The following is a 226,261-nucleotide window of genomic DNA, read 5'->3' as shown; positions in this document are numbered from 1 at the left end:
GACGATCACATAATCGACGTCCCGCTCAGCTTTGATTCGGGCCATCATCCGTTGGAAGGCCGGTCGCCCTTCGACCGTGGTCGCGCTACGTCCGGGCTCTACGTACTCGTCGATGACGTCAGCGACGAGTTCCGCCGCGCGCCGAGTGCCGGCCTCACGCTGAGCGGGAAGAGAGATCCCTTCAGGGTCGTAATCGGTGTCGACCTGGCCTCGTGTGGAGACGCGCAGATAGAGGACGGCACGCTTTCGCTGTCCTGCCTGCTCATGATCCTGCGGGGGCATTACCGCCTCACCTCCCCTGCCGAGAGCCGACTCTTCAGTTCCGAGATCTCCTCGTCGGACAGGCCGTGATCCGTGCGGAGGATGTCATCAAGGTCGGGGTAGGGGTAACCGGCGAGCGTGAAGAGCCTGGCCAGGGAGAGGCTCAGCGCTTCCGCGATGAGTGCCAGCGTTACCGGAGACGGACGGCTGATCTCGTCGTGCAACAGGCGGTTGACCATGGAGACGGACGTGTCCGTGATCCTCGCCAACTCTCGCAATCCGCACCCTGCAAGGCGCCGTTGCTGGTCGAGGTAGCTGCCCAGCGATTCCTTCGCGGGCGCGGTGTCTGCCACCGGTCCACCTCCTCCATGAACAGGCTGTGCGGCTCAGGAGCCAAGCTACACAGCCTGTTCCGATATCGGAACACCTTTGCAGAGTTCAGCTATCAGGGATCGTGAGCGCTCCCGTTGCCGTCATCGTGAGCCCGACCCTGCCGGGTCTCGGCCAACTCCTGAGCGATGATCAGAAGTGCTTGCATGATGAGTTCCTCGTCGATCGGGGTTCGGTGTTTTCCGCGCACGCGAACGTTGTGGAGTCTTCCTCGTCGAGGTTGGCTCGTTGGGCGATCACCTCCCCTCGTGACTACCGTGTGTTACGAGTGACGGTCGCTGGTTCGTGCACGTGCAATGTGCATCCACGTCCCTTACGTGCAGACGCGCGTGGGAGTGCACGTGCACAACCCCCCGTGCACGACTACGGAACGTCGTCACGCTTCGAGTGGATCGCGCGCCAGCGTCCCCGGCTGACCTGAACGGCGCGCCCCGAGTTGGCGAGCCCGTTGAGCTGGTAGTAGACCCACCTCCGGCTCTTGCCACTCGCCTGGATAAGGAGGGGCACCGGAATCCCCTCGTCGGGCGCGGTCACCACCAAGGACCAGAGGGCCGCTTCTGGGCTCTCACCGGACTCCGATCCGTCGAGGGATGCGGATTCGTCGAGGGGGGTCTCAGACGCGTCCGCGCTCACGAGGGTCGTGGCCTCCTCGGGTGCCTGTCGAGAGACCTCGTCGAGTGTCGGTCGTCCTTCCGCGTGCTTCTGCGCGGCTTCGCTCACGGCCTGGTCGCTGAGCAGGAACGCGCGGGCGCGACGAGGGATGTCGTGTTCCGGGGCGGACAGCAGGAACTTGCCGGGGGCGTTGAGGGTGTGAGCGTGCCATCCGGCGCTGAGCATTCCCTGTCCGAGGATGAGGTCGACGTCCTTACGCTCCCGGACGCGGAAGCTCATGCGGACGTCCATCTGAGAGCGAACCGCGCCCTTGCCCATGGCTTTCTGAGTGGGGCGTTGCGTCGCAGCGATGAGAGTCACGGCGACGGCTCGTCCGCGTCGAGCAATCGAGTCGGTGAACGTGGCCGCTTCCGGTGCGTCATCGGCAAGTTCGGCGTACTCGTCGATGACGATCACGAGCGCGGGCATTTGTGGGGACGGGTCCCAAACGCGCCGGCCAGTCGAAGCGAGGTGATCCGCACGTGCCTCAAGAATCGCCACCGCATCGCGCAAAAGTGCGTGGGCTTGCTCCGGTGTGGTGGCGAGTCGATCGATGCACGGTGCCCACGGCTGGAGTTCCATGCCGCGCTTGAGGTCGATGGCCCAGATGACCACGTCTCCGCAGGCGGACAGGTTGCCCATGAGGACGTTGATGCCGCCGCTCTTGCCCGATCCCGCGATGCCTCCGATGAGGGCATGCCGACGCAGAAGGAGGACACGTGCGGGTGCGGCATCCTCGAATGGGCCGAGGTCGATCGGTTCCGTGATTGTCGCGACGGACGGTCCAGGCCACGCAATGGCGTTGGCGTGCGGGTCGATGTTGAGTACCCGCAACTCGAAGCGGTTCGCCCTGTCGTCACGGGTCGGGTAGACACGGACGGCACCTCTGAACGTCCCGAGTGCGGATTCGAGCGCCGGAATCTTGCCGATCGCGTCTTGGATCGTCTGGCCGCGTGCCAGGCCGAAGCGGGCACGCCATCCCCATACGTCCACCACGGCGGACATGACGCGAGAGCCCGCCAGCCCGACCGATTGGGAGATTTCTGGCCACGCGGCAAGCGTGCGCTCGACGCGAACGCGGGCGCGCCGGCGTCGGTGCACCCACCACGGCACGGACAGGACGGGTGTTCCGACGAGGATGATTTGCGGTAGCGGCCGGTAGGTCACGCCGATCGCCGTTGCTGCGGCCAGCCATCCTCCGGCGCTCAGCGCGACGGTTGCCGCGTACAGACGCTCGATCCGGAGTGCCAGGCCGACGCGGTCACCTACGAGGGTAAGAGCCGACGCGGACACCATGGCCGTGACGAGGATGCCGATCCACCATCCGGGATGCGACAGGTGGAGGGTCAGGGACGCGGCGACGAGGACGAGGGCCAGCGCGATCGGCCCGATTTCGGAGCGGTAGCGCCGGAGTCCCCGGGCGATGATGACGGCTGCGAGATCGGGCACCGGTCCGTTGGAGTCGATGACCACCATGGGCTGTAGCCCGTTGCGGCGCATGCGGCGCGCGTGGCGCTTCATCTGCTGGTTCCTCATGCGCGCCCCTCTGTGTCGTATCCCTGGGCGTGTAGCTCGTCGCGCAGGTACGAGAGCGGGTCGGGTTCCCCGTCGTGGTGTGCGTTGAGGGTGGCGCGTGCGGCGGCTGCGAGGTTGGCGCGGTGTATGCGGGTGTCGCGCAACGCGTCGCTAAGGCGCGCGATCTCTGCGGCCAGTGCGGGGATGGTGTCGAGGGCGTTGTCGAGGTTCCTGCGGAGGATGGCGGGAAGCGACTCGTCGGGCCATGTGTTGGCGATGATGCGGCGTGCTGTGCGGCTGCGGTTGGTGGCCTCCTGAAGGTCAATCCTCGGGTGGTACGGCGAGTTGGTCACTAGGCATCCCCTCCTTCGGTTGGGGGCGTTGGAGTGTCCGGTTGTGTCGTCAGTGCTGGTCGGTGCTGAGCCACTCGACGATCGCGGCCACCAGGTGGCGGATCTCCGGTGCGGCGCTGGTGGCGGCAAGGAAGAACCCGAACAACAGGCAGATGACCGCGTGCCAGACGCGCAAGCCCATGTAGCGCCACGCCACGTACGCGACCGCGCCGAGAATGGCGACGAGCGGGATCGAAACGTTCATACGTGCATCACCTCCTTTCCTTGCTTGCGAGCGGGGATCTCAGGTCACGCCGTTACGAGGGGTCGGTGTCTTTGGACCCGTCCGGGTCGTTGAGTTGCCGGCGTAGTTCGGTCGCCTTGGGGGTGCTGATCCTCAGTGACGTCCGAAGCGCGTCACGGGTGATGGGACGACCGTGCATCTGTCGGTACTGGGCATCGGCGAACCGGGCCGCATCCATGAGTTCCTCGTCGGTACGGCGCGGGGGACGCCGTACCCGTCGCTTCGGATGAGGGGAGGGGGCGTCCTCCCCGCCGCCCTTCGGTCCGTCCCCGGCAAGAGGCGGCGCGTCGATCCGGCTGCGGAGGGCGTGAAGGTGTGCGGTGAGTCCGAGGACGGCAGCGGGTACGGCACCGACGAGGACGACGATCGGCCATGAGAGGTCGAGCAGTCCGGCCCCTATCGCGTGGTACGCAGCATTTCCGGTGATGCTCATCGCGATCGCGCCGAGAGCGTTCGTCCGGGCGAATCGGCGCGCGGCGGCCGAACGGGTCGTGCTGGCCAGCCACACGCGCGCCGAGGTCATGGCGTGCGCGTCGATGGTGATCGGCAAGAGCCATGCCAGCCGTACGGGCCAGCCGGCAACGGTGGCCAGCCCGTACAGACCGGTGAAGCTGGCGACCGCAGCCGAGACGGCCGCGATCGTCATACCGATCATCACCCACCAGTCCCGTACCGGATCGTCCTCGTCGGGGACGGATTCCGGTACGAGGGTCGGGTGCGCATCGGTCGCGGACATGGGACCGTCCTTTCAGATTCCGTCGTGGCGGGACTTGCGGCGACGCCAGCGGGAGCGGGACCGGCACTTGAGGCACCGCCGGTTGCCGATCTCGGTACGGGCACCGCAGGGGCAGGAACGTCCGGGGACGTTGGGGGTTCGCACATTCACCTCTTGAGGCCGGTGGTCTGACGGGTCGTCTGGGAGGTCTGGCATCGGACCGTGACGCCGAGGAACCGGCGCGTTGAGGCCGTCGTCCGGGAGCTGGCCGTGCCGGTGAGGCTCATGTGGCGCTCTTCGGTGTGGATGCCGACGAGCAGGAACAGGAAGACGCCGAGAGCACCACCGGTCAGGAACACGGCGAGCAGGAGCATGAAGATCGCGGAAGTCATCGGTCACATCTCCTCGGGGGCGTCCGCGATGACGGCGCCGTCGTAGGTCATCAGGGCTTCGTGGCGGGCGTGTACGGCGTTCGGGATCGCGATCGCGCTGTAGGTCACGGGACCGAAGTCCCGCATGGCGCGGTAGTGGCGGCTGTACGGGTCCGGGGTGGAGACCTCCGCCCCGACGAGGGCCGCGATGCGGTGGATCTCGGTTCGCTGGGCCTGGTTGCTGCCCTGGGCGAAGACCATGAGTTCCGTGCTGTGGGGCGCCGGCACCTCGGGATGCGCTTCGAGGAAGGCGGCAAGGGCGCGAAGACCGGCGATGAGTCGCGGTCGCTGGTTCATGTCCGCGTACGGCATGTGGATCACCCCTCTCGTCCTGTCGCGCTCTTGGGAAGCGCGAGCACATTCATACTGTGCGCGCACAGTCGTGCGCGTCAAGACGTTAGCGCACACTTTCGCGTCAACAGCTTCGCGCGTCATGATGTGCGCGGACAGTTGGACGCATACAGTCGTGCGCGCTAGAGTGACGGGGACCAAGCATCGACGCAGGTGAGAGGAACCGATCGATCATGGCTGGCACGACATCGCTACCAGCGGGCGCGCGTGCGGGGGGTTCCAAGCCGAATCTGTACGAGGTGATTCGGGACCAACTGATAGGCGAGATCGAGTCGGGCCGATACCCGTCCGGCGCTCTGCTCCCGTCGGTCCGGGAGCTCACGGCGAAGATGGCCATCAGCACCACCACGGCCCGTAAGGCGCTCGCTGAGGTGGTCGCGGCCGGCTACGCGCGCCCAGAGGGGACGCGTGGGCACGTCTCGGCCGGTTCCCGTGCTCAGCACACCGCCGAGGACGCTCGCCAGCTGACCGAAGATGCAACGGGGGACAGTCCCGCAGGCTTGATCATCCGGCCATCCGTGACCATCGCGTCAGACGGATTCGCTGGATCCGAGACAGACCGGACAACAATCGACGTGCGCTCCGAACCGGCGCCTGCCGAGGTCGCCATTGCGCTGGACCTCGACGACGCGACCTCGCCCGTAGTGGTCCGTAGGTGCCTCACGACTGACGAGCACGGGACACCGGTAGAGCTTCGAGCCAGCTACCTGGATCACGACTTCGCCCAGGGCACCGCGCTTGCCGAACCCGAACCCATTACCGGCTCATGGGTAGATGCCCTTGCCTCCGCAGGCGGCAGGTCGTTGGGAGCGGCACAGCGCCACGTTTCAGCACGTCACCCAACCGACACCGAATCGGCCATGCTCGGACTCCGCCCCACGGCTTGTGTGCTCGTCCGTACAGAGACCACGCAGGAACAGAGCGGACGCCCGATCGACTACACGGTCACGGTGTGGCCCGCCGAAAGCACACGCCTCAACCTGGGGAGCGAGTGATGACCGCAGGGGACACCGACGCTCAGCCATGTCCGCGTTGCGGCTCAAGTGACATCGAGGTCAAGACGAAGATCGACCTCGCGTTTGGTGAGGAAGTTCTGTATCGAGCCTGCCGGAACTGTGGCAAAGAGTACGACCACGGACTTCCGTCGGCTGATCAGAAGCGCGACGATTCCTAGGCGATCGTCGTCCGGTATTGGAACTCGTACCGATCAGCGCGATAAATGATCTTCGCGACCTCGACCGGCGTGTCTCCCGCCCAGAACGTTTGCCATATCTGGATCACCGGGACGCCCGCCGGAATGTCGAGTTGCGCCTCTTCGTGCGGTTCGGGCATGCGGACTTGCAGAACCTCTTCTTCCACATCTACCGCGTAGCCGATCGCGTCGAATCGCGGGACGATTCCCTGTCCGCCGTACGGCCCTTCGTGGGGCGACTCGATCTCCGTGCCGCCCGTGATCGCGAGAGGCTCCCACGCCACGCTGAACGAGACAGGGCTCCCGCCCATGCTGATCGCATACGAGGTCTCGGTTACAGGGTCGCCCTCGTCGATGCCGAGACGTTCCGCTACGCCGGCGGGAGCCTCTGCGCGCTCCGTGGAATGCTCCATATGGAGTTCCATACCCGCGCGGTCTGACTCCTGTCGATACGCGGGCTTGGCATGCGGACGCTGGAACCGGTCCCAATGGGTTCTGACGAGGGGCGGGTTCTTCGCAACAAAGGCGCCCTGACCTGCCAGGAAGTAGATGGCGCCAACGTTCCTCAGTGCGATGAGCGCTCGACGTGCCGCGCTCAACTCGCAATCCCATCGCTGGGCCAGCTCCTGAGCGCTTGGCAACGGCGAATCAGGAGACAAGTCTCCGCTCTTGATCTGCGACTGAAGGTCTTCGGCGATGGCCTGATACGGGGAGCTTTGCTGATCACGGTCGACCATGGACGGATTCTCTCATAGACGGAGCGCGGTACGGGGCGCCGCGCTGTGGCCGGTTCCAACCTGTTCGTGCGCGCAATGCCAGGTCAGATCAGGTCGTGCTCACGATTCTTGACGCGACGCATGAACGCTCGCCATTCGGTCGCCGCGAAGATCAATATTGGTCCGTCCGGGTCCTTCGAGTCACGCACACCGACCGCAGGTGCCGCGCTCGCCACCTCGACGCATGCTCCTCCGTGGTGGTCGCTATGGCTCGCCTTACGCCACCGGAGACCTGTGGGGTTCGGCAAGTTCATCATCCGAGTTCCTCCATCAAACTTTCGATCAGACGACGGGACTCATCGATTCGGAGCGCGTCACCTCGAAGCAAGTTGTACAACACCGCACACTCCGCAACGGATTTCTTCTCCTGGAGAAGCATCCCTTGCCCACCGGCTTCGATGTAGGCGACATCGGTCGAGTCCGCAAAACTGAGCATGATGAAGCTGCCGCCCAACCCGGGGTAGTACCCGGCATCCTGCGGGACGATATCGATCCACACGTTGGGCAACTCGCTAATGGAGAGCAGGTGCTGAAGTTGCTCACGTACCACCGTAGGGCCACCGATCATACGCCGCAAAGCGAACTCGTCGATCGTGAACCATGCTTGAGGTGCGTCCTCATCAGTGAACAACTCTTGCCGCTTCAAACGGTCCTTCACGAGTTGATCCACCAGGTCCGGTCTCTGGTTACGTCCAAGCACGGTTCGAATGTAACTCTCTGTCTGCAACAGCCCATTGACCATGGCAACGTCGAACGCCCGAATGGTAGCCGCCTCCGCTTCCATTTCGAGGTACTGGTCGAACCCGGGAGGCCGGATCGTCCGGTGACGTGTGTCGATGATGCGCTTCCAAAGGCGCGAGAATAGACCGTTCGTCCTGAAAAAGGTGTCGAGGTCCTCGGCGAACTTCTCTGAAGGAATGTTCTTGCCGGCTTCGATCTGGCCGAGCCATTGCGGCGTGTATCCGAGCTTCTCGGCCAAGTCTTGCTTGCTCAGCTGCGCTTCCGAGCGCCACGCCGTGACCTCTGCCGCAAATGTCTGGATAGCCGGATCTTCGTACGCTTCACGCCGTGATCCCATTGCCGACTCCTCTACCAAACCCCGGTGGGAGGTTTCGTGGTCCAGGGCGGGGGTTTACCGGACCCGTTTCGGGGTTCGTAGCCGAGAGTAACTCACGCTTGCGACTCTGGTCACGGCATTTCAACAGGAAACCGGAGGCGACAGTTCCCCATGGCGAACACCCGCCCACCGCCCGGTGATCAACACCGGTTCCATCCGACATCCGGAGACACTCCAAAGGTCGTATCGATGCACGCAACCCTTCTCGCCCCCGAAACCCCGCCTCTCATCCTCGATCCCACCTTGAACGCGCCGGCCATGGCGCGCCGCTTCCTCGCCGAACGCTTCCGCGAGTGGGGCATCGAGGACGACTCCGACGGCCGTCTGGTCGTCTCGGAGCTGGTCACGAACGCCCTTCTCCACGGCGCCGGACAGATCGTCGTCCGCGTCTACCGAGACGAGAGCGACGGCATCCCTGTAATCGAGGTGTGGGACCAGGGCGACGGAGCGCCAGTAGTTCGTCCGGAAAGCGACACCCAGCTCAACGGCCGAGGACTCCTGGCCGTCGAGGGCATCGCGCTCAAGTGGGGCACGCGACCGATCGCCGAAGGAGGCAAGATCGTTTGGGCGCGCGTCGCTGCTTAGGGCGGGAGCTGGTCACCCGCGCGCGCGCCCTCGTCGAGCGCCACACCCTTCGATGCCGTACCCGTATCGGCCACAACACCGCGTTGCGGTACCTGGAAGGGCTCGCCGTAGTGCTCGAAGCGTCCGGCTGGCGATGCGTCCGCCTCTACCGCCCCGATGGGTTCCCGATCTCGCTGCCAGTCCTGCGGGTGTACGCCCCTGGTGCGGAAGACGTCGAGGTCTGGGTTCACGTCCGAGCAGAACCCGACGGCCGATGGAGCTACTACGAAGCTCGACAAGGACACGGAACCGGCGGCCACATCTACCCCTGCGGAGACGCGAAGGGAGCCGTCGAAAACGTCGAGCACAGACTCAGAGCCCGAATGTACCTCTGCTGAAACCCGAGACGAACCCCCGACTTCCGCCAAGAAGGCGCGCAGAGTCGGGGGTTCCGGATTACCGGAGTACTCGAATGCCTCGCCTCCGCTACGCCTTGCTGTGCCCCCTCCGCCCCCTACTGCGCTTCTATCTGACCCAACAGAGCGAGATGCACATGGAATCCTCATTCCGCTGCATCCTGCTGCGGGAAAATCACGAAGCACAAGTTCACTGGGACAAAGCCGAAACCTTCAGGATGGCCGCTGAGACCCTGTCGACTGATTAGGCGACTCCTGACCCTCCCACCCGGCTTTCCGCCGTACGAGTGTTCATCGAGGAGACGCCGGACAGCTCAGCCCCGACCTCGTGAGCCGTCCGGCATCCCAGAGCCGCTAGCCCAACACCGACGCTTCGAGGGCCATACTGAACTCCGGATCGATCTGAGTAGTGAGATCGACCCCCACAGACTTGTTGGCCCAGCTCTCAGCGTTCTTGACGTGGAACTCCGCTCCCTGCCGAGAGAACTTCTCCCAGTCCTTCGGCTGCGCGTCCACCTCGGCCTGAAGGCGTCGGAGCACCTCCCGCCCGGAACCGTCGAGCGCGCTGAGGTTGAAGGGACGACCTTGCTCCATGGCCCGAACGGCCGGTTGATGCCCCATGCATGTCAGCAGGTCATCCCCCACCTGCGAGCGTAGGAACGCCTCGTCGTCGCTGGTCTGGACCTTGTTGCCCACGACCGCGATCTTCACCCCGAAGTCCCGCGCGTGGTCGGTGTACTGCCGGTAGACGGCAACGCCCTTCCTGGTCGGCTCGACGACGAGGAACATCACGTCGAACCGCGTGAACAGCCCAGAGGCGAACGTGTCCGCTCCCGCCGTCATGTCCACGACGACGTACTCTCCGGGACCGTCGACGAGGTGGTTGAGGTACATCTCAACCGCTCCCGTCTTCCCGTGGTAGCAGGACACCCCAAGGTCCTTGTCGTCGAACTGGCCGGCGGCCATGAAGGTCACGTCGCCGAACCGACGTGACATGGCATGGATCGGGTCGTCACCCCCGATCCGCAGGAGCTTCGAGCCGCGCCCTGGTGGCGTCGTCTTCACCATCTGAGCCGCGGACGCGATACGAGGATTGTCGCCCCTGAGGTACTCCTTGATGACGTCGAGGTGCGCCCCCAGCGCCGGCACGCTGGCGACCTCCTCATCACTGAGCCCCAGGGCCGCGCCGAGATGCTGATTGATGTCCGCGTCGATCGCAACCACCGGCACCCCCTCCGCAGCCAGATGCCGGATGAACAGCGACGACGTAGTGGTCTTCCCGCTACCGCCCTTGCCCACGAACGCAACTTTCACGAATCCCCCCAATCTGGAGATGAAAACCATTGTCAATCTATCCTGGTAGCCGATAGGGGGTCACGCAACTGAAACACCTGATCTTTGCAATCAAGCTGTCACCGTCTGCAAGAGATCCTCTGGTGCCTCCGCTCATCGTCCAACGCTGCGCGAGTGTCTAACACACGGTGTCGCCGTGACCGGCTACGTCCGGGACGACCTCGGTGAGACGTCTAGGAGGCAACGACAAGCCCAGGCCTGAGCGAGCCCATCCCTGAGTTGCGGTAGGTCGAGTCACCCCGTGCACCGCTGAACACTCTTCGCGGATACATGAAGCCCGCTGACGCCGGGGGCCCGGACTCCTGGGCCAGCCGTACGCCGGGCACACAGTTTGCACTTCCCGATCCTCAAGCACGGCCGGTCATGGCCAACTTGAAGCGTTCTGCGTACTGAACCTCGGACTCGGAAGCGCGTGAAGCTCATCCGCGTTACAGTCGATAACGTGCGCCTTTTTCAGAACGACCTCAACGATCTCCCTTGCCCAAGTTGCGGGGTCCGTGGAGGGTTGTCTTTTGAGGCGACCGCAGGTGAGTTCGAGCGCGAAGGACTTGTTATTGCCATCTGTCAAGCCCCCAGCGGTGACATTGGCTCGGATAGAGCCATTTGTTGCCAGCGGGTTGTTTTGACAGGTTCGCCAGGGAATTTTGAGCGACTCTGGCCTCCAGCTCGCCAAAGTGATTTAGATCCTGCGATCCCGGCAGCGCTCGCAGCGAGCCTGGCCGAAGCCCGTCTCTGCCACCACGCGGGAGCACATACTGCGGCGACCGTAATGGTGCGTCGCACCCTTGAAGCACTGTGCGCCGATCGCGGCATACCCAACGTCACAGGCAACGGCGGTCACCGGTCCCTACATGCCAAACTGCAAGATCTACGCGCCGTTGGAGCGATTACCGCGGATTTGCTTGACTGGGCTATCCACCTCAAGGAGGTAGGTAACGACGGTGCCCACGACATCACCGTGTTCGCCACCGACGAGGAAGCCGAAGATGCGATTGCCTTGGCTGAAGACATGCTTCGACACCTGTATGTCGCCCCTGCCCGCTATGCGCGAGCAAAAGCTCGCCGAGAGCGGAGTCGGCAGATCAGGCAGATGCCGGAGATAGACGTTCATTACACCATCGATGTCCAGGAAGACGGGACGACCAGCCTTGAGGCTATACGGCCCCAAGCAGTGGGTATCGAACTGCCACCAGAGGAGATATTCGCGTCGATTTGGGGCAGCGAACTTGAGATGGTTGAACTCCGGGAGCAATTGGAGAAGGCGGTCAGCGCCAAGCTATTGGACAGCTCGCTGAGGCTAGGCAAGCTCATCCACGTCGACTACCGCACCCGCGAGCCACTCTCGGACGACTGAAGTAAGACTGAAATTAGAGGGAACGGAATGAACAGGAAGACTATTTCAGAAAACCATGAGATCAAGGATGCGATTGATTACATTCCGCACTTGATCGGAGTCGATAAAACTCTGCATTCTGTTCGTTTCCACATCCTTAGCAACGTATCCGCCGGCGAGCGTGTGGTCAACGCACCTCCAGTTCGTCATATTGTAGATGAAGCCCTAGGCCTCAGAAAAAAGTATCGAATCCCATTTTGGGAGGCGGTACTTCTTCTCGCGCGCCGCGAAGGAGGTGAGACCCTAGAGCTAGTCCTAGATTCTGCGGCCAATCACCAATCTATGTCCCGCCACGCGAAGCACATCGATGTGCCAGCCGATGACCTGACGATTGAGAACATAAGGCGTCTGGCGGCCGCACGGGGTTCAGACGAAATCCTAGCTCTATCTTCTCGTGTACGACTTCAGTCGCGGTCCGGGTATGCTCATATCCCGATGCTGGATTTTCGCATTCGACCGAGCAGTGAGAACGAACAACTTGCCGTCGACATTCTCACAAGAATGCCCGCTAGTGGGACACTCCTCAATTCTGGAAATTCCTATCACTTCTATGGCGACGATCTACTTAGCGAGAAGCAGTTGATGGAATTTCTGGGCAGGGCAGCTCTCTTCGCACCCTTCGTTGATCAGCGGTGGATCGCTCACCAAATGATCGAGGGGGCATGTGCATTGCGTGTCTCAAGTGGCAAGACCTTCCCTCATGGCCCCACTTATGTGCGGACTGTTTCTGTGAGCGTTGAGGATGACACCAAGCCCTAAACTGCTTCGTGAGCGTCAAAGATTCGACTGAAGTCGAAGCTCTGGGAGCATTGGGCCTGCCATAACATAGCGCTTGATTCATTATAATCTGGGTTGATGCGGCGGCCAATTGTTACTATACCTACAACAGTGGCCCCCGCAAGTTGGAGTGCGGAGGCAGCACTTTGACTTCTTGCACCGGTGGTGTAGACGTCATCGACCAGCAATATACGATGACTGCTGACATCCTTCGAAGTTCGATATCCGGCATCACTCATCGTCCGATGGCTAAGGGGAACCTCAGTACGGACGAGAGGTCTCGATAAGCGGTTCCCAAGCCCAGCCCGTTCCAGCTGTGTTTCTAACGGGTGAGAAGGGCGCGCTAGAGTGGAAGGCACTACTACTATCTCATCCCATGATCCCATGACGGTTTCCATAGCCGCCAAATTCCTTTTGATTCCCAAGGCTAGTATGGCCGTGATGTTATCGCAGTGGCTTGGAATAAATCCCTCAGGGCTAGGCTTGTAAAATTTTAGCCAGTCTCGGAGATTTGACGGCTTCATGTACAGCGACATCGGAAATAATTTCGGGCATGGACACGTCAACTCTTCAATGACTTGGGCGCAGTTATTGCAAACTGATTCTTCCGGGAACTTCCAGCTTCGACATACATGGCAGACGCCTTCTCCGGCGTAAGGCACCGGCACCAGATGCGGCTTTAGTAGTGCGGCCCATTGGTCGAGTTCGGCATCATTCATGATGGGATCTTTCTGCAGCGGCCAAGACCTCTTGCACTACATCCTCCTCAGTTTCCACCAACTTCACAAGTGGCTCGCAGGAATAAAGATTGATCCAAGACCTGTGATCGAAATGAGGCTTCCAAAACAGTACCTTTCGTCCTTGGTGAAGCGCGTGCTCTGCCTCATTACGGGTTCCACTCTTCTCGTCCGCTTCCACGATCAGACTCACGAGCGATAGCCCAGCTATAACGCCGTTCCGTTGAAGATAGGCGCTTCTAACAGGCGGGGAGCCGGGGCGAAATCGTGAGACGATTGCTCCGCTCGTATTAATAAGCTCCGCGACAGCCAGATCGCTTTCACGGTTTAGAGGGTGATCGATGCCGGCTGCGATAGCGGCGATTGTGAGTCCGCCAGCGTCGATTGCTCCCCGGTGACCAGCTGCATCGATACCCCTTGCCAGACCGGAGATCACAGTTATGCCGCTCTGAACAGCTGCTTCAGCAACGTTATGGGCTACTGCTAGACCTGAAGCTGTTGCACTCCTACTGCCCACGATCGCGAGGGCCTTTTCTTCATCCTCGTGAAGGTTTCCACGCACGAACAAGAAAGGAGGGCAACCGTAAGCTGTCTTTAGGTTGGTGGGGTAGTCCTTGCTATCTACCGTTACGAAGCGGACATCAGGCATGCCACTAGCCAAATTATCAAGCTGGTGCTGCCAGTGTATGACCCTTGCGGGATCAATGGCTCGTCTTATGTATTCCAGCAGGTCCGCATCATGGCCACGGCCGACTGATTTCGTAGAAAGAAGAGCCTCAGGGCCTCCGTACCGTCTAAGAATTACGGCGAGGTCTCGCCAGTCCGCAGGAACCACCTCAGTAGCTGCCAGGACGGCAGCGTGGGCGGTTGTTACATAGGTCATGGGGAAACCCTACCCTCTGGGTCCGACAGACCTATTATGGCGATGCCAAGAACATCATCTTACGCACCAAGTGGGATGCAGCTGTCGCGACGATTTCGGGTTCGCGGTCATTTAGATTCTCCCAGTCCCGCTGATCCTCATGGGTGATGTCCGCTCCTAGCAATTCACTGATACTCGCCGTCTCGTATAGTCGCGCAGCTGTCCCACCCGACGTGGGTATTGGAACGATTGGAATCTGTGCTTGTCGGGCCATTTCTGCTTCTTCGAAAGTCCTGTCACCACCTCCAAGAACTAGAACGGTTCGACATCTGGGTAGCACATCGGCGAGCATTTTCTCTCTACTCCATCCTGTGTAGACCGCAGTACCCATCCGATGAGGGACCATCGGTGGGATTTCTTTAGACTGACGGAAATAGAATTTGATTCGTTCCGGCAAGTAGCGAGAGTTCGCGCGCAACGCGTGGCCGAACGGGAAGGACACTGCGAACCCAGCAGGTCCAGCTAGAGAAACCATTTCTAGTTCAAGCTCTGCAAGGCGATGACCGATTCTCTTGCCGAGTTCTTGGACTTCTGAAGGCGCAGTACCGTCGCTCCCAGATATGAAAAGGAGGGGTTGTCGGGTGCGACGTACTAGCTGCTGAAGTAGGGGAACTATCTGGCTATACTCAGCTATTTCGTGCACACCAATTCCAGAATCCTCCAGGTCCCTTACACGCAACTCATGTAGTCTTTCGTCGTCGCCTCCTGCTGGTCTTTTTAGAACTGTAAAGTGTTCAGGTCCACCGATGTTCAGGATCGTACGGGACAGTCGCAGTAGGATGTCGATATTGGGGTCTGAGAAGCTGAAGCCGAGAAACAGAAATGCGCGCGTCATATAGCTGGCTCTCAGTGATGCCCATTTACGCGGGTGTTCTCTCTCATACATCTCATAATCGGATCGCGTTATTGTGGGGCTTTGCAGCCAGTCGATAGGTACTTCTCTTGTCAGACTGCCATGCATCTTCGTAATGCGTTGCCGTGCCATGGTTTGGCGTTCCGTTAGATCTTCTTCGCGGGAGATTGTCCGCGCGCCAGGGATTGCCTCCTCCAGAAGGCAGTCGTAATTGGTCGTCCAAATGTCGTCGATCGCTAGGTCTGCGATGAGTCGATGTCCTTCTGTGGGATTCGCGGTGACGCGGCTCATCTGTGTGAGAATATGGGTTTCCAGGGCCTCCCTGCCCCCGGGTGTTAACAGTACATAGTATTGCGCCAGGAGTGGCATATCTGTCATGTTAGGGATGCTCGCTTGTTTTTGTGGGGTAGCCAGAAGTTGCCCCCAGGTCGGAAAGCCTGCATCGAGGCTCATCCCTGCTCCGACGAACAGCGAGGCGTTTCGGGACAGTACGGCTGCCCCATACTGTCTTAGAAGGTCCCGTTGAGATATCGGCATGACAGCACTATAGAGCACGCTTCGGAACTTGTGGAGCCCTGATGCTCAAGGATTCAGTGCTCGACCGAGGAACCGTTTGAAGTCAGATAAGACGCGATGTAAGATCCTTATCTAGGAAAGACACTACCGTCACTGCTGACTGCCCTTCACGGCCTGGTGCCACAGGGCTTTTAGGGGCCTCCAATTTTCATCGAATTCTCGGCGATGAGCGGCCAGTCAGTGCGTTACTGATATTTGCTCGTTGTCGGATCTGTATCCGTGCTGTTGTTGCGAGCGCATCGGTCGTCGGAGAATGGCATCGGTGATGCAAATAACCCGTCAGTGCGTGAGTTCTGATGCCGCCGGGAGCAGTGCGCCAGCAGGGCGGTTCGGCTCGCTGGGCAACCTGGCTAAGGATTCGCTAGATCCAAGCTGATCGAGGACTTTGAACCACGTATTAAACATAGGTGTCACCGATGTGTGCCGGGACAGGAGGGGTACCAGTGCCCGCCCGGTCAGAACTCGCCGGGCGGGCGGGGTCTTTAGGGTTGTCTCACCCTGTCTGTCCGATTAGCAACCCAATGGCTGGCATACCAGCGCACCATGCGTCACCGTTTTCGCCTGGCTCGGCTGTCGGATTTTTGTGATTTTGCGTGAGGAGCACGGAGACGATGTGAATCCTTGGCCGCCTTAACCTCTATCGTGAATGAGGCCCAGCGAGTGATGGTTCCGCTGATCTTGAGTGACTCGGGGGTGATGCGCCTTACCGTGGTGTAGACGACGGCCAGCACGGCAATACCAAGAAGGCCAAAAAGTGCAATCGCCACGAACACTGTTGCGAGCATGCGAAACCGACCCCTTCCGGGTTCGGTCCGGATGCGCTAAGTCACGGACAGGTTCGACGAGCCACGTACGCGCTTATCTAAGGTGTCATAGCCAAAGATACATGAGCTACTCGCCGGGCAGTCCAATGATCCGCCAGGGTGACGGGTACCAGGGAGGATCAAACCCGTACACCTGGACGCCTTTAGGGTCTCTGTCACCAGGATGAAGGGGGTTCACCTTGCCAGGGTGGACGATCATAGGTCTTCTCGTTCGCCTCATGAGGCCGTATCCAGCGGCGTAGACCATCACCGGGACCTGGATCATGAAGGTGCGTCGACACTTGCCGCAGCTAGCGAAGTCGCCCCTTGGGAGATCGTTGCGTAGTTCAGCCAAGCTGGAAGGGGCGTAATCACTGGGGGAGACCATGCACGGTCCTACAACCCGTGGGGGCGAGGCGGAGAGACGGCTTCCCAGATCTTGGCTGTTGGCCGGTCCTAAGGTCAGTCCCCAGGCCTCTTCGCCGGGTGTGCCGTTCTCAATCAGGGTCTCGTACTCCATCGCTGCCATGGCGAGACGTTCCCTGACTACTTGATCGCGTGTCAGGTGCTCTCCAACACGCCACAGCCAATATTTCCCCCTCACGGGATAGATCGCTGCTAGCAAGCGACCTTCGTGAGGACACCGGGCCTCAGCGAGTGCCACGATGTTCTTCCGGTTTTCGGTGATGTACTTGAGCGCTGCAGCCTGGGCACTGAGCCACTCGCCGGCAGTTTGGTTCGCCACGATGCCATCATGCATGCGTTAGCTCCGCGTGGGCCCCGAATCCGGAGTGTTTGGTTCGAAACCCGCCGATCACACCTACCGGTGCGCGGAAGGACGGGTCTCGAAGCCCGTGCAGACCCCGTGCTAGGACGGCCTAGCCTTCGGTGTCCGTCGAACAGGTGCCGCGAGGATCCGGTTGAACGCCTCTCTGACCTGGTGGTATGTGTTCGAGTAGGACGTCACTACCTCCACCAGCTATAACGGCCCGACTGAAACGTGTGTTTCGGTCGGGCCGTTGTGCGTCCGAGCTGCTGTGGCGGCCGCTGTCGTCTGCTCGGCCTTGCCGGCCGCCACATCCCGCTCAGGCCGGCCAGCCCTGCCGTGGCGATGGCGTCGTCGGTGCGTCAGTAACCGCCATCATGTCCTTTGGCGGCCGACCGTGATCGTCGGGCTCGGTGTCTATGATGCGCTCATGCCTGGACTCCGAGCCGTCGTGACCAGCAGGGCGCCCTCTGACAGTCCCCTCCTCGATTTCGACCTCGTCGACCGTGACGGTCACTTGCTCGTCATCGGTACCGACCAACACCGCGCCTTCTCCTGGGACCCGACGACTGATCAATGGGCCGAGCATCGGCTTGATGTCCCGTCCCGAGAATTCCCCTTCGTTGAGCTCAGTCAGATCAGCGCAGCCGTCGTCGATGGGCGGATCGTGGTCGGCGGTGGCGGGGAGCACCAGGACTTCGCGCAGTGGGATCTGGAAACCGGTGCGGTGCTGGAGGGAGCGGACGGCGGAGGTGTGAGTTGGGCTCGCGCGGCAACGCTCGGCGGACGAACCCTCTTCGTCATCGGTGGGACCGGTCCGGCTGTGGAGGTCCAGGGGCCGGCACACAAGGAAGACGCCCCCGATGCCGGCGACCTCGACGGGGACGAGCCTGGTGAGTACATGGACGAAGACGATCACTATTGGCTGGTGACGGAACTGGAATGTGCCGGGAGCGTTGCGGCGGGCACGCTGTGGGGCAGGGCGGTCATCGCGTCCATCGGTGTGGACGGAGGCGTCATCGTGTGGGACATCAAGGAGGAATGTCCGATCGTCGAACTCGATGTGCCTGACGGCATCGATGACGGAGCCTTTGGCTATTTCGCACTGGCCGCTGTGGAAGACCGGGCTTTCTTGGTGGCGGCCGGAGAACGGGTTCTCGCGGTGTGCGATGTGAGCGACGCTGACGCTCCCGTGTGGGCCGACCCGGTCACCGTGCCAGGCGGCGATATCGTATGCCTCGACGCTGCAGTGGTGGGCGGTCGCGCGGTCGCGGCGACCGGCGGCGAAGACGGCATGGTCTACATATGGGATGTTGCGGAACGTCGCATCCTGGGAGAGCCGAACTCAGCGCATGGCTCCGAGTTCCCGGGTGCCATCGGAGAAGTGTCCACCGTCCGGTTCACCGAGTTGCGGGGTCGGCCCGTCGTCATCAGCGCCGGCAGGGACGGCACTATGCGCGTCTGGGACCTTCCGGCAGGCGGAAGCAATCAGCCGTGGAATCGCCCTTCACAAGAGTGACAGGCGGCTGATGGTCGGCCTGGCGCCACGGTGGCCACATCCCGCTCAGGCCGGTGCTGAACGGCTAACGGGGTGGAGTCACGGCGGCGTCATCCCACTTGACCCACGTCGCTCGGCACGTCCACTGATCTTAGAAAACTAGGCAGGGCCCGGTCCGGACGACCGTCGGGAGTGTCAATCCCCGCAGACGGCCTCTTCCGGGCCGTGAGGCACGGCCACGGAAGACCGTGCCAACTGTGTTCGGAACGGCGACGAGAAGCGTCCGGCGATGACGGCATGATGCCGGTCGCCGGGACACGGGGTTCCTCCCGCCGTTCGCGGCGAGGGAGGCGAGAGAACCGCCCAGGCGGACCGGCATGCGACCGGTCCGCCCGAGCAGCGGGTGTTCCACCCCAAGTGGGTGACCACAGGGGTGGAGCCGGGACGAAGGGTCACGCCGATTCGACGACATCCCCTCGTGCCGCCTTCGACCAGACGTCGAATAGGCGACCCGCCGATCCGCCGACCGGCCCGATGCCCTCCCGCAGCGTCTCAGACGCCGGAAGTCGGGCATTGTCCACCGCGGATACCGCGAGCGCGGCATCATCGATGGTGGACGAACAGACCGTGAGCAGATAGTCGGGAACCCTCAGTGCGGGATCGGCGCACCCCACGAGAGGTGTGCCCACGGCGGCGATCAGGGGGAACACCGTTCCCGGAATCCCGATCGTCGCCTCAGCACGTGCCGCGGCAGTCTGCGACGAGACCTGGCTGATCTCATGGCGGGCCCACAACGCGGGGTCCTCCCTCGGGTGCAGACCCACCATGATCCGCTTGCCGGCCGTCCGCAGTTCCTCCGCGGCCGCCAGCAGGAGATCTGTGCCGGGCGCCGCTTCACCTGTCGAGTCGGGGTGGGTGACGCTCGTCAGGACCAGTACCAGCCCCGGCTCGGGCACCCGCTTCGGCAGATCATCGGTCCGCGGGGAACCGACGACGGTTATCGTCCGCCGCGTGCCGAGATGGCCGGCGAACGCAAGGGCCGCCCCCTGCGACGCGGCGGTGATCGCCCGCAGCCGCGGGCGCAGCCGCCCGGCGCCGGCGGCTTCCTGCGGCCCCAGATAGGCGAGCTCGCTGGCGGCCAGGGGCAGCCTCGGAAATCGACCGGCGACCTCCACCGGCCAGTCACCGGCCCCGGCGACCACGAGCAGATCGGCCGGCGGCGCCGTTTGCGGTGTCGCGGCAGGCACTGGATCCCCGGGCTTGATCCGCGACACGTCGGGCACCACCTGAATGAGCTCCCAGCCGCGCCGCTCGGCCTCGTGGAGCAGTGGCTGCACGTGGTAGGTGCCCCAGGGCTCATTCGTCGTTATCAACACCCGAAGCCGGGGAGGCGGGTGGCTCTGATTCATGTTAATCACCCTCTTATTTGCGCGAAAACCGACACGCTTTTCGTGTCGGACATAAGAGACTGAGGTGATCTCAGCGAAATCGATCCGGACAAGGACGCTTTCCCTGGCACGAACGAGGCTTTGAGGGCGGACACGCGGACGATCAGGCGGCGCCCGGAAAGGGCGTGGAGCCCCCGGTAGAAGAGGTCTCACCACAAGCTCTCTTCACGCCGGAAGGCTCCACGTGATCAGCTATCGTGCCACGCTCGACGTCTCGCGGGAACTGGTTCTGCATGTGTCCGGGCTGCTTGCCGCCGAACGCCGATACCGGCGCACTCCCAAGGGCAGCAGGGCGCTGACCTGCTTCTGGGAAGCGGTGCTGGTGCTGCGATGGTTCCGGGACCGCACCGACCCCGCCGCCCTCGGCCGTGACCACCGGATATCGCGGGCGACGGCCTACCGCTACATCGGTGAGGCGATCGAGGTGCTCGCCGCCCAGGCCCCTGACCTGCACACCGCGCTGCAACGAGCCAAAGACGACGGACTGCCGCACGTGCAACTGGACGGCACCATCATCGGCTCCGACCGCTGCCGGCAGCAGACCCAAAGCGTCAAAGGCGAGACGATCGACGCCTGGTACTCGGGAAAGGCGCACCACCACGGCGGCAATATCCAGGCGGTGTCGGCGCCCTGCGGGCTTCCCCTGTGGGTTTCTGACGTCGAGCCCGGCTCGGTGCACGACCTGACCGCCGCCCGTACCCACGAGCTGGGCGCGCTGTACGCCGCGGCGGCCGACGACCTGCCCACCCTTGCCGACCTGGGATACCAGGGCGCGGGCATCGGGGTGTTCACCCCGGTCAAGCACCCCTCCGGCGGCCAGGTCCTGGACGCCGACGCCCGCACCTACAACGCGCTGCTGCGCGGCCTTCGATGCCTGGCCGAACGCGGCTTCGCCCTGCTCACCCAACGCTGGCGCATCCTGCAGCACATCACCGCCAGCCCCAGCCGAATCGGCGACATCGCCAAAGCCGCACTCGTCCTCACCCATTTCGAACACGGCTACGCCCGGTGATTCGCTGAGATCACCTCACTGTACAGGGCAAGGGCGAGCTGGACTTCAGTCGACTTGCTTGAGACCTGGACATGCGACTCCTTGTTCCGTCAGGTCATCGGACGGATCCGGTCTCGGCGAGTACAGTCTCGCTGCGAGCGCGGGCCCGTTCCTCGTCGGCGAGGTCGAGCGAGCGTGTGCCGGTGCAGCCAGTCGTACCCGTAGATCGCGAGCACCGTGGCGGCGAGGGCGACGGCGACGGCCACCAGGGTCTGGTTCCATCCGAAGATGCCGTGCAGACCGGATGTAGCCGCAGCCATCATCTGCTGGCGACGCCTCGTCCGCTGATCATTTTGTTAGGACCTCTAAGCCAGCTCCGCACGGGGCCTCAAGAAGAGCCCGTCAGCGGGTCCGCGAGCATGCAAAACAACAAGATCCGGTTGGGCCGTTCGTGTCCGCTCGAAGCGGTACGCCAGGAGGGTGGACCCTTGGGCGTCGACCCCAGCCGTCCCGGCGTGCCGGCGGCACCGAAGGATCGGAATCCCACAGGCGGGCGGGTCCGCTCAGGTTGACGAACAGGTGTGCCGACGGCATCGGCGGCACGTTCACCCGCTTCGAGCACGCGTTACTCGAACACCCGCCGGCAAGCGCGGTGCGAGCATCGCCGAGGATGAGTTGTCGTCAGTGACGGCGGTGACGGTGCCCAGTAGGGCAGCGGCACCGCCGTTGTGCTTTGCGGCCTTGTGCGCGTTCATGAGGGGCGCGAAGACCTCGGTAGGCTCGTCGCCTGAGACCTGCGGTCCGGCGTCGTCGGCATCGACGTAGACAGGATTTGAGAATCTCCGACCTTCGATGCACTGCTGTAACGATTCAGGATCGCCCATGGTGCTGGTCCGGTCAGAGGTTCTCCGGACGGTATTGAGAAGGATTCGGTTCGTCTCGCCCGGAGTGGAACTCAGAATGTGTCGCGAAGAGTGCCTTTGCTTGCCGTTGTGGCGGTTTTCGTGCAACCGCAGGTTGGAATCGTCTTGAATCCCTTCGTCGAGCGGGACCGGATCTCGCCGAGATGGAGTGGCGAGTTGCTCGACCGGCTCGGCAGGCCGAGCCGGATATTCGTCCGCAGACGCGGGTTCGAGCGGCCTTATATTTCGCCGCCCACCGTCCAGATCATCCGGCAAGGAGCGCCGCTGGAGGTGAGCATGCTCGACCTGTCGCTGACCTTCCTATGGCTTATCGACGCTCGGGGCGACATCCGTATCGCGCCCGAGCAAGACCCGTCGTATGCAAGCCTCTACCCTAGGCGGGTCTACCCCGAGGGCAGAGGGCGCCCCGACCACGGGCTCAAGCACGCCGATCTCGCGGCGGGAGCATCGTATGACCGGGTGACCAGACTGCTCCGGCTCCGACCGCCGGCCCGAATCGGCGGGGAACTCAGACCAGAGATCGACTCTGACGGACTGCTCACCGGCCGGTGGATCTTGAACAACAACTCCGCCTACAACGCCCGCAAGACCCGGCTGGACTGTAAAAGCATGGGGCAGAAGGAACTGCGCATCGCATTCGAACTACTGCGGGCGACTGGCACCGACACCTCCGACATCACCGTCCATACATTCAGGCCCGACTGATCGGTCACCGAGCAATCAAGGGCAACGACATGACTGCCGGCCATCGACGACGAGTCGCGCACTCGTCCGTCCCGGAGGGATCGCGGCGCTGCTGGAGTGCCACCACCGTGCGGCGGTGGATCGGTCGTCTTGGACGCCGCGTCGGCACCGCTCTCCCGACCGGTTACCGGTCGCCGCCGCCCCTTGGACCGGCCCCTGTCTGCCACCAGGCCACGAGCAGAGTCTCCTGACTGCCATTTAGTATGCTGAACCTCTCGCTTAGCTCTTTGAGCCGGGTGTATGTGTTCGAGTAGGAAGCCATTACCTCCACCCAAGATGCGGTCCGGCCGAAACTTGTGTTTTGGCCGGACCGCTTCTGGTTGCGGCCGTCAGCTCTCGGCCAGCTCTGCTGAGGGTCGAGAGAAGGAACGTGCGGATTCGGCTCTGCCTGCGTCACCGAGCTGCTGCGCCACTGACGCGCACAAGCCGTGGCCGGTCGATATTGAGGATGTGCGCCGTCTCCAAGTAGTGCAGTGCCCGACCTGGCCGTAGCGGTGCTCATCAACGCTGCCTGTCTGGCTGTTCATCGAGTAGACGCTGGCGATGGGCATCCAGTTCCGGCCCACAAGGGCCAGCCTGGGAGCGGGACATCGCCATTCAATCCGTGCGGTCGGCCGCTGGGTCGCCCTGGCTGATGCCAGGAGCGGGAGGCGTCCTCTGCGCCGAGGAGCGTTAGGTATCACCCGGAGATCTGGCACTTGGCAGCCTTCGGCCTGCCTGTCATCCTGAGCTTTGATGCAAGGGATAGGGCGACGTGACATGACCACCGACGGTTCTTCTGGTCCGCCCTCGCCCGGGATCGATACGCTTCAGAAACTGCTCAGGTTTCTGGACGACGAAATCCCGGCTGCGGTCGAACTGCGTCATCGGCTCCACGGCGTCCCGGAACTCGGATCGCAAGAGCACGCCACGATCGCGCTCGTGGAGGGCTCTCTTCCCCTCCAGGGGCGCAGCTTCGCCGGGACCGGACGGCTGGTGTCGGTTGGCGACGCGGCTCTCGACACGGTCTGGGTACGGGCCGAACTTGACGCCCTGGCGATCAGAGAACGGACCGGGGCCTCGTACGCCGCCATGGGCGAGTACATGCACGCCTGCGGCCATGACGTCCATCTCGCGGCGTTGGTCGCTTTGGTACGCGCCGCTCACCGAATGCACGACGATCTGCCGACCAGGCTCACCGCGGTCTTCCAGCCCAGCGAGGAGCGTCATCCCTCCGGGGCGCTGGCGCTAGTCAGCGATCCGGAATTGGCGGTCGGCGTGAGAGCCGCGATCGCCGCGCATGTCCATCCGGAGTTGCCCTGGGGCGCTGTCGGGATTGAGCCGGGGGCCGTCAACGCCGCCGCCGATGCAGTGCACATTGTGATCAAAGGCGTGGGGGGGCATGCCGCCTACCCCCATCAGGCCGCCGATCCCGTGCTGGCGCTGGCCCACCTTGTAGTCGGGCTGAACGGCCTGGTCGGACGCCAGGTGGATCCGACCCGGGCGGCAACGTTGACGGTCGGATGCGTGCAAGCGGGCTCGACGGAGAACATCATTCCCGACCTGGCTGAGGCCAAGGTCACCTTCCGTGCGCTCGACGAGCGCGATCAGGACAGGCTCCGGACAGCCGTGACGCGGATGACGACCCACGTCGCCGACGCGCACGGCTGCAGCGCCGTATTGACGTTCCCCAAGAACGAACCGGCGCTGGTCAACGACGAGAGGACGGCCCTCGCTGCTCGAGCGCTAGCAGCGGACACGGGTTTCCGGCTCGCACCCGCTTGGCGCTCTTGCGGCGGTGACGACTTCGCCCACTACAGGACCGTATGCCCGGCGCTCATGATCTTCGTAGGCCTGCGCGGTGCGCCGGGATTCGAGCCGGTCCCGTTGCATCAGTCTGACTTTCTGCCACCCGACGCTGCCGTGGCCGCCGCGGCCAAAGCACTGGCCGTGGGCTACATCGCCGGAATATCGGTCGACCCGGCGCCCTGAGGGGGGCACCGGAAGGTCATTACCTTGAAGAACGGTATGGCGCCGATCGAACGCTCGCCCACGGGGACCAGCCCGTTCCGGGTGGCGCTCTCCTTGAGTTCCTCACAGGAGAAAGCGCCGATCATGTCCGAATTTCCGCCGATGAACCCGCTGGCGTAATCTTCCGACAGTCCATGCGTGATCATGGCTTCACGCCACTGCCTGGTGGCCTCCTCCGAGTCCATTCCCGAACTCTCGTCGATGCCGAAAGAATCGGAAAAGACCAGACTCCCACCTGGCTGCAGTCGTCGCAGGCATTCCTTGAAGAAAGAATCGGCGCTGGCGGGTCCAGCATCGCGATCGAGCATGAAGTGCATCACCAGGGACCCGAAGATGACATCGTGGCGGAGATCTTCACGCACGCCTTGCCATGCAATCTGTTTGAGCAGGTGAACTCGGGCGTTTACATCGTCACCCAGATATTCCCGGGCGATGTTGTGCATCTGCTCGGCACGGTCCAGCGCATAGTAGTGACCGACCGGCGGGAGGTCGCCGAGAGCTTCGGAGGGCTCACTGAGATGCTTGATCCAGGGCAGGATCAGCGCGGTCAGACTGCCCGTGCCATGACCGATCTCCAGCAGGTTCACCGGCTTACCGGTGCCCTGGCGGATATGCAGAATCTCGCGGGCTACTGCCGCCGCGCATTCGGATATGAGCTCATTGTAGAGCGGAATCCAGCATCGAACGTGCTGGTCGTACCGGTCGAAATAGGCGGGCGGCCGCCGCTCGGTCTGCTGATTCCACGCCAAGTCCCACTGGCCGATTCGGTGTTTACCGAGCCATTTCCTCTTCAGGCTCACGAAGTCGTCGCCCGAGTCGAACTGGACCGCGCCCTCCACCACTGCGTTGTAGAACAGCCGCGCGTTCTCGCATCGGTGTTCATCGTGTTCCACGACAAACGTCTGCTGCTCCCTCGAGTCCCGGCTCCGGCGGTAGCCGCCGAAGGTGGCGTCGTCTTCGATGAGCAGCAGGTTCAGGCCGACCGTCTCCGTGCTGAACGGATGCCGGGCACGCGGGTCGATGTCATCCTTGGTGGCGACAAAAATCTTGTAGTCCTTGTGCCGCAGGAGTTCCTTGCGCCAGGTGTCGATGTAGCGTGACAGTTCCGCCTCGCGTTCAAAGAACAGCCGCCAGTCGACAAGGAAGACGCGCTCACCCACAGGAGTGCTCAGATCCGGCTTGCTGGACTTCCAGAACGGCTCGATGTCATCGGTGAGGTCGGCGATCGCCTTAACCTGGAGGTTCGTGCGCTTCTGCAGGGCGTTGAACATCCGCACGTAGTAGTCGGAATGCGCGGTGATGACCGACTGCCCGCCTTCGCGGATTCCTCCTGCCATCGCCCTGATCAGGCCATCCATCAGATGCAGGTGGGCATGATCGCCATCATAGCTGTCCAGTACCTGTTGCACGCCGTGGTGGAACTCGGTGCGTGCCCGGCGAAGCTCCCGATGTCCCGGACTGAGTACGCCGCTCTGCAGCGCATCCAGCAGTCTGCGCAGATCCGCTTCGAAACGCTTGAAGTTCGCCTCCCAACTCGCGTCGTTCGGATACTGCAGGTACTTGGGAGCGCCGTAGTCCTCAGGAAGGGCATCCGAGCCCTCCTGCTTCAAGACGATGACCGGAATGTCGGCACGCCGCGCAAAACCGACCTCGAATGCCAGGTTGGGCCGACCCGACGATCCCTCCAGAATCACCAGGTCGCACTGGTGCAATTGATTCTCTATTTCTGCACCGATATTGCGTATATGCTGCTGCTGACTCCAGTCGTAGACGGCATGATCGCGCTCGGCGAGCTGCTTTCGCACGATGTTGAGCGCCTTGTTCAGGGCACTCTCCTCGGAAACCTGCTGAGACCAGGCGAGAAATACTCTTGTGCGATCCAAGGCTTATCCCGTCTTTAGTTCAGTGAACAGACCCACGCGACACATGCGCATCGAGTATAACCGATGTGCTGCAATATTTCGTTCTTTGTTGCTAACAGACGATTCGACTATGTGCGGCTCCGCTCAATTTCAGGTCGGCTGCACCGAACATGTTCCGGAGGAACGGGCGGAGCCCGGTGGCCAGACCAGGCGGACCGGGATACCTCGTCGCCGAGCTTCTTCGACTACCTCCGCCGTGCCACCGCGTCCCGATGCCGGCCGACCGTCCCAGACCGCGATCAGTTCCTCCGCCGACTCCAGCATGACGAGGTTCGCCGCCTGATGCGCGTAGGACGTGGATCTGGCGAACGGGAGTTGGTGTATCTCAGTGGCCTCGGCGAGCATTCGGTCGTAAAGCCCGCGCGCAGACGCCGGTAGATCATGATGGCGATCCGCGGCACAGACCACCGCTTCCAGTGTGCCGCCGAGTTCGAGGACGACGGTCGCGAAGATCTGGTCGACGCCCTCCGCGAGGCAGGAGACCCCTACCAGCTCCGGGGCATGGGGATCGAGCAAATCCCGGATCTGCGCCTCCACCGTTCGAGCCGATTGTGCGGTCAGATCCCGATGGCCGGTTATGGCGATGCGTGCCACCACACGATCACCGTCCTCGCCTCGGCGCCGTTCCGCCGCTGTCCGGCCGGGGGTGTCAGCTGTGCGATGCCCACCAGAGGGTGTGCTCACGGGAAATCGCCTCCTCCGCCTCGTCGACGAAGTGGGCCCACTCCGCTTCGGTCTCGGGCCAGTCCGCGCGCGAGGCGATGTCGGCCAACTCATGCGCAGCGACCGCATAGGCGCTGGCCAGCTGATGATGCTGCCGAGTCTGCAGCCAGGCCACACCGGCAGCGGCCAGCGCTCCCGCCACCCCGGCCAGGTCGATGTCGACCCACTGCACCACCTTCAGCACGGCGCAGACGAGGCCGATCGCCTCGACCGCGGCCAGCACGACCGACCACCTGGCGGCTCGCCGCTCGTTCAGGACCGCCCGAGCGGCGTACCACGAACGCTGATCATTGATCCGGCCCAGTGTGTAGGCATGCCGTCTTTCGTCCAATGACAGCGCTCTTAGCTGCCGCATCGCGCTCGTGACCTCCAGGCCGCCTTCGGGGGGCGGCGCCACGACAACGCCCCGGAGAGCATTGGTGATGTTGCTGAACCGACGCAGCAGAAGTTCATCGGCTTGACGCCCCTCCTCGTTGCCCTGCGCGAAGGGACGTCCCCCCACCAGGTAGCGCCACGCCAACGACTTGACGGACTCGGCCATGGCACGAGCCGCGTACCAATGCCGGTCCGGCCGCACGGTCAGCAGATAGACATCGGTCACCAGCGCCACGATCAGCGCTGTGGTGGCCCCGAAGGCGGCAAGGTCCACGCGCCCGCCCTCGAGGCTCAGGGTGCCGAAGACCGCTGCGGCGACAAGCGCGACCAACCGGACCCTGGTGGCCATCAGAAGTCTTTGCTGCCCTACCTGCGCGCAGCGATCGGCAGCCCGATACGACGCGGGGAACTCCGACTCAGAAATCAGGTGCACGTACTGATGGGAAGCCAACGACGGCCAGCCGTCTATGGAGAACCTGACATTGGGCCATCGAAGTGGCTATTTGGGTAGCCGCTGCTCTTCTTGAAGAGCTACCGCCCACAACTGACGATCCACGTCCTGCAGACCCGCGAGGCCCTGCGAACTGATGGCTTCCGTCGGTTACGCGTGGTCGTGAAGCCTCGAATGTAGTGCTCTGAGCCGGGCGTATGTGTTCGAGTAGGACGCGACTACCTCCACGGCCCAAGAAGCCGCTGATCAGAGACGTTCTGGTCGGCGGCTTCTTGCATGCGCGCCCACTTTACGCCCATGTTAGGACGCCTCCCGGTGGAGCACCTCGGCCGCCCGCGCGGACGCCACGTTGCGCCCCATGTAGACGTCTTGGGTCATGCTCGGCTTGGCGTGCCCGAGGTGATCGGCGATCGCACGGGCGGACAACCCGGCGTCGTCGAGCAGTGTCGCCACCGTCCGCCGGAACGTGTGCGAGGTGACCCACCCGAACCGCTCGGCGTCCACCCGGGTGAGGACGTCCTTGACGTCCCGGTTGGCGTTGCTCGGGTTCCGCACGCCACCGAACAGGCCCGGGAACAGCAGGCCGACGTCACCGGACCGTCGCCGCGTCTCCTCGCCGTCCGCCGTCATGACCGTGATCTCGCGTTCGGCGTGCGGCCACGACATCGACATACGGCGGCGGCACAGCTCGACCAGGTGACCGGGAAGGGCGATGACCCGCCACCCCGCCGCCGTCTTCGGGTGGAGCTGCAGGACGGTCCCCTTGCCCTTCAGCCGCGCGACCGTCGCGCACACCTCGACCACCCCTGCGCCCAGGTCGACCACCTCAGCGCGCACGGCGAGCGCCTCACCGATCCGCATCCCCGTCCCGTCGAGGAACTCGACCAGTTCCGGTACGTCCAGCTCGGCCGCGCGCTCGTCGCCGGCCACCTTCACCAGCATCACGGCCTGCTCGTCCGGCGTGAGGGCGCGCGGTCGAGCCTTGCGGCCCGTCGAGATCTTCGCCGTGTCGCGGATCGGGTTCGCCGGTAGGGCGCCGTGTCGTGCGGCCATGCCGAGCAGCAGGGACAGCACGGACTTGGTCGTCTTCGCCGCTGACGGCCCGTGGTTCTGCCGGACGGCCTTGATGAACTTGTCGCAGGTGGGCACGTCGATCTCGCGCATGAGTCGGCCGCCGAGTCCGCCCAGGATCCGGGTAAGGGCCCGGTCGTAGATCTCGCGTGTCTGCGGGGTCAGCGTCTCCGAGTCGTTGATCTCCGCCTGCCAGAGCTTCGCCGCGTCGCGGAGTCGGGTGTCCGCCGTGATCTCGCCGTCGACCAGGGCGCCGTCACGGTCGCGCAGCGCCTCTTTCAGCCGCCGCTCGGCCGCCGCCTGCGTCGGACCGAACCGGGTGACCTCCCGGGTTTCGCCGTCGTAGTCCCGGACGTTCACACGGGCCCGGATCCGGCGCGGCCCGAGCTTCTGAAACCGGATCTTCCCGGCGGTGCCGACCGGCAGCGGAGGGCGTCCCACGGTGCTACTCCTCTCGCGAGGCGCGGGAGGCGCTGCGACTGGCAGTCGCTTTGTTGAGGTCGTCATAGAGCCACTTCGCGAACGCCAGCGCTTCGCCCGTGACCCGCTGACTCTCCCGCGCGTGCTCAATGAAGCTGGTCAGTGATCGGCGTACTTCTCCGATCTCCGGTGACTCGTCGGGGTGCGCGCTCGGGTCGTAGGCGATCGTGAGGCCGGACGGGAATGTCAGCTCGAACGCCCCAAACGGCGGCTTGAAGAGATCCGCCACGCCGATCCGCAAAGCCATGGAGCACGCCATCAATTCGGCCGCCGTGAAGGACCGGTGTCCCTTCTCGGCGGTGCTGACAGCCTGCCGTGGCCATGGCTTGCCGAGGTATTTCGCCAGCTCTGCCCCGAACTCCTCTTGCGTCAGCCCTTCCGCTTCCCGTCTCTCGCGGAGGCGTCCACCAACGATCTCTTCAATCCGCACGTCTAGCTCCTGGTCGCCGTCTGGTCACGATGGAGCATGACACGGCCTGCCATGGATTGACAAGCGGGACGCATGACCGGTATCTCTCTGCTGTGACGCGTCATGCACAATGACGCGTCATCTCAGAGACATACAGAAGGGTGGCGCGAATGGAAGCGGCACAGGTTGCCCCGGACAGTCCACTCGTCCACATCGACGTGGTGGCCGAGGTCCTGGGTGTGTCGTCCCGGACAGTTCGAAGGATGGCGGACGCTGGCGAGATCCCCCACTACCGGGTGCGAGGACAGGCGAAGTTCGACCTCGCCGAGGTCCTCGCCGTGCTTCGTGTCGGGGCGCAGTCATGATTCCCGATTTCCTCACCGTGCCGGAGGTAGCCGAGCGCTACCGCACGAACGAGAACACGGTTCGCTACTGGCGACACACCGGCTATGGGCCGAAGGGCGTCAAGGTCGGGGCGCGAGTGCTGTACCCGCGCGCCGAGATCGAACGCTTCGACCGCGAGATCTTCCAGGCCGAGCACGGGCGGGACTCCTGAGATGCCCCCGAACGAACAAGCGGCCCCGCTCGCTACGGGACCGCTCAACCAGGAACCGGACAAGGGCTCTGTCACGCCCACGATACGGGACACGGCTGTCATGCTCGCCGAGCGTGGATTCGCCGTCTTCCCGTGCGGCACACCGGCAAGGGCCGGCCACGGCCACCCGGCCGGGCCGGATAAGGACTGTCGACGCTGCCAGGCGGAGAAGGCGCCCGCGCGCGGCTGGAAGTGGAAGGAACGTAACAGCGCCGACCCGGCCGTCGTCCGGGCCCACTGGCCGCAGGACGGCCCGAACATCGGCGTAGCGTGCCATGCGTCCGGCCTGGTCGTGATCGATCTCGATACCCCGGCGCACGGTTCCGAGATGCCTGCCGAGTGGACGGCCAAGGGCGGCATCAGAGACGGCGCTGACGTTCTGGCCTACCTGCTTGAACAGCAGGGTGAGCAGTGGCCCGACACGTTCACCGTCCGTACCGCGTCCGGTGGGACTCACCTGTACTTCCGCGCTATCCCCGGGCGCCCGATCCCGAACAGCGCGGGCAAGGTCGGCCCCATGATCGACGTCCGGGGCGACGGAAACGCGGACGGCAGCCCCGGCGGCGGGTACGTCATCGGGCCCGGCTCGACGGTCGGAGGTGGCCGATACACGGTCGACCACGCCGCCGCGCCCGTGCTTCCGCTTCCCGGGCTCCTCGCCGAGCTGGCCGCGCCCACTCGGCCTACGGACCACATCCCCGCCGCTAGGTCGAGCGTCCGAACGGCGATGCCGCACGGACGTCTCCGGGGGCTGGTCGAGACCGTGCTTGCCGCCTACCCGGGCAAACGAAACACGGTCTTGCACTGGGCGGCCTGCCGGGTCGCCGACATGGTCGCCGCGGCCGAGGTCGACGAACACGCCGCTTGCGATGCCCTGGCCATGGCGGCAGCCGAGATCGGGCTCAGCGAATCGGAAGCACGCCGCACCATCGGTTCGGCCCTGCGAAGGAGAGTCGCGTGAGCACTCGTAAGAAGGGCGACGAGCGCCAGAAGGCGGAGGAGATCCTCAGCAAGGCCGGGGTTCCTCTCGACCCTCCGGCCGCGCCAGAGCCGTGGGACGAGCCGCTCGCGCTGGGGTCCCGTGCGGCCCTGCCCGCGTTCCCGCTGACCGCGTTCCCGGACTACATCGCCCACATGGTGGCCGGGATGGCCGAAGAACTTCAGGTTCCCGTCGACCTCCCGGGCACGCTCGCACTGTCGGGCCTCTCCACGGCCGCCGGTGGCCGTGCCGAAGTCGTCGTGCGCGGCCAGTGGCGGGAGCCGCTGTGCCTCTACCTCGCCACGGCGATGCCGCCCGGGTCGGGCAAGTCCCCGGCCTTCCGAGCCATGCTCGCGCCGGTCTTCGAAGCCGAGAGGCAGATGCGGGAGGCGGCGCGAGACCACATCGACCAGGCGGCCAAGGACCGCGAGATCGCCCTAGCCCGCGCCGAGGACGCGCGGCGTAAGGCCAAGTCTGCACAGGACATCGAACTCGCCGTCGACGCGCGCCAGATGGCCGAGGCAACCGAGGTGCCGACCCTGCCCCGGCTGACCGCCGACGACATCTCTCCGGAGCAGGCCGCAACGGTCATGGCGGACCAGGGCGGGCGTCTGGCGATCCTGGCCGCAGAGGGGACATTCTTCGAGGTCGTCATGGGCCGCTACAGCAGCGGAAAACCGAACGTGGAACTCGTCCTAAAGGCACACGCCGGTGACCGGGTACAAGTCGACCGGCGCGGCCGAGAGGAGTTCATCGATCGCCCCGCCCTCACGATCGGCGTCGCGATCCAACCGGACATGCTCCGCGACATCGCGGCCAAGCGGCAAATGCGCGGACGTGGCGTGCTGGCAAGGTTCCTTTTCAGTCTTCCCAGGGACATGGTCGGGGCGCGAAAGATCACCCCCGACACCGTCTCTGAAGAAGTGATCAGGACCTACATGGAAAACCTCAAGCGTCTGGTTCTTGACCTCTCCGAATGGACGGATCCGGCCGCTATTCCTATCAGTCCTGCGGCATTGAAGCTATTCACAGAATGGCGTATCGAAATAGAGCCTCGTCTGAAGAGGGGAACGGGAGATCTCGAATCCCTCCGCGACTGGGCATCCAAGCTTCCAGGCGCCACCATTCGGATAGCCGGACTCCTGCACTTGGCCGAGAATCCCGACAACGGCGTTCGGACGCCCATCAGCGAGGAGACGATGGGACGGGCGATCGACCTCGCCCGGTACTTCGTCGAGCACGCCATGGCCGCGTTCGGCGCCATGCGGGCTCACCCTGCACTCGACAACGCCCGGTCGGTCCTGGAGTGGATCACAGAGAAGGCCGGTCCGGAGTTCAAGGCCCGGGACGTTCAGCGCGCGTTCCAACGTCGGTTTGACGGTGCCGACGACGTCCGCCAGGTGCTCGACCTCCTTGAGGATCACGAGTACATCCGGCGGGCGCCGGACACCTCGACCGGCGGTCGCCGGAGCGTTGTCTACCAGGTCAACCCTAAGGGGCGGTGACACGGTGACAAAAGTCCCTGAAACTGCCTCTGACCTGCAAGGACATGTGTCACCAGAGGCGGTGACAAAGCGATGACAGAAGCCATCCGTGGTGACAAAAGGTGGTCCAGGTCGGCCCTGGGGGTCGCTTTCGGTCGGCCGACTTCTGTCACCGATCCGGGACTTCTGTCATCAGGGCCGAGAACTCGTGTTTTCCCAGGTCAGAGCGTTAGGCCAGAACTTTTGTCACCGGTTGTCATCGGACCCGATGACATACATAACCGCAGGTCAGAGGCGGTTTCAGAGGCTTTTGTCACCGGAATCCGTGGAACAGGGGGGCGGAGACCGTCCCCGAGGTACGGCAGGAGGCAGCATGACCACCGATGATCGAGCGGTCGTCACGGCAGAGCAGGAGTACGTGAACGCGGTCCGGCACAGCTGCGGCCCGGACCGGCACCCGGACGCGCGGGGCGTCTCGGACATGAGCGAGGATGAGCTCGACGCCGAGGTTGTGAAGCTCGTCAACGGGCTGCGCCTGGCGACGTTCCACACCCGGGACTCTCGGCGTGCGGACGGGGCCGGCTTCCCTGACCGGGTCATCGTCGGGCCCGGTGGTGTGCTGTGGCGGGAACTGAAACGGGAATGGTCTGAGCTGCGTCCGGGACAGGTCACATGGAAGTACCGGCTCATTTCCACGGGTCAGGATTGGGGGCTATGGCGTCCCACTGATCTGAAGTCCGGCCGTATCCGTCGTGAGTTGCTCGCCCTCACGCACCCGGTCACGGTCGAGGAAATCACCCGGAACCTTGACGAGCGTGAGGGTGACATGGCTTTCGCTGCCGCAATGCTCGACCAGGCCGAGGACGGTTAGGGGCCGTTAATCCCGTTCCATGAAACCCCGGTCACAGGTGGCCGGGGTTCCTCTCCCGCGCGGGGCGGCAATTTGCCCCCTTAATTTATGGCCCCGGACGGCGGGCGGAACGCGAAACCAGGGAACCGCTGATTCGGATCTCTCACGTGCGCGCGTAAAGCGACGTTATTTCTCGGCTGCCCGTGTTGGGCTATCACAGGCTTTCGGTAGTGAGCACGGGGCCCGGGTTCCCGGGGCGGTTATCCAGATAGGCCCAGTGATAGGGCGGAATAGCGCTCATGGTCTCGACCCATGCCTTGCCTGCCTTGCCGAGCAATGCGGCGCCGCCCTTGGCCGCGTCGAGCCCCTGTGTGTGCCCGACCCAGGTGAAGGCGCCTTGCGCGCGGCCGGGGACGTAGCCGAGTTCTTGCGTGGCGAGCAGAACCGACGTAGCGCCGGACCGGCCGAGGTTCATCACGGACTCGACGGCCTGGTCGAGCTTGTGAGCGCGGTAGGCGCGGCAGACTTCCCGGGCGTCGTCGATGACCACGATGGCGTGCCCTTCGGCCCGTACGACGTCGAGGGCGGCGGCCAGGGCCGCGCCGGTGGCTTCACGGTCGGGAGTGGCGACCAGGCGGAACCAGTAGCCGTGCGGGCCGCCGCCTTCCCGGTCGCTGCCGAACCCTGCCGCGATGTGCTGGACGGGTGTGCCCCAGGTGTCGGGGTAGCCGGCTACGTCGTCCCAGGCCGGATCCGGTGCGGGTTTGGGGTCGATGATGAGTACCCGGGCGTCCAGGCGCAGCCGCAACAGGCTCTTGATCAGGGTCGTCTTCCCGGCGCCGGTCTGGCCGAGGATGACGTGATGCGCCGCCCGCCGCGGCTGCCATGCACGGTCGACGCGGTCCAGGACGCGGTCTAGCGGCGCGGCAGGTAGGTGGGGCATGGGGTGGGCCTCCCGTCAGCTCAGGGGCGTGGTGAGCGCCGTGTAGTGCCCGTGGCAGAGCCGTAGCGGGCCGAGCGTGCGGTAGGCGCCGCCCTGGCAATCCTGGCGTCCGCCGCCGTACCACCGTTCGTTGATCACGCATCGGCCGTCCGGCGCGGCCGGGTCGACGCGGTAGCCGCGTAGGGCGAGCTCGGCCGTGTAGTCGACGGCGCGGACCGGGGCCGCGATGGCGCGGGGCCGGTCGTCCCACGGGGCGCCGTCGTCCTCCTGGCCCTCGTCGTCCTCGTCGTCCTGGCCCTCGTCGAGGGCGGCGGCATACGCCGGGTTGACCGCGTCCGAGCGGAACCAGCCGCGGCGCCGGATCCGTTCGCCGGCGAGCCGCTCGGCCAGCTCGACGACGCGCGGCATGGTGTGCGCGTGCTCCAGCTCGGCCGCGAACCATTCCAGGCGGCCGCGGCTCTGTGGGGTGAGCTGCTCGTCGTCGAGGACCTCGCGGATCTGGTCGAGGATGACGGCGCGTTTCTCGGCCAGCTCTAGCGCCTGGTCGTCGCGCTCGGCCTGAGTGGTGACCTGCCGGGTACCGTCCCGGCCGCCCGGCCGGGGGATCAGCTCAGCGGGGAAGTGCGGTTCGTCGCAGGTTCCGCAGTAGAGCAGTGTCCCGGCCGGTTCCCATGTCAGCGGGTCGCCGCAATCCGGACAGCCGGCCTCTGCCTGCTCGGCCGGGTCGGGCTCGATCGGCGCCGGTTCCCACCGGCCCGGCTCGACCGGCATCGGCCCGGCCGGGGCCGTGCCGGTCCTGGGGATCCAGTTCGCCGTCTTGCAGCCGGGGCACCGGACAGCGTTGCCCCGGACGGTCGTCGAGATCGGCGTATCGCACGCCTTGCACGGCACGGTCACCTTGTCGGCCGCCTTGCCGGTCACCTTGTTTCCTTGTCATCACAGGTCAGAGCGTTGCTGCTGCCTTGTTTCGCCTTGTCGCCGGCATCGGCGGACAAGTGCCGGTAGACCGTCTGCCGGGACACCCCGAACATGGCGCCGATCTGCGCGACGGTGTGCTTCCGCTCGTCGTACAGGCGCCGCGCGAGCGTGGCCTGTTGCGCGGTGAGCTTGGGGCGCCGGCCGCCCCGGCGGCCCCGGGCGCGCGCGGCGGCAAGGCCGTCGAGGGTGCGCTCTGAGATCAGGTCACGCTCGAACTCGGCGAACGCGGCGACCAGGTGGAAGAACAGACGTCCGCCTGGCGTCGAGGTGTCGATGCCCTGGTCGAGCACACGTAGCCCGATGCCGCCCTGGTCGAGGTTCGCCGAGAGGTCGATCAGGTGACGCAGCGACCGGCCGAGGCGGTCGAGCTTGGTCACCGTCAGGACGTCGCTAGGACGCAGGAACGCAAGGCACGCGTCGAGTTGAGGGCGCCGCGCGAGTTTGCCGCTCACGCCCTGGTCGACGAACACGCGGTCACATCCCGCGCGGTCGAGGGCGTCCGTCTGCGCTTCGGGGTGCTGGTCGTGCGTGCTGACGCGCGCGTATCCGATCAAGGTCACGGCCACTCCCAGAAGCGGTTAGGTTTCTTACCAGAAGCGTACGCCGGATGAACCGCAAACGGTGGCAGGCATGACCGGTGATGCGTTGATTGCGGACACGCGGTTATGAGCCGCGCCGACCGGCCTGTTCAGGGCCGGTCGGCGCGTGTACCGCAAACATCCGTTTAAGAGACTCGCCGTCCGGCGACTGGGCGCGCGCCCCGCCCGGTTTCAGAGGGTTGGATCGCAGCGACTGCCGATACCGCATCGGCGTTCGAATGCGCCGCATATAGGGCGGTGGTCGCCGGTGAGCTGTGGCCCATCAATTCCTGAACCACGCGAATATCCTTCGAGCTGGCGTAGGCGCTGGTCCCGAACCGGTGCCGAAGCTGGTGCATGGTCGCGCGGATTCCGCACGCGCGTAGATGGGCGTTGCCGTCAGCGGTGACCGTGCCGACCGGGACATGCCCGGGGCGGCCGTCACGGCGCAAGAACACCCAGCCGTGGCGCGGCAGGCCAGCGGCCTGGAGGTGATCCCACACATACGGGGACATGGGGATCAGCCGTTCCTTGTCCCCTTTGCCCAGCACCAGCAACGCGGGCCCGGACGCGGTATCCACGATGCCGTCACGGCGCAGCCGCGCGATCTCGCAGCAGCGCAACCCGGCATACCCGGCCAGCACCAGCCAGGGACGTATCCGGGCGGGCGCCTGGTCGATCGCCGCTTCGAGATCGGCGTCTGAGATCGGGCGGGGCAGCCGCTGCCGCTGCCGCGGCAAGGGGATGTGCATGGCGGGGTTGGCCGGGATGTGCCCGTGGCTGTGCGCCCATGCGTAGAAGCCCTTCACCGCCGCGGCATAGCACAGCACGCTGGGATCGGCCACCGTCAGCCCAGCCCGCCAGGTGGCGATGTCGTCGGGGGTGGCCTGCAGCAGTCCGGAACCTAGAAGCCGCGCGAGCTCGACCAGCCGGCCGCGATACACCCGGCGGGTGTTGTCCGATCGCCCCTGCAAAACCAGGTACCGCAGGTAGGCGCTGATCAGTTCCTCGTCTGTGGTCATCGTGCGCTTTCGGTAGGCCCCGCGCGGCCTGGGGGTCGCCTGGTGCGGTCTGGCTGGCGCGCGTTGGCGTTGGCGAACGCGGCGTAACCGGGCGTGGTGTTGGGGGCGGATTGCCTGTGTCGCCGGCGACCGGGCCGGACCGGGGGCAGATATAGGGGGCGTGGTGCTGGAAGGGGCGGCGCGGCCGAGCCTCGGGGTTACCCGGCGGCGCCGCCCCAGCTCATGATGACTCTGCTGACTGCCTGGCCCGCTCTCGTTCGCGAGCTGCAGCGCGTTCGATGATGTCGCCGTACACGCGGATCTTCTCCGGGTCCTCCTTCCGCGTGCAGTGCTGCGACTCCGTCACCACCTCGTCCATCAGGTGCTGATAGGCGGCCAGCGCTTTCGCCAGTTCCCGCCTGCGCTGCGGATCAAGCGAGAGCATCACGCCTCCGCACCGCCACGATGGCCTCGCCAAGCCGGGTCGGGGTCGCGCCATGCACAAGGGCCTGCTCGTCGACGAGGGCCCACCAACGGCGTGTCCAGTAGCCGAACCAGACGACGCCCCCATACCGGTCCTCGATCCGGCGGGCCTCGGCCACCCGGATCGGGACCGGGTCTATCCGCACCGTGTCGTCAGCGGCCACCCGACACCGCCCGGATCGCCTCGGCGAGCTCCTCGGGGGTGTCAGCGTCGGCGGACGCCTCCTCGTTCAACTCCTCACGAACGAGGGGCCCGCGGGTTGCCCACCACCGACCGCGATCGGTGCGGATGATCGACCAGCCGGGAAACTCGGCCCGAAGCTGTTCTTTGACCTGCTCAGTGTCTTGCGACGTCGCGTTCATGGGGACCGTCCTGGGCTGCGATGCACGGGTCGTGATCCGGTCACCGTTAGTGAATCTGTGGCAGGCGCCACACCGGGAGGGGATGATGAGGGGATGGGAGGGGATGCGCATCCCCATCCCCGCCCGTCGGAAGGTGCATCGCAAATGACCCCCGGCAAGAAGGTGATCGGCGCACGCCTGCGCGCGGAACGCGAGGCCCCGCCGTACTGGTCGCGGCCAGACCTCGCCCGGCTGCTACGCGATGCCGCAGACCCGCGTGACCGTCCCGGTCTGCCGCATGTCAGCACCCTCGCGAACATGATCAAGAATTGGGAGCGGGGGCAATACTCTCCGAACGCCCGCTACCGCTTCCTCTACGCCCGCGTCATGGGCAAGACAGTGACCGAGCTGTTCGGCGACCCATCCCGTCCCGCACTGCCCGCCATGAACGGCTCGACCCCGAGCGACTACGCCGCGACGGTCCGGGACACCAACCGCCACCTGATCGCGCTCGACAGCCGGTTCGGCGGAACGTCCGTCGCCAGCGTCGCCGTCCAGGCGTTCAGCGCGGCGCGCGATGCGCTGGCATCCGGCCGTCACGACGCCGACGAACGCGACCTCCAGGCCGCCGCGGGTGAGACGGGCGAGATCGCCGCGTGGACGCTGTACGACGCCGCTCGGTTCGATGAGTCCCGCGCCACTGTCCAGGAGGCCATGCTCATCTCCCGGTTGGCTGGCGATCGCAGCATGGAGCTGTTCGAGCTGACCCACCTCGCCCTCATCGACGTGAAGTCCGGGCGGGCGCGCGAGGCCCTCCAGATCGCCGAGCACGTCGCCGAACCGGGTGACCTTGCCCCGCGTGTCGGCGCGCTGTTCGACATCCGTGCGGGCCGCGCGCTGGCGCAAGGCGGTGACCGGGCGCGCTCTCTCGCTCGGCTCGATCGGGTCGCGAGCGTCCTCCAGGACTCCATGCACCCGCGTGATCCGGCATGGGCATGGTGGCTCGACGCCTCCGAGTTGGCCGTGCAACAGGGGCTTGTGCGTCTGGAACTGGGCGAGTACGCCGCGGCGATGCGGTACCTCGACGAGGCCGCCCACGGGCGCCTGGCCCTCGACCCCTACAGCCCCCGCGCGCAGGTAGGGCCGGTCACCGCGCACGGGAAGCAGTGGGGCCGCGCCGCCTACAACGACCTTGTGCATCTGCTGCGCGCGCTCACCATGGCGGGCGCATGGCAGGAGGCCGAGGTGATCGCGGCGACGATCGCGGACTTCACGCGCGAGGTGGTGTCCGCGCTGACGGAGGTCGATCTCCGCCGCGCTCTGGTCAACATTGCCCGCGCCGAGACGGGGCCGTCGTCGACGCTGCGCGACATGGCGGACGAGATCATCGCGGCGCGTGGCTGGCATATCGGGACGGGCTGACCCGGGGGCCGGCGGCGGGCTACGCTGAGCCTGCGATGCACCGGCGCCCCGCCCCCTCTCCGGAGGCGGGGCGTCAGTCTTTCCCCCAGGAACCCCGTACTCATGAGGTTCGTCTGTTGCACCCGGGCGGGGGTCGGGGGAGGGATACACAGGTCCGGAGGGGTGCAACAGGCCCGTTGCACCCGGGCGTTGCACCCCTCCGTTGCACCCGCGTGGGCACCCGCGTTGCAGCATGATCAACATGCGTTCGCGCGGTGCCCGCGCGCAGCCGTGCGCGCTACGCGGGCACCGGTTCCGGGCGCCGCAACAGCGTGTGCCGCTGCGCCTGGTCGTCATATCCGATGATCCCGTCGTCCTCGCGGAGCGCCTTCAGGATCCGCTGCACCGTCTGCCGGTACTGCCCGGCCGCCGTCCACACCGGCGCCAGATCAGCCGTGGTGAAGTCCTCCCGGCCCTCGTCGATCCACGCCGCCAGCTGCGACAGGATCGCCGTCCGCGTCTCGGCCGGTGTGAGCCGCTGCTCGGGCTGGGCGAACTCGAACTCCTCGTCGTCGGGGCCGTCCTCGATCGGGTCGTCTATCCCGGCCTGGATGGACGGGTCCGGGTCCTCGGTCGGGACGGTCGGCTTCCACTCGTCGTTGTCGATGTCCTCGGGGTCGGTGTCCTCGTCGATGTCCACACCGGTAGGTGTTCCCGCCGGCGCCGCCTGACCGACCCGGCCGCGGGTGACGGCCTCGGTGAACTCGTCCATCGACTTCGCAGCCGCGGGGAACTCCGCGCAGTTCTGCCGCATCTGCTCACCGGACTTGTCCCACAGGAACGTGCGCAGCGGCATCGCGATGCGGGCCTCATCGATCCCGTCCGCGTCCGCGTAGCACATACCGGGGTACCGCTTGCCCCACAACTCCGGACGGCACCCAGCGTCGTCCTGAGCCTCTGAGAGCCCGAATCCGGCGTCCTGGCTGTTCTCCACGCCGAAGCACATCTTGGAGAGCTGCCCGCGGACGAGGGTGGGCATCTGCGTCCAGTCGGCGCGCTGCAGCGAGATGACCACCGACCCGCCCGCCGAGCGGATCTCCTTGACCACCTCCAAGAACATCTCTTCGTCCTTGTCGCTGACCTTGGCGAAGATCTTCGCGGCCTCCTCGAACCACACCACCCAGTACGTCAGCCCGCATCCGGGCTCCCACGCGGTGAACCCGTGCGCCGCCAGCCAGTCCGTGCGCGGCTTGATCTGCCCGTACACGTCCCGGATCAGCGACGACACACCCGCCTTCTCCGTCTCGAAGCGGTGCAGGCCCTCACGGCACGGCCCAAGCGTCTGCTCACCCTTGGACAGGTCCGCGGCCATCACCGCGACGTCCGGGCGGGTGAACAGCTCAGACAGCAGGTTCCAGCCGGCGCCGAGCGACTTCGCCGACCCGGTCCGCCCCATGATCTGCAGGTGGTTCCCGACGAGGATGAGGCCGGCGTCGTCGCCGTCCTGGAACACGCCCGCGCGCAGCAGCTCGGCGACCGACGCGCCCGGCCGGGACGGTCCCGGCCACGGCAGCGGCGTCCGCAGGATCCGCGGATCAGAGAAGGTGACGTGCGCCAGGTCGGCGCGGTCCATGTTCGCCGACACGGTCATCGTGCCGGGCGGCAGGCCCATGGCGCCCTCGATGTGTTCTGTCTTCTTCTGCACGTCGGCGACGGTCTTCTCACCGGCCGGGAGCGCCATCACGCCCTCGATCTTGCGTTCACCGGCGTTGACGGTCGCCATCCGGGCCCCACCGAGGTTCGCCTTGTCCTTGTTGGCCTCGAACAGGAACGCGAGCGCGTCGTTGACACCGTGGGCGCCCTGCCGGGACCGGATCACCGTGCGGATGTTCCAGCCCGCGCAGGCGACCAGCCCGCCGGCCACCCAGAACCACAGGATGACCGGCTGGGTGAACCCGGCGACCGAGCAGGCCGTGACCCACATCGACACCGCGGCCGTGGTGACGGCCGCCGACCCGCGGCCGAGGATGCCGCGTTCATGGGTGACCAGCCACGTGACCCCGGTCAGCACCACGGCGCCGAGCGTCAGCCCGATCGCCGACCAGGGCGCACCCGGCCCGGTCCCGAACAGCGCGTGCAGAGCGGTGCCGATGCCGGCGACGATCGGCCAGATCAGCCACGGCGGGGCGATCGTCATGAGCTTGGACGCCTGCGCGGCCTTCACGCGCTCCCAGGAGGAATCCGCGGCGACTGTGAGCTGTTTGTCCGCCATGATCAGTCGTCATCCTTGAAGTTGAAGGTCTGCTTGGGGGGCTTGGGCGGGTTGAGGACGTCGGCGAACTCCTTACGGAACGACGCATGGAACGCCACCAGCTCAGCGCCGGCCGCCGCTTCGTGCTCGCTGGCCCGCTTGAGGCGCTTGGACACCCGCCGAGCCCGCATCCGCACATCGACGCCGAACAGCAGCGGGTTGCCCTTCGCCGTCGCCACGAGCGCCTTGTAGACCTCTTCGGCGGACAGGTCGAACTCGATCGCCAGGTCACGGCAGATCCGCCGCCCGGCCTGCGAGTACTCGGTGATGGACTTGGAGCCCGTGAACGGGATCTCTGCGAGTTCGGGGATCCTGCTCTTGCCGCTCACCGGCACTGCTCCTCGTGGTCGTCCTGGTCGTCGATGACGTCGCCCTCACAGGCGTTGTGGTAGCCGAGCCGGTACTTGTCGGCGATGCGGCGGCCGGTCCTGCGCAGCCACCCGGGCGGGGTGCCGAGCCGGGCGGACAGCCACGCGGCCGGCGCTCCCGCGGCGATACGGGTGCACGCGGCGAAGACGGCCCACAGGCCGCGCAGGACGGCGACCAGGCGGACCGACAGGCGCGGGTCCGGGTCGACCGGGCGGGGGGTCGTCGCGAGCGTCACCGGCCCCGCCTCCACACGATCGGCGACCGGAACCGCGGGACCCGCACCGCCGCGCCGAGGTAGAACCCGGCCGCGAGTACTGCCGCGAGTACGGCGACGGGTACGGGCATGACGAGCAGGTGCAGGATCACGTACACGCCGCCGCCGGTGATCCCGGCGAGCATCAGGTGATCGAGCAGCGTGTAGCGGCGCCGCCGCGAACGGCGGGTACGGGTACCTCGCCAGGTACCCGGGCGTTGGGACATGATGGGTGGACCTCCTTGTGAGGGGCCCGGCCCTGGGCGCGCTGTGGAAGGTGGAGCCCGGGGCCGGGTGCTTGTGGGTTACTGGTCAGCCAGGGTCGACAGGTACGCCCTCACCTCCTGGGCGCGCGGCTGCCCGATCTTGAGTTGCTGCCGGATCGCCCGGATACCCGGGACCCGTCCGGCGGTGATGTCGTCGGCGAACTCTCGCGCCGCCCGCAACTGGAGATCGGTCGGGTCGGGCACGGCGAGTACGGCGTGCCCGCTGACGGGTACGGGCGCCTCGCCCACGGTCGCGGTGACGGTCGCGCCGTTCATCCGCGGCCGGTCGACCAGCCGGGCGGGTACCTCGGCCGGGCCCTGCGGGGTACGGGTGATGAGCCGGTGGACCGTGCGCAGCAGCACCAAGAGCCCGAGCATCGACGCGACCGGGGCGACGGCCGCCGTGACCTGCTCCCGCCAGCCGTGCACCGCACCGACGTTGAACGCCAGCGACACGCCCCACCCGGCCGCGGCGAGGCCGAACGGCAACGCCAGGTCCAGCCAGGCCAGGCCCCTGCGGGTGAGCCGGTAGCCCTCCAGCGCCAGGGCGAACAGGCCAAGCTCGCCGATCAGGATGAACAGGTCGACCAGGAGCGGGAACGAGTCGGCCTTCCAGTCCTTGAGGCCCCGCTCCATGGCCCACTTGTGCAGGCCCGCGTACGACTGCGCGAACCCGTCCGCGGTGACGACCAGGACGAACAGGCCCATGACCGCAACCGACGTCAGGTGCGCGATACGGGTCGTGCGGTTCACCGGCCGGCCTCCCCCGCGCGCAGGACGAGGCCGGCGACGACCGCGATCACTTCGGGCTCCCACACGGTGAGCCACTCCAGGATGCGGAGGTCGTACGCGCCCAGCTCGACGCCGGCGGACTCGCACGCCTCGGTGAGGCGGGCCCGGTTGTAGGCCTTCATGTGGCCGGGGAAGTTCGGGTGTCCGTAGGCGTCGCGGGTCGTCTCGGCCGCCTGCTGCTCGGTCTCGTACGGGCCGACGTCGGCCGGTAGGTTCTGCATCATGGTCCGGTCTCCTCCGGATCAAGGGCTCGGCCGGCGCTTCCTCGCCGCGTCCGGGCCCGCCTTCATTTGGGCGGATGTCCGGAGGGACCTGGAGGGCCGCGGGGAGGAGACCCGGGCAGCATGAGAGCGCCCGCTTTACGCCCGGAATATGGCCGTAGAACGCCAGCAACGATCAACGATGGCCATTGATGCGACTTAGCTGTAGCCCTGTTCAGCGGCCAATTCTCGCCGATAGCCAATGACAGCCAACGAGACTCCTTGGAAGGACGCGGGTTCGATTCCCGCCACCTCCACCAGCTATAACGGCCCGACTGAAACGTGTGTTTCGGTCGGGCCGTTGTGCGTCCGAGCTGCTGTGGCGGCCGCTGTCGTCTGCTCGGCCTTGCCGGCCGCCACATCCCGCTCAGGCCGGCCAGCCCTGCCGTGGCGATGGCGTCGTCGGTGCGTCAGTAACCGCCATCATGTCCTTTGGCGGCCGACCGTGATCGTCGGGCTCGGTGTCTATGATGCGCTCATGCCTGGACTCCGAGCCGTCGTGACCAGCAGGGCGCCCTCTGACAGTCCCCTCCTCGATTTCGACCTCGTCGACCGTGACGGTCACTTGCTCGTCATCGGTACCGACCAACACCGCGCCTTCTCCTGGGACCCGACGACTGATCAATGGGCCGAGCATCGGCTTGATGTCCCGTCCCGAGAATTCCCCTTCGTTGAGCTCAGTCAGATCAGCGCAGCCGTCGTCGATGGGCGGATCGTGGTCGGCGGTGGCGGGGAGCACCAGGACTTCGCGCAGTGGGATCTGGAAACCGGTGCGGTGCTGGAGGGAGCGGACGGCGGAGGTGTGAGTTGGGCTCGCGCGGCAACGCTCGGCGGACGAACCCTCTTCGTCATCGGTGGGACCGGTCCGGCTGTGGAGGTCCAGGGGCCGGCACACAAGGAAGACGCCCCCGATGCCGGCGACCTCGACGGGGACGAGCCTGGTGAGTACATGGACGAAGACGATCACTATTGGCTGGTGACGGAACTGGAATGTGCCGGGAGCGTTGCGGCGGGCACGCTGTGGGGCAGGGCGGTCATCGCGTCCATCGGTGTGGACGGAGGCGTCATCGTGTGGGACATCAAGGAGGAATGTCCGATCGTCGAACTCGATGTGCCTGACGGCATCGATGACGGAGCCTTTGGCTATTTCGCACTGGCCGCTGTGGAAGACCGGGCTTTCTTGGTGGCGGCCGGAGAACGGGTTCTCGCGGTGTGCGATGTGAGCGACGCTGACGCTCCCGTGTGGGCCGACCCGGTCACCGTGCCAGGCGGCGATATCGTATGCCTCGACGCTGCAGTGGTGGGCGGTCGCGCGGTCGCGGCGACCGGCGGCGAAGACGGCATGGTCTACATATGGGATGTCGCGGAACGTCGCATCCTGGGAGAGCCGAACTCAGCGCATGGCTCCGAGTTCCCGGGTGCCATCGGAGAAGTGTCCACCGTCCGGTTCACCGAGTTGCGGGGTCGGCCCGTCGTCATCAGCGCCGGCAGGGACGGCACTATGCGCGTCTGGGACCTTCCGGCAGGCGGAAGCAATCAGCCGTGGAATCGCCCTTCACAAGAGTGACAGGCGGCTGATGGTCGGCCTGGCGCCACGGTGGCCACATCCCGCTCAGGCCGGTGCTGAACGGCTAACGGGGTGGAGTCACGGCGGCGTCATCCCACTTGGCCCACGTCGCTCGGCACGTCCACTGATCTTAGAAAACTAGGGCAGGGCCCGGTCCGGACGACCGTCGGGAGTGTCAATCCCCGCAGACGGCCTCTTCTGGGCCGTGAGGCACGGCCACGGAAGACCGTGCCAACTGTGTTCGGAACGGCGACGAGAAGCGTCCCGGCGATGACGGCATGATGCCGGTCGCCGGGACACCGGGGTTCCTCCCGCCGTTCACGGCGAGGACGCGAGAGAACCGCCGAGGCGGACCGGCATGCGACCGGTCCGCCCGAGCAGCGGGTGTTCCACCCCAAGTGGGTGACCACAGGGGTGGAGCTGGGACGAAGGGTCACGCCGATTCGACGACATCCCCTCGTGCCGCCTTCGACCAGACGTCGAATAGGCGACCCGCCGATCCGCCGACCGGCCCGATGCCCTCCCGCAGCGTCTCAGACGCCGGAAGTCGGGCATTGTCCACCGCGGATACCGCGAGCGCGGCATCATCGATGATGGACGAACAGACCGTGAGCAGATAGTCGGGAACCCTCAGCGCGGGATCGGTGCACCCCACGAGAGGTGTGCCCACGGCGGCGATCAGGGGGAACACCGTTCCTGGAATCCCGATCGTCGCCTCAGCACGTGCCGCGGCAGTCTGCGACGAGACCTGGCTGATCTCATGGCGGGCCCACAACGCGGGGTCCTCCCTCGGGTGCAGACCCACCATGATCCGCTTGCCGGCCGTCCGCAGCTCCTCCGCGGCCGCCAGCAGGAGATCTGTGCCGGGCGCTGCTTCACCTGTCGAATCGGGGTGGGTGACGCTCGTCAGGACCAGTACCAGCCCCGGCTCGGGCTCCCGCTTCGGCAGATCATCGGTCCGCGGGGAACCGACGACGGTTATCGTCCGCCGCGTGCCGAGATGGCCGGCGAACGCAAGGGCCGCCCCCTGCGACGCGGCGGTGATCGCCCGCAGCCGCGGGCGCAGCCGCCCGGCGCCGGCGGCTTCCCGCGGCCCCAGATAGGCGAGCCCGCTGGCGACCAGGGGCAGCCTCGGAAATCGACTGGCGACCTCCACCGGCCAGGCACCGGCCCCGGCGACCACGAGCAGATCGGCCGGCGGCGCCGTTTGCGGTGTCGCGGCCAGCACTGGATCCCCGGGCTTGATGCGCGACACGTCGGGCACCACCTGAATGAGCTCCCAGCCGCGCCGCTCGGCCTCGTGGAGCAATGGCTGCACGTGGTAGGTGCCCCAGGGCTCATTCGTCGTTATCAATACCCGAAGCCGGGGAGGCGGGTGGCTCTGATTCATGTTAATCACCCTCTTATTTGCGCGAAAACCGACACGCTTGTCGTGTCGGACATAAGAGACTGTACAGGGCAAGGGCGAGCTGGACTTCAGTCGACTTGCTTGAGACCTGGACATGCGACTCCTTGTTCCGTCAGGTCATCGGACGGATCCGGTCTCGGCGAGTACAGTCTCGCTGCGAGCGCGGGCCCGTTCCTCGTCGGCGAGGTCGAGCGAGCGTGTGCCGGTGCAGCCAGTCGTACCCGTAGATCGCGAGCACCGTGGCGACGAGGGCGACGGCGACGGCCACCAGGGTCTGGTTCCATCCGAAGATGCCGTGCAGACCGGATGTAGCCGCAGCCATCATCTGCTGGCGACGCCTCGTCCGCTGATCATTTTGTTAGGACCTCTAAGCCAGCTCCGCACGGGGCCTCAAGAAGAGCCCGTCAGCGGGTCCGCGAGCATGCAAAACAACAAGACCCGGTTGGGCCGTTCGTGTCCGCTCGAAGCGGTACGCCAGGAGGGTGGACCCTTGGGCGTCGACCCCAGCCGTCCCGGCGTGCCGGCGGCACCGAAGGATCGGAATCCCACAGGCGGGCGGGTCCGCTCAGGTTGACGAACAGGTGTGCCGACGGCATCGGCGGCACGTTCACCCGCTTCGAGCACGCGTTACTCGAACACCCGCCGGCAAGCGCGGTGCGAGCATCGCCGAGGATGAGTTGTCGTCAGTGACGGCGGTGACGGTGCCCAGTAGGGCAGCGGCACCGCCGTTGTGCTTTGCGGCCTTGTGCGCGTTCATGAGGGGCGCGAAGACCTCGGTAGGCTCGTCGCCTGAGACCTGCGGTCCGGCGTCGTCGGCATCGACGTAGACAGGATCTGAGAATCTCCGACCTTCGATGCACTGCTGTAACGATTCAGGATCGCCCATGGTGCTGGTCCGGTCAGAGGTTCTCCGGACGGTATTGAGAAGGATTCGGTTCGTCTCGCCCGGAGTGGAACTCAGAATGTGTCGCGAAGAGTGCCTTTGCTTGCCGTTGTGGCGGTTTTCGTGCAACCGCAGGTTGGAATCGTCTTGAATCCCGTCGTCGAGCGGGACCGGATCTCGCCGAGATGGAGTGGCGAGTTGCTCGACCGGCTCGGCAGGCCGAGCCGGATATTCGTCCGCAGACGCGGGTTCGAGCGGCCTTATATTTCGCCGCCCACCGTCCAGATCATCCGGCAAGGAGCGCCGCTGGAGGTGAGCATGCTCGACCTGTCGCTGACCTTCCTATGGCTTATCGACGCTCGGGGCGACATCCGTATCGCGCCCGAGCAAGACCCGTCGTATGCAAGCCTCTACCCTAGGCGGGTCTACCCCGAGGGCAGAGGGCGCCCCGACCACGGGCTCAAGCACGCCGATCTCGCGGCGGGAGCATCGTATGACCGGGTGACCAGACTGCTCCGGCTCCGACCGCCGGCCCGAATCGGCGGGGAACTCAGACCGGAGATCGACTCTGACGGACTGCTCACCGGCCGGTGGATCTTGAACAACAACTCCGCCTACAACGCCCGCAAGACCCGGCTGGACTGTAAAAGCATGGGGCAGAAGGAACTGCGCATCGCATTCGAACTACTGCGGGCGACTGGCACCGACACCTCCGACATCACCGTCCATACATTCAGGCCCGACTGATCGGTCACCGAGCAATCAAGGGCAACGACATGACTGCCGGCCATCGACGACGAGTCGCGCACTCGTCCGTCCCGGAGGGATCGCGGCGCTGCTGGAGTGCCACCACCGTGCGGCGGTGGATCGGTCGTCTTGGACGCCGCGCCGGCACCGCTCTCCCGACCGGTTACCGGTCGCCGCCCCTTGGACCGGCCCCTGTCTGCCACCAGGCCACGAGCAGAGTCTCCTGACTGCCATTTAGTATGCTGAACCTCTCGCTTAGCTCTTTGAGCCGGGTGTATGTGTTCGAGTAGGAAGCCATCACCTCCACTCTGGACGACGTGTGCTCGGTGCCCGCTTGTGCGGGCACCTTCGCCACGTCGTTCCGTCATGTCTACCTGGGGGCGACCCCCAGACCCCCGGTGTGGGGGCTCCGCCCCTACGCCCCCTCCCGGCTTGGGTCGCGGTTCATTGGCGGGGGGCCTGGCGGCGGACCTTGAACTTCAGGTGCAGCACCCGGTCGCCCTGGATGACCACGTGGGGGTCCTCCAGCAGAAGCTGCCCATCGATGCCGCCGAAGTAGCGTTTGCCCGCCCCGAACACCACCGGCACCACGTCCATCGCGACCTCGTCCACGAGGCCGGCCGCGAGGATCTGGCCGCCCACTTCGCCGGCGTTCACAGCGACGACTCGCTGCCCGGCGAGTTCCCGGGCCTTGTCGATCGCGGCCGTCACGTCGTCGACGAAATGGTACGACGCCTCGGGGTGCCAGCCCTCGGGCTTTGGCCGGTGGGACACCACGACCACGTGGTCGCCCGCGGGTGGGTGACCCTCCCAGCCGTTCACCAGGTCGAACAGGTTGCGGCCCATCACGATCGTGCCGATCGACTCCCACATCGACCGGACGTACTCCGCCGATGCACGTGAGACCTTGAAGCCGCTTCCGGCTCCGGAGTGGTCGTACTGCTGGTCGCCGCCTTCGGTGATCGGGGTGTCCCCGCTGAAGTACCACTCGTGGAGTGGCCCGACGTCGTCGTGCTCGTCGGCGATGAAGCCGTCCACCGAAACCACGTTGTGCATGATCACTGTGCCCACTGGTTCTCCTCCGGTCTCCTTGCGCCATCGCCTCCGATCTTGCCGCCCCCGGAGCGACCGGGCTTGTAAGAATCAATCAGCGGGCATCGGACCGTCGTCTGGCGGGTCGAAGTAGCCCGCCGTTTGGGCGAGTTCCGACCAGTCGACCGGACGCAGGGCGTCCACGGACAGGATCAACCGTGAGAAGTCTCCAACCGCGCGTCTGTGTGCTGGACCAGGTCGAGACCGCGCGGCGGTCCTCGACAAGTCGCGATCGCAGCTCCTCCTCCAGGACCCGCAGTGTTTCCGTGGCCGAGGCGATGTCGCCACCGAAGCGTCGGAATCCCACAGGCGGGCGGGTCCGCCCAGGTTGACGAACAGGTGGGCCGACGGCATCGGCGGCACGTTCATCCGGCGGTGGCGCGGCACCCCGGTCAGGAAGTAGATGTCGTCGATGAACCGTTCGAGCGGTGGGGCGGGCACTCGGCCGACGAGCGCCTGCGATGTCGTTGAAGGCCTTGAAGCTGCCGGACACCGCAGCCGGACATCCGCTCCCGACAGCCGATCGGTGGCCACTCGGACTACAGGGGCGGTGCTTGCCAGCGCCCAGATCCTCGCTGGGGCATTCAAACACGTCCTGACCTGCGGGCATGTCGATGCACCTGAGGCCTGTCCCTGCGCACGCGAGCCCAGGAAAAAGAGCCGCTCTCATTCCTCATGTGCAGGAATGAGAGCGGCCATATGAGAAGCACACGCGGCCTGAGCTGCGTGTCAAATTAACAAAAGATCAGCAGAACAGTAGAGGCCGACTACTTGCCAGTCATGATTCTGGCGCTGGAGGCTACTGGCCGTCCTGCGCCTTCCTCAAGGCCTCCTGAGCTTTGCGGGTGGCCTCTTCGATCTCCTTGCGCTCGTCCATCTGGCGCTGGTCCGCCTCCGCCTGGAGTCGAGTGATCTCGTCGTCGCTGGGAACAGACATATTGGTCTCCTTCAGAGACTAACTCGGTAAGCTCGGGTAGATTGATCCGAGCTGATTTGGATTATTGATGGTCGCACCTGTTTGGGTGCACCCATGACTGTCCGGCGGAGCGACAGAACGGCCAGCCCTGTTGGTCCGGCGATGGCGAGTGGGGTCGGTGCCGGGTCAGGCGGTGCACTGAACTCTTTTTGTAGCTCGCGGTTGCTGTACGTGATCTTCAGATGGTGCGGTCGTTATCGCGCTGGAGCAGGACGAGCGCGGCGGCGGTGACCGCTCTGATCCGCCAGGGGGCGAGGCTGACCCGGTCACCACGAGCACCGGGGCTGCCGTCCATCAGATGAGTTGAACGCCCAGGCCGACGATGTAGGCCAGGACAAGGCAACCTGGAAAGACCAGTAGGGTCAAAATCCACACCAGGGCCTTTTGGTCTCTCAGTTCGTCGTCCGGGGCGACGAGCGTGATGAGAAAGTTCCCAGAAGGCGGCTTCGACACGACCACACCGTCCACGCCTCTTTCCACTGTGCCTTTGATGTAGACGTCGCTTCCCTCGGGCAGGATCCATTCCTCGCGCCCCCGGTCACCGGCCGCCCGCTTGCGCAGACGCGGATTCTTCTCAAAGTCGTTTGCGGTCTTGACCAGTCGGTCCGCTCGGATCATGTCGAACCGGGAGTCGGGGGATGGTTCCAGGGCAAGCCCCTCGGGGAACACCGTCGCTTCGCCCGTGGAGTCACGCAACACGAAAGGGGCTGATGACCGGTGCCAGTCGAGCCTGCCCGCCTTCGGAGTCGGGGACCCCCAGAAGGACGATGTGTATTCGACCGTGCGCGTGATGAACCACACGCACTCGCTGGCGGAGATCGGCGCCGTCACCGGCCCGTCCGGCCCCGGGGCCGCGGAACCACGCAGCCAGACCTCTTGGCCCGCGTGTTCTTCCCCGGCACCGCACGGCAGGACCGGGGTCCGGCCTATGGCTCGGATTTTGCGTCGGGCGCGGATGACGAAGTATGCGACCAGCGCTCCGTCACCCACCAGCGCGATCCACACCAATGCCAGTGCGGACGAGAAATCCACGGCTACGCCCGCGGCGACGATACGTGTCATTTCTGAGCCATCATGTCGGATGGGCCGTTTGAGTCGCAGAACTTCTGGGGGAGTCTGTCAAGGCCTGTCGTCCCACGGTCGACCTGAGGGCAGTTTCGGGGTGACACGGCAGCCGTAAGAGATCCTAACGACGGAACGCATGCATCGGTAGTTACGGGGGAGCCGACTTTCATCGGCGCGTTTCTGCCTCGCTGGGCTCTGGGTGGGGAGGGATCCCCATGAGGATCTCGTTCAAGGGGCGGGCCACTGATGGCGAGACGACGCCCTGGGCGTGGTGGGGCCGTTGGCATCGGGCGGAACGCGCCCTCGCCACCGCCTCCCTCCGGTCCATCACTCTGTTGTCGGCGTGCCCTGGTCGGGCACGTCGGCCGAGGGGTTCTCATGACGCAACGCAGTCCGATCGTCCGCGCGGCGGCGCGTGGAGTGTCGACGTCTGCCGCTGGGTGCCTGACGACCCGGAGGAAGAGGAGCCGAGCAGCGCGACAGGACGTGCCATCGTGAGCTGTTCTCTTGTGACTCGGCCGACCGCCTCCGAGATCGCCGATCTGCTGGACCTCAGTGCCGAGAAGCCCGAAAGGCTCGCGGCCTGGGCGGAAACGGCCGTCGGTGAGGTGCTCGCCGGCACGAGATTCGTGGTCACGGAGCGACCCGAAGCCTGATCCGCTTCCGTCATGCCTACCTGGGGGCGACCCCCAGACCCCCGGTGTGAGGGTTAGGGGTGTTCCAGGGCCCAAGTGCAGATGGCGGACAGGGGCTCCTGCAGGGTTTTGCCGAGTGTGGTCAGGGTGTACTCGACATGCTGTGGGGCGGTCTTCTTGAGTACCCGTCGTTCGACCAGCCCGTCACTTTCCATGCTCCTCAGGGTCTCGGTCAGCACCTTTTGAGTGATGCCAGGTAGCCTGCGGCGCAGCTCGGCGTGCCGCTGCGGTCCGGCGAGCAGCGCATAGATCAGCAGGACTCGCCATTTGGCGGCCAGTCGCTCCAGCGCCTGCCGGGTCGCGCAGCCTTCTTCCAGGACGTCAGGTATCACCAGCGCCATGGGTTCTCCCTCTGGAAGGGCACCTGAAAGTGCCTTCTGGCCGGTTCAAGATCAGGGGGCCTAGTGTCCCGGTCATGACAGAGCTTAGGGTCCGCACCTGCACGGCGGCAGAGCCCGGGATGCCGCTGTGTCCGGGCCCCGGCGACGCCGGGCCTGCTGACCCGGCGGCATCGATCGACGCTTGGGAGGGCTCATGACCACTGTCAAAACCGAGCGAATTACTTTCGGTAGCGAAGGCATCGAGTTGGTGGGCGAGCTCCGGCTTCCGGACGCGGACGACTCACAACCCGCCGTCGCGCTCACCGGTCCCTTCACCGGGGTGAAAGACCAAGTCCTCGGCACCTACGCCGAGCTGCTCGCTCAGGCCGGGCTCGTCACGCTCACCTTCGACCACCGGGGCTTTGGGGAAAGCGACGGACGCCGTCAGCATGAAGACAGTCAAGGGAAACTGGCCGATCTGAGGGCCGCCGTCGGCGTGCTGGCCGGCCGACCCGAGGTGAACCCGACCCAGATCGGCGTGGTCGGCGTCTGCCTTGGCGGTGGTTATGCGGTACGAGCCGCCGCCACGGACCCCCGTGTGAAGGCGGTGGCAGGAATCGCGGGCGCCTACAACAGCCCGGCCCGGATCGTCCAGGCAATGGGCAGCGACGCCTACCGGTCCGCGCTCGGCGGCTTCCTGGACCGGTACGACGAGTACATTCCAGCCGTGGCGCCCGACGGCGCCGAGGCCGCGATGGCAGGCGACGAGCCGTACGCCTACTACGGCACCGCCCGGTCCGCCTCGCCCGGCTGGCGCAACGAAGTCACCAGAGGATCGCTCCACTCCCTGATGACCTTCGACGCCCTCGGCGCGGCCGACCTCCTGGCCGCCACTCCGCTCCTCATCGTCCACGGAAAGACCGACGCCTACTGCTCACCCGAGCTGGCTCGAGAGTTCTACGAACGTAAGCCGGGCGACAAGGAGATCGTCTGGCTGGACGCCGACCGGCACATCGACCTCTATGACGTGGAACCGCACGTCACCCGAGCCGCCCAGGCGACCGCCGACTTCCTCCACCACAACCTTTCGCATCGGCCCCGAGATCCGGGAGCCGGCGACAGGACGGTCTTTTCGTCTGGAACTCGCGGTGGGACGGGTTTGTCTCATGTTGACCGCGACCGTGTCTGACTTGGAGCCTCGCATGCCTGCCGAGAGTGACGGCCGGTTCGACTATGTGGCCTTCGCCGAGGAACTGGCCGGGATGATCGAGGGGTATCCGCTCCTCGGTCCGGAGTACACGCTCGCGTTGATCTCCCTCGGCGTGGCGAAGGAAGCCGGTGAGCGGCATGGCAACGCGATGCTGGTCGCGGCCTGGTCTGCCCGGTGGTACGTCGAGTTCGAATTCACCACCGTGGGCGACTTCGACTATCTGATCGAAGGGGCGGAGCGCGCCGAGCAGGTGCTGCGCGCCAGCGGTTGCGCCGTGCCCGGCGAGCACCGGCATCCCCCGCTGGTGGACATCGAGCCCGAGGACGCGGGTGCGATCGCGGCCATCATCGGTGACGCCGAGGCGTGGGCGGCCTCGGAGCCCGGCTACGAGATGTTGTCACCCGCCGAGTTCGACGCCTGGACTTGCCCGGGCTTTCTGGCCGACCTGGCCGCCGAGTTGGCCAAGGACCTGCGTGGGGCGCGCCGGAGACGGTTCGAGGTCCCCGCCACCGAACACCTCGACGCGCGTTTCCTGGTGGACGGGCGGCTGCAGGCCGGCGCGCTGCTCGCAGATCTCCGGCAGCAGGAGTCCAGGTCCATCGACCCGACGGCCCAGGCCGCCTCCATATGGGCGTGCCGGAGGCTCCTCGGCAATCCCCCGGTCGAGGAACGGACCCTGTTGGCTCTCGCGGTCTGCTTCATGCTTGACGCGTCCCGCTGGGGCTCACCCGCGCCAGGTGTGCTGCTGCTGTACCGCGAGGCGCTCAAGTCGTTCGACCTGAGCGCTCTTGACCAGCCGTGCGGCCACCCCGACGGGCACCCCGGCGTCGATGTGAAGGACACGCTGGAGCACATCCGTGATCTGGCACCGCCGCAGGAGGCCGGGGCGGATCCACATGGCGCACGTTGCCCTCGACGCACGGCGGAACTGGTCCGCGAGACGTACACCGGCATCACCCGGCATCTCGACCCGTACGACGAGGAGCCGGACGACTAGCCGCAGTCCCGACCCGGGCTCCACGCTCGGTCTCGGCGCGGACGCGGTTGTCGTCGCGGAAAAGCAGTGTGCCCGTGGCAGGCCGGCCGCTACGATCGCGGGCACTTGATCACGCCGGTGCGGCCGCGAACGTTCTCGAAAGGCTCCTCGACGATGCGGACTCTGGAAGAACGGCCTGACCATCCCGAGCCGCTGGAACGGGGACATCCCTTCAGGCAGTGGAAGACATGGCGGATTCCCGGTGCCGACCTGACCCTGACCGGCTATTCCCGCGCGAACGACAAGACCTTCTTTCACATTCCCGAGCTGAGGTGCAGCCTTGATGCGGGATTGTGCGAAGGGCGGCAGGTGGACACGGTCTTCCTGACCCACACGCACCACGATCACTCCAAGGACCTCGACTTCCTGGCTTCCAAACCCTCCGGCGCGGACATCTACCTGCCCACCGCGGCAGCGCCGTACGTGGAGTCCTACCTTCGCGCCTCCGCCGAGCTGAACCATGGAGCGGAATTCGACCCGGCCCTGGCGGGGGGCTACCGCCTGCACGGCGTTCGGCAGGACGACGAGTTCACCTTCGGGCGCCGGGGACACCATGTGCGGGTGGTGGAATGCGAACACAAGGTGCCATGCGTGGGATATGCCTTCTCGGAGCAGAGCAAGGCGCTGCGGCCGGAGTTCGAGGAGTTGCGGCGGTCTCTGGTGAGGGAGGGCCGAGGCGCGGAATTCGGGCGGATCATGGCTCGGCGCCGCAAGGAGGGGGTCGAGGTCGACGTCGCGGTCCGACGGCCGCTGTTCGCCTTCCTGGGTGACACGCATGTGAACGTGTTCGAGCGGAATCTGTGGCTTTTCGAGTATCCGGTCGTCATCACGGAGTGCACCTTCCTTGACGACGCCGAAATGGACCGCGCGAATCGGGTCGGGCACACGGTGTGGAGCCGGCTCAGACCCGTGGTCGACTCCCACCCGGAGACCTTGTTCGTCCTGATCCACTTCAGCCTGCGCCACTCGGATCGGGAGGTCCTCGCGTTCTTCCGGCGGGAGTGGGAGGAAGCGGGGGACGCGCGGCCGGACAACGTCCTGTTGTGGGTGCACCCGGAAAGCCGCCTGCCAGAGCAGCACCAGCACAGCGGCTCCTGAGCGCTCAGTCCGCCATCCGCCAGGTCTTCCGAGGCTTGCTGTGCATCCGTCCGGGAATGCCGGGCCGTCGTTGCCAGGGGTGCGGTCCGGTGGGCGGCCGGTAACCGACGCCGAGCGCGTCCAAACGGGCATAGTGCGCCGCCTTCATCCGGCGCTCGAAGTCGCCGAAATCGCGTTCGTCCGGATCCGGCAGCTCCGACCAGGCCACTTCGGCGAACGCGACGAGCCGGGGGAACGCCTGGTAGTCCACTCGCCCGCGGTCTTCGGCGACCTCGGTCCACATGTTGGCCTGGGTGCCGATGATGTTGGCCGCGTGGGGGGTACCGGCCAGCCGGGGTGGGATGGGCTCGAACCTGTAGACGTCCTCGAGAGTGTGCACCCATCCGAACGGCACGGGTTCCTCCGTACCGTGGCCCTGGACGTGGTCGAGGTAGACCTCCTGCTGAGGACACATCACCACGCTGTGCCCGGCCTCCGCGGCGGCGATCCCGCCTTTGTACCACCGCCAGCACATGACGGCGGCACCGTCCGCCAGGCCGCCCTCCAAGATCTCGTCCCAGCCAATGAGACGCCGGCCGCGCTCGGCGAGCCAGCCGCCGAAGTGACGGATCATCCAAGACTGAAGCTCGTCCTCATCCTTGAGCCCCAGTTCACGGATGCGCGCCTGGGCCGCGGGGGACTCGCGCCACTGATCCTTGAAACACTCGTCCCCGCCGATGTGGACGAACCGTCCGGGGAAGATTTCCAGCACCTCCTCCAGGACGTCCTCATAGAAACGCAACACGGCGTCGGTGGGGGCCAGCACGTTGCGGTTGAAGCCCCAGTCGGTCATCACCTCCAGCGCGGCCGTGTCGATGACGTCGGTGTTTCCCAGTTCGGGATAGGCGGCGATGGCCGCCTGCGAATGCCCCGGCAGGTCGATCTCGGGGATGACGCTGACATGCCGCTCCGCCGCATAGGCGACGATCTCGCGCAGATCGTTCTGGGTGTAGAAGCCGCCGTGCGGCCGCTCGTCCCAGAGCAATGGCTCACCCCAGCCCATTCGGGTTCGCCGCCGCCAGGCGCCGATCTCGGTGAGCCGGGGATGCCGTTGGATCTCGATGCGCCAACCCTGGTCATCGGTGAGATGCAGGTGGAATACGTTCAGCTTGTGGGCGGCGAGGAGATCGACGTAGCGCAGCACATCATCTTTGGGGAGGAAGTGCCGTGCGACGTCGAGCATGAAGCCGCGCCAAGCGAAACGCGGCGAATCCTCGATGGTCACATACGGCACCGTGACCGGCCCTCGTGCGATGGGGGCACGGCGAAACGCGTCGGGGTCCAGCATCTGACGCAAGGTCTGACGACCCCAGAAGACGCCTGCCTCCTCACCGCCGACGATCTTGGCGCCGTCGGCGGACACGGTCAGCCGGTACGCCTCCGGTGCGAGTGACGGATCGACCCGGGTTCGCACGTCCCCGTTGAACGGCCCGGAGCCGCCGGTCCTCTCGAGCCGCCGCGGCGCGGGAATCACGTTCACGTCAGTCGCCATGCGCCCAGTCTCACCACAAAATGGCGGTGGTCACAGGCGCATGATTACCAGGGCGGTGTCGTCGGTGATGCCTGCGGGCGGTAGCAGGTCTCTCAGCAGGGCGTCGGCGAGGGCTTCGGCGTCGGCGTGCTGGTGGCGGGCGAGGGAGTCGGCCAGCGAATTCAGTCCGGTGCCGATGTCCTCACGGCGGCGTTCGATGAGTCCGTCGGTGTACAGGACCAGGGCCGATCCCTCGGTGAAGGCGATGTCGGCCTGCGGGCGGGTCAGATGCTCGGGGGCGGCCCCCAGCGGGGGGTCGGTGGCCTGGTCGAGGAAGGAAACGGTGCCTTCGGGATGAAGTAAGGCGGGCGGAAGATGTCCCGCGCTGCTGTAGGTGAGGGTGCGGGTCGTCCAGTCGATGAAGACGCTGACCGCGGTGGTGGACTCGGCGCCCTCCACCGAGCGGGCGTACAGGCCGAGGGCGTCCAGGGCTTGGGCGGGGCCGTCGGCGACGAGGGCGGCGGAGCTCAGCGCCGCGCGCAACTGGCCCATCACCGTGGCCGCGGTCAGACCGTGGCCGACGACGTCGCCGACGGCGACCGCGATACGGTCGCCGGACAGGTCGACCAGGTCGTACCAGTCGCCGCACACGTTCAGTGAGCCGATCGCGGGCCGGTAGCGCACGGCGGCGCGGTGAGGGCCGATCGCCGGGGCGGAGGGCAGCATCGCCTCCTGCAGAGCCAGGGCGACCTCACGCTCACGGGCATGCGCTCGCCGCAGTCGCTCGTTGAGCTCCTGCAGTTCCCGGGCTCGGGTGTACAGCTCGGCCTCCAGCACCTGGGCTCGGTCTCCGCCGCCGCGGGCACCGCGGGCGTGGATGAGTTCGGTGATCTCCTCCACCCGGTGCAGGAGCAGCACGACCTTCCCGTCGGGACCCAGGACGGGGGCGTTGATCGGGCTCCAGTACCGCTCCTGCCACACCCCGGGCCGCTCGGGGTCCTCCACGTCGTAGCGCTGCAACGCCATGGTGTCGCGTTCCCCGGCGGCCGTCACCCGCCGCAGCGACGCTCTCAGGTTGCGCATCCCGGTTGCGGCGGGGTCGTTGGGATTGTCGGGGAAGACGTCGAACAGGTACCGGCCCAGCAACTGCTCGCGGGTGCGGCCCGAAATTCGCAAGAACGCGTCATTGACGTCGGCGTACACCAGATCCGGTCTGAGAAGCGCCACCGCGCTCGGCAGCGCCTGGAACACCGCCTTGTAATCGATCTCGGCCCCGCTCACGCTTCCCCCCGAATGCCCCCGACGACCGGTCTCCTGCTCCTTTCCACAGTAGGCATCGCCAGGGGCCCTGCCCATCGCCGTCACCTCGGGGCGGTTCCGGAAGCCGGCCGGCCTAGATCGGTGGTGCGGGACGGCGGCCGCCCCTTGTCCACACGGTCAGGATGCCCGCCACCGCGCCGGCGAGCAGGCCGCCCGGCAGCGCGGCCACCCCGTCGGCGGGATAGGAGTCACCGGACAGTGCCAGTGCGCCTATCGCCGGGCCCATGCCCACCAGGAACGCGGCGAGTGCGGCAAAGGGATAGCCCACCGCGATGATCGCGAGGCCCAGGAACGAACGCGCGGATCGCGGCCGGGAGGTGAGCAGCAGCACGGCGACGACAAGCGGACCGCCGAGCAGCAGCGCCCAGACCACGTCGCCGTTCGCGCCCGCGAACGCCCCTGCCGTTCCCAGGACGGCGGCGAAGCCGACGGCCGCAGGAACGGCACCAGGTGGAACGTGCGGCATTGCCGACACGGCGCAGGCGATGGCCGCGAGCACGAGGAGGACTTGGGCGACGCCCGCACTGGCGGCCAACCCGGCCGGAACGAACCGGCCGACCCCGCTCATGGCATTGGACAGCAGCAGGGGCGCACACCAGGCGGCGACGATTCCGTACCCGACCAGATGCCGCTGTGGCCCGTCCGCTTTCGTGTCGCTGCGCTGAGCCGCCATCGTGGTGGCGGCGATCGCGGACGCCGCCACGAGCGCCCCGATCATGGCCGGCCACCCGGTCGCGTTCATCGCGGTGAACGTGCCATCGGCCATCAGCAACACGATCCCGGCGACGACGGCGGCATGCTTGCGGTGACCGGAGCAGCACGCGGTCAGTGCCAGCCCGCAGACGATCACGATGATCGCGGCCCAGCGGAGGTCGTGCACCCACAGACTCAACCAGCGGTCGTTCGGGATCTCCTGTGCCGCGTCGTCCACCGCCAACGCGGCGTTCTCGCCCGTCCGCGCGGCCGGGACCACGAAAGCCAGTGCCATCGCCCAGAGCACCGCCCCGGCCGCGGCCAGCACGATCCCGAACGCCGGGCGGATCCTCTGCGCCGTCATGGCCTGCTGAGGCTTTCGGTCAGGCGGACCGCGATGAATTCGTCGTCGTCGGGCCGGTTCGGCACCCGGGTCGCGTCCGATGGGAAGTTGTTGTCGTTCAGCACGCCGATGGTCCGGTCGTCCAGGACGGTGACGGCCTCGATGGTGAAGAAGGGGAACTCGAAGGTCTTGCCCGGAGTGCCGAGCTCGCGTGGGTTGGCGATGTTCAGCAGGTCGACGGCCTCGGTCTTGTCGACCCGGCCGTCCTGGTCCCGGTCGTCGAGGTCGACCTTGTAGACCTTCTTGAGAGCCGCCGCATCACCCTTGAGGTTGTCGCGTTCAATGGCGAGGAAGCGGTTCGGGCCGATGGCGGTCAGATCGGCCACGGACAGTTTGGGGGCGTCCATGTGGTACGTCCAGCGCCGTCCGGTGAAGGTGGCGCGGCGCCGGTCGAATTCGTAGATGCGCAGATCCTGCGGGGTGTCGCCGGTGACCGTTCCCTCCAGCATCGGATACAGCGTCCTGCCGTCCGGGGAGATCGCCAGATTCTCCAGCCCCTTGCTGTCGCCGATATCGGGCTCTTCGCCGGGTTGCAGGTCAGGGCTGTTCGGGGATTTCACGCCGGGTACCGGGATGGGCCTCTGCAGCAGCCGCCCGGCACGGTCGAAGTGCAGGAGGTAGGGGCCGAACTCGTCGCCGATCCAGTACGTGCCGTCCGGCGCGCGCACGATCGATTCCGGGTCGAGGTCGGCTCCGGTGAGTTTTCGGTCGGCCCTGGTGAGGGGGAAGTGAAGCAGGCCTTTCGGATCGGAAAGGGAGATGCCTCCGAGGACCCGTACCAGGCCGCGTTTGAAGTCTGGCTTGATCCGGTGGATGCGCAGCAGGAAGTCCGCGCTGTTGTTCTTCTTTCCGTATCCGTTGTCTGATATCGCGGAGAACGACCCGTCCTCGTTCTTGACGATGCCGCTGAAGCCCTGGATCGGCTGATGGGCGAAGGGCACCTTGACGCCGTTGACCGGTTCGGTGCCCAACGCGGAGCCTGAGGGCTCGGTCCCGGCGGCGTAGGTCTCTGCGGGCAACCGCGCCCAGCCCACGAGGGTCGGCCGTTCCGGCCCGATCCGCTCGTCCGAACCGCTCAGCGCCGCCACGGACGACGTGCCACCGGCACCGGCCAGAGCGGCGACGGCACAGGCGGCGACGGCTCCGACCAGGACAGAATTACGCACAGTTCCCCTTTCGCCTTGCCGCCCAGATGATCATAGGGGGATCAAACGATGGAGATCAGGAAACGCAGGTCGGACAGCGCGTTTGTCGCGGCGTTGCGTTTCAGCGCGGATTCCAGGCGTTCCAGCATCGGGTCTTCGGGGCCGGTGAGGCGTGAGGGCCGGAGCCGGATCCGGTAGCCGTCGCCATCGAGGGTCGCCGTCAGGAGGTCCCCGATGGCCAGCCTGCCGTGATCGGGAAGGTGGACGGCGAGTTCTCCGATGGCGCCTTCGAGGGCGTTCACCGAGGTGACGCCCGTGGCCATCACGACGTGGGTCTCCGGAGCGGTGTAGGCGGCGCCCAGGTCTGCGAGTCGTTCCGCGGCGACGGCCCGCGCGGGGTGGTGAGCGGGCAGGCGGTCCTCCAGCAGCTTGGCCGCCTGGCCGAACCGGCCCGGGACGAGGGCCGGACGCTCGTCGAGACGTTCGCCGAGGAGAGCCACCAGGCTGCGGGCCAAGGGGAGATCGCGCTCGTCCAAGCCGGCGGTGAGCGTGATCCACAGGTCGGCCGTGAGCTGCGTCAGCCGCGGATGGCGGCCGGACCACAGGGTGACCGCGCGCTCCAGGTCGGGGCCGGACCGCCACAGGTCCGCGGGGTCCTCCGGCATCAGCGCCTCGACGAGGTCGATGGCCTCGCCGGCGTCCGTCATCGCCTGCAGGGTGAGAGCCGCGGCCCTCAATCCGGTCTGTGTCAGGTTGTGCGCGCGTACGAGTTCGGCGTCGTCGGGGTCGGGCGAGGCGACGCGTCCCGGCGCCCAGCCGTCCGGCCATGCGGTGCTCCGCGCGGAAGGGGACAGCAGCACGATCGCCTGCGCGATGGACAGTCCCGTGGCCTCGGCGAATGCGGTGACGACGGCGTCGCGGTCCAGTGGCGGCGGCCCGTTCCGGCCGACGATGACGTATCCGCGCTTCGGCACGGCCTCTTCGGCAAGGCGCACGATCCTCTCGGACGCGGCCGCGCGCGGGGAGCGGGCCTGGACGGGCTCACGCTCGGACGCCTCGGGCCGAGGCCCTGGCACCTCGGCGGCGGTCGCCGACGGAGTGACCGGGACGGGTTCAAGGTGCGGTGGGGGAGCCAGGTCGAGCCGCCGGGCCAGTGCGAACGCGCGTTCACGGCATTCGATCGCGGTCCAGACGATGGAGGTCACGCAGGTCCGGAGCATCTCGTCGTTGATCTCGGGAAGGAGCGCGCGCAGCCGCGCCTTCAGTTCGTTGAAGCGGTTATACCTCTCAATCAGGTCGGAACCGGGGGCCATCAGTTCCATCATCCGAGGGGTGAACGAGGTGTCCGCGAGGCCCAGCAGCCGTCGCGCGGTCGCGTCGTCCACGCCTCGCAGGGTGCGGGACCCCTCCGGATCACGAGGAGTCATCGCGCTCCACCATCCCGGTGGCGGCACCCAGCCGGACTTGGCCGCGAAGCGATGGAAGTGGATCCGGAAACCGTCGGCTCCGTTGTGTTCGGGCACCCACCCGGAACCGCGCAGATATCGGCCGATCGTCCGGCCCGTGGAGTCGCGCAGTTCGATCAGACGTCCCTCGCCACGCCACACGGTGGCGTCCGACTCGGCGTAGGGAAAGCGCACCGGCTCCCCGTCGACGGGCCGCACGGAAGGGGCGTTGGGGTGGGTGCCGCCGTGCGGGCAGTGCGGGCCGTTGTGATCGACCACGGTGACCCGCCCGTCCACGACGATCAGGCAGCGGTCGTAGAGTTCGCGTGCTTCGGCCTTCTTGTGGACGCTCTCCCGGTCGTCGTACGTGCCGAAGCCGTGGCCGGGGCCGACTCCTCCGGGCGTCACGGCCGAGGCCCGGAAGGCGTGGCGCCACAGCCGGCCCGCCTCGATGACGAGGAGGTCTGCTCCGCTTTCCTCCATGTAGTTATGGACCGTGTTGGTCTCGTACCGGGAGAGGACTTCGAGGTCGAGTTCGCCGAGGACGCCGCCGCGAAGCGTCGTCGCCAGAGCCCGCACTGGATCGGCCTCGGCGAGGATGGCACGGACGGCCTCCGCGGAACCTCCGGGGACGCCGGCGACGGTGAACCGTTCGACGTCGCACAGCGCCGCGTGTACGTCCGGCAGCCCGTGGCCCGGGACCCTCTTGGCGTGCTCGGCGAGGATGTTTTCAACGATTTCCCGGGTGCCCGGCGCGTTGACCAGGGCCTTCACGACGGAGGGGCGGGTCTGCAGTTCGTGGGCGGGCGGGCCGAGCCCGAGCGGGGCCGAGAGGTTTCCGATCACCGCGTCGCGGAGCAGCGGACCCCAGGCCGGGTCGGCGGCGGTGGCGGCAAGGTCGGGACGCTCGGCGGTATCGAGCCAGGAGTGCAGCTTGAAGGTGTGGAGGTAGCGCGGCGGGGCGAGGGGGACCCCCAGTCCGAGCGCGAGTTCGAGCAGCGGGAAGTCGTAGTCGGTGTGCTCTTCCTGCACCTTCCCGTCGTAGAAGTACATGTAGTTGTCGTCCGGCCCCAGCAGCGCGATGTGGTCGCCGCAGGTCAGCCCCTCGGCGGTGAGCCGCTTCCCGGCGTCTCGCAGCAGGTCGTCCAGGCCGGAGACCGGCAGGGCGAGACCGGCGTAGAGGCTCATGAAGCGCCCCACCCATTGCCGCACCCGCGCGCCGCTCATCTCGACGTCGGACGTGAACGGCGCGCGCGCACCGGCCCCGTCGAGGTTGGCGACGAGTACCGACACGGCGGCGGCCTTCGCCTCGGGGGTGTCTTCCGCAGGCTCGGGCAGCAACCCGGCCAGGGAACGCCGGACAGCGGCGTCCTGTCCCGCCATCCGGAACAGCAGCGGGCGGACGAACTTCCAGATCGCGGCCGGAGCCGTGCGCAGGCAACCATGGTCGAGCAACGCCCGGACGGCGCGTTCGTCGGCGGCCCGGTCCTCGGCGGCGGGTCGCTCACCGGGCTTCCACCCGGCGGCACGTGCGGCGCCGGCCCAGCCGGCGGCCAGGATCAGCGCGTCGCCCTCGCCTGCCTCGCACCATTCGGTGAGCAACCGGCGTTGCCGGCGGCAGGCCTCGTCGGGCGAGTGCCGCTCGGCGAGGCGCGCGGCATGGTGCTTGAGGGATTTCGGCCCGACGGCGCCGGAACCCGCGGTGACGTACGCGTCCACCAGCCGGGCCTCGTCGACCGGCAGGGAATGCTCGGACTCGGCGGCCCTGGCCTTCTCGAAGTACGCGGCCGCGTAAGCCGTGCTCCCCGCGGCGGCCATGATGCGCGCGCACTCGTCGAAGTACAAGGGGAGCAGGCCGGGGGAGTCGGTGGCGAGACCGCCGGCGGGCTCGTTCAGGGCTTTCCGTGCCAGTCCCGGCTTGCCCGTCGCGGTCTTGCGGGCGGCGTGCAGCACCTGATGCAGCGCCACGATGCGGACATGCTGGGCCGGGTACGAGTGCAGGGCCATCGCGAGGAACCCCAGCGGGCCCGCACGAACCGCACCGACATCGCCGTCTCCCGCGGCGACCAGGCCGGGCAATGCCATCGAGGCCCGTTCGGCCGGCACCGCCGCGCGGCGCACCAGCGACACCACCGGCTCGTTCAACGCCGGATGGGTGAAGCGCGCCGCGACGAGGACGTCTTCGTCCGCCGACGCGGGCGCACCGGGGAGCGCGGCGCCGGCCCGGAGCAGGACCTCGCGGGACGGCGGCCGGTGGCGGGTGTCCGGGGCGGTGCCCGGTTCGCCGCGAAGACGGTCGCAGTAATCCGCGTACACGTCGGCGACGCCGAGCACCTCGCCTTCCTCGTCCTCCACGGTCCGCCCCGCGAACAGTGACATCAGAATGCGCGTCGCCTCCGACCAGGCGATGTCGCCGATCTCCCGGCCGCCGTTCGCGAAGGTCAGGGTCCCGAGATAGGCGGGGCTCATGGGTCCGCTGTACTTCACCTCCAGTTCGATGCCGATCGGCTCGGGGTCGTGCACGGTGAACCGCGCGACGTCGCCGCGGACGCGTCCGCCGGACCCGATGACGCGGCGCTCAAAGGCGGCGCCGCTCTCGTACCGGGCCTCGGTGAACCAGAACGCGTCGATGACGTCGATCGTCCGGTCCATCCCGTTCGGGCGTGACCATCGTTCCCGGTGGAGCTGCTCGACGGCCTGGTCGTGGTCGAGAGCGGCGCCGCGCCGAAGCCGATCGACCAGGTCGTCTCCGAGCAGGATGGGGTGGGGAATGGCGAACGTGTCGGCGCCCGACCACAGGACGTCCCCGTCGACCGGTGCGAGCCGAACGCCCTTCGCGCCGTCCAGCCCGAGCAGCACTCCGGCGCACTCCAGGTCCGGCGTGCCGCCGTGGACGGGGGCGACGATCAGGCCGGTGAGCGCATGCCGCCAGGCCGGGTCCTCCCAAACCGCGTGCAGTACCTCTACTGGGACGGGCAGTGAGCGCAGCATCCAGGCCTCGACCTGTTCGCGCACGGCCCGGCCGCGCTCGGCGAGCCGTTCGCAGAGCTCCATCAGGCTCGCCACACCGGGGTCCTGCTTCACCTTGGCCGGGACCTTGGCCAGCTCCTTGCCTCCCGCCCGCCGGCACACGACGACCGGTTTCTCCGCACCCTCACCTCGAACCGCGACCTCGTAACCGCCCGCGACGCCGATCCAGCGCATCCCGTCCACCCCTCTCGCTCTGCGCGGTAGGACACGATCTTGGACCGTCCCCCCGACATACCGGGCCGTTTCGAAGATGATCACCCCCGCTCGTCAGGGAGATGCGGCCGACCGGATCGCGTGCTCCGGCACGGTGGCCCTCCGGTGCGCTCCGGACACGGTATGTGGCGAAGGAGGGGGCACCGAGGACAGGTCGGTGCCCACAAACAAGATGAATGAGACACATCTGCATATCGTGCAGGAAAGGCTCCAGGCGATCCGTGGCGTGATCTTGGATATGCCCGGAGCGCGGAAGACAGGTCCTGACTGGGTTCTCAGTGACGAGAAGCGGCGGCTGGATCTGCTGATCGCTACAGCGCTGCTGCCGGTGTACGTGCCTGCGATCGCCGTCGGAGCATCGGTGATGTTCCTCGGGGATGGCAAGGCGCCGTTCTTCTGGCAGGAGCGGATCGGCATGAACCACGTGCCGTTCAAGGAACTCAGGATCCGGACCATGCGGGACACCCGGGACCGGGACGCGAGCCGCGGCTCCGCCGACCCCCGGGCGCCCCGCCGCGGACAAGTCCTGCGCAAGGGCACCGTCGACCAGTTCACCGAACTGTGGAGCGTGTACCGCAAGCGCATGGCGATCACCAACCCGCGTCCCCTGCTGCCGTACTGCAGGGGCCTCATGAGGGACGCCCTGACCGCCTCGGAGTACAAGGAGTGGGACTGGGCGTCCACGCTCGGCAGGCCCGGAATGTACAGCACGTTCGGGAACGAGAGCATCGGGTTGGACGCGGACACCCCGCAGTTCCTTCGTCGACGGCGCGTGTGCGACGTCGAGGATGTGGTCTGCGCGTGCCTGGAGCGGGACATGAAGATCCTGGGTGACACGGCGAAGATCGGCTGGTCCTTTGTCCGCCCGGCTTCGTAGCTCACCCGGACCCAAACGAAGAGGGCGCGGCGGCCAGCCGCGTCCTCTTTCTTGCTATGCCGAACCGGGGCGAATCCGTGGTCGGGGGGGCCAATTGCCTTTACGAACGAAATCCGTTCCTCCGCTCCCGGCCGGGAGCGGAGGAACGGACCGGGTCAGTCCTCGTCCGACCTGAGGAGGCCGGACAGGGTCAGTCCTCGTCCGACCAGAGGCCGGCGAAGTACTGGAGCGCGTCGGCAGGGCTCTTGCCGTCGCGCAGCTCGGGGCCGAAGAGGCTGGGGTAGACCCCCTGCCCCGCGGCCTGCATCACCTGGTCGTGACTGGCGTACTGAAGCGCCAGCCCGTACCAGGACACCTCGTCCGCCCCGCAGGTCTCGACGATCTCCTTGACCTGAGCGTGGGTGGCGTGAACTCGCGCGCTGCCGTAGTCGCCGGGGAAGACGCCCAGGGACTTGGCCTCACGGATTTCCTCGGTGGTGGCGCGAATGTCGAGGAAGCCTTTCACGTAGTCGAACACCGAGCACGTTCGGAATTCGTCGTTGAACCGGACCTGCACCAGGTGGTGCAGCTCCCACAGCTGCATTCCCCGGGCGATCGCCCGGGCCATCATCTCCGAGCTGACCCCCGGCGGGGGCGTCTCGACGGAGAACTCCGGACGTGCGGGGGCCATGCTTGCGGTCATGGGTCACTCCCGTGATCACGACGCGCAAGGACCAGGTAGTGATGCCCGGCCCTTGTCGCGTCTGCGAACAGAACGCGAACAAGTGCCGGGCGGCTCTTGTTCGGTGTGCTATCAACCACCGTCCCGAGTTCGTGGACGTTGGCTACACTCCTTTCGGCGCAAGCCCCTCCTTGCAGCGGCGGAGTAGTGACCCGTCGGCAGGGGCACGCGGAACGGCGGGAAGACCTTCCGTGTTGAAACTCCCGGGAAGGTCGACCCGCCGTTTCGCGTCCCGGGACGGGCCTCCCGATCACTTCCGCGCCGGCCGTTCAGCGTTCCGGCGGTGTGCGGGTGTCCGCGGTGCCGATGTGCTCGGGGGTCGCCTGGCAGACATATTTGTCTGTTTGTGATGCGGGGCCGCGCCCTTTGAATGATCTTGGGCGGTAGGTTGCCCGTGTGGGAGAGGGGCCGGGGGAGGTGCTGGCCGGGCGGTACCGCATTCTCGGGACGCTCGGACGCGGCGGTATGGGCGTCGTCTGGCGGGCCTGGGACGCCGGCCTTGAGCAAGAGGTCGCGTTGAAGGAACTGCGCCTCCCCGAGCAGATCGGGGAGGACGAGCGGCATGTGCTGTACGCCCGGATGGAGCGGGAGGCGCGCGCCGCGGCACGGCTGACCCATCCCGGCGTCGTCCGGGTGCACGAGCGGGTGGCCGGTGAGGACGGCCGGCCGTGGATCGTGATGGAACTGATCCGGGGCGGCTCGCTGGCCGATCTGCTTCGCGGGCGGGGGCGGCTGCCGGTGAAAGAGGTCGCCGCGATAGGTCTGCAGATGGTGGACGCCCTGTCCGCCGCGCATGACCAGGGCATCGTGCACCGCGATGTGAAGCCCGCCAATGTGCTGCTGGAGGGTGAGCGCGCGGTGCTCACCGACTTCGGCATCGCCGCGCTGGAGGGCGACGCGACGCTCACCAACACCGGGACGATCCTCGGTACCCCGGCGTTCATGGCGCCCGAGCAGGTGCGTGGGCGGCCCGCCACACCGCGGTCGGATCTGTGGTCGCTCGGCGCCACCCTGTTCGCGGCCGTCGAAGGGGGACCGCCGTTCACGGGGCCCAACCATGGGTCCATCTACCTCGCCATCGCCACGGAGCAGCACGCGCCGTTCGTGCACGCCGGCCCACTCGGTGAGGTGCTGGCGGGTCTGCTGCGCAAGGATCCCGGCGCGCGGCTGACGGCCGGCGCCGTCCGGGGGATGCTTGAGGCGATCGTCGCTCCACTGGACTTGACCCTCCCGGAGACACGGCCGCCGCTTCCGAAGCCGCCGCGTGCGAGGAGTGCGCTCGTCGCGGTGACGGCGGCGCTCGTCGTGGGCGCGGGAGCCGTCGCGGGCGTCTGGGCGTTGCAGCCGTCGGGCGGCGAGCGTCCGGGCGCCGCCCCTACGTCGGCCGCGCCCCGTCCGACCGTCATCGAGGGCTCTGACGAGATCTGGGGCCTGGCGTTCAGCCCGGACGGCAAGACCCTGGCGAGAGTCGGGGAGGACGGCGCCCTCGAACTCTGGGACGTGGCGACCGGCAAGAAGACCGCCACTCTCGCGCAGTCCAGCAAGTCCAAGCACGAGGTGGAGTTCAGCCCGGACGGCAAGACGATCGCCGCGGACGACGGGGACAACGGCATCGGGCTCTGGGACGTCGCTTCAGGGCGTGCCATCGCGACCTTCGACGATCCCGACGGTGCCGGTGCCTGGTCGCTGGCCTTCGGCCCGGACGGCCGGACCCTGGCCATCGGGGTGTCGACGTTCCTGGGCGAGGAGAACGCCAAGAACATGATCCGCTTGTGGGATGTGAGCGGCCATGGCCTCACCGCCACGCTCTCCGGCCTGAAGCAGGTGCCTGGGACCGTGGCGTTCAGCCCGGACGGTAGGACGCTGGCGTGCGACGACGACAAGGACGTCCGGCTGTGGGACGTCGGCACCCGCCGGAGCACAGCTCTCCTCAAGGGGCAGGACAAGTCGCTCTTCTCGGTGGCCTTCAGCCCCGATGGCAAGACCCTGGCCGCCGGCGGCAAAAACGAGACCAGGCTCTGGGACGTGGCTGACCGCCGCCCGAGGAAGAAGATCGCCACTGGAGCCCACCAGGTGGCGTTCAGCCCGGACGGCAGGTTCCTGGCCTCCCGCATGGAGACCGATGGTGCCGTCCGGCTCTGGGACGCCGGCACCGGAGAAGCGGCAGGAAGCTTCACCGGAAACGCGGGCGGTGTCTCCGCCATGGCGTTCAGCCCGGCGGGCGGGCTCCTTGCCAGCGGCGACTTTCAGGGAACCGTCCGGTTCTGGAAACTCCCCTGAGGATCACGTGCCCGGCTTGGTGAGAGTGGACAAGGCCCGGTCGGGTTCCCAGTGGGCACGCAATGACGTGATCTTGCCTGCCTCGTCGACCTTGTAGATGAGGACGCAGTCGATGGTCAGCGTGGAGCCGTCGGCGGCCATCGTGGTGGTGATCGTCGCGACGTTGGCGCAGCACGGTCCGTTGGCGAACGAGTCGGCGATGGCGAAGCGGAAGTCGGCGACCGTGGAGATGAAGTTGTCCCAGAAGGCTTCGGCGCCCTTACGGCCTCGGTGACCGTCGCCCGAGGGGTCGAGGAAGGACGGGCCGACCGGGTCCTCGATGAGGGCGTCGGGGGTGAAGAGGTCCAGCCAGTCGTCCTTGCGGCCTTCGGCCGAGGCGCTCATGGAGGCGCGGGCGGCGCGGCGGGCCGGATGGTCCGAGTCGGGGGCGTCCCAGGTGATGGCGTTCATGGCCGGACTGTAACGTGTTCTCGTTTCGCTGTCAGGACCCGGTCTTCGCGATGACGTTCTCGGCGAACCGTTCGAGGTGCTCGATCTTCTTGGCCAGCGGCTCGGTGTCGGGGCCCTTGGCGTAGGGCATCCGGAAGCCGACGATCACGTCGGTGACGCCCTTGTCCTCCAGCCGCTTCACTCCGTCGGGCGTGTAGGCGTCCATGGAGATGACGTGGACCTCGAAGGGGCCGCCGGCCTTGCCCTCCGCCTCGCGGATCCGGTTCAGCCTGGCCAGCAGGTCGTCGAGGTCGTCGCCGCCCGCGTGCATCCAGCCGTCCCCGCGCACGACCGCGCGCCGCAGCGCCGCCTCGCTGTGCCCGCCGACCAGGATCGGGAACGGCCGCGCCGGGGTCATCTTGATCGCCGGAACGTCGTAGTGCTCGCCGCGGTACTCGAAGTACTCGCCGCTGCTCAGCCCCCGCACGATGTCGATGGCCTCGTCCATCCGCCGGCCGCGCCGCTCCCACGGCACGCCCATGACCTCGAAGTCCTCGCGCCACGGACTGACACCCACGCCCAGCCCGAGCCGCCCGCCGGTCAGGCAGGCGATCGAGGTCGCCTGCTTCGCCACGAGCACCGGCGGGCGCACCGGAAGCTTGAGGACGAACGGCGTGAACCGGAGCGTGGCCGTCACCGCGCCCATGGCCGCGATCAGCGTGAACGTCTCGATGAACGGCTTGTCCTCCAGGAACTCCCGGCTGCCGTCCGCGGTGTACGGATACACCGAGTCCGACTCCTTCGGATAGACCAGCGAGTCGGCGACCGACATGCTCGTGTACCCCGCCTCCTCCGCCGCCCGCGCCAGCGGCAGATAGAACGAGGGGTCCGTCATGGCCTCGGCATAGGTGAACCTCATGGCCGAATACTAGAACCTGTTCCATTATCGTGCCAGGGCCGGCCTCGGGGCGGCGCGCTTGCCGGGGGGTGCGCGGGGTGGTTCGGTGGGGGAATGGAGTCCAGGATCGCGACTGTGACCGGGGGGACGTCCGGGATCGGGAAGGAGATCGCGCGGGGGCTCGCGCGGGCAGGGCTCCTGGTGGGGATCGTCTGCCGGAACGAGCTGCGCGCCGCGGCGACGGTGGAGGAGCTGACGCGGGACGTGCCCGGCGCGCGTGTCGAGACGTTCCTCGCGGACCTGTCGGTGCAGATGGACGTCCGGCGGGTCGCGGCGTCGCTGGCGGAGCGGTTCGAGCGGCTGGACGTCCTGGTCAACAACGCGGGCGTGCATCTGCTGCGCGCCAAGGTCAGCGCGGACGGCCATGACCGGATGATCGCGACGAACCATCTGGGGCCGTTCCTGCTGACGAACCTGCTGACGGGGCTGCTGGAGAAGGGCGCGCCGTCGCGGGTGGTGGTCGTGGCGTCGGAGGCGCACCGGCACTCGGACCGGCTCGACGCCGAGCGGATGGCCGAGCCCGGGGCGTACGGTCCCGCCGGGTCGCTGCGGGTGTACGGACGGTCGAAGCTGCTCAACATCCTCTTCGCGCAGGAGCTGGCACGGCGGATGGAGGGCAGCGGCGTCACCGTGAACGCGATGTGCCCCGGCGTCGTCGCCACGAGCCTGAGCAGGGACGTCCGGGGAAGCGAGCGCATCGGGGGGCTGCTGTCGCACACTCCGGTGATGCGGACGCCGGCGCAGGGTGCGCGGATGGCCCTGCGGCTGGCGCTGGACGAGGAGTTCGAGGGTCGCAGCGGCGGTTTCCACAGTTCGACGCCGGGCGCCGGGATGCTGCCGACGGTGGGCGCCCTGAAGGATCCGGAGCTGCGGCGTGTGGTTTGGGAGCGTTCCGCTCGCCTTGTGGGGCTTCCTGCCCTATAAGGTGAGGGTGCGTGAGCCAACCGCACGTCCCGCCGGATCGACCCGGCGCATGGAACGCCCCGCCGCCACAGCCCGGCCCGCCGCCGCTACCGGAGCCGCGCCCGGCGCCGGAAGCGGAGGCGTCCAGGCCTTCCGCCTTCAAAGACCTGTTCAACGGCGTCGGGTATCTGCTGCGCGGCATCGGATGGGTGGCGAGGCACCCGGCCCAGTGGCTCTTCGGACTGATCCCCGCGCTGATCGTGCTGGCCTTGTACGCGGCCGCGCTGGTCTACCTGGCGTTCGAGATCGACGACCTGGCCGGATGGGTGACGCAGTTCGCGGACGGATGGGCGGACGCGGCCCGGACGTCGGCGCGCGTCGTCGCCGGGATCGCGCTGTACGGGTCGGCCCTGTTCCTCGCGCTGATCACGTTCACCGCGGTGACGCTGCTGGTCGGGGATCCGTTCTATGAGGCGATCGCGGTCCGGGTGGAGGAGTCGCAGGGCGGCGCGCCGCCGGAGCCGGACGTCCCGCTGATCGTCCAGATCGGGCGGGCGATCAAGGACACGGTGATCCTCGGCGCCGTCGCGCTGATGTTCGCGGTCGTGTTCTTCGCGTGCGGGTTCCTGCCGGTGGTCGGGCAGACGGTCGTCCCGGTCATCGCGGCGCTGGTGTCGGGCTACTTCCTGGCGGGCGAGCTGACCTCGATCGCGCTGGAGCGGCGCGGGCTACGGCGCCGGGAGCGGTTCGCGCGGCTGAAGGCGGACCGTCCGCTCGTCGTCGGGTTCGGCGCCGCGACCGTTGTGGTGTTCCTCATTCCGCTGGGCGCGGTGCTCGCGATGCCGGGCGCGGTGGCGGGGGCGACGCTGCTGGCCCGGGAGCGGCTGGCGGACGAGCCGGAGCTGTCCGCGGGCCCCGGCGGGCCGTCACCAAGCGATCACTAAGCGATGAGAAGATGTGTCCTGAGCGTGATCAGCGGCCGGAACGGCATAGGTGATCTTCGCGTAACGTGTGCCGCATGTCCGATCAGGGGGAGCGCGGCGTGCGCTGGACCGACATGAGCGAGAGCGAGCCCGAGAACCGGCCGGAGCCCGGCGCGGACGACGCGACCGGCCCGCGGACGACCTTCCCCGAGCCGAAGGTGCCCGAGGTGTTCATGCCCGCGCCGACCGGCCGCACGGAGTTCTCCGGGTCCGGGGAGGGCGGGGAGCCGCACGACATCTGGGGGAAGGTCGAGGCCAAGGACGCCCGGGTGCCGGGCCCCGCTCCGGCCGAGGGCGAGTCCACCCGCGAGCCAACCCGCGAGCCCGCCTCCGAGCCCGCCCCTGAGGACGTCAAGGTCGCGCCCGTCTCCGAAGATGAGGCCCCCCACTGGGAGGGGTCGCTCTTCGACGAGGGCGGCGGCGACGACAAGTACGTTCCGGCGGTCCCGACCGGGGCCGGCCGTCCGGCGAAGCCCGGCAAGCCGAGCAGCGGCAACTGGCAGATGCCGGACTGGATGGCGGACGAGGCGTCGGCGGACGCCAAGCTCGGTGGCGACGGCCCGCCGAAGCGTCAGCCGAAGCGCGCCCCGAAACCTCCGCGGGACGTCCTGGACGAGGGCGGCGGCCGGTCCCGGCTCGTCCTCTTCGGCGGCATCGGCCTGCTGGTGGTCGCGCTCATCGCGGCCGGCGGCGTCTACCTCCTGACGAGCGGCGGCAAGGAGTCGGAGGACACCTCCGGCAACGCCGACCAGCGGGCCGCGGCGGAGCAGTCCGAGGCGGCGCAGGTGCAGCTGCCGCCGGACAGGCGGCTCACGACGTTCTCGGGGAGGCCGAGCAGGATGCTCGGCCGGGTGAAAGACGTCCATTCCGGCCTGGCCTATCCGCGGCTGGCCGCCCCCTGGCAGGTGCCCACCAAGAAGAACAAGCTGGGCACCCCCGGATGGTCGGGGCAGCAGATCCTCGTGACGGAGAGGCATGCCGGCCAGCTCTGGTACGGGCAGCTGCTCACCGGCACGCTGCTCCCGAGCCTGCAGAGCGCCTACCAGGGGCCGGACAGCGTGAAGAACGTCACCGGGCTGGCCGCGCAGGGCTTCGAGGCGCAGTACTACGCGTTCCCGCACAAGTCGGCGCCACTGGCCTCCCAGGCCCTGACCGTGGACGGGCACCCGGGTTGGCTGATCGCCACGCACCTCACCTACAAGCGGGCCGGGGTGCGGGCGACCGGTGAGGTCGTCGCCACCGCGGTGATCGACACCGGCCGGCCGGCGCCGGCCGTGGTGTTCGCGTCGATGCCGAACACGCACCGGAACCGGTGGCCGGACCTCAACGAGTTCTTCGCCCAGCTGAAGATCGCGTCCTGACAACCCGAACGACGTTCTAATAGGCTGTGGCCACTCCTGAGAAAGGTGTGGCCATGGCCATCGGGCTGACCGGGGAACACGAGGAGCTGGCCGCGTCGGTGCGCGGCTTCGCCGAGCGGAACATCACGTCGCGGGCCGTCCGGGAGGCGGACGCGGGCTGCTGGCCCGCGCTCGCCGTGCAGGGCCTGCCTGGCCTGCACCTGCCCGAGGACGCCGGCGGGCAGGGCTTCGGCGTCCTCGAACAGGCCGTCGCCCTGGAGGAACTCGGCCGGGCGCTGGCTCCCGGCCCGTATACGCCGACGGTGCTGGCGTCCGCGATCCTGCACGCGGCCGGCGCCGACGTGACCGGCCTCGCGGACGGTTCCCGGACGGCGGCGGTCGCACTCTCGGGCGGCTTGGACCGGGACGGCTCCACCGTGTCCGGCACTGTCCAGCCGGTTCTGGGCGCGCCGCTCGCAGACGTGTTCGTGCTCCCGGCCGGTGACGGCTGGGCGGTCATCGACCGGGACGACGTCACCGTGGGGACGCTGGAGTCTCTCGACATCACCCGCCCGGTGGGATCGGTCACGGCCGATGGCGTGACCGTCCCAGACGAACGCTTCCTAAGCGGAGTGGACGCACATGCCCTTGCCGTCGTCCTGCTCGGGGCAGAGGCATGCGGTGTGGCCGGACGTGCCCTTGACGACGCCGTGGCATACGCGAAGCTCCGCGAGCAGTTCGGCCGCCCGATCGGGCAGTTCCAAGGCGTCAAGCACAAGTGCGCCCGGATGCTCATCGCCGTTGAGCGTGCGAGGGCCGCGGTATGGGATGCCGCGCGCGCTCTGGATGAGCCAGAAGAGCAACGTGCCTACGCGGTGGGAGTCGCCGCCGTCCTGGCAACGGATGCCGCTGTCACCTGTGCAGAGGGCAACATCCAGGTTCATGGAGGCATCGGCTACACCTACGACCACGACGCCCACCTGCTCTACCGGAGAGCCCTGACCCTTCGCGCGCTCCTGGGACGGGCCGGCGAACACCGCGCGGATGTGGCGGCGCTCGCCGTGAAGGGCGTCAGGCGTCCGATGAGCATCGAACTGGCCGCGGACGCGGCGCCGGTCCGCGAGGAGATCCGCGCCCAGGTCGGCGAACTGGCCGCGATGGAGCCGCTCGAACAGCGGGCCGCGATGGCGGAGGGCGGCTGGGTGACGCCGCACCTGCCGAAGCCCTGGGGACGGGACGCCGGACCGCTGGAGCAGATCGTGATCCAGCAGGAGCTGGCGGCGGCGAAGGTCCGCCCGGTGCCGCTGATGATCGCCGCATGGGTCGTCCCGTCGCTGGTCCAGTACGGGACGCCCGGGCAACGGCAGCGGTTCCTGCCGCCGACGCTGCGCGGCGAGATCGTCTGGTGCCAGTTGTTCTCCGAGCCGGACGCCGGCTCGGACCTCGCCGGGCTGCGGACCCGCGCCGAACGCGTCGAGGGCGGCTGGGCGATCACCGGCCAGAAGATCTGGACGTCGCTCGCCCGCGAGGCGCAGTGGGGCATCTGCATCGCGCGCACCGACCCGGACCGTCCCAAACACGACGGCATCACGTACTTCCTGGTCGACATGACGTCGCCCGGCATCGAGATCCGCCCGCTGCGCGAGTGCACCGGCGACGCCGTGTTCAACGAGGTGTTCCTGGACGGCGTGTTCGTGCCGGACGAGCTCGTCGTCGGCCCGGTCGACGCGGGCTGGCGCGTCGCCCGCACCACCCTCGCCAACGAGCGCGTCGGGCTGACCAGCACCTTCCAACTCGGCGGCGACCTGCCCAAACTGCTCGATCTCACCGCCGAGCTCGGCCTGTCCGCGGACCCGGTCGTCCGCGACGGCATCGGACGCCTCGCCTGCGACGAGCACTCGTTCAACCTCCTCGGCCTCCGCGCCACGCTCAAGCAGTTGTCGGGCACGGACCCGGGCGCGACGGCGAACGTCCGGAAGCTGGTGGCGATGGAGCACGGTCAGCACGTCACCGAGTTCGGGTTCACGCTGCTCGGCGAGGAGGGCGCCCTGACCGGCGGCCGGCTGGACCCGCTGCGCGCCCGGTGGACCCGCTACCTGCTCGCGTCCCGCGCCATGACCATCGGCGGCGGCACCACCGAGGTCAACCTGAACGTGATCGGCGAGCGCATCCTGGGCCTGCCGCGCGATCCCGACCCCGCGCGGTCGCCGGGGGGAGTGGGAGGCGCAAGGGAACAGGTCGGGTAGCGTCCAGGCTCACATGCGGGAGCGGACGGCTTGAACGACCGGACGCGGCACCTGGCGGCCGCGCTGACCGGGCTGGGGCTCGGGCTCGCGGCGCTGGGGCCGGGGCTCGCGCCCGGCTTCGTGCTGTCGTACGACATGGTGTTCGTGCCCGATCCCGCGTTCACCCGCCTGACGTTCGGGCTGACCGGGGTCGTCCCCCGGCACGTTCCGAGTGACGCGTTCGTCACCGCGCTGGCCACCGTCGTTCCGGCGGACGCCGTGCAGAAGTCCGTCCTGCTGGCGATCTTCGTGATGGCGTGCACGTCGGCGGCGTCCCTGGTGCCTTCCCGCCGGCTCCTGCCGCGCCTGGCGGCGGGCGTCTGCTACGCCTGGAACCCGTTCGTCGCCGAGCGGCTGCTGCTGGGGCAGTGGGCGCTCCTCCTCGGCTACGCGGCCCTGCCCTGGGTGGTGGCGGCGGCCGCGAGCACCGATGTCCCCGGCGGCGGACGCCGTCTCCTCCGCGCCCTGATCCCCGCCGCCATAGGCGGTTTCGCCGCCCTGGCCGTCTCCGCCCTGACCGCCCTGACCGTTGCCCTGGCGACCGCACGATCGGTGCACCGGATGCCCATCGACGCGGCTCGGGTCGTGGGGGCCGCTGCGGTTCTGAGCCTTCCCTGGCTGGTGCCCGGGGTGCTGCGGCCGGCCGGCGTGCCTGGGGACGGGGCGGCCGTCGGCCTGTTCGCGGCCAGGGCGGACACGCCGTTCGGGACGCTCGGGAGCCTGCTCCTGCTCGGCGGCGTGTGGAACGGCGAAACCGTGCCGAGCGGGTATGGGGCGCCGGTCACGGCGACGATCTGGCTGGTCGTGGTCATCGTCGCGTTGGCCGCCTACTGGAAATGGTGCGAAGAACCTGGTTGGCGACGCGGGGCGGCCGTCGCGGCGGTGGCCGGATTCGTCGTCGCGGCGCTGGGGGCGGTCGCCGCCGGGGCGCTTGAGACGGTCATCGGTCTCTGGCCCGGGTTCGCCGTCCTGCGGGACGGGCAGCAGTACGTGGCTCCGCTCGCCGTCGTGGTCGCCGTGGGGCTGGGGCTGGCCGCCGACCGCGCGGCCGAGGCGCGGTGGCCGGGAGTGGCCGCGGCGGCCCTGGCCGTCCCGGTGTTCCTGCTGCCGACACTGGCGTGGGGCGCGGCCGGCGATCTGCGGGCCGTCCACTACCCGGACGACTGGGAGCGCGCGCGGCGGATCATCGACGGTGACCCGGCGCGCGGGGACGTGCTGGTGCTGCCTTGGGCGTCCTACCGGAGCTATCCGTGGAACCACGGCCGCCGGGTCCTCGACCCGCTGCCTCGCTATCTGCACCGCCGCGTCATCGTGGACGACGCCGTCACCGTGGACGAGACGACCGTCGCGCCCGAGGATCCGAGGGCGGTCGGGCTCGCGCCGGCCGCGCGGACGGGAACACCACCTGCGACTACGTTGCGTGACGAGGGCGTACGGTACGTCGTGGTGGACGCGGAGACCGGTGAGCACCGTCCGTCCGGCGCGGTCACGGAGCTGATGCGAGGTCCTGACCTGGTCGTTTACCGGATCGATGGGGTCGCGGACGTGGCCGGAGACGGTGTTCCCGCCGCTCCCGTGGTGGCCGCCTGGGTCGCGCTGAGTCTGCTCGTTTTCTGGTCAATCCTGGCCCCAAGGACTACTCTGAGCTTTCCCTTACTCGGCAGTATCAAGCCCCGCGACCCCCACCCCCGACGAAGGACCCCCTGATGCGCATCGCCATCGCCGCAGTCGTCGGCGTCCTGCTGGCCGCCGGAGCGTCGTTCGGCGCGGTCCAGCTCGCGAACGCCTCCCAGAAGGACCCCGTCATCAAGCCGCTGTACAACTACGGCTCCCGGTGACGTGTAGGCCCTGATGGGGACCCGGCGTGACCGCTCCGCGCTCTTGGAGATCGTCGTTCCCGCCTACAACGAGGCCGACCGGCTTCCGGCGGGGCTGGGCCTGCTGTGCGACAAGCTCGCCGGCCTGCCGATGCGGGCGGAGGTCATCGTCGTGGACAACGCCAGCACCGACGGGACGGCCGAAGTCGTCCGGGCCTGGGAGGGGCCGGTCCCGGTGCGGCTGGTGCGCTGCGAACTCCGGGGAAAGGGTGCGGCGGTCCGCGCGGGGCTACTCGCGACCCATGCCTCTTATGTAGGCTTCATGGACGCCGATATGGCGACAGACCTCGCGGCTCTGGACGAAGCCATCGTCCGGCTGCGCGAGGGCCGCCCGGTCGTGGTCGGGTCAAGGCGCCACGGTCGGTCGGTCGTCGAGGGATACGCGCTGCCGGTCAGGCGGCTCGGCGCCCTCACGTTCAACCGGCTCGTCCGCGACCTCGTGGACGGCATCCCCGACACGCAGTGCGGGTTCAAGTTCTTCCACGGTCCCCTAGGCCGGGCCGCGGCGGCCGACCTGCGGACGACGGGTTTCTCGTTCGACGTCGAGCTCCTCGCCCACTGTGTACGGCGGGGAGCCTCCGTGACGGACATCCCGGTCGTCTGGCGTGACCGTCCCGGGTCGACGTTCTCGGTCCGGCGGCATTCGCTGCAGTGTCTGATGGACCTGGCCCGGATCCGCGCGCGCGCCGGTGTCCGGCCGCCCACCATGCCCGTGAAGCCGAACCTCCCGGTCGTGCCGGTCCGGGCGGTGTTCGGTGAGCCGCGGCCGTTGCCGGTCGCGGTGTCCGAGAGCGCTTCGACGCCGCACACCACGACGGGATGAACGCTAAGACGGGATGAAGACAGAACTACGGCTGGCGGTCGTCAACTGGCGGGATCCCTGGCATCCCGCCGCCGGCGGCGCCGAACGCTATGCCTGGGAACTGGCGCGCCGGTTCGCCGCCGAAGGAGCCCGCGTCCACTACCTGACGTGCAGGGCGCGAGGACAGAAACGCAGCGAACGCGTCGAGGACGTGGAGTTCGTCCGGCTCGGCGGCCGTTTCACCGTCTACCCGCTCGTCCTTCTGTGGATGCTGGGGCGGCGCCTAGGACGACGTTTCGACGCGGTCATCGACTGCCAGAACGGCATCCCGTTCTTCACGCCGTGGGTGCAACCCCGCCGTGTGCCGGTGTTCTGCGTGATCCACCACGTGCACGATGCCCAGTTCGGCCTGTACTTCCCCGGGTGGCTCGCCTGGGTCGGCCAAGTCCTGGAGGGGCCGGTGAGCCGCTGGACATACCGGCGCCACGCGTTCGTGGTCGTTTCGCCGTCCACCCAACGTGCCGTAAGAGAACGGCTGGGCTGGACAGGGCCGACTCACGTCGTTCCTAACGGCTCGGTTGTCACCGAGCCCGAGGGCGTGGTCTCGGTGCCCGCCGGAGACCCCGATCTTGTCTGCGTGACCCGGCTCGTCCCGCACAAGCGCCTCAACCTTCTCCTCGACCTCGCGGAAGGCCTCGCCGAGACCCACCCTGGGCTCAAGCTCCACATCCTGGGGGACGGGCCCGAAGCGCCCGCGTTGAAAGCCGAGATCAGCGCGCGGGGCCTGGACGGGATCGTCACGGCGCACGGCTACGTCCCCGAGAACGTCAAAGCGGCCCTGGTCGCCCGCGCCGACCTGCACCTCAGCACCTCACAAGGCGAGGGCTGGGGCCTCAGCGTGATCGAGGCCGCCGCGCTCGGCGTGCCCACCGTCGCCTACGACGTGGACGGCCTGCGCGACGCCGTCCGCGACGGAACCACCGGATGGCTGGTCCACGCGGGCGACGACCAGGTCGACGTCGTCAGGCGCGCCCTGAAGGAGCTGGACGATGTCACGAGACGTGATCAAGTGACCACGGAATGTCGGACCTGGGCGGCAGAGTTCGACTGGGCGCACACCGCCGGCCGGATGCGGGACCTCGTCGTCTCCGCCGTCCGGACCGCGGGCGGCCGCCCGTACGGTGACGAGCACCCCGGCCGGCGTCGCTGACGTCCGGGGGCACGGAGAAGGGGCGGAGGGCGAGCATGGCTGTGGGAGAGGCGAATCCGCCTCGCGCCGGTGCGTCTCCTCAGCCTGCGTCCGGCGGCGGGCCGGACGGCCCGGACGTCGCCGCCCGGCTGCGGGAGCGGCTGCGCGTCCTCGCCTGCTGCCTGACGCTGACCGCGCTCGCGTTCGGCACCCGGCCCGGCGCGATCCTCGCCGACACCAAGATCGACATGGCGGTGAACCCGCTCGGGTTCCTCGGCCGCGCCCTGCACCTGTGGGACGCCGAGCAGTTCGGCCAGCTGCAGAACCAGGCTGTCGGCTACCTGTTCCCGATGGGCCCGTTCTTCGCGCTCGGCGACATGGCCGGCATGCCCGCGTGGGTCGTCCAGCGGTTCTGGCTGGCGCTGCTGATGTGCCTCGCGTTCACCGGCACGTGGCGGCTGGCGGGGCGGCTCGGCATCGGCGGCCCGGGGACGCGCCCGTTCGCCGCGCTGGCCTACGCGCTGGCCCCGAACGGGCTGGCCACGCTCGGGCAGATCTCCTCGGAGTACCTGCCGGCCGCGATGCTGCCGTGGATCGTGCTGCCGCTGGTGGGCGCGGCGTCCGGCGAGCGCGGGCGGCTGAAGGCCGCGGCCGGGTCCGGGCTGGCGATCGCCTGCTGCGGCGGCATCAACGCGGCCGCGACCGTCGCCGTCCTCGTCGTGCCGGTCGTGTACATGGTGACGAGGCCGCGAGGGTCGTTCCGGGCACGGATGCTGGCCTGGTGGTCCCTGTGCGCCGGCGGCGCGACGGCCTGGTGGCTGGCTCCGCTCCTGCTGACCGGGACGTACGGGTTCTCCTGGCTGACCTACACCGAGAAGGCGGAGACGACGACCGGGCCGACGGGCCTGATCAACGTGCTGCGCGGCGCGGAACGCTGGGTGAACTACCTGATCGTGGACGGGCAGGTCTGGTGGCCCGTCGGGCACGGCCTGTCGCTCAGCCCCGTGCCGGTCGTGTGCACGGGAGTCGTCGCCGCGCTCGGGCTCGCGGGGCTGCTCGGCCGGCTGCTGCCGGAACGGACGTTCCTGCTGGTCACGCTGCTCGCCGGGCTGGCCATCCTGTCGATGGGCCATATCAGCGACATCCCGGGCCCGTTCGCGCACCAGCTCCGCGACCTGCTGGACGGCCCCCTCGCACCGCTGCGCAACCTGCACAAGTTCGACGCGGTCGTCCGGCTGCCGCTCGCGCTCGGCCTCGCCCACGTCCTCGTCGCGGCGGCCCGCCGTGTCCAGGACGCCGGTGCCCGGAAGGGCGGGGGAGACCGGAACGGCGCGGTGCGGAGCCTGAGCGGCGGGACGGCGCCGGTGTTCGGCGTGACACTGCGGTCCCTGGCCGGCCTGCCGGTCGCCGCCGCCGTCGCGCTCGGCGGCATCGGCGTCACGGCCGCCTCGCACGGCCTCACCGGGCCGGGCGACTTCAGGGAGGTGCCCGGCTACTGGCGGGACGCCGCGTCGTGGATCAACGCGCGGGCGGGCCGGCAGGGCGTGCTGGCCGTGCCGGGCGCGCCGTTCGGCGAGTACCTGTGGGGCCGTCCGATGGACGACATCGTCCAGCCGCTGCTGTCGGCGCGGTGGGGCGTCCGTCAGCTCGTCCCGGCCGGGTCGCCGGGGTACACGCGGGCGCTGGACGCGATCGACCAGCAGGTGCGGTCAGGGCAGGGGTCCCCGGGGCTGAGCGATTTCCTCGGCCGGATGGGTGTCCGGTACGTCCTGGTCCGCAACGACCTGCGGCGGGAGACGCTGCGCGGCGCCTGGCCCGCCCGCCTGCACGAGGCGCTGGAGGACTCGCCCAGCATGCGCCGGGCCGCCTCGTTCGGCGCCCCCGTCGGAGGAGACGCCGACGACGCCGTGTCCGCCATCGACCAGAAGTACCCTGCGCTGGAGGTCTACGAGGTCGAGGGCGCCGCCGACGTCGCGAACCTCGCCGGCGCGGCCGATCCCGTCCGCGTGTACGGGGGGCCGGAGTCGCTGCTCGCCATGGCGGACGACGACGTGCTGCCGGACGGGCCCGTCCTGCTGGACGACGACGCCCCCGACCTCAGGGGCGCCCCGGTCGTGACCGACTCGCCTCGGCTGCTGCGCCGCAACTTCGGTGAACTGCACCAGACGTCCCCGACGCTCTCGGCCGCGCACAAGGGCGAGGCCACCGACGTCCTCGACAAGGGGTGGAAGCGGTACGCGACCCACGTGACGTACGGCGGCGGTGTCCGCGACGTCACGGCTTCCACGTCGGCGGCCGGTGAAGACGCGATCCCGCAGGCCCGCAAGCCCGAGGCGACACCGTACGCGGCCTTCGACGGCGACCGGTTCACCGCCTGGGAGACCGGCGGCTGGAACGGGCCGACGGGGCAGTGGCTCCGCGTCGACTTCGACAAGCCGCGCGACGTGCGGAATCTGACCGCCACGTTCGTCCAGGACGGTTCCCTCGGGCCTTCGATCTCCCGCGTCGCCGTCGAGACCGAGAACGGGGCGGTGGAGCAGGACGTCCAGAAGATCGCGACCGCCCAGGCCCTCCGCGCGCCCGAGGGCTCCACTCGCTGGTTGCGTCTGCGGATCACCGCCCTGGCCTCCGAACCCGCCGTTCCCGCGTTCGCGCGCGCGGGCGTGGCGGACGTGACCGTCGAGGGTGTGAAACCCACCCGTACCTACACGATGCCCGCGCCCGCCGGAACCGATGGCCCCGCCACGTACGTCATGAGCCGGGCTCCGGGCGCGACGGGCGAGTGCATGAAGGGCGACCGGCGATGGGTGTGCTCGCCGTCTCTCGGCTCCGGTGACGAGGAGGGTTCCGGTTTCGACCGGACGTTCACCTCGCCGGTGTCCGGCAAGGCCCCCGTCACCGGGACGGCCGTCCTCACCGATCGGCGGCTCATCGACCGGTACACCGGCGTCCACGGCCAGCCGGTCGTCACCGCGAGTTCGACGCTGTCCGGCCATCCCGCCGACCAGCCCAGATCGGGCTTCGACGGTGACCAGGCGACGTCCTGGATCGCCGGGGAGAAGGAGGAGTCGCCGACCTATGGCGTCCGGTGGAGGGGGCGGAAGCGGCTGTCCACGGTCACGGTCACGCGGCCTCAGGGCGCGTCCGGCCCGATCCGCGTCCGTGTCGAGGGCGAGCGGGGCGAGACCCGCGAAGGGCTGTCGGACGCCCAGGGCAGGCTGTCGTTCGCCCCGATGACGACCGATCGGCTGACGTTCACCTTCTTCCGGGAGAGCCGGACCCAGCCCGTCCAGGTGGCCGAGCTGACCATCCCCGGCGTCAAGCCGATCCCGGACGTGCGGACCTACCCGCTGCGGCTGCAGTGTGGATACGGGCCGAAACTGCACATCGGTGGGTCCGGCGCCGCCCCGGCAGGCAGGGCCAAGGGCGGGAACGGGCGGAGGGGCGGCGACCGGAGCGGAACCGTCCAGACGAAGGCGTCCGGCACCCTCGGTGACCTGCTCGCCGGGCGCCCGCTGCGGTTCGTCTCGTGCGCCCAGGCCGAGCTCAAGGCGGGCCAGAACCATCTGACCTCCGTGCCGTTCGACTCCTATCGCGTCGACACGGTGACGGTCGGGGCGAAGCCGGAGGCGGCCGCCGCGGCGCGGCCGCCGCAGCAGGTCAAGATCGTCAGCTGGGGGGCGGGTTCCCGCAAGCTGGAGGTCGACGCCGGCACCGCTTCCTTCCTCACCGTCAACGAGAACTTCAACACCGGCTGGCGTGCGACGGCCGATGGCACCGAACTGCGGCCCGTCCGGCTGGACGGGTGGAAACAGGGCTGGGTCGTCCCCGCGGGCACCGCCGGCGTCGTCGAGCTCACCTACACACCCGACCGGGCGCAGCGGACCGCCGTCGTCGCCGGCCTCAACCTGCTGCTCGTCCTGCTGGTCGTCGCCTGCTGGCCGGGTAGGCGCGGCCGCCGTCCGGAGCCCCGCGCACTCGTCGCCGGGACCGGCTGGCCCGCATGGGCGGCGATCGGCCTCGCCGCCCTCCTCGGCGGCTGGATCGCGGGGGTGCCCGGCCTCGCCGTCACGGCGGGGACCGCCGCCGTGTGCGGCTGGGCCCGGACCCGCCGCTCCGCCGTCCCGCGCGCCCTGGCCTCACCGTGGCCGGTCGCGCTCGCCATGCTCGCCGGGACGGGCTTCCTCGCCGCCGGGCTCCGGCTGGACCTGCTCGACAACCCCGCCGCCCCGTCCGGCCCGGTCGGCGACATCGCCCCGCAACTGCTCGGGCTGGTGGTCGTCGGGCGGATCGCGGTCGAGCTGTGGCGTCCCGTGCCGCCCGGCGGCGGCGACTCCGGCGGCCGGATCTCGCTCAGCTGGACGGCGCCCGGGCAGGGGCCGGGCGGGCCCGGTCACGGCGCCGGGTCAGCCGCTGGACCGGCCACTCCACCAGGTAGTGGCTCAGAGTCCCCGCTGCGATGGTCGCCGCGGCCATCAGCGGCAGATCCGTCGCGACATCCCCCCGGAAGCCGCGGTCCGTCGCGTCGTACCAGGAAACGATGATCAGCAGCTGCCACAGGAAGACGCCGTAGGAGATCCGGCCGAGGAACCGCATGACCGGGTTGCCCAGGATCGCGCCGAGCGCGGGCTGCCCCGCCGGCGCCAGCGCCACCGGCGCGACCAGCGCCGCCGCGCACAGCCCGTACACGATCAGGTGCAGCACGGACGTCCAGAAGGCGTCCGCCGTCTGCAGGCTGAGCGGTCCCGCCGCGGGCGTCGCCGCCACCACGTACAGCATCGCGGCCGCGACCCAGCACGCCGCCCACGAGTCCGACACGGCCCGGCACATCGCGGCCACGGGACGCCGCTCGTCCAGCCGCGCCCACACCGTCACCACCGCGAGCGCCATCCCGATCGCGAACCAGACGAAGAACCGGGGAAGCCACATCCCCATCTGGGAGTGCCGGTCCGGGACGAACATGAACGCCGTCCACGGGAACGACAGCGCCCCGTACACGCCGATGCCGATGAGGAGACGCCTGGCCCGGACGCCGACGTCGTGCGTCCGCACCCGCCGCGCGTACCAGCCGAGGACCGCTGCGGTGAAGGGCAGCGTGACGTACCAGCCGGCCTCGACGACGAGGCTCCAGAGCTGCCCTATCTGCGCCGGGCCCAGGTCGCTGTCCCACCACGCATCGGGCAGATACGTGTGCGTCAGAGTGAGCAGCGAACCCCAGGTCACGGGGTCGCCGATGTGGTCTCGGCCTGCCGTGGCCATGTAGACCACGATCACGGCCCAGTAGGCGGGCATGATGCGCAGCACGCGTCTGCGCAGGTACTCGGTGGTTCGCGGGGCGGATCGTCCGTCCAGGACGGCCGCCGCCCACGGGCGGTACAGCAGAAGCCCCGACAGCGTGAAGAAGATGGGCACACCCACCTGGCCGCCGTTGAACAGCCAGCGCACGCCGTTCGGGTTGGTGATGGAACCGGCCGCGCTGGCGACATGGAAGACGAGGACGGCGAGCGCGGCCACGGCCCGGACGCCGTCCAGGGTGTCCTGGTGCCCCGAAATGGGCGGCGCCGCCGGCCTGGCCGGGTTCACCCGGCGGCTCCGGCGTGGAGGACCCGTCCTCCGGGACGGGGAGGATGCCACACGATGGTCTGCAGAGTGGACTGCGGGTTTTGTCGGTGGCGGCCGCTAGCTTTCCGGGCATGTCTCGCTACCGTCTGCAGCCGACGCCTGTGCAGGAGCAGGCGTTGCTGGAGCATTGCGGGCATGCCCGGTTCGTATGGAACCTGGCCGTCGAGCAGCACGCTTGCTGGCGGCCGGGGCGAAGGTCGGCGCCGGGGTTCGCCGAGCAGTGCCGCCAGTTGACGCGGGCGCGGGCGGAGTTCGCCTGGTTGCGGGCAGGGTCGGTGACGGTGCAGCAGCAGGCGCTCAAGGACTTCGCCCAGGCCATGGCGGCCTTCTTCGCCGGTACCCACCGCCGCCCGAACTGGCGCAAGGCCGGACGCCACGAAGGGTTCCGGATCGTGGCGGTCAAACCCGGCGACGTGCGGCGTGTCTCCCGCCGTGTCGGCCAGGTGAAGATCCCCAAGGTGGGGTGGGTGCGGTTCCGCTGGTCCCGGCCCGTCCCCAACGCGGTCAAATCGTTCCGCGTTACCCGCGACCGGGTGGGCCGCTGGCATGTCGCGTTCGCCGCGATCCCCGAACCGATCCCCGCGCCAGGTACGGGCGAGGTGGTCGGGGTGGACTGCGGTGTGGCCGTCAGCGCGGCGCTGTCGACCGGTGACCTGCTGCACGCCCCCAGGCTGCGGGAGACGGAGCGGGCCCGGCTGGCGCGGCTGCTGCGCAGACTCGCCCGCGCCCAGCCGGGTTCCAAGCGGCGCGCCCGGGTCAAGGCCGTGCTCGCGCGGTTGCGGGCCCGTGAGACCGACCGGCGCAAGGACTGGATTGAGAAGACCTCCACCGATCTGGCCCGCCGGTTCGACATGATCGCGGTCGAGGATCTCTAAACATGTCGCCGTGGAGAGCCGTGAGAGCCAAGCGGTCTTCTCGTGCGTGGCTTGCGGGTTTCGGGTCAATGCAGATGTGAACGCGGCCTGCAATATTCGTGATACGGCCGCAGGGCATGCGGTTGCTGCACGGGGAGGCCTGCCGTTGGACGGGCCGTCGAACCGTGAACCTCCACACGACCTCCTCCTTACGGGGGCAGTAGTTGCTGTTGGAATCCCCTCGTTCACCGAGGGGGAGGATGTCAAGTCTTCTTCCTGAGGATCAGGACGAGGTTCCAGGTGGCGATCTCGCGTAGACCGGGGATGCGGACGACACCCTCGGCCCAGCGCGGGTGATAGCGGGGCAGAGCGTCCAGAACGGTCACGTCGTCGTTGTTGCGGGCCCACTTCAGCGCCGACGACACCGACACCGGGTGCAGGCACCGCCCGAAGTGGTTCTTCGGCGGACGTCCGTTCCGGCGCTCGTAGCGCCGGGCGGCACGGTCGCCGCCGAGATAGTGCCAGGGTGAAGTCTCGTGGCCGCCCCACGGGGACAGCCAGTTGGTGAACGACAGGAAGGCCGTCCCGCCCGGCCTGGTCACGCGGACCATCTCGTCGGCCATGCGCCACGGATCCGGGACGTGTTCCAGCACGTTCGAGGAGAAGCACACGTCGGCTGAGCCCGTCCGGAACGGAAGGGCCAGTGCGCTGGCGACCAGAGTGTTGGGCCCCGGGACGTTGTGCGCGGTCAGCTCGGCGAGGTCATGGTCGATGCCGGTACAGCGTGCCCCTGCCGCGGTCAACGCGCGCGCGAAGAACCCGGACCCGGTGCCCACGTCGATGACCGTCGCGCCGTCCAGGTCGGTGTACGAACCGAGCTGCGCGACGGTGTCACGTGCCATCAGCCCGTAGAAGTACTCCGGCTCGCTCTGCTCGCGCCGGAACGCGCTCAGCAGCCGCACGGACCGCGCCAGAGTGGCCCGATGTCCAGGGGCGAGACGAGGCCCGTCCTGCCTGGGGGGCGCCGAGGCCATGCGGCCACCTCGCTGTTCCTGTCGTCCGCCGGCTGGGCGCCTCGTTCGCGGGGCCGGTGAGGTAACGAGGAGCTTACCGACCAGTACGCCGCTCCGGTAGGGTGACCCGGACATGCTGGACGTGGCCCCTCGGCCGTGTGCACGAGGGCAGTCCCGGAGGTGTTCATGCGGCGACCGGTCGGCCTGGTCCTGATCGGCCTGGGGGCCTTCTTCCTGACGCTCGCGCCGCTCGTCCGCTTCTACGTGGCCGACCAGGTCGTCGTCGCGCCGCTGAACCGGTACCAGGTGACGAACCTGGAGTCGAAGGGCTCGACGTACTTCGACCAGGCCGGCCTGAAGCTGAAGACCGGCGTCACCCTCCTCGCCAAGAACACCGTCCGCGGCGACGTCCGCGCCAACGAGGGCGACGACGACATCGCGGTCTGGGACTCCACGACCAACATCTACGACCAGGCCGATCCGGACAAGCCCATCCAGATCCAGGGCTTCCGCATCGCGTTCGACCGCCGGACGGGCCTGCTCACCAACTGCTGCGGCACCAACGTCGACGGCGACAACACCGTGCGGATGTCGGGCTACGGGCTGCTGTTCCCGCTCGGGAACGTCGGGAAGCGGGACTACCCGTTCTTCGACATGACGACCAAGCAGTCGGCGCCGATGCAGTTCAACGCGGTCGAGAAGGTCCACGGCCTCACGACGTACCGGTTCACCCAGACGATCCCGCTGACGAAGACGGCCGCGCTCGACGCCAAGCTGCCGGCCAAGATGCTCGGCCTGCCCGAGGACGCGGGCGACCAGAAGGTCGACCGCTACACCGAGGCGTACAACACGGTCTGGGTCGACCCGCGCACCGGCATCCCGGTCAAGCACCGCGAGAACGTGCGCAGCACCGTCCGCACCCCGGACGGCAAGGGCTCGATGATCGTCGCCCAGGCCGATCTCATCACCGTCGACAAGGACCAGAGGGGCCTCGTCGACACGGCCGACAGCACCGCGCTGCAGATCGACCTCGTGCGCAGCTACCTCCCCGGGGCCGCCATCTTCCTCGGCCTGATCCTGCTGTTCGTCGGAGGCTCCCTGGGCATGGCCCGCCGCGAGGCCCCGCGCATCGAGGCGCCGCGCCGCGCCGACGGCAAGTTCGGCGACATGACCCCGTCCGGCCCGCCCAAGCCCCCCGCGCCGCGCCCGGCCGCCGTTCGCCGCGCGGCCCCCGGCAGCCAACGCCAGCAGCGCAAGGCCACCGGCCCCACCCGCCGCCGCTGACGCATCCCCGGCCCGCAGCCGGCGTCCTGCGCCTCCAACGGCCCGGCGCGCCCTGCTCCGGCGATCGGTCACGGCCTCGCACTCCGCCCCACTCCAGGTGATACGTGTTCTATGTCGAATGGTGAAGTGCGCTGGTCGGGAGATTTGCAACTAGAACCTGTTGCAGTTTTGCGTGTGCGCGCTTAGGGTCGGGGCTGTGCGGACACGAGTCACCGAACTATTCGGCATCGAGTACCCGATCTTCGCGTTCAGTCACTGCCGCGACGTGGTCGCGGCGGTGAGCCGCGCCGGCGGCATGGGCGTCCTCGGCGCCCTGCATTTCACCCCCGAGGAGCTTGAGCTGGAGCTCAAGTGGATCGACGAGCATGTGGGCGGCAAGCCCTACGGCGTGGACGTCGTCATGCCCGCCAAGTACGAGGGCGCCGACATGGGCGACGCCGAGGAGCTGCTCGGCAAGCTGCAGGGCATGATCCCGGCGGAGCACAAGGAGTTCCTTGAGGAGCTGCTCGCCGAGCACGGCGTCGAACCGCCGAGCGAGAAGGCCGGCAAGGCGCTGCTCGGGTGGACGGACGTGACCGCGCGGCCGCAGGTCGAGGTGGCGCTCAAGCACCCGATCGCGCTGCTGGCCAACGCGCTCGGCCCGCCTCCGGCGGACGTCGTCGAGCAGGCCCACGAGCACGGCGTCAAGGTCGCCGGCCTCGCCTCCAACGCGCGGCACGCCCGCAAGCAGGTCGATGTCGGCGTCGACATCATCGTGGCGCAGGGCACCGAGGCGGGCGGTCACACCGGCGACGTCGCCACGATGGTCCTCATCCCCGAGGTCGTGGACGCCGTCGGCGCCGACACCGTCGTGCTCGCCGCGGGCGGCATCGGGCGGGGCCGGCAGATGGCCGCCGGCATGGCGCTCGGCGCGGACGGCGTCTGGACGGGCTCGATCTGGCTGACCGTGGACGAGGCCGACACCCCCGAGCGCGCCCTGCCGAAGCTGCTGAACGCCACGTCCCGCGACACCGTCCGCTCCCGGGCCTGGACGGGCAAGCCCGCCCGCTTCCTCAAGACCGCGTGGACCGAGGCGTGGGAGAGCGAGAAGTCGCCGGGCTACCTGCCGATGCCGATGCAGTTCATGCTGATCGCGGACGCCCTGCCGCGCATCCAGCGCTCCGGCGACGGTGAGCTGGTCACCTTCCCGGTCGGCCAGATCGTCGGCTCGATGAACCAGGTCAAGCCCGCCGCCCAGGTCGTCTACGACCTGATCGAGGAGTACGTCGAGGCCATCGAGCGCCTCAATGCCATCACCGAAGGCTGACCGCCCCGCGGGCCCCGGCCGCCGCTGTTCCCCAGCAGCGCCGGCCGGGGCCTCATGACGCGCTTCTCAGAAGCGCGTCATCCACGACAGGGCCCGGGCGAGGACGTAGTAGACGACGCCGGCGAGAGTCCAGTTGATGTAGAGCTGCTCGTCGGGGTCGGACCGCGTGAACACGTCGTGGAACGGCGTCGCGAGCCAGCGCCCCGCGTCGAGTACGGCGTCCACCAGCGTGTTCCCCGGATTCGCGTCGCCCCAGGTCAGCAGCATCCCGAGGGCGAGGATCGCGGCGGCGGCCCAGCCTGCGGAAAGGATCATCGTGCTCACCGGGTTGTGCCGGCTGCGCCGCCACCTCCGCGGCTTCCGCTGGACCACCGTGGTCTTCGAGGCGCCGTCCGCCGCCGTCCGCCGGGGCCAGAGCTGCCGCCTCGGCGTCGTCTCCGTGGTCTCGCGCCGCCTGCGTCCTATGTGCAAGGCCATGGCCTGCTCAGTCCTTCCGTGACTCGCTTCGCCCCAGCGATGCCACCCCAGAACCCCCACAAACCACCCACCCCTTTTCGGGCGACCCTTATCCCCCTTCGGTGCCTGCCGGGACGGAAGCGGTGCGGACCCGGTCCCCGCGTTCCCCTGATCGTTCCCGGCGCTCACCTGGCCCGCATGCCCCGTGGTGGATGGCGGGGCGCTTCTCCCTGAAGGCCCGGGAGCTCCCCTTGGCGTCTTCGGAGCCGATGACGGTCTGGCCCTTGATCGTCCCCGGTCGCTAGCCTTGCCCGCATGCTCCCCGCGCCTGGGCCGGAGCCGCTGGTTCTGCGGCCGTCCACCGGCTGGTGGCTCGCCTTGAACGCCTTGTCCGCGGCCATGCTCGCCGTCGCCGTGGTGCTGGTGGCGGCCGGCGGAACCTGGACCTTCCTGGCCGTGCCGTTCGTGGCGCTCCCCATCCAGCTCGTGGTGTTCGCGCGTCGCGCGTCGCCCCGTTTCCGGACGCTCGTCGACGCCCACGGTGTGACGCTTCGACGCGGCGAAGAGGACGAGGCGATTCCCTGGGACCGGATAGCGGGGATCTCCATCCGGCCGAAGGGCAGGAACTCGCCGGAGTACGGGCTGTTCCTTCTCACGGCGCAGGGCGAAATCGTCCGGTTGCCGTGCCGGATGCTGGGGCCGTTCACGCGGGGACGCCGGATGGCGGCCTTGGCGGAGGAGATCCGCGTGAGGTCCGGGCCTTACCGGAACCGCATCGGCGTGGTGCTCCCCGGGCCGGGCGTGCGGGCATTGCTGGCCGTCGGCGGTGGGGCGACGGGGACGGCGGTCGCCATCGTCCTGCTGCTCCCGGTCGTCCTTCTCGCGAGCCCGTGGACGCGGTCCTGACGACCGGACGCCACGAGCGGGTCGCCGTGGAAGGTGCTATTTGCCGTGGTAGATGGCGGGGCGCTTCTCCTTGAAGGCGCGGGAGCCCTCCTTGGCGTCTTCGGAGCCGATGACGGGCCAGCCGATCTCGTCGGAGATCTTGAGGGCGTCCTCTTCGGAGAGGTGCTGGGTCTCGCGGTAGGTGCGCAGGATGCCCTGGACGGCGAGAGGGCCGCACTCGGCGATCTGGCCGGCCAGCTCGCGGGCGGCGGCGAGCGCGGTGCCGTCCGGGACGATCTTGTTGATCAGGCCCATCGCGAGGGCCTCCTGCGGGGTCACCGAGCGGGCCGTGAGGAGGATGTCCATCGCGTTGGCGTAGCCGATCTGGCGGGGGAGCCGGATGGCGGACCCGCCCATCGGGAACAGGCCGCGCTTGGCCTCGTACAGGCCGAGGGTCGCGCCTTCGGCGACGACGCGCAGGTCGGTGCCGACGAGCAGTTCGGTGCCGCCGGCGACGGCGTAACCCTCGATGGCGCAGATGAGCGGCTTGGTCGGCTGGCCCTCGCGCAGGAGACCCTTCCAGTGGAAGTTCGGGATCTGGGCCATGCGCTCCTGGACACGGGGGTCGGACGGCTGCTGCCCCATGGCCTTCAGGTCGGCGCCGGCGCAGAACGTCCCCTCCGCTCCGGTGAGGATGCCGACCCGCACCTCGGGGGTGTCGGAGATGTAGGCCCAGGCGTCGGCGAGCCCGACCAGCATCGAGGAGCTGAGCGCGTTGCGCGCCTCGGGCCGGTTCATCGTGACGATGACGACGTGTCCGTCGCGCTCGACGACGCAGTGCTCGGTGCTGATCGGCAGCCGTTCCGCCATGGGTTCCTCCAGCTCAGATATTAAACGAGAACAGATTCTAGTTAAGGCGTCGCCCTACCGGTAGGGCTTGAACTGCAAAACGAGAACGTGATCTACTTTGGCTGCCGGGCGCCGCTCCGGGTGTCGGTGCTCGCTGTGATCACGTAGGGAGATCCGATGGGGTCATTGGGCTTTTGGCGGTTGGCGCAGGCCGACCCCGGGTGGGTCGCCGCCGTCGATCCGGACGGGACGAAGCACACCGCGGGCGACCTGCTGGCCCGCTCGAACCGGCTCGTCCACGGACTGCGCGCCCTGGGCCTGGAGAAGGGCGACGGCATCTGCGGCCTCGTCCCGAACGGCGTCGAGGGACTCGTCCTGTACCTGGCGGCGCTCCAGGCAGGCTGGTATTACACGCCGGTCAACTGGCACCTGACCGGCCCCGAGATCGGTTACATCGTGGCCGACAGCGAGGCGAAGGCGTTCTTCGTCCACGAGCGCTACGCCGAGGAGGGCGCGCGGGCCGGTGAGGAGATCGAGGCTCACCGGCGTTTCGCGATCGGGGACGTCGAGGGCTTCCGGCCGTATGCGGAGCTGGTCGACGGGCGGCCCGACACCCTTCCGGACGACCGCAGCAACGGCGCCACCATGCACTACACGTCCGGGACGACGGGACGGCCCAAGGGCGTCAAGCGGGCGCTGATGGGCATCGACCCCGACGACAGCGCCGAGCTGATGACGTTCCTGCTCGGCCTCTTCGGCATTCCGCCGGGCCTCCCGGCCGGGGGCGAGCACCAGGCCCATCTGATCACCTCGCCGAACTACCACACGGCCGTCACCCAGTTCGGCGGAACCGCCCTGCAGATGGGCCACACGCTCGTCTACATGGACAGGTGGGACGCCGAAGACACCCTGAGGATGATCCAGGAACACCGTGTGAGCAATACCCACATGGTGCCGACGCACTTCAAGCGGTTGCTGGCGCTGCCCGAGGACGTCCGGCCCCGGTACGACGTGTCGAGCATGAAGTGGGCGATCCACGCGGCGGCGCCGTGCCCGGTGCCGCTCAAGCACCAGATGCTCGACTGGTGGGGCGACTGCATCTGGGAGTACTACGCGGCGACCGAGGGCGGCGGGACGATCGCCAGCCCGGCCGACTGGCGCGCCCACCCCGGCACCGTCGGGAACGCGTGGCCGATCAGCGAGCTGCTGATCGTTGACGACGACGGGGACCCCGTCCCGGCCGGGACGCACGGCACGATCTACATGAAGATGGCCGGCGTCGAGTTCGAGTACAAGGGCGACAAGGAGAAGACGGAGAAGAACCGCCTCAAGGACTTCTTCACCGTCGGCGACATCGGCTACCTGACCGAGGACGGGTTCCTGTTCCTGTCCGACCGCAAGTCCGACATGATCATCTCCGGCGGCGCGAACATCTACCCCGCCGAGATCGAGAACGAGATCATCCTGCATCCGAAGGTCGGGGACGTGGCCGTGTTCGGCATCCCGGACGAGGAGTGGGGCGAGCAGATCAAGGCGGTCGTCGAGCCCGCCGAGGGCGTGGAGCCGGGCCCGGAGCTCGCGGACGAGATCCTCGCGTCCCTGGAGGGACGGCTCGCCAAGATGAAGTGGCCGAGGTCCATCGACTTCATCGAGACGATGCCGCGCGAGCCCAACGGCAAGCTCCTCAAGCGCAAGCTGCGCGACCCGTACTGGAAGGACCGCGACAGTGCCATCTGAGCAGGTGCCATCTGAACAGGGGCCCAACCACGTCATCGGGTTCCCCGGCGGCTACACCCGCTCGGTCGGGCCGGTGATCGGGCGCTTCCTCAGCGAGCTGCGCGACGGCCGGATGGTCGGAGTCCGCACGGCGGGCGGCAGGGTGCTCGTCCCGCCGGCCGAGTGCGACCCCGAGACCGGCGAGGACGTCACCGGCGAGTTCGTCGAGGTCGGCCCCGCCGGCACCGTCACGACCTGGGCGTGGGTGCCGCGCCCGGCCAAGGAGCATCCGTTCGACCGCCCGTTCGCGTGGGCGCTGATCCGCCCGGACGGCGCCGACACGGCACTGCTGCACGCGCTCGACCTCGGCGTCTTCGAGGCCGACGCGAAGCCGCCGAGGTTCCTGAAGACCGGGATGCGGGTGCGGCCGAAGTACCGCGCGGAGCGCACCGGGACCATCGGCGACATCGAGTGCTTCCTGCCCGAGGTCACGATGATCAACCCGGAGGCGGCGCTGGAGTACCGGCTGAAGGGCGGCCGGGCGCTCGGCCGGTTCCTGCAGGGGATCTCCGAGGGCCGGATCGTCGGGCACCGCTGCCCGGTGTGCGAGAAGGTCATCGTGCCGATGAAGGGGTTCTGCCCGCGCGACGGCGTCCCCACGAGCGAGGAGGTGGAGCTGCCCGACACCGGCACCGTCACCACCTTCGCGGTCAACAACATCCCCGACCCGCGCGCGCCCGAGGTGCCGTTCGTGTCCGGCTACGTCCTGCTGGACGGCGCCGGCCTGACGATGCTCACGCTCGTCGCGGGCATCCCGGCCGACCAGGTGCGGATGGGCATGCGGGTGAAGGCGGCGTGGCGGCCCCGCGCGGAGTGGGACCGGTCTATGGCCAACATCAAGTGGTTCGAGCCGATCGACGAGCCCGACGTCCCCTTCGAAGAGATCAAGGACTTCATGTAATGCGTGATGTCGCAGTCGTCGCGTTCGCACAGAGCCATCACAGCGCCGAGGACCAGGGGCTCGCGGAGACCGAGATCGTCCTGCCGGTGATCACGGAGATCAAGGAGCGGACCGGGCTGTCCCGGTTCGGCTTCACCTGCTCGGGGTCGTGCGACTACCTGCAGGGCGCGCCCTTCGCCTTCGTCTCCGCACTCGACACGCTCGGCGCGTGGCCGCCGATCTCCGAGAGCCACGTCGAGATGGACGGCGCGTGGGCGCTGTACGAGGCGTGGGTGAAGCTCCAGATCGGCCAGACCGACACGGCGCTGGTGTACGGGTTCGGCAAGTCGTCCCAGGGCGATCTCCGGGCGATCATGACCCAGCAGCTCGATCCGTACCACCTGGCTCCGCTCGGCGTCGACCAGGTGTCGATGGCCGCCATGCAGGCCCGTGCGTACATGGACAAGGCGGGCGTGAAGGAGGACGACCTGCGCGCGGTCGCGGCACGGTCCCGCGCGTCCGGCCGCGACAACCCGTTCGCGCTGCACCTGCCGGACCCCGAGGGTGACGACTACGACGTGGCGCCACTGCACCCCTACGACGTCGCGCCCATCACCGACGGAGCGGCGGCGATCGTCCTCGCGGCCGGCGACAGGGCGCGGGAGCTGTGCGAGCGGCCCGCGTGGATCACCGGCATCGACCACCGCACCGAGCCGCACTCGCTGGGCGTGCGTGACCTGACCCGCTCGGAGGCCGCCCGCATCGCGGGGGAGAAGGCCGGGGCGGCCGGGAAAGATGGCGCGACCGGTATCGAGGTCGCGGAACTGCACGCGCAGTTCAGTCACGAGGAGCTGATCCTGCGCGAGGCGCTCGGCCTGGGCGGCGGCGTGACGGTCAACCCGTCCGGCGGGGCGCTGTCGGCGAACCCGGTGATGGCGGCGGGCCTCATCCGGATCGGCGAGGCCGCGTCCCGCATCCACGACGGGACGGCGTCCCGGACGCTCGGGCACGCCGCGTCCGGCCCCTGCCTCCAGCAGAACCTCGTCTGCGTGCTGTCGGGAGAGAACCATGGCTAAGTCCTGTGCGGTCATCGGCGTCGGGCAGACCGAGTACAAGACCAAGCGCCTGGACGTGTCGATGGCGGGCCTGGTCCGCGAGGCGGCCCGCCGTGCGCTGGAGGACGCGCAGCTGACCTGGAAGGACATCGACGCCGTCGTCGTCGGCAAGGCGCCCGACCTGTTCGAGGGCGTGGTGATGCCGGAGGTCTTCCTGGCGGACGCGCTGGGCGCGACCGGCAAGCCGCTGCTGCGGGTGCACACGGCCGGCTCGGTCGGCGGGTCCACGGCGATCGTCGCGGCGAACCTGATCCAGTCCGGGGTGCACGAGCGGGTTCTCACGATCGCCTGGGAGAAGCAGTCGGAGTCCAACGCGACGTGGGCGCTGACGGTGAACGGGCCGTTCACCACGTCACTCGTCGTCGGGGCGGGGGGCTACTTCGCGCCGCATATCCGCGCCTACATGCGGCGGTCCGGCGCGCCCGACCACGTCGGAACGCTCGTCGCGGTCAAGGACCGGCAGAACGCGCTGAAGAACCCGTACGCGCACCTGAAGATCCCCGGCATCTCCCGCGAGATGGTCGAGTCGACGCCGATGCTGTGGGAGCCGATCCGCTACCTGGAGACCTGCCCGTCGTCGGACGGCGCGTGCGCGATGGTGCTGGCCTCGGAGGACGCCGCCAAGAAGGCGCCGAGCCCGCCCGCGTGGGTGCACGGCACGTCGATGCGGTCGGAGCCGATGCAGTTCGCGGGCCGCGACACCGTGAGCCCGCAGGGCGGCAAGGACGCGGCGGCGGACGTGTACCGGCAGGCCGGGATCACGGACCCGCGCAGCGAGCTGGACTGCGCCGAGGTGTACGTTCCGTTCTCCTGGTACGAGCCGATGTGGCTGGAGAACCTCGGGTTCTGCGGAGAGAGCGAGGGGTGGAAGCTCACCGAGGCGGGCGCCACGGCGCTGGACGGCGACATCCCGTGGAACGCCTCCGGCGGCGTCCTGTCGTCCAACCCGATCGGCGCGTCCGGGATGATCCGGTTCGCGGAGGCCGCGCTGCAGGTGCGCGGGCAGGCCGGCGAGCACCAGGTGGACGGCGCGCGCCGCGCGCTCGGCCACGCCTACGGCGGCGGCGCCCAGTTCTTCGCGATGTGGATCGTCGGCAGCGACAAACCCTGATTCCCTATCCACTGGCGCGACAGACCCTCGGAGGACGTCCGATGGAGTACAACCACGCTGACCTGTTCGAGGGAGTCGTGGACGCGGTCGGGGAGCGGGTCGCCCTGGTGTGCGGCGACCGGCGGCTCACCTACGCCGAGCTGGACGAGCACGCCAACCGTCTCGCGCACCATCTGGCGGACGCGGGCGTCCGGCCCGGCCAGCATGTCGCCGTCCAGCTCTACAACGGCGTCGAGTACGCGGCGGCGATGCTGGCCACGTTGAAGATCCGGGCCGTGCCCATCAACGTCAACTACCGGTACGTGGAGAGCGAGCTGCTCTACGTGTACCGGGACTCCGACAGCGTCGCGCTGCTGTACGACGTGGAGTTCGAGGAGCGCGTGGCGGCGACCGTCCCGGAGGCGCCCGAGCTCAAGCACCTCGTCGCGGTGGGCGGCACGCCGTCCATCCCGGGGGCGGTCGCCTACGACGAGGCGCTGAAGGACGCGGACGGCGCGCGCGGCTTCCCCGCGCGCTCCAAGGACGACCTCTACATCATCTACACCGGCGGGACGACCGGGATGCCGAAGGGCGTCATGTGGTCGACCGAGCAGATGCTGCTCGCGTTCTGGAACCCGGCGTTCCCGCCCCCGTCGAAGCCCGCGGACGTGGTGGAGAACGCCCGCAACGGCGGGCCGATGACCATGATGCCGGTGGCGCCGCTGATGCACGGCGCCGCGCAGATGGCCACCTGGATCGCCTGGTTCATGGGCGCGACGCTCGTCTACACGCGCAAGTTCGACGCGGCCGACGTGTGGCGGACGATCGAGCGGGAGAAGGTCAACTCGCTCACGATCACCGGGGACGCGATGGCGATCCCGATGGCGGAGGAGCTGGCGCGCGGGGACTACGACACCTCCTCCCTGCTGGCCTACGTCTCCACCGGCGCGATCTTCACCGGGACGGTCCGGGACCGCATCCAGGAGCTGCTGCCGAACACGATGATCCTGGACCGGTTCGGGTCGACCGAGTCGGGTTCGACGGCCGCCGCGGTCGCCGGGTCGACCCCGGAGAAGGGCCTGCGGTTCGCACCGGACGTGGAGAACGTCACCGTGCTGGACGACGCGTTCCAGCCCGTCAAGCCGGGGTCCGGCGTCATCGGCCAGGTCGCCCGCACCGGGTACATCGCGCAGGGCTACTACAACGACCCGGAGAAGACCGCCAGGACGTTCCCGATGGTGGACGGGAAGCGCTGGCTGCTCACCGGCGACATCGCCACCGTGGAGGAGGACGGGTCGATCGCCGTGTACGGACGCGGCTCGCAGGTGATCAACACCGGTGGCGAGAAGGTGTTCCCGGAGGAGATCGAGGCCGTCCTGAAGGGGCACCCGGCCGTCTACGACGCGGTCGTGACGGGCATTCCGGACGAGCGCTGGGGGAGCCGCGTCGCGGCGGTGATCCAGCCGTCGGCGGCCGAGCCGCCGGCCGAAGAACTGGACGCGCACTGCCGCAGGCACCTGTCCGGTTACAAGGTGCCGCGCGTCTACGCTTTCGTCGCGGAGATGAAGCGTTCGCCGGCCGGAAAGGCGGACTACCGCTGGGCGAAGCAGGTGGCCGAGGGCGCACGGTAGAGGCCGGCTCGCCTTCGCCGTACGCGGCCGCTCGTCCCCGCTGGTCCCGCTCCGCGCGCGCCCTATAGAATCTCCTGCAGAGAGTCGCTCTTGAAATGAGCCTCTCTATATGAGAGAAAAAGAGGGAGAGGTGGGGCGTGTCGACCCCGGAGCGCGGACGGATGGCGGGCGAGCTGCAGATGGCGATGCAGCGCAGCACGATGTTCACGGTGCTGCTGCACCATGCCACCGCGAGCAAGGCGGGCATGAACGTCACCGACGCGCAGTGCGTGAACGCGCTGACGCTGGACGGGCCGCAGACGCCGGGACAGCTCGCGCAGCTCATGGGCATCACGACCGGCGGGGCCATCACCGCGGTCATCGACCGGCTGGAGCGGGCCGGCTACGTCCGGCGCACCCGTGACCCCGACGACCGCCGGCGCGTGATCGTCGAGCTCGTCGAGGAGAACGTCGTCCAGTTCGCCCAGTACTTCGAGCCGATCGGGCGCGCCTTCCGCGAGCGGCTCGAAACCTACACCGACGAGCAGGTCGCCGTCCTGCTCGACTGGGTCCGCCACAACAACGAGGCGATGCCCGGGATCATCGACGAGATCCGCAAGCTCCCCTGAGCGCGGGCAGGCCTTCATGCGGCGGTCTGCTGGGGCGTCGACTGCGGCCCGTCCAGGTCCGGCGACAGGTAGCCGTGGCCCCGCCGCTGCGAGCGGGCCAGCCATACGCCGGCGAGCTGGGAGGTGAGGATCGACAGCAGCACCAGCGCGACGAAGAAGGTCGCGTTGATGACACCCGCGGCGAAGGTCACCGCGGCCAGCACGATGCCGGGGCCGCCGCGGGCGTTCATCGCCACCGCGAAGTCGGTCGACCAGGTCCGGGTCCGGCCGGCCAGCCGCGCGCCCGCCCACACGCTGCCGAACTTGACCACGCAGGCGGCGGCGAACAGCCAGCCGAAGAAGAGCAGGTCCAGGTCGTGCGCCAGGTCGATCTGGAACCCCACCAGCGCGAAGTAGACCGGCACGAAGAACGCGAGCGCGAACCCCCGCAGCAGGCCGAGCCCGGGCGACTCGGCGGACGCCGGGTCGGCCATGGCGACGCCCGCCAGCAGCGCGCCGAAGATCGGATCGATGCCCAGGGCCATGCAGCACAGGCACAGCGCGAACAGGAACACCAGCCGCAGTGCCGCCGGGCTGCGCCGCTCCAGCACCCGGAGCCGCCAACTTCCGGACAGCCACCGGAACAGTGGCCGGCCACCGGCGAGCAGGACCACGAAGAACAGCACGGATGCGGCCACGTAGTAGGCCACGTACTGCCCGGTCCCATCGGCGCCGATCAGCTCGGGCAGGCCGTAGGTGGAGTGCGCCTGGACGTTGGCCAGCCCCAGGATCACCGCCAGCACGACGTACAGCAGGACGTCCTCGATCACCGCGACGGTCAGCACGGTGCGGGCGAACAGGGTGCCCAGGATCCCCAGGTCCATCATGATCCGGGAGATGACCGGGATGCTGGTCACCGCGATCGCCAGCCCCAGCACCAGAGAGATCGCGGTGGCCGAGCCGTGCGGGCCGGCCAGTGCGGCGAGGTCGGCCACCTGCGCGATGGCCAGGCCTCCGGCGAAGGGGATCACCAGGCCGGTGACGGTGGTGAACAGAACGGTCTTGCGCTCGGCTCCCTGGCCGCCCGGCCGCATCTCCAGCCCGGCAAGGAACACCATCAGGATCGTGCCGAGATGGTAGACCGCGCCCAGCAGGTGCGCCGTGGGCGTGCCGGACGGGGCCAGCCAACTGGAGGCCCCCGGGGCGGCCAGAGCCAGTGCACTGGGCCCCAGGAGCACTCCTCCGGCGATTTCGCCGATCACCGGTGGCTGGCGCAGCCGGAAGAACAAGGCCGCCCCCAGGTGCGCGGCCAGTAGGAAGACCGCCAGCACGATCAGCATCCGGGCCACGTCGTCGACCGCCAGGGACATCGCTCTCGCCTCCTTGCCGAGCACGGGGGACTGGTCACCCGCGGTGGCGGGCGGCAGGGGCGAGCGCCGGCCGGCAAGGCATGACTCGCCAGGTGCACCATGTGTAGTTAAGACCTGACGTTCCGCGAACTAAACTCCTATAGGGAACTATCTGTGACGTTATGTTCACTATATGGAGTCGATCGTCGCCTGGCGATGCCAGCGGCGCCAGGTGAGGATTGCCGTGAAGCGAGCGTCTTGCGCCCATGCGGGAGCGACGTCGCGTGAACGAACGCCCGGCTCGTGGCCGGGGCGGCGGTGCGGAACGGGGGCCGTCGGCTCCGGGGCGCCCCCAATGGCCCCGGAGCCGATCGGGCGGGGTCCGGGAACGGCCGCGGCGGTCCCCCCGGCCGCGGCGGCCGCCCCCGGAGTCTCAGGAACTTCGCAGACCCGCCGAGAGGGTGACATCAGACACGTGACCGCTCCACCCGGGGTCACACAGGGTCAGCATGGTGATTTGAGTCACATTGTCCCTGGTGGGCGGCCTGCCGGCCCGGCCGGCGCCGGTCCCGGCGGTCCTCGCGGAATGAGATCATTCCTCCGCGGAACGTGATGACGAGGGGCCGGTGAATCGTGGAACCACTCCGTCCGGAGGACCCCGCCGAGGTCGGCGGCTACCCGCTGCTGGCCCGCCTCGGCGCCGGCGGCATGGGGCAGGTCTATCTGGGGCTGACCGGCGGCGGACGGCATATCGCCGTCAAGGTGATCCGGGACGATTTCGAGGGGCCGCAGGCGCTCGCGCGGTTCCGCCGCGAGGTGGCGACCGTCGAGCGGGTGCGCAGCCGGTTCGCCGCGGCGATGGTCGGCGCCGGCCTGGACACGCCGCCGCACTGGCTGGCCACCGAGTACGTGCCCGGCCCGACGCTGCGGCAGGCCGTCGCCGAGTACGGGCCGCTGCCCCCGGACACCTGCCTGCGGCTGCTCGCCGAGCTGGCCCAGGGGCTGCTGGAGATCCACCGGCACGGCGTCCAGCACCGCGACCTCAAGCCGGGCAACGTGATCCTCGCGCCGGACGGGCCCAAGCTGATCGACTTCGGTATCGCGCGCGGCGAGGACCAGACGCAGATCACCCAGACCGGGGCGTGGAACGGCACCCCCGGCTTCGTCGCGCCCGAGGTCGTCCGCGAGCAGCAGCCGCTGCCAGCCTCGGACGTGTTCTCGCTCGCCGGCACGATCGCCTACGCCGCCACGGGACGTCCGCCGTTCGGCGGCGGCCGCATCGAGGCGGTCATCCACCGGACCCTCGGCGGCGAGATCGACCTGGACGGGGCCGACCCGCGCGTCGCCGAACTCGTCCGGCTCTGCGCCGCGAAGGAGCCGCAGGCCAGGGTGCCGCTGGAGCGGCTGCTCCAGATGGCCGCGGCGCAGGCCCCGCTCGCCGCCGTCCGGCGGCCCGGCGGGCTCGTCCCCGGGCGCGCAGCAACCCCGGAACGGCACCGGCGGCGGAACCGGCGGCGCTCCGCCGGACCAGATCCTGGTGAAGCAGCCGACCGACGACTTCGCGAACCTCCGGTGGTCCAAGGCGAACTCCGCGTGCCAGCCCGCCGTCCGTCCCGAGGACTTCAAGGTCGCCAGCGACATCCAGACGTCACTGCCGCGCGAGCCGTACACCAAGCAGACCGTCGACTTCGGCCTGCGCTTCAAGTACACGAACCCGTCGAAGTACTACGTGGCCGTTCAGGTCCGTCCTCCGATCGAGCAGCAGGGGAACAGCGTCACCGGGGAGGTGGCGAGCAAGCCGCACCTGTACCCCGGGAACAGCGCGTGGCTGCAGATCCACTATCCGTCCGAGTTCCAGTGGCAGGGCGCGGGTAAGGGCACCTACCCGCTCATGAAGGGCGACTGGACGGTCATCTAGCTGCACGTCCACCCGAACGGCGACGCCTACTACCTGGCGTGCGACGGGTTCACCGTCGCGTGACCGCCCTGCGGCCGGTCACCGGACGGCGATGACCGCGGAGCCGTGGCCGAAGAGGCCCTGGTTCACCGCGATGCCGGCCCGCGCGTCCGCGACCTGGCGGCCCTCGGCCCGCCCGCGCAGCTGCCAGGTCAGCTCGCACACCTGCGCGATCGCCTGCGCCGGGATCGCCTCGCCGAAGGACGCGAGCCCGCCGCTCGGGTTGACCGGGACACGGCCGCCGAGCGTGGTGGCGCCGGACCGGAGCAGTTCCTCCGCACCGCCCCTCTCGCACAGCCCGATGTCCTCGTACCAGTCCAGCTCAAGGGCCGTGGACAGGTCATAGACCTCGGCGAGCGACAGGTCCCCGGGGCCGATGCCGGCCTCCTCGTAGGCGGCGTGCGCGACGGCCGACCGGAACGGCCGCTCGGGCTCCGGCGCCGTCATCGCCGAGTCCGTCGCGAAGTCGGGCAGGTCCAGGACGGTCTTCGGGAACGTCGGCGTCACCGTCGACAGCGCCGGGATGCGAACGGGATCGGTGGCCCCGTGCCGCCGCGCGAACTCCATGGACGTCAGGACGAGCGCGGCGCCGCCGTCGCTGGTGGCGCAGATGTCGAGGAGCCGCAACGGGTCGGCGACCACGGCGGACTCGCGCACGTCCTCCACGGTCACCTCCTTGCGGTACCGGGCGTTCGGGTTCGACAGTCCGTGCCGGGCGTTCTTCACCTTCACGGCGGCGAAGTCGTCCAGCGTCGCGCCGTACATGGCCATCCGCCGGCGCGCGTAGAGGGCGAAGTAGATCGGGTTGGTCGCGCCGAGAAGACGGAACCGCAGCCAGTCGGGGTCGTCCGGGCGGTCTCCGCCGACGGGCTTGAAGAAGCCCTTGGGCGCGGCATCGGCGCCCACCACCAGGGCGACGTCGCACAGACCGGCGAGGATCTGCGCGCGCGCCGTGTTGATGGCCTGTGCCCCAGACGCGCACGCCGCGTAGCAACTGGACACCCGTGCACCCGACCAGCCGAGCGCCTGCGCGAACGTGGCACCCGCGATGAACCCCGGATATCCGTTGCGGATGGTGTCCGCACCGGCCACGTACTGGACGTCCGGCCACGTGAGGCCCGCGTCGGCGAGCGCGGCCCGCGCCGCCGCCAGCCCGTATTCGACGAAGTTGCGCCCCCACTTGCCCCACGGATGCATCCCCGCGCCCAGCACGGCAATGTCGCGCGTCATTTCACGGGCCTCCACATCCATACGGTGTACTCGGCTTCGTCGTCCTCGTAGAGGACACCCTCGGTCAGCTCGACCTCCATGCCGACGGCGAGGTCGTCGACGGTGTGGCCGGGGGCGACCTGGCCTAGGACGACCATCCGTTCGGCGTCGAGTTCGACGGCCGCGACGGCGTAGGGGACGAACGGGTCGGGGGAGACGTACGGGGGCGGCGGCTTGTAGCGGGAGTCGGCGTAGGACCAGATGCGCCCGCGACCGGAGAGGGCGTACGGCTCCAGTTCCGAGCCGTCCTTCGGGCCGGTGCAGCCGGGGTTGCGGCACGCCAGCTCGTTGCGCGGGAAGTACGGCGTTCCGCAGGCGGTGCAGCGGGTACCCAGCAGGCGGACGTCCCCGCCCTCGGTGGCGAACCAGCCCTCGATCGCCGGACGACGCTCCTTGGTGGCTGTCACGCGGCCCTCCCTGTTCTCCCGCCCGGTGTCATACCGGCGCAGCGTACCAATCAAACGATCGTTAGAAAGATGGGCCGTCCGGTGACCGGGACGGAAGCGTCCGGGGCCAGCTAACTGACTCGTCAGTCACTTCGGTACAGTGAACCGAGTCGGATTCTGCCCATGCCGCCCACAGGGTGCGAACAGGTAGGGAGCGCGCGGATGCGGACTGGACTTCAGGGAAGGACGGCCCTGGTCACCGGGGCGTCCCGGGGGATCGGGAAGGCGATCGCGACCGCGTTCGCCGCCGAGGGCGCCAACGTCGTCCTCTCCTCCCGCAAGCAGGAGGCGCTGGACGAGGTCGCCAAGGAGATCGGCGCGGCGTACCCGGACGTGGGCGTGCTCGCCAAGGCCGCGCACGTGGGCGACGCCGAGCAGGCCGCCGCGTGCGTGGACGCGGCCGTCGCCGAGTTCGGCGGCCTCGACATCCTCGTCAACAACGCCGGGACGAACCCCTACTTCGGCCCGATGGCCGACATCGAGCCCGCCGCCGCGGCGAAGACCGTCCAGGTCAACCAGTTCGCGATCGTCCAGTGGACGCAGCTCGCGCTGCGGGCGTCGCTCGCCGAGCGCGGCGGCGCGATCATCAACATCGCGTCGGTCGGGGGCATGGTCACCGAGCACGGCATCGGCTACTACAACGCCACCAAGGCGGCCGTGATCCACCTCAGCCGGCAGTTCGCGATGGAGCTGGCGCCGAAGGTCCGGGTGAACTGCATCGCGCCCGGCCTGATCAAGACGCACCTCGCCCGCGCCCTGTGGGAGAACAACGAGGCCGAGATCAGCAAGTTCATGCCGCTCGGCCGGATCGGCGAGCCGGAGGACATCGCCAACGCCGCGGTGTTCCTCGCGGGCGACGCCTCGTCCTGGATGACCGGGCAGACCCTCGTCGTGGACGGCGGCGCCACCGTCCGCCCCTCGATCGCCTGATCGCCAGGAACAAGGAGAACCGAATGTCACGCTGGGGACTGACCATTCCGCTGACCGGGCTCCCGCTGGCCGAGCACCGTGAGATCGTGTCCGGGCTGTCCGGGCTCGGATACACCGACGCCTGGTCGGCCGAGACGAACGGCGCGGACGCGTTCACGCCGCTGGCGCTCGCCTCGCAGTGGGACCCCGAACTCCGGCTCGGCCCGGCGATCGTGCCGGTCTACACGCGCGGCCCCGCGCTGCTGGCCCAGCAGGCCGCCACCCTCGCCGGTCTCGCACCCGGACGGTTCGTGCTCGGCATCGGCACCTCGTCCGACACGATCGTGCAGCGGTGGAACGGCATCCCGTTCGAGGAGCCGTACAAGCGCACCCGCGACACGCTGCGCTTCCTCCGCAAGGCGCTCGCGGGGGAGAAGGTGAAGGAGGAGTACGACACCTTCGCCGTGAAGGGCTTCAAGCTGGACAACGCGCCCGCGGCGCCGCCGCCGATCGTCCTCGCGGCGCTGCGTCCCGGCATGCTGCGGCTCGCCGCCCGCGAGGCCGACGGCGCGATCACCAACTGGCTGGCGCCGAAGGACGTCCGGACGGTCCGCGGCGAGCTGGGCGACGACCCCGAGCTGATCGCGCGGCTGTTCGTCTGCCCGACCGAGAACGCCGAGGAGGCCCGCGCCATCGGCCGCTGGATGATCGCCGCGTACATGACGGTCCCCGTATACCGGGCGTTCCACGAGTGGCTCGGGCGCGGCGAGGCACTCCGCCCGATGAACGAGGCGTGGGCGGCCGGCGACCGCAAGAAGGCCCTGGAGGTCATCCCGGACGAGGTCGTGGACGACCTGATCGTCCACGGGTCGCCCGAGGCGTGCCGGGCCCGTGTCCGCGAGTACGCCGACAACGGGCTCACGACGCCCGTCCTCGCGATCGTCCCCGGCGGGAACCTGTCCCTGCCGGACGCGGTGCGGGCCCTGGCGCCGAGCGCGGACTGAGATCGGCCGATCACGGATCGATGTTCCCGGCCATGTTTACCGCCATGGGGATCGGGGAGGGTGGGGCAGATCCGATCCGAGAACGAAATAAACGTGAGGAGCTGATCGTGCTCACGCTGACCAGCGGTGCCGTTCAGGTCATTCGTACTGTGACCGCGAATCCGGAGCTTCCGCCCGACACCGGCATCCGCATCGAGTCCGGCCTCGACGGCTCGGACGCCCTGCGGCTCTCGGTCGCCCCCGCGCCCGAGGCCGGAGACCAGGTCGTCGAGGAGGAGGGCGCCAAGGTGTACCTGGAGCCCTCGGTCGCCGAGCTCCTGGACGACAAGACCCTTGACGCCCAGGTCGACCCGCAGGGCGATGTGGCCTTCACCATCGCCGAGGGGGGCGGGGGCACCCCTACCTGACGTGCGGAGGACGAGACCGGGGCACGTCCGCCCGGGCCGCTCCGGTCTCGTTTCCCGCGCGCTCTCTGAGCGCTTGCTCTCTCAGCGCATCGCCATGACGACGGCGACCACGGCGAACACGAACGCCGCCGTGGTGAGGATCATGAAGGCGCCGATCACCGCGCAGGCCAGGCCGCGCGGCTGGTCGCGCCAGGTTCCGTAGCGGTCGCGCACCTGCCGGTCCAGATCCCGGAGCGGAGCGCCGGCGGAGTGGAGGGAGCTGGACCGGCGGCCTGTCCCGGAGGGCCTGGGGGGTCGTCCCTCCAGAGAGGACTCGTCCAGTTCCTTCCGGGACGGCCGTCCCGCGTCCGGGGGGTCGGGCGAAGGCGGGGTCGTCACGGCCGCCAGTCTGGCAGATCGGCCGCCTCCGAGCGGAAGACGGTCACCGGGCGAAGGACGGATGCGGGCCGAGCGCCCAGTACTCGAAGAGGCCGTGCCCGGTGACGGTCCCGCTGGGCTGTGCGCCGTCGAGGTACTCGTACCGGCCGACGGCGTCGACCATGCCCCACATGAGCGCGGCGTCGTCCGGCTCGCGGGTGTCGTAGGAGACGCCCTCCACCTTCAGGTCGGGTCCCTGGTACATGCCGTGCTTCCAGCCGGGCTCCAGCCCGTACCCGGTGCCGACCATCAGGTGGACGGGCAGGATCGGCGTCGCCCTGATCTCGAACGGCTCCCCGCCCGGCGGCGCGAACCGGAGCGTCGCCGTGACCACGTCACGGGTGCCCTCCGCGTACTCCGGACGGTATTCGGGACGCCCCAGGTACTCGGCCTCACGATCGGGCCAGACGCGGGTGGCCTCTTCCAGGACACGGCGTCCCTTCTCGTCCTCCTGCACGATGCAGAGGATCGAGTGGTCCTCGAACTGCATCGGCGCGTACAGCCAGTAGAAGGTGCCCGCGTTCTTCACCTGGATGCCCGGCGGCTCTGGCTCGCCCACGGGACGGATGCCCCAGGAACGGTCTCGCGAGCCCCACCAGTGGTCGGGGGTGACCTCGATGGTCTCGCCGTCGACCGTGATGGTTCCCGCCCAGCGGCCCGTCTGCGCGAGGCGTCGTGAGTCGAAGACGACGCGTTCCTGCCAGCGCAGGTAGTGCGGGGGCTCCAGCGTGGCGGGGATCGCCCCTTCCCAGGTGAGGTCGAACGACAGGCCGTGCTCTGTCTCGTCCAGGACGACCCGGAGCCTCTTGAGTCCTTCGATGACCTCGACGCGGAACGGGCCCACCGTGGTGTCCATGCGGTCGTTCCCCAGTTCGCGGGACGCCCTGACCACCTTGTGCACCGGCCCGCGCCGGACGACCGCGAAGGCGTCCATCACCCCCAGGTTGGGGTACTGCCCGATCCCGATGATCATCATCAGCTCGTCCGAGCAGGGGTGGACGTTGAAGTAGTACCGGTCGTAGAAGTTGCGGTCGGACGTCGTGACGTGCCGCATCACCTCCGGCGCCTGGTGGATCGGGTAGTCGTCGAGCGGCGAGAGCGTCACCGGTCCCCCTCCAGGATGCGGGCGAGCAGCTGCGTGCAGTTGTTGTCGTACGGAAAGTCGGCGGACTCGTCGATCCAGCCGAAGTCGATCATCGCCTGCCCGATCCGGGCCATGATCACCGAGAACTTGAAGCCGGACAGGATCTCGTAGTAGGCCATGTGCCGCATCGGGCGTCCGAGCAGCTCCTCGTAGCGGGCGACCGTCTCCGCGTAGGACGGGAAGCCGGGCAGCCGGGCCGCGCCGACGCCCTCGGAGTGGTGCCGGTCGAGGAACATGAACCAGGCGAGGTCCTCCTCCGGGGCACCGAGCACCGCGGTCTCCCAGTCCAGGACGGCCGCCGGGACGCCCGCCTGGAAGATCACGTTGCCGATGCGAGCGTCGCCCCACAGCGCGACGGGGTCGTCCGGCTCGTCCGGACGGTTCGCCTTCAGCCACTCCAGGGCCTTCAGCGCCGTCTCCTGCGGGCCCTTGTAGGCCCATGGCAGATAGCGCTCGTAGTAGCCGAGCCGCTGGCCGAGGCCGGGCGCGCCCCACTCCGGCTGGTCGAGGAAGCCGAGGCCGAGCTCCCGGACGTCCAGCCGGTGCAGGCTCGCCATGATCTCCAGGGTGGACCACCACATCGCCGCGCGTTCCGCCGGCGCGACCTCGGTCACCCAGCCGCCGGAGTGGTACGGCGGCATGTCGGTCGGGACCCGGCCGTCGACGCGTCCCATCACGAAGAAGGCGGCGCCCAGCACGTCCGGGGACGGCTCGTACCAGCGGATCGGCGGCACCGGGATGCCGGTGCGCTCGTCCAGGACGCGCATCAGCCGGTACTGCTCCGCGAACCGCGGCTCGGGGAAGATCTGGTACTTCTCCGGGGCGACCCGTGCGACGAGCCGCTCCTTCCGCGCCGTGCCGCCGTCGGTCCACTCGGCCTCGAACATCAGGGTCTCGTTGGAGAATCCGCTGGTCTGGGGGGTCTCCACGTGCGGGATGCGGACTCCGGGAAGATGCCGGTCCAGCCACCGGGTGAGACGCCGTCTGGTGATCTCGGGGTCGCGTTGGTCGGGAACGGGCATCGCCGCCTCCTTGCGCCGGGTCGCGCCCAAATTAGGACGTGTTCTATCAACGGCCCCGGGGCCGGTCAATGGGACCGGACGCCCGGCGTGGAAAAATCGCCTGATGCGTCTCACCAAGCTCGGGCACGCCTGCGTGCAGATCAGCAAGGACGACCGCACGATCGTCATCGACCCCGGCGCGTTCAGCGACGCGTCCGGCGCCCTCGCCGGCGCCGACGCCGTCCTGATCACCCACGAGCACTTCGACCACTTCGACGCCGACGCGCTCCGCGCCGCGATGGCCGAGCGTCCCGCCCTGGAGGTGTGGACGTCCCGCGTCGTCGCCGAGAACCTCGCCGACCTCGGCGGCCGCGTCCACCAGGTCGGCCACGAGGACGCGATCACGATCGCGGGCTTCGACGTCCACGTCTACGGTGAGGACCACGAGATCCTGCACCCGGACGTCCCGCCCATCCCGAACACCGGGTTCCTGATCGACGGGGAGGTCTTCCACCCCGGAGACGCGCTGACCGTCCCCGCCGAGCCCGTCCCCACGCTGTGCCTGCCCGGCAACGCGCCCTGGATGAAGATCACCGAGCTGTTCGCCTACACGCGCGCGGTCGCGCCGGAGCGGGCCTTCGTCATCCACGACGGCCTCCTGAACGACATCGGCCTCACGGTCATGGAGACCGCCGTCACGAGGGCGGGCAACGAACTGGGCAGGGAATTCCGCCGCCTCGTCCCCGGCACCTCCGTAGACCTGGCCGCCGCGTGAACCTGACCCCCCGCAGGATCCAGGCCGTCTTCTTCGACATCGGCGAGACCCTCATCAACGAGGGCGAGATCTACGGGCGCTGGGCCGACTGGCTGGGCGTGCCGAGGCACACGTTCCTCACCAAGCTCGGCGCGCTGCTCGCGACCGGCGGCACCCACATCGACCTCTTCGAGTACTTCCGGTCCGGGTTCGACCTGGCGGAGGAGGAGCGGAGACGCGCCGAGGCGGGCGTCCCCAACGGGTTCGGGCCGGAGGACCTGTACCCGGACGCCCGGGCGTGCCTGTCCGGCCTGCGCGACCAGGGGCTCTTCGTCGGGATCGCGGGCAACCAGCCGGTCCAGGCGGCCGAGCAGATGGCGGCGCTCGGCCTGGACGCGGACGTCGTCGGCATCTCGGACGTGTGGGGTGTCGGCAAGCCGTCCCACGAGTTCTTCGAGCGCTGCGCCCAGCTCGCCGACGTCCTCCCCGACCGCGTCCTGTACGTGGGCGACCGCATCGACAACGACGTCCGGCCGGCGCTGGCGTTCGGGATGCGGGCGGCGTTCCTGAGGCGCGGCCCCTGGGGGCACATCCAGGAGGACGGCGACGCGCTCCGCGACTGCCTGTTCGTCCTGGACGACCTGGCCGGCCTGCCGAAGCTCGTCGCCGAGTACAACGCCCCCTAAGGGACGTCCCCTAATTCCGGAGTATGGGCGAGAACAGGTCGGACGGCTGATGTGAGGTGTGCTGTCCGGTTCGTAGCGTGAAGAACGTGGCCGTGAGAACCGCGGCCGTGTTCACCGCTCGACGAATCGGGGAGAGAAGAAACCATGAACGGCCTCTACCGTCCGCGCCGCGACCGGATCATCGCGGGTGTCTGCGCCGGCCTCGCACGCCGGTTCGGCATGACCCCGTGGACCGTCCGGCTGCTGTTCCTGCTGTCGTGCCTGCTGCCCGGGCCGCAGTTCGTCGTCTACCTGGTCCTCTGGGTGATGATGCCGGCCGAGGACCGGTACATGGCGGGCGCCCACTAGCCAAGATCAACGATTGCGCTCGACCGGGCCCGCCCGGGGGGTGTTAGATCGGGGCACCACCATTCCCGTGGGAAGGGGAGGAGCCGCGGTGCCCGACGAGGCCCCGGGTCCCGGCCGGCCCGGCCGGGCCGTGGACGAAGCCGCCGCGCGCGAGGCCGAGCACGCCGCGCGGCTGCTCGGATACCTGCGCGACCTCGCCCGGGCCCGGCGGCGCCCGTCCCGCGACCTCGCCGAGCACGACCACGTCCACTGGCTCGCGGAACTGCCCGGCGACGTCTACGTGGAGCGGGACGCCGGGCCCGGCGACGTCCTGTTCAGCGTCCCGGTGATCCCGCTGACCCCGCCGGTCGTGCTGGACGAGTTCGACGGCTGGCTCGCCCTCCGCAACTGGTACCGGATCCTCCGCGACCTGTCCGGCGCGGAGGTGGTGCTGGCGACGGGCCTGCTGTCGTGGCGTCCGGCCGTCCACGACCATCTGCTGAGCACGCCCGTCCGGATCGTCCTGGACGAGCGGACGGAACGCATCGACGTCGTCCTCACGGGCCACACGAGCCTGTGCGACCGGGAGCTGCTGGCCGGGCATCCCGGCTTCCGGCCCGCCGGCTGGGTCTCGGACGCGGTGCAGGCCGGGCAGGGATTCGGGCTCAACGCGTCGGTCGGGGACGTCCTGCGCAAATGGTGCCAGGTCGCGCTCACGAGCCCGGCCGACTACCGCGAGGACTGGACGCCCGACACCGACGGCGCCTCGCCCGCGCCGCGGATCCGGCTCGCGCCCGCGCTCGTCGTCCGCCCGCAGGGCCGCGAGGCCGTCGCCGACCACCACGCCAGGCTGCTCGGCCTGCTGCCGCGCGGCGTCCCGGACGGCCTCGGGCGGTTCGTCTCGGGGACCAGGAGACCCCAGGTCATGCACGTGCCGGAGCGCGCGCCGGAGACCGTCCCGGACCTGCTCGCCGGGCTGCTCGCCCGAGGGCACCGCGTGCTCGTCGCGACGTCCGGCCCGGCCGCCTCCGCCGCGCTGCGCGCGGCGCTGCCGCCCGGCCTCGCCGCCCTCACCGCCACCGACCCGTCCACGGCGGCCCGGGTGGCGGACGGCGTCCGCGGCCGGGGCCCCGCCCCCGACCTCGGTCCGCTCACCGACCGGGAGGAGGCCGCCGCCCGGCGGGTCGCCGAGATCGCCGAGCGCCTCCGCCGCGGCGCGCCGGAGGAGCCTCCGCCGGACCCGGGCGGCGAGGACCCCCAGCTGTCGTGGATGCCCGTCCGGCCGGACATGCCGGCCGGCCCGCCCATCACCCGGTCCGAGGCCGCGGAGCTGGTGGTCCTCCTCGCGGAGGAGACCACCGAGCGCAAGGCCCGCACCGCGCAGCGGGACATCGACCCGGGCGCCCTGCCGAGCGCCGCCTACGTCCGCACGCTGATCGACGCGGAGACGGCCGCCGCCGAGCGCGCCGAACGCTCCAAGACCGACCTCTCCCAGCGCCTCCGCGACAGCGACGTCACCCTCCTCGCCCGTCTCGACGGGGACGCCTCCGCCGTCGGCGCCGCGTTCCGCGACCTCGGCCTCGACGGCCACCCGGGCGGCTGGAACGCCTCCGACCTCGCCGTCCGCGCCCTCGGCGACGCGCTCGCCGAGCGGCGCCCGCTCATCTGGGCCCGGGTCGTGGAGATGACGTCCCGCGCCCAATGGGCCGAGCGCGCCCTGGCCGAGCTGGGCGGCCACGAGATCGAGCTGCCCGCCGACGCGGACCTGCGCGGCCTGGCGGCCGCCGCCCAGGACCTCCGCACGTACCTGGCCGACGGCGGCGCCCTCAAACGCGGGCCTCTGCGCTCCTCCGCCCAGCGCCAGGCGGAGCCGCTCCTCGCCACGGTGACGGTGGACGGCGCGGCGCCGGCCACGCCCGAGCTGCTCGACCTCGTCCACACCGACCTCATGGTGCGGATCACCTGCCGGGAGCTGCAGTACGTGTGGGAGGCCGCCGGCATCTCCTTCCCCGCCGACCTGGCGCCCGCCGACCGCGTCGCCCGTTTCGTCCGCGCGCACGCCCGCCTCGCCCGCGTCCGGGACGCGATGACCGCGCTGGACTCGACGCGGCGGCTCCTCGAACGCTCCGGTTTCCGGATCCCGCTCGCGCATCCGATCCAGTGGCACGACTACGCCGCCGCCCTCCGCAACGCCCTCGAAGGGCTCGGCGTCAACCGCGCCACCGCCGACCTGGACGCCCTCCGCGACTCGATCGGCCCCGTGGACGACGACGACCCCCCCGAGCTTCGCGCCGCCCTCGCCGCCATCGACGCCCGCGACGCCGCCGCCTACGGCCGCGCACTCGGCGCCCTGGCCGAGGCCCGCCACGAACGCTCCCGGCAGAACCGCTGCGCGGAGCTGATCGCCCGCGTCCGCGCCGTCCACCCCGACCTCGCCAACCTCATGATCGCCACCGACGGCGACGAGGTCTGGCACGCCCGCACCCGCCGCTGGGACGACGCCTGGGCCTGGGCCCGCCGCCGCGCCGCGCCCCCCGCCCCCGCCGACGCGGAGGAACGCCTCCGCGCCGCCCTCGCCGCGGCCGAGGACGACCTCCACAAGGCCCGAGCCGACCTGACCGCCGCCCGGGCCTGGACGTCCGCCGCCGCCCGCGCGACCTCGGCCCCCGACGTCGTCCCCGCCTGGATCCTGCCCCTGTGGCGCATCCCGGACGTCCTCCCGCCCGTCCCCGAAGGCTTCGACGTCGTCATCGTCGACGGCGAGCACGAAGCCGGCGCCGAAGCCCTCTACGTGCTCTGGCACGCACCACGCGTCATCCTCGTGGGGCCACCGGGTCCCGCCCTGCAACCCCCGGAAGGCCCGCCCCCGACCACCCTCCTCCCCGCCCACCTCCACGAAGCGGTGACCCCCACGAGCTCCCTTTTCGCCGCGCTCACCACCGCCCCCTCACCTGATCGTCCGGACGAGGCGCCGCAGGAGCCGCCTGCCTCGCCGCCACGTCCCGGCGCCCCGCCACCCGAGGCGGACCGAGGCCCGCGTGCCCCCGAACGGCCGGGCGGCCCGCCCGCACGACCGAGAGCACTGTCCGAGCGGCCCGACGCGACTCAGCGGGACGTGCCGATCACGCCCCCGGTGCCACCGCCGCCACCTGAAGGCCCCGGCGCCCTGCCGACGCGTCCGAGTGTGCGCCCGTCCGCCGCACCTCGCGAGGGAGCACCGCTGACCGGCCGCGACCCGCGCCCTCCCGAGCGTCCGGCCGCCCCGCCGGCGCGCCCGGGCGTGCCGGCGTCCGAATCGCGCCCCGGCGGCCCTCGCGAAGCCGGGCCGGGGAAGGTCCCGGACCCGCGTGCTCTGGAGCGTCCGCGAACTCCGCCTGAGCGACCGGACGTGACGGCGCAGGACCTGCGCGTCCCGCCGCGTCCCGCGGAACCCCGTGACGGCACGCCCAACGCTCCCAGGGGTGCGAGCGGGCCGTCCGAGCGGCCTGACCTGACGCAGCGGGACCTGGAGGCACCCTCGCCCCCGGCGTCGCGGCCCGGCGCGCCCGCGCAGGGCTCCCGGGGGCCCGGCCAGGGTGCGAGCCTGCCGCCTCGACGGCTGGACGCCCCGCGGCGGGAGCCGCGGGAGCCGGGGCCGGGGACTCCGCGCGCCCCGGGTGGGGGTCCGAGCCTTCCGCCTCGGCGGCTGGACGCGGCAGGCTCGAACGCGCGCGGACCTGAGACGAACCCCGGGCCGCCCGCACCCCGATCGGACATCCCCGCCCTGTGGGGCAAGCCCGGCCCCCTACCGAAGCCACCGCTCCCACCCGAGGCCCCCGAACCACCCCCCCGCCCCCAGACCACCGGCCCATCACCCCGCCCCGAGTCGGTCGGCCCATCCCCCCGCCCCCAGGCGGCCGGGCCACCGTCCCACCCCGAGACGGCCGGTCCTTCGCCCAGGCCCGAGACGGCCGGGCCACCGTCCCGACCTCAGACTGCTGGGCCGCCGCCCCGGGCCCAGGTGGGCGAGCCGTCGGCTGGGCAAGGGCTGGTGAGGCGTGGGCGGTCGATCGCCGGCTACAAGCGTCCCGAGTTGGTCGAGATCGTCGGGCACATCGCCGAGCTCGAGCCGGATCTCACCGACGAGCAGATCGTCGAGCTCGTCACCCGTCTCCTCGGCTGCCCGGAGGACGAGGCCCTCCTCGTCGGCGCCCGGCTGCGCTACGCGGTGGAGGCGTACCGGGAGGGCACCGGCTGACCGTTCGAGTCCGCTTCCGCGCGCTTTCGACGACCGAGTTTGTGGAATAGAGCATTCCGTTCTGATATTGTCGAAGTCGACGGTTCGTTCTTTCTGAGGCGGGGTCATGACACGGACGCTCGATCGCCGGAAGCTCAACCGGGCGGCCCTTGAACGGCAGCTCCTCCTGAAACGCTCTGGGATGTCCGCTCTGGAGGCGGTCGAGCGGCTCGTCGCCGTGCAGGCGCAGGAGACCAACATGCCCTACATCGGGCTCTGGACGCGGCTGGACGGGTTCCGGCGCGAGGATCTCACCGATCTCCTCTACGACCGGTCGGCCGTGCGCGGCTCGATCCTCCGGGGAACGCAGCACATGGCGGCGGCCGCCGACTACCTGTGGGTGCGTCCCCTCGTCCAGGAGAGCCTCCTGCGGGGCCGGCGGGCGGCGTTCGGCGGCGTCACCAAGGACTGGGACCTGGACGAACTCGCCGCCGAGGCCCGGAGGCTCCTGGCCGGCCGCATCCTCACCCGTCCTCAGTTGGCCCGCGCGCTGGCCGAGCGATGGCCCGGCCGTGACCTGCAGGCTCTCGGCTGGTCGTCCCAGGCGCTGCTCTCCGTCGTCCACCCGCCGCCCAGCGGCACCTGGAACACCGGTGGCGCGACCCCGTTCGCCCTGGCGGACGAATGGATCGGCCGGCCGCTTCGCAAGGAGACGCCGGACCACTTGATCCGCCGCTACCTGGCCGCGTTCGGCCCGGCCTCCGTCAAGGACTTCCAGATGTGGTCCGGAATGCGGCGCATGGACGCCGCCTTCGACGACCTTCGCCCGTCCCTCCAGACGTACAGGGACGAAGACGGGGCGGAACTCTTCGACCTGCCCGGTATGCCACTGCCGGACGCGGACGTTCCCGCCCCCGTCCGCTTCCTCCCGGCCTTCGACAATCTGATCCTCGCCTACGCCGACCGCAGCCGCATGATGACGGACGAGCGGCGCAAGGCCGTGTGCGTGGGCTCCCTCACCCACCCGGCCCTCCTGGTCGACGGCCGGGTCCACGGCCTCTGGACGCTCAAGCACGACAGGAAAGCGGGCCACGCCACCCTGACCATCGAACTGTTCGCGGCTCTCCCGGACGAGCAGCCGGTCCGGGAGGAGGCGGCCCTCCTCCTGGACTTCGCCGCCCCCGATGCCGACCACGACCTCCGCATCGCGCCCTGGCCGGGGTGATCTCCCCTCAGGTGATCGGCATGGTGATCGCGATCGGCCAGGCGAGGAGCACGCCGCCGACGACGGCGGTCACCCATGCCGGAGCCCGGATCGCGCGGAGCGCCGCCGCCTGGACGCCCTGCCACACCAGCAGACCGGCGATCAGCGGCGAAACCAGCAGCACGAACGACGAGACCACCCCGAGGAGCACGGCCAGGCAGAGGCCGGCGAGCACGCCCATCGCCGTCCAGGCGTGAATCCCCATCGCGACGAGACGCCCATGCCCCGCGCACAGGGCCTCGACGCCGAGGCAGTACAGCGCGGTGCAGAACGCGATCAGGACGAGGACCCAGGCCCGCGGGCCCACCGGCACGGCATGCGCCCAGCCCAATTGCGCGGGCACGGCGAACGACGCCATGGTCAGCACGCCCAGAATCGCGGCGGCCACGATCGTCCGTCGCGCCGGGCGTCCACCCGATGAGCCGGGCCCCCTCGCGAAGGCAAGGGTCACCACGCCGATGACGCCGAAGAACCCGGCGAGCGGGCCGGACACCGCGAGCGGCAGCCTGAGGATCCCCATCGCCGGCACCGCCACCGCCACGGCGGCCGCGGCGGCGGCCGCCGCGCGCTTCGATGAGAGGCGGCGGGCCGGGCGGTCGCCCGACGGGCGGCCCAGAAGCGCCGAGGCGATCGCGGTGAAGCTCAGCACGGCCGCCAGGTACAGCAGCATCGCCGACCCGGCCCGCTGGACGGCGCGCACGTCCGCGCCGGGCGCCGAGTGGTGCCCGAACGCCGCGTCGAACCAGGCGCCGGTCTCCCGGTGGGTGCGCGGGCTGAAGAGCACGCCGACATGTTCGGCGCCGCCGACGATCACGGCCCGCCGGGCGGTCCCCGCACGGGGGTCGCCGTACGTCACACCGGGCCGTCCCTGCGGATAGGCGTCGCGCAGCGCGCCGACGGCGCCCTCCCGGTATCCGGCGAACTCCAGGCCCCCGGCGATCAGCAGAAGGTCCCGGGGCCCGGACGCCGGCACGCCCATCCGCCCCTGCGAGATCGCGACGGTCGCACCCACCAGCGGATGCGCCGTCGCGTACCGGATGACCGTGGCCGCCCCGAGCGAATGACCGACGAGGCCGACGTGCCCGCCGTCCACCCACGGCATGGCCCGCAGATGCCGGACGGCGACGTCAAGGTCACGGTCGAGCCGCGCATCGGCGGCGGACCCGTCTCCGGCGCCGGGGAGCCGCCGCGTACTGGCCCCGTGCCCCGCGAGATCGACCAGCGCCACCGCATACCCGCGCCGCGCCAGCGTGTCCGCGAAACCGCGCATGAGCTGCCTGCTCGCGGCAAGCCCATGCGCGACCACCACACCGGGCAGGCCGCCGCCCGCCCCCGCCGGCCGCACCGTTTCCACCGGGACCCCGTCCACCACCGTGGCCCGCCGCTCGATCCCCCTGTCGGCCGTCGCCAGGCCCGCACCCCCGGCGATCACGCAGGCCACCGCGACCACCACCGCCACGATCCGCATGGTCGTCGGACCGCGGCGTCCAAGGCCATCGCGATCCGGTCCGGCATCGTGAGCGTGGGGACGCGGAAGCCTTTTGTGCACCGGCCTAGTCCAGCACGTTCGGGCCGTGCAGCGGAGACTGGTCAGCGGATGTCGGTGGAGACCGGCAGAATCTCGCCCATGGTGACCGAGGAACTGGTTCAGGTTTGGCGGGACGTCATTCAGGGCGACGAGAAGTCGTGGGTGCTATTCGCAAACGGGACCTGCGTCATTTTGATGGAGCCCGAGGACGACCTGAGCGTGCAGGCGGTGGAACTGCTGCGCGAGTACGGGCCGGTCCACGGGGGCACCCCGGCCGGTGATTTCGGGACGATCGATCTGGACGCGGCGCCGGGGTGGGCCGTCTACGGGCACCACAACGACATCCTCACGTACGTCGCTCCAGACGAGGTCGAGGACGCGGCGAACGATCTGGCCGTGGGCCTTCTCGGCCGGTCCAAGCGCGATCAGGACGGTCACGAACTCGCGGTCGTCCATGTGGAGGACAAGCGGTCTCGCTGAATCCGCCGCCGTTGTCGGAGGATGTCGGTACAAATGTCTGCGTGAAGGCGTGGGGTGAGCAGGACTTGGCGCGGTTGCGGGCCGCCGCGCACCGGGGTCTCGGAGATGCCGGGGTGCTCCGGGGACTCCCGCTGCCCCCCGTTCTCCAGTACGCCGGGGACGTGCTCGCGGCGGCCCTCGCCCAAGGGGGCGACGTCCGGAATCTCGCCTGCGAATGCCTGGAGGAACTGAATCGGCGCCGTCTTCCGGGTGACGCGGAATTGGCCGCGGAACTGGGCGCCGCCCTGGAGGTGAACGCGCCGACCGGGCTGGCGCCGCTCCCCGTCGATTTGGGCGCGGTCGCCGCGGCCATGGACGACGGATTCCACGTCCTCGATCTGGAGCGCGGCGACGTTCTTCCGGAGATCGAGGGAAACGGCCTGCCGATTCCGCCGGGCGTCCTGCCGGAGAGCGAGGACGCCCGGCGCGGAGCCGCGCGTGAATGGCTCGCCGAGCAGGGATATCGCCCTGTTCCGCGGAGCCTTTAGGACCCCGGGCGCACCAGCGGGAACGGGATCGTCTCGCGGATGCTGCGGCCGGTCAGCGTGATCAGCAGCCGGTCGATGCCCATGCCCATGCCCCCGGCCGGCGGCATCGCGTACTCCAGGGCGCGCAGGAAGTCCTCGTCCAGCTCCATGGCCTCCGGGTCGCCGCCCGCGGCCTGCAACGACTGCTCGGTCAGCCGCCTGCGCTGCAGGATGGGGTCGATCAGCTCGGAGTAGGCGGTGCCGAGTTCGAGGCCGAAGACGATGAGATCCCACTTCTCGGCGAGGCGCGGGTCGGCCCGGTGCGGGCGGGTCAGCGGGGACGTCTCCGCCGGGTAGTCGCGGACGAACGTCGGCGCCGCCAGGTGCTCCTCGACGAGCGCCTCGAACAGCTCCTGGACGATCTTCCCCTGCCCCCACTGCGGGTCGACGTTCAACCCCAGCCGCTCCGCGATCGCCTGGACCCGCGGCAGCGCGGTGTCCGGGGTGAGCTCCTCGCCGAGCGCCTTGGAGACGGACTCGTAGACGGTGATCTCCTGCCACGGCTCGGCGAGGTCGTACTCGACGCCGTCCCGGACGATCAGCGTGGTGCCGAGCGCGGCCAGCGACGCGTCCACGACGAGGGAGCGGGTCAGCTCGGCCATCGTGTCGTAGTCGCCGTAGGGCTCGTACGCCTCCAGCATCGTGAACTCGGGGTTGTGCTTCTGCGAGACGCCCTCGTTGCGGAAGTTGCGGTTCAGTTCGAAGACACGGCCGACGCCGCCGACGAGGAGGCGCTTCAGGTAGAGCTCGGGCGCGATCCGCAGGTAGAGCTGCATGTTGTAGGCGTTGATGCGGGTCGTGAACGGGCGGGCGGTGGCGCCGCCGTGCACGGGCTGCAGCATCGGGGTCTCGACTTCCAGGTAGCCGCGGGAGCGCAGGCCGTCCCGGACGGCGGCGACGGCGTCGCCGCGCATCCGCAGCATCCGCCGCGACTCGTCGTTGACGATGAAGTCGACGTACCGCTGCCGGACGCGGGACTCCGGGTCCGACAGCCCGGACCGCTTGTTCGGCAGCGGCCGCAGGCACTTCGCGGCGAGCTTCCACGAGGCGGCCAGCACCGACAGCTCCCCGCGACGGGAGGTGACGACCTCGCCCTCCACGCCGACCTGGTCACCGAGGTCGATCAGCGTCTTCCACTGGTGCAGCGACTCTTCGCCCAGCGCGTCCGCGGTCAGCATGACCTGCAGGTCCGCGGTCTCGTCCCGCAGCGTGACGAAGATCAGCCGGCCGTGCTCGCGGGCCAGTACGACCCGTCCCGCGACCGCCACCCGGTCGCCGGTGTGCGCGTCGGGCGCGAGATCCGGATGCCGCGCGCGGATGTCGGCGGCGAAGTCGGTGCGCTCGCAGCCGAGCGCGTACGGCTCCATCCCGGCGGTGCGGATCTGGTCGAGCTTGGCGTGCCTGACCCGCTCCTGCTCCGACAGCCGGCGCTGCGGGGCGCGCCGCGCGTCCGCGGCCTCCTCGATCTCCTTGATCTTGTCGACGAGGTCGGTGGACGGCACCATGGCGGCGGCCCGGTCCAGCTTGGGGCGGTTGAAGCTCGGCAGGAACCCCTCGGCGCGGGCGTAGGCGAGCCCCAGCCGGACGAGGTGCCGCCCCTGCGTGTAGCAGATGAAGCGGGGACGCCAGTCCGGGAGGTACTTGGCGTTGGACAGGTACAGCGACTCCAGCTGCCAGAACTTCGACGCGAACGACAGGAACCGGTAGTAGAGCCGCGCGACCGGCCCCGCGCCGATCTGGGAGCCGCGCTCGAACGCCGAGCGCAGCATCGCGAAGTTCAGCGACAGCTGCTGCGCGCCGACGGCGGCGGCCTTCTCGGCGAGCTTGGCGACCATGTACTCGTTGAGGCCGTTCTCGGCGAGCCGGTCGCGGCGCATCAGGTCCAGAGACAGGCCGGTCCGGCCCCACGGCACGAAGCTGAGCAGGCCGCGCAGCTCCCCGTGCGCGTCGAACGCCTCGACCATGACGCAGCGCCCGTCGGTGGGGTCGCCGAGGCGGCCGAGCGCCATGGAGAAGCCGCGTTCGGTCTCCTCGCCGCGCCACGCGTCGGCGCTGCGGATCAGCTTGGCCATCTCCCAGCCGGGGATCTGCGAGTGCCGCCGGATCCGGACGGTGTACCCGGCCCGCTCGACCCGCCGGACGGCCTGCCGGACCTGCCGCATCTCCCGTCCGTCCAGGTTGAAGTCGGTGAGGTCGACGATGGCCTCGTCGCCGAGTTCGAGGGCGTCGAACCCGTGCCGCTTGTAGATGTGGGCGGCGCGCTCGCCGAGGCTGACGGCGCCGGGGATCCAGGCGTGCGCGCGGCACTCGCCCAGCCACGCCTCGATCGCCTGGTCCCAGGATTCGGGGTCGCCGAGCGGGTCGCCGCTGGCCAGGGAGACCGAACCCTCGACCCGGTAGGCGATGGCCGCCTTACCGTTCGGGGCGACGATGACGTCCTTGTCGCGGCGCAGCGCGAAGTAGCCGAGGGAGTCCTGGTCGCCGTACTCGGCGAGCAGCGCGCGGGCCGACAGCTCCTCGGCGGGGCTGAGGACGGGGTCGCGCCGCCCCGGTTTGAACAGCGCCCAGAACGTGGCGATCAGCAGCCCGGTGCCGAGGACCCACAGGATCGCGTCCACCCAGAACGGCACGGAAACGTTGATCGGCTTGCCGGTGACGCGCGGCCCGAGGACGGTCTGGGAGATCGCGTAGAGCGGGTGCGTCCAGAAGTCGCCGCTGGCGTTGCGGTCGGTGAAGGTGACGAGGAACGTCCCGATTCCGCAGGTCACGACCAGGAGGCTGGTGAAGACGAGGGTGGCGAGCCGCCGGTTGGCCCGGTCCGGCAGCGTGGTGAACTGGCCGCGCGCGGCGATCAGCAGGCCGAGCACGGCGAGGTACACGCCGGCGGTGACGATCAGGCCGACGGGGGTCGGCTTGTCCGGGTTGAACAGCGTCGTCAGGACGGCGGTGACGCCCAGCGCGGTCGGCAGGCAGAAGATCAGCACGAGGATCCGCCAGGCGGCCTTCTTGCGCCGCCGGACGCCCATCGACAGCAGGATCCACAGCATGCCGATGGGGACGCTGGGGAACCAGCCGAGGTATCCGATCCAGCGCAGCGCCCAGATATCGGCTATCTCAAGGATGAGACCATAGGAGACCCACGCGAGCAGCGACAGGATCCCGGAGAGACGGGTGTACCAGAAGAAGATCGTCGGCGCGGCCTGGATCAGCCGGCCCCACTCGCCCCGCAGGCCGCCCTTAGGGCCCTGCTCCGTCATGGTCCCCTTTCTACCGGGTGTCACGTCGTCCGCGCTTCCGTCCGGGCGTGCGCGCCGGGCCCGTCCGGAGGCGAACCTCCAGGCGGTGCCGGACGTCGTACGGGTAGGGGGATGTGGCTTGCAAGCTTGGTCCAAGATTGTCAGCAAAAGTCGATATGGTCGCGGATATGCCAAATGAACCCACCGGCGGGCGGTTGCTCGCCCGCCGCTACCGCCTGGTGACCCAGGTCGGGCGTGGCGGCATGGGTACGGTCTGGCAGGCGCACGATGAGGTCCTCGGTCGTGACGTTGCGGTGAAGGAGGTCATCCTCCCGCATGGTCTCACCGATGAGGAACGCGCCGTACACCATAAGCGCACGTTCCGTGAGGCCCGTACCGCGGCCCGGCTCGGCCACCCCGGCGTCGTCACCGTCTACGACGTCGTCGAGGAGGACGACCGGCCCTGGATCATCATGGAGCTGATCAAGGCGCGCTCCCTGGACCAGGTGATCAAGCAGGAGGGGCCGCTGGAGCCGCGCCGCGCCGCGGAGATCGGCCGGCAGATGCTCGCCGCGCTGCACGCCGCGCACGGCGCCGGGGTGCTGCACCGCGACGTCAAGCCCAGCAACGTGCTGATCACCGGTACCGGCCGGATGGGCGAGCGCGCCGTGCTCACCGACTTCGGCATCGCCACCGCCTCCGGCGACGCCACCCTCACCCAGACCGGGCTGGTCATGGGCTCGCCCGCCTACATCGCGCCGGAGCGGGCCCGCGGCCGGGTCGCCGGCCCCGCCTCCGACCTGTGGTCGCTCGGCGTCACGCTGTACGCGATGCTGCACGGCAAGTCGCCGTTCGAGCGTCCCGAGCCGATGGCCGCGCTGGTCGCGGTGATCTCCGACGAGCCCGACCCGCCGGAGAAGGGCGGCCGGCTCGTCCCGGTCATCGAGGGGCTGCTGCGCAAGAGCCCCGACCAGCGGATGGACGCGATCGAGGCCGGCGCGCTGCTGGACGACATCGTCCGGCAGGAGACCATCGACACCCAGCGCACGATGGCAGTCGAGTTCCCGCTGGAAGAACTGCCCGGCCCGCAGTCGACCACCCCGGAGCAGTCCGGCGACGCGCCCGCCCCGGCGGACGCCGGCGCGCGGCCGGACCAGCTGACCAGCTTCGACCTCCCGATGGCCCCGCCGGGCCGGGCGGAGACCGCGAACCCCGCCGAGACCGCGCCCGACCCCGACCGGGTCAGGTCGTGGCGGTCCGGCCCGCGCACCGAGCCCGCCGGGCAGGCCACGCTGGCGAGCGCCGGCCCGCCCGAGACCGGGCCGGCCACCCACTTCCCGCCGACGACCCACCAGCCCGCCGGACGTCCCGCGCTCGCGTCCAACCGGAACGTGCTGATCGTCGCGGCCGTCGTGCTGATCATCATCCTGGTGGTCACGGGCATCGCGCTGGCGAACGGCGGGGACGGGAACGGGCGGGACGCCCGCAAGCAGGGCGCGACGACCCCGTCGACCGCCGGGAAGAGCCCGTCTGCGCCCGCCACGTCCGCGAAGCCGAGCACGGGCCTGCCCGCCGGGTTCACGACGCACAAGGACGACAGCGGCTACTCGGTGCCGGTCCCCGCGGGCTGGAGCGGGCCCGAACGCAAGAACGGCGGCGACTTCTACTACGCGCCGGGCCGCAAGACCTACCTCCAGATCGACCAGACCGACGAACCCGGCGAGAGCGCGATCGCGGACTGGCGGCGGCAGGAACGGGGCGGCTCCGGCTTTCCCGGCTACCGGAAGATCAAGATCGAGCCGACCGGCGACCAGCCGCCGGTGCCCGACACCGGGAACGGCGACAAGTCCGCGGACTGGGAGTTCACCTATGACGGCGACGGCGGCCGGGTGCACATCCTCAACCGCGGTTTCGTGACGAACGGGCACGGCTACGCGATCCTGCTGCGTGCCCCCGACGACGACTGGGACAAGGTGTTCTCCGACCTCCAGCCGGTCTACCGGTTCTTCAAGCCCGCGGACGCCTGATGGAAGGGCGGCTGCTCGCCGGTCGGTACCGGCTCGCATCGGTCGTCGGACGCGGCGGTATGGGCACCGTCTGGCGCGCCCGCGACGAGACCCTCGACCGGGAGGTCGCGGTCAAGGAGGTCGTCCTGCCCGCCGGGCTGAGCGACGACGAGCGGGAGAACCGGCACCGCCGGACGCTCCGCGAGGCGCGCGCCTCGGCGCGGCTGAACCATCCGGGCGTCGTGACCGTACACGACGTCGTGGACGAGGACGACCGGCCGTGGATCGTCATGGAGCTGGTGCGGGCCCGTTCCCTCCAGGAGATCGTGGAGGAGGACGGGCCGCTGCCGCCCGGCCGCGTCGCGGCGATCGGCGGGCAGATCGCGGGCGCGCTGCGGGCGGCGCACGCGATCGGCATCCTGCACCGCGACGTCAAGCCCGCGAACGTGCTGGTCGCCGGGGACGACCGCACCGTCCTCACCGACTTCGGCATCGCGCAGATGGCGGGCGACGCGACGCTGACCGGCACCGGGCTGCTCATGGGGTCGCCCGCGTACATGTCGCCGGAGCGGGTGAACGGCGACCCGGCGATCCCGGCGTCCGACCTGTGGGCGCTGGGCGCCACCCTGTACGCGGCGACCGAGGGGAAGGCGCCGCACCACCGCAGCGACGCGATGGCCGTGCTCGCGGCCGTGATGACGCAGGACATCCCGCCGCCGAAGAACGCGGGGCCGCTCGCGCCCGTCCTCACCGGCCTGCTGGAACGCGACCCGGTCCGGCGGATGAGCGGGGATCAGGCGGAGGAGGCGCTCAAGGCGGTGGCCGCGGGCCACGCCGCGAGCCTGGCCCCCGTGCCGGCCATGCCGAACGAGGCGACGGCGGGGGACGGCGGCGGACCGCGGACCGCCCTCCTGCCGGAGCAGCCCGTCCCCGTACCCGTCCCTGTCCCGGACGTGCCGACGCAGTACCCACCGGGCCCGCAGCAGTGGACGCCCGGGTACACGGCGCCCGCGACGCCGCGGAAGAAGTCCCCGGTGCTGCCGATCCTCGCCGGTGTCGTCGTGGCGGCCGCCGTCCTCGCCGCCGCCGCGGTCATCTTCTGGCCGAACAAGTCATCCGGCGGCGGGACGGGCAAGGCGGGGTCACCGGCGGCCGCCGGACGGACGTCCGCGCCGGTCACGCCCGCGACCTCGGGCGCGCCGACCTCCTCGCCGGCCTCTTCGCCGAGTTCGACCGCGGCACCCCTGCCGGCCGGGCTCACCCTGGCCGCCGGCCCCGGTTACACGATCGGGGTCCCGCGCGGGTGGCGGCGCTCCGTGCAGGGCAACAGCGTCGTCTGGACCGACCCCGCGTCCAGCGCGTACGTTCAGGTCGACCGGACGGTCTGGTCCGGCGACCCGCACGAGCACTGGGTCACCTGGGAGCAGGAGGCCATCGCGGACGGGAAGCTGAAGAACTTCCAGCGGATCGGAGAGATCACCCGCACCACCGTCGCGGGGCAGCCCGCGGCCGACATCGAGTTCACCTGGTCCCGGTCGGGCGTGACGCGCGCCCGCGACCGGGGGGTGATCATCGATGGTCAGCCGTACGCCGTCGTGGTGGCGGTACCCGCGTCCCAGTGGAACGAGCACGAGACACTCGTGAAGAATGTGCTCGACACGTTCCGTCCCTCCGGGGTGGGATGACCAGTGGGGAGTCCGTCTAGAAATGGCACAGGCACGTCTGCTCGGTAACCGATACCGCCTCGACTCGGTGGTCGGCCGAGGCGGCATGGGCACCGTGTGGCGCGCCTTCGACGTCATGCTCGGCCGCGAGGTGGCGGTCAAGGAGGTCGTGTTCCCGCCGGGGCTGAGCGAGGCCGAGCGCGGTGTCCTGTACGAGCGGACGTTCCGGGAGGCGCGGGCGTCGGCGCGGCTGAACCACTCCGGGGTGGTGACCGTCCACGACGTGGTCCAGGAGTCGGACCGGCCCTGGATCGTGATGGAGCTGGTCCTCGCCCCGTCCCTGCAGGACATCATCGAGCAGGGCACGATGGAGCACCGCCGGGTCGCCGACATCGGGGTGCAGATGCTCGGCGCCCTCCAGCACGCCCACCAGAAGGGCATCCTGCACCGCGACGTCAAGCCCAGCAACGTGCTGATCACCGACGCGGGGCGGGTCGTCCTCACCGACTTCGGCATCGCGCAGATGGAGGGCGACTCGACGCTCACGCAGACGGGCCTGGTCATGGGGTCGCCCGCCTACATCCCGCCCGAGCGGGTGCAGGGCGAGCGCGCCGTGCCGGCGTCCGATCTCTGGTCGCTCGGCGCGACGCTCTACGCGGCCGTGGAGGGCCGGTCCCCTTACGAGCGGTCGGACGCGATGTCGTCGCTGCAGGCCGCGCTGACCGAGCCCGTCCCGCCGGCCCGGAACGCGGGTCCGCTCGCCCAGGTGCTGGACGGCCTGCTGGTACGCGAGCCGGCACGCCGGATGACGGCGGCACAGGCGCAGCCGCTGCTCACCCGGGTCGCGGCCATGCCCCTGCCGGCGCCGCCGCGGGCGAACGAGACGGTGACGGACGAGCCGTCCGGCCGCTACCTGCCGGAAAGCGCGTCCGAGACCGTCCTGGACCCGGACGACCTCGACCAGCGGACCCGCCGCGATCCCGGCGACCTCGATCCGGTGACCCGCCGCGACCCGGGCGACCTCGATCCGGTCACGCGCCGCGATCCCGGCCGCTTCCAGGAGCAGAAGGGCTCGCACTACCCGCCTCCTCCGCGGTCCGGGCACGACCAGGAGGTGCGGACGCTGCTGGAGACGGAGTGGACCCCGCCGCCGTCCCAGCTTCCCGCGCAGCGGCCGCATCCGGGCCTTCCGCCGCAGACTCCTCCGCCGTGGGAGCAGCCGCAGCAGTACACGAACTGGCAGCAGCCTCCGCCGCCGTCCGCCCACGACCGTCCCGGCGGCGGGGAGCGCCGCAAGACCCTGCTGATCGTCACGATCGCGGTGATCCTCGTCGTGGCGGCGGTGCTGCTGGGCGCGTTCATCCTGCGCGGCAAGCTGCGCTCGGCCGCCCTCGACCAGGATCAGGCCCTCGTGACGGCGAGGCCGGTGATCTGCGCGCCGTCCGCGGTGACCGCGGGCTGCTCGGACACCACGTCCGTCATGACCATGTAGGGCAGCGTCAGCGGCGGCGGTGCCTCCGGGGTGAACGTCGTCGGGATCCCCAGGAGCTTGGACGACAGCTTCGTGGTGTACATGACGACGTCGCCGCTCAGCGCGAGGTCGCCGGTCCGGGTGCGCGTGGTGGTCCCGCCGTGCACGGCCGGCTGGTCCACGTCCTTCAGGACGGCCTTGGACATCGTGAACTTCAGCGCCTTCACCGTCCCGCCCGCCGAAGGCAGCGACGCGACCCCGCCATAGCTGAGCCCTGACATCGTCAGCGAACTGGCGCGCAGAGTGCTGGAGTCGGTGTAGGCGCGCGGCCCGGTGCCCGCCTCCTTGGCAGGCGTGGGCGTGGGCGTGGAACTGGGCGTGGGCGCAGAGGTGGCCGTGGGTGTGGGCGTGGGCTTGGGTGTGGGCGTGGACGTCGCGTCGGCACTCGGTTGCGGGGACGGCGTCGCCGAGGCTGAGGGCGAGGGAGACGGGGACGGGCCGAGCAGGTGGAACCCCAGGACGGCCGGGATCGCGAGGGCCGTCAGGCGTCCGCCACGGGACGCGGAGTGCGTGCCGCGTCGGCCCCGCGGCGCGGGATCGGTACGGGCCCCGTCGGGCGCGGGGGACCAGGCGAAGCCGAGCGCGCCGCCGAGCACGCCCAGCAGCAGCCCGGCGAGGAACCCGCCGAAGTTGGACGTGAGGAAGGACGCGAGCGACAGCAGCACGGCGAGGATGCCGTAGAAGCTGCGGTGGGCGGGCTGGAACCACATCAGCGCGCCCGCGGTGACGAGCAGCGCGCCGATCAGCCAGCTCGCCACCCCGGCCATGCCCTGGTGGACGACGAGCGGCATCGGGGCCAGCGGGATCGCGATGAGCTCGGCGCCGCCGAGGACGGCGAACACGCCTCCCCAGAAGGGGCGTGTCCGCCGCCAGCGGCGGAATCCGCGCGGCGTGCGCGGGGCGGGAGCGGGGTGCGCGGGGTGGAAGGTCATGGCCTCAGAAGCACTCGCCGCCGAGCTTCATGCTGAGGTCGCTCAGCTTGAAGGTCCCCGCGGTGGTCGCCCACGCGACCTGCCTGACGTTCTTCAGCTCGATGCGGGACGCCTGCTGCCCGAACATGCCGGCCGCGCCCTGCGCGCCGGACGGGCCCTTGTCCAGGGTGCTCGCGTCCCGGCCGATCTCGATGTTGGAGAACTGGGCGTCGGCGTTCAGCTGCTCGACGTCCAGGACCAGGTCGCGGGCCTCGACGGGGTCGGCGCCGGTGCCGGCGGTCAGCCGCAGCGTGAACGGGCCGACCTTCACCGACTGGCACATGTTGCGGATCTGCGCGGACCTGATGCCGGAGATCTGCACGGGGTGCTTGTCGCCGTTCTTGCTCGCGTCGATCCCGCCGTACTGGACGAAGCCCTGCCCGCTGAGCGAGTCGGCGCTCACCTTGAAGCTGCTGCCGGAGACGGCGAACGAGGAGGCGATCGAGCCCTGCGCGGTCATGAAGACCAGGGCGCCGGCGCCGATCGCGGCGGGGGCGGCGACGGCGGCGAACCGCTTCCAGCGGACGCGCCCGAGGGCGGCGTCGGACGAGGGGGTCATGGGCTCACTCCGGGGGTCGTGGTCCGGGAAGGACCTCGGTGACGCGGGTCACTGACGTGACGCAGAGTGCAAGTTACCCCCAAGTACTTACTTGCGACAAACCCCCCAAGCGTTCTGAAAGGTAAAGAATCCAACCCGGCTGGCCTGCAAGATCCAGAAACGGTCCGGCCTGGACGGAGCCGGGGGTGTGCCGAAATCGACTACGATAAGTAGTCACTGACGGCCAGAAAAGCCCGTGGACGCGGGGGTGGTGACGGGGTCAGCCGCCGGCGGACAGGGCGTCCAGTGCCGTGCGCAGATCGGCGAGATGGGCCTCCAGCCGGTCGGCGGGCTCGCCGGACCGCAGCCGGGCCACGTCCTCCTCGACCCGGGCGAGCCGGCCGTCGAGGGCCGACAGGAGCCGGTCGCAGCCCGACGTGGCGTCCTCGCCCTCGCTCCCGTCCGCGTCGAGCGTCTCGCGCAGCAGCCGCGCCTGCTGCTTGAGCCGCAGGTTGCGCCGGTGCAGCTCCACGAAGACCGCCACCTTCGCGCGCAGCAGCCACGGGTCGAACGGCTTGGTGAGGTAGTCGACGGCACCGGCCGCGTATCCGCGGTACGCCTGCTCACCGGCGTCGCCGCCCGCGGTGAGGAAGATGATCGGGACGTCGCGGGTGCGCGGCCGGGACTTGATGTGCTCCGCGGTCTCGAAGCCGTCCATCTCCGGCATCACGACGTCCAGGAGGATCAGCGCGAAGTCGTCGTTCAGCAGTTCTTTCAGGGCGGCCTGGCCGGAGGTGACGGGCACGACCTGGACGGGCAGCGCGTCGAGCACGGCCGCGAGGGCCGTGAGGTTCTCCTCGCGGTCGTCGACCGCCAGAATCCTCGTCTCGTTCGGCACCGGACTCCCTCGCGTCGGAGACGGTCTGCGCCGTCCACCCTGTCATGTCCCTGCGTGCGGCGACAGCGAATAGCCGCAGTGTAGATTTCTAGGGCAGCCAGCCCGGTTTGACCAGTCCCGACTCGTATGCGAACACCACCAGCTGGGCCCGGTCCCGTGCGCCGAGCTTGACCATCGTGCGGCTGACGTGCGTCTTCGCGGTGGCAGGGCTCACCACCAGACGAGCGGCGATCTCCTCGTTCGACAGGCCCTCCCCGACGAGCGCCATGACCTCCCGTTCCCGCTCGGTGAGCGCGTTCAGGCGGGGCGAGGGCGCCGGTTCCTTGGCCCGCGCGGCGAACTCGGCGATCAGCCGCCGGGTCACGCTCGGCGACAGCAGCGCGTCCCCGTCCGCGACGGCCCGGACGGCGTGGATCAGCTCCACCGGCTCGGTGTCCTTGACCAGGAACCCGCTCGCGCCGCCGCGCAGCGCCTCGAACACGTACTCGTCCAGCTCGAACGTGGTGAGAATCACGATCTTCGCGCCGTCGAGGCGCTCGTCGGACGCGATCCGCCGGGTCGCCTCCAGGCCGTCCAGGCCCGGCATCCGGATGTCCATCAGGATGACGTCGGGACGCAGCCGGCGGGCCTGTGCCACCGCCTCCTCGCCGTCGCTCGCCTCGCCGACGACCTCGATGTCGGACTGCGCGTCCAGCAGTGCCCGGAACCCGGCCCGCACCAGCACCTGGTCGTCGGCCAGCATCACCTTGATCACTGCGCACCCCTTCCGGGCGTGGCCGTCTCGTCGGCCGCGGTGTCCGGCGCCTCGTCCAGCGGCAGCCGCGCCCGCACCCGGAACCCGCCGCCGGGCCGCGGACCGGCGTCGAACGCGCCGCCGAGCGCGGCGGCCCGCTCCCGCATGCCGCGGATCCCGCTGCCGCCCGGACGGTCGTCCAGCGGGGACACGCCCCGGCCGTCGTCCTCGACCTCCACCACGATCTCGTGCTCACCGTAGGCGATCCGGACCCACGCCGTCACCGGGCCGGGACCGGCGTGACGGGTCACATTGGTCAGCGACTCCTGGACGATCCGGAACGCGGCGAGGTCGGTGCCCGCGTGCAGCGGCCGCCGGTCCCCGGTGGTCTCGGCCTCGACCCGCAGCCCGGCGGACCGCGCGCGGGCGAGCAGGTCGTCCAGCCGGTCCAGCCCCGCGGTGGGGGCGCGGGGCGCGGTCTCGCCCTGCGCTCGCAGCGCGCCGATCACGCCGCGCATCTCGGTGAGCGCCTCCTTGCTGGCCTCCTTGATGGCGGCGAGCGCGGTACGGGCCTGCTCGGGGTTCTCGTCCATCAGATGCAGCGCCACGCCCGCCTGCACGTTGATCATCGAGATGTTGTGCGCGAGGACGTCGTGCAGCTCGCGGGCCATCCGCAGCCGCTCCTCGCTCGCCTGGCGGCGTTCCTCCTCGGCGCGGGTGCGGGCGGTCTCGGCGGCCCGTTGTGCCCGCATCCGGATCAGCTCGGCGGTGACGAGCACGACCAGCGCCCAGCCGACGACGACGCTCGACCAGCCGAGGGTCGGCTCCTCCACCGGGAACGTGCCGTCCTGCCCCCGTTCGGCGGCCGGGACGCCGATCAGCGCGGTCAGCGTGAAGAACGCCGCGAGGCCGAGGCCCGTCCCGGCCCAGACCACCAGCCGGTGCCCGGCGACGACCGCGGCCATCATCGCGACGAGCAGGGCGAGGGGCGCCGGGCCGTAGGTGTAGGCGCGCAGGAAGTACAGGGCCGTCACCGCCGCGGTGGCGCTCACCGTGAACACCGCGTACCGGCGTCGCAGCAGGAGGAGGGCCGGTCCGCCCAGGAGCAGCGCGAAGCCGAGCACGTCAAGATCGGTGTGGCCAATGGTGGCGCCGTCGCTGTGCCCCCAGGGCGGGCCTTCGCCCCCGTCGGACGGACGGTCCCGCTGCGCGCCCAGCGAGCCCATCACCTGGACGATGGCGAGCAGCAGCGGGACGACCCATACCGGCCACGCGGCGGGTCGCGGCCAGTGCGGCCGGACCAGGGCGTGGGAGGCCGCCCCTCCGGCGTCCCTTGGGCTGTGCGGCACCGAAGCGCTCATCGTGCCTCCCAACGCCATGGGTGTACCCGCTCAAAAGAAGGTGAGCGAGTCTTGATCCCACGCCTTCGAACGTATGGACGATCCTCAATCGATCTTGTAGTAGTGTGTGAGGCATGGCGCGCGTCGTGAAGCGGGCATTCAAGTACCGCTTTCACCCGACTCCCGAACAGGCGGCCGAGTTGGCCCGCACGTTCGGGTGCGTTCGACTGGTTTATAACCGCGCGTTGCAGGAGAGAACACGCGCTTATCAGACTGACGGGCGCCAGGTGACCTACGTGGAGTCCTCGGCGTGGCTGACTGCTTGGAAACGCACTGCGGAGCTCGGCTTCCTGAGTGAGGTGTCGTCGGTGCCGCTTCAACAGGCTCTTCGCCATCTTCAGACGGGATTCGCCAACTTCTTCGCCAGGCGTGCCCGCTATCCGACGTTCAAGAGCCGGAAGAAGTCGCGGGCATCGGCGGAATACACCCGTTCGGCCTTCCAATACCGTGACGGGCAGCTCACGCTGGCGAAGATGAACGGACCGCTGGCGATCGTGTGGTCGCGGCCGCTGCCGGACGGTGCCGTCCCGTCCACTGCGACTGTGAGCCGGGATGCAGCGGGGCGCTGGTTCGTATCCTTGCTGTGCGAGGACGTCATCGCCCGCCTGGACCCGTTGCCGCACGGTGTCGGTGTTGACGCTGGTCTGGCCTCCTTGCTCACCCTGTCCACCGGAGAGAAGATCACCAACCCGCGGCATGAACGGCGGGACCGTGAACGCCTGGCCAGGGCCCGGAAGGATCTGGCGCGAAAGCAGGAGGACTCGGCCAACCGGGAGAAGGCCAAGCAGCGGGTCGCCCGCGCCTACGCGCGGATCGCCGACCGGCGCCGGGATTTCCTGCACAAGCTGTCGACTCGGCTCGTCCGCGAGAACCAAGTGGTCGTGATCGAGGACCTGAACGTTCGCAACATGGTGAAGAACCACAGCCTGGCCCGCGCGATCTCCGACGCCGCGTGGCGGGAATTCCGCACCATGTTGGAGTACAAGGCGGACTGGTATGGCCGTGAGCTCATCGTGGTCGACCGCTGGTTCCCCAGTTCGAAACTGTGCTCGGCGTGCGGTCGGAAGGCCGCCGAAATGCCGTTGGGCGTTCGGGACTGGGTCTGCGCCGGTTGCGGCAGGATCCATGACCGGGACGTCAACGCTGCACGCAACATCCTCGCCGCCGGGCTGGCGGAGAGGTGAAACGCCTGTGGAGCTGATGTAAGTCCTCAAGGGGAGTCCTCCCTGGCGGGCGATCGGCGACGAAGCAGGAAACCCAGCGGGCGACCGCTGGAGTCCCTTCGAGGAAGAGGCCAAGCCTGCACGGTAGGTCATCGGTTTCCGGCTTCACGTCGGCCCGGAGGAGTGGGCGTTCCTACTCCCCGGGAGGTACCCGGAGCCGGTCTCCGAACCACGCCAGAACGCCCGGGATGTGGCCGCGCCACGCCGCGAGCGTCGCGGCCGGACCGTCCACGAAAGACGTCCCGGCCTGCATCGGCGGCTTGGCCAGGGCCGCGAACCGCTCCGCCTGCCGGGCGTCCGGGCCGCTCCTCCCGGCCGCGGCCAGGACCGACACCGGGGGCGGCGGGAGGTGCTGGAGCCGCCACAGCAGATCGTTGCCGAGCCGGTAGCGGGCGCTGCCGCCGTAGAGATCACCGCCGGGCGCGTCGAACCGCCCGTTCAGGCTCGCGGCGGCGGAGAACCGGTCGGAGCGCAGCATCGCGAGCCGGGCGGCGCACTGCCCGCCGCCGCCGAACCCGGCCACGCCCCACCCAGTCCGCGCCTGCGGCACCCGGTACACCGACGCCAGGGCCGCGGGGAGGTCCTGCGTGAGGTAGGTCTCGCCGAGCGCGGGACGCCGCCCGGGCACGTCCATGCACCCGGCGGGGCCCTGGACCCGCGCCATCACGTAGAGCATGGGCCGCACGCCGCGGGCCGCCGCGGGCACGCGGGCGTCGCGGAGCCACCCCGCCGGCTCGCCGTCTCCGAGGAGGAGCACCACGGGGAGGTGCCTGCCGGCGTAGGCATGCTGGAAGTACTGCGGCGGGACGTAGACGTCCGCGTCGGCCTCCAGCCCGCTGCGGATGCCGTGGATCTTCAGATGGTCGACGCGCCCGTCCTCGGCAGGGTCCCGGTCGTGCCCGGCCCGCTCCGGGCCGAGGCCGGTGACGGTGCGGTCCACGAGGCCGCCGACCGCGCGCTGTGGCTGGACGTGCTGGACCCGCACGTTCGCCGGATCGTTGCCGAGCAGGTCGTTCCACGTCGCGTAGAACACGAAGTACCGGTTGGCCAGCAGCACGATCGACGCGGTGAGCGCGACCTGCGTGGCCAGCAGGAGCCCCGAGCGTGCCAGCACGGCCCGGGCGCCCGGGCCCGCGAGACGCCGCCACAGCACGACGGCCGCGACCACGCCGCCGAGGGCCAGCAGGCACACCGGCCCGATGAGCGCCGCGCTGACCGGTTCCACGTCACTCGCCCCGCAGCCGCTCGCTCAGCCACCGGATGGACGGCGGGATGTACTTGCGGAACGTCTTGAAGTTGTGGCCGCCGGACCGCAGCAGCACCTTGTCCACCACGAGGGGCGGACGAGCGGCCCGCATGAACCGCCGCGCCGACGGGAAGGTCTTCTCCCCGGTGTCCGCCGAGGCCACCAGGATCGACACCGGCGGCGCCGGGTAGTGCCGCAGCCGCCAGATCAGGTCGTTGCTCAGCCGCAGGTCCCGGCTCCCGCCGTACAGGTCGCGGGTCGTCGGATCGAGCAGCGAGTCGAAGTGCCCGGCCATGCTGACGGCGGCGGAGAACCGGTCGGAGTGGAGCATCGCGAGCTTCGCCGCGCAGAACCCGCCGGTCGAGTATCCGGCGAGCCCCCAGCCGCCGCGGTCGCGGGGCACCCGGTACGCCTCGGAGACCGCCTCCGGGACGTCCTGCGCGAAGAACGTCTCGACCTGGGGCCCGCCCGGCACGTCCGCGCACTCGGTGTCCCAGCCGTTCACCACGGTCGGCCGCATCATCACGTAGATCATCGGCTGGATCCGGCCGGCCGCCTGCGCCCGCGCGACGTCCGCGGGGACGTGCCCCTGGTGGATCCAGACCAGCCGGTCCGCCGCCGGATACCCGGCCAGGAAGATCACGACCGGGAGGCGGCGGGCGGCATAGGCGGGCTGGAAATACTGCGGCGGCAGGTACACGTACGCATCGGACGACAGGCCCGTCCGGACCCCGCGGATGTCGAGGCGCTCGACCTGGCCGTCGTTCGCCGGGACGTGCTCGGCTCGCGGCCCGGGGTCGAGCCCCGCCTGCACCGTCCGGACGACCCTGGTCGCGGCCGCCGCGTTCCCCCCGGCCGGACGGTGCTGCGCCTGTGCGGCCCCTCCGCCGGCGGCGCTCAGCAGGTCCGTCCAGGAGCCGTAGAAGAGGTAGTAGGCGTTCAGGGCGGCGACCAGCGTCAGCAGGACGGCGAACTGGCAGCCGGCGAGCATCAGCACACGGACCCCGGCGGCCCGCGGGCCGGAGAACGACGCGCGCGGCCACGCCCACACGGTCGCGACCATGCAGCCGAGGGTGAGCAGGGTCAGCAGGCTGAGCGTCCCCCAGCTCGTGAGTCCCACGCACCTTCTACGAACAGGGGACGGCGAAAGTTCAGCACCGGAAGGGGCGGGCGGAGGTCGTCAGGCGGTCCAGCGGATGGGCAGGTGCGCGAAACCGTGCCGGGCGCTCGACCGCAGCATCACGGGCTCGCCCGCGAGCCGCGGCAGCCCCGGGCGTTCGAGCAGCGCGACGAGCAGGGCCCGCAGGTGCACGCGGGCCAGCCGCGCCCCCAGGCACGCGCGGTGCCCGAACCCGAAGCAAAGGTGGGCCGGGGCCCCGTGCAGGAACCGGCCGGGGACGAACTGCCCCGGGTCGGGGAACACCTCGTCGTCGTGGTTCGCGGAGACGAGCCACAGCGTGACGTGCTCACCGGCCAGCAGCGGCACACCGCCGACGACCGTGGCGCGCTGCACGGTGCGCCAGACGTGGAGCACCGGCGTCCACCACCGCAGCATCTCCTCGACGGCGCTGTCCATGAGCCACTCGTCCTGTTGCTCCTCGCGGAGCCGGATGTACTCCGCGGGATGGCGCAGGAGCGCGTACAGGCCGCCGGCGAGGGTGTTCCGCAGCGTTTGCGGGAGGTCGCACGCGACCTGGCCGGCGAAGTCGACCGGCTCACGGGGCGGGATCCGGGCGAGCATGGCCTGCACGGGAGGATCCATGTCGATCAGCGCCGCGTCCGCCGCATTCGAAGCGGGGTCCTCCGGCGGCGCGCCGTCCCCGCTCGCCGGGCCGTGCAGGACGCCGTCCACCTCCGGGGAGAACAGCTCCGGGTGCGCGAGGGCATGCTGGACGTCGGCATGGCGCAGCACGGCCCAGGCGCCCGGCCGTCCCGCCGTGCGCCCGTCCAGCCAGACCACCGGCGTCCTCGCACGAAGCCGTTCGAGCCGGTCGTGCGGGACCCCGCGGGCGTAGGTGTCCGCGCAGTCGAGGACCCCTGCGTCGGACATGGGCATCGCGCCTCGCCGTCGAGGCATGGCAACCTCCTCTAAGGCCGACGCTAACGCGTCCCGGCCGAACCCTGAAGGTCCGGATTCGGCCGTACCCAGGAGGGCACCCCGCCGAAACGGCGTTCCGGCTACCCGGCGAGCCACTCCCCGGTCTCCACGCTGACCAGGCCGTGCCGGGCCGCCTCGATCACCGCCTCCCGCTGGGAGTGCACGCCCAGCTTGCTCAGCACGCTCTGCACGTGGCTGCGCGCCGTGCTGCGGGTGACCCCCATCGCCTTGGCGAGCGCCTGGGTGGACTCGCCGCGCGCCAGCCGCGTCAGCACCTCCCGCTCGCGCGGAGTGAGGAACTGCGCGACCTTCTGCGCCTGACTGCGCGGACGGGCACAGCCGCGCCGGGTCGCCTCGTCGACGACGATCTCGCCGTCCGCGACGCGGCGCAGCACCGTCAGGATGTCGCCGGCCTGCTGCCCCTTGTGCGCGAACCCGCGCACGCCCGCCGCGACGCCCGCCTCCAGCACCGGCTGCTCCAGGAAGCCGGTCAGCACGACGAACCTCGTCCGCGGGGACGAGCCCCGCAGCCGCGGCATCCAGTCGAGCGCGGTGCCGGACGGGAACCGCAGGTCGATCAGGCAGAGATCGGGCTGCCTGGACCGCAGCACGGGCAGCGCCTCGGCGGGGGAGTAGGTGACCCCGACGACGCTGTGCCCGGCGTCCGTCAGCACCAGCGACAGCGACTCGGCGAAGACCGCGTGGTCGTCGCAGATGACCGTTCTCATGGATGCGGCCGCCAGTCGTCGGCGTGCACACCGTCCAGAACACAGGCCGAACCAGCCGCCTCCGGCGGGGGCGCCGCCGGGAGCAGCATCCGGACGCGCGCCCCGCCCATCTCGCAGGTGCGGATCTCCAGGCTGCCGCCGTACCCGGAGATGAGGTCGTGGACGATGCCGAGCCCGAGCGACGCCAGGCCGGGCCGGGCCGCGTCACGTACCGCGCCGAAGCCGGGCCCGTCGTCGTCGACCTGGATGACGACCCAGCCCTGGTCGGCCTCGACGCGCACGTCCACGCGCCCCTCCGCGACGCGGCACGCGTTGTCGAGGACGTTCCTGACCGCGCGCCACAGCGCGACCGGGTCCATGTGCGCCCACGCCTCGCCGCCGCTGAAGCAGACCTCGTGCGGGGCGGCGAGCCGCATCCCGGTGACGACCTCGGCGGTGAGGTCGTCCACCCTGATCCGCTCCGGGCTGGGCAGCGGGGTGTCGTCGTCGTCCTCGTCGAGCCGGCGCAGCAGGTGGTCGAGCCACCGGGTCTCGCCGAGCAGCTGGTCGATGCGGGCCCGGCTGATGTCGCCGACGTCCTCCGCGACGACGACGGCCGAGGCCAGCATGATGATCGTTCCGAGTTCGTGCCGGATGTCGTGCCGCAGGCGCCGCCGCCACAGCAGCTGCCCGCCACGGCCGTCGCAGGGCCCGCCCGCCCGGACGCCCGTGCCCGCGAGCGTCCCCGCGCCCGCGCGGGCGTCCAGCGGGGAAGACCGAGCCCGTCCGTTGTTCATGAGGACCCCCGTCCGCTATTTCAGCACCGTATCGACGGTCGCCCGGCCGCCCGGCGGATGTCCAGTCAATTGGCCGCAAGAGTCCTCTCTCTGTCCAGAAGCGGTCATCCACCCAGAGGGGTAAACTCGGCCCTTTGACGGGGCGTCTCAGCCGTAATAACGGTGCCTCCGGCGCATTTCTTTCATGCCGGTGGCGTAGCCGCTTTGCGTATTCCGGCGGGTGTGCCGGCGGGCCCCCGGAGAGACAGTCTGGACATGCCGACGGTCACATTTATCGGACATGCGGGGGTGGCGGTGGACGCGACCGCGTTCCACCTGCTCGCGGACCCATGGCTCGCTCCGGACGGGGCCTTTCTCGGGGCCTGGCACCAGTACCCGAGAAACGATCACCTCGATGTCGCCGCGTTGCTCGGCGCCGACTGGGTGGCGGTCTCGCACGAGCATCTAGATCACTTCGACCCATGGGTCATCGAGCGCCTTCCCGCGCGGACCAGAATCCTCATTCCGTGTTATCCCGGACCCGCCTTCCGGGAGCGCATGACGGCCGCCGCCGGTGGACGTCAGGTAATCGAGATCCAGCCCTGGGATAAATTCCCGCTCGACAATCGTGGGTCGTGGATCACCGTCATTCCGGAACTGTCGCCGATGTGCCATGACGCTGCCTTTCTGATCGTGGCGGACGGCCGTGGGATCCTGCACTGCAACGACGCCCGGCTCACCGCCGCGCAGGCCCGCCGGGCCAAGCACATGGCGGGCGGCCGGCTCGACCTGATGGCCCTGCAGACGTCCGGGGCGTCCTGGCACCCGATCTGCTACGAGTACCCGGCCGCGGAGATGGCCGAGGTCTCGATGGCCAAGCGCGTCTCCAAGCTGCGCGCGGCGCAGCGGCTCGTCCGGCAGACCGGGCCCGAGCTGGCGGTTCCGTTCGCCGGCCCGCCCTGCTTCCTGGACGCGGAGGTCGACCACCTCAACTGGGTGCTCGGCCAGGAGGACGGCGCGTTCTGCGACCCGGAGATCTCCACCGCCTGGCTGCGCGAGCACCTGCCGGGGCAGCGCTGGGAGTGCTTCAAGCCCGGCGACGCCGTCGACCTGGACACCGGCGAGATCACCCGCGACCCGGTCTCGGCGGAGTTCTCCTTCGCCGACGCGGACCGGGACGCCTACCTCAAGCGGTACGCCGCCGACCGCGCCGACGCCATCGCGGCGGTGCTGGCGGACTACCCTGAGCCCGGCCCGGACCTGTTCGACCGGTTCACCGCCCACTTCACCTACCTCGGCGGGCTCAGCGACTACTTCCTCCGGCAGATCGCCATGATCGTCCGGTTCGAGATCACCGGCCCGGGCGGCGGCGTCTGGGACGTCGACTTCGCGCCGGACGGCCTCACGGTGTCGGCGGCGTCCCCGGACGTCCGCCCGCACTACCGGATCACCACCGCGGCGCGCTGGCTGGACGCCGTGCTGACCGGCCGGATGGCGTGGGAGGACCTGCTCATCTCCTTCCGGCTCAGCCTCTACCGCGACCCTGACGTCTACAACGACTACCTGGTCGGCCTTCTCAAGCACGCCAACGCCCCGGCGCTGAGCGCCGTCGAGGCGTACGAGACCGGACGGGACGAGAGCGAGCGCATCACCGTCGCCTGCGACGGCGCCCGCTACGACATCCCGCGCTACTGCCCGCACGCCGGCGAGGACCTCTCGATCGGCGCCGTCGTACGCGACGGCCAGATCCACTGCCTCGCCCACAACTTCGCCTTCGACCTCGCCACCGGCGAATGCCTCAACGCCCGCGCCGCCAACCTCACAAGCAGGCGCTGTTAGCCGAGTCCACCCAGTGCGCCGTGTCCACGCGGGGGGCGACCCCGAGTGGACACGGCGCACCGCGTGGCGGAGGTCACTCGCGGGGTTACAGGGTTGTCACGAATGGTGAGACATCGCATGTCCGGAACAGGGTCTTAGATCAGGGCGTGTTACGTTTTCTGCTTGCTTGTCCGGGGGTTTGAAGGGGTGCGCGGGGTGAACCGCAGGAAGCTCGGCCTGGTGGTCGTCGTGTTTGTTCTGGCCGTTGGTGTAATGGAGATCCTGGCCCTGAAACTCGGGTCATTGGAGTTCCCGGTCCCGTCGAACTCCCAGCACCCGGCCGTCGCGGACCAACCCGGTCAGTGACCCTCAGCGCGCCGCGTTCCGGGCCTTCATGAGGCTCTGCAGGTCGGGGTGGGCGCCTCCGGAGGCGTCCGCCAGGGAGGGGCAGGCCCACTCGTCCTGGCGGCCCCAGGAGTAGGAGATCTCCAGGAGGGGACGCGGTGTGAGCCGGTCCCAGCGGGCGAGGATCCTGCGGAACTGGGACTGCGTCGGCATCCAGTACTTCCGGTCGCCCTTCGAGCAGCTCTGCCCGAACGTCTGCAGGACGGGCGCGACCTTGGCGCGCGGGATGCCGGCGTCGTCCGCCATCCGGACCATCCGGTCGATCGCCCCGATGTCGCAGTGCTCGCGGGTCCTGTCGGAGCCCTTGCAGGGGTAGGGGTCCAGGCCGACCAGGTCGACGCCGACGCGTTTCGGCGCGAGCGGTCTCATCGGCCAGTCGGTCAGCGAGATGAAGGAGACCTGGCCGGGCGCGTTCCGCTCGATGTAGCCGGCGCGGCGGCGGATCTCGCCGGCGATCTTCGGGCAGTCGCCGGTGTTCGGCTCGTCCGACAGGTACCACCCGTACACCTTCGGGTCGCGCCCGAAGCGCTGGACGGCCCGCTGGAACGCGTCCCAGCCGAGCTCGAAGTCGCCGCAGGTGAAGTTGCCGACCCAGAGCAGCGCCTGCATGCCCGCCGGGACGCCGGCGACGAGCGCCGGGTCCGCCTTGACGTCCACCAGGTCGTAGCCGAGCGCCTGGAGCCGCGGGTAGTCGGACGGCTCGGTGTTCAGCGCGATCCGGCGGGTCTTGCCCGGGTCGGCGGCCGGCGTCCCCGGCGTGGCGAGCGGCCCCCGGTACGGCTCGTACCCGGACGCCCTGTGCCGCAGGTAGAACAGGAACCCGGCGGCCAGGGCGACCGTGACCGCGACGACCATGATCTTGAACCGGGCGTCCCGGATGTCCATGACGCGTTACTCCCCGGATGTTGCGGGCGGACGACCGCAGCGGAGCGCCAGCGAAGCGAGGCTCGTCTGGTCGCTGCTGCGGGGGTCCGGGGGTCGCCCCCCGGATGAGCAGGTCAGGCGGCGGAGCCGGGCTCCTCGGCGGTGCGCGCCGCCTTGTCCTGGGCGTCCTTGACGACCCCGGCGACGTGCACGGGAAGGGGCGGGATCGGGATGCGGAGGATGTGCTTGACGGTGTCCCAGAGCGCGCCGAGCGTGGCGCGCATCGACGGGTCGCGCAGGTAGACGGCGTCGACGGAGACCCGCGCCGGGACGATCCGCTCGATGTAGTTGACGAGATCGACCTCCTCGCCGGGGCCGAGCACGTCGAAGTCGCGGAACCGGACCTCGGACACGCCGGTCAGGCCGGGCCGGTGGTCGAAGATCCAGCGGCATTGCCCGTCGTAGTGGACGGCGAGGTCGTAGGTCTCCGGGCGCGGCCCGACCAGCGTCATCTGGCCGCGCAGGACGTTCACCAGCTGCGGCAGCTCGTCCAGCGACCACCGGCGCAGCAGCTTGCCCACCTTCGTCAGCCGCGGGTCGCAGTTGGCGGTGACGGTGAGGCCGCCGACGCCCTGCCGCATGGTCCGGAACTTGTACATGGTGAACGGCCGGCCGCCCTGCCCGACGCGCGTCTGCCGGAACACGCCCGGCCCCGGGCTGGACAGCCGCACCAGCGCATAGATGATCAGCAGCGGGACGCTGAGGAGCAGCAGCCCGGTGAGCGCGCCGGCGACGTCCAGCACGCGGCGTGCGGCGGACGGGGGGACGCCGTCGGACGGGTCGACGGGACGGCTCGCGAGCTCGGACATGGTCACCCCTTGTTCTCGGGTGCGGGGGGTTCGGATGCGGTGTTCCTGACGTGCTGGAACCAGACCAGCAGCGCGGCCGTGGTGGCGACGAAGGAGACGGACGTGGCGACGGCGGCGCCTGTCGCGCCGTGCGTGGGGATCAGGACGGCGCCGAGGACGACGACGACCACGAGCCCGATGCCCTGCCCGGTGGACGCGGCGCCGGGCCGTCCGACCCCGTACAGGTAGGCCATGACGAGCCCGGTGACGCCGAACGTGACGACGCCCGCCAGCCGGATGTAGGTGGGCACGACCGCGTCGTCGAAGACGTCCCCGAAGATCCAGGGCAGCGCGGTCCCGGCGATGAGGGCGAGCGGCAGCGCGGCCAGTGCCGACACGCCGAGCGCGGGCAGGATCAGGCGGGACGTCCGTTTCGTCGCCGTCTCCCGGTCCTCCTTGGCGAAGTCCGGGTACAGGACGTAGTTGACCGCGAGCCCGGGAAGCTGCACGAGCTCGGCGAACTTGCTCGCCACCGTGTAGACGCCGAGCACCTTCGGCCCGGCGAGGGCGCCGAGCAGCGCCATGTCGAACCGCAGTTGCAGCAGGTCGATGAGCTGGCCGAGGTAGCCGCGGAACCCGTATCCGGCGATGGACCGGCCGAGCCGCGGGTCGGGCCGTCCCCACGCGGCGAAGAACCCGCGCCGGGCGAGCCGCCGGGCGATCCACGCGGCGGCGGCGACGTCGGCGAGCACCAGCCCGGTGATCAGCGCGCCGGGCCCGTACCAGCCGGTCAGGATCACGAGGTAGATCGGCAGGAACACGAACTCCTCGACGGCGATCGCGAGGCTCGCGCCCGGCTGGTCGTCGGTCCCCTGGAGCATGCCCTTGCCGACCGACACGAAGCCCTGCGTGAAGGACGGCGCGGCCGCGGCGACCGCGATCCAGATCCCGAACGACTTGAAGAACACCAGGTAGACCAGCGGGCTGAGCGCCAGCCACCCGACCCCGGCGATCGTCGCGCCGATCACGGTCAGCCAGGCCAGCGTGGGCCGCACCCGGCTCTGGTCGTAGTCGCCCCGGGCGAGGAAGAACGGCGCCGCGCCGGGCAGCCCGGCGCTGGACAGCTGGCACAGCAGCCCCGGCAGGATCCGGACGAGCGTGAACGCGCCGACGAGCTTCGGCCCGCCGATCCGCGCCACCATGATCGTCGCGAGCCCGAGCGAGGCGAGCGCCCCGACCCGCCCCGCCATGTTCCCCGCCACCAGCGCGAACAGCCTGCGACGCAACCGGCCGGCCTCCGCCTCGGACGCGAGAACGGCGGGAGACTCCTGGGTGTCCGTCATCGGGGTTCGTCCCTTCCGAAGAGATCGAGGGCGGCGATCACGCCGAAGAACGCCCAGCCGTGGCGGTAATGGAGGGTCTCGTAGAAGAGGCCGGAGACGAGGAAGACGGCGACGAGCGCGCCGAACAGTTCGGGCCGCGGGACGAGCCGCGCGTACTCGCCGGTCAGCGCGTCCCGCCGGGCGATCCGCACGCACCTCAGCAGCAGCGCGAAGACCAGCACGATGAGCGCGACACCCCCGAGGAAGCCGCGTTCGAGGACGGCGGCGACGTAGTCGTTGTGCGCCTCCCGTACGTACGTCTCCTGCCGCACCAGCATCTGCTTCTCGGTCTGGCCGGGGCCGATGCCCCACGGGTGGGGCTGGTCGTCGATCATCTGGAGGGTGGTGGCGAGGACGGTGCTGCGCGAGTTCGTGCTCTCCCCGGTGGTCCGCCCGATGGAGTCGCGCAGGATGGGCGACGCCTGGCTGGCCTGGTCCAGGAGCGGCTGGACGTCGACCTGCGTGACGACCGCGACGCCGGCCCCGCCGACGAACACGGCGAACGCGCCGACGGCGATCGCGTGGTGGGCCTTGCCCTCGCGGAACAGCCGGAACAGGTAGCCGAGCAGGATCGCGATGACCAGCGCGAGCAGCCCGCCGTTCGAGCCGGTCAGAAGCTCGGCGGCGAGCAGGATCCCGCAGACCGCCCACCGTTTCCGCGGCGTCTCCGGGAACCGGGTCGCGCGGGCGATGAAGAAGACGCAGATGAACCAGTTGGAGGCGTAGTTGGCGTCGCCGAACGTGAACATGGCGCGTTCGCCGTCGATCTGCTTGCCGGACAGCGCCTCGATCCCCAGCACGAAGCCGACGATCATGACGAGGGCGTAGCACGTCCCGATCCAGACGAACGCGCGGAGCGCCACCTTCAGCAGTGCCGGGTCCCGGCCGAGGTTGGCGACGCAGACCGCCCACAGCAGCACGAACAGGTCCTTGACGAGGGTGAGCGCGCCGGCGTCGTTGACGACGGCGGCGATCCCGCCCGCGATGATCGTCAGCAGGGTCGGGATGAGGAACGGCCACCGGACCGGCAGCCTCCGGGTGCCCGCCCACAGCAGCGTCGTCGCGGTCAGGCCGACCAGCGCGAGATCGGGCAGCCCGGTGTTGCCGGGGCCCGGCGGCAGGCCGGCCGGCATCAGCATCGGCAGCGAGGCGATACCCGCGACCAGCACCACGGTCGTCAGCCGCGTGCCGCGCCTGAGCGGCGGCGCGGGCTGCTCGCCGTCGCTCGGCCGTGCCTCGATCATCGCGGTCATGGGCGGCTGGAGTTTCCTCGGTAGGTCTCGTCCAGGACGGTGCCGAGGTGCGCCGGCGAGAACCATTCGCCGACCCTGGCGCGGGCGCGGGCGGCCATCCGCGCGGCCGCGGACGGGTCGTCCAGCAGCGCCGACACCGCGGCGGCGAGACCGTCCGGGTCCTCGGGCCGGACGAGCATCCCGGTCTCGCCGGCGAGCACGAGGTCCTGGTTGGACGGGACGGCCGTCGCGACCAGCGGGATCCCTGCCCCGATCGCCTCGACGAGCACGCACGGGAGCCCCTCCCAGCGGCTCGCCATCGCCATCACGTCGAACGCGGGCAGCACGTCGGCGACGTCGTCGCGGTGCCCGAGCCAGCGCATCCGCTCGCCGACGCCGAGCCTCGCGGTGAGCTTCTCCAGCTCGTCCGCCATGGGGCCGCCGCCGACCCAGAGCCCGAACACGTCGTCCGGCAGCCGGGCGATCGCCTTCGCGAAGATCTCCGGGCCCTTCTGGAACGTCAGCCGCCCGACCGACCCGACGACCTTCACGCCGAGCGGCAGGTCGAGGCGGCGGCGGGCCTGCGCGCGGGAGCCGGGCGCGGACGCGTAGGCGTCCACGTCGACGGCCGGCCACGACAGCCGCACCCGTTCCGGTGTGGTCAGGCCGAGCCGCAGCGCCGTCGTCACCGTCTCCGACCCGATCGCGAGGAACGCGTCGGTGCGCTTGGCCGCGATGCGCTCCAGACCTATATACATGCGGCGCCGCGCCCGCGACTGGAACTCGTTGAACGGGAACCCGTGCCACGTGTGCACGATGCGCGGGACGCCGGCGCGGGCCGCCGCGACGCGGCCGATCACGCCGCCCTTCGCGCTGTGGGTGTGGACGACGTCGTACCGTCCCTCCGCCAGCACCCGGGTCAGCGTGCGCAGCGCGGCCAGGTCGTCGCGCGGCGAGATCTGCGGCACCAGCGGCCCCACCTGGACGATCTCCATCCCGGCCGCGTGCGCCGCGGGAGTGAGGTCACCGGCGGCGGCGTTGGCCACGGCCTCGTCCCCGAAGAGGACGCCGTTGCCGGTGGACGAGGCCGTGCTGTCCATGCCGACGCCGCCGGTGACGATCGCGCGCTCGTAGTCGCCGTCCGGCAGCGCCAGCGCGCCGTTCAGCGCGACCTGGCCGGCGCCCCCGTTGAACCGGGTGATCACCGTGGCGACTCTGAGCTTCCTCGTGGTACTCATGCACACCTCACAGGCCGGGCGGACCGGGGTCGCACCCCGCACCGCAGAGGCAGGACGGTCCGGGCGGCGGCGGCTCGCCGGACGGCTCCGGGCGCCGGACCGGGTGGTACTCGGGCAGCAGCCGGCGCAGCAGCAGCCGCACCGCGCCGTCGTCGCCGGCCCCGGCCGCCGCCTCCAGCTCGTCCAGCAGCCGGGAGAGCCCCGCGGGCGGCGCGGCTGGACGGGTCGCCCAGATCTTCGGGTGGGCGGTGCGGATCCGCGGCTCGGAGTCGGCGAACACCTTCTCCGCGAGCTTCTCGCCGGGGCCGAGCCCGCTGAACCGGATCGTCACCTCCGGCAGCCGGAGCTGCTCGGCGTACCGGTGCACGAGGTCGATCACCGGGACGGGCCGGCCCATGTCGAGGACGAACGTCTCCGCCTCCTCCGACATCGCCGCCGCCTCGATCAGCAGGCCGGCCGCCTCCTCCACCGTCATGAAGTGGCGGGCCACCTCGGGATGGGTGATCGTGACGACCTCGCCGGAGGAGATGCGGTGCGCGAGCAGGCTCAGCAGCGGCCCCGCCTCGCCGAGCACGTTCCCGACCCGGACGGCGGCGAAGCACGTCGGGCCGCCGATCGCCGTCCGCAGCAGCAGCTCCCCGAGCCGCATGGTCGCGCCGAGCACCGACGTCGGGTCGGCGGCCTTGTCGGACGAGACGAACACGAGCCGCTGCACGCCGTGCCGCACCGCGGCGTCGATCACGTGCCGGGTGCCGAGGACGTTGTCGGCGACGCCCCGGCACGGGTTCCGCTCGACCTCCGCCAGCACGCTCCGCCCGGCCATGTGGAACACCAGGTGGGGCCGGGCCTCCCCGAAGACCCGGTCCACTCGCCGCTCGTCCCGGACGTCCGCCCGGGCGAGCGCGGCCCCGGCGATCTCCCTGCCGAGCCGCCGCAGGCCGTCGCCGTCCTTGTCGACCAGGCACAGCGCGGCCGGGCCGAGCCGTTCGAGCTGGTGGCACAGTGCCCGGCCGACCGTCCCGCACGCCCCGGTGACCAGCACCCGCCGGCCCCGCACCAGCCGCCGCCCGCGCCGCCCCGCCAGGACGACCTCGTCGCGTCCCATGAGCAGGGCGAGCGGGCTGACGGGGACCGGCGCGGGGGTCCCCGGGCGGCGGCGTCGCGGGTGGAACCTTCGCACGGTCAGCTCCGGGTCCGCAGCGCCTCGGTGAGTGCGGAGACGACGCGTTCCAGCCCGTCGTCCGTCAGCCCCGGGTACAGCGGGAGCGACAGCAGTTCCGCGCCGACCCGGTCGGTGACCGGCACCCGCGCGCACTCGTCCGCGCCCAGGATCTCCAGGTAGGCCGTCATCTGGTTCGCCGGGATGAAGTGCACGGACGTCGCTACGCCCGCCGCCTCCAGCTCGGCGCTGATCTCGTCCCGGTCCGGGACCCGCACCTGGTAGAGGTGCCAGGCGTGCCGCACGCCGTCCAGGTTCCGCTGCGGCAGGACGAGGCCGGGCAGGCCGCGCAGCGCCTCGTCGTACGCCGCGACGATGCGGGCGCGCCGCTCCTGCCAGCCGGGCAGAGCCGCGAGCTGCGCGCGCCCTATCGCCGCCTGGACGTCGGTCATGTTGGCCTTCAGACCGACCGTCTTCACGTCGTACCGCCAGCTGCCGCCGGGCATGTACCGCTTCCAGGAGTCCTTGCTCATCCCGTGCATCCGCATCGCGCGGACCCGGTCGGCGAACTCCTGGTCGCAGGACGCCACCGCGCCGCCCTCGCCGATCGGCATGTTCTTGGTGGCGTAGAAGGAGAAGCACGCCGCGAACGACTCCGACCCGACCGGCTTCCCGCCGCGCGCCGCGCCGGGGCCGTGCGCCGCGTCCTCGACGACCCGCGTCCGGTCGAGGCCCGCCGCCTCCACGAGCGCGGCCACGTCCACCGGGTATCCGCCCTGGTTCTGGACGATCATCGCCCGGGGCTCGCTCCTGGCCGCCGCCGCGGCGACCGTCGCCGGGCTCGGGACCAGCGTGTCCTCGTCGATGTCGACCAGCACCGGCCGGTGGCCCGCGTGCAGGATCGCGTTGATCGCGCCGCAGAACGTGAGGCTCGGCGTGAGCACCGCGGAACCCGGCGGAAGGTCCAGCGCCCGCAGGCACAGCTCCAGCGCGGTCGTGCACGAGGCGACCGCGACGACGTGCGCGGCGCCGAGATGGTCGGCGAACTCCTGCTCGAACGCGGCCGTCTGCGGCCCCGTCGTGATCCAGCCCGAGTCGAGCACCTTGACGACGGCGTCGGACACCTCGCCGGACACCGACGGGATCGTGAACGGAACGGACGAACTCATCTGCTACCCCTTGATCTTCCGGGACGTGGCGACGACGCCGAGCAGCGGCCAGCCGGACGCGGCGACCAGGTCGCGGACCGTCTCCAGCCCCGCCGCCTTCGTCACCGGGCCGACCACCACGACCACGCCGACCTCCTCGTCCGAACCCGGATCGATGTCCTCGAACGCGTGCACATGACAGAGCCGGCGCACCGGGACCGGCTGGGTGACCTCCGACGGGGACACCTCGGCCGGCTTCTTCGTGATGACGGCGGTGCCGCCGGCGCGGACCACCGACGTGCTCTTCCCGCCGCCGCCCCCGGGCCCGTTGCTGTTGAGGGCCGGCCCGTCCCCGTCTCCGGAGCCCTCGTCGCCGTCGCCGGACCCGGACCGTCCCGGACGGGCCGTGACGACCTTCGTGTCGTCCCCGTACACCGCGGACGCGATCGACGACACCAGGTCCGCCGGCAGCGGGCCGGGCGCGCCGACCAGCGTGACCCGCCCCACGCCCTCCTTCTTCGCGGCGAGCCGGACCCGGCGGCCGAGGTCGGCGAGCCGCGCCGGGCCCGCGTCGGCCCAGCCGAGCAGCGGCACCCCGAGCCGCCGCGCGACCCGCCGCTGCCCCGGGATCGTGGGACGGACCATCTCCGTCACCACCGCGATGAGGATCCCGCCGATCAGCCCGACCAGGCCCGCGATCGCCGCCATCATCACCACCGGGTCGGTGCGCGGGGCCAGCACCGCCGGCTGCACCACCGACGCCGTCCCGGCCGACGACAGCTGCGTCTGCAGGTCCGACCGGTTCGACCGCAGGTCGGTCAGCTCCGCCTGCACCCGCTCCCGCTCGTTCGCGGCGCCGATGTCGGGGACCGGCTGCGCGCCCGCCCGCCGCGACAGCGGCCCGAGCTTCTTCTCCAGCGCCCGGATGCGCTTGTCGATGTCGTCCATCTGCTGCCTGATCGAGCCCTGGTTGGACTCGTTGATCTCCTTGACGACCGCGGCGCCGAGGGCGTCGGCCAGCCGCCGCGCCACCCCCGGGTCCCGGTCCTTCACCGACAGTTCGACGACCGTGGACGTCCCGAGCCCCGTCACCCCGATCGCCTTCGCGGTCTTCACCGTCGACCGGTCCACGTGCTGCTGCCGCAGCACACCGCTCAGCAGGTTCTCGCTGGTCGCGAACGCCTTCACCTGGCTGACCACGATGGACACGCCCGCGTCCCCGGGCGCCGCGTCGGTCGCCTTGCTGCTCGCCTGCAACCGCGTCCCGGCCACGTACGGCGGCTCCTGCCCGCTCATGGCCAGCCCCACGAGCACCAACGGGAGAACCGTCATGACCAGCAGGAGCGACCAGTAGCTCCGGACCACCCGCGCGGCGACTTCGTCGATCTCCACGATCTTCCCTCCGGCTTCGTCACGGCGAGCGTAAGAAGCCCCTCAGCCGGAGCAATCGCCCAAAAGACGACCCCGCCCTACGCCGTTTGCACCAGGGCCACCGGCGGATCAGTCGTCCGGCATGGGGCGCATGCCGGCGCGCATCGCGAGGGTGATCGCCTCCAGCGCGGAGTGCAGGTCGAGCTTCGCCAGCAGGTTCTGCGTGTGGGTGCGGACGGTGTTCGCCGACAGGCCCAGCCGCTCGGCGATCTCCGCGCGGCCGAGGCCGTCCACCATGCACTGCAGGACCTCGCGCTCGCGGGGCGTCAGCTCGGCGAGCAGGTCCGCGCCGTCCGGCTCGCCGCCGTCCCGGGTCAGCCTCCGCAGCACCTCGCCGAGCGCGTCCGGCGGGATCCAGCCGCCCTGCCGCGCCGCGGACCGGATCACCCGCGCGACGAGGTCGGCGCTCTCGGTCTTCTCCAGCCAGCCCACGGCGCCGCGCCGGACCGCCCGCACCATCGCGTCCATCCCGCTCATCGCGGTCAGCACCACGACCCGGACGTCGGGGTACCGCTCGCGGACCCTGTCCAGGACGTCCAGCCCGCTCTCCGCGCCCAGCGTCAGGTCGAGGACGAGCACCCGCGGGCGCTCGGTGGCGGTCAGCGCGAGTGCGCGCCGCACGTCGGCGGCGATCGGGAGGATCACCAGATCGGGCTCGCGCCCGAGCCGCGCCGCGAGGGCCTCGGCGAAGAGCGCGTGATCGTCCACGATGAGGACGCGGATCGGTTCCATCCACCGACCATGACCGCTGCGCGGGCCCGGCGGATCCTGCAAACGCTGTACTTCGTTTCGGCCGTCCGATTGCCGCGCCGGCCCGATCGGCGATCTTCGCTGGTGACGGCGCGGGGGAGGACTCGTGCGCGGACGCCGCGCCCCCCGCACCGGTTCACCCGCGTCCGGACCCGGTCACCTGGAGTGCGGGGCGTTGACCGTCCGCGTTCGCCTGCTGATCCTGTGGTCGAAAGCTCAAGGGGACGCACTGGCCTGCAGGGGAAGCCACATGAAAGTGCTGATCACTGGGGGAGCCGGGTTCATCGGCAGCACGATCGCCTCCGCCTTCGCCGAGCGCGGGGTCACTCCCGTGGTGCTCGACAGCCTCATCACCGGCCGGCAGGAGTTCACCGCCGGCAAGATCTTCTACCAGGGCGACATCGGGGACGGTGAGCTGGTCGACAAGATCTTCCGCGACCACTCCGACATCATCGCGACCGTGCACTGCGCCGCGCTGATCGTGGTGCCCGACTCGATGACGGACCCGCTGCGCTACTACCGGGTCAACCTGTCGAAGACGCTCGATCTCGCCGGCCACCTCGTCCGCAACGGATGCGACCGGATGATCTTCGCGTCCACGGCGGGGATGTACCGCCCGGAGGCCGACCTGTCGGTCTCCGAGACGTCCGAGCTCGAACCGCAGAACCCCTACACGCGCTCGAAGATGATGGCCGAGCTGCTGCTGGAGGACTTCTGCGAGGCGTACGGCCTGCGCGTCATCTCGCTGCGCTACCTCAACCCGATCGGTGCCGACCCCCGGCTCCGCACCGGCCTGCAGAACAGCAAGCCCACCCATGCCCTCGGCAAGATGATCGAGTGCTACTCCCTCGGCGTCCCCTTCAAGATCACCGGGGTGGACTGGGAGACCCGGGACGGCACCGCGATCCGCGACTACATCCACGTCTGGGACATCGCCCGCGCCTTCTACGAGGCGGCCGCCCGGTTCGACGCGATCATCCCGCCGGTCGGGGAGCACGCCCGCTACGAGGTCGTCAACCTCGGCACCGGCGACGGCACCACCGTCCGGGAGCTCGTCGCCGCGTTCCGCGAGGTCGTCGGTGACTCCTTCCGGGCCGAGGACGCCCCTGCCCGCCCCGGGGACGTCGTCGGCGCCTTCGTCGACCCGGCGAAGGCCTGGGACGTGCTCGCCTGGAAGCCCGAGTACACCATCGAGGACGCCATCCGTCACTCCCTCCAGTGGGCCGACCGCCGGCGCGAGCTGGACGTCGCCTGACCCACCCGAACAGGCCCGTCCGGTCCTCCCCACACCTTCCGCGGGAGGCCCGGACGGGCCGGCTCAGTGTCCTCAGGACGGTTGGGATCAGGCTGTTTCGATGCGCTGGGCGAGCCAGGCCTCAAGGACCTCCAGCGCGGGGCGTCCGGTCTTGTCGACCGGCTCGGTGCCGTACATCACGTGCCGGCGCGTGCCGTAGAACACCGCGGCGTCGATGCCCTCGTCGACCACATGGCGCGGGTCGAGCCGGGTCTTCAGCAGCTGCTTGAGCGTGCCCTTCGGCAGCGGCACCCCGGCGACGTCCAGGCCGTGTTCAGCCAGGTCGGCGATCTGGGGCATCAGGGAGAGCAGATCGACGCCGAAGAAGTCGTTCAGCGACTTGGCCGGGTTCGTGGCGTCGATGACCGGTGGCCGCTTCGGGTCGAAGTTGTCGAGCTTGTTCTGGATGGCGCGCAGGTCGCGCGTGATCCGGACCCAGTCGACGCGGTCGAGGATGACCAGGGCCTCCCCGACGGCCCGCTCCGGCGAGCCGGGCGGCCACATCGCCAGCAGCGCGGCGAGCGGGGTGAGGTCCACCCGGTTGGCGGTCTTGGCCAGCGGCATCAGCCGGTCCTCGATCGCGACCAGGGAACGGTACAACCCCCGCACGTCGCCCCGCTGGGCGTACGCGGGCACGGCCTGGGCGGCGCGCTGGATGCCGCGGTAGTCGATCCTGCTGATCCCGCCGATGACGTTGCTCGCCTGGGCGAGCAGCGCGACCGGCTGGAGGCCCTGGATGACCTTGGTGACCTTGGCCACCTGGTCGGCGGGCAGCCCGGTCAGCGGGGCGGCCTTGGCGGCGGCGGCGAGCGCCGCCCGCGCCAGCCCGGCCGTGTCCCCCGCCTTCGCGGCGGCGCTCACGGCGTCGAGGTCGTTGGCGAGCCCCACCAGGTCGGTTCTGGACAGCGCCTGGAGCACCTGGCCCGCGATGTGGTTCTGCGAACCGGGCGGGGAGTTCAGCAGTGCGTTCACCAGGACGGGATTGGCGACCGCGCGGGTGAGGGTCTGCAGTGGGCCGACGAGTTTCGTCAGCTCGCCGGCGGTACGGGCCGCCCCGGCGGTGTCCTTGCCGCGCGCCTGGCCGGTCAGCGTCCGCAGGCCGTTCGGAACGGCGGCGAGGTCGGCCGGCCTGCCGCCGGCGGTGCCGAGGTCGGTGGCCAGTTCCTGCTCCGTCGACTGCTGCATGTTGGCGATGCCGACACGGCTCAGCACGGTGCCGAGAGTGGCGGTGAGCTTGTTCTCCTCCGGCAGGGCGCAGTACAGGTCGCCCTTGAGGCACACGTTCGCGACCCGGCCGGACAGTGCACCGAAGCCCTGCGGCCGCGGTCCGGCGAGGCCCCTGGTGCCGGGCAGCGGATCGCCGAGGTTCACCTCGCCCTTGGTCCCCTTGGCCGGGTCGGCGACGCCCCCGCCCGCGATGTACGAGGCGGCCGGGACGGGGCCCTGCCCGGCCCCGATCTGGGCGGCGACGTCGCCGTTGACGTGCGCGCCCTGGCTGAATCCGAGCCCGACGAACCGGGTGCCGGGGCAGTCCCGGGAGATCTCGGTCATCGCCTTGCGGGCGTTGTCGATCCCGGTCTGCTTCGAGTCGTTGTAGGTCACGCCCTGGTCGAAGGCGGTCGCGTTGTAGCCGACCCAGTACGAGGAGATCCGGTCTCCGAACCGTCGCTCCAGCGGTTCGGTGATGCCGCGGAGCATGCCGACCGGCGTGTCCGGGTCGGCGTTCATCGTGGTCTCCCAGGTGCCCGGCACGACGATCAGTTTGATCGGGGTGCAGGACCTGGCCTCGGACGTCCGGGCCGCGTTGACCGACTCGTCGGTGTTCAACAGCGGTACCGCGGCCGCGGCGGCGACCGCTCCGGCCACCGCGACCGCGATGGCCGGTCTGCGGTAGCGCTGGAATATCGGCTTCTTGGCGTGCAGGCCGGAACTCATGTCACTTTCCCTTCAACGCGCAGTAGGAGTCCTGGGCCGCCTTGATGACCTCGGAGTCGACCTTGGTGGGGATCATGTTGTAGCGGTTGGTGGCCACGACGGCCTGCTGCTTGCCGTCCGGGCTGGTGTACCAATGGCTGAAATAGCCGAGCGCGGCGCCGTTGTGCATCCACGCCATGCCGCACGGGGTCTGCGCGATGATCACGCCGAGCCCGTAGGGCGTCTTGGCCGACACGACCTGCTGCATCTCCCGCTGCTGCGCGGGGGGAAGCAGCCGCCCCGACGCGAGCGCGCGGGTGAAGTCGGCCAGGTCCTCCTGGGTGGACACCATGGCGCCCGCCGCGCCGAGCACCTGAACGTTCGAGAACGAGATGTCCCGGATCGTGAAGTAGCCGTGCAGCCAGTTCCCGTACAGCTTGGGGTCGGCCTTGGGGAAGGTGGTGTCGGTGAGGCCGAGCGGCTCGATGATCCGGCTGCGCACCTCGTCCGCCGGGTGCCGCCCCGTCGCGGCCTGGATGATCATGCCGGCCAGCACGTAGTTGGTGTTGGCGTAGTGGTACTCGGCGCCGGGCGCCGACTGCGCCTTGTTGGACGTGGCGGCCTTCACCAGCGTGCGCGGATCCCACTGCTTGTACGGGTTGATGTCGGCGACGTAGGAACCCGAGATCCGCAGGTCGTTGATGTAGTCGGGGAGCCCGCTGGTGTGGTTCAGCAACTGCCGGATCGTGATCTTGCGGCCGTCGTTGCCGTTCGCCGCGACCAGGCCGGGCAGCCACCGGTCCACGGTGTCGTTCATGGACAGTTTGCCCTCGGCCTCAACCTGCAGCAGGACCGTCGCCACGAACGCCTTGGTGTTGCTGGCGATGCGGAACTTCGCCTTCGGATCGGCCGGCACGCGCCGGAACATGTCGCCGTAGCCGGCGGTGGCGTACTGGGTGGAAGAACCGCTGCGGACCATGCCGATCACGCCGGGCAGCTTCTGCTCCGACCGGAGCTTGGCCACGCGGTCCTGGAGAACGGCGGCGGCCTGCGGGCCGACACCGGCCTCGGTCTCCGCGCCCGCCGAGGCGACCGTGGCCTTCTGTTCCTGAACGCCCACCGTCACCGCCGTGACGGCGGCGGCCGCCGCGACCAGCGTCGCGCCGGCGCGGAAAACGAACTTCCTACTTCGCATTCGGGTCTCCCCAGACATTCTGACGATCTTGTCGACGACGCTAGTGAGATCCGTTTAAATAACGATGACACGCGAATATCGGGAACAGCCCGTATTCGATGTGGTGAATGCCGCTGAATGGGCATGCCTGTAGCACGCCGCACGGTTCCGACGGCCATTCGGTTCGTCCGGTGTTTTCGGCGTGAGAAATGACGGAGACGGCCGGTGAGGTGCTAGAGACGTGCCGGTGTGCCTCCAACGGCGACCAGGCCGCCCCGGCCCGGGATCTGGGACTCTTCGGCGGCGACCCGGCGCGCGAACAGCGCGAGCAGGCCGTTCAACCGGTACTGGTGGACGGACGGCTGCTGGACGAGGCTCGCGTCCACCAGGTTCTCCAGTGCCTGCTCGGCCCGGTGCGCGGCCCAGCCGAGCGTGGCCGCGAGCGCCCGGTGGCCGGTCTGCCCGGCCGGTGCCATGCCCAGCGCGCGGAACGCGCGCCGCTCGGCGGCCGGAAGCCGGGCGTACGAGAGCCGGAACGCCGCCTCGACGCTGCGGTCCTCCGCCGTGAGCTCGGCCAGGCGGCGCTCGTCGTCGGCCATCCTGCGCACCAGATGGTCGATCGTCCAGGCCGGGCGGCTCTGGATCCGTCCGCCCGCGATGCACAGCGCCAGCGGCAGCCGGTCGCACAGGCCCACCAGGTCCCGCACGGCGTCCGGCTCACGGCCGGCGCGTTCGGCGCCCACGATCCGGGTCAGCAGCGCCTCCGCCGCCTGCCGGGTGAGCGGCCCCAGTGAGATCCGGCGGTCTGCGTCCAGGCCGGCCAGCCGCCGGCGGCTCGTCACCAGCACCCGGCTGCCGGCCCCCGCGGGCAGCAGCGGACGCACCTGGTCGGCGCCGGACGCGTCGTCGAGGACCAGCAGCAGGCGCAGCCCCGCGGTCGCGCTCCGCCAGAACGCGACCAGTTCGTCCAGATCGTCGGAGGCTTGCCCGGCGCCGATCGCCCGTAGCAGCCGGCGCAGGGCGTGCTCCGGGGGCACCGCGTCCCGCCGTCCGCTGTGCCCGTGCAGGTCGACGAACAGGCAGCCGTCCGGGTACCCGTCGCACAGCGCCCGTGCCGCGCGCACCGCCAGCGCGGTCTTGCCTGCGCCCGCCGCCCCGTCCACCGTCGCCACCGTCACCGCCGGCCCCCCGCCGCCGGTGAGCAACTCCAGTTCCTCCTGCCTTCCCACCAGGTCGCCGACATCCGCCGGCAGCTCGTCGGGAACGCGCCGCGCGGGCGGGACCCGCGTGCGTTCCCCGCCACCGGTCTCATCTCGCCGCACGAGGCCCAGGGCCGCGTCGTCACCGCGCAGCACCGCCTGATGCACGCGCCGCAGCTGCTCGCCCGGCTCCACCCCGAGGTCCTCCACCAGCCGGCCGCGCAGTTGCGAGTACGCGGTCAGCGCGTCGGCCTGCCGGCCGCTCCCGTACAGCGCGCGCATCAGCAGCGCGGCCAAGGGCTCGCTGTGCGGGTGCTTGGCGATCAGGGCGTGCAGCTCGCCGACCGCGTCCGCGGACCTGCCGAGCCGGAACTGGCATTCGGCCTTCTCCTGCAGAAGGGTGAGCCTGCGCTCCTCCAGCCGGAGACGCTCCGCCTGCGCGAACGGCCCGGGAAGCCCGGCCAGCGGTTCGCCCTGGAACAGCCCGAGGGCGCGGAGGCAGGCGCTCACCGTGGCCGCGAGATCGCCGGACCTCCTGGCGGCGGCCGCCTCGTCCGCGAACTCGCCGAGCCGCATCACGTCGACCGCGGTCCCGTGGCTGACGAAGCGGTAGCCGCCGTGCTCCCGCGCGATCAGGGTCTCGTGCGAGTCCTCGCCGGGCGTCCCCAGGCAGCGCCGCAGCCGGTGGACGTACACCGGCACGATCTTGCTTCCGGAGCCCGGCGGTTCGGTGCCCCAGACACCGTCGAGCAGCTCCCGCCGGCTGACGGTCAGATCCGGGCGCAGCAGCAGCGCCGCCAGGAGCGCCTGCTGCCTGATGGGGCCGAGGTCGAGGCGGGCCCCGCCGCGCCACGCGCGGACCGGGCCCAGCACGGCGAAGTCGAGCGGGCGGGGGGCCGGGTCCGTCATCGTGCCCGAGGTCATCGCCATCATCAGACCGATCTCTTCGAACTGCCGATCAGGGACGATCCGCGCGCCGTGGTGGGGGAGTAGCGCGGACCGGGCATAACTTTGTGATGGGCAGGCTATAACAATGTGATGGCCGGCCGCCCGGCAACGTCCGAGTGGCGATCGTCACGTCACCGCGCCGGGCGCGGCCGCCGCCCCCGGCGGGGCTCCGGCTCCCGCACGACGGCTCCGACCATCTCGATGTTCAGCAGCGACTGCCCGGCGGACCGCTCGGCGGCCTCCCGGTCGTCCCCGAGCCCGACCAGCAGATTGATCACGTGCGGGCCCAGGATGTGCAGCACGCCGCGGCCCTCCTGGCCGAACACCCCCGTGGCCTCCAGCAGCACGTAGCCGTGGATCATGCACCAGATCTGCCCGGCCACGATGATCGGGTCGTCCCGGCGGATCCGCCCCGCGACCATGGCGCGCCGCACGTGCCGCGGCAGCAGCGCGAAGGCGTCGTTCATCTCGGCCGCGGTCGCGGGCGTGCCCTCGATGGTGAGGTCGTGCCCGAACGACGGAAGGGCCCCCGGCGAGGCGAGCCCGAACATCAGCCGGTACCGCTGCGGGCTGGCCACCGCGAACTCCCGGTACGCCAGCCCCAGAACCAGCAGGTCGGTCACCGGGTCCTCGGTGTCGGGCACCCGCCGCAGGAAGCGCTCGAAACGAGCGAACGCCTCTCGCCCGAGCGCCTCGTACACCCCGGCCATCCCGCCGAAATGCGTGTAGACGGCCATGGTGGACGCCCCGATCTCGGCGGCGAGCCGCCGCGCGTTCAGCGCCTCCGGCCCCTGCTCTTCCAGCAAGCGCATCCCGGCCTCGATCAGCTTCTCGCGGGAGTCCGCCAACGTCCTGGGCATGACAATGTTATAGCCCGTACCGAAGGGCCGAGTATTAATTGAACAACCATGTTCTTTTAGTACTCCGCCCGACGCTCCAGGTATCGCGCCAGACTCTAGCAGACATCATTGTCTGTTTGAGTCCGAGCCGGGCCTGATGCCGGCCGGCCATCACCCCCTCATCCCGGCGGACGCCGCCGAGTCACGCCAAGACGTCGATAGTTACTCTATGTGTTCATTTGGCTACACATCGTTGTAGCATCGCTGTTCATGTGCGAGCAGGTCACGTGTGTGCTGAAGATCATGAAGCGAGCGTGGAGTGGCGGGCGCGTCCGCATCGCCACGGTGTCCGCGGTGGTTCTGGCCGCATCGGCGATGTCGATCGCGCCGGCCGCGGGGGCCGGTCCGGCTCGCTGCGCCTGCGCCGTCGGCCCGTCATGTTCGCGGACGGCGCCACGCGGCGGAATGGCCGCACCGGCTGAGGTTCCGGCTTCCGGCGGCCGGACCGTGCGGGAGGCCCATTCCGGTCGGACGGCGGCCCTCGTGTGGCCGCACACCATTTCCTTGCCAGGAGGCGGCGACGGCGTCGCCCTCAAGTTCAGCCTTTACCGTGGCCTTGGCGGTGGCGTGACGAGTTCGTTCACCCGGGAAGGGCTCGCATTAACTTTCGAGAGCGGAGTGGGTGTCGGCGGATCCTTTTCCGTGGGTTCGGCCAGGCGCCTCCCGGATGGCGGACTTTCCTTCGAGGCGCGGGCCTCGACGAGCGGCCGTTTCCGGCTCATCAGGCCTCCCGACTTCGGCCTGACTTTTTCTCGTGACGGCAGGCTTCGAGCCTATATGGATGCAAAAACTGGCAATTTCCGGACACGTTTCCGGTCCAAGTCACTTCCGCTCATCGGGGGCGGGAGCAAGGGGGCGGCCGAAGCGCCGGCGACCCGGCGGTCATGGAGCCTCGGCACCGAGTACAAGCTCGCCGGCACCTACACCGTCCGGGTTCCCTGGGGAGGCCTCTTCGGCGTGTGGCGGGAGATGTTCGGCGCGGTCCCCGGGGCCGCGGGCTCCCAGGCGCCGCCCGTGCGCTCGGGCGACCTTCTCGGCTTCCTGGCCGTGCTCGGCCGTGCCCTGGTCGGACGTTCCTTCGAGGCTCGCCTTCAAGGCGCCGGGCGCCGGACGGGTGTCGCGGATCGGTTCTCCGGATCGAAAGTACTCCGCGTCCTGCGTGCCCTCCGGGTGATGAGAGGGGGCAGAGGAACTCGTTCCGGCCGTTCTCGGGGAGCGACGTCATCCGCGAGGGTGCCGCGGACCGGTTCGCGCGTCGGACGCTCTCCCGCCGTGCCGGATGAGGAGCCGGCGGTCCGTTCATAAAGAACTTCGCCGCATAAATCCGGAGTCCTGATCGCATGGAGCGGAGCACCTAAATACAAATTTACCCTCGGGGGATTAATGCGGCGGCCTGATTTTGCGGTTCACGGGGCATGTCGTCAACAGCCCCTGCCTGGATTTGAGTTCGGGCACGGGCTGATTACGACCACCCAGTTCGCAGTCGCGAACCAGATCCGCAAAAGGGAGAAATGGAATGAATCGCATCGCTCGTGCAGCGATGGTGGCCACGCTGGCCGTCGGGGGCAGTCTCCTGGCCGTTCCGGCGGCCTCGGCGGCACCCAAGGCGCCGTCGGACATCCACATCTACTACAGGCCCACCTACATCTCCGAGCACGGTCCCGGCGACCTCAACCACGCCGAGGCCAACGGGTCGCACGGCGTCACTCAGAACCTGGGGAACAAGCCGGTCACGACCGGTGACATCAAGCAGATCGTCCACGGCAAGAAGATCGGCCCCGTGACGATCGAGGTGGAAGGCCCCGAGCAGGACGTCGAGGGCCAGGACGCCGCCCAGGCCGAGGCGCAGGAGCAGACTGCCGCGCAGCAGCAGCCGCAGGCGCAGGAGCAGACTGCCGCGCAGCCGCAGGCGCAGGCCGCTGCCCAGGAGCAGCCGCAGGCGCAGGAGCAGGGCGCTGCGCAGGAGCAGCCGCAGGCGCAGGAGCAGGGTGCTGCGCAGGAGCAGCCGCAGGCGCAGGAGCAGGGTGCTGCGCAGGAGCAGCCGCAGGCGCAGGAGCAGGGTGCTGCGCAGGAGCAGCCGCAGGCGCAGGAGCAGGGTGCTGCGCAGGAGCAGCCGCAGGCGCAGGAGCAGGGTGCTGCGCAGGAGCAGCCGCAGGCGCAGGAGCAGGGTGCTGCGCAGGAGCAGCCGCAGGCGCAGGAGCAGGGTGCTGCGCAGGAGCAGCCGCAGGCGCAGGAGCAGGGTGCTGCGCAGGAGCAGCCGCAGGCGCAGGAGCAGGGTGCTGCGCAGGAGCAGCCGCAGGCGCAGGAGCAGGGTGCTGCGCAGGAGCAGCCGCAGGCGCAGGAGCAGGCCGCTGCGCAGGGGCAGCCGGAAGCGCAGGAGCAGGGCGCTGCGCAGGAGCAGCCGCAGGCTCAGGACCAGGGCGCCATGCAGGAGCAGCCGCAGGGGCAGGAGCAGCCCGCCGCCCAGGGGCAGGCCGAGAACCAGGCCCAGAACGAGGGGCAGGTCCAGAACAGGGGCGAGGCGCTGACCGAGGCCCCGAACCAGGGTTAGGAACGGCGCGTGTCCAAGCGACCGTGCCGGACTGGACGAGCCACCAGTCCGGCACGGCCGCGCGCAGCCCACTGATCCGCTGGGTCACCACGGCCGAAGTCGGAGAAGGCCGGCTGCAACCAAGTCTGGTGGGCCGGGGTTCCCAAGGTGTTGCCGACCAGAGGAGCAGCAGGTGATGGCCGAGGGACCTTCGGCGGGAGACGGGCACGCGTCAGGCGATGCGTGGGCGGTGATGGAGAAGTTCTATGCGGCTGAAGCGGCGTATATGGCCGCCGGCGGGTACGGCCGGGCGAGCTATGAGGAGGCTGCGGCGTGTCTGGATCCGGAGGTGGTGCTGCATCAGGCTCCTGGCCTGCCGTTCACGGGAAGCGGGACGTGGCGGGGCCGAGAGGGCATGGAGCGGTTCCTGACCCTGTTCAGTGAGGTCTGGGAGTCGATGGAGTTTCTGGACCAGCAGCACTGGGGCGAAGGTGACACGGTGGTGGTGCGCAATCGGGTGCGGTTCCGTGCCAGGGCCACCGGCCGGGAGGTCGAGACGCTGATCTTGCAGCTGATCAGAGTTCGGGACGGGCGCATGCTCGAATGCCGCCCCTTCTATTGGGATCCGGCTGCCATCGCCGAAGCCTGTGGCTGGGCGAGTGCGTAGCCTCACTGAGGTACTCGCGAACCGTCGGCCGGCGTGAGCACGGCGGGCGGGCCAGGCACGGCCGTCACTGAGCGCCGATGGGGGGCGGCATCGGGACGTCGTGCTCCATTTTCACAATAACCCGGCAGGCGGCGGAAAACATCGTTCCTCGGGTGGATCTTGTCGGGCCTGCGGTTCTCTAGAGTGTGCCCTCGGTTTGATGGGGGTGGCGCGATGGACGTTCTGGACGGCAAAGTCGCCGTTGTCACGGGTGCGGCGAGCGGGATCGGGCGGGGAATGGCGGAGGTGTTCGCCGGCGCGGGGATGCGCGTGGTGTTGAGCGACGTGGAGGAGGCCGCGCTCCATTCCACCGTGACCGATCTGCAGGACGCGGGAGCGGACGTCCGCGGTGTGGTGGCCGACGTGTCGCTGGCCGAAGACGTCACCTCGCTCGCCGAAACCACGCTCCGGGAATACGGTGCCGTGCACGTGCTGTGCAACAACGCCGGTGTCCATGTCGGCAGCAGGCCCAGCTGGGAGAGCACGCTCGACGACTGGGCGTGGATTCTCGAAGTGAACCTGATGGGCGTCGTCCACGGCATCCGGGCCTTCCTGCCCGTCATGATCGAGCAGGACGAGGACGCGCATATCGTCAACACCGCGTCGATGGCGGCTCTGCTGGCGGGCGGCTCGCTCTACGGCGCGACGAAGGCGGCCGTTCTCGCGCTTTCGGAGACCGTTTATCTGGAGCTCGTCGACGGCGGCCTCAAGCCGCGGGTGTCCGTGCTGTTCCCCGGCCTTGTCGACACGAACATCTTCGTTTCGCAACGCAACCGGCCGGCTCGCTTTCCCGATGCGGGCCCGGTCCCGGAAGGCTGGTCCGTGGACGCGGCCCGGCAGGCGTTCAAGCTCGGCACCAGCCCGCGCGCCATCGGGAAGCGCGTCCTGCAGGCCATTCGTGAGGAGCGCTTCTACGTCCTGACGCACCCGGAGTACGCCGAGCACATCGAGCATCGAGTGACGCAGATCCTGAGCAGCGATGACCCGTCGCTGCTGCCCGTGCCGGCGCCGACAAAGGAGTGAACCGCGTCGACGACCAGGAAGCGGACGTCGCGCCCCGGCTAACGGGCGGTCAGTTTCACCGGGAACTCGGTCACGCCGCGGACGAAGGCGTTGCGCAGAATGCGTGGTCCGTCTGAGTCGGCCCATTCTGCCGTGTCCACGCGGGCGATGAACTCTTCGAAGAAGATTTGGAGTTCCAGCCGTGCCAGGGACGCGCCCAGGCAGAAGTGGGGGCCCAGGCCGAAGGCTATGTGGTCGCCGGGGCGGCGGGTCACGTCGAAGAAGTCCGGGTTCTCGAAGACCGTTTCGTCGCGGTTGGCGGAGCCGTACATGAGCAGGATCTGCTCGCCCGCGGGGATCTTCACGCCCGCGATCTCGGCGTCGGTCGCGGCGACCCGGCACATGTTGAGGATCGGGGTCGTCCAGCGGACGAACTCTTCCACGGCGTTCGGGACGAGGGACGGGTCGTCGCGGAGCTTCCGCCATTCGGCGGGGTGCCGGATGAGGGCGTCCAGGGCGGTGGCGATGACGGTGCGGGTCGTCTCGGCGCCGCCGACCAGCAGAAGAAGGGCCTCGTGCGCGAGGTGGTCGTCGTCGTAGGCGGGCTGGTCCGGGCTGGCGTTCGACCAGATCGACAGCAGGTCGTCGGTGGGGCGGGAACGGCGCTCTTTGGCCATCTCCAACACGGCGAGGGCGTATTCGCCGGCGGCGATCGTCGCGTCGTCGGTGACGTAGCGGCGGCCTCCGCCGGCGAAGACCGCGGTCGCCGACCAGTGGACGAGCCGCGGCCACGCGTCCTCCGGAAACCCGAGCAGCCAGCCGATGACACGGGCGGGCAGCGGGGCCGCCAGCGCGGGGACGGCGTCCACGGTCCCCGCCTCCAGGGCCGTGGTGATGCAGTCGGCGGCGGTCGCGCGGATCCGGTCGGCGTAGCGGGCGACGCCGCGCGGGGTGAAGCGCTGGTAGACCATCCTGCGGCGGTGCGCGTGCTCGGGGTCGTCCTGCCCGATCATCGACGGGTCGGACGGCAGTTGGGGCCGGTAGCCTCCGGAGTTCGTCCACACGCGCGGGTTGCGCTCGACGGCGAACACGTCGGCGTGCCGCGCGATGCCCCACAGGCCGTTCTGCTCGTCGTGGTAGACGGGGGCCTCGGCGCGCAGCCGCGCGTAGACGGACCAGGGATCGGTGGCGTACATCTCGCCGTCGAGAAGGTCGATGGCCATGGCTCACTCCTCGGGGATGACTCCGCGTAGCGCGTCGGCGCCGAACAGGGGCTCGAAGACGGCGCGGTAGTCGGGCCCGCGCCGCAGGTGGTGGCCGCCGTCCACGTTGAGGATCTCGCCGGTGATCCAGGACGACTCGGGCCCTGCGAGGAAGCGCGCGGCCTCGGCTATGTCGGACGGCTCGCCGACGCGGGACACGGGCATGCACGCGAGGTAGTCGTCCAGGACGGGGCCCGGGTCGGTCACCCCCGCGACGAGTTCGGTGTCGACGAGGCCGGGGCGGATGCCGTTCACGCGGATGCCCACGCCGCCCAGTTCGTCCGCGCCCTGCCGCACGAGGTGGTCGACGGCCGCCTTGGCGGGGCCGTAGGCGCCGAACCAGCGGTGGACGTTGGACGCGGCGATCGAGGAGATCGCGACGAACGAGCCGCCGCCCGTCCGCGCCATCAGCCGGGCGGCGTGCTTGAGCGTGAGCATGGTGCCGGTCGCGTTCAGCTCCAGCGTCGCCCGCCAGGCGCCGGCGTCCAGGGCGGGGATCGGTCCGATCGACGTCGTGCCGCCCGCGCACGCGATCACGGTGCGGAGCGGGGCGTGCGCGGCGGCGGCGCCCACCGCGGCCGCGACGCGGTCCTCGTCGGTGACGTCGGCGACCATGTAGCGGAGGCCGCACGATTCGGCGGCGTCCTTCAGCCGGGCCTCGGTGCGGCCGCAGATCGTGACGTCCGCGCCGTCGGCGGCGAGGCGCCGGGCGCAGGCCAGGCCGATGCCGCTGCCGCCGCCGGTGACCAGCGCCGCCGTCCCCGTGAGGTCGCCCATCAGTGCTCCACCGTCCGGCCTCCCGAAGTGAGATTGAGATCTGGACCATCGTCTCACCAAGCAAGCGGTAGGTCTATCGTGGGCCGGGAACGGGTGGCCGCCAATGGGGCTCCGACGTCGTTGATGGACGCGTCCGGGGTGAATGTGCGGAAGAATGGGGGCGGCTACGGCGAGGCGGGGGCCATGCAGAAGGGCAGGGCGTTTTGAGCGGCGATGCGCGGTTCACCGTCACCCGGACGCTGAGCAAGGATCAGCAGGCGCGGCGCGAGCGGCTGATCGACTCGGCGCGGGAACTCGCGCTGGAGGGCGGCTATCCAGCCGTCACCATGCACGATGTGGCGGACCGCGCCGGGGTCGCCCGCGCGACCGTCTACCGGTACTTCGCCACGAAGGACCATCTGCTCACCGAGGTGGCGGCGGCGTGGGCGCACCGCGTCACCGACGACATCGACGCGCTCGCGGTCGGCGACACCCCGCTGGAGCGGCTCACCGCGCTGCTGGAGCGGATCGTGCACGTGGCGGCGGAGGAGCCGACCCTGACGTCCGCGATCATCCAGGCCGTGACCTCGGACGACTCCAGCGTGGACGACGCCCGGACGGTCCTGTTCCTGTTCCTGCGCGACCGGCTCTCGACGGCGATCGGCGACCCGGTGCCGGAGCGGGACGACGTCGAGATCGTGCTCGGGCACATCCTGCTCGCCGCACTGATCAGCCTGGCCTCGCTGCGCCAGCCGGTCGAGGAGGTCGCCACCATGGTCCGTACCGCCGGGCGCCTGGTGCTGTCCGGTGCGCTCGCCGCGACGCCGAGCTGATCTGGTCCACTCCGCACGGGCCGGATTGGACCTGGAGAGCGGACCATCCCGGCTCTAGCGTGCTCTCGTGACGAACCCACTGCTGTTCCTGCTGGCCGCCCTGACGCTGGTCGCCATCCCCGGCCCGAACCACCTCTACATCACCACGCGCAGCATCGGCGAGGGCCGCCGCGCCGGGATCGCGTCCGCGCTCGGCGTGGAGACCGGCACGCTCGTCCACATCGGCGCCGCCGCGGCCGGATTGTCCGCCGTCGTCGCCGCGTCCGCGACCGCGTTCGGCCTGCTGCGCTACGCGGGCGCCGCATACCTCGTCTACCTCGCGTACCGGACGCTGCGCAGCCGCCACGACCCCGCCGAACCCGCCCTGGAGCCGCGGCCGCTGCACCGCGTCTACCTGGACGGCGTGCTCGTGAACGTCCTCAACCCGAAGGTCGTGCTGTTCTTCCTCGCGTTCCTGCCGCAGTTCGTCGACCAGGACGCGGGCGCGGTGCCGCTGCAGATCGCGGTGATGGGGGTCGTGACCGCGCTGATCGGGCTGGCCGGCGACATCGTGTACGCGGTCGCCGCCGGCTCGATCGGCGAATGGCTGCGGGCCCGTCCCGTCTTCCGGCGGCGGCAGCGGTACGCGACCGGCCTGATCTACCTCGGTCTCGGCGCCGCCGCCGTGTTCGCCGGCCCGGGCGCCCGCCGCGCCTGAGGATTGATCGGCTGGGCGGAGGCCCGGGAGGGCCGCGACCTGGACATGCTGCCCGCCGGACCGCCCCGCGCCCCGCAGAAGCGGCTGTGCGAACCGGAGTCGCGGCTGGAGATGGAGATGGTGCTGACCGTCCGGCTCACCGAGCCCCGGCAGGTCCGCCGATCGATTGACCGAATCCCGTTCGAGAGCCTAGCGTGTGGAAATGATCGCCGAGCCGGCCCGACTGCCCCGGCGGCGGCTCCTCGGCTACGGAGCCGGCTCCGTCGGCACCGGTGTCTTCTCCGCGGTCCCCGGCCTGCTGCTCCTCTACTACCTGACCGATGTCCTCGGCGTGTCCGCCGCGGTCGCCGGTGCCGTCCTCGTCGTGCCCAAGACATGGGACGTCCTGCTCAACCCGGTCGTCGGCGCCGCCAGCGACCGGGAGGCCGTCCGGACCGGGCGGCGCACCCGTCTCCTGCTGTTCGGCGCCCTGACGCTGCCGTTCCTGTTCGCCGCGATGTTCGCCGTGCCGGGCGGCTCCCCGGGAGCCGCCGCCGCCTGGGCCGGGATCATGTTCCTGCTGGCCGCGACCGCGTTCGCCTTCTTCCAGGTGCCGTACGTCGCGCTGCCCGCCGAGATCTCCGCCGATCCGTCCGAGCGGGGCCGCGCGATGGCGTGGCGCGTCGTCTGCCTGACGCTCGGCATCCTGGTCGCCGGCGGCGTCGCGCCCGCCCTGACCGACGCCGCCGGCGGCGGACGCGCCGGGTACGCGCTGATGGGAGCCGTGATCGGGGCCGCCATGGGCGCCGCGATGATCACCGGTGCGCTGGCGAGCCGGTGGATCCCGTCCCGTCCGGGGCCGCGCCCGCTGGGGCTGGTCGCCGCGTTGCGCACCGCCCGCGGAAACCGGCCGTTCTTCCTGCTGCTCGGCGCCTGCGTGGCGCAGTTCCTCGCCGTCGCGGTCATGCTGGCCGGCGCCCCGTACATCGCGACCTACCGGCTGGACGACTACGGGCTCACCTCGGCGATGTTCGTCTGCATGGTCGGCCCGAGCGCGTTCGCGGTGCCGCTGTGGCGGTGGCTGGCGCGCAGGTACGGGGTGGTCGAATGCTACGTGGCGGGGGTGTTGATGTTCGCCGCGACGACCGCCGCGGTGTACCCGGTGATCACGTCGACCGCCGGGGTGCTGGCGTTCGCCGGTCTGGTCGGGGTCTGCTACGCGGCGGTCCAGCTGCTGTCGCTGATGCTGCTGCCGGAGACCGTCCACGCCGACGCCGGACGCACCGGGCACGCGCAGTCCGGCGCCTTCACCGGCCTGTTCACGGCGGCGGAGACCGGCGCGCTGGCCCTCGGCCCCGGCCTCTTCGCGCTGATCCTCGCGGCGTCGTCGTTCCGATCCTCCGCACCCGACGCCGGCGCGGCGGGGTCGCCGTCCCGGGACCTCTTCGACACCCCGGTCGTCCAGCCGGACTCGGCCCTCACCGGCATGAGCGCCGGGTTCACCTTCGTCCCCGCGCTGCTCCTGCTGCTCAGCGTCCCCCCGCTGCTGGCCTTCCGGCGGGCGGGCGTCCGCTCACGCCCGACGGAGACTCCGGAACCCGCCATCTGAACATCTCCCGGAGGCGGGCGGGTTCAGCGGAGCCGGGTCAGCCGCTTGACGATGGACGGCTCCTGCTTCGGCGCCTCCAGCTTCACCGGCACCTTCGCGGAGCCCGCGTCGACCACACCGGGCGTGTCGCCGAGTTCGTCGTCCGCCGACGGGTCACCGTCGAACCTGACCGGCACCGTGAGACCCGGCCAGCCGATCACGGTCACCGGGGCCGTGGCGCGCAGCGCGGTGCGGCCGTCGAGCCCGTCCTCGACCCACCCGACGACGTCCCCCTTACGCGCGAGCGGCGCCGCGACGAGCGCGCGCTCGGCCGCGACGAGGAGACTTTCCGCCGCGTTGACGGCGCCGGCCGCGTTCGGGGAGTGCTGCCCCATCACCGCGCCCACGATCAGCGTGGTCACGCCGCCGAGGTTCTTGTGCGCCGCGAACACGAAGTTCCCGCCGGCCGCGTCGGTGTATCCCGTCTTGCCCGCGACCACGCCGTTGCGCCCCAGGATGAAGTTGCCGCCCTGCCGCGGGGCCCCGCCGCCGTCCGGCACGTACATCCGGTTGTTCACGATCTCGGTGAAGGCCGGGATCTGCATGGCCGCCCGCAGCAGCTTCACCTGGTCCGCGGCCGTGCTCACGGTGCGGGAGTCGTAGCCGCTCGGGTCGGTGTAGCGCGTGCTGGTCATCCCCAGCTCCTGCGCCGTCGCGTTCATTTTCGCGACGAACGCCTGGTCGCTTCCGGAGTCCCACCGGGCCAGCTCGTGCGCCACGTCGTTCGCGGAGATGATGAGCAGGGCCTCCAGCGCCTTCCGCTGCGTCAGCCGCTGGTTCGCGGTGACGCCGAGCAGCGACTCCCCGCGCCTCTTGCGCGCCGGAATCTGCGCCGCCGCCTGCGGCGACACCGTCAGCACCGGGCCCGCCTCACCGGACTTCAGCGGATGGCTGCGCAGGTAGACATACGCCGTCATCACCTTGGCGACGCTCGCCGTGGGCGTCGGCGCCGCCCCGCCCGACGAGCCCATGGTCCCGGCCCCGTCCACGGAGATGACCGCCTGCCCGGCCGCCGGCCACGACAACGCCGGGGCCTGGCCCTGGAACGTCCGGCTGGCCGGGATGGCCAGCCGCACCGTCGGGTCGGGCGGTGGCCGCAGCAACTGCCCCGCCACGCCTCCGCCGACGAGGACCAGGACGACCACGAGAACGACGAGCCAGCGCCGTCCACGCTTCTTTTTCTTCTTCTCCTCCACAGGTGCGACCGGCGGCACCGGCAGGGGCGGCCCGTCCCAGGGCACACTCCACTGCCCGGACGTCCGCGCCGCCGGATACTCCTGCGGCAAAGCCTCCTGCACCGAAGCAGCCGGAAGAAGCGCGCCCTGCGACGGCTCGCCTTGAGGTGGCGCGGCTTGAGGTGGCGCGCTCTGTGGTGGTGCGGCCTGTGGTGCTGCAGCCTGCGGTGGCGCGGCTTGTGGTGATGCGCTCTGCGGTGATGCGCTCCGCGGTGGTGCGGACTGTGGTGGTGCCGCGTCTGTAAGCGCGTCCCGTGGCGGTGTGTCCTGTGGCGGTGCGGTCTGTGGTGCGGCCTGGGGAAGTGCCGCCTGCCAAGACCCGGGCTGCTGGGGGAGTACCGGCAGGCGCTCGACCCGCGTGGGTCCGGCCGTGCCGCCGGACGGCCTGGTGCTCTGCGGCGGTGCGGGGTGCCGAGGGCCGGCCTGCGGTGAGGCGGCCGTGTCATCGGCCGGGCTGTCCTGCTCCGGGGGCGCGGCCTCCGGGGAGTCCGCCCGTGACGCGGCGGCCGGTATCGGGTTGGGGCGCGTGGCCGGGACGTCGGCGGGACCTTCCGGCGGGGCCTGCGGAGGCGCGGCGTGGCGGGGGCCCGCGAGCGGTGCGGGAATCTCCGGGGGCTCGTCGTGCGTGTCCGGCACGTCGTCGGAGCGGTCTTGCGGAGCCGAGTCGCGGTGGCGTCCGGTGCCGGCGGCCTCGGGGTCCGGCTCGGGTGCCTCCGGGGGCTCACCTTCGCCGTCCGCGAGGTCATCGTCCGAATCCTCCGCCGGTGCGGCGGCGGGCGCGGGGTCGTCCTGCGGAGGAGCGGCCTGCTCGGGGGCGTCCGCCTCTGGGGACTCGTCCGCTTCCGGAGAGGGCGGAGGCGTGGGACGCCAGGGCATGGTCACCGTGGCGGAGGACGCGACGTCTTCGGCCTGCGCGTCGGTCTCCTCCGGAGCTTCGCCGGCCGAGTCCGGCTCAGGGTCCTGTTCAGGGGCTTGCTCAGAGGCCTGCTCGGAGTCTCCGGCGGCTTCCTCACCGGCACTCCAGGCGAAGTCCCAGCGGGTGTTCTGGTCCTCGTCGTCCTCGGGTTCGGGCTCGGTTTCAGGCTCGGCTTCGAATTCGGGCTCTGCCTCGGGCCCGGCTTCGGCCTCGGCGGGCGGAGTGAACTGGACGTACCAGGGCCCTCGCGGGGCGGCCGCCGGTTCCTCGGACGGCTCGTCCGCGGGCTCGTCCTTCGGCTTGGGGGGACGGCGAACGGCGATGTCCGGCCTGGTCAGATCGACCTTGGCGGGGATGCGGAACTCGGCGGTGCCGGTACGGGACGACTCCCTCTCCCGCTCGGTGTCGTCGTCCACGTACGGACCTTCCTCGCTCGTACTTCGCAGGCGGCGGAGCGGCCCTCTCCGGCAACCCCCGTGCTTATGAGGATGCGCAGTTTATCGGGAAGGTTCGCCGCGACCCGTAATGGCGACCACGTGTCTCGGACCAATCTGTTCCCGGCGGGCGTGAACCCGGACGGGGGGTTGCGGAGATACACCGCTGACAACGTCCCCGCACGGGAAGGCCCGGTGCGCATGCCATGGTGGCCGCGATGACCGTTCCCCCCACGGCCCGGGAGTGCGACGCCGCTCTCATTGAGAGTTCGCTCGCCGAGCCCGAGGCGTTCGCCGCGTTGTTCGACCGCTACTCGGCGATGCTCTACCGGTACGTCTCCCGCAGGCTCGGACCGGAGGCCGCGGAAGACGTCGTGGGCGAGACGTTCCTGACGGCGTTCAGCAAGCGGCACCGCTACGACCTCGCGCAGCGGGAGGCGCGGCCGTGGCTGTTCGGCATCGCCACGAAGTTGGTCGCGCGGCACCACCGGGCGGAGGCCGCGCGTTACAGGGCGCTGCGCCGAAGCCCCGTGGACGGCCCGGTGGAGGGGCCCGCCGACCGGGTGGCCGCGGGGGTGACCGCGTCGGCGTCGCGTCCCGCGCTGGCGGAGGCGCTGTCGGGCCTGGCACGGCGGGACCTGGACGTCCTGCTGCTGGTGGCGTGGGGCGACCTCGCCTACGAGGAGGTGGCGCGGGCGCTCGGCATACCGGTCGGGACGGTCCGCTCCCGTCTCAACCGGGCCCGGCGCAAGGTGCGCGCGGCGCTGGGCGGAACCGACCCGATGCGTGAGGAGGCGTGAGCGTGGACGACCTGGACCTGATCCGTGACCTCGGCCGGGGCCTGGAGCACGAGCCGCCGCCCTCCCTCGTCCGGCAGCGGAACCGGCTGCTGGACGCCGCGCGGCGGCCGCGCCGCGGGGTGGGGCGGGCGACGCTGCTCACGGTGGTGGCGGTGGTGACGGCCGCGGCGATCCTCGTCCCGGCCTCGTTCCTGCACGGACGGGACGGGCGGCCGGCGACGACGAAGCCGACCGCGCCCGCGGCGGGCCGGGCGCTGAACGTGCTGGTCATCGGCACGGACGCGCGTGGCGGCGGCCTTCCGCGCTCGGACACCCTGATGCTCGTGCACGTCCCGGCCGACCGGAAGAACCCGCTGGTGGTGAGCGTCCCGCGGGACCTGATGGTGCGGATTCCCGCGTGCTCCGGCGTCCCGTCGCCGCGGGAAGGGCTGATCAACTCGGCGTTCTCCGCCGGCGGCGCCGGCTGCACGCTGAAGACGGTGGAGTCGGTGACGGGCGTCCGGGTCGACCAGACCGTGGCGATCGACTTCCGCGGGGTCGTGCGGGTGGTGGACGCGCTCGGCGGGGTCGAGGTGACGCTGCCGCGGTCGGTCGCCGACCCCGCGTCCGGGCTGAAACTGCCCGCGGGCAGGCAGCGGCTGGACGGGAGGCAGTCGCTCGCCTACGTCCGGGCCCGGCACGGCCTCGGGGACGGCTCGGACCTGGACCGCATCAAGCGGCAGCACAGGTTCCTGGCCTCGCTCGCACGGCGAGCCAGGGAGGTGATGGGCGGGAACCCTTTGGCGTTCGCCAAGCTCCTCGCCGTCGCGGCCGATTCGGTCAAGACGACGCCCAGCCTGGACGCCGGTGCGCTGCGCAGTCTCGCCCGCGGCTTCGACACGAGCGGTTCGGTCGGGTTCGACACGGTTCCTGTCCGTCCCGCGCCTTCGGACCCGAACCGGCTGGTGCTGGACCAGGCGGCGGCGAAGCGGATGCTCGCCCCGTTCGCGGCGCCGTGAGTGATTCCGTTTCTGCCGGGTAGGTGCCGGACGGTTCCCGGCTGCTCAGCAACGACCCAGAGGCGCAAGGAGTGAGGGATGGCCACGAAGGTCCGTGACATCATGACCGGCTCGCCCACGTCGGTGTCGCCAGAGCTCGATCTCGTGACCGTGGCGCGTGCGATGCGCGACGAGGAGATCGGCGCGGTCCTGGTGGCGGACGGCGACCATCTGAAAGGCGTGGTCACGGACCGCGATCTGGTGATCCGCGGGCTCGCCGCCGGCGGCGACCCCGCCCAGACCAAGATCGGCGGCATCGCCAGCCGGGTCACCGCGACGGTCGGCCCCGACGACTCCCTCGACAGGGCCGCGCAGATCATGCGGGAGCGGTCCGTGCGGCGGCTGCCCGTCATCGAGGACGGCCGCCCGGTGGGCATCGTGTCCATCGGTGACCTGGCGAAGGAGAAGGACTCCGTGTCGGCGCTCGCCGACATCGGCGCGGCGCGCCCCAACGTCTGAGCCCGGCCAGTGGGCGCGTCCGGTCCCGGTCGCCCATCTCCCTGCCGCCGGACGCGCTCACCCTTCGGGGAGGACGGCCAGAAGCCGGTCGAGCTCCTCCTCGGTGTTGTAGTAGTGCACGGAGGCTCGCGCGGCGGTCGGTAGGGCGTTCGGGTCGTATCCGTGTGCGATCGGGTTCGTGACATTGATGTTGATGCCACGCTCCCTTGCCGCCTTCTTGATGGCGGCAGGGTCGTGACCGTCCACGGTGAAGGTGACGATCCCGGACGGCCGCGCGCCCTTGTCGAGGACCGTGATACCCGGCCGGGCCGCCAGTTCCTTGCGTAGCCGTGCCGCGAGACTCAGGACGCGGCTTTCTATCCACGCCATCCCCAGATCGGCGGCGTAGTCGGCGGCGACACCCAGGCCGATCTGCCCGGCGACATACCGTTCCCACGTCTCGAAGCGCTGCGCGTCCTCACGCATCTCGAAGCCGTCCGGTGCCTTCCACTCTGCGGCCTGCAGATCGAGGAACGGCGGGACCAGCGTTCGCAGGATCTCGCGCCGGACGTACAGGAAGCCCGTGCCGCGCGGGCCGCGCAAGAACTTGCGTCCTGTCGCCGACAGGATGTCGCAGCCGATGTCGGTGACGTCCACCGAGAGTTGGCCGACCGATTGGCATGCGTCCAGGAGATACAGGACGCCGTGCTCACGACAGAGCCGTCCGACCTCCGCGGCCGGGTTGATGAGCCCGTTGTAGGTGGGGATGTGGTTGAGCGACACCAACCGGACATTGCCTTTGACCAGTTCGGCCTCCAGTGCGTCCAGCGATAGGGAGCCGTCGGCCTCGTCCGGGACGACTTCCACGCGCGCGCCCTTGGCCGCCGCCACCTGCTGGTAGGCGATCGCGTTGCTGGAGTACTCGCTCGTCGTCGTCAGGATGCGATCGCCTTCCGCGAAGGGAATGGAGTAGAACGCCATGTCCCAGGCGCGGGTGGCGTTCTCCACGTAGGCGATTTCGTCGGGGCGTGCGTGCAGGAGCCGTGCGACGGCGTCGTAGAAATGCCTGATGGCCGCCTCGTTCTGTTCGGCCGCCTCGTAGGCGCCGGTCGTCGACTCCAGCGCGAAGTGCTCGGCGACCGCCTCGATGACGGGGCGCGGGGGCAGCGCGGCGCCGGCGTTGTTGAGATGGGCCACCTCGGCGCAGCCGGGGGTGTCGGTCCGGATCTCCTCGATATCCACAGAACGCCCTTCGGTCGGAAAGTGTCGTACCCCCGCGAGACCCTGATCGCGGCGGCGGCGACTTGACCTCAACCAATCTTGAGGTCACATGCTTGCTGTTCCAGGCTAACGATCACAGGGGTCTTCATGGACATGGAAGTCACGGCGTGGATGTCGCTGCATCACGCCATGAACGCGCGGGACGCCAGGCCGTTCTCCCGGGCGACGCTGCGCCGCATCGCCGCCTTCGCCCGACCGCACCGGCGGCCGCTCGCCGCCTTCCTCTTCCTCAGCGTGGTGATGGCGGTCATCGCGGTCGCGACGCCCGTGCTGGCCGGGCGGGTCGTCGACGCGATCGTCGACCGATCCGCGACGTCCACCGTCGTGTGGCTCGCCGTGCTGATCGCGATCCTGGCTCTCGCCGAGGGCGGGCTGGGGCTGGCCAACAGGTGGCTGTCCGCCCGCATCGGCGAGGGGCTGATCCTCGATCTGCGCACCACCGTGTTCGACCACGTCCAGCGCATGCCGGTCGCCTTCTTCACCAGGACCCGCACCGGCGCCCTGGTGAGCCGGCTCAACAACGATGTGATCGGCGCCCAGCGGGCCTTCAGCGACACGCTCTCCGGCGTGGTCAGCAACATCGTGACGGTGCTGCTCACCTTCGCCGTGATGGTGCGCATCTCCTGGCAGATCACCTTGCTCGCCCTGGTCCTGCTGCCCGTCTTCGTCCTCCCGGCGCGCCGCATGGGCAGCCGCCTGGCACGGCTCGAACGTGAGGCCGCTTCGCACGACGCCGCGATGAGCACGCAGATGACCGAGCGTTTCTCCGCACCCGGCGCGACGCTGGTGAAACTGTTCGGACGCCCTGCCCGCGAGTCCGCCGAGTTCGCCGCGCGGGCCCGCCGCGTCCGCGACATCGGTGTCCGCACCGCGATGGTGCAGCACGTCTTCATCACGGCGCTCACCATGGTCTCCGCCCTCGCGCTCGCGCTCGTCTACGGCCTCGGCGGCTACCTCTCCCTGCGCGGCCACCTCGACGCCGGCGCCGTCGTCGCGCTGGCCCTGCTGCTGACCCGCCTGTACGCGCCGCTGACCGCGCTGGCCAGCGCTCGCGTCGAGGTGATGAGCGCGCTCGTCAGCTTCGAGCGGGTCTTCGAGGTCCTCGACCTGAAACCGCTCGTCGCCGAGAGGCCCGACGCCGGCGACGTCCCGGACGGGCCGGTCACCGTGGAGTTCGAGAACGTCCGCTTCGCCTACCCGTCCGCCGACAAGGTCTCCCTCGCCTCGCTCGAAGAGGTCGCCACCCTCGACACCCGCGGCGGCGTCGACGTCCTGCACGACGTCTCGTTCCGCGCCGAACCCGGCCAGATGGTCGCGCTGGTCGGTTCGTCCGGCGCGGGCAAGTCGACGATCGCCCAGATGCTGCCGCGCCTCTACGACGTCGACTCCGGCACCGTGCGGCTGGGCGGCGTGGACGTCCGCGACCTGTCATTCCAGGCCATCCGCGACACGCTCGGCATGGTCACGCAGGACGGCCACCTCTTCCACGAGTCGATCCGCGAGAACCTCCTGCTGGCCCGCCCCGAAGCGGCCGACGACGAACTCTGGGACGTGCTGCGCCGCGCCCGCCTCGACACCCTCATCGAGGGCCTGCCGGACGGTCTCGACACCATCGTCGGCGAGCGCGGCTACCGCCTCTCCGGCGGCGAACGCCAGCGCCTCACCATCGCCCGCCTCCTCCTCGCCCGCCAGCGCGTCGTGATCCTCGACGAGGCGACCGCCCACCTCGACTCGACGTCCGAGGCCGCCGTCCAGGAGGCCCTGACCGAGGCGCTCGACGGCCGCACCGCCGTGGTCATCGCCCACCGCCTCAGCACCGTCCGCGCCGCCGACCTGATCCTCGTCGTGGAGGAGGGCCGCATCATCGAACGCGGAACCCACGACGAGCTCCTGGCCGCCGAAGGCCGCTACGCCGACCTCTACCGCACCCAGTTCGCCGACGAACCACCCCTGGAACCCGTCGCCTGACCGCCACGGCGGTACGCCCGAACGCCCCGCCGACCCCGGATGCGCCGGAGGGGTCCGGCGGGCACGGCCGGTTGCGGGGTGTCGGCTCCACCGGACGGTCTTCGGCGACCCGGTCAGGCCGGGTCGCCACTGCAGTTCAATCTCACGTCACAAAGGAGACGCTCGATGAGTGATACCACTCCCGCAAAGGGTCCCGCGGAGCAGCCCGCGCATGACCCGCGCCGGTCGACCATCGCCGGCGAGCGTGCGGTCCAGCAGGAGAAGATCGCGGAGCTCGACCAGGAGGTCGCGTCCGGCGAGGTGGACCCGAAGGACCTGCCGGCCCCGGGGTCCCCGAGCACATGGGGCTGATCGGCTGACCGGCTGAGCCCGGAGCGGCGGCCCCAGTGGCCGTCTCTCCCTTAGTTCGCGTGCGCCCCCGCCGGTCAGATCCGTGCGGGGGCGTTCCACTCTGGTCTGGTCTCTACGGCAGGCGCCAGACCTGGGGGAGGCCTTTGGCGGCGCCATCGGTGGAGTAGTCGTGGACGACGTCCAGGTAGCCGGCCATTCGGGCCTGCCAGGACACGTTCACGGGAAGGTCCTCCAGGGCGGCCAGCAGGGATGGATAGTCGTCGCAGTCGATGACGTGGAAGAGGTCCAGGCCGCTGCGCCAGATCGTCCAGTCGCGGGCGCCGGCCCCGCGAATGGCGTCGGTGAGTTCCGCGGGGACCTCGCGGTGGGCCCGCTCGTACTCCTCCTCAGCGCCGGGCTTGAGACGGGTGTGCAGGGCGATGCGCATCAGGACCCGTCCTCCTCGGCGTGGGTGCGCGCCCAGCCCTCGACGGCGCCGATGTGAACGGCGGCGGCGATGCGGGCGGCCTCGGGGTCGCGGTCGGTCAGGGCCCGGTAGATGGCCTCATGCTCGCGGAACGTCCGGGCGAAGACGTGCTCCTCCTCGTAACCCCGCCAGACGCGGGCGCGGAAGGTGCGGTTGTTCAGGCCGCCCAGGATCGCCGACAGGACGGGGTTGCCCGCCGCCTCGGTGATGAGGCGGTGGAACTCCATGTCGTGGCCGACGATCTCCTCCGAGGTCGTCCCGCGCTCCATCGCCCGCATCTCGGCGCGCAGCCGGGCCAGCCCCTCCTCGGTGATGCGCGCGGCGGCCGTGGACGCGGCGGCCGGTTCGAGGATCTTGCGGACCTGGACGAGATGCACCAGGGTCTCGCCGCGCGAGATCTCCGCGACCGCGCCGAACGTCTCCAGCAGGTCGCTGGGTTCCAACCGCGTCACGTACACCCCGGCGCCATGTCTGGCCTCCAGGATGCCGAGCATGGTGAGCGCCCGGATGGCCTCCCGCATCGAGCTGCGCGACAGGCCCAGCTCGGCCGCGAGGTCGCGCTCGGTCGGAAGCCGCTGTCCGGGGAGGAGGTCGCCCGAGGCCAGCTTGGCCTTGATCTGTTCGATCGCCCGCTGGGTCACGGTCGTCTTGGGTGCGGGCTCTTCGGTCACACCATGTCTCCTCTCGGCTGCCGACATCTTGGCATGGGCGATGTGGTCGGACCAATTTGCCGCAGGTAACAACATCGTAACGAGCCTTGCCAGGCATTGCCCCCCAAATGGTCTGATGACGGGAGAAGAGATCCGATGACTTCTCATCGGGCTGTGGACGATGGGGGGACGACCAGGTGAAGCTTCTGCGTGTGGGGCCGGAGGGCGCCGAACGCCCCGCGGTTCTGGCCGACGACGGCACACCGCTCGATCTGTCGGGAATCACCGACGACATCGACGGCCGGTTCCTGGCCGAGGGCCTCGGACGCGCCGGCGGCGCGCGGGACGCGGGCGATCTGCCCTCGATCGCCGAGCCCGGGCGCATCGGCGCCCCCCTGGCGCGTCCCGGCAAGGTCGTGTGCATCGGCCTCAACTACCGTGACCATGCCGAGGAGACCGGAGCCGAGCCGCCGTCCGAGCCCGTGGTGTTCATGAAGGCGTCCAACACGGTCGTCGGGCCGGACGACGAGGTGCTGATCCCGCGCGGCAGCGTCAAGACCGACTACGAGGTGGAACTCGCCGTAGTCATGGGCGGACGGGCCCGCTATCTGGACTCCCCCGACGAGTCGCGCGAGCTGATCGCCGGCTATGCGATCAGCAACGACGTGTCCGAGCGGGAGTTCCAGCTCGAACGCGGCGGCACATGGGACAAGGGAAAGTCCTGCGAGACCTTCAACCCGCTCGGCCCCTACCTGGTGACCGCCGATGAGATCCCCGACCCGCAGGACCTGGCGCTGAGGCTCTGGGTGAACGGTGAACTCCGCCAGGACGGCACCACCAAGAACATGATCTTCGGCGTGGACCACGTGATCTGGTACCTGAGCCAGTTCATGGTGCTGGACCCGGGCGACGTCATCAACACCGGGACCCCGGCGGGTGTGGCCCTGGGCCGTCCTGGCGAGCCGTATCTGAGGCCGGGCGACATCGTGGAGGCCGAGATCGAGGGCCTCGGCCGGCAGCGTCAGGTGGTGGCGTGAGGATCCGGGCGCTGGAGGCGCACGACATCCGCTTCCCCACCTCGCGGGAGCTGGACGGGTCGGACGCGATGAACCCCGATCCCGACTATTCGGCCGCCTACGTGGTGCTGCGCACCGACGAAGGGCCGGATGGGCACGGGTTCTGCTTCACCATCGGGCGGGGCAACGAGGTGTGCGTCGCCGCGATCAGGGCGTTCGCGCCGCTGGTCGTGGGTGCCGAACTCGATCTCGCCGACCTGGGGGAGTTCTCCCGGCGGCTGGTGCACGACTCGCAGTTGCGCTGGCTCGGGCCGGAGAAGGGCGCGGTGCACATGGCCGCCGCGGCGATCATCAATGCCGCCTTCGACCTGGCCGGGAAGGTGGCCGGTGTCCCGGTCTGGCGGCTGCTGGGGGAGATGGCGCCCGAGCAGATCGTGGATCTGGCCGACTGGCGGTACCTGACCGACGCGCTCACGCCGTCTCGCGCGCTGGAGCTTCTCAAGGACGCCGTGCCGGGACGCGCCGAGCGGACCGCGACCCTTCTCGGCCGCGGTTATCCCGCCTACACCACGACGCCGGGCTGGCTCGGCTACTCCGACGGCAAGCTCGTCCGGCTGGCCCGTGAGGCGGTGGCCGACGGCTTCACCCAGATCAAGCTGAAGGTCGGCGCCGATCTGGAGGAGGACGTCCGCCGTCTGCGGCTGGCCCGCGAGGCCGTCGGGCCGGACGTCCGGATCGCGGTGGACGCCAACCAGCGCTGGGACGTGGCGCCGGCGATCGCATGGGTGAGGGCGCTCCAGCCGTTCGACCCGTACTGGATCGAGGAGCCGACCAGCCCGGACGATGTCCTCGGGCACGCGGCGATTCGCCGGGGTGTGGCGCCGGTCAAGGTCGCCACCGGCGAGCACATCGCCAACCGGGTGCTGGTGAAGCAGATGCTTCAGGCGGAGGCGATCGACGTCCTCCAGCTCGACGCCTGCCGGGTCGCGGGCGTCACCGAGAATGTGGCGATCCTGCTGCTCGCCGCCGCTTACGGCGTCCCGGTCTGCCCGCACGCCGGCGGGGTCGGGCTCTGCGAAGTCGTCCAGCATCTGGCGATGTTCGACTACGTCGCCGTGAGCGGCAGCACCCAGGACCGGGTGATCGAGTACGTCGACCACCTGCACGAGCACTTCCTCGACCCGGTGCGGATCGTGGACGGCCGCTACGTGACGCCCACCGCACCCGGAATGTCCACCGAGATGAGGGCGGAGACCCTCGCCACCCACGCCCATCCCGACGGCGAGGTCTGGAGGAACGACGACCGATGGAGTTCGACGGAATCAAGGCCCTGGTGACCGGCGGCGCGTCCGGCATCGGCCTTGCCACCGCCCGGCTGCTGGCCGAGCGCGGGGCCGAGGTCGTCTGCCTGGACGTCAACGCCGCTCCCGAGGCGTTCATCACGGTCAAGGCGGACGTCACCGACGACCGCTCGGTGCGCGGGGCCGTCCAGGAGGCGGTCGCCCGTCTCGGCGGCCTGGACGTCCTGGTCAACAACGCCGGGATCGGCGCCCAGGGAACCGTCGAGGACAACGACGACGAGGAGTGGCGCAGGGTCTTCGACGTCAACGTGATCGGCATGGTGCGCGTGACCCGGGCCGCCCTGCCGCACCTGCGCGAGTCCGGACATGGGGCCATCGTGAACACCTGCTCGATCGCCGCCACCGCGGGGCTTCCCGACCGGGCCCTGTACTCGGCGACCAAGGGTGCCGTGCAGTCGCTCACCCTGGCGATGGCCGCGGACCATCTTCGCGAGGGCATCCGGGTGACCTGCGTGAACCCGGGCACGGCCGACACCCCGTGGATCGATCGCCTCCTGGAGCGGGCGGACGACCCCGAGGCCGAGCGCGTGGCCCTCAACGCCCGCCAGCCCAGCGGGCGGCTGGTGACCCCGGAGGAGGTCGCCGCGGCGATCGCCTACCTCGCCGGCCCGCAGGCCTCCGCCACCACGGGCGTCGCGCTCGCGGTCGACGGCGGCATGCAGGGCCTGCGGCTTCGCCCTTCCTCCTGACCGAACCATCCAAGGAGAAGCACCATGATGATCCGCACCAAGATCGTGACCGGGGCCGCCGCCGCGCTGACCGCCGCCCTGGTGGCCGGCTGTGGCAGCACCTCCGACTCCGGCGGCGGCCCCGACGCGGGTGGCGGCGGGAAGAGCGGCAAGGTCGGGGTCGACCTGCCGCTGCTGACCTCGCCTTTCTGGCAGGCCTACAACAACTACGTCCCGCAGATGGCCAAGCAGCAGGGCGTGGACATCCTGCCGACGGTCAACTCCAACTCCGAGCCGACGCAGCAGATCACCGACATCAACAACCTGATCAACCAGAACGTGAGGGGCCTGGTCGTCGCGCCACTCGACAGTGCCGCGATCGTGGCCGGGCTCAACCAGGCCGACCGCAAGGGCGTCCCGGTCGTGGCCGTGGACGTCGCCCCCGACAAGGGCAAGGTCGCGATGGTCGTCCGGGCCGACAACAAGGCCTATGGCGAGAAGGCCTGCGACTACCTCGGCAAGACCGTCAAGGAGGGCAAGGTCGTCCAGATCCAGGGCGACCTGGCCTCGGTGAACGGGCGGGAACGCTCCGAGGCGTTCCGGTCCTGTGTGAAGTCGAGGTTCCCCAAGCTCAAGGTGCTGGAGATCCCGGCCGAGTGGAAGTCGGAGAAGGCGGCGTCCGGGCTCGACAGCCTCCTGAACGCCAACCCCGATCTCAAGGGCGTCTACATGCAGGCCGGCGGCGTGTACCTGGCCCCGACCCTGCAGGTCCTCAAGAGCAAGAAGCTGCTCTTCAAGGCGGGCGATCCCAAACACATTGCGATCGTCTCCAATGACGGTATCCCGCAGGAGTTCGCCGCGATCCGCAGCGGCGAGATCGACGCGACCGTGTCACAGCCCGCGGACGCCTACGCCAAGTGGGGCATGTACTACATCAAGGCCGCGATGGAGGGGAAGACCTTCCAGCCCGGCAAGACCGACCATGGCAGCGAGATCGTCAAGTTGCCCAGCGGGATTCTGGAGGACCAGCTCCCGGCCCCGCTCGTCACCAAGGCCAACGTCGACGACCCGTCGCTGTGGGGGAACTCGGTGGGCAAATGATGGATGCGGACGGCGATGTCCCGCTCGCCGAAGCGATCGACGTGAGTAAGCGCTTCGGTTCGACCGTGGCGCTGGCGGACGCGCGCCTCCGGGTGATGCCGGGCGAGTCGCACGCCCTGGTGGGACGCAACGGTGCGGGCAAGTCGACCCTGGTCAACGTGCTCACGGGCATCTTCCCGCCGGACGGCGGCGAGGTGCTCTTCGACGGCGAGCCCGCGCCCTCGACCGGTGACCGCGACGCCTGGCGGTCGAAGGTGGCCTGCGTCTACCAGAAGTCGACGATCATCCCCGAGCTCACCGTCGCGGAGAACCTGTTCATCAACCGGCAGCCCGGCTCACGCGGCGTGATCGGCTGGAAGCGGATGCGCCGCGAGGCCGCCGACCTGCTCGCGGGCTGGGACGTCCAGGTCGACCCGGCGGCCGAGGCGGGGGGCCTCGACGTTCAGGACCGCCAGTTCGTCGAGATCGCCCGCGCGCTGTCCTTCGGGGCGCGGTTCATCATCCTGGACGAACCCACCGCCCATCTCGACAACGCCGAGATCGAGCGGCTGTTCACCCGGATGCGGTCGCTCCAGGAGGCGGGGGTGACGTTCCTGTTCATCTCCCACCACCTCCAGGAGGTCTACGAGGTCTGCCAGACGGTCACGGTCTTCCGCGACGCCCGCTGGATCACCACCGCGCCGGTGGGCGAGCTGGCCAAGGGCGCGCTGGTCGAGGCGATGACCGGGGAGGCCGCCGCCCTCGGCCGCAGCACCGGGAAGCGTGAGCCGGTCAGGTCCGAGGTCAGGCTGGAGGTCAAGGACCTGACGGACGGGGCGTTCACCGGAGTGAGTCTCAGCGTCCGGCGCGGTGAGGTCCTCGGGCTGGCGGGGTCCAGTTCCAGCGGCAAGATCGAGCTGGCGGAGACGCTGGTCGGGCTGCGGAAGCCGCGCGGCGGCGGTGCCCTGCTGGACGGCAGAGCGCTGCCGTTCGGCGACGTCCGGAAGGCGATCTCCGCCGGGATCGGATTCGTCCCGCGCGACCGGCACCGCGAAGGCCTCGTCCCCGAGCTGTCGGTCGGCGAGAACGCGACCATGACCATCGCCGGACGCCTCGGCCCCTACGGGATCATCGGCCCGAAGCGGCTGCGGGAGGCCGCGGCGGAGTCGATCTCCGGCCTCGACATCAAGACCCAGGGCCCCGACCAGCCGGTGACCGGGTTGTCCGGCGGCAACCAGCAGAAGGTCGTCATGGCCCGCGCGCTGGCCGTCGAGCCCCGGCTGCTGGTCCTGATCAACCCGACCGCCGGGGTCGACGTGAAGTCGAAGGAGTCCCTGCTCGGCGTGGTGGACGAGATCCGCAAGCGGGGCACTTCCGTGATCATCATCTCCGACGAGCTGGACGACCTCAGGCCCTGCGACCGGGTCCTGGTCCTCTTCCACGGGCGGGTGACCGCCGAACACGCAGTCGGCTGGAACGACCACGAGCTGGTCGCATCGATCGAAGGGGTCTCCCCATGACGCACACCGTGGCCAAACCCCGGGCCCGCACCGAGCCGTCGGCCGCGGCGGGCGCCGCGCTGCGCCGGATGCGCGAGTTCGCTCTGGTCCCGGCGCTGATCGCGCTGGTGGTGCTGGGGACGGTCGTCAACGACAGCTTCATGACCGAGCGCAACGTCATCAGCATTCTCGGCGCCTCGGCCGCGCTGGCCCTGGTGGTGCTGGCCGAATCGCTCATCCTGATCACCGGCAAGATCGACCTGTCGCTGGAGTCGACGGTCGGGATCGCGCCCGGTCTCGGCGCCCTGCTGGTGATCCCCGCGGCCTCGGCCGGATTCGGGACCGAGATCCCCGCCTTCGCCGGCATTCTCGCGATCTTCGTGGTGGGCGGCGTGATCGGGGCCTTCAACGGGTTCCTGTCGGTCAAGCTCAAGCTCAACTCCTTCATCGTGTCGCTGGCCATGCTGATCGTCCTGCGTGGTCTGCTGACCGGCGCGACCGAGGGCAAGACGCTGTTCGACATGCCCGAGCCGTTCTTCTCGATCGCGACCACCACGTTCCTGAAGCTGCCGATGTCGGTGTGGCTCGCGGTGGCCGCCTTCGGCGTCGCCGGATTCGTCCTGCGCTACCACCGGCTGGGGCGCGCGCTGTACGCGATCGGCGGAAACGCCGAGGCGGCCCGCGCGGCCGGCATCCGCGTCGAGCGTGTGACCTGGGCCGTCTATGTCATCGCCGGAGTCCTCGCGGCGGCCGCCGGGCTGTGTCTCACCGGGTACGTCGGCGCGATCAACGCCAACCAGGGCCAGAACATGATCTTCACGGTGATGGCCGCGGCCGTCATCGGCGGGATCTCGATGAACGGCGGCAAGGGCACCATGACCGGTGCCATCACCGGTGTGCTGCTGCTCGGCGTCGTCGACAACCTGCTCACCCTCGCCCAGGTCGCGTCCTTCTGGAAGCAGGCCATCTACGGCGGGATCATCCTGATCGCGCTGGTCATCTCGCGGGTGACGTCCGGGAAGGCCCAGGAGTGACGGCGAGGTGGGCGGCGGGAGCGCCATGTCAACGATGAAGGTGGCCGAGCGCCGTCGACTCGGCCACTCCAGCGTCCCGGTGACCGCGCTGTCGTTCGGCAGTGCGGCGGTCGGCGGGCTCTACGCCCCCGTGCCGCGGGAGCAGAGCACGGCGACCGTACGCCGCGCCCTCGAACTGGGGGTGCGGTACCTCGATACGGCGCCCCACTACGGCGCGGGCACGGCCGAACGCCGTCTCGGCGCCGTGCTCGCGGACGAGCCGCGCGCCTCGTTCACGATCTCGACCAAGGTCGGACGGCTGCTGCGGCCGCGCCGAGCCGGGGAGGCGCCGGACGACTCGGGGTTCCCGGCCGAGCCCGCGGTCAAGCGGGAGTGGGACTTCAGCGCCGACGGGATCCGGCGGTCACTGGAGTCGTCCCTGGAGCGGCTCGGTCTCGACCGGGTCGACATCGTCTTCCTGCACGACCCCGACGACCACGAGGACCAGGTGTACGCCGCCGCCTTTCCCGCTCTGGCGAATCTGCGGGACCAGGGCGTGGTCGGCGCCATCGGCGCCGGCATGAACCAGTCGCCCATGCTCGCCCGGTTCGTCCGGCGGCTCGACCTGGACGTGGTGCTGTGCGCCGGACGGTACACGCTGCTCGAACAGCCCGCGCTGGACGACCTGCTTCCGGCCTGCGCCGAACACGGCACCTCCGTGGTCGTCGGCGGGGTCTACAACTCGGGGCTGCTGGCCGGTGGAACGACGTACGACTATCGGTCCGCGCCTCCCGAACTGATGGAGCGGACCGCTCGGCTGCGCCAGGCCTGCCACGCGCACGGGGTGCCGCTGCGCGCCGCCGCCCTGCGGTTCCCGTTCGGGCATCCTTCCGTGGCGAGCGTCCTGACGGGCTGCCGGACGCCCGACGAGGCCGAGGACAACGCCGCGCTGTTCGAGCGGGACATCCCGGCGTCCCTGTGGAAGGACCTTCTCGCGGCGGGCCTGTTGCCCGCCGGCGCACCTCTACCGGCGTGATCGGAAGTGGCATGTTCGACGCTCATCACCATCTCTGGGACACCTCTGTCCGCGACTACGCGTGGATGAACGGCCCCTGGGCCGACCCGCTGCGCGGCCGGTTCGACCTTGCTCGCTACACCGGCGCGGCGAGGCCGGACGGTTCGATCGTCGTCCAGGCACTGCACAGCGCCGAGGAGACGCAGGAACTTCTGGCCGTCGCGGAGGGCCCCGGACCGGTCGCCGGCGTGGTCGGCTGGACCGACCTGACCGCACCGGACGTGCGGGACACGCTGCGGGGGATGCCTGAGACGCTCGTCGGGATCAGACACCAGGTGCAGGACGAGCCCGACCCGACCTGGCTGCTGCGTCCGGAGGTTCGGAAGGGGCTGGCGGCGGTGGGGGAGGCCGGGCTGGTCTACGACTTGCTGGTGACGCCCCGGCAGGCGGCTTCCGCGCTGGAGGCCGTCCGGTCGCTGCCCGGCGTGGCGTTCGTGCTCGACCACGCGGGCAAGCCCGGCATCGCCGGGAGAGCCTGGGAGCCGTGGGCCACGTGGATCGGCTCCCTGGCCGCGCTCCCGAACGTCACGGTGAAACTGTCCGGGCTGGTCACCGAAGCCGCATCGCGATGGAAACCGGAGGACGTCCTGCCGTACGCGCGGTACGTCCTCGACACCTTCGGTCCGGGTCGGGTCATGTACGGCTCGGACTGGCCGGTCTGCACGCTGGCCGCCTCCCACGACCAGGTCGCCGAGCTCGCCGGGGCCGCCGTCGCCGGGCTGACGCCAGGGGAGCGGGACGAGGTCTTCGGCGGCACGGCCCGCCGTGTCTACGGAGTCGGGGATTGACATGGCCGGGTTCGGGGTCGCGACCGCGGGCATGACCACTCCGCGTTGATAGGCAAGTCCGCCGCGTGACGGCCGCCTGAGGGGGCTTCACCTGGAGGGACGGCTCCGACTCGGACTCGAAGAGGGTAGTGATCATGGTCGAGCGAGACGCGTTGCCGGCTCCCGAACGGGGGCTGGTGCTGACACACTTCCTGACCGTGCGGGACGTGGCCCGGTCCCGCGCCTTCTACAGGGACGTCTTCGGCGGGGAGGTCGTCCTGGAGGAGAACCCCGCCATCATGAAGGTGGCCAACACCTGGATCATCATGAACCCCGGCGGGGGCCCGACCCCGGACAAACCTGACGTGACCCTGACGGCCCCGGAGCCCGGCGACCCCGTCTCGGCGTTCATGAACGTCCGCGTGGCCGACATCGCCGCGTTCCACGCCGAGGCCACCGCCCAGGGCGCCCGCTTCCTGACCGACCCGATCGACCGCAAGGCGGAGATCCGCTGCTACATGCGCGACCCGGACGGCCACCTCATCGAGATCGGCCAGGCCACCGGCATGCTCCACGGCGTCTACGCCGACCGCCCGGCGGGCGGGACCCGATGACCGGAGCCTGGACCGCCGTCCCGGAGCCATGACACCTCAGTCGAGGCCGGTGAGGGTGTGGTGGAGGGAGCGGAGGACGGTGGAGCGCCAGCCGCTGCCCATGCCGCGGAAGGCGTATGCGCCGACCGGGTCGTCCAGATCGAAGCCCGCGTGCTCGACGAAGATCCGGGTGCCACGCCCTTCGGGGACCAGCCGCCAGGTGACCGTCGTGTCGAGGCCACCGCCGCGCCAGCTGATGCGCAGCAGCCGGTGCTCCTCAAGGCCGAGGACCCGGCAGGCAATCGTCCCGTCGAAGCCGACGTTCGGAATCGGCTTGGTGGTGAAGGTGAAGCGGTGGCCGAGGACGGGCTTGAAGTCGTTCGGCATCAGCCAGCGGGCCAGCAGGTCCGGCTCGGTGAGCGCCCGCCACACCTTGGCCGGCGGATGCGGCAGGAACTCGTCCACCTCGATCGACGCGCGGTCTCCCATGTCCGGACGATCGGTCACAGGTCCTCCTCGTCCAGGAGTTCGCGCAGGCCGGCGAGCTTCTCCCGCCAGAACCGCTCGTACGGGGTGAGCCACTCCGACAGCTCCCGCAGCGGCGCGGGCTCCAGCCGGTAGACGCGCCGGCGGCCGCTGCGCTGCTCGCTGACCAGCCCGGCGTCCCGCAGGACCCGCAGGTGCTCCGACACGCTCGGGCGGCTCATCGCGAAGTGCGCGGCGAGGTCGTTCACCGGCCGTGGCCCGTCCAGCAGGAGGGTGGTGAGCTCCCGCCGGACGGGGCTGGCCAGCGCCGCGAAGACGTCCGCCGTCACCGCGCGGCCAGCACGATGCCGTTGCCGTCGGGGTCGGTGAGCGTGGCCTGCCGTCCCCAGGGCAGATCCTGCGGGCCCTCGACGTCCACCCCGGCGAGCCGCAGTTTCTCGCAGTCCCCGTCGAGGTCGGACGTCTCCAGAATCAGCCCGTGGACGCTCCCGGGCGGTACGCCGGGCAGGTGGTCCGCGAGCACCACGTTCGTCTCCGCGCCCTCGGGGGCCACCTCCAGCCAGCGGATGGGGCCCGCCGCCCGGTCCGTCACCACCTCGAAGCCGAGCTTGCCCGTGTAGAAGTCCTTGGCCGCGTCCTGGTCGGACACCGGCACGGTCAGCAGCCGCACACGCGTGATGTTCATGCGGCCGACGATACGTAGGGGATTTCCTACCTGTCAAGCGTAGGGAAACTCCTACATGTCACGTTCCGGGGCGCCGGGGCCGGGTTTAGGGGGCGGGCTCGGTGGCAGGCTGAGGGGATGCGTGCCGTCACCTATGACTCGTATGCCACTGACAACTCCCGCCTGAAGGCCGGGGACGTCCCGGATCCGAAGGTCGGCCCGGGGCAGGTGCTCATCGAAGTGCGCGCGGCCGGGGTCAACCCGGTGGACTGGAAGGTCATGGCCGGTGGCCTCGACGGCATGATGGACGCGGTGTTCCCCGTCATCCCCGGCTGGGACGTCGCCGGGGTGGTGCGGGCGGTCGGACCCGACACGCCGGAGTTCGCCCCGGGCGACGAGGTCATGTCCTACGCCCGCAAGGACGTCGTCGGCGCCGGGACGTTCGCGCAGTATGTCGCGGTCTCGGCGGCCCATGTGGCGCGCAGGCCCGAGTCGCTCGACTGGAACCAGGCCGCCGGGCTGCCGCTGGCGGGGATGACGGCGCAGCGTTCCCTGGACCGCCTGGAGGTCGGACCCGACGACGTCCTGCTCGTCCACGCGGCGTCCGGCGGGGTGGGGAGCTTCGCCGTCCAGATCGGACGGGACCGAGGCGCACGCGTCATCGGCACGGCGTCCGAGAAGAACCACGGCTACCTGCGCGAACTCGGTGCCGAACCGGTCGCCTACGGGGACGGGCTGGCGGATCGCGTCCGGGAACTGGTGCCCGGCGGACCGTCCGCGGTCGCCGACTTCGTGGGCGGCCAGCTGGACACGACCCTCGCCGTCCTGCGGCCCGGCGGACGGCACGTGTCCGTCGCCGACAACACCGTGGACCGGCACGGCGGCCACTGGATCTGGGTCCGGCCGGACGGCGCCAGGCTCGCCGCCCTCGCCGCCATGGCGGACCGGGGCGCGCTCACGGTCGAGGTCGCCGGTACATACTCGCTGGACGAGACGGGCGCCGCGTTCGACGCCAGCCGCGGCCACCACACCCGCGGCAAGCTGATCATCACCCCGTCATGAGATCGACTTGCGCGCCAGACCCGCCTGAGCGGCCCTCTCCCGACGCTCGGCCCCGGCCTGCTGCCGCGCCTTCTCATGGACGGACCAGTTCTCCGGCTGCACGCACATCAGCTCGCCCGTGTCCGGGACGAGGATCACCCCGCCGAAGGGGTCGTCGCCCGCGAACCACACCCCGCGGGCGATCTCCTTGGGCCACCGGGAGGAGCAGAGCGGTTCACGAGCCGACATCCGGGGGGACCCGTCCGTGCCCAGGGTCAGCGAGCGCCTCCCGGCGGAACGCAGATTGGACTTCTGCACCGGTGAGCGGAACTCGAAGTCGTACACCTTCAGCACCCGGCCGCATTTCCACATCCAGAAGATCTGGTTCAGCCAGAGTCTCGTCCCGAAAGCGACCGTCACAATTCCCACGCCGACGAACGGGTACAGGAACTTGACCTTCACCGCCAACGGCACGGCCACCAGCGTGGCGCCGACCAGCACGGCGAGCAGGTAGCGCAGCACCAACACCGAATAGTGATACCTCACCGGCCTCCGCCGGTTGCTGCCGTCCGTGGCGAAGGGGACGGCTCGCCGGAACGAGCGGTAGAAGTGCGACTGCAGGGTGATGATCGTGACGGTGACGAGCCCCAGCATGCCCGGTATCGCGAACCAGAAGAAGGTATCGCTGAGAAGGGTGAGCGCGAGCCCGTAGGACACCACGAAACTCCCGGCCGGCAAGGCGGCCCGCCTCAGCGGGCCGCGCTCGCCGCCTGTCCGTGGGTCGCCGCCGGTTCTGCCCGGTGCGATCGAGGGCTCCGTCATGAGTTCCGTCCCTTTTCGTCCGCCACGTCCGGAGATGATCGTGGTCGTCCAAGGTAAGGGCGGTGCGCCGGGGATCGCTACCCCCGGCCACCGGTTCACTCCGGTCAGCGACGCCCGGCGGCCCGGTCAGTCGACCGCGGCGCCGGCGGAGATGTTGACCTGGGTCGATGTGAGGCTGGCGGCGTGGTCGGACGCGAGGAACGCGGCGACCCGGCCGACATCGGTGAGCGTCGCGGCGCGCTTGAGGAGGGTGGCGTCCACCATCTGCTGCTTGACCGGGTCCATCTGCGGCCCGTCCGGCATGGACTCCGGGATGCCCCCGGTCCGCATCGACAGGACCCGGACCGAGTGCGGGCCCAGCTCGCACGCCCACTGGCGGCGCATCGCCTCGACCATGTCGCAGCCGATCTGCACGTTCCCGAGGCCGGGCATGCGGTGCCCGCCGTCGGAGCCGCCGAAGTGCAGGATCACACCGGAGCCCTGCCCGACCATGTGGCGGGCGGCGGCCTGCGTGGTCACCACGAACGAGCGGGCCATCTTCTCCAGGGACCGGGCGAAGTCCCCGGCCTTCATGTCGATCATGGGGCCGAACATCGTGTCGTGGGAGATGACGTTGACCGCGATGTCGACGCTTCCGGCGGTCTCCGCGACGGAGTCGACCCAGCCGTTGACGGCGTCCTCGTCCAGGGCGTCCACGCGGGCCGTCTCGGCGAGGCCGCCGGTGCTCCGGATGTCCTCGGCGACGGCGTCGAGCGTCGCGGGGGTGCGGCCGGCGAGGAACACGCGCGCGCCCTCCGCGGCGAAGCCGCGTGCCATGGCTCCGCCGATCGCCCCGCCGCCGCCGAAGATGATCGCGGTCTTGTTGTCGAGCAGCATTCCGTTCTCCGTTCGTCCAGGATCATGTGCGTCCGACGCTAGGCGCGTCGCCGGACGGCCCGCATCGGTCAGCGGACGGGCATTGAAAGATGCTGGTCAAGGAGACGTGCGCGCCCCGGGACGGCTTCCGGCCCGGCCGCGTCGCGCGGGCGGGGCCGTACGGCTAAGTCATGTGTCCGATACGAGGCGGGCCAGTTCCATGCGGCGGGTGACACCGATCTTCGGATACGCCTTGTAGAGGTGATGCCCGACGGTGCGGGGGCTCAGGTAGAGCTGCGCGCCGATCTCACGGTTGCTGAGCCCGGCGGCGGCGAGCCGCACGACCTGCAGCTCCTGCGGTGTCAGCCGCTTCAGCGGGTCGCCGTCCAGGGCCCCGGCCGCCGGACGGTCGCCGAGAACCTCCAGCTCGGAGCGCGCACGCCCGGCCCAGCACGCGGCGCCGAGCCGGGCGAAGACCTCCAGGGCGGCGGTCAGCTCGGTCCGGGCTTCGGTGCGGCGGCGCCGCCGGCGCAGCCATTCGCCGTGGAGCAGCCGGGTTCTCGCGGCGTCGTAGGCGTGGTCGCCGTGCAGCTCCAGCGCCCGGCGGTAGTGCTCGTCCGCCTCGTCGCCATCGGCGAGGAGGGCGCGGCACCGCGACATCAGGGCGCCGCAGGACGTGGCCGCCGCCCACGCCTCGAACGCGGGAAGGTGGGCACGGGCGAGATCCGGGCGGCCGGCCCGCACCGCGGCCTCCACGTGGTCCGGGACGGCGCGGATCAGCACGTCGTGCCGGGCGGGTCCGGAGCACACCGCCTCAAGCCGCTCCAAGGCGGCATCGGCGTGCCCCCCGGCGAGATCGAGCAGGCCGAGCCCCCAGGACGCCAGCGCGGTGTTGGTCGGATGCAGGTCGGCGTGCTTGAGGACGTCGGGCGCCATGGCCCGGCTGCGCTCCGCGTCCCCCTCCAGCCGGACCACGATGCACTTCAGTGCGGTCACCTGCATGTCCATGCCGATGTCGGTGGCCAGGGACACGCCCTCCGCCGCGGCCGCGTCCGCGCCGCGCAGGTCGCCGAGCAGGAGCCGTCCGATCGCCAGCGCCTCCAGGATGTAGGGGAGCCAGCCGAGCGCCCCTTGGGCTCTCAGTTCTCCAGCCATGCGCTCCAGCAGCTCGATCGCGGCGCGGTCGTCCGCCACGAGAAGCCCCATGAAACCGCCGATGACGCACTCGACGACGTCCTCCACGCCGCCGCTCCGAGCGGACTCGAACAGCGCGCGCATCGCGGGAACGGCCTCGGCCGCGCCGTCCGGCAGCCGCCCGTAGGCGATCAGGGCGGCGGCGACCAGCGCCTTCGCCGAACCCGCGGGCAGTTTCACCTCCCGCAGCAGTTCGACGCTCCGCCGCACCAGATCATGCGCGCCGGCGTCCCTTGCGGACCAGACCGCCTCCGTCAGCATGGCCACCGCCTGCTCGGGGTCGCTCCCCGCGATGAGCGCCGCCCCCTGTAACGCGAGCGCCGCGTCGGCGGCGGGCGAGACGCGCTCGTAGGCGACCTGGGCGCGGATGAAGGTGGCCTCGGCGACGACGCCGTCCTGCCCGGTGAGCTGCTCGGCCTCGGCGGCGAGACGGGTGGCCTGGTCGGGCCGGCCTGCGTCGTAGCAGGCCCGCGCGGCGTGGACGAGCCGGCGCGCCTTGCCCTCCGGTTCGGTGCTGAGCCGCGCGGCGCGCTCGTACGCGGCGGCGACGGCGGCCGTTCCGCCGCGCCGCTCGGCGCGGTCCGCGACCCGCTCCAGTTCGGCGGCGACGCTCTCGTCCGGGCCGGTGGCGGCCGCCGCCAGGTGCCAGGCGCGCCGGTCGGCGTGTTCGTCGCCGCCGAGGACCCTGGCCAGCGCGCCATGCACGGCGATCCGCCGGTGGTGGGCGGCGTCCTGGTAGGTGACGGCGCGGATGAGCGGATGCCGGAACCGCACCTCCTCGCCGTCCAGGACCACGAGCCCGGCTTCCTCGGCGGGACCGAGGTCGGCCGGTCCGAGACCGAGCGCCTCCCCGGCGCGCAGGACGACGCCAAGGTCGGCGGTGCCGTCGGCGGCGACCACCAGGAGCAGCCGGCGGGTGGCGTCCGGCAGCTCGGCGAGCCGGCGCCGGAAGGTCTCCTGGACCCTGCCCCCGACCGGCAGCGGGCCGGCCTGGCGGGCGGGCCGGGACCGGAGCGCGTTCGCCAGCTCGATGAGCGCGAGCGGGTTGCCGGCCGCCTCGTCCAGCAACCGTTCCCGCACCGGGACGGTCAGCCCCGGCGCGTGCGCCGTCACGAGATCGCGGGCGGCGCCGCGGTCCAGGCCCGTCAGCCGCAGCACGTCGAGGCCGCGGTCGGGGAACGGGCGGACGCCGTCCCGGACCGTGAAGATCATGGCGATCGGGTCGGCGCCGAGCCGGCGGGCGGCGAACAGCAGCGCGTCCAGCGAGGCGCTGTCGAGCCACTGCGCGTCGTCCACCAGGCATGCCAGCGGCCGGTCGGCGGCCAGCTCGGACAGCAGGGTGAGGGTGGCGGCGCCGATCAGGAAGCGGTCGCCGGCCGGCCCGGCGGCCAGACCGAACGCCGACCGCAGCGCCGCCGCCTGCCGCTCGGGCAGCGCCTCGAACCGGTCGCGGTACGGATGCAGCATGAGGTGCAGCCCGCCGAACGCCAGCTCGCTCTCCGACTCGACGCCGGTGCCGCGGATGACCTGCATGTCCTCGGCGTCCGCCGTGATCCGACCGAGCAGCGCGGTCTTGCCGATCCCCGCCTCGCCCCGGACCACCATCGTCCTGCTGCGCCCGGAACGAGCGTCCCCGAGAACCCCGGCGACACGCTCCCACTCGCGCTCCCGCCCCATGAACACGCCGAAAACCCTACAAGCCGCACCGACTTCGAGGGTTGACATCCGGCGCGGTCTACGGAACGGTCACCGATTGGTGGTGACCGCAAGGAGTCACCATGAAGCCAACGGAAAGGAATCACGGATCATGGCAACCGAGGATCCGACCCACTACTGGCAAGGGGACATCGGCGAACACTCCGATGTGACGGCCGCCGCGGCAGCGATCAGGCATGCCCAGGACCAGGAAAAGGTCCCGGGCGGGGTCGTCAACGTCGACCTGGGTGACGGGAAGTCAGTCACCACGTCGATCCACGACACCCCTGAGTCACTCGCACAGCGAGTGAGGGACGAGCGCTCCGGCAGCTAGTTCCCAGCACCTGACGTCCCGGTCGTGAAGGGCTCTGCGCCTTCGCGACCGGGGCGTTCTGCCGTGGAGTCAAGGTTCCTGGGTGTGGCAGGCGTCCAGGAGGGGGGGCCAGGCGTCGCGTGGAAGCGGCCGGGCGGACGGCGAGGTAGGTCTGCAGGGCGGGTTCGGGCGGGGCGAAAGGGCGGAAGACGGTGCGGGTGGTGGGCAGGGTCGCGGCTTTGGAGGCGTAGAAGACGCTCCAGGTGGGCTTGCCGCTGCCGATGGTCGCGAGGGTGTCCTGGTCGGTGGTGAAGGCGGGGCCCATGACGGGCTCGAACCCCGCGGCCTGGCAGGTGTGGGTGATCAGATCGACCAGATGCGGGTTGGCCCTGCGAGGCGCGATGCGGAGCGGCAGGGTGGCCAAGTCCGCGATGTCGATGCGCTCGCGTGCGGCCAGCGGGTGCGATGCGGGCAATGCCACGACCAGCTCATCCCGCCATACCGGAATGAGTTCGAGTTCCGGGCTCTGGCCGTCCCCGCGGACGAAGGCGGCGTCCAGGTCGCCGTCGCGTACCCGCTTCAGCCGGAGCGCGGCCGGAGCGCTCTCTAGCTCCACATTGATCTCCGGCGCCCGTTCCGCCAGGTCCGCCAGCAGGCGCTCCAGCCGCGCGCCGAGACCGGCGCTGGTGCCGAGGCGCAGCGTCGCCACCTGGTCGGAGCGGAACTCCGCCATCGCTTCCAGCGCCGCTTCCTCGGCCGCCGCGATGGCCCTGGCACGTGGCAGGAACGCCTGCCCTGCGGCGGTCAGCGTCACGGTGCGGGTCGTCCGGTCGAAAAGGGGCAGGCCGAACTCGCGTTCCAGCCTGCGGACCTGCTGGCTGACGGTCGGCTGGACGATGCGCAGCCGCTCGGCGGCCCGTCCGAAGTGCAGCTCCTCGGCGACCGCCAGGAAGTACCTGAGCTGCCGCAGCTCCATCCCGCGCTCCTCCGCTCATCACGATCCGTGATGAGTCTATGAGCGTAGTGCGCCTTGGTCGTCGCAGCTCAAAACGGTGGACTGGTCCTACACCCCGGCGCGAGCCGTAAGGCAATGGATAAGGAGGCAGTCATGCCCGCAGTGACCGTCCAGCAGGGCCCCCGCGACGTCGAACTCAAGCGTGAGCTGATCAAGAAGATCACCGACGCTTTCGTCGAGACCTACCGGATCCCGGCCGAGACCGTGATGGTCTTCATCGAGGAGACCCCCACCGACAGCTTCGGCGTCGCAGGCAAACTCGCCGCCGACTAGAACACCACGCCGGTTGGCTGGGTCGGGCACATGATTCGGTCCCATGCGTCGCCAGCGGAAAATGCGAGAGCGCGGCCGGTGGCCGCGCTCTCTTACTCGGAGCCGTCCAGATCTGGCTAGCTGATCTGGTCGACCAGGTTGGTCAGTTCGCTCAGGGTCTGCTCCCAGCGCGGGTCACCCAGGGGCGAAGGGCTCCCGTTCCCCCAGCCGATCGAGTTCCACTGGTCGCGGAAGATCGCGAGAGCCAGCGCCAGGTCCCGATCGCTGAGCCGGGCGAGCTTGGTGCCGTCATCCGACCGCACCGCGTCCACGACCTTGCGCTGCAGGTCGAGCTTCTCGGTGATCGGTTCGGCCATCTGGCCGAGCACCTCCACCATGCGGTCCCGCGTTTCGGAGCTGTACTCGGGGTCCACGGCCTCGGGGTCCGTCACCACCTGCCAGACCTCCCGCAGAGCGTTGTCGGTCGTCCGCAGGTCGTCGGGCGTAATGTTCGTGCTCATGAGTTGTTGGGTGCTGTTGACTTCAGCACCTCTACCTCCGCGCACGACCGCCCCGAACACTTTCTTGATGTCAACTTGCGGTTGTCAGGTCGCCGAAGCGGGCGGCTTCGTCATCACCAAGGCGGCACGACGGACCTCATGGCCTGCGGCCCGCAGGGTCAACCGCGGCCACACCTCGAAAACGCTCGACGTGCGGATCGCGTCGCAGTTCCCGTTGGACGAAATGGCCGAGGCACACTGCCTCCCAGAGCCTGGCGTACTCTGCCGTCTCGTCGTGCTGCCGTGAGAGAGGTTCCAATGGGCATCGACGCGTCCGTGCGCTGCACGTGTTACGAGGACGGCAAGGCGGCACCGCCGCCGGTGCCGGTGCGCGTCGACGAGCACGACGAGATTCGCGCGGTCGATCCCGCTGACTCCGGGGCCTTGCTGGGCTGGCGGCGCTCCGCGTGCGAGCACCCGTGGATGGAAGCCGTCGAGCTGAGCCTCGGCTGGGCGTGGGTTCGCTCGTTCAGGGACGCCCTCGAGGACGCCGGCGGCACCGGACAGTACCCGATCCTGCTCGCCAACCTCCCGGAGTGGAACGGCGCGTTCTACGTGTCGCCGGCGGAGAGTGCTGCGGCACTCGACGAGCTCCGCCGTTTCATCGAGTCCGTTGAGGCGGTCGACGAGGACCGGCTGGTGACGGGCGACGGCGCGGAGGTGGGCTGGAAGACTGTCCGCGGCCGCCCGGAGTGGTGGCAGACCGCGGCACCGAATCTGCTCGGCCTGACCGGCAGGGGCAGCCTCGCTCTGTGGCCCGGCGCCGACCTTGGGGTGCGGCCGGTGTTCGAGGCCGCCCGTGTGGAGCAACGCGTCCTCGATCGGGACATGGACGGGAAGGCCGAGACCGTCGAGCTCGTCGACGTCGACACCGGCGCGACCCGCCAGATCAGGTACGGCATCGCCGTCGACGGCGACCACCCGGTCCGCCTCGAGGTCCGCACCCGCCGCATCGGCGCGCACGAAGCCCACCCGCAGGTCCGGATGTTCGAGGACCTGTTCAACGCCTCCGTCCGCATCGGTCACCACGCGGAACTCGGCTAGCGTTTCCTGTAGGTCATCAGAGCCAGAGAATGATGACGGCGATGGCGAGTTCGGCCGGCAGCCCACTGCGCCCTCATCACCTCCGGCGCCAAATTCAACCCCACCAACGATTTCACCGGCCCGTCAGTACACAACAGCGCATCCGTCAACTCGAACAACGCATCCGCCCGAGCGGTCAGACAGCGGTGCAACTCCCGCCGGAAACCCGCCAGCTCCCCGGCCGCGTCCACCGGACACACGTCATGCACACTGTTCAACGAGATGGCCCTTGGAATCGACCAAGAGCTGTTTCCATGGCCAACAAGGGGTCACCACCGACCACCATGGGTTAACAACAAGCTAAGAGCGCGGTCCCCAGCGACGCCCTAATCCTGGTCTCAGGTTGATCGGGGACAATGAGCGGCAAAAGCATCGACTGGAAGGGGGCGGGCCGGCGTGCGGATCATGATCGCGGATGATGAGAGGGCCATCCGTGAGTCGCTGGAGCGGGTGCTTCAGGTCGAGGGTTACGACACCAGCACCGTCGCCAACGGTCTCGCCGTGCTCGACGGGGTCGGTGGGGCCGGCGGTGACACGCTGGATCTGCTGATCCTCGACGTGATGATGCCCCGCCTCGGCGGGTTGGAGACCTGCCGGCGGTTGCGGGCCGCGGGTCGGGATCTGCCGGTGCTGATGCTGACCGCCCGTGACCAGGTCTCCGACCGGGTCACGGGGCTGGACGCGGGCGCCGACGACTACCTGCCCAAGCCGTTCGCCACCGAGGAGTTGCTGGCCCGGGTGCGGGCCCTGCTGCGCCGGCGCACGCCGACCGACGGGGAGTCGCAGATCCTGTCGTTCGCCGACGTCCGCCTCGATCCCGACAGGTTCGAGGCGTGGCGTGGCGGGCGGCCGCTGCGCCTGACCCAGACCGAGTTCTCCCTCCTGCAGGTCCTCGTGCGCAACGCGACCCGGGTCTTGACCCACGACGCGCTGTTCGAGGCGATCTGGGGCTTCGACATGAGCGCCACCGCCAACAACCTTCAGGTATACGTGAGCTACCTGCGCCGCAAGATGGAGGCCGAGGGTGAGCCGCGATTGATCCACACGCTACGCGGCCTGGGATACACGTTGCGGGAGACTCCTCCGTGAGCAGGCCCGCCGGCAGGGAACCGCGCCGGCTGACCCGATGGTGGCGCCGGCGGTCCCTGCGGACCAGAATGACGGTGATCGCGGCGACGGCCATCGCGGTCAACGTGTTCGTGGCCTTCCAGATGGCCAGCGAGCTACTGGGCTGGGAGTTGCAGAACACCGCCAAGAATCAGCTACGCGCCGACTCCCGCGTCCTGGCGACGAACGCGCAGCGCGCCGGTCTGGCGCAGGTCCAGCTACCGCCGTATCCCGGATCCGGTCGGCTGGTGCGGGTCATCCTGCGCGACGGCTCGACCCGGACGCCGGCCGGCCAACCCGCGCTGCCCCCCGTCAGCGAGCACGCCGGGCGCGTGGCGCGTGGCGCGTCGGCCGACCTGATGGAGTCGAACGACAGCGACGAGGACGGCTACCTCATCTACACGCTTCGGGCGGGCGACGGCGCGGTCCAGGTGGCCCGCGTCGCCGACGACAGCCCGATCAACCGGTTCGGGTTGGGCATGCTGCTGCTCGGGCTGCTCTGCGTGCTCGGCGGCGCCCTTGTCGGACGGACCGTGGCGCGGACCGGGCTGGCACCGATCGACCGGCTGACCGCCGCCGCGGTACGTGTCGCGAACACCCGGGATCTCGACGCCGACATCCCGGATGAGGGCGGTGGGGAGATCCGGCGGCTGATCCAGTCGATCAACGACATGCTCGCGGCGCTCCGGGACTCCCGGCGCGCCCAGCGGCTGCTCGCCGAGGACGCCGCCCACGAGCTCAAGACCCCGCTCACCAGCCTGCGCCTCAACGTCGAGCTGCTGATCCGGCTCGATCGGCGCGGCACCCTGGACAGCGCACTGCCGGCGGAGAGCCGGACCCGGCTGCTCAACGATCTCGGCGCCCAGGTGGCCGAGTTGAGCACCCTTGCCGCCGAGCTGACCGACCTGGCGCGCGGTGACGTCAGCGACGAGAACACCGAGCTGCTCGACCTCGCCGACGTGGCGGTGGCCGCCGCGACCCGGGCGCGTTCCCGCGTGCCCGACATCGAGGTCGCGCTCGACGTGACCTCCGTGTGGGTGAGCGGGCGTCCCGCTGCGCTCCAGCGGGCGGTGCTCAACCTCATCGACAACGCCGGCAAGTGGTCCCCCGCGGACCAGCCGGTCCAGGTCCGGCTCCGTGCCGAGGGCGCGTCGGCGGTGCTCGAGGTCGACGACGCCGGGCCGGGCATCGACGCCGCCGACGTACCGCGGGTGTTCGACCGGTTCTACCGTGCCGACAGCGCCCGGGCGTTGCCGGGATCCGGTCTGGGGCTGTCGATCGTGCAGCGGGTCGTCGACGCCCACGGCGGCCGGGCCACCGTCGCCCGCTCCGCACGCGGTGGCGCGCTGCTTCGGGTCGACCTTCCGGCCGCGGCCCCGCCCGCCCCGATCGCGCGGCTCACCGCCGGGGAGGACACCGCACCGCGGTGACCCGCCCCGGCGGCGCGGCGCAGGACAAGGGACGGCGGCCCTCGGGCATGGCCCCGCGCGGCTCACCGTCGGGGCAGGACACCGCGATGCGCCGACCCCAGCCCCGGCCGCACGGCGCAGGACCAAGGGGCGGTGACCGTCGGGCCCATGAAAAGATCCGGGACGGGCCTGGGCCCCGTCCCGGATCTCGTTCGTGCCGCCGCGCTCACCGTTGCAGCGTGGGCTCCTCGTCGTCGGCGAGCGGCTGTTGACCGTCCGGCGGCTCCGCCGCTGGACGGGACAGCCGGCTCGGCCACCAGATCCGCCGGCCGATCAGCAGGGTGAGGGCGGGCACCAGGACCGACCGCACCAGCAGGGCGTCGAGCAGCACGCCGAAGGCGACCAGGAACCCGACCTCGATCAGCATCACCAGCGGAAGTGTGGCGAGGACCGCGAACGTGGCGGCCAGGACCAGGCCGGCCGAGGTGATGACGCCACCGGTGGCGGAGAGGGCTTTGAGCATGCCCTCTCTGGTGCCGAGGCGCACGGTCTCCTCCCGGGCCCGGCTGGCCAGGAAGATGTTGTAGTCGACGCCGAGCGCCACCAGGAACAGGAACGCCAGCAGCGGCACCGAATAGTCGACGCCCTTGAACCCGAGGATCGTGTCGAAGACGAACACGCTGCCGCCGAAGGCCGCGGCGAATGAGACGATCACGGTGGCCATCAGGACCAGCGGGGCCACGATCGCTCGGAGCAGCAGCCCGAGGACGATCAGGACGACGGCGAGCACCAGCGGGATCACCAGCTTCTCGTCGCGGCTGGTGGTCACCTCGGTGTCGAGGTTCTCCGCGCTCGGCCCGCCGACGATCGCCTCCGCCCCGCTCACCGGGTGCACGGCGGTGCGCACCCGCTTGATCGTGTCGTACTCTGCGACGGTGTCCGGCGCGTCCGTCGGGAACACGGAGATGTCGGCCCAGCCACCGCTGGTCTGGCCCGGGATGGCCAGGGCCACACCGCGAGTGCCCTTGACGATGTCGAGCACCCGCTCCTGGTACGCCGGCCGCGTGAAGATCGTCATCGGCTGGCCGCCGAGCTCCGGAAAGTGCTGGCGGAGAACGGTGAAGCCGGTGACCGACTCCGGTGCGGACAGGAACTGGTCCTGCTCCCGCAGGGGGCCGGTGTTGCCCGCCAGCCCGAGGGCGAGCACGCCGAGGACTCCGAGCGAGCCGAGCGTCGCCACCCACCGGCGGCGGCTGATGGCGGCGCCAAGCCGTCCCCACGGCCCCGGCTTCTCCTCCATGGCCGTGCTGAACCGCGGGATGGCCGGCCAGAAGATCCGCCTGCCGAGCACCACGAGCACCGCCGGGAACAGCGTCAGCATGGCCACCAGCGCGCACAGGATGCCGGCCGCGCCGATCGGGCCCAACCCGCTGGTGCTGTTCAGGTCGGCGGCGAGCAGGCAGAGCAGGCCGGCGATCACGGTGGCCGCGGACGCGACGATGGCCGGCGCCGCGCCGCGTAGCGCGTAGACCATCGCGACCCGGACGTTCTCGTGGTGGTGCAGTGCCTCCCGATATCGAGCGATGAGCAACAGCGCGTAGTCCGTGCCGACGCCGAACACCAGGATCGTCAGCAGCGCCGAGTTCTGGTCGTTGACCACGATGCCGAAGCCCTTGACGAGCAGGTAGACGGTCGCCATCGCGGTCAGTGCGGCCGCGCCCACGGCCACGAGCGGGATGAACCACAACACCGGGCTGCGGTAGGTGAGGATGAGCAGGAGCGTGACGACGAGGACGGTGGTGAGCAAGACCTGCAAGTCGATGCCGTCGAAGACGGCGTCCATGTCGCCGTCGACCGCGGCCGGGCCGGTCACCTCGAGTTCCAGGCCGGCGGGGCGGTCCTTCGCGGCGTCACGCAACGGGCCGACGATGGCCTCCGGTGCGCCGTAGGTCGTGCTCACCTCGAGGGTGAACATCATCGCCTTGCCGTCGGTGGAGGGTCTCGTCGGTGGGCCCTCGTCGTCGCCGCCGGCCGGGGCCGCCACCTTCGGCGGGTACCGCTTGGCAAGGGTGTTGTAGTGGCGCTCGACCGTCGCGCGGTCCGCGTCGGTCATGCCGCCGGCGCGGTGGTACACGAAGACGAACGTGTTGTCGTCACCGTCGGGGAGACTGTCCTCCAGTACCGCGACCTTGGTGGACTCGGCGCTGGCCGGCAGGGTGTCCGCGGCGCTGTCGGTGGTGACCGAACTCAACTTTCCGCTCAGCGGCACCATGAACGCGGCCAGCACCACCCACAAGCCAATCACCAACCACGGCACCCACCGGCCTGCCAACCGACCGGCCGGCGCTTCCCCGGACGGCGCTGCGTTGACTGCCATCACTAGCCTCCTACATACGGGTTACATCGCCTATCTGATGGCTACTTCCTAACGAGCGAACCTGAGACAACCGTTAGAGCCTGTGAAGTAACCGCGACGGTGATCCGCCGGTGTTGGAAGGCACTTTGATCCGCCGGTCCCGGACGCCCACCCGGCTCGAAGAACGTCGGCCCGCCAACCGCTACGACGTCGGCAAAACCACCAAACGGGGCACCACGCTTCAAAAACGCAAGAAACACTCAGGTTAAAGAACAAGCTAAGTGCGTGTTTGAGAAGGATCTCGTTATAGGTGTTCGAGGGGGCGTCGGGCTCGGCGGACGGCGGGCCGTCGCCACGTGCCAGGTACAGGGGGCCGTGCCGCCGAGGATCTCTCTTGGCCCGATCAACCACAGGATCCGCGGAAGCCGCTCGCAACGTGTCGCGATACTAGCCAGGTACCTTCGCCGCGCACGCCCATGCCTGTGGCGGATGAGAAGGGGCTCGCACGACAAGGAAGGGCGGGACGGATCGTTGTGATCCGTCCCGCCCTCGGCTGGCTCCCCGGCGCCGTCAGTGACGCTGGGAGGAGTTCATCGACCAGGACCGAGCCGCGAGGCCCGGTCGGGCCAGTGACTGTTCCCCTGTGCTCCGACGAACAGGTAGCCGGATACCGAGGTGTCGCTCCGCGGGCCATTCCCGCCGATGCCGGTCTTCGTGAGATCCCCGTCGACCGTTTCCATCAGCCGCTGGAAACTCTCCAGCGCGGTGTCCTTGGAGCCGGAGAGATGGACCACGGCCGCGAATTCGGAAGCGACCGGCCGGTAGATGGTCTTGCTCAAGACTGCCGGCTCGACCTTGTCGATCGCGGTGGTCAGCATGTACTTCTCGATCGCCATGAACTGGGGATCGGCTTCGGGGCTGCCGGGGCAGCTGGATGCCTGGAGGCGATGGACGTCGACCCAGATGACGGCGTAGACGTCTTCCGACTTCCTCCGGGCTTCCAGGGCCTGCGTCAGGGCATCGGTGCCGGGCAGGTTCGCCAGCATCTTCGCCTTCTGCGCGCAGACCTCGGCGTAGGTCGGCTGCCGGCCGTCGGTCTTTCCGAGACCGCAGCCGCTTGCGAGCAGTGCCAGCAGCGCCAGGAACAGCGCGATGGTCCCGCGTCGTTTGGTAGACACGTTGGGTCCTCCGAGTTTTCTTTGCGGACCGCTCTTCTGGCGGTCGTTCTCAGAGGACCGTCGCTGGTCGGCGCCGATCGGCAATGCGCCGCCCGAGCGGCTTGCCGGTCAGGCGGGAGTGCTGACAGTGGATACATGTCTACTTCCGTGCAGCTCATCGACCTCATCGTCATCGGCGACCATGCGATGAAGGTGCTGAGCGAGCGGCCGCCGGACTCGGTCTGAGCGGCGCTGGTGGTGCCGCTGCTGCCACCGGCCGGCGGCGGAGGCCGCCCGGAGATGCACCCGCGTCGTGACATCGCGGACGCGGTGCTGTACGTGGTGCGCACCGGCTGCGCATGGCGGTGGCTGCCCTGTGCTGGGACTTCGTGCGGTGGGAGAAGCAGCGGGCCACGCTGCGGATGCTCGATGTCCGGGCAAGAAGGTGGGGACGCAAGCGGTTCATCCAAGCCCGACGCCCCCTCGAACACCTACAACGAGATCCTTCTCAACGCGTACTAAGGAAACCTCGTGGACGGCTTTGGCCGAGCCTTCTGCCGGGGGCGCTAGGGCTTGAGGTCGTTGAGGATGGCGCGGAAGGCACTGGGGGTGAAGTGGAGTTGGGGGCCGCTGGGGTCTTTGGAGTCGCGGACGGCAACGGTTTCGGGGAACCGTGCCAGCTCCACGCATGCGCCACCCTGGCCGTCGCTTCGACTAGCCTTCCGCCACCTGATCATGTCCATCGAACAACCGCCTTCCGTAGGGACTCGCGGGAGTCGTCCACGCTCAGGACGCGCGCCTGCAACGCCGAGAAAGCGCCGACAATGTGCAAGATATCCTCTCGGTCGTTCGTTGTGAGCCCGCCCCTGGCGGCAGGCATGTGGAGCAACTCATCGCCGCTCGGCTGGGTGGCGAGGTTGAAGGGTCCCTCAAGACCCAGGTAGTAGCCGGTAGGGGCGACCTGGAGGGTGACGTTGCTCCACTCTGAGGCGGCCAGGAGATACTCGCACTGTTCCCGCATGACTTCGGCGCTGCCCATGCAGGTCCAGAGGACGTGTTCGAGCAGGACGATGCTGAGCATCGGTGGGTTCTCGCGCTTGAGTACCTCCTGGCGGCGGAGCCGGGCCTCGGCGGCGGCATCGTCCGCGAGAAGGGCGCGGACGTAGGCCGGGGTCTGGAAGAGGCCGTAGACGAACATCGTCTCGAAGGCGCGAAGTAAGGACGCGGTGCCCTCGGCCAGGGGGTAGTCGGCGAACCAGGGTGGGTAGCGGCTGGACTTGAGGAGATCGTCCCAGGCGTCCACCATGTCGCTTCCGCCTTGGAGGGCCTTGTCGAGTTCGGTCGCGAACTCCCTGGTGCAGCGGGTGGCGCCGTTCTCCACTTGGCCGATGTAACTGCGGCTCACCGGTATCCGGTTTGCCAGTTCGAGTCGGGAAAGTCCGGCATCTTCGCGGAGCCGAGCCAGCTCGATGCCGAAGGCGATCGTCTGTGGGGTGGGCTTTCTCGACCGCATGGGCGTTCACCTTTCGGAAAATGCCTGCAAGCAGACGCAAGCACTCGTGCTGCGTTGCCACGCTTTGCTGTCCATATTACTCGACGTGGTCGACCTTTTGCGTTAAGTCACGACGAAACGCGGAGGTGATCGGATGGACGAGCCGGCGACGATTGTGATCAAGGCGGATGTGAGAGCGATCCGGGAGGCGCGGGATTTCGTCGGGCTCGTGTTCGGGGCGTGGGGGCTCGACGATTACGTTGCCCGGACGGTCGTCAGCGAACTGGCGGCGAACGCGATCGTGCACGGGTCGGGTGACGGCGACCTGGTGGTCGTGCGGGCCTACCGGAGGGAGAACGGCCTTCCCGTGGTGGAGGTGTGGGATCGCTCCGATGCGGTGCCGGTGGTCTGCCCCGTGAACCACGCGGCTGAGAGCGGGCGAGGGCTGCTGCTCATGGAGGCACTCGTCCGCCGGTGGGGGACCCGGCCGCTGAGCGAGGGCGGGAAGGCCGTCTGGGCCGAGATCGAGCCCGTGCTCCCGTGAGGTGGCCGCCGCTGTACGTCCGGGCTGAAATTCGCGAGAATCCTTGGCCGGGATCGTTCCGCCCGGAAAGGACGGCACCGGATGACGGACTGGGCCACCGCTTTGATCCCGGTCGGCAGCCTGCTGGCGGGGTCGGCTCTGACGATGTGGGGCCAGGCGCTCACCGACCGCCGGGTGCTGTCCCGTGAGCGGGCAGCCCGGCAGGAGCAGTTCACCGTCACGCGGTACGAGCTCGACCGCGCGACCCTGACGGAGCTTCAGCAGATCGTCCTCGATCTGCATGAGGCGGTCGTGGCGACCACCCGGCCGTGGAAGGACGGGCACTACGAGGCCGCCACGATGCGCCTCCTCAACCAGGCGACCCGGCTCACCGCGCGCTGCCTGAGCGACGGGGTCCGATCCGCGATGGACGATTACCAGGCCGCGGCGTACAAGTTCTTCGATCAGCCGACTGGGCGGGAACGGCGCCTCGCATTGCAGACTCGCTACTACCAGGCTCAAGAGGCCATGGGGGAGGCGCTCCGCCACAGCCCCTTCGAGCGGCCGGATGGCTGAACACCGGCGCGGCCAGGCCGGGCGCCCCCGCGCGGTCAGCGGGCCAGGCCGTGGTGGTGTGTCCAGGTGTTCAGGAGGCGCTTGGCGGAGCCGCCGATCGGGCCCACCGCGTCCGCGAGGGTCGCCTGGTCGGGGAGATGAGCGCCTGCGATGGCCGTCACCGCGTCTGCGGCGTCGTCGATTGTGGACGAGCAGACCGAGAGCAGGTAGTCGGGCACGCTCAGGGCCGGGTCGACGCATCCGACCACCGGGGTTCCGACTGCGGCGACTAGCGGGAACACCGTGCCCGGGATGCCGATCGCGGCCTCCGCGCGTGCCGACGCCTGGACGGACGGTACGTCGCTGATCTCGTACTGCTCCCACAGCTTGCGGTCCTCGCGCGGGTGCAGCCCGACCAGGATCCGCCGGCCCGATTCGTGGAGGGCCTTCGCCGCCGCGAGCAGCAGCTCGGTCCCGGGTGCCGCGTCACCCGTCTGGTCGGGGTGCGTGACGCTCGTGAGCACGAGCACCAGTCCCGCCTCCGGCGCGCGGGCGGGCAGATCGTCGGTCTGGGGCGACCCGACCACCCGGATGTGCCGCCGGGTGCCCAGGTAACCGGCGAACGCCCGGCCCTCGGCGGGGGAGGAAGAGGTGATGCCGCGCAGCCGCCGCCGCAGCCGCGCCGCCCCCGGGGCCTCCTGCGGTCCCAGGTAGGCGAGTGAACCGGCCATCAGCGGGAGCTTCCCGAACCGCGCCGCGCACTCCAGCGGCCAGTCTCCGGCGCCGGTCACCACGAGCAGGTCGGCGCGTGGTGCGTCGTCCGGCGTCGCCACCGGCACCGGGTCGCCCGGCGTGATCTTCGTGAGGTCCGGCACGAGCTGCGTGAGCCGCACGCCCTGGCGCTCGGCCTCGGCGAGCAGCGGCTTGACGTGGTAGGTGCCCCATGGCTCGTTCGTCGCGATCAGCACCTGCCGCCGGGCCGAGGCCGCCGCGGGACGGCCCGCGCCCAGCACGGCGGCGCCGAGCCCGCCGGCCAGCACACCGCCGAGCACCCGGCGCCGCGACAATTCAAGATCGTTTCTCATTCCGCGCACCTTACGTGCGGGTCCTGGCCTGTGCGTGAACGTCCCGCGAACCCTCGGGAGCGCACTGTCAGGCGTCCAGGAGCCGCCGGGCGAGGATGGTCGCGCCGTTCACGGCCGCCTGGTCGTCCAGTTCCGTGAGCAGCATGCGGGGTGGAGCGCGGAACTTCAGGCGGGTGGTGAGGCGTGATTCCAACGGTTTCAGGAGCGCGTCGCCGGCCTTGGCCAGGCCGCCGCCTATGACGAGCAGAGCCGGGTCCAGGAGGAGGGTCGTGGCGGCCAGGCCGTCCGCGAGGGTGTCCAGGGCGTCCGACCAGACCCCGGCGGCGCGTTCCTCGTTCCTTCCGGCTCGGGCTATCACCTCTTCGGCCGGGACGGAATCGCCGTAGCGGCGGGAGATGGCGGCGGCGGACGCGTAAGTTTCCAGGCAGCCTTTGTTGCCGCAGGCGCAGTCCTCGCCGTTCGGGCGGACCACCACATGGCCTATTTCTCCGCTCCAGCCGACGGTGCCGGGGTAGGGCGTGCCGTTGAGGATCAGGGCGGCGGCTATGCCGGTGCCGATGGCCATGAAGACGAAGTCGCCCGCGTCGCGGCCCGCGCCGAGAACCGCTTCGGCGAGGCCGCCGGTGCGGACGTCGTGGCCTATCGCGACCGGGATGCCGAGGTGTTCGCGCGCCAGGTGCAGAATCGGGACGTCGCGCCAGCCGAGATTGGCGGAATGGACGGCCGTGCCCGTCGCCTCGTCCACGATTCCGGGCAGCGCGATGCCGGCCGCGCGGGCGGGCGAGCCCAGCGAGGCGGCACGGGACGAGAGGTGGGCGGCGAAGTCCAGGATGCCGCCCACCGGGTCGGTGCGGTCGGTGGGCCGGGATTCGGTCGCGAGTACTTCGGAACCGTCGACCAGGGCGGCCTTCATCGTCGTGCCGCCGACGTCCAGGCCGATCAGGGTCATTTGACCGAGCCCGCGGTCAGGCCGCCGATGAGGTAGCGCTCGATGAAGACGAACAGGATGACGACGGGGACGATCGCGATCAGGGACGTGGCGAAAAGGTATTGCCAGTGTGCCTGGTACTGGGTCACGAAGGACGGAATGCCGACCGTCAGGGGGCGGCGGTCGGGGGACGCGGTGACCGTCAGCGCGACGATGTACTCGTTCCACGCCGAGATGAACGTGTAGACGACCGCGGTGACGACGCCCGGCATGGAAATGGGCAGGGTGACGCGGGTGAGGGCGCCGACGCGGCCCGCGCCGTCCAGGAAGGCGGCCTCTTCCAGTTCCTTCGGGATGCTGGAGAAGTAGCCGTGCAGGATCCAGACGCAGAACGGCAGGTTGAATGCCGCGTTCACCAGGATCAGCGACATCAGGGTGTCGGTCAGGTTGAGCGCGACCATTTCCCGGTAGATGCCGATCACCAGGGCGGTCGGCGCGAACATCTGCGTGACGAGGACGAGCAGCAGGAATGCGCCGCGTCCCCGGAAACGGTTGCGGGCCGTGTAGTAGGCGGCGGGCATCGCGCAGGCGAGCGTGACCACGGTGGCGGCGGCCGCGACGGTGAGGGAGACCCGCATGTACGTCCAGACCGGCGCCGCCGACCAGACGTCCACGAAGTTCGACCACGTCCAGTGCGAAGGCAGGTAGGTGCCCGGCGACTTGGTGAGCTCGCGCTCGGGCTTGAGCGCGGTGACGAACATCTGCAGGTAGGGCAGCAGGAACGCCAGAGCGACCAGCCAGCCGACGCCCGCGAGGACGATCCGGCGCGTCATCGGACCCTTCCCTCGCTTCGCTGCGGTCATCGGACCCTTCCCTCCTGGGGGGCGACCCCCAGACCCCCGTGACCGGAGGTCCGATGATCCTCGCTTCGCTGCGGTCATCGGACCTCCTCCCGCCAGCGGGCGGCGCGCAGGTACAGCAGCACCATGACGAGGATCAGGACGAAGTTGACGACCGCCATCGCGCCGGACTCGCCGACGTTCTGGTCGTAGAAGGCCAGTTTGTACATGAAGGTGGTGGTGGTGTCGGTCTTGTGGCCGGGGCCGCCGCCGGTCATCGCCCAGATGATCGGGAACGAGTTGAACACGTTGATCACGTTGATGATGGACGCGATCAGCACGGCCGGGCGCAGCAGCGGCAGCGTGATGCGGAAGTAGGTGCGCAGGGACCCGGCGCCGTCCACGCGGGCCGCCTCGTAGACGTCGGCCGGGATCGTCTGGAGCCCGGCGAGGATCACGAACGACGTGAACGGCAGCGAGACGAACACCGCGACCCCCATCATCCAGAGCATCGCCTGGGTGGGGTGGGCCAGCCAGTTCACCGGCTCGTCGATCACGTGCAGGTCCAGCAGCACGCGGTTGACCAGGCCGGAGTAGTTGTCCAGCATCCACTTCCAGATCAGCGCGGTCATCAGCACCGACGCCGCCCACGGGACGACGACGGCCCAGCGGACGACGCGGCGGCCGGGGAAGCGGGCGTTCAGCAGCTGCCCGAGGGCCAGCGACAGCGTCATCGTGACGACGACGACGCCGATGACCCACAGGAGCGTCCGCAGCACGACGGGGATCAGGTCGTCCTCGCCGAACAGGTCGGTGTAGTTCCCGCCGCCGCGGTAGCCGAGCGTGACACCGGACGAGCTGATCTTCTGCAGGGACGTGCGGACCATCTCGATCACGGGCCACAGCACCACGACCGCGATGAGCGCGAGGGACGGGCCGAGCCACAGCAGCGGAGTCAGCGCGCGCCCGAGCCGCCGGAGGAAGGAGGGGCGGGGGGCCGGGGTGGTACCGGCCCCCCGCTCCTTGGCCTTGAGGTCGTGCACTCAGCCGGCCTTCTCCGCGGTCTTCTGGATCTTGTCCAGGACCTTCTTCGGGTCTTCGTTCGCGACGGAGGAGCCGAGGTCCTGCTTGACGGCTCCCGCGACCGCGGACCACGCCGGGTTGGACGTGGGGGCGAACTTCGACGTCGGAAGCGCGTCCACGAACTGCTTCATGTACGGGTCGGAGCTCAGCGCGTCACCGGCCGACTTCGTCACCGGCAGGAAGCCCTCGGTGCTCAGGAACTTGGAGGTGTTCTCCTTCTGGTAGAAGAAGTCGAGGAACTTCTTGATGGCCTCCTTGTTCTTGCCGTCGTCCTTCTTGAACGCGGCGAGAACGTCCATGACGCCGAGCGTGTTGTGCTCGCTACCGCTCTTGCTCGGCAGCGGCGCGACGCCGAAGTTCAGGTTCTTGTTCACCGGGTCGATGAATCCGGCCTTGGTGAACGGGCCGCCGATCGCCATGCCGATCTTGCCCTGCGCGAACTGGTTGAACACCGTCTTGCGGTCGGTGGTCTCCGGGTTCGGCTGGGTCAGCCCGGACTTGTTGAGGTCCTTCAGGAAGGCGAGCGTGTCGACGTTGGCCTTCTGGTTGATGGCCCATTTCCCGGACGCGTCGACCCAGCCGCCGCCGTTGTTCATCGCCCACGAGTAGAACTCGGCCTGCGACTCCTCCGGGCCGAGCGGCAGCCCGTAGCCGGTGGTGCCCGCCTTCTTGATCTTCTGCGCGTCGGCCTTGACCTCGTCCCAGGTGTTGGGCGGGTCGGTGATGCCGGCCTTCTTGAACAGGTCCTTGTTGTAGAAGAGCAGGCGGGCGCTGGAGATGAACGGCAGGCCGTACTGCGCGCCGTTGTACTGCGCCTGCTGGACGAAGGTCGGGGTGAAGTCGCTGAGCGTGCCCGGCGACACCACGTCCGAGGCCTTGTAGATGAGGCCGTCGCGGGCGAAGTCGGAGAAGGCGTTGTAGTTGAGGATGTCGGGAACCTGCTTTGTCTGGACGTAGGTCTTGACCTTGGCGTCCATCTGAGTCCAGTCGACCATCTCCAGGTTGACCTTGTAGCCCGAGTTCTTCGCCTCGAAGTCCTTGATCAGGGCGTCCCAGTAGGGCTTGGTGTTGTCGTCGTAAATCGCGGCGACGAACTTGATGGTCTTTCCGTCGGAGTCGCCACCCGACGAGCTGCCCTTGCCGCATCCGCTGACGCCGAGGGCCACGGTCAGGCCCGCGGCGACGACGCCCATGAGGTGCCGTTTCATCTGTCTCCGCCTTCTCCGGCTTTCGCGCATGAAAAATAGTGCGCGGTGCGATAGGCCACCGAGCACAAACGCGCGTGGTGGGGACGAAGATAAACACTGGTCCGTACCAGTTCAAGAGCCCCATTGAGCACGACTCTCAACCGTTATGCGAGGTCGCCGGGACGCCGGTCTGGTCCGGTGTCCACGCTGGACTGGTCTGGTCGTCCGACAGCAGCGTCCCGGCGTTCACTCTGAGCACAGCAGTGCCGCCGTCCTGATCCGGCCAGCGGTGCCGCCGACCTCGCTCCTTGCTGACGGCCGGTTTTGTCCCAACTTGACCGGGTAATTCGGCGCCGTACGCGAACCAGACGATGAGGTGGGCGGGACATGACCTTCCGGACCGGTCTGGCGGTGGGCACCGCCGCGGGCGCCGGCGGCGCCCTGGCCGCGCTCTCGGCCCGCCGCCTGGGGCGCCGGATGCTGGACGCCCTCGCGACCCGGTTCGAACGCCGGCTCGACCAGGAGGTCCGGCGCCTCACCGCGAAGGCAGAGCAGGCGGGTCCGCTCGCCAAGGCCGTGCTGGCCGGGATCGGCGCGCTGCGCGAGGGCAGGTCCCCGTTCCGCGCGCTGATGAGCTTCGGCTGGACGGCACTGAAGGAGACGCTCGCCCGCATCTTCGGGCGGGGACGAAGGGGGCGACCGACCAACATCGTCGAACGGACCGACGTGGGTGCGCCGCGCCGCCTGGTCTACGACCAGTGGACGCGGTTCCAGGACTACCCGTCCTTCCTGAAGAAGGTCATCAGCGTCGACCAGGCGTCCGACACGAAGCTGAGCTGGGAGGCGAGGATCTTCGGGTTCAGCCGGACGTGGGAGTCGACGATCGTCGAGCAGGTCCCGGACGAGCACATCGTGTGGCGCTCGAAGGGACCCAAGGGGTACGTGAACGGGACGGTCAGCTTCCACGAACTGGCCCCCGACCTGACCCGCGTCCTGCTCGTCCTGGAGTACCACCCCGGCGGCCTCGTCGAGCGGACCGGCAACCTCTGGCGCGCCCAGGGCCGCCGGGCCCGGCTCGAACTGAAGCACTTCCGCCGTCACGTGATGACGCGCTCGCTGCTCCGCCCGGACGAGGCGGGGGGCTGGCGCGGCGAGATCCGCGACGGCGAGATCGTCACAACCCCTAAGTGAGGAAGCAGACCATGGCACGCGGAAGCCTGATGGGCGGCTCGCCCATCGGACAGATCACCAAACGGCTGCCGGTCGGCCGGCGCAGGCGCGGTCCCGACCTGGGCGCCATCACCAAGAAGCTTCCGAAGTCGCTGCCGGGCGGCCGGGCCGCCGGCACCGCGGGCGGCGTCCTGCTCGGCGCGGGAGCGGCCGTGGCGGCGAGCCGGGTTCTGGGCGGCCGTCGCGGTGACGACGGCTCGTCCGGCCCGAGCGACGAGGAGAAGGGCTCGAAGACGAAGCAGACCGACGAGAAGGACGAGCAGTCCACGGCCGAGGAGCAGGGCCAGGGCGTCCTCGGGCGGGTCAAGGACACCGTCGGCGCCGCCCTCCCCGGCGGCGGCCCCAAGGAGGGCGGCCCCAAGAAGGGCGGCGGCGGAAAGAAGGTGAAGGTCACCAACATCGCGGAGCACATCGACATCGGTGCGCCGCGCCGCCTCGTGTACGACCAGTGGACGCGGTTCCAGGACTACCCGTCCTTCATGAAGAAGGTCGTCAGCGTCGAGCAGGCCGATGACACGAAGCTGAGCTGGAAGGCGAAGATCTTCTGGTCCAGCCGGACGTGGGAGTCGACGATCGTCGAGCAGGTCCCGGACGAGCACATCGTGTGGCGCTCCAAGGGACCCAAGGGACACGTGGACGGCACGGTCAGCTTCCACAAGCTCTCCCCGAACCTGACCCGCGTCCTCGTCGTGCTGGAGTACCACCCGCAGGGCCTCATGGAGAGGACCGGGAACCTCTGGCGCGCCCAGGGCCGCCGGGCCCGCCTCGAACTGAAGCACTTCCACCGGTACGTGATGACGCAGTCGCTCACGCATCCGGACGACGTCGAGGGGTGGCGCGGCGAGATCCACGACAGCGAGGTCGTCCGGACGCACGAGGAGGCGCTGGACGAGGAGGAACGCGACCGCAAGGAGCGCGAGCAGGAGTACGAGGACGCCCGCTGACGGAGCCGAAAGGCGTCCGGGCGCGCTCGCCGGTCAGCTCGTGACGGCCGCCCTGACCAGCCGGAAGCAGTCGAACGGCCGCAGCGCGTCCGTGCGCCGCCACAGGTGGGCGGGGACGGCGTCCCGCACGCTCACGTTCTCGCCCACCTCGAACCCGCGGTCCTTCAGCAGCGCGTTGATCTCGTCCGGCGCGAACGCGGACCGCCGGGGCTCGCCGCCGTCCCGGACGACCTGCTCGGCGATCTCCGCGTACGCGTCCCCCTCGGCGTCCCGCATGCCCTCGGGGAGCGCGTAGTCCAAGACGAGTTCGCTACCGGGCGCCAGCCGGGCGATCTCGCCCAAGGTCTTCGCGACGGTGTCCCGGGTGAGGTAGAAGCTGACGCCCAGCCAGCCGACGAGCGCGGGCCGGCCGAGGTCGAATCCGCTGCACGCGAGCCGTTCCACCGGATCCTCGGCCTCGAAGTCGACGGGCACGAAGACGACGTTCTCCGGGACCGGGATTCCGGCCGTCTCCAGCAGCCCCTTCTTCCATTCCTGGGTGGCCGGGTGGTCGACCTCGAAGACGCGGACGCCCGGGTCGCCGCGGTATCCGTAGGTGTCGAGCCCGGCGCCGAGGATCACGTACTGGCCGTGCGCGGTGATCCGCGCCTCCGTGTACCGGCTCCGGACGGTCGTGACCGCCCTAGTCCCTGCCAGGATGATGTGCTCGCCGCGGGTGCGGTGATAGCCGATCATCTCGTCGGCGAGGCCGCCGATCAGCCGGGCCGCGAGCGTGTCCTCGAACACCTTCGGCGTGCCGTCCGCGACCAGATGTGCCGCCCGTGCCGCCGCCGAAGAAAGCGCCGTCGAACTGGGTTCTCCGTCGTTCATCGACCTGCTCCCCTTTCGCTCGAAAAGGGAGCCTACAAGGCCTTTTCTTCAGCATATCAGAGAAAAATTAATTACCGATGAACGTGCCGTCACATTATCGCTGTCAGCGGTCTGACAGCGGTCTGACAGGGCGTCTCCCGAGACTCGGACCAGAGAAGGGAGAACATCATGACCGACGTCCTCGTCATCGGTGCCGGCCCTGCCGGCCTCACCCTCGCGGTCGACCTCGCCCGGCGCGGCGTCCGCCACCGGATCATCGACCCGGGCATCGGCGCCGGGTCGCGCGGGAAGGGGCTGCAGCCCCGCACGCTGGAGGTCTTCGACGACCTCGGGGTGGTCGGCGCGATCCTCGAAACGGGCGCCCTGTACCCGCTCATCCGTGCCTACGCGGGCGCGGACGTCGTGTGGGAGGGGCGGATGAGCGAACCGAAGACGCCGTCCGACGCCGTCCCGTACCCGAACGTCCTCATGGTCCCGCAGTGGCGGACCGAGCAGATCCTGCGCGACCGCCTGACCGAACTGGGCGGCGAAGTCGAACGGGGAGAGCTGGCCTCTTTCACCCAGGACGCCGACGGGGTGACCGCCACGCTGGCCGACGGGACGACCATTCGCGCCGCCTATCTCGTCGGCACGGACGGCGGCAGAAGTGTCGTCCGCAAAACCCTCGGCATCGATTTCGCGGGCGAGACCCGCGAAGAAGCGCGCATGCTCATCGGCGACGTCCGGACCGCCGATCTGGACCGCGAGCACTGGCACACCTGGGCGGACATGCGGACTCAGACGCTCCGCATCGGGCTGGTCCCGCTCCCGGGCACCGACGACTTCCAGTTCACCGCCCCCCTCCAGCCGGGCGAGAACCCGGACCTCGCCCTCGCCACCTACCAGAAGACCCTGGAGGAGGGCACCGACCGCACCGACATCCGGCTGACGGAGCTCACCTGGAGCTCGATCTACCGGGTCAACATCCGGATGGCCGAACGATTCCGGGACGGCCGCGTCTTCATCGCCGGCGACGCGGCCCACGTCCACTCGCCCGCCGGCGGCCAGGGCCTCAACACCGGCGTCCAGGACGCCTACAACCTCGGATGGAAACTGGCCACCGTCATCAAGGGCGGTCCCGCCGCGCTGCTCGACACCTATGAGGAGGAGCGGCTCCCCGTGGCCGCCGGAGTCCTGGGCATCAGCACGAAGCTGTACCAGAAGGCCGTCGAGGGCCAGGCGGACGCCCACCAGCGCGGCGAGGAGACTCAGCAGCTCCTCCTCGCCTACCCCGACAGCTCACTCTCCGCCGGCCCGCTCGGCGGAACCCGCGCCCCCGACGCCGTCCTTCATGACAGGACGGGCGCCCGGACACGTCTGCACGACCTGCTGCGAGGCCCCCACGCCACCCTGCTGGCCTTCGGCACGCCGGTGAACATCGAGCACCCGGACGTCCGCGTGGTCGCGATCGGCGAATCCGGCGACCACACCGATCCCGGCGGCCAGGCCCGAGCCGCCTACGGGGGCTCCGCCCTGGTCCTGATCCGGCCGGACGGCTACGTCGCCTGCACCGGCGACGCGACCGTGATCCGGACCCACCTGGCCCGTCTCACGCGCGCGGCATAGGCGCCCGGTGCGCCCCGCCCCGCGGGTGCGGTTGGATCTGTCTCGTGTTCTTCGAGGCCGGGAGTCCGGGCCGGTCGGCCGAGACGGTGCCGGGGCCGCGGGTCGCGCGGGTGATCGTCGGGCTGGTGATGGTCGCTTTCGCCGGGGTGTACGTGCTGGCGGCGCCCTCGCGGACGGAGGGCGCCGCCCGGGCCGGCGCCGCGGCGGTCCTCGCCGTGGCGGTCCTGCTGGCGCAGCTCGTCCGGGTCGTGCCGCGCCTGGAGAGGTGGCGCGGCGGCTGGACCGTCCTCGTCCAGGGGGCGGCCGCGTACGCGGGCGTGATCGCCTTCGGGACGTCCGTCGGGATCCTCGGCTTCGTCGCCGGGTCGCTGCTGCTCACGAGAGCCTGGCCGCTCGCCGCGGGCGTCGTCGCGAGCGCGGCGATCATCGATCACCTGCGGAACGGCGCGAGCGCCGACGTGACCATCACCTGCCTGCTGACGGCCCTCGTGGTGTACGGGCTGGTCCGGCTGGCCGACCGGGTGGGCGACACGGCGGCGGCCCGGCTGCCGCTCACCCTGGCGGCGGCCGGGAGGGAGCGGCTGCGGATCGCGGCGGAGCTGAACCGGGCCCTCGGGGACGGGCTCCAGGCGATCTCGGCGGGCAGCAGGCGCGCGGTCGAGCGGCCCGAGGAGATCGGCGGCGTGCTGGCGGTGGCCCGGGGGACGCTGAACGACGCGCGGGCCGCGGCGGCGGACTTCCGCAGCATGTCGCTCGCGCCGGAGGTCACGGCGGCGCGGGCCCTGCTGGACGCGGCGGGCGTCGTGGCCGAGGTGCGCGGCGGGCACCGGGAGCCGCTCGGGCCGGCCGGGGCGCTGCTGGCGATGGTCCTGCGGGAGGCGGTCACCGATGTGGTCCGCGCGGAGACCGCGCGGACCTGCGTGATCGAGACGTCGGAGGGCGGTGGCCTGGTCAGGCTGCGGGTGGTCAACGACGGTGTGCGGACGGCCGAGCAGGGCGCGGGCGGGCTGGTGGAGGCGGCCGCGCGGGTGCGCGCCGCGGGCGGGGACTTCTCCGCGGGGCTGGGGAACGACGGCCGGTTCGCGGTGGAGGCGGCCGTCGCGGCGGGGGAGCGCCCGGTGAGCCTGCCCGACCGCGCGGCGTACCGGCTGTCGCTGGTGTTGCTGGCCGCGGTGCTGGCCGGGTTCTCCGTCAAGGGGCTGCTGGCGGTCCCGTGGGGACCGGAGTGGCCGGCGGCCGCCGCACTGCTGCTTCTGGTCTCGGCGACACAGCTGTTCTGGGCCGGTCGCGGGCGTCCGGGATGGTGGCCCCTGATCCTGGCGGTGCTCGGCTTCGCGCCCGTCCCGGTGTTCGGGCAGGCATGGCTCGGGGTCGCCGGGTTCCTCGCCGGGACCTTCCTGGTCGGCCTGCCGAGACGAGCGTCCGTCCCGCTGGTCGCGGTGACCATGGCCGGGGTCGGGGCGGGCGCGCGGATGCTGGGGCTCGGGACGGCGTCCGTCGTCAACTACGTGGTCAGCACGCTGGTGACGGGCCTGGTCGTGTACGGGCTCGTCCGGCTGGCGCGGCTCGTGCGGGATCTGCAGGCGGCGGGGGAGGAACTGGCCAGGGCGGCCACCGTCCAGGAGCGGCTGCGCGCGGCGCGGGACCTGCACGACCTGCTCGGGCACAGCCTGGCCGCGATCCTGCTCAAATGCGAGCTGGCGAGACGGCTGGCCGATGTGGATCCCGCGCGGTCCCGCCAGGAGCTGGCCGAGATCGTCGACATGGCCGACCAGGCCCGCGGGGACCTGCGCACCGCGACCGGCGGGGACGCCGAGCTCTCCCTCGAAGGGGAGGTCGCGTCGGCGCGCTCCGTGCTCACGGCGGCCGGCGTCGAGGTCGAGGTCGAGACCGGACTGGAGCACCCGGATCTGGACGGCCGGGTGTCGGCGGTGCTCGGGACCGTCCTGCGGGAGGCGGTGACCAATGTGCTGCGGCACAGCACCGCCACCCGGTGCACCATCCTGACCGGACGGGACGGCGACGCCGTCCGGCTGGTCGTGGTGAACGACGGGCTCGACCCGGACGCGCCCCGGACCCCGCCGGGCGCGGGCATCGGGAATCTGACCACGCGGCTGGCCTCGTTCGGCGGGACGCTCAGCGCGCGCGCCGACGGTGCGGGGTACTTCCGGCTGGAGGCGAGGATCGGCTAGAGCCAGCCGGCCTCGCGGGCGATGCGGGCGGCGTCGGTGCGGTTGCGGGCGTTGAGCTTGGTGACGGCGGCGGTCAGGTAGTTGCGCACCGTCCCCGCGGACAGGTGGAGGCGTCCGGCGATCTCCGGCGCGTCGGCCCCCTCCGCGGCCAGCCGCAGGACGTCGGTCTCGCGCGGCGTGAGCGGGTTGTCGGCAAGATCCCACGCGGTCAGGGCGAGCTTCGGATCGAGGACGCGTTCGCCGGCGGCGACCTTCCTGATGCCGGCCGCCAGTTCGTCCGGGGGCGCGGTCTTCAGCAGGAAGCCGCGGACGCCGGCCGTGAGGGCGCGGCGCAGGTGCCCGGGCTTGCCGTGCCCGGTGAGGATCAGGACCGCGATGTCCGGTAGGGCGGCGTGCAGGGCGGCGGCCGCGGCGAGGCCGTCCATGACGGGCATGTCGATGTCCAGCACGGCCACGTCGGGACGGGCGGAAAGGGCCGCGGCCTGCACCTCGTCCCCGCGCTCCACCTCGGCGACCACGGTCAGGTCGGGTTCCAGCGCGAGCAGTGCGGCGAGAGCGCCGCGCACGACGTGGTGGTCGTCGGCCAGCAGCACCTTGATCACTCCTCATGTCTACCAGCGACGCCGTCACACCCGGACCCATGACGAGATCACGGGTGCCCGGTGTTCACGTCTCTGGTCCGTGAACGCCCAGGTCAGAAGACTTGTGGTCATGAACGACGCGGTGCGCATGGAGAAGGTCAGCAAGGTCTACGGACGCGGTCGAGGAGCGGTCGCGGCCCTGCGGGAGGTGACGGCCACGATCCCGAAGGGGCTGTTCACGGCGGTGATGGGGCCGTCGGGCTCGGGCAAGAGCACGTTCCTGCACTGCGCCGCCGGCCTCGACACGCCGACGTCCGGCACGGTGCGGCTGGGCGACACGGAACTGTCCGCGATGAACGAGACGAGACTGACCGAGTTGCGGAGGCGGCGGGTCGGCTTCGTGTTCCAGGCCTTGAACCTGATCCCGTCGCTGACCGTGGAGCAGAACATCACCCTGCCGCTGCGCCTGTCACGGGCCCGTGTGGACAAGGCGTGGCTGAAGGAGGTGGTGGCCCGGGTCGGCCTGGCCGAGCGCGCGGGGCACCGGCCCTCGCAACTGTCCGGCGGGCAGCAGCAGCGGGTCGCGATGGCGCGAGCCCTGGTCACCCGTCCGGACGTGGTGTTCGGGGACGAGCCGACCGGCGCGCTGGACACGATGACGGCCCGCGAGGTGCTGACCCTGCTGAGGGAGACGGTCGACGGGATGGGCCAGACGGTCGTGATGGTCACCCATGATCCGGTCGCCGCCTCGTACGCCGACACGGTGCTGTTCCTGGCCGATGGACGGATCGTCGACTCGCTGGCGGCCCCGTCCAGCGACAAGGTCGCCGCCCGTATGACCCGTCTGGGGGCGTGGAAGTGATGCTGTGGATCGTCGTCAGCACACTGCGGCACCGCAAGGCCGGGTTCGCGGGAGCCTTCGCCGCCCTCTTCTGCGCGGCCGCCCTGGTCTGCGCGTGCGGTGTCCTGCTCGACACCGGCCTGCGCGGCTCGATCGCCCCTGAACGGTATGCGGGTTCGCCGGTCATCGTCACCGGGGACCAGTTCGTCCACCAGACGATCGTCAAGAAGAAGGGGAAGAGGAAGCACAAGGCCAAGGCGATCGCCGAGCGCGCGTGGCTGCCCGCCTCCGTCGCGGACAGGCTCCGCGCGGCGGAGGGCATCCAGGACGTGGTGACGGAGGTGTCCTTCCCCGCCGAGATCGGCCGCGCCGGCGGAGGCCGTGAATCGTGGGGGCACGGGTGGGAGTCGGCGGCGCTCACCCCGTTCACCCTCCGGGAGGGACGCGCCCCGAACGCGGGCGACGAGATCGTCATCGACGCGGCGACGGCCCGCACGCGGGGGCTCCGCCCAGGCGCGACGGTGAAAGTCGCGTCGGCCAGCCCCGGCACCTACCGCGTCGTCGGCGTGACGGAGCAGTCTCTTGAGCACCAGACCGCCGTCTTCTTCTCGACCGCCGAGGCGGCGCGGCTTTCCGGGCGGGACGGGAAGGTCACCGCCATCGGCGCCCGCGGCCCGGAGGAGGCGATCGAGGACGCCCTGCGCGGAACGAACGCCACCGTCCACCTCGGGAAGGACCGGGGCAGGGCGGAGTTCCTCGGCGCGGAGAAGTCCCGGATCAAGCTGATCAGCATGGGCGGCGCGCTCGGCGGGACCGCCCTGCTCGTCGCGATCCTCGTCGTGTCCGGCACGTTCGCGCTGTCGGTGCGGCAGCGGGAACGGGAGATCGCGCTGCTGCGGGCGGTCGCCGCGACGCCGCGGCAGATCCGCCGCATGATCGGGCGCGAGGCGCTGCTCGTCGGCGTCGTCGCGGGCCCGCTCGGCGCGGCGGCCGGGCTGCCGGTGGCGTTCTGGCTGCGGGACCGGTTCCGCGGGCTCGGCGCGCTGCCGCCCAACCTCGATCTCGTGCTGAGCCCGTTCCCGCCGCTCGCCGCCACCCTCGCCGCCGCCGTCGCGGCCTTCGCCGCCGCCCGGATCACGGCGCGCCGGACGGCGCGGATCCGTCCCGTCGAAGCGCTCGGCGACACCGCCCTGGACCGCGGCGGATCCGGCGCCGTCCGGCTCCTTGCCGGACTCGCCGTCGCCGCCGGGGCCGCCGTCCTGACGGTCGTGCTGTCGAACCTCCACGCGGAGGCGGCGTCCAGCCCGGTCACCGTGCTGACCGCGCTCGTCTGGACGGTCGCGGCCGCCCTCCTCGGCCCGGTGATCGTGCGCGCGGCGGTCGCCGTGCTCACCGTCCCGCTACGGCTCTCGCCGGTCGGCGGGCGGCTCGCGGCCGCGAACCTCGGCACGGGAGCGCGGCGGTATGCGGCCGTCGTCGTCCCGCTCACGCTGATGACGGCTCTGACCTCGACGATCCTGTTCGCTCAGACGACCACGGGCCACGCGATGACCCGGCAGGCGGGCGACGGCGTCATCGCGGCGCACGTCGCGGGGCCGAAGGTCGCGCACGCCACGGCCGAGGAGGCCCGCCGGTCGCCCGGGGTGACGGCCGTGACCGAGGTCCTGCGGAGCACCGTCCGGGTGGGGCTGGAGAACTACGGCGTCCAGGGCGTCACGCCGGACGGACTGGACCGCACGATGGACCTGGACGTCCGGGCGGGCTCGCTCGCGAACCTGAACCCGTCCACCATCGCGGTGAGCACCACGGCCGCGGACCGCCTCGGCGTCCGGCCGGGTGATCGGCTGCGGCTCACGCTCGGCGACGGCACCCCCATCGCGCCCACGGTGATCGCCGTCTACGGGCGCGGCCTCGGCTTCGGCGACCTGACCGTCGCCCACGACCTGCTGGCCGCGCACGTGGACGACCCGCGCGGCACCCTCCTGATCGCGGGCAGGGCCCCCGCCGGGCTCCCGACCTCGGAGCCCGCCACGGTCGCCGGGGACACGGCGTCCGCCAACGCCGAGGTCAACTACGTCGCCATGGCCCTGATCATCGCCTTCACGGCGATCGCCGTGGTGAACACCCTCGCGATGTCCACCGCCGGCCGCGGCAGGGAGTTCGCCCTGCTGCGCCTGACCGGGGCGACCCGGCGGCAGGTGATGCGGATGCTCGGCTGGGAGACCCTTGCCGTCGTCGCCACCGCCGCCGTCCTCGGCACCGCGATCGCCGTGGCGACGCTCACCGCGTTCGGTGCGGGAATGACGGGGGGCGCCCCGTACATCCCGCCGCTCGGTCAGCTGGGCGTCCTCGGCTGGGCCGCCGTCCTCGCCGCGGTCGCGACCGCCCTGCCCGCCCGGCTGGCCATGGCCGCCCGCCCCGCCGACACGATCTCCGCCCGGGAATGATCAGGCGCGGGTCCTGGTGGTGCCGCCGGTGATCTGGAGGACCTGGCCGACGAGCGTGGGGAGCCGCTCGTCGGCCAGGAACGCGATCGAGGCCGCGACCTCCTCGGGCGTCGCGATCCGGCCGAGCGGCGCCCGCGCGGCGTAGCGGGCGCGGATCTCCGCGACCGTCACGCCGGCGGCCGCCGCGTCCACCTCCAGCCGGGGGGTGTCGATCGCGCTCGGCGCGACGGCGTTCACCGCGATGCCGAGCGGGGCCAGCTCCCGGCCGAGCGACTTCGTGAGCGCGATGATCCCGGCCTTGGCCGCGGAGTAGGCGGTCGCGTCCGGCCATCCGATCAGCCCCCACTCGGACGCGACGAACACCATCCGGCCTCCGCCGCGGTCCACCATTCCCGGCAGCACGGCCTGCACGCAGGCGAACGTCCCGCCGAGGTCGACGTCGATGGTCCGCCACCAGTCGGCGAGGTCGTGCCGGGCGAACGGGGCCATCGCCATCCGGGCCGCGCCGGTGACGAGCAGGCCGACCTGCTCGCCCGTCCGGGCCTCGACCTCCTCGACCATCGCGGTCACCGCGTCGGGATCGGCGACGTCCGCCGGTGCGGCGACCCCGCCCAGTTCGGCGGCGAGGCCGGTCACGTCCCGGCCGGGACGGTCGTTGACGGCGACGACGTACCCGTCGGACGCGAGCCGCCGCGCGACCGCCGTGCCGAGCCCGCCGGCCGCCCCGGTGATCAGCGCGACGGTCATCAGATCACCGCCCCGGCGTTCGGGGAGAGGATCTCGCCGATGCAGTACGTGCCGTCCTCGACCAGATAGGCGGCGGTCAGCGCGACCTCCTCCGCGGACGTCAGCCGTCCGGTCGGCAGGGTCTGCAGGTAGGACGGCCTGCGCCAGGGGGAGTCGGGCGGCAGCAGCGGAGTGTCGGTCGGGCCGGGCGCCACCCCGTTCACCCGCACCCCGGACGGCGCCAGCTCGACGGCCAGCGACCGGACAAGCCCGATCATCGCGCCCTTTGCCGCCGCGTAGTGCGCCTCGGCGTACCCGCCGCCGACGGCCAGATCGGACGTTATCGCGACCACGGCGCCCCGGCCCCGCTCCACCATCCCCGGTGTCACGGCCTTGCACACGTTCACCGTGCCGCCCAGATGCACCCGCAGCATCCGCCGCCAGTCGGCCCAGCCGATGTCGGACACCGGGACGATCGCGTAGTGCCCGGCCGCGCACAGCGCCGCCTCGACCGGTCCCATCTCCCGCTCGATCCGCCGGACCGTGGCGCACACCTGCGCCTGGTCCGCGACGTCCAGGCTCACCGAGTGGTCGGCGTCCGCGGCCGGACGCAGGTCGAGCCCCGCCGTGCGCCAGCCCCGCCCGGACAGCTCGCGCACCATCGCGGCGCCGATGCCGCCGGCGGCACCGGTGACGAGCGCGACCCGACTGCGCATCCGCTCACCTCGAAACCTCGGAAGGCACCAGGCAAACCCGGCATAACCCCTGGTGGCAAGGGCCGTGGGGGATTCTTGGCCGAACGCACCGCGGCATGCCCGGCCTTTCGTGCCGTTCTCCAAAAAACCCGGTCACGGGCGCGGAGCACCGCTTCGCGGGGGTGAGATGGTGAGGATGTGACCAGCGATCCCGAGGTGCAGCGCCTCACCGTCCGGCGGCTGATCGAGGTGCCGCGCTTCCGGCTGCGCCTGGTCGCCGGCGAGGACGGCCTCGACCGCCCGATCAGCTGGGCGCACTCCACCGAGCTGCTCGACCCCGCCCCCTACCTGCGCGGCCACGAGATCGTCCTGACGGTCGGAGCGGCCCTGCGGGACGCGGGCACCTGCACCGCGTTCGCCGACTCGGTCAAGGCCGGCCGCGGCAGTGCGATCGGCTTCGGCGTCGGGGACGTCGCCGACGCCGCGCCGGAGGCGCTGCGCATGGCCTGCGACCGCAACGGCCTCCCGCTGGTGGAGGTGCCGCCCGAGGTGCCGTTCCTCGGCTTCACCGAGTGGTTCGCCGAGCGGCTCGCGTCCACCCGGGACGAACGGCACGAGCGGGAGGAGACCGGGCGGCTGCTGCGCATGGTGCAGGACGGCCTCGCCTCCGCCGAGGCGCTCCGCCCGCGGATCGACGACGCCGGGCTCGACCCCGCGTCGCTGCTGGTGATCGCGATGGACGGCGTCGAGGAGGAGTTGCCCGGCGTCCTCGGCGTGGACGGTGACACGTCGCTCCTCATCACCAACGACGCGCACGCCTGGACCGAGCCCGCCGGCGTCGGCAGCGCCGGCTCGCTGGAGCATCTGCCGCTGTCCATCAGCGAGAGTCTCGCGGCGCTGGACACCGCGCGCCGCTCCGGCGGGTTCGTGCACGTCTCCGACCTCGCCACGTTCCAGGCCCTGCTCGGCCGGCTCGACCAGGACCAGCTGGCCCCGTTCCTTGAGCAGATCGCCCGGCCGCTCAACGACTACGACAGCGCGCACGGGACCCGGCTCGTCGCGACGCTCCGCACCTTCCTGGACATGGGCGGCGCGGTCGGCGCGACGTCCCGCGCCCTGTTCCTGCACCCGAACACCCTTCGCCACCGGCTCTCCCGGATCGAGGCGCTCACCGGCCGCAATCCGCTGCGTTTCGAGGACCGGGTGGCGCTGGCGATAGCGATCTGGGCGAGCCGCTGACGGCGCCCACCCTGCGTATTCATTAATGTCCTGAATTGAAATACGGACAGACCCGTATTTCGCATTTCTGGCCCGACCCATGGCGCCCGGTCTAAATTTGCGGGAGATGGCCGCCCGTACCACCGAAGGAGCGTCGGACCGATGACGGATGCCGCCCCCGGCCCGGAGCACGGACCGGACAGCAAGATCAATACTGACGTTCCGCAGTCGGCCCGGATCTGGAACTACTGGCTCGGCGGGACCGACAACTACGAGATCGACCGGGTCGCCGGCGACCAGTACGTCGCGCTGTACCCGGGAATCGTGGACATCGCCCGCGCCGGCCGCTACTTCATGGACCGCGCGATCCGGTTCCTCGCCCGCGACCGCGGGATCCGCCAGTTCATGGACTGCGGGACCGGCCTGCCCACCGTCGACAACACCCATGAGATGGCCCGGCGCGCCGCCCCGGACGCCAAGGTCGTCTACGTCGACAACGACCCGCTGGTCCTCGCGCACGCACGCGCCCTGATGAACGAGGGCCGTACCGCCTACATCGACTGCGACCTGCACGACCCTAAGACGATCATGGAGGAGGCGTCCGGGCTGCTGGACCTGTCCCGGCCGGTCGGGCTGATGATCATCGGAGTGATGGGGCACATCGTCGACCCCGACGAGGCGTACGGCGTCGTCCGCGGGCTGATGGAGCCGCTGGCGTCCGGCAGCTACCTCATCCTGCACGACTCCACCGACCAGAACGACGCGTTCAACGCGGCGCAGCGCGCCTACGACGAGACCGGCGCCATCCCGTTCCGGCTGCGCAGTCCCGGGTTCATCCGCGGCTACTTCGACGGTCTCGACATCGTCGAGCCGGGGCTCGTGACGAGCGGCGCGTGGCGCCCGGAGGTGGAGTCGATCGAGATCGAGGACCTCCCGACCCTGTGCGCCGTGGCCCGCAAACCCTGACACGTCACCCTGGGTACCACCCCCAGGTCCGCGCACCTGGCGTGAAGGCCACGTCGCGCACGGTCTCCTTCCCGGCGCGCAGCGTGAAGCTATAGTGAGAGCGGTCGTTCACGCCGTCCTCCGACGAGGAGTCCCCCTTGGCCTCCGACACGATCACCGGCAGCAGGGAATCATCCACGGCACGCGCGCGATCGGTCCATGCCGCCCGGGCGCAGGGCGACCCGCTCGTACCGCGGATGCTGCTGGGCAGGCGCCTCCGCGAGCTGCGGGAGGCGGCGCGGCTGTCCCGGCGGGACGCCGGAGGCGCGATCGACGGCTCCGAGTCCAAGATCACCCGGCTGGAGCTGGGCCGCACCCGCGTCCGGAGCGGGGAGGTCGCCCGGCTGCTCGACCGCTACGGCGCGGACGCCGCCGAGCGCACGACGCTGCTCGCCCTCGCCGAGCAGGCCGGCGCGCGGCCCTGGTGGTACGACGACGGCGACATCGTCCCGTCCTGGGTCCGCGACTATCTCAGCGCCGAGCAGGCGGCCAGGCTGGTCCGCACCTTCGAGGCGCAGTTCGTCCCGGGCCTGCTGCAGACCGAAGACTACGCCCGCGCGCTGATCAGGCGCGCCGGTCCCGACCCGGAGACCGAGCGGCGCGTCGAGCTCCGGATGCGGCGGCAGCACGTGCTGCGCCGCCGTCCGCGTCCGCTGAACCTTTGGATCGTCCTGGACGAGGCGGCGCTGTGGCGTCCCATCGGCTCGCCGGAGACGATGCGCGGTCAGATCCGGCGCATCGGCGAGATGTGCAAGCGGCCGAACGTGACCGTCCAGATCGCGCCGTTCGGCGTCTCCGGCCGGGTGGCCGGCGACGGGCCGCTCACCCTCGTCCGGTTCCCGCAGCAGGGCCTGCAGGACATGGCCTACCTGGAGCGTCCCGAGGGCGCCGGCTACCCGGTGCGACGCGCGGAGATCGAGCGGCACTGGCACGTCTTCAACACCCTGGTGACCGAGGCCGCGCCGCCCGAGCACACGCCGCACATCCTCGCCCGGATTCTCACCACCTACTGACCGCCCGTCGCGGCGGACGATCACATATTCCCGTCTGACCACTTCCGGCCTATATCCATAAATGACGGAAATTCGGGAGGGTTTGCGCGGCGGTTCGGGGACGTACGCCACATGGGCCCCGTCGATGGCCATGTTTACCGGGTGAACGCCGGGTTATCGGGCATCGGTGTAGGTCCCCGCGCCGCCGCCTCCGAAGGAACGTCATGTCCGTCAGCGAGCGTTTGTGGAACGCCACCGAGGAACGCCGCACGAGGATCGAACTGCAGTCCAGGGAGAACTTCCCGGTCGCCACGCGCCTGCTCCCCGCGCGCCACCGCGAACATCTGCTGAACGTCTACGGCTACGCCCGGCTGGTGGACGACATCGGCGACGAGGCGCCGCCGGGCGAGCGGGCGGACCTGCTCGACCTGGTCGAACGCGATCTCGACCGCGTCTACGCGGGCGCCGGGCCGGAACTCCCCGTGCTGCGCGACCTCGCCCGCACGATCGTCGCCTGCCGCATCCCGGCGGAGCCGTTCCGCCGCCTCATCGAGGCCAACCGCCGGGACCAGGCCGTCACCCGGTACGGGACGTTCGACGACCTGGTCGAGTACTGCACGCTCTCCGCCGACCCGGTCGGGCACATCGTCCTGCACGTGTTCGGCGCCGCCACCCCGGGGCGGCTCCGGCTCTCGGACCGGGTCTGCACCGCCCTGCAGATCGTCG

206 protein-coding genes and 3 pseudogenes (2 of these 209 cut by a window edge) are annotated in these 226,261 nt (G+C 70.0%); 97 read left to right on the top strand and 112 right to left on the bottom strand.

Annotated elements, in window-relative coordinates; genetic code table 11:
* The 8 genes and pseudogenes from ACQPXG_RS40220 to ACQPXG_RS40185 form a co-directional block, all read right to left on the bottom strand.
* Window positions 1-282, bottom strand: a pseudogene (locus tag ACQPXG_RS40220) (recombinase family protein) (its annotated part extends 738 nt beyond the left edge of the window); the annotation flags it as partial.
* Window positions 282-614 (bottom strand): helix-turn-helix domain-containing protein, encoded by a 333-nt coding sequence (locus ACQPXG_RS40215; RefSeq protein WP_433464392.1) that lies wholly within the window; start codon window positions 612-614, stop codon window positions 282-284. The gene ACQPXG_RS40215 and the pseudogene ACQPXG_RS40220, both read right to left, overlap by 1 nt.
* 400 nt (window positions 615-1,014) lie before the next feature.
* Complete coding sequence (locus ACQPXG_RS40210) at window positions 1,015-2,838, bottom strand: FtsK/SpoIIIE domain-containing protein (RefSeq protein WP_433464391.1); 1,824 nt, start codon at window positions 2,836-2,838, stop codon at window positions 1,015-1,017.
* Window positions 2,835-3,170, bottom strand: a complete 336-nt coding sequence (locus ACQPXG_RS40205; protein ID WP_433464390.1) for a hypothetical protein — start codon at window positions 3,168-3,170, stop codon at window positions 2,835-2,837. The genes ACQPXG_RS40210 and ACQPXG_RS40205 overlap by 4 nt, the downstream gene beginning before the upstream one ends.
* A gap of 49 nt (window positions 3,171-3,219) precedes the next feature.
* Window positions 3,220-3,414, bottom strand: coding sequence for a hypothetical protein (locus tag ACQPXG_RS40200; protein ID WP_433464389.1), 195 nt, complete (start codon window positions 3,412-3,414; stop codon window positions 3,220-3,222).
* A 52-nt stretch (window positions 3,415-3,466) separates the two neighbouring features.
* The gene (locus tag ACQPXG_RS40195) at window positions 3,467-4,189 is read right to left on the bottom strand and encodes a DUF2637 domain-containing protein (RefSeq protein WP_433464388.1); all 723 of its coding nucleotides are present in this window, start codon (window positions 4,187-4,189) and stop codon (window positions 3,467-3,469) included.
* 146 nt (window positions 4,190-4,335) lie between these two features.
* On the bottom strand, window positions 4,336-4,560 hold the full coding sequence (locus ACQPXG_RS40190; protein ID WP_433464387.1) for a hypothetical protein: 225 nt from the start codon (window positions 4,558-4,560) through the stop codon (window positions 4,336-4,338).
* Between the two features lie 3 nt (window positions 4,561-4,563).
* Window positions 4,564-4,911 (bottom strand): hypothetical protein, encoded by a 348-nt coding sequence (locus tag ACQPXG_RS40185; RefSeq protein WP_433464386.1) that lies wholly within the window; start codon window positions 4,909-4,911, stop codon window positions 4,564-4,566.
* Between the two features lie 212 nt (window positions 4,912-5,123).
* On the opposite strand from ACQPXG_RS40185, the gene ACQPXG_RS40180 reads away from it, so the two are divergent.
* On the top strand, window positions 5,124-5,945 hold the full coding sequence (locus ACQPXG_RS40180; RefSeq protein ID WP_433464385.1) for a GntR family transcriptional regulator: 822 nt from the start codon (window positions 5,124-5,126) through the stop codon (window positions 5,943-5,945).
* Window positions 5,946-6,120: 175 nt separating this feature from the next.
* On the opposite strand, the gene ACQPXG_RS40175 is transcribed toward ACQPXG_RS40180, so the two are convergent.
* The 3 genes from ACQPXG_RS40175 to ACQPXG_RS40165 form a co-directional block, all read right to left on the bottom strand.
* Window positions 6,121-6,879 (bottom strand): GntR family transcriptional regulator, encoded by a 759-nt coding sequence (locus tag ACQPXG_RS40175; RefSeq protein ID WP_433464384.1) that lies wholly within the window; start codon window positions 6,877-6,879, stop codon window positions 6,121-6,123.
* Window positions 6,880-6,962: 83 nt separating this feature from the next.
* Window positions 6,963-7,172, bottom strand: a complete 210-nt coding sequence (locus tag ACQPXG_RS40170; protein ID WP_433470130.1) for a DUF397 domain-containing protein — start codon at window positions 7,170-7,172, stop codon at window positions 6,963-6,965.
* Window positions 7,172-7,996, bottom strand: coding sequence for a helix-turn-helix domain-containing protein (locus ACQPXG_RS40165; protein ID WP_433464383.1), 825 nt, complete (start codon window positions 7,994-7,996; stop codon window positions 7,172-7,174). The genes ACQPXG_RS40170 and ACQPXG_RS40165 overlap by 1 nt, the downstream gene beginning before the upstream one ends.
* A 228-nt stretch (window positions 7,997-8,224) precedes the next feature.
* Between ACQPXG_RS40165 and ACQPXG_RS40160 the strand changes: the two genes are divergently transcribed.
* Window positions 8,225-8,620: an ATP-binding protein gene (locus tag ACQPXG_RS40160; RefSeq protein WP_433464382.1), complete on the top strand. Its 396-nt coding sequence runs from the start codon at window positions 8,225-8,227 to the stop codon at window positions 8,618-8,620.
* Between the two features lie 749 nt (window positions 8,621-9,369).
* Here ACQPXG_RS40160 and ACQPXG_RS40155 read toward each other — a convergent pair.
* The gene (locus ACQPXG_RS40155; protein ID WP_433464381.1) at window positions 9,370-10,329 is read right to left on the bottom strand and encodes an ATP-binding protein; all 960 of its coding nucleotides are present in this window, start codon (window positions 10,327-10,329) and stop codon (window positions 9,370-9,372) included.
* A 451-nt stretch (window positions 10,330-10,780) separates the two neighbouring features.
* On the opposite strand from ACQPXG_RS40155, the gene ACQPXG_RS40150 reads away from it, so the two are divergent.
* Both ACQPXG_RS40150 and ACQPXG_RS40145 read left to right on the top strand, forming a co-directional pair.
* Window positions 10,781-11,722, top strand: a complete 942-nt coding sequence (locus ACQPXG_RS40150; RefSeq protein WP_433464380.1) for a DUF4145 domain-containing protein — start codon at window positions 10,781-10,783, stop codon at window positions 11,720-11,722.
* Between the two features lie 27 nt (window positions 11,723-11,749).
* Window positions 11,750-12,520 carry a hypothetical protein gene (locus ACQPXG_RS40145; RefSeq protein ID WP_433464379.1) on the top strand — a complete coding sequence of 257 codons (771 nt, stop codon included), beginning with the start codon at window positions 11,750-11,752 and terminating at the stop codon, window positions 12,518-12,520.
* A gap of 729 nt (window positions 12,521-13,249) precedes the next feature.
* On the opposite strand, the gene ACQPXG_RS40140 is transcribed toward ACQPXG_RS40145, so the two are convergent.
* The 3 genes from ACQPXG_RS40140 to ACQPXG_RS40130 all read right to left on the bottom strand — a co-directional run bounded on the left by ACQPXG_RS40140 (window position 13,250) and on the right by ACQPXG_RS40130 (window position 16,411).
* Entirely contained in the window at window positions 13,250-14,158 is a 909-nt protein-coding gene (locus ACQPXG_RS40140) for a DNA-processing protein DprA (protein ID WP_433464378.1), read from the bottom strand.
* A 34-nt stretch (window positions 14,159-14,192) separates the two neighbouring features.
* Window positions 14,193-15,503: an SIR2 family protein gene (locus ACQPXG_RS40135; protein ID WP_433464377.1), complete on the bottom strand. Its 1,311-nt coding sequence runs from the start codon at window positions 15,501-15,503 to the stop codon at window positions 14,193-14,195.
* A gap of 671 nt (window positions 15,504-16,174) precedes the next feature.
* Complete coding sequence (locus tag ACQPXG_RS40130; RefSeq protein ID WP_433464376.1) at window positions 16,175-16,411, bottom strand: hypothetical protein; 237 nt, start codon at window positions 16,409-16,411, stop codon at window positions 16,175-16,177.
* A 1,181-nt stretch (window positions 16,412-17,592) separates the two neighbouring features.
* Here ACQPXG_RS40130 and ACQPXG_RS40125 point away from each other — a divergent pair.
* Window positions 17,593-18,714 (top strand): hypothetical protein, encoded by a 1,122-nt coding sequence (locus tag ACQPXG_RS40125; protein ID WP_433464345.1) that lies wholly within the window; start codon window positions 17,593-17,595, stop codon window positions 18,712-18,714.
* A 431-nt stretch (window positions 18,715-19,145) separates the two neighbouring features.
* Here ACQPXG_RS40125 and ACQPXG_RS40120 read toward each other — a convergent pair whose 3' ends face one another.
* Window positions 19,146-20,102 carry a hypothetical protein gene (locus tag ACQPXG_RS40120; RefSeq protein WP_433464375.1) on the bottom strand — a complete coding sequence of 319 codons (957 nt, stop codon included), beginning with the start codon at window positions 20,100-20,102 and terminating at the stop codon, window positions 19,146-19,148.
* 223 nt (window positions 20,103-20,325) lie between these two features.
* Here ACQPXG_RS40120 and ACQPXG_RS40115 point away from each other — a divergent pair, with 223 nt between their 5' ends.
* Window positions 20,326-21,153, top strand: a complete 828-nt coding sequence (locus ACQPXG_RS40115; protein ID WP_433464374.1) for a transposase family protein — start codon at window positions 20,326-20,328, stop codon at window positions 21,151-21,153.
* A gap of 89 nt (window positions 21,154-21,242) precedes the next feature.
* On the opposite strand, the gene ACQPXG_RS40110 is transcribed toward ACQPXG_RS40115, so the two are convergent.
* Both ACQPXG_RS40110 and ACQPXG_RS40105 read right to left on the bottom strand, forming a co-directional pair.
* Complete coding sequence (locus tag ACQPXG_RS40110; protein ID WP_433464373.1) at window positions 21,243-21,455, bottom strand: hypothetical protein; 213 nt, start codon at window positions 21,453-21,455, stop codon at window positions 21,243-21,245.
* Between the two features lie 282 nt (window positions 21,456-21,737).
* The gene (locus ACQPXG_RS40105) at window positions 21,738-22,016 is read right to left on the bottom strand and encodes a hypothetical protein (protein ID WP_433464372.1); all 279 of its coding nucleotides are present in this window, start codon (window positions 22,014-22,016) and stop codon (window positions 21,738-21,740) included.
* A gap of 108 nt (window positions 22,017-22,124) precedes the next feature.
* Between ACQPXG_RS40105 and ACQPXG_RS40100 the strand changes: the two genes are divergently transcribed.
* Window positions 22,125-22,760 (top strand): hypothetical protein, encoded by a 636-nt coding sequence (locus ACQPXG_RS40100; protein WP_433464371.1) that lies wholly within the window; start codon window positions 22,125-22,127, stop codon window positions 22,758-22,760.
* A 798-nt stretch (window positions 22,761-23,558) separates the two neighbouring features.
* Window positions 23,559-24,770, top strand: coding sequence for a M20 metallopeptidase family protein (locus ACQPXG_RS40095; protein ID WP_433464370.1), 1,212 nt, complete (start codon window positions 23,559-23,561; stop codon window positions 24,768-24,770).
* On the opposite strand, the gene ACQPXG_RS40090 is transcribed toward ACQPXG_RS40095, so the two are convergent.
* From ACQPXG_RS40090 to ACQPXG_RS40070, 5 genes are all read right to left on the bottom strand, one after another.
* Window positions 24,734-26,692 carry a hypothetical protein gene (locus tag ACQPXG_RS40090; protein WP_433464369.1) on the bottom strand — a complete coding sequence of 653 codons (1,959 nt, stop codon included), beginning with the start codon at window positions 26,690-26,692 and terminating at the stop codon, window positions 24,734-24,736. The genes ACQPXG_RS40095 and ACQPXG_RS40090 overlap by 37 nt on opposite strands.
* A 129-nt stretch (window positions 26,693-26,821) precedes the next feature.
* Entirely contained in the window at window positions 26,822-27,325 is a 504-nt protein-coding gene (locus tag ACQPXG_RS40085; protein WP_433464368.1) for a hypothetical protein, read from the bottom strand.
* Window positions 27,326-27,380: 55 nt separating this feature from the next.
* Entirely contained in the window at window positions 27,381-28,262 is an 882-nt protein-coding gene (locus ACQPXG_RS40080; RefSeq protein ID WP_433464367.1) for a DUF4231 domain-containing protein, read from the bottom strand.
* A 318-nt stretch (window positions 28,263-28,580) separates the two neighbouring features.
* Window positions 28,581-29,792 (bottom strand): tyrosine-type recombinase/integrase, encoded by a 1,212-nt coding sequence (locus ACQPXG_RS40075; protein ID WP_433464366.1) that lies wholly within the window; start codon window positions 29,790-29,792, stop codon window positions 28,581-28,583.
* A 4-nt stretch (window positions 29,793-29,796) separates the two neighbouring features.
* On the bottom strand, window positions 29,797-30,261 hold the full coding sequence (locus ACQPXG_RS40070) for a helix-turn-helix domain-containing protein (RefSeq protein WP_433464365.1): 465 nt from the start codon (window positions 30,259-30,261) through the stop codon (window positions 29,797-29,799).
* Between the two features lie 149 nt (window positions 30,262-30,410).
* Here ACQPXG_RS40070 and ACQPXG_RS40065 point away from each other — a divergent pair, with 149 nt between their 5' ends.
* The 5 genes from ACQPXG_RS40065 to ACQPXG_RS40045 all read left to right on the top strand — a co-directional run bounded on the left by ACQPXG_RS40065 (window position 30,411) and on the right by ACQPXG_RS40045 (window position 34,169).
* On the top strand, window positions 30,411-30,605 hold the full coding sequence (locus ACQPXG_RS40065; protein ID WP_433464364.1) for a helix-turn-helix domain-containing protein: 195 nt from the start codon (window positions 30,411-30,413) through the stop codon (window positions 30,603-30,605).
* Window positions 30,602-30,796 (top strand): helix-turn-helix transcriptional regulator, encoded by a 195-nt coding sequence (locus ACQPXG_RS40060; protein WP_433464363.1) that lies wholly within the window; start codon window positions 30,602-30,604, stop codon window positions 30,794-30,796. Before ACQPXG_RS40065 ends, ACQPXG_RS40060 begins: the two co-directional genes overlap by 4 nt.
* 100 nt (window positions 30,797-30,896) lie before the next feature.
* On the top strand, window positions 30,897-31,796 hold the full coding sequence (locus ACQPXG_RS40055; protein ID WP_433464362.1) for a bifunctional DNA primase/polymerase: 900 nt from the start codon (window positions 30,897-30,899) through the stop codon (window positions 31,794-31,796).
* Window positions 31,793-33,319, top strand: coding sequence for a DUF3987 domain-containing protein (locus ACQPXG_RS40050; RefSeq protein WP_433464361.1), 1,527 nt, complete (start codon window positions 31,793-31,795; stop codon window positions 33,317-33,319). Before ACQPXG_RS40055 ends, ACQPXG_RS40050 begins: the two co-directional genes overlap by 4 nt.
* Window positions 33,320-33,671: 352 nt before the next feature.
* On the top strand, window positions 33,672-34,169 hold the full coding sequence (locus tag ACQPXG_RS40045; protein WP_433464360.1) for a hypothetical protein: 498 nt from the start codon (window positions 33,672-33,674) through the stop codon (window positions 34,167-34,169).
* 193 nt (window positions 34,170-34,362) lie between these two features.
* Here the strand turns inward: ACQPXG_RS40045 and ACQPXG_RS40040 are convergent, their stop codons facing one another.
* From ACQPXG_RS40040 to ACQPXG_RS40010, 7 genes are all read right to left on the bottom strand, one after another.
* Window positions 34,363-35,091 (bottom strand): helicase HerA domain-containing protein, encoded by a 729-nt coding sequence (locus ACQPXG_RS40040; protein ID WP_433464359.1) that lies wholly within the window; start codon window positions 35,089-35,091, stop codon window positions 34,363-34,365.
* 15 nt (window positions 35,092-35,106) lie between these two features.
* Window positions 35,107-36,012: a hypothetical protein gene (locus tag ACQPXG_RS40035; protein WP_433464358.1), complete on the bottom strand. Its 906-nt coding sequence runs from the start codon at window positions 36,010-36,012 to the stop codon at window positions 35,107-35,109.
* On the bottom strand, window positions 36,009-36,629 hold the full coding sequence (locus ACQPXG_RS40030; RefSeq protein ID WP_433464357.1) for a recombinase family protein: 621 nt from the start codon (window positions 36,627-36,629) through the stop codon (window positions 36,009-36,011). The genes ACQPXG_RS40035 and ACQPXG_RS40030 overlap by 4 nt, the downstream gene beginning before the upstream one ends.
* A gap of 164 nt (window positions 36,630-36,793) precedes the next feature.
* Window positions 36,794-37,669: a tyrosine-type recombinase/integrase gene (locus ACQPXG_RS40025; protein ID WP_433464356.1), complete on the bottom strand. Its 876-nt coding sequence runs from the start codon at window positions 37,667-37,669 to the stop codon at window positions 36,794-36,796.
* Between the two features lie 220 nt (window positions 37,670-37,889).
* Window positions 37,890-38,093, bottom strand: a complete 204-nt coding sequence (locus tag ACQPXG_RS40020; protein ID WP_433464355.1) for a hypothetical protein — start codon at window positions 38,091-38,093, stop codon at window positions 37,890-37,892.
* The gene (locus tag ACQPXG_RS40015) at window positions 38,080-38,295 is read right to left on the bottom strand and encodes a hypothetical protein (protein ID WP_433464354.1); all 216 of its coding nucleotides are present in this window, start codon (window positions 38,293-38,295) and stop codon (window positions 38,080-38,082) included. The genes ACQPXG_RS40020 and ACQPXG_RS40015 overlap by 14 nt, the downstream gene beginning before the upstream one ends.
* Window positions 38,285-38,494, bottom strand: coding sequence for a hypothetical protein (locus tag ACQPXG_RS40010; RefSeq protein WP_433464353.1), 210 nt, complete (start codon window positions 38,492-38,494; stop codon window positions 38,285-38,287). The genes ACQPXG_RS40015 and ACQPXG_RS40010 overlap by 11 nt, the downstream gene beginning before the upstream one ends.
* Window positions 38,495-38,638: 144 nt before the next feature.
* On the opposite strand from ACQPXG_RS40010, the gene ACQPXG_RS40005 reads away from it, so the two are divergent.
* Window positions 38,639-39,895 carry a hypothetical protein gene (locus ACQPXG_RS40005; RefSeq protein WP_433464352.1) on the top strand — a complete coding sequence of 419 codons (1,257 nt, stop codon included), beginning with the start codon at window positions 38,639-38,641 and terminating at the stop codon, window positions 39,893-39,895.
* 277 nt (window positions 39,896-40,172) lie between these two features.
* Here ACQPXG_RS40005 and ACQPXG_RS40000 read toward each other — a convergent pair whose 3' ends face one another.
* The 6 genes from ACQPXG_RS40000 to ACQPXG_RS39975 all read right to left on the bottom strand — a co-directional run bounded on the left by ACQPXG_RS40000 (window position 40,173) and on the right by ACQPXG_RS39975 (window position 44,089).
* A complete protein-coding gene (locus ACQPXG_RS40000) occupies window positions 40,173-42,146 on the bottom strand; it encodes a hypothetical protein (protein ID WP_433464351.1) in 1,974 nt (657 codons plus the stop codon).
* A 2-nt stretch (window positions 42,147-42,148) separates the two neighbouring features.
* Window positions 42,149-42,514 carry a hypothetical protein gene (locus tag ACQPXG_RS39995; protein WP_433464350.1) on the bottom strand — a complete coding sequence of 122 codons (366 nt, stop codon included), beginning with the start codon at window positions 42,512-42,514 and terminating at the stop codon, window positions 42,149-42,151.
* Window positions 42,511-42,789, bottom strand: coding sequence for a hypothetical protein (locus ACQPXG_RS39990; protein ID WP_433464349.1), 279 nt, complete (start codon window positions 42,787-42,789; stop codon window positions 42,511-42,513). The genes ACQPXG_RS39995 and ACQPXG_RS39990 overlap by 4 nt, the downstream gene beginning before the upstream one ends.
* The gene (locus ACQPXG_RS39985) at window positions 42,786-43,034 is read right to left on the bottom strand and encodes a hypothetical protein (protein ID WP_433464348.1); all 249 of its coding nucleotides are present in this window, start codon (window positions 43,032-43,034) and stop codon (window positions 42,786-42,788) included. Before ACQPXG_RS39985 ends, ACQPXG_RS39990 begins: the two co-directional genes overlap by 4 nt.
* Before the next feature lie 78 nt (window positions 43,035-43,112).
* Entirely contained in the window at window positions 43,113-43,826 is a 714-nt protein-coding gene (locus ACQPXG_RS39980; protein WP_433464347.1) for a DUF2637 domain-containing protein, read from the bottom strand.
* The gene (locus ACQPXG_RS39975) at window positions 43,823-44,089 is read right to left on the bottom strand and encodes a hypothetical protein (RefSeq protein ID WP_433464346.1); all 267 of its coding nucleotides are present in this window, start codon (window positions 44,087-44,089) and stop codon (window positions 43,823-43,825) included. Before ACQPXG_RS39975 ends, ACQPXG_RS39980 begins: the two co-directional genes overlap by 4 nt.
* A 481-nt stretch (window positions 44,090-44,570) precedes the next feature.
* Here ACQPXG_RS39975 and ACQPXG_RS39970 point away from each other — a divergent pair, with 481 nt between their 5' ends.
* Window positions 44,571-45,692 (top strand): hypothetical protein, encoded by a 1,122-nt coding sequence (locus tag ACQPXG_RS39970; protein ID WP_433464345.1) that lies wholly within the window; start codon window positions 44,571-44,573, stop codon window positions 45,690-45,692.
* Window positions 45,693-46,125: 433 nt separating this feature from the next.
* On the opposite strand, the gene ACQPXG_RS39965 is transcribed toward ACQPXG_RS39970, so the two are convergent.
* The gene (locus ACQPXG_RS39965; protein WP_433464344.1) at window positions 46,126-47,082 is read right to left on the bottom strand and encodes a hypothetical protein; all 957 of its coding nucleotides are present in this window, start codon (window positions 47,080-47,082) and stop codon (window positions 46,126-46,128) included.
* Between the two features lie 130 nt (window positions 47,083-47,212).
* Window positions 47,213-47,425, bottom strand: a complete 213-nt coding sequence (locus tag ACQPXG_RS39960; protein WP_433464343.1) for a hypothetical protein — start codon at window positions 47,423-47,425, stop codon at window positions 47,213-47,215.
* A gap of 657 nt (window positions 47,426-48,082) precedes the next feature.
* On the opposite strand from ACQPXG_RS39960, the gene ACQPXG_RS39955 reads away from it, so the two are divergent.
* Entirely contained in the window at window positions 48,083-48,730 is a 648-nt protein-coding gene (locus tag ACQPXG_RS39955) for a hypothetical protein (protein ID WP_433464342.1), read from the top strand.
* 444 nt (window positions 48,731-49,174) lie between these two features.
* Here ACQPXG_RS39955 and ACQPXG_RS39950 read toward each other — a convergent pair whose 3' ends face one another.
* The 3 genes from ACQPXG_RS39950 to ACQPXG_RS39940 all read right to left on the bottom strand — a co-directional run bounded on the left by ACQPXG_RS39950 (window position 49,175) and on the right by ACQPXG_RS39940 (window position 51,860).
* On the bottom strand, window positions 49,175-49,801 hold the full coding sequence (locus ACQPXG_RS39950; RefSeq protein ID WP_433464341.1) for a dihydrofolate reductase family protein: 627 nt from the start codon (window positions 49,799-49,801) through the stop codon (window positions 49,175-49,177).
* A gap of 820 nt (window positions 49,802-50,621) precedes the next feature.
* Entirely contained in the window at window positions 50,622-50,759 is a 138-nt protein-coding gene (locus ACQPXG_RS39945) for a hypothetical protein (RefSeq protein ID WP_433464340.1), read from the bottom strand.
* A 333-nt stretch (window positions 50,760-51,092) separates the two neighbouring features.
* The gene (locus tag ACQPXG_RS39940) at window positions 51,093-51,860 is read right to left on the bottom strand and encodes a GIDE domain-containing protein (protein WP_433464339.1); all 768 of its coding nucleotides are present in this window, start codon (window positions 51,858-51,860) and stop codon (window positions 51,093-51,095) included.
* A 497-nt stretch (window positions 51,861-52,357) separates the two neighbouring features.
* Here ACQPXG_RS39940 and ACQPXG_RS39935 point away from each other — a divergent pair, with 497 nt between their 5' ends.
* The gene (locus ACQPXG_RS39935) at window positions 52,358-52,519 is read left to right on the top strand and encodes a hypothetical protein (protein WP_433464338.1); all 162 of its coding nucleotides are present in this window, start codon (window positions 52,358-52,360) and stop codon (window positions 52,517-52,519) included.
* 53 nt (window positions 52,520-52,572) lie between these two features.
* Here the strand turns inward: ACQPXG_RS39935 and ACQPXG_RS39930 are convergent, their stop codons facing one another.
* A complete protein-coding gene (locus ACQPXG_RS39930; RefSeq protein ID WP_433464337.1) occupies window positions 52,573-52,899 on the bottom strand; it encodes a winged helix-turn-helix transcriptional regulator in 327 nt (108 codons plus the stop codon).
* Between the two features lie 193 nt (window positions 52,900-53,092).
* On the opposite strand from ACQPXG_RS39930, the gene ACQPXG_RS39925 reads away from it, so the two are divergent.
* From ACQPXG_RS39925 to ACQPXG_RS39915, 3 genes are all read left to right on the top strand, one after another.
* Window positions 53,093-54,067: an alpha/beta hydrolase gene (locus ACQPXG_RS39925; protein ID WP_433464336.1), complete on the top strand. Its 975-nt coding sequence runs from the start codon at window positions 53,093-53,095 to the stop codon at window positions 54,065-54,067.
* Window positions 54,068-54,080: 13 nt separating this feature from the next.
* Window positions 54,081-55,085 carry a hypothetical protein gene (locus ACQPXG_RS39920; RefSeq protein WP_433464335.1) on the top strand — a complete coding sequence of 335 codons (1,005 nt, stop codon included), beginning with the start codon at window positions 54,081-54,083 and terminating at the stop codon, window positions 55,083-55,085.
* 105 nt (window positions 55,086-55,190) lie between these two features.
* Window positions 55,191-56,222 (top strand): MBL fold metallo-hydrolase, encoded by a 1,032-nt coding sequence (locus tag ACQPXG_RS39915; RefSeq protein ID WP_433464334.1) that lies wholly within the window; start codon window positions 55,191-55,193, stop codon window positions 56,220-56,222.
* 4 nt (window positions 56,223-56,226) lie between these two features.
* Here the strand turns inward: ACQPXG_RS39915 and ACQPXG_RS39910 are convergent, their stop codons facing one another.
* The 5 genes from ACQPXG_RS39910 to ACQPXG_RS39890 form a co-directional block, all read right to left on the bottom strand.
* Window positions 56,227-57,753 carry a beta-N-acetylhexosaminidase gene (locus ACQPXG_RS39910; protein WP_433464333.1) on the bottom strand — a complete coding sequence of 509 codons (1,527 nt, stop codon included), beginning with the start codon at window positions 57,751-57,753 and terminating at the stop codon, window positions 56,227-56,229.
* A gap of 30 nt (window positions 57,754-57,783) precedes the next feature.
* The gene (locus ACQPXG_RS39905) at window positions 57,784-59,013 is read right to left on the bottom strand and encodes a PP2C family protein-serine/threonine phosphatase (protein ID WP_433464332.1); all 1,230 of its coding nucleotides are present in this window, start codon (window positions 59,011-59,013) and stop codon (window positions 57,784-57,786) included.
* A gap of 112 nt (window positions 59,014-59,125) precedes the next feature.
* On the bottom strand, window positions 59,126-60,109 hold the full coding sequence (locus tag ACQPXG_RS39900; RefSeq protein ID WP_433464331.1) for a hypothetical protein: 984 nt from the start codon (window positions 60,107-60,109) through the stop codon (window positions 59,126-59,128).
* Window positions 60,106-61,314 carry an esterase-like activity of phytase family protein gene (locus ACQPXG_RS39895; RefSeq protein ID WP_433464330.1) on the bottom strand — a complete coding sequence of 403 codons (1,209 nt, stop codon included), beginning with the start codon at window positions 61,312-61,314 and terminating at the stop codon, window positions 60,106-60,108. Before ACQPXG_RS39895 ends, ACQPXG_RS39900 begins: the two co-directional genes overlap by 4 nt.
* Window positions 61,315-61,355: 41 nt before the next feature.
* Window positions 61,356-65,942: a DUF4132 domain-containing protein gene (locus ACQPXG_RS39890; protein ID WP_433464329.1), complete on the bottom strand. Its 4,587-nt coding sequence runs from the start codon at window positions 65,940-65,942 to the stop codon at window positions 61,356-61,358.
* 277 nt (window positions 65,943-66,219) lie between these two features.
* Here ACQPXG_RS39890 and ACQPXG_RS39885 point away from each other — a divergent pair, with 277 nt between their 5' ends.
* Window positions 66,220-66,858, top strand: a complete 639-nt coding sequence (locus tag ACQPXG_RS39885; protein WP_433464328.1) for a sugar transferase — start codon at window positions 66,220-66,222, stop codon at window positions 66,856-66,858.
* Between the two features lie 190 nt (window positions 66,859-67,048).
* Here ACQPXG_RS39885 and ACQPXG_RS39880 read toward each other — a convergent pair whose 3' ends face one another.
* Window positions 67,049-67,540: a hypothetical protein gene (locus ACQPXG_RS39880; protein ID WP_433464327.1), complete on the bottom strand. Its 492-nt coding sequence runs from the start codon at window positions 67,538-67,540 to the stop codon at window positions 67,049-67,051.
* 435 nt (window positions 67,541-67,975) lie between these two features.
* Here ACQPXG_RS39880 and ACQPXG_RS39875 point away from each other — a divergent pair, with 435 nt between their 5' ends.
* A complete protein-coding gene (locus ACQPXG_RS39875; protein WP_433464326.1) occupies window positions 67,976-69,859 on the top strand; it encodes a WD40 repeat domain-containing serine/threonine protein kinase in 1,884 nt (627 codons plus the stop codon).
* A gap of 3 nt (window positions 69,860-69,862) precedes the next feature.
* On the opposite strand, the gene ACQPXG_RS39870 is transcribed toward ACQPXG_RS39875, so the two are convergent.
* The gene (locus ACQPXG_RS39870) at window positions 69,863-70,309 is read right to left on the bottom strand and encodes a nuclear transport factor 2 family protein (protein ID WP_433464325.1); all 447 of its coding nucleotides are present in this window, start codon (window positions 70,307-70,309) and stop codon (window positions 69,863-69,865) included.
* 31 nt (window positions 70,310-70,340) lie between these two features.
* Window positions 70,341-71,207: a TIGR03619 family F420-dependent LLM class oxidoreductase gene (locus tag ACQPXG_RS39865; RefSeq protein ID WP_433464324.1), complete on the bottom strand. Its 867-nt coding sequence runs from the start codon at window positions 71,205-71,207 to the stop codon at window positions 70,341-70,343.
* Window positions 71,208-71,321: 114 nt separating this feature from the next.
* Here ACQPXG_RS39865 and ACQPXG_RS39860 point away from each other — a divergent pair, with 114 nt between their 5' ends.
* The 9 genes and pseudogenes from ACQPXG_RS39860 to ACQPXG_RS39820 all read left to right on the top strand — a co-directional run.
* Complete coding sequence (locus tag ACQPXG_RS39860) at window positions 71,322-72,170, top strand: SDR family NAD(P)-dependent oxidoreductase (RefSeq protein ID WP_433464323.1); 849 nt, start codon at window positions 71,322-71,324, stop codon at window positions 72,168-72,170.
* An 11-nt stretch (window positions 72,171-72,181) separates the two neighbouring features.
* Complete coding sequence (locus tag ACQPXG_RS39855; RefSeq protein WP_433464322.1) at window positions 72,182-73,093, top strand: EI24 domain-containing protein; 912 nt, start codon at window positions 72,182-72,184, stop codon at window positions 73,091-73,093.
* Between the two features lie 74 nt (window positions 73,094-73,167).
* Complete coding sequence (locus tag ACQPXG_RS39850) at window positions 73,168-74,493, top strand: hypothetical protein (RefSeq protein WP_433464321.1); 1,326 nt, start codon at window positions 73,168-73,170, stop codon at window positions 74,491-74,493.
* Window positions 74,494-74,546: 53 nt separating this feature from the next.
* The gene (locus ACQPXG_RS39845) at window positions 74,547-76,718 is read left to right on the top strand and encodes an acyl-CoA dehydrogenase (RefSeq protein WP_433464320.1); all 2,172 of its coding nucleotides are present in this window, start codon (window positions 74,547-74,549) and stop codon (window positions 76,716-76,718) included.
* A 30-nt stretch (window positions 76,719-76,748) separates the two neighbouring features.
* The gene (locus ACQPXG_RS39840; RefSeq protein WP_433464319.1) at window positions 76,749-78,464 is read left to right on the top strand and encodes a hypothetical protein; all 1,716 of its coding nucleotides are present in this window, start codon (window positions 76,749-76,751) and stop codon (window positions 78,462-78,464) included.
* A complete protein-coding gene (locus ACQPXG_RS39835) occupies window positions 78,464-78,595 on the top strand; it encodes a hypothetical protein (RefSeq protein ID WP_021592999.1) in 132 nt (43 codons plus the stop codon). The genes ACQPXG_RS39840 and ACQPXG_RS39835 overlap by 1 nt, the downstream gene beginning before the upstream one ends.
* Window positions 78,596-78,608: 13 nt before the next feature.
* The gene (locus ACQPXG_RS39830) at window positions 78,609-79,457 is read left to right on the top strand and encodes a glycosyltransferase (protein ID WP_433464318.1); all 849 of its coding nucleotides are present in this window, start codon (window positions 78,609-78,611) and stop codon (window positions 79,455-79,457) included.
* Between the two features lie 13 nt (window positions 79,458-79,470).
* Window positions 79,471-80,646: a glycosyltransferase family 4 protein gene (locus ACQPXG_RS39825; protein ID WP_433464317.1), complete on the top strand. Its 1,176-nt coding sequence runs from the start codon at window positions 79,471-79,473 to the stop codon at window positions 80,644-80,646.
* 35 nt (window positions 80,647-80,681) lie between these two features.
* Window positions 80,682-83,141, top strand: a pseudogene (locus ACQPXG_RS39820) (alpha-(1->3)-arabinofuranosyltransferase domain-containing protein); the annotation flags it as partial.
* A gap of 1,837 nt (window positions 83,142-84,978) precedes the next feature.
* Here the strand turns inward: ACQPXG_RS39820 and ACQPXG_RS39815 are convergent.
* Complete coding sequence (locus tag ACQPXG_RS39815; RefSeq protein WP_433464316.1) at window positions 84,979-86,208, bottom strand: acyltransferase family protein; 1,230 nt, start codon at window positions 86,206-86,208, stop codon at window positions 84,979-84,981.
* Between the two features lie 110 nt (window positions 86,209-86,318).
* Here ACQPXG_RS39815 and ACQPXG_RS39810 point away from each other — a divergent pair, with 110 nt between their 5' ends.
* Together ACQPXG_RS39810 and ACQPXG_RS39805 are read left to right on the top strand one after the other, a co-directional pair.
* Window positions 86,319-87,122, top strand: coding sequence for an RNA-guided endonuclease InsQ/TnpB family protein (locus tag ACQPXG_RS39810; RefSeq protein ID WP_433464315.1), 804 nt, complete (start codon window positions 86,319-86,321; stop codon window positions 87,120-87,122).
* Between the two features lie 10 nt (window positions 87,123-87,132).
* Window positions 87,133-87,381, top strand: coding sequence for a zinc ribbon domain-containing protein (locus ACQPXG_RS39805; protein WP_433464314.1), 249 nt, complete (start codon window positions 87,133-87,135; stop codon window positions 87,379-87,381).
* Here ACQPXG_RS39805 and ACQPXG_RS39800 read toward each other — a convergent pair.
* Complete coding sequence (locus ACQPXG_RS39800; RefSeq protein WP_433464313.1) at window positions 87,365-88,135, bottom strand: class I SAM-dependent methyltransferase; 771 nt, start codon at window positions 88,133-88,135, stop codon at window positions 87,365-87,367. The two genes, ACQPXG_RS39805 and ACQPXG_RS39800, sit on opposite strands and share 17 nt — an antisense overlap.
* A gap of 165 nt (window positions 88,136-88,300) precedes the next feature.
* Here ACQPXG_RS39800 and ACQPXG_RS39795 point away from each other — a divergent pair, with 165 nt between their 5' ends.
* Together ACQPXG_RS39795 and ACQPXG_RS39790 are read left to right on the top strand one after the other, a co-directional pair.
* A complete protein-coding gene (locus ACQPXG_RS39795) occupies window positions 88,301-89,398 on the top strand; it encodes a DUF3068 domain-containing protein (RefSeq protein ID WP_433464312.1) in 1,098 nt (365 codons plus the stop codon).
* A gap of 196 nt (window positions 89,399-89,594) precedes the next feature.
* Complete coding sequence (locus ACQPXG_RS39790) at window positions 89,595-90,704, top strand: NAD(P)H-dependent flavin oxidoreductase (protein WP_433464311.1); 1,110 nt, start codon at window positions 89,595-89,597, stop codon at window positions 90,702-90,704.
* 66 nt (window positions 90,705-90,770) lie between these two features.
* Here ACQPXG_RS39790 and ACQPXG_RS39785 read toward each other — a convergent pair whose 3' ends face one another.
* Window positions 90,771-91,181, bottom strand: coding sequence for a hypothetical protein (locus ACQPXG_RS39785; RefSeq protein ID WP_433464310.1), 411 nt, complete (start codon window positions 91,179-91,181; stop codon window positions 90,771-90,773).
* A 294-nt stretch (window positions 91,182-91,475) separates the two neighbouring features.
* On the opposite strand from ACQPXG_RS39785, the gene ACQPXG_RS39780 reads away from it, so the two are divergent.
* Entirely contained in the window at window positions 91,476-92,066 is a 591-nt protein-coding gene (locus ACQPXG_RS39780; RefSeq protein WP_433464309.1) for a PH domain-containing protein, read from the top strand.
* A gap of 36 nt (window positions 92,067-92,102) precedes the next feature.
* Here the strand turns inward: ACQPXG_RS39780 and ACQPXG_RS39775 are convergent, their stop codons facing one another.
* Window positions 92,103-92,915: a crotonase/enoyl-CoA hydratase family protein gene (locus ACQPXG_RS39775; protein ID WP_433464308.1), complete on the bottom strand. Its 813-nt coding sequence runs from the start codon at window positions 92,913-92,915 to the stop codon at window positions 92,103-92,105.
* Window positions 92,916-93,071: 156 nt separating this feature from the next.
* Here ACQPXG_RS39775 and ACQPXG_RS39770 point away from each other — a divergent pair, with 156 nt between their 5' ends.
* The 6 genes from ACQPXG_RS39770 (at window position 93,072) to ACQPXG_RS39745 (ending at window position 99,994) form a co-directional block, all read left to right on the top strand.
* Window positions 93,072-94,631, top strand: a complete 1,560-nt coding sequence (locus ACQPXG_RS39770) for an acyl-CoA synthetase (RefSeq protein WP_433464307.1) — start codon at window positions 93,072-93,074, stop codon at window positions 94,629-94,631.
* 4 nt (window positions 94,632-94,635) lie between these two features.
* Window positions 94,636-95,571, top strand: a complete 936-nt coding sequence (locus ACQPXG_RS39765) for a Zn-ribbon domain-containing OB-fold protein (RefSeq protein WP_433464306.1) — start codon at window positions 94,636-94,638, stop codon at window positions 95,569-95,571.
* A complete protein-coding gene (locus tag ACQPXG_RS39760) occupies window positions 95,571-96,626 on the top strand; it encodes a thiolase domain-containing protein (protein WP_433464305.1) in 1,056 nt (351 codons plus the stop codon). The genes ACQPXG_RS39765 and ACQPXG_RS39760 overlap by 1 nt, the downstream gene beginning before the upstream one ends.
* Window positions 96,619-97,776: a thiolase domain-containing protein gene (locus tag ACQPXG_RS39755; RefSeq protein ID WP_433464304.1), complete on the top strand. Its 1,158-nt coding sequence runs from the start codon at window positions 96,619-96,621 to the stop codon at window positions 97,774-97,776. The genes ACQPXG_RS39760 and ACQPXG_RS39755 overlap by 8 nt, the downstream gene beginning before the upstream one ends.
* A gap of 41 nt (window positions 97,777-97,817) precedes the next feature.
* On the top strand, window positions 97,818-99,386 hold the full coding sequence (locus ACQPXG_RS39750; RefSeq protein WP_433464303.1) for an acyl-CoA synthetase: 1,569 nt from the start codon (window positions 97,818-97,820) through the stop codon (window positions 99,384-99,386).
* 137 nt (window positions 99,387-99,523) lie between these two features.
* The gene (locus ACQPXG_RS39745) at window positions 99,524-99,994 is read left to right on the top strand and encodes a MarR family winged helix-turn-helix transcriptional regulator (protein WP_433464302.1); all 471 of its coding nucleotides are present in this window, start codon (window positions 99,524-99,526) and stop codon (window positions 99,992-99,994) included.
* 14 nt (window positions 99,995-100,008) lie between these two features.
* Here ACQPXG_RS39745 and ACQPXG_RS39740 read toward each other — a convergent pair whose 3' ends face one another.
* A complete protein-coding gene (locus ACQPXG_RS39740; RefSeq protein WP_433464301.1) occupies window positions 100,009-101,343 on the bottom strand; it encodes a cation:proton antiporter in 1,335 nt (444 codons plus the stop codon).
* 612 nt (window positions 101,344-101,955) lie between these two features.
* Between ACQPXG_RS39740 and ACQPXG_RS39735 the strand changes: the two genes are divergently transcribed.
* Window positions 101,956-103,197: a serine/threonine-protein kinase gene (locus tag ACQPXG_RS39735; RefSeq protein ID WP_433464300.1), complete on the top strand. Its 1,242-nt coding sequence runs from the start codon at window positions 101,956-101,958 to the stop codon at window positions 103,195-103,197.
* A 121-nt stretch (window positions 103,198-103,318) separates the two neighbouring features.
* Here the strand turns inward: ACQPXG_RS39735 and ACQPXG_RS39730 are convergent, their stop codons facing one another.
* Together ACQPXG_RS39730 and ACQPXG_RS39725 are read right to left on the bottom strand one after the other, a co-directional pair.
* Entirely contained in the window at window positions 103,319-104,509 is a 1,191-nt protein-coding gene (locus tag ACQPXG_RS39730; RefSeq protein WP_433464299.1) for a lipid-transfer protein, read from the bottom strand.
* A complete protein-coding gene (locus tag ACQPXG_RS39725) occupies window positions 104,506-104,955 on the bottom strand; it encodes a Zn-ribbon domain-containing OB-fold protein (protein WP_433464298.1) in 450 nt (149 codons plus the stop codon). Before ACQPXG_RS39725 ends, ACQPXG_RS39730 begins: the two co-directional genes overlap by 4 nt.
* A gap of 201 nt (window positions 104,956-105,156) precedes the next feature.
* On the opposite strand from ACQPXG_RS39725, the gene ACQPXG_RS39720 reads away from it, so the two are divergent.
* The 3 genes from ACQPXG_RS39720 to ACQPXG_RS39710 all read left to right on the top strand — a co-directional run bounded on the left by ACQPXG_RS39720 (window position 105,157) and on the right by ACQPXG_RS39710 (window position 107,314).
* Complete coding sequence (locus tag ACQPXG_RS39720; RefSeq protein ID WP_433464297.1) at window positions 105,157-105,924, top strand: SDR family oxidoreductase; 768 nt, start codon at window positions 105,157-105,159, stop codon at window positions 105,922-105,924.
* Between the two features lie 23 nt (window positions 105,925-105,947).
* A complete protein-coding gene (locus tag ACQPXG_RS39715; RefSeq protein ID WP_433464296.1) occupies window positions 105,948-106,907 on the top strand; it encodes an LLM class F420-dependent oxidoreductase in 960 nt (319 codons plus the stop codon).
* A gap of 107 nt (window positions 106,908-107,014) precedes the next feature.
* Window positions 107,015-107,314, top strand: coding sequence for a Fe-S cluster assembly protein HesB (locus ACQPXG_RS39710; RefSeq protein ID WP_433464295.1), 300 nt, complete (start codon window positions 107,015-107,017; stop codon window positions 107,312-107,314).
* An 81-nt stretch (window positions 107,315-107,395) separates the two neighbouring features.
* Here ACQPXG_RS39710 and ACQPXG_RS39705 read toward each other — a convergent pair whose 3' ends face one another.
* The 3 genes from ACQPXG_RS39705 to ACQPXG_RS39695 are packed head-to-tail and all read right to left on the bottom strand — an operon-like array spanning window position 107,396 to window position 109,897.
* The gene (locus ACQPXG_RS39705) at window positions 107,396-107,692 is read right to left on the bottom strand and encodes a hypothetical protein (protein ID WP_433464294.1); all 297 of its coding nucleotides are present in this window, start codon (window positions 107,690-107,692) and stop codon (window positions 107,396-107,398) included.
* Between the two features lie 43 nt (window positions 107,693-107,735).
* Window positions 107,736-108,836 (bottom strand): hypothetical protein, encoded by a 1,101-nt coding sequence (locus tag ACQPXG_RS39700; protein ID WP_433464293.1) that lies wholly within the window; start codon window positions 108,834-108,836, stop codon window positions 107,736-107,738.
* Window positions 108,833-109,897, bottom strand: a complete 1,065-nt coding sequence (locus ACQPXG_RS39695; RefSeq protein WP_433464292.1) for a phosphotransferase family protein — start codon at window positions 109,895-109,897, stop codon at window positions 108,833-108,835. Before ACQPXG_RS39695 ends, ACQPXG_RS39700 begins: the two co-directional genes overlap by 4 nt.
* A 103-nt stretch (window positions 109,898-110,000) precedes the next feature.
* On the opposite strand from ACQPXG_RS39695, the gene ACQPXG_RS39690 reads away from it, so the two are divergent.
* The 5 genes from ACQPXG_RS39690 (at window position 110,001) to ACQPXG_RS39670 (ending at window position 117,084) form a co-directional block, all read left to right on the top strand.
* On the top strand, window positions 110,001-110,651 hold the full coding sequence (locus tag ACQPXG_RS39690) for an MBL fold metallo-hydrolase (protein WP_433464291.1): 651 nt from the start codon (window positions 110,001-110,003) through the stop codon (window positions 110,649-110,651).
* Window positions 110,648-111,316: an HAD family hydrolase gene (locus tag ACQPXG_RS39685; protein WP_433464290.1), complete on the top strand. Its 669-nt coding sequence runs from the start codon at window positions 110,648-110,650 to the stop codon at window positions 111,314-111,316. Before ACQPXG_RS39690 ends, ACQPXG_RS39685 begins: the two co-directional genes overlap by 4 nt.
* A gap of 144 nt (window positions 111,317-111,460) precedes the next feature.
* Window positions 111,461-111,664, top strand: a complete 204-nt coding sequence (locus ACQPXG_RS39680; RefSeq protein WP_433464289.1) for a PspC domain-containing protein — start codon at window positions 111,461-111,463, stop codon at window positions 111,662-111,664.
* An 88-nt stretch (window positions 111,665-111,752) separates the two neighbouring features.
* Entirely contained in the window at window positions 111,753-115,880 is a 4,128-nt protein-coding gene (locus tag ACQPXG_RS39675) for a hypothetical protein (RefSeq protein WP_433464288.1), read from the top strand.
* Window positions 115,881-115,986: 106 nt separating this feature from the next.
* Entirely contained in the window at window positions 115,987-117,084 is a 1,098-nt protein-coding gene (locus ACQPXG_RS39670) for a winged helix DNA-binding domain-containing protein (protein ID WP_433464287.1), read from the top strand.
* Between the two features lie 7 nt (window positions 117,085-117,091).
* On the opposite strand, the gene ACQPXG_RS39665 is transcribed toward ACQPXG_RS39670, so the two are convergent.
* A complete protein-coding gene (locus ACQPXG_RS39665) occupies window positions 117,092-118,582 on the bottom strand; it encodes a dienelactone hydrolase family protein (RefSeq protein WP_433464286.1) in 1,491 nt (496 codons plus the stop codon).
* Window positions 118,583-118,846: 264 nt separating this feature from the next.
* Here ACQPXG_RS39665 and ACQPXG_RS39660 point away from each other — a divergent pair, with 264 nt between their 5' ends.
* Together ACQPXG_RS39660 and ACQPXG_RS39655 are read left to right on the top strand one after the other, a co-directional pair.
* Window positions 118,847-119,131, top strand: coding sequence for a hypothetical protein (locus tag ACQPXG_RS39660; protein WP_433464285.1), 285 nt, complete (start codon window positions 118,847-118,849; stop codon window positions 119,129-119,131).
* 41 nt (window positions 119,132-119,172) lie between these two features.
* Window positions 119,173-119,658, top strand: a complete 486-nt coding sequence (locus tag ACQPXG_RS39655) for a hypothetical protein (protein ID WP_433464284.1) — start codon at window positions 119,173-119,175, stop codon at window positions 119,656-119,658.
* On the opposite strand, the gene lysX is transcribed toward ACQPXG_RS39655, so the two are convergent.
* Window positions 119,655-122,954 (bottom strand): bifunctional lysylphosphatidylglycerol synthetase/lysine--tRNA ligase LysX, encoded by a 3,300-nt coding sequence (gene lysX / locus ACQPXG_RS39650; protein ID WP_433464283.1) that lies wholly within the window; start codon window positions 122,952-122,954, stop codon window positions 119,655-119,657. The two genes, ACQPXG_RS39655 and lysX, sit on opposite strands and share 4 nt — an antisense overlap.
* Window positions 122,955-123,121: 167 nt before the next feature.
* Here lysX and ACQPXG_RS39645 point away from each other — a divergent pair, with 167 nt between their 5' ends.
* Genes ACQPXG_RS39645 through ACQPXG_RS39635 form a run of 3 tightly spaced genes read left to right on the top strand, consistent with a single transcriptional unit; the run spans window position 123,122 to window position 128,095 of the window.
* Window positions 123,122-124,960 carry a protein kinase domain-containing protein gene (locus ACQPXG_RS39645; RefSeq protein WP_433464282.1) on the top strand — a complete coding sequence of 613 codons (1,839 nt, stop codon included), beginning with the start codon at window positions 123,122-123,124 and terminating at the stop codon, window positions 124,958-124,960.
* Entirely contained in the window at window positions 124,960-126,624 is a 1,665-nt protein-coding gene (locus ACQPXG_RS39640; protein WP_433464281.1) for a protein kinase domain-containing protein, read from the top strand. Before ACQPXG_RS39645 ends, ACQPXG_RS39640 begins: the two co-directional genes overlap by 1 nt.
* Before the next feature lie 22 nt (window positions 126,625-126,646).
* Window positions 126,647-128,095, top strand: a complete 1,449-nt coding sequence (locus ACQPXG_RS39635) for a protein kinase domain-containing protein (protein ID WP_433464280.1) — start codon at window positions 126,647-126,649, stop codon at window positions 128,093-128,095.
* Here the strand turns inward: ACQPXG_RS39635 and ACQPXG_RS39630 are convergent.
* From ACQPXG_RS39630 to ACQPXG_RS39610, 5 genes are all read right to left on the bottom strand, one after another.
* Window positions 128,005-129,066, bottom strand: a complete 1,062-nt coding sequence (locus ACQPXG_RS39630; RefSeq protein ID WP_433464279.1) for a DUF6114 domain-containing protein — start codon at window positions 129,064-129,066, stop codon at window positions 128,005-128,007. The genes ACQPXG_RS39635 and ACQPXG_RS39630 overlap by 91 nt on opposite strands.
* Window positions 129,067-129,070: 4 nt before the next feature.
* Entirely contained in the window at window positions 129,071-129,664 is a 594-nt protein-coding gene (locus ACQPXG_RS39625) for a DUF6230 family protein (protein ID WP_433464278.1), read from the bottom strand.
* A gap of 259 nt (window positions 129,665-129,923) precedes the next feature.
* The gene (locus ACQPXG_RS39620) at window positions 129,924-130,541 is read right to left on the bottom strand and encodes a response regulator (RefSeq protein WP_433464277.1); all 618 of its coding nucleotides are present in this window, start codon (window positions 130,539-130,541) and stop codon (window positions 129,924-129,926) included.
* An 88-nt stretch (window positions 130,542-130,629) separates the two neighbouring features.
* Window positions 130,630-131,295, bottom strand: a complete 666-nt coding sequence (locus ACQPXG_RS39615) for a response regulator (RefSeq protein ID WP_433464276.1) — start codon at window positions 131,293-131,295, stop codon at window positions 130,630-130,632.
* The gene (locus ACQPXG_RS39610; RefSeq protein ID WP_433464275.1) at window positions 131,292-132,635 is read right to left on the bottom strand and encodes a sensor histidine kinase; all 1,344 of its coding nucleotides are present in this window, start codon (window positions 132,633-132,635) and stop codon (window positions 131,292-131,294) included. The genes ACQPXG_RS39615 and ACQPXG_RS39610 overlap by 4 nt, the downstream gene beginning before the upstream one ends.
* Before the next feature lie 113 nt (window positions 132,636-132,748).
* On the opposite strand from ACQPXG_RS39610, the gene ACQPXG_RS39605 reads away from it, so the two are divergent.
* Window positions 132,749-133,858: an RNA-guided endonuclease InsQ/TnpB family protein gene (locus tag ACQPXG_RS39605; protein WP_433464274.1), complete on the top strand. Its 1,110-nt coding sequence runs from the start codon at window positions 132,749-132,751 to the stop codon at window positions 133,856-133,858.
* A gap of 172 nt (window positions 133,859-134,030) precedes the next feature.
* On the opposite strand, the gene ACQPXG_RS39600 is transcribed toward ACQPXG_RS39605, so the two are convergent.
* From ACQPXG_RS39600 to ACQPXG_RS39580, 5 genes are all read right to left on the bottom strand, one after another.
* Complete coding sequence (locus ACQPXG_RS39600) at window positions 134,031-135,122, bottom strand: hypothetical protein (RefSeq protein WP_433464273.1); 1,092 nt, start codon at window positions 135,120-135,122, stop codon at window positions 134,031-134,033.
* A 1-nt stretch (window position 135,123) separates the two neighbouring features.
* Entirely contained in the window at window positions 135,124-136,263 is a 1,140-nt protein-coding gene (locus tag ACQPXG_RS39595) for an alpha/beta hydrolase (protein ID WP_433464272.1), read from the bottom strand.
* A 60-nt stretch (window positions 136,264-136,323) separates the two neighbouring features.
* Window positions 136,324-137,220 carry a cytochrome P450 gene (locus ACQPXG_RS39590; RefSeq protein WP_433464271.1) on the bottom strand — a complete coding sequence of 299 codons (897 nt, stop codon included), beginning with the start codon at window positions 137,218-137,220 and terminating at the stop codon, window positions 136,324-136,326.
* Window positions 137,221-137,321: 101 nt separating this feature from the next.
* On the bottom strand, window positions 137,322-137,969 hold the full coding sequence (locus ACQPXG_RS39585; RefSeq protein WP_433464270.1) for a response regulator: 648 nt from the start codon (window positions 137,967-137,969) through the stop codon (window positions 137,322-137,324).
* Window positions 137,966-138,745: a sensor histidine kinase gene (locus ACQPXG_RS39580; protein WP_433464269.1), complete on the bottom strand. Its 780-nt coding sequence runs from the start codon at window positions 138,743-138,745 to the stop codon at window positions 137,966-137,968. The genes ACQPXG_RS39585 and ACQPXG_RS39580 overlap by 4 nt, the downstream gene beginning before the upstream one ends.
* A 255-nt stretch (window positions 138,746-139,000) precedes the next feature.
* Between ACQPXG_RS39580 and ACQPXG_RS39575 the strand changes: the two genes are divergently transcribed.
* A complete protein-coding gene (locus ACQPXG_RS39575; RefSeq protein ID WP_433464268.1) occupies window positions 139,001-140,563 on the top strand; it encodes a Rieske 2Fe-2S domain-containing protein in 1,563 nt (520 codons plus the stop codon).
* Window positions 140,564-140,911: 348 nt separating this feature from the next.
* Here the strand turns inward: ACQPXG_RS39575 and ACQPXG_RS39570 are convergent, their stop codons facing one another.
* The 9 genes from ACQPXG_RS39570 to ACQPXG_RS39530 form a co-directional block, all read right to left on the bottom strand.
* Window positions 140,912-141,832, bottom strand: a complete 921-nt coding sequence (locus ACQPXG_RS39570; RefSeq protein WP_433464267.1) for a hypothetical protein — start codon at window positions 141,830-141,832, stop codon at window positions 140,912-140,914.
* 113 nt (window positions 141,833-141,945) lie between these two features.
* Window positions 141,946-142,680, bottom strand: a complete 735-nt coding sequence (locus tag ACQPXG_RS39565; protein WP_433464266.1) for a sugar transferase — start codon at window positions 142,678-142,680, stop codon at window positions 141,946-141,948.
* 2 nt (window positions 142,681-142,682) lie between these two features.
* A complete protein-coding gene (locus ACQPXG_RS39560; RefSeq protein WP_433464265.1) occupies window positions 142,683-144,002 on the bottom strand; it encodes a lipopolysaccharide biosynthesis protein in 1,320 nt (439 codons plus the stop codon).
* Window positions 143,999-145,294 carry an O-antigen ligase family protein gene (locus ACQPXG_RS39555; protein WP_433464264.1) on the bottom strand — a complete coding sequence of 432 codons (1,296 nt, stop codon included), beginning with the start codon at window positions 145,292-145,294 and terminating at the stop codon, window positions 143,999-144,001. The genes ACQPXG_RS39560 and ACQPXG_RS39555 overlap by 4 nt, the downstream gene beginning before the upstream one ends.
* On the bottom strand, window positions 145,291-146,511 hold the full coding sequence (locus tag ACQPXG_RS39550; RefSeq protein WP_433464263.1) for a glycosyltransferase: 1,221 nt from the start codon (window positions 146,509-146,511) through the stop codon (window positions 145,291-145,293). The genes ACQPXG_RS39555 and ACQPXG_RS39550 overlap by 4 nt, the downstream gene beginning before the upstream one ends.
* Window positions 146,512-146,518: 7 nt before the next feature.
* The gene (locus ACQPXG_RS39545; RefSeq protein WP_433464262.1) at window positions 146,519-147,691 is read right to left on the bottom strand and encodes a polysaccharide biosynthesis protein; all 1,173 of its coding nucleotides are present in this window, start codon (window positions 147,689-147,691) and stop codon (window positions 146,519-146,521) included.
* Window positions 147,692-147,693: 2 nt separating this feature from the next.
* Entirely contained in the window at window positions 147,694-148,839 is a 1,146-nt protein-coding gene (locus tag ACQPXG_RS39540) for a DegT/DnrJ/EryC1/StrS family aminotransferase (RefSeq protein WP_433464261.1), read from the bottom strand.
* A 3-nt stretch (window positions 148,840-148,842) separates the two neighbouring features.
* Complete coding sequence (locus tag ACQPXG_RS39535) at window positions 148,843-150,210, bottom strand: hypothetical protein (protein WP_433464260.1); 1,368 nt, start codon at window positions 150,208-150,210, stop codon at window positions 148,843-148,845.
* 108 nt (window positions 150,211-150,318) lie between these two features.
* The gene (locus ACQPXG_RS39530; protein WP_433464259.1) at window positions 150,319-150,981 is read right to left on the bottom strand and encodes a response regulator; all 663 of its coding nucleotides are present in this window, start codon (window positions 150,979-150,981) and stop codon (window positions 150,319-150,321) included.
* A 268-nt stretch (window positions 150,982-151,249) separates the two neighbouring features.
* Between ACQPXG_RS39530 and galE the strand changes: the two genes are divergently transcribed.
* Window positions 151,250-152,254: a UDP-glucose 4-epimerase GalE gene (gene galE / locus ACQPXG_RS39525; RefSeq protein ID WP_433464258.1), complete on the top strand. Its 1,005-nt coding sequence runs from the start codon at window positions 151,250-151,252 to the stop codon at window positions 152,252-152,254.
* A gap of 87 nt (window positions 152,255-152,341) precedes the next feature.
* On the opposite strand, the gene ACQPXG_RS39520 is transcribed toward galE, so the two are convergent.
* The 4 genes from ACQPXG_RS39520 to ACQPXG_RS39505 all read right to left on the bottom strand — a co-directional run bounded on the left by ACQPXG_RS39520 (window position 152,342) and on the right by ACQPXG_RS39505 (window position 158,388).
* Entirely contained in the window at window positions 152,342-154,228 is a 1,887-nt protein-coding gene (locus ACQPXG_RS39520; RefSeq protein ID WP_433464257.1) for a cutinase family protein, read from the bottom strand.
* Window position 154,229: 1 nt separating this feature from the next.
* Complete coding sequence (locus ACQPXG_RS39515; protein WP_433464256.1) at window positions 154,230-155,402, bottom strand: serine hydrolase domain-containing protein; 1,173 nt, start codon at window positions 155,400-155,402, stop codon at window positions 154,230-154,232.
* Window positions 155,403-155,614: 212 nt separating this feature from the next.
* Window positions 155,615-157,504 (bottom strand): BTAD domain-containing putative transcriptional regulator, encoded by a 1,890-nt coding sequence (locus tag ACQPXG_RS39510; protein ID WP_433464255.1) that lies wholly within the window; start codon window positions 157,502-157,504, stop codon window positions 155,615-155,617.
* A gap of 155 nt (window positions 157,505-157,659) precedes the next feature.
* Window positions 157,660-158,388 (bottom strand): TetR/AcrR family transcriptional regulator, encoded by a 729-nt coding sequence (locus tag ACQPXG_RS39505; RefSeq protein ID WP_433464254.1) that lies wholly within the window; start codon window positions 158,386-158,388, stop codon window positions 157,660-157,662.
* Window positions 158,389-159,943: 1,555 nt separating this feature from the next.
* On the opposite strand from ACQPXG_RS39505, the gene ACQPXG_RS39500 reads away from it, so the two are divergent.
* From ACQPXG_RS39500 to ACQPXG_RS39490, 3 genes are all read left to right on the top strand, one after another.
* Entirely contained in the window at window positions 159,944-160,978 is a 1,035-nt protein-coding gene (locus ACQPXG_RS39500) for a hypothetical protein (protein ID WP_433464253.1), read from the top strand.
* A 175-nt stretch (window positions 160,979-161,153) separates the two neighbouring features.
* Complete coding sequence (locus tag ACQPXG_RS39495) at window positions 161,154-161,624, top strand: nuclear transport factor 2 family protein (protein WP_433464252.1); 471 nt, start codon at window positions 161,154-161,156, stop codon at window positions 161,622-161,624.
* A gap of 213 nt (window positions 161,625-161,837) precedes the next feature.
* A complete protein-coding gene (locus ACQPXG_RS39490) occupies window positions 161,838-162,686 on the top strand; it encodes an SDR family NAD(P)-dependent oxidoreductase (RefSeq protein ID WP_433464251.1) in 849 nt (282 codons plus the stop codon).
* Window positions 162,687-162,724: 38 nt separating this feature from the next.
* On the opposite strand, the gene ACQPXG_RS39485 is transcribed toward ACQPXG_RS39490, so the two are convergent.
* Both ACQPXG_RS39485 and ACQPXG_RS39480 read right to left on the bottom strand, forming a co-directional pair.
* Window positions 162,725-163,888, bottom strand: a complete 1,164-nt coding sequence (locus ACQPXG_RS39485; protein ID WP_433464250.1) for a cytochrome P450 — start codon at window positions 163,886-163,888, stop codon at window positions 162,725-162,727.
* 3 nt (window positions 163,889-163,891) lie between these two features.
* A complete protein-coding gene (locus ACQPXG_RS39480; protein ID WP_433464249.1) occupies window positions 163,892-164,704 on the bottom strand; it encodes an SDR family oxidoreductase in 813 nt (270 codons plus the stop codon).
* A 203-nt stretch (window positions 164,705-164,907) separates the two neighbouring features.
* Here ACQPXG_RS39480 and ACQPXG_RS39475 point away from each other — a divergent pair, with 203 nt between their 5' ends.
* The 3 genes from ACQPXG_RS39475 to ACQPXG_RS39465 all read left to right on the top strand — a co-directional run bounded on the left by ACQPXG_RS39475 (window position 164,908) and on the right by ACQPXG_RS39465 (window position 167,801).
* Window positions 164,908-165,516, top strand: coding sequence for a TetR/AcrR family transcriptional regulator (locus ACQPXG_RS39475; protein WP_433464248.1), 609 nt, complete (start codon window positions 164,908-164,910; stop codon window positions 165,514-165,516).
* 67 nt (window positions 165,517-165,583) lie between these two features.
* On the top strand, window positions 165,584-166,213 hold the full coding sequence (locus ACQPXG_RS39470; protein ID WP_433464247.1) for a LysE family translocator: 630 nt from the start codon (window positions 165,584-165,586) through the stop codon (window positions 166,211-166,213).
* 202 nt (window positions 166,214-166,415) lie between these two features.
* Window positions 166,416-167,801, top strand: coding sequence for an MFS transporter (locus tag ACQPXG_RS39465; RefSeq protein ID WP_433464246.1), 1,386 nt, complete (start codon window positions 166,416-166,418; stop codon window positions 167,799-167,801).
* 23 nt (window positions 167,802-167,824) lie between these two features.
* Here ACQPXG_RS39465 and ACQPXG_RS39460 read toward each other — a convergent pair whose 3' ends face one another.
* Complete coding sequence (locus tag ACQPXG_RS39460; protein ID WP_433464245.1) at window positions 167,825-170,407, bottom strand: hypothetical protein; 2,583 nt, start codon at window positions 170,405-170,407, stop codon at window positions 167,825-167,827.
* Between the two features lie 236 nt (window positions 170,408-170,643).
* Between ACQPXG_RS39460 and ACQPXG_RS39455 the strand changes: the two genes are divergently transcribed.
* The 3 genes from ACQPXG_RS39455 to ACQPXG_RS39445 all read left to right on the top strand — a co-directional run bounded on the left by ACQPXG_RS39455 (window position 170,644) and on the right by ACQPXG_RS39445 (window position 172,721).
* Entirely contained in the window at window positions 170,644-171,225 is a 582-nt protein-coding gene (locus ACQPXG_RS39455; protein ID WP_433464244.1) for an RNA polymerase sigma factor, read from the top strand.
* Entirely contained in the window at window positions 171,222-172,223 is a 1,002-nt protein-coding gene (locus tag ACQPXG_RS39450; protein ID WP_433464243.1) for an LCP family protein, read from the top strand. The genes ACQPXG_RS39455 and ACQPXG_RS39450 overlap by 4 nt, the downstream gene beginning before the upstream one ends.
* Window positions 172,224-172,301: 78 nt before the next feature.
* Window positions 172,302-172,721, top strand: coding sequence for a CBS domain-containing protein (locus tag ACQPXG_RS39445; RefSeq protein ID WP_433464242.1), 420 nt, complete (start codon window positions 172,302-172,304; stop codon window positions 172,719-172,721).
* A gap of 57 nt (window positions 172,722-172,778) precedes the next feature.
* Here the strand turns inward: ACQPXG_RS39445 and ACQPXG_RS39440 are convergent, their stop codons facing one another.
* Window positions 172,779-173,942 (bottom strand): aminotransferase class V-fold PLP-dependent enzyme, encoded by a 1,164-nt coding sequence (locus ACQPXG_RS39440; RefSeq protein WP_433464241.1) that lies wholly within the window; start codon window positions 173,940-173,942, stop codon window positions 172,779-172,781.
* 126 nt (window positions 173,943-174,068) lie between these two features.
* On the opposite strand from ACQPXG_RS39440, the gene ACQPXG_RS39435 reads away from it, so the two are divergent.
* Complete coding sequence (locus tag ACQPXG_RS39435; protein ID WP_433464240.1) at window positions 174,069-175,949, top strand: ABC transporter ATP-binding protein; 1,881 nt, start codon at window positions 174,069-174,071, stop codon at window positions 175,947-175,949.
* Between the two features lie 165 nt (window positions 175,950-176,114).
* Window positions 176,115-176,300 (top strand): hypothetical protein, encoded by a 186-nt coding sequence (locus ACQPXG_RS39430; protein WP_433464239.1) that lies wholly within the window; start codon window positions 176,115-176,117, stop codon window positions 176,298-176,300.
* 112 nt (window positions 176,301-176,412) lie between these two features.
* On the opposite strand, the gene ACQPXG_RS39425 is transcribed toward ACQPXG_RS39430, so the two are convergent.
* A complete protein-coding gene (locus ACQPXG_RS39425; RefSeq protein ID WP_433464238.1) occupies window positions 176,413-176,727 on the bottom strand; it encodes an L-rhamnose mutarotase in 315 nt (104 codons plus the stop codon).
* Window positions 176,727-177,437 carry a FadR/GntR family transcriptional regulator gene (locus ACQPXG_RS39420; protein ID WP_433464237.1) on the bottom strand — a complete coding sequence of 237 codons (711 nt, stop codon included), beginning with the start codon at window positions 177,435-177,437 and terminating at the stop codon, window positions 176,727-176,729. The genes ACQPXG_RS39425 and ACQPXG_RS39420 overlap by 1 nt, the downstream gene beginning before the upstream one ends.
* A gap of 176 nt (window positions 177,438-177,613) precedes the next feature.
* Between ACQPXG_RS39420 and ACQPXG_RS39415 the strand changes: the two genes are divergently transcribed.
* The 9 genes from ACQPXG_RS39415 (at window position 177,614) to ACQPXG_RS39375 (ending at window position 186,509) form a co-directional block, all read left to right on the top strand.
* On the top strand, window positions 177,614-178,453 hold the full coding sequence (locus tag ACQPXG_RS39415) for a fumarylacetoacetate hydrolase family protein (protein WP_433464236.1): 840 nt from the start codon (window positions 177,614-177,616) through the stop codon (window positions 178,451-178,453).
* Window positions 178,450-179,769 (top strand): enolase C-terminal domain-like protein, encoded by a 1,320-nt coding sequence (locus ACQPXG_RS39410; protein ID WP_433464235.1) that lies wholly within the window; start codon window positions 178,450-178,452, stop codon window positions 179,767-179,769. Before ACQPXG_RS39415 ends, ACQPXG_RS39410 begins: the two co-directional genes overlap by 4 nt.
* Entirely contained in the window at window positions 179,739-180,482 is a 744-nt protein-coding gene (locus tag ACQPXG_RS39405; protein ID WP_433464234.1) for an SDR family NAD(P)-dependent oxidoreductase, read from the top strand. Before ACQPXG_RS39410 ends, ACQPXG_RS39405 begins: the two co-directional genes overlap by 31 nt.
* Window positions 180,483-180,506: 24 nt before the next feature.
* Window positions 180,507-181,562 carry a sugar ABC transporter substrate-binding protein gene (locus ACQPXG_RS39400; RefSeq protein WP_433464233.1) on the top strand — a complete coding sequence of 352 codons (1,056 nt, stop codon included), beginning with the start codon at window positions 180,507-180,509 and terminating at the stop codon, window positions 181,560-181,562.
* Complete coding sequence (locus ACQPXG_RS39395) at window positions 181,559-183,061, top strand: sugar ABC transporter ATP-binding protein (protein ID WP_433464232.1); 1,503 nt, start codon at window positions 181,559-181,561, stop codon at window positions 183,059-183,061. Before ACQPXG_RS39400 ends, ACQPXG_RS39395 begins: the two co-directional genes overlap by 4 nt.
* Window positions 183,058-184,074 carry an ABC transporter permease gene (locus ACQPXG_RS39390; RefSeq protein WP_433464231.1) on the top strand — a complete coding sequence of 339 codons (1,017 nt, stop codon included), beginning with the start codon at window positions 183,058-183,060 and terminating at the stop codon, window positions 184,072-184,074. The genes ACQPXG_RS39395 and ACQPXG_RS39390 overlap by 4 nt, the downstream gene beginning before the upstream one ends.
* A 25-nt stretch (window positions 184,075-184,099) precedes the next feature.
* Window positions 184,100-185,089, top strand: a complete 990-nt coding sequence (locus tag ACQPXG_RS39385) for an aldo/keto reductase (protein ID WP_433464230.1) — start codon at window positions 184,100-184,102, stop codon at window positions 185,087-185,089.
* 11 nt (window positions 185,090-185,100) lie between these two features.
* On the top strand, window positions 185,101-185,916 hold the full coding sequence (locus ACQPXG_RS39380; RefSeq protein WP_433464229.1) for an amidohydrolase family protein: 816 nt from the start codon (window positions 185,101-185,103) through the stop codon (window positions 185,914-185,916).
* A 134-nt stretch (window positions 185,917-186,050) separates the two neighbouring features.
* Window positions 186,051-186,509: a VOC family protein gene (locus ACQPXG_RS39375; protein ID WP_433464228.1), complete on the top strand. Its 459-nt coding sequence runs from the start codon at window positions 186,051-186,053 to the stop codon at window positions 186,507-186,509.
* A gap of 36 nt (window positions 186,510-186,545) precedes the next feature.
* Here the strand turns inward: ACQPXG_RS39375 and ACQPXG_RS39370 are convergent, their stop codons facing one another.
* Genes ACQPXG_RS39370 through ACQPXG_RS39360 form a run of 3 tightly spaced genes read right to left on the bottom strand, consistent with a single transcriptional unit; the run spans window position 186,546 to window position 187,659 of the window.
* Window positions 186,546-186,995 carry an SRPBCC family protein gene (locus ACQPXG_RS39370; protein WP_433464227.1) on the bottom strand — a complete coding sequence of 150 codons (450 nt, stop codon included), beginning with the start codon at window positions 186,993-186,995 and terminating at the stop codon, window positions 186,546-186,548.
* A complete protein-coding gene (locus ACQPXG_RS39365) occupies window positions 186,992-187,303 on the bottom strand; it encodes an ArsR/SmtB family transcription factor (protein WP_433464226.1) in 312 nt (103 codons plus the stop codon). The genes ACQPXG_RS39370 and ACQPXG_RS39365 overlap by 4 nt, the downstream gene beginning before the upstream one ends.
* Window positions 187,300-187,659, bottom strand: coding sequence for a VOC family protein (locus tag ACQPXG_RS39360; protein ID WP_433464225.1), 360 nt, complete (start codon window positions 187,657-187,659; stop codon window positions 187,300-187,302). The genes ACQPXG_RS39365 and ACQPXG_RS39360 overlap by 4 nt, the downstream gene beginning before the upstream one ends.
* Before the next feature lie 117 nt (window positions 187,660-187,776).
* On the opposite strand from ACQPXG_RS39360, the gene ACQPXG_RS39355 reads away from it, so the two are divergent.
* Window positions 187,777-188,700 (top strand): NADP-dependent oxidoreductase, encoded by a 924-nt coding sequence (locus tag ACQPXG_RS39355; RefSeq protein WP_433464224.1) that lies wholly within the window; start codon window positions 187,777-187,779, stop codon window positions 188,698-188,700.
* On the opposite strand, the gene ACQPXG_RS39350 is transcribed toward ACQPXG_RS39355, so the two are convergent.
* The 4 genes from ACQPXG_RS39350 to ACQPXG_RS39335 form a co-directional block, all read right to left on the bottom strand.
* Window positions 188,695-189,501 (bottom strand): hypothetical protein, encoded by an 807-nt coding sequence (locus ACQPXG_RS39350; RefSeq protein ID WP_433464223.1) that lies wholly within the window; start codon window positions 189,499-189,501, stop codon window positions 188,695-188,697. The two genes, ACQPXG_RS39355 and ACQPXG_RS39350, sit on opposite strands and share 6 nt — an antisense overlap.
* A 126-nt stretch (window positions 189,502-189,627) precedes the next feature.
* On the bottom strand, window positions 189,628-190,377 hold the full coding sequence (locus ACQPXG_RS39345) for an SDR family NAD(P)-dependent oxidoreductase (RefSeq protein ID WP_433464222.1): 750 nt from the start codon (window positions 190,375-190,377) through the stop codon (window positions 189,628-189,630).
* Window positions 190,378-190,545: 168 nt separating this feature from the next.
* Window positions 190,546-193,227 (bottom strand): ATP-binding protein, encoded by a 2,682-nt coding sequence (locus tag ACQPXG_RS39340; RefSeq protein WP_433470129.1) that lies wholly within the window; start codon window positions 193,225-193,227, stop codon window positions 190,546-190,548.
* Between the two features lie 281 nt (window positions 193,228-193,508).
* Complete coding sequence (locus ACQPXG_RS39335) at window positions 193,509-194,534, bottom strand: LysR substrate-binding domain-containing protein (protein WP_433464221.1); 1,026 nt, start codon at window positions 194,532-194,534, stop codon at window positions 193,509-193,511.
* A 132-nt stretch (window positions 194,535-194,666) separates the two neighbouring features.
* Between ACQPXG_RS39335 and dmpI the strand changes: the two genes are divergently transcribed.
* On the top strand, window positions 194,667-194,846 hold the full coding sequence (gene dmpI, locus ACQPXG_RS39330) for a 4-oxalocrotonate tautomerase DmpI (RefSeq protein WP_433464220.1): 180 nt from the start codon (window positions 194,667-194,669) through the stop codon (window positions 194,844-194,846).
* A gap of 116 nt (window positions 194,847-194,962) precedes the next feature.
* On the opposite strand, the gene ACQPXG_RS39325 is transcribed toward dmpI, so the two are convergent.
* Window positions 194,963-195,346, bottom strand: a complete 384-nt coding sequence (locus ACQPXG_RS39325; protein WP_433464219.1) for a hypothetical protein — start codon at window positions 195,344-195,346, stop codon at window positions 194,963-194,965.
* Window positions 195,347-195,628: 282 nt separating this feature from the next.
* Between ACQPXG_RS39325 and ACQPXG_RS39320 the strand changes: the two genes are divergently transcribed.
* From ACQPXG_RS39320 to ACQPXG_RS39310, 3 genes are all read left to right on the top strand, one after another.
* Window positions 195,629-196,429 (top strand): hypothetical protein, encoded by an 801-nt coding sequence (locus tag ACQPXG_RS39320; RefSeq protein ID WP_433464218.1) that lies wholly within the window; start codon window positions 195,629-195,631, stop codon window positions 196,427-196,429.
* Between the two features lie 444 nt (window positions 196,430-196,873).
* Window positions 196,874-197,557: a response regulator transcription factor gene (locus ACQPXG_RS39315; protein ID WP_433464217.1), complete on the top strand. Its 684-nt coding sequence runs from the start codon at window positions 196,874-196,876 to the stop codon at window positions 197,555-197,557.
* Entirely contained in the window at window positions 197,554-199,005 is a 1,452-nt protein-coding gene (locus ACQPXG_RS39310; RefSeq protein WP_433464216.1) for an ATP-binding protein, read from the top strand. Before ACQPXG_RS39315 ends, ACQPXG_RS39310 begins: the two co-directional genes overlap by 4 nt.
* Before the next feature lie 205 nt (window positions 199,006-199,210).
* Here ACQPXG_RS39310 and ACQPXG_RS39305 read toward each other — a convergent pair whose 3' ends face one another.
* Window positions 199,211-201,274 (bottom strand): MMPL family transporter, encoded by a 2,064-nt coding sequence (locus tag ACQPXG_RS39305; RefSeq protein ID WP_433470128.1) that lies wholly within the window; start codon window positions 201,272-201,274, stop codon window positions 199,211-199,213.
* 656 nt (window positions 201,275-201,930) lie between these two features.
* Window positions 201,931-202,602 (bottom strand): hypothetical protein, encoded by a 672-nt coding sequence (locus ACQPXG_RS39300; RefSeq protein ID WP_433464215.1) that lies wholly within the window; start codon window positions 202,600-202,602, stop codon window positions 201,931-201,933.
* Between the two features lie 147 nt (window positions 202,603-202,749).
* Here ACQPXG_RS39300 and ACQPXG_RS39295 point away from each other — a divergent pair.
* Window positions 202,750-202,872 (top strand): annotated as a pseudogene (locus ACQPXG_RS39295) (transposase); the annotation flags it as partial.
* A gap of 191 nt (window positions 202,873-203,063) precedes the next feature.
* On the opposite strand, the gene ACQPXG_RS39290 reads toward ACQPXG_RS39295, so the two are convergent.
* Together ACQPXG_RS39290 and ACQPXG_RS39285 are read right to left on the bottom strand one after the other, a co-directional pair.
* Window positions 203,064-203,234: a DUF397 domain-containing protein gene (locus ACQPXG_RS39290; RefSeq protein WP_433470127.1), complete on the bottom strand. Its 171-nt coding sequence runs from the start codon at window positions 203,232-203,234 to the stop codon at window positions 203,064-203,066.
* Window positions 203,231-204,010, bottom strand: coding sequence for a helix-turn-helix domain-containing protein (locus tag ACQPXG_RS39285; RefSeq protein WP_433464214.1), 780 nt, complete (start codon window positions 204,008-204,010; stop codon window positions 203,231-203,233). The genes ACQPXG_RS39290 and ACQPXG_RS39285 overlap by 4 nt, the downstream gene beginning before the upstream one ends.
* Before the next feature lie 133 nt (window positions 204,011-204,143).
* Between ACQPXG_RS39285 and ACQPXG_RS39280 the strand changes: the two genes are divergently transcribed.
* Both ACQPXG_RS39280 and ACQPXG_RS39275 read left to right on the top strand, forming a co-directional pair.
* Window positions 204,144-204,533, top strand: coding sequence for an ATP-binding protein (locus ACQPXG_RS39280; RefSeq protein ID WP_433464213.1), 390 nt, complete (start codon window positions 204,144-204,146; stop codon window positions 204,531-204,533).
* 81 nt (window positions 204,534-204,614) lie between these two features.
* Window positions 204,615-205,088, top strand: a complete 474-nt coding sequence (locus tag ACQPXG_RS39275; protein WP_433464212.1) for a hypothetical protein — start codon at window positions 204,615-204,617, stop codon at window positions 205,086-205,088.
* 35 nt (window positions 205,089-205,123) lie between these two features.
* Here ACQPXG_RS39275 and ACQPXG_RS39270 read toward each other — a convergent pair whose 3' ends face one another.
* From ACQPXG_RS39270 to ACQPXG_RS39250, 5 genes are all read right to left on the bottom strand, one after another.
* Window positions 205,124-206,152: a hypothetical protein gene (locus ACQPXG_RS39270; RefSeq protein ID WP_433464211.1), complete on the bottom strand. Its 1,029-nt coding sequence runs from the start codon at window positions 206,150-206,152 to the stop codon at window positions 205,124-205,126.
* A 67-nt stretch (window positions 206,153-206,219) separates the two neighbouring features.
* The gene (locus ACQPXG_RS39265; RefSeq protein ID WP_433464210.1) at window positions 206,220-207,101 is read right to left on the bottom strand and encodes an ROK family protein; all 882 of its coding nucleotides are present in this window, start codon (window positions 207,099-207,101) and stop codon (window positions 206,220-206,222) included.
* Window positions 207,098-207,913: a carbohydrate ABC transporter permease gene (locus tag ACQPXG_RS39260; RefSeq protein WP_433464209.1), complete on the bottom strand. Its 816-nt coding sequence runs from the start codon at window positions 207,911-207,913 to the stop codon at window positions 207,098-207,100. Before ACQPXG_RS39260 ends, ACQPXG_RS39265 begins: the two co-directional genes overlap by 4 nt.
* Before the next feature lie 104 nt (window positions 207,914-208,017).
* Window positions 208,018-208,962 (bottom strand): carbohydrate ABC transporter permease, encoded by a 945-nt coding sequence (locus ACQPXG_RS39255; RefSeq protein WP_433464208.1) that lies wholly within the window; start codon window positions 208,960-208,962, stop codon window positions 208,018-208,020.
* The gene (locus tag ACQPXG_RS39250) at window positions 208,963-210,210 is read right to left on the bottom strand and encodes an extracellular solute-binding protein (protein ID WP_433464207.1); all 1,248 of its coding nucleotides are present in this window, start codon (window positions 210,208-210,210) and stop codon (window positions 208,963-208,965) included.
* Window positions 210,211-210,576: 366 nt separating this feature from the next.
* Here ACQPXG_RS39250 and ACQPXG_RS39245 point away from each other — a divergent pair, with 366 nt between their 5' ends.
* Together ACQPXG_RS39245 and ACQPXG_RS39240 are read left to right on the top strand one after the other, a co-directional pair.
* Complete coding sequence (locus ACQPXG_RS39245) at window positions 210,577-211,380, top strand: SRPBCC family protein (protein ID WP_433464206.1); 804 nt, start codon at window positions 210,577-210,579, stop codon at window positions 211,378-211,380.
* A gap of 11 nt (window positions 211,381-211,391) precedes the next feature.
* Window positions 211,392-212,363: an SRPBCC family protein gene (locus ACQPXG_RS39240; protein ID WP_433464205.1), complete on the top strand. Its 972-nt coding sequence runs from the start codon at window positions 211,392-211,394 to the stop codon at window positions 212,361-212,363.
* Window positions 212,364-212,396: 33 nt separating this feature from the next.
* On the opposite strand, the gene ACQPXG_RS39235 is transcribed toward ACQPXG_RS39240, so the two are convergent.
* Window positions 212,397-213,233: a class I SAM-dependent methyltransferase gene (locus ACQPXG_RS39235; protein ID WP_433464204.1), complete on the bottom strand. Its 837-nt coding sequence runs from the start codon at window positions 213,231-213,233 to the stop codon at window positions 212,397-212,399.
* A 168-nt stretch (window positions 213,234-213,401) separates the two neighbouring features.
* Here ACQPXG_RS39235 and ACQPXG_RS39230 point away from each other — a divergent pair, with 168 nt between their 5' ends.
* Window positions 213,402-214,838, top strand: coding sequence for an FAD-dependent monooxygenase (locus tag ACQPXG_RS39230; RefSeq protein ID WP_433464203.1), 1,437 nt, complete (start codon window positions 213,402-213,404; stop codon window positions 214,836-214,838).
* A gap of 44 nt (window positions 214,839-214,882) precedes the next feature.
* Window positions 214,883-217,030, top strand: a complete 2,148-nt coding sequence (locus ACQPXG_RS39225; protein ID WP_433464202.1) for a histidine kinase — start codon at window positions 214,883-214,885, stop codon at window positions 217,028-217,030.
* Here the strand turns inward: ACQPXG_RS39225 and ACQPXG_RS39220 are convergent.
* The gene (locus ACQPXG_RS39220; RefSeq protein WP_433464201.1) at window positions 217,027-217,632 is read right to left on the bottom strand and encodes a response regulator transcription factor; all 606 of its coding nucleotides are present in this window, start codon (window positions 217,630-217,632) and stop codon (window positions 217,027-217,029) included. The genes ACQPXG_RS39225 and ACQPXG_RS39220 overlap by 4 nt on opposite strands.
* 109 nt (window positions 217,633-217,741) lie before the next feature.
* On the opposite strand from ACQPXG_RS39220, the gene ACQPXG_RS39215 reads away from it, so the two are divergent.
* Window positions 217,742-218,473, top strand: coding sequence for an ABC transporter ATP-binding protein (locus ACQPXG_RS39215; protein WP_433464200.1), 732 nt, complete (start codon window positions 217,742-217,744; stop codon window positions 218,471-218,473).
* Window positions 218,473-220,899, top strand: coding sequence for an ABC transporter permease (locus ACQPXG_RS39210; RefSeq protein WP_433470126.1), 2,427 nt, complete (start codon window positions 218,473-218,475; stop codon window positions 220,897-220,899). The genes ACQPXG_RS39215 and ACQPXG_RS39210 overlap by 1 nt, the downstream gene beginning before the upstream one ends.
* On the opposite strand, the gene ACQPXG_RS39205 is transcribed toward ACQPXG_RS39210, so the two are convergent.
* Both ACQPXG_RS39205 and ACQPXG_RS39200 read right to left on the bottom strand, forming a co-directional pair.
* Window positions 220,900-221,646: an SDR family NAD(P)-dependent oxidoreductase gene (locus ACQPXG_RS39205; RefSeq protein ID WP_433464199.1), complete on the bottom strand. Its 747-nt coding sequence runs from the start codon at window positions 221,644-221,646 to the stop codon at window positions 220,900-220,902. It abuts the gene before it with no gap.
* Window positions 221,646-222,341, bottom strand: a complete 696-nt coding sequence (locus ACQPXG_RS39200; RefSeq protein WP_433464198.1) for an SDR family NAD(P)-dependent oxidoreductase — start codon at window positions 222,339-222,341, stop codon at window positions 221,646-221,648. The genes ACQPXG_RS39205 and ACQPXG_RS39200 overlap by 1 nt, the downstream gene beginning before the upstream one ends.
* Before the next feature lie 177 nt (window positions 222,342-222,518).
* On the opposite strand from ACQPXG_RS39200, the gene ACQPXG_RS39195 reads away from it, so the two are divergent.
* The 4 genes from ACQPXG_RS39195 to hpnC all read left to right on the top strand — a co-directional run.
* The gene (locus ACQPXG_RS39195; RefSeq protein ID WP_433464197.1) at window positions 222,519-223,559 is read left to right on the top strand and encodes a PucR family transcriptional regulator; all 1,041 of its coding nucleotides are present in this window, start codon (window positions 222,519-222,521) and stop codon (window positions 223,557-223,559) included.
* A 141-nt stretch (window positions 223,560-223,700) separates the two neighbouring features.
* Window positions 223,701-224,504, top strand: coding sequence for an SAM-dependent methyltransferase (locus ACQPXG_RS39190; protein ID WP_433464196.1), 804 nt, complete (start codon window positions 223,701-223,703; stop codon window positions 224,502-224,504).
* A gap of 137 nt (window positions 224,505-224,641) precedes the next feature.
* Window positions 224,642-225,556, top strand: a complete 915-nt coding sequence (locus tag ACQPXG_RS39185; RefSeq protein WP_433464195.1) for a helix-turn-helix domain-containing protein — start codon at window positions 224,642-224,644, stop codon at window positions 225,554-225,556.
* 203 nt (window positions 225,557-225,759) lie between these two features.
* Window positions 225,760-226,261, top strand: the 5' portion of a protein-coding gene (gene hpnC / locus ACQPXG_RS39180; protein WP_433464194.1) for a squalene synthase HpnC. 356 nt of this gene lie beyond the right edge of the window; the window shows 502 of its 858 coding nt (coding positions 1-502); the start codon lies at window positions 225,760-225,762; its stop codon lies off the right edge, out of view.

Origin of the sequence: Spirillospora sp. CA-128828 (genome assembly GCF_050945415.1) — a bacterium.
Lineage (GTDB): Bacteria > Actinomycetota > Actinomycetes > Streptosporangiales > Streptosporangiaceae > Spirillospora.
Note: the sequence above shows the minus strand (reverse complement) of the source record. Positions and strands in the feature narration are given on the sequence as shown.

What these genes read in the sequence shown, in the direction of transcription:
- ACQPXG_RS39340 (WP_433470129.1), bottom strand. Translation starts at nt 193,227, where the DNA reads ATGGGGCGGGAGCGCGAGTGGGAGCGTGTCGCCGGGGTTCTCGGGGAC.
- ACQPXG_RS39280 (WP_433464213.1), top strand. Translation starts at nt 204,144, where the DNA reads ATGGACGAGCCGGCGACGATTGTGATCAAGGCGGATGTGAGAGCGATC.
- ACQPXG_RS39235 (WP_433464204.1), bottom strand. Translation starts at nt 213,233, where the DNA reads ATGAACGACGGAGAACCCAGTTCGACGGCGCTTTCTTCGGCGGCGGCA.
- ACQPXG_RS39580 (WP_433464269.1), bottom strand. Translation starts at nt 138,745, where the DNA reads ATGAACAACGGACGGGCTCGGTCTTCCCCGCTGGACGCCCGCGCGGGC.
- ACQPXG_RS39335 (WP_433464221.1), bottom strand. Translation starts at nt 194,534, where the DNA reads ATGGAGCTGCGGCAGCTCAGGTACTTCCTGGCGGTCGCCGAGGAGCTG.
- ACQPXG_RS39495 (WP_433464252.1), top strand. Translation starts at nt 161,154, where the DNA reads ATGGCCGAGGGACCTTCGGCGGGAGACGGGCACGCGTCAGGCGATGCG.
- ACQPXG_RS39550 (WP_433464263.1), bottom strand. Translation starts at nt 146,511, where the DNA reads ATGAGTACCACGAGGAAGCTCAGAGTCGCCACGGTGATCACCCGGTTC.
- ACQPXG_RS39835 (WP_021592999.1), top strand. Translation starts at nt 78,464, where the DNA reads ATGCGCATCGCCATCGCCGCAGTCGTCGGCGTCCTGCTGGCCGCCGGA.
- ACQPXG_RS39870 (WP_433464325.1), bottom strand. Translation starts at nt 70,309, where the DNA reads ATGAACGCCATCACCTGGGACGCCCCCGACTCGGACCATCCGGCCCGC.
- ACQPXG_RS39825 (WP_433464317.1), top strand. Translation starts at nt 79,471, where the DNA reads ATGAAGACAGAACTACGGCTGGCGGTCGTCAACTGGCGGGATCCCTGG.
- ACQPXG_RS39985 (WP_433464348.1), bottom strand. Translation starts at nt 43,034, where the DNA reads ATGTCCCAACGCCCGGGTACCTGGCGAGGTACCCGTACCCGCCGTTCG.
- galE (WP_433464258.1), top strand. Translation starts at nt 151,250, where the DNA reads ATGAAAGTGCTGATCACTGGGGGAGCCGGGTTCATCGGCAGCACGATC.
- ACQPXG_RS40140 (WP_433464378.1), bottom strand. Translation starts at nt 14,158, where the DNA reads ATGACCTATGTAACAACCGCCCACGCTGCCGTCCTGGCAGCTACTGAG.
- ACQPXG_RS39480 (WP_433464249.1), bottom strand. Translation starts at nt 164,704, where the DNA reads ATGGGCGACCTCACGGGGACGGCGGCGCTGGTCACCGGCGGCGGCAGC.
- ACQPXG_RS39355 (WP_433464224.1), top strand. Translation starts at nt 187,777, where the DNA reads ATGCGTGCCGTCACCTATGACTCGTATGCCACTGACAACTCCCGCCTG.
- ACQPXG_RS40210 (WP_433464391.1), bottom strand. Translation starts at nt 2,838, where the DNA reads ATGAGGAACCAGCAGATGAAGCGCCACGCGCGCCGCATGCGCCGCAAC.
- ACQPXG_RS39625 (WP_433464278.1), bottom strand. Translation starts at nt 129,664, where the DNA reads ATGACCCCCTCGTCCGACGCCGCCCTCGGGCGCGTCCGCTGGAAGCGG.
- ACQPXG_RS40055 (WP_433464362.1), top strand. Translation starts at nt 30,897, where the DNA reads ATGCTCGCCGAGCGTGGATTCGCCGTCTTCCCGTGCGGCACACCGGCA.
- ACQPXG_RS39485 (WP_433464250.1), bottom strand. Translation starts at nt 163,888, where the DNA reads ATGGCCATCGACCTTCTCGACGGCGAGATGTACGCCACCGATCCCTGG.
- ACQPXG_RS40005 (WP_433464352.1), top strand. Translation starts at nt 38,639, where the DNA reads ATGACCCCCGGCAAGAAGGTGATCGGCGCACGCCTGCGCGCGGAACGC.
- lysX (WP_433464283.1), bottom strand. Translation starts at nt 122,954, where the DNA reads ATGACGGAGCAGGGCCCTAAGGGCGGCCTGCGGGGCGAGTGGGGCCGG.
- ACQPXG_RS39660 (WP_433464285.1), top strand. Translation starts at nt 118,847, where the DNA reads ATGGAGCCCGAGGACGACCTGAGCGTGCAGGCGGTGGAACTGCTGCGC.
- ACQPXG_RS39530 (WP_433464259.1), bottom strand. Translation starts at nt 150,981, where the DNA reads ATGGAACCGATCCGCGTCCTCATCGTGGACGATCACGCGCTCTTCGCC.
- ACQPXG_RS39900 (WP_433464331.1), bottom strand. Translation starts at nt 60,109, where the DNA reads ATGACGGCGCAGAGGATCCGCCCGGCGTTCGGGATCGTGCTGGCCGCG.
- ACQPXG_RS39880 (WP_433464327.1), bottom strand. Translation starts at nt 67,540, where the DNA reads ATGACCGCAAGCATGGCCCCCGCACGTCCGGAGTTCTCCGTCGAGACG.
- ACQPXG_RS40130 (WP_433464376.1), bottom strand. Translation starts at nt 16,411, where the DNA reads ATGCTCGCAACAGTGTTCGTGGCGATTGCACTTTTTGGCCTTCTTGGT.
- dmpI (WP_433464220.1), top strand. Translation starts at nt 194,667, where the DNA reads ATGCCCGCAGTGACCGTCCAGCAGGGCCCCCGCGACGTCGAACTCAAG.
- ACQPXG_RS39830 (WP_433464318.1), top strand. Translation starts at nt 78,609, where the DNA reads ATGGGGACCCGGCGTGACCGCTCCGCGCTCTTGGAGATCGTCGTTCCC.
- ACQPXG_RS39250 (WP_433464207.1), bottom strand. Translation starts at nt 210,210, where the DNA reads ATGAAACGGCACCTCATGGGCGTCGTCGCCGCGGGCCTGACCGTGGCC.
- ACQPXG_RS39395 (WP_433464232.1), top strand. Translation starts at nt 181,559, where the DNA reads ATGATGGATGCGGACGGCGATGTCCCGCTCGCCGAAGCGATCGACGTG.
- ACQPXG_RS39920 (WP_433464335.1), top strand. Translation starts at nt 54,081, where the DNA reads ATGCCTGCCGAGAGTGACGGCCGGTTCGACTATGTGGCCTTCGCCGAG.
- ACQPXG_RS39270 (WP_433464211.1), bottom strand. Translation starts at nt 206,152, where the DNA reads ATGAGAAACGATCTTGAATTGTCGCGGCGCCGGGTGCTCGGCGGTGTG.
- ACQPXG_RS39570 (WP_433464267.1), bottom strand. Translation starts at nt 141,832, where the DNA reads ATGGACATCCGGGACGCCCGGTTCAAGATCATGGTCGTCGCGGTCACG.
- ACQPXG_RS39715 (WP_433464296.1), top strand. Translation starts at nt 105,948, where the DNA reads ATGTCACGCTGGGGACTGACCATTCCGCTGACCGGGCTCCCGCTGGCC.
- ACQPXG_RS40040 (WP_433464359.1), bottom strand. Translation starts at nt 35,091, where the DNA reads ATGCCCCACCTACCTGCCGCGCCGCTAGACCGCGTCCTGGACCGCGTC.
- ACQPXG_RS39575 (WP_433464268.1), top strand. Translation starts at nt 139,001, where the DNA reads ATGCCGACGGTCACATTTATCGGACATGCGGGGGTGGCGGTGGACGCG.
- ACQPXG_RS40160 (WP_433464382.1), top strand. Translation starts at nt 8,225, where the DNA reads ATGCACGCAACCCTTCTCGCCCCCGAAACCCCGCCTCTCATCCTCGAT.
- ACQPXG_RS39730 (WP_433464299.1), bottom strand. Translation starts at nt 104,509, where the DNA reads ATGACGCGCGACATTGCCGTGCTGGGCGCGGGGATGCATCCGTGGGGC.
- ACQPXG_RS39215 (WP_433464200.1), top strand. Translation starts at nt 217,742, where the DNA reads ATGAACGACGCGGTGCGCATGGAGAAGGTCAGCAAGGTCTACGGACGC.
- ACQPXG_RS39560 (WP_433464265.1), bottom strand. Translation starts at nt 144,002, where the DNA reads ATGACGGACACCCAGGAGTCTCCCGCCGTTCTCGCGTCCGAGGCGGAG.
- ACQPXG_RS40020 (WP_433464355.1), bottom strand. Translation starts at nt 38,093, where the DNA reads ATGCTCTCGCTTGATCCGCAGCGCAGGCGGGAACTGGCGAAAGCGCTG.
- ACQPXG_RS39425 (WP_433464238.1), bottom strand. Translation starts at nt 176,727, where the DNA reads ATGCGCATCGCCCTGCACACCCGTCTCAAGCCCGGCGCTGAGGAGGAG.
- ACQPXG_RS39190 (WP_433464196.1), top strand. Translation starts at nt 223,701, where the DNA reads ATGACGGATGCCGCCCCCGGCCCGGAGCACGGACCGGACAGCAAGATC.
- ACQPXG_RS39245 (WP_433464206.1), top strand. Translation starts at nt 210,577, where the DNA reads ATGACCTTCCGGACCGGTCTGGCGGTGGGCACCGCCGCGGGCGCCGGC.
- ACQPXG_RS39520 (WP_433464257.1), bottom strand. Translation starts at nt 154,228, where the DNA reads ATGAGTTCCGGCCTGCACGCCAAGAAGCCGATATTCCAGCGCTACCGC.
- ACQPXG_RS39750 (WP_433464303.1), top strand. Translation starts at nt 97,818, where the DNA reads ATGGAGTACAACCACGCTGACCTGTTCGAGGGAGTCGTGGACGCGGTC.
- ACQPXG_RS39760 (WP_433464305.1), top strand. Translation starts at nt 95,571, where the DNA reads ATGCGTGATGTCGCAGTCGTCGCGTTCGCACAGAGCCATCACAGCGCC.
- ACQPXG_RS39515 (WP_433464256.1), bottom strand. Translation starts at nt 155,402, where the DNA reads ATGCGAAGTAGGAAGTTCGTTTTCCGCGCCGGCGCGACGCTGGTCGCG.
- ACQPXG_RS39260 (WP_433464209.1), bottom strand. Translation starts at nt 207,913, where the DNA reads ATGACGCGCCGGATCGTCCTCGCGGGCGTCGGCTGGCTGGTCGCTCTG.
- ACQPXG_RS39205 (WP_433464199.1), bottom strand. Translation starts at nt 221,646, where the DNA reads ATGACCGTCGCGCTGATCACCGGGGCGGCCGGCGGGCTCGGCACGGCG.
- ACQPXG_RS39810 (WP_433464315.1), top strand. Translation starts at nt 86,319, where the DNA reads ATGTCTCGCTACCGTCTGCAGCCGACGCCTGTGCAGGAGCAGGCGTTG.
- ACQPXG_RS39265 (WP_433464210.1), bottom strand. Translation starts at nt 207,101, where the DNA reads ATGACCCTGATCGGCCTGGACGTCGGCGGCACGACGATGAAGGCCGCC.
- ACQPXG_RS39925 (WP_433464336.1), top strand. Translation starts at nt 53,093, where the DNA reads ATGACCACTGTCAAAACCGAGCGAATTACTTTCGGTAGCGAAGGCATC.
- ACQPXG_RS40060 (WP_433464363.1), top strand. Translation starts at nt 30,602, where the DNA reads ATGATTCCCGATTTCCTCACCGTGCCGGAGGTAGCCGAGCGCTACCGC.
- ACQPXG_RS39455 (WP_433464244.1), top strand. Translation starts at nt 170,644, where the DNA reads ATGACCGTTCCCCCCACGGCCCGGGAGTGCGACGCCGCTCTCATTGAG.
- ACQPXG_RS40195 (WP_433464388.1), bottom strand. Translation starts at nt 4,189, where the DNA reads ATGTCCGCGACCGATGCGCACCCGACCCTCGTACCGGAATCCGTCCCC.
- ACQPXG_RS39325 (WP_433464219.1), bottom strand. Translation starts at nt 195,346, where the DNA reads ATGAGCACGAACATTACGCCCGACGACCTGCGGACGACCGACAACGCT.
- ACQPXG_RS39565 (WP_433464266.1), bottom strand. Translation starts at nt 142,680, where the DNA reads ATGTCCGAGCTCGCGAGCCGTCCCGTCGACCCGTCCGACGGCGTCCCC.
- ACQPXG_RS39940 (WP_433464339.1), bottom strand. Translation starts at nt 51,860, where the DNA reads ATGACACGTATCGTCGCCGCGGGCGTAGCCGTGGATTTCTCGTCCGCA.
- ACQPXG_RS39555 (WP_433464264.1), bottom strand. Translation starts at nt 145,294, where the DNA reads ATGACCGCGATGATCGAGGCACGGCCGAGCGACGGCGAGCAGCCCGCG.
- ACQPXG_RS39500 (WP_433464253.1), top strand. Translation starts at nt 159,944, where the DNA reads ATGAATCGCATCGCTCGTGCAGCGATGGTGGCCACGCTGGCCGTCGGG.
- ACQPXG_RS39360 (WP_433464225.1), bottom strand. Translation starts at nt 187,659, where the DNA reads ATGAACATCACGCGTGTGCGGCTGCTGACCGTGCCGGTGTCCGACCAG.
- ACQPXG_RS40025 (WP_433464356.1), bottom strand. Translation starts at nt 37,669, where the DNA reads ATGACCACAGACGAGGAACTGATCAGCGCCTACCTGCGGTACCTGGTT.
- ACQPXG_RS39795 (WP_433464312.1), top strand. Translation starts at nt 88,301, where the DNA reads ATGCGGCGACCGGTCGGCCTGGTCCTGATCGGCCTGGGGGCCTTCTTC.
- ACQPXG_RS39590 (WP_433464271.1), bottom strand. Translation starts at nt 137,220, where the DNA reads ATGCCTCGACGGCGAGGCGCGATGCCCATGTCCGACGCAGGGGTCCTC.
- ACQPXG_RS39645 (WP_433464282.1), top strand. Translation starts at nt 123,122, where the DNA reads ATGCCAAATGAACCCACCGGCGGGCGGTTGCTCGCCCGCCGCTACCGC.
- ACQPXG_RS39275 (WP_433464212.1), top strand. Translation starts at nt 204,615, where the DNA reads ATGACGGACTGGGCCACCGCTTTGATCCCGGTCGGCAGCCTGCTGGCG.
- ACQPXG_RS40200 (WP_433464389.1), bottom strand. Translation starts at nt 3,414, where the DNA reads ATGAACGTTTCGATCCCGCTCGTCGCCATTCTCGGCGCGGTCGCGTAC.
- ACQPXG_RS39740 (WP_433464301.1), bottom strand. Translation starts at nt 101,343, where the DNA reads ATGTCCCTGGCGGTCGACGACGTGGCCCGGATGCTGATCGTGCTGGCG.
- ACQPXG_RS39610 (WP_433464275.1), bottom strand. Translation starts at nt 132,635, where the DNA reads ATGAGCGCTTCGGTGCCGCACAGCCCAAGGGACGCCGGAGGGGCGGCC.
- ACQPXG_RS39585 (WP_433464270.1), bottom strand. Translation starts at nt 137,969, where the DNA reads ATGAGAACGGTCATCTGCGACGACCACGCGGTCTTCGCCGAGTCGCTG.
- ACQPXG_RS39435 (WP_433464240.1), top strand. Translation starts at nt 174,069, where the DNA reads ATGGACATGGAAGTCACGGCGTGGATGTCGCTGCATCACGCCATGAAC.
- ACQPXG_RS39630 (WP_433464279.1), bottom strand. Translation starts at nt 129,066, where the DNA reads ATGACCTTCCACCCCGCGCACCCCGCTCCCGCCCCGCGCACGCCGCGC.
- ACQPXG_RS39285 (WP_433464214.1), bottom strand. Translation starts at nt 204,010, where the DNA reads ATGCGGTCGAGAAAGCCCACCCCACAGACGATCGCCTTCGGCATCGAG.
- ACQPXG_RS39670 (WP_433464287.1), top strand. Translation starts at nt 115,987, where the DNA reads ATGACACGGACGCTCGATCGCCGGAAGCTCAACCGGGCGGCCCTTGAA.
- ACQPXG_RS40190 (WP_433464387.1), bottom strand. Translation starts at nt 4,560, where the DNA reads ATGACTTCCGCGATCTTCATGCTCCTGCTCGCCGTGTTCCTGACCGGT.
- ACQPXG_RS39680 (WP_433464289.1), top strand. Translation starts at nt 111,461, where the DNA reads ATGAACGGCCTCTACCGTCCGCGCCGCGACCGGATCATCGCGGGTGTC.
- ACQPXG_RS40170 (WP_433470130.1), bottom strand. Translation starts at nt 7,172, where the DNA reads ATGAACTTGCCGAACCCCACAGGTCTCCGGTGGCGTAAGGCGAGCCAT.
- ACQPXG_RS39845 (WP_433464320.1), top strand. Translation starts at nt 74,547, where the DNA reads ATGGCCATCGGGCTGACCGGGGAACACGAGGAGCTGGCCGCGTCGGTG.
- ACQPXG_RS40165 (WP_433464383.1), bottom strand. Translation starts at nt 7,996, where the DNA reads ATGGGATCACGGCGTGAAGCGTACGAAGATCCGGCTATCCAGACATTT.
- ACQPXG_RS39945 (WP_433464340.1), bottom strand. Translation starts at nt 50,759, where the DNA reads ATGTCTGTTCCCAGCGACGACGAGATCACTCGACTCCAGGCGGAGGCG.
- ACQPXG_RS39510 (WP_433464255.1), bottom strand. Translation starts at nt 157,504, where the DNA reads ATGACCTCGGGCACGATGACGGACCCGGCCCCCCGCCCGCTCGACTTC.
- ACQPXG_RS39465 (WP_433464246.1), top strand. Translation starts at nt 166,416, where the DNA reads ATGATCGCCGAGCCGGCCCGACTGCCCCGGCGGCGGCTCCTCGGCTAC.
- ACQPXG_RS39390 (WP_433464231.1), top strand. Translation starts at nt 183,058, where the DNA reads ATGACGCACACCGTGGCCAAACCCCGGGCCCGCACCGAGCCGTCGGCC.
- ACQPXG_RS39770 (WP_433464307.1), top strand. Translation starts at nt 93,072, where the DNA reads ATGGGGTCATTGGGCTTTTGGCGGTTGGCGCAGGCCGACCCCGGGTGG.
- ACQPXG_RS39210 (WP_433470126.1), top strand. Translation starts at nt 218,473, where the DNA reads ATGCTGTGGATCGTCGTCAGCACACTGCGGCACCGCAAGGCCGGGTTC.
- ACQPXG_RS40095 (WP_433464370.1), top strand. Translation starts at nt 23,559, where the DNA reads ATGACCACCGACGGTTCTTCTGGTCCGCCCTCGCCCGGGATCGATACG.
- ACQPXG_RS39800 (WP_433464313.1), bottom strand. Translation starts at nt 88,135, where the DNA reads ATGGCCTCGGCGCCCCCCAGGCAGGACGGGCCTCGTCTCGCCCCTGGA.
- ACQPXG_RS39380 (WP_433464229.1), top strand. Translation starts at nt 185,101, where the DNA reads ATGTTCGACGCTCATCACCATCTCTGGGACACCTCTGTCCGCGACTAC.
- ACQPXG_RS39850 (WP_433464321.1), top strand. Translation starts at nt 73,168, where the DNA reads ATGTCCGATCAGGGGGAGCGCGGCGTGCGCTGGACCGACATGAGCGAG.
- ACQPXG_RS39200 (WP_433464198.1), bottom strand. Translation starts at nt 222,341, where the DNA reads ATGCGCAGTCGGGTCGCGCTCGTCACCGGTGCCGCCGGCGGCATCGGC.
- ACQPXG_RS39400 (WP_433464233.1), top strand. Translation starts at nt 180,507, where the DNA reads ATGATGATCCGCACCAAGATCGTGACCGGGGCCGCCGCCGCGCTGACC.
- ACQPXG_RS39775 (WP_433464308.1), bottom strand. Translation starts at nt 92,915, where the DNA reads ATGGCGGAACGGCTGCCGATCAGCACCGAGCACTGCGTCGTCGAGCGC.
- ACQPXG_RS39315 (WP_433464217.1), top strand. Translation starts at nt 196,874, where the DNA reads ATGATCGCGGATGATGAGAGGGCCATCCGTGAGTCGCTGGAGCGGGTG.
- ACQPXG_RS39690 (WP_433464291.1), top strand. Translation starts at nt 110,001, where the DNA reads ATGCGTCTCACCAAGCTCGGGCACGCCTGCGTGCAGATCAGCAAGGAC.
- ACQPXG_RS39965 (WP_433464344.1), bottom strand. Translation starts at nt 47,082, where the DNA reads ATGAATCAGAGCCACCCGCCTCCCCGGCTTCGGGTATTGATAACGACG.
- ACQPXG_RS40185 (WP_433464386.1), bottom strand. Translation starts at nt 4,911, where the DNA reads ATGCCGTACGCGGACATGAACCAGCGACCGCGACTCATCGCCGGTCTT.
- ACQPXG_RS39230 (WP_433464203.1), top strand. Translation starts at nt 213,402, where the DNA reads ATGACCGACGTCCTCGTCATCGGTGCCGGCCCTGCCGGCCTCACCCTC.
- ACQPXG_RS39350 (WP_433464223.1), bottom strand. Translation starts at nt 189,501, where the DNA reads ATGACGGAGCCCTCGATCGCACCGGGCAGAACCGGCGGCGACCCACGG.
- ACQPXG_RS40180 (WP_433464385.1), top strand. Translation starts at nt 5,124, where the DNA reads ATGGCTGGCACGACATCGCTACCAGCGGGCGCGCGTGCGGGGGGTTCC.
- ACQPXG_RS39785 (WP_433464310.1), bottom strand. Translation starts at nt 91,181, where the DNA reads ATGGCCTTGCACATAGGACGCAGGCGGCGCGAGACCACGGAGACGACG.
- ACQPXG_RS39345 (WP_433464222.1), bottom strand. Translation starts at nt 190,377, where the DNA reads ATGCTGCTCGACAACAAGACCGCGATCATCTTCGGCGGCGGCGGGGCG.
- ACQPXG_RS39405 (WP_433464234.1), top strand. Translation starts at nt 179,739, where the DNA reads ATGGAGTTCGACGGAATCAAGGCCCTGGTGACCGGCGGCGCGTCCGGC.
- ACQPXG_RS39755 (WP_433464304.1), top strand. Translation starts at nt 96,619, where the DNA reads ATGGCTAAGTCCTGTGCGGTCATCGGCGTCGGGCAGACCGAGTACAAG.
- ACQPXG_RS39910 (WP_433464333.1), bottom strand. Translation starts at nt 57,753, where the DNA reads ATGGCGACTGACGTGAACGTGATTCCCGCGCCGCGGCGGCTCGAGAGG.
- ACQPXG_RS39290 (WP_433470127.1), bottom strand. Translation starts at nt 203,234, where the DNA reads ATGATCAGGTGGCGGAAGGCTAGTCGAAGCGACGGCCAGGGTGGCGCA.
- ACQPXG_RS39430 (WP_433464239.1), top strand. Translation starts at nt 176,115, where the DNA reads ATGAGTGATACCACTCCCGCAAAGGGTCCCGCGGAGCAGCCCGCGCAT.
- ACQPXG_RS39695 (WP_433464292.1), bottom strand. Translation starts at nt 109,897, where the DNA reads ATGCCCGTTCCCGACCAACGCGACCCCGAGATCACCAGACGGCGTCTC.
- ACQPXG_RS39890 (WP_433464329.1), bottom strand. Translation starts at nt 65,942, where the DNA reads ATGCGCTGGATCGGCGTCGCGGGCGGTTACGAGGTCGCGGTTCGAGGT.
- ACQPXG_RS40120 (WP_433464375.1), bottom strand. Translation starts at nt 20,102, where the DNA reads ATGAATCAGAGCCACCCGCCTCCCCGGCTTCGGGTGTTGATAACGACG.
- ACQPXG_RS40065 (WP_433464364.1), top strand. Translation starts at nt 30,411, where the DNA reads ATGGAAGCGGCACAGGTTGCCCCGGACAGTCCACTCGTCCACATCGAC.
- ACQPXG_RS40135 (WP_433464377.1), bottom strand. Translation starts at nt 15,503, where the DNA reads ATGAGCCTCGATGCAGGCTTTCCGACCTGGGGGCAACTTCTGGCTACC.
- ACQPXG_RS39445 (WP_433464242.1), top strand. Translation starts at nt 172,302, where the DNA reads ATGGCCACGAAGGTCCGTGACATCATGACCGGCTCGCCCACGTCGGTG.
- ACQPXG_RS39490 (WP_433464251.1), top strand. Translation starts at nt 161,838, where the DNA reads ATGGACGTTCTGGACGGCAAAGTCGCCGTTGTCACGGGTGCGGCGAGC.
- ACQPXG_RS39375 (WP_433464228.1), top strand. Translation starts at nt 186,051, where the DNA reads ATGGTCGAGCGAGACGCGTTGCCGGCTCCCGAACGGGGGCTGGTGCTG.
- ACQPXG_RS39885 (WP_433464328.1), top strand. Translation starts at nt 66,220, where the DNA reads ATGCCCGGAGCGCGGAAGACAGGTCCTGACTGGGTTCTCAGTGACGAG.
- ACQPXG_RS39930 (WP_433464337.1), bottom strand. Translation starts at nt 52,899, where the DNA reads ATGGCGCTGGTGATACCTGACGTCCTGGAAGAAGGCTGCGCGACCCGG.
- ACQPXG_RS40110 (WP_433464373.1), bottom strand. Translation starts at nt 21,455, where the DNA reads ATGATGGCTGCGGCTACATCCGGTCTGCACGGCATCTTCGGATGGAAC.
- ACQPXG_RS39385 (WP_433464230.1), top strand. Translation starts at nt 184,100, where the DNA reads ATGTCAACGATGAAGGTGGCCGAGCGCCGTCGACTCGGCCACTCCAGC.
- ACQPXG_RS40000 (WP_433464351.1), bottom strand. Translation starts at nt 42,146, where the DNA reads ATGGCGGACAAACAGCTCACAGTCGCCGCGGATTCCTCCTGGGAGCGC.
- ACQPXG_RS40145 (WP_433464379.1), top strand. Translation starts at nt 11,750, where the DNA reads ATGAACAGGAAGACTATTTCAGAAAACCATGAGATCAAGGATGCGATT.
- ACQPXG_RS39975 (WP_433464346.1), bottom strand. Translation starts at nt 44,089, where the DNA reads ATGATGCAGAACCTACCGGCCGACGTCGGCCCGTACGAGACCGAGCAG.
- ACQPXG_RS39960 (WP_433464343.1), bottom strand. Translation starts at nt 47,425, where the DNA reads ATGATGGCTGCGGCTACATCCGGTCTGCACGGCATCTTCGGATGGAAC.
- ACQPXG_RS39635 (WP_433464280.1), top strand. Translation starts at nt 126,647, where the DNA reads ATGGCACAGGCACGTCTGCTCGGTAACCGATACCGCCTCGACTCGGTG.
- ACQPXG_RS39505 (WP_433464254.1), bottom strand. Translation starts at nt 158,388, where the DNA reads ATGCCCAGGACGTTGGCGGACTCCCGCGAGAAGCTGATCGAGGCCGGG.
- ACQPXG_RS39780 (WP_433464309.1), top strand. Translation starts at nt 91,476, where the DNA reads ATGCTCCCCGCGCCTGGGCCGGAGCCGCTGGTTCTGCGGCCGTCCACC.
- ACQPXG_RS39605 (WP_433464274.1), top strand. Translation starts at nt 132,749, where the DNA reads ATGGCGCGCGTCGTGAAGCGGGCATTCAAGTACCGCTTTCACCCGACT.
- ACQPXG_RS39720 (WP_433464297.1), top strand. Translation starts at nt 105,157, where the DNA reads ATGCGGACTGGACTTCAGGGAAGGACGGCCCTGGTCACCGGGGCGTCC.
- ACQPXG_RS39240 (WP_433464205.1), top strand. Translation starts at nt 211,392, where the DNA reads ATGGCACGCGGAAGCCTGATGGGCGGCTCGCCCATCGGACAGATCACC.
- ACQPXG_RS40045 (WP_433464360.1), top strand. Translation starts at nt 33,672, where the DNA reads ATGACCACCGATGATCGAGCGGTCGTCACGGCAGAGCAGGAGTACGTG.
- ACQPXG_RS39640 (WP_433464281.1), top strand. Translation starts at nt 124,960, where the DNA reads ATGGAAGGGCGGCTGCTCGCCGGTCGGTACCGGCTCGCATCGGTCGTC.
- ACQPXG_RS40105 (WP_433464372.1), bottom strand. Translation starts at nt 22,016, where the DNA reads ATGGGCGATCCTGAATCGTTACAGCAGTGCATCGAAGGTCGGAGATTC.
- ACQPXG_RS40010 (WP_433464353.1), bottom strand. Translation starts at nt 38,494, where the DNA reads ATGAACGCGACGTCGCAAGACACTGAGCAGGTCAAAGAACAGCTTCGG.
- ACQPXG_RS40175 (WP_433464384.1), bottom strand. Translation starts at nt 6,879, where the DNA reads ATGGTCGACCGTGATCAGCAAAGCTCCCCGTATCAGGCCATCGCCGAA.
- ACQPXG_RS39865 (WP_433464324.1), bottom strand. Translation starts at nt 71,207, where the DNA reads ATGAGGTTCACCTATGCCGAGGCCATGACGGACCCCTCGTTCTATCTG.
- ACQPXG_RS39540 (WP_433464261.1), bottom strand. Translation starts at nt 148,839, where the DNA reads ATGAGTTCGTCCGTTCCGTTCACGATCCCGTCGGTGTCCGGCGAGGTG.